This is a genomic window from Paracoccus indicus (assembly GCF_003056335.1).
In the GTDB taxonomy this organism is placed as follows: Bacteria; Pseudomonadota; Alphaproteobacteria; order Rhodobacterales; family Rhodobacteraceae; genus Paracoccus; species Paracoccus indicus.
In genome coordinates this window covers 167,230-350,155 of record NZ_PYWA01000004.1, presented here as the reverse complement: position 1 = coordinate 350,155, position 182,926 = coordinate 167,230, and the positions used below count along the sequence as shown (strand labels likewise).

General features: G+C 66.2%; 188 protein-coding genes, 4 tRNA genes and 1 pseudogene (1 of these 193 cut by a window edge). 117 read left to right on the top strand and 76 right to left on the bottom strand.

What is annotated here, in order from left to right:
- Positions 1–143 precede the first annotated feature (143 nt).
- Positions 144–479 (top strand): annotated as a pseudogene (locus tag DDE75_RS09165) (transposase); the annotation flags it as partial.
- Positions 480–1,023: 544 nt separating this feature from the next.
- The gene (locus tag DDE75_RS17500) at positions 1,024–1,308 is read left to right on the top strand and encodes a hypothetical protein (protein WP_211659319.1); all 285 of its coding nucleotides are present in this window, start codon (positions 1,024–1,026) and stop codon (positions 1,306–1,308) included.
- A 51-nt stretch (positions 1,309–1,359) separates the two neighbouring features.
- Here the strand turns inward: DDE75_RS17500 and DDE75_RS09160 are convergent, their stop codons facing one another.
- Positions 1,360–2,529: an ABC transporter substrate-binding protein gene (locus tag DDE75_RS09160; RefSeq protein WP_108502056.1), complete on the bottom strand. Its 1,170-nt coding sequence runs from the start codon at positions 2,527–2,529 to the stop codon at positions 1,360–1,362.
- 189 nt (positions 2,530–2,718) lie between these two features.
- Between DDE75_RS09160 and DDE75_RS09155 the strand changes: the two genes are divergently transcribed.
- From DDE75_RS09155 to DDE75_RS09140, 4 genes are read left to right on the top strand one after another with little or no spacing between them, the layout of a single operon-like run.
- Positions 2,719–3,639: a branched-chain amino acid ABC transporter permease gene (locus tag DDE75_RS09155; RefSeq protein ID WP_108502055.1), complete on the top strand. Its 921-nt coding sequence runs from the start codon at positions 2,719–2,721 to the stop codon at positions 3,637–3,639.
- Positions 3,636–4,586: a branched-chain amino acid ABC transporter permease gene (locus tag DDE75_RS09150; RefSeq protein WP_108502054.1), complete on the top strand. Its 951-nt coding sequence runs from the start codon at positions 3,636–3,638 to the stop codon at positions 4,584–4,586. Before DDE75_RS09155 ends, DDE75_RS09150 begins: the two co-directional genes overlap by 4 nt.
- Positions 4,583–5,341, top strand: coding sequence for an ABC transporter ATP-binding protein (locus tag DDE75_RS09145; protein ID WP_108502053.1), 759 nt, complete (start codon positions 4,583–4,585; stop codon positions 5,339–5,341). The genes DDE75_RS09150 and DDE75_RS09145 overlap by 4 nt, the downstream gene beginning before the upstream one ends.
- Positions 5,341–6,027: an ABC transporter ATP-binding protein gene (locus DDE75_RS09140; protein WP_108502052.1), complete on the top strand. Its 687-nt coding sequence runs from the start codon at positions 5,341–5,343 to the stop codon at positions 6,025–6,027. The genes DDE75_RS09145 and DDE75_RS09140 overlap by 1 nt, the downstream gene beginning before the upstream one ends.
- Here DDE75_RS09140 and DDE75_RS09135 read toward each other — a convergent pair.
- From DDE75_RS09135 to purM, 3 genes are all read right to left on the bottom strand, one after another.
- Positions 6,002–6,295 (bottom strand): hypothetical protein, encoded by a 294-nt coding sequence (locus DDE75_RS09135; protein ID WP_108502051.1) that lies wholly within the window; start codon positions 6,293–6,295, stop codon positions 6,002–6,004. The genes DDE75_RS09140 and DDE75_RS09135 overlap by 26 nt on opposite strands.
- Positions 6,296–6,367: 72 nt before the next feature.
- Positions 6,368–6,961, bottom strand: coding sequence for a phosphoribosylglycinamide formyltransferase (purN, locus tag DDE75_RS09130; RefSeq protein WP_108502050.1), 594 nt, complete (start codon positions 6,959–6,961; stop codon positions 6,368–6,370).
- On the bottom strand, positions 6,958–7,998 hold the full coding sequence (gene purM, locus DDE75_RS09125) for a phosphoribosylformylglycinamidine cyclo-ligase (protein WP_108502049.1): 1,041 nt from the start codon (positions 7,996–7,998) through the stop codon (positions 6,958–6,960). The genes purN and purM overlap by 4 nt, the downstream gene beginning before the upstream one ends.
- Positions 7,999–8,107: 109 nt before the next feature.
- On the opposite strand from purM, the gene DDE75_RS09120 reads away from it, so the two are divergent.
- A tRNA-Ile gene (locus DDE75_RS09120) sits at positions 8,108–8,184 on the top strand.
- A 149-nt stretch (positions 8,185–8,333) separates the two neighbouring features.
- Here DDE75_RS09120 and DDE75_RS09115 read toward each other — a convergent pair.
- Positions 8,334–8,409, bottom strand: a tRNA-Lys gene (locus DDE75_RS09115).
- Positions 8,410–8,479: 70 nt separating this feature from the next.
- Positions 8,480–8,555, bottom strand: a tRNA-Lys gene (locus DDE75_RS09110).
- Between the two features lie 119 nt (positions 8,556–8,674).
- Here DDE75_RS09110 and dapF point away from each other — a divergent pair.
- Genes dapF through dxs form a run of 6 tightly spaced genes read left to right on the top strand, consistent with a single transcriptional unit; the run spans position 8,675 to position 14,765 of the window.
- The gene (dapF, locus tag DDE75_RS09105; protein ID WP_245894673.1) at positions 8,675–9,478 is read left to right on the top strand and encodes a diaminopimelate epimerase; all 804 of its coding nucleotides are present in this window, start codon (positions 8,675–8,677) and stop codon (positions 9,476–9,478) included.
- Positions 9,475–10,728, top strand: a complete 1,254-nt coding sequence (mtaB, locus tag DDE75_RS09100) for a tRNA (N(6)-L-threonylcarbamoyladenosine(37)-C(2))-methylthiotransferase MtaB (RefSeq protein WP_108502047.1) — start codon at positions 9,475–9,477, stop codon at positions 10,726–10,728. The genes dapF and mtaB overlap by 4 nt, the downstream gene beginning before the upstream one ends.
- 59 nt (positions 10,729–10,787) lie before the next feature.
- A complete protein-coding gene (locus tag DDE75_RS09095; protein WP_108502046.1) occupies positions 10,788–11,708 on the top strand; it encodes a histone deacetylase family protein in 921 nt (306 codons plus the stop codon).
- On the top strand, positions 11,705–11,941 hold the full coding sequence (locus DDE75_RS09090) for an exodeoxyribonuclease VII small subunit (protein ID WP_108502045.1): 237 nt from the start codon (positions 11,705–11,707) through the stop codon (positions 11,939–11,941). The genes DDE75_RS09095 and DDE75_RS09090 overlap by 4 nt, the downstream gene beginning before the upstream one ends.
- Before the next feature lie 14 nt (positions 11,942–11,955).
- Complete coding sequence (locus DDE75_RS09085) at positions 11,956–12,819, top strand: polyprenyl synthetase family protein (protein WP_108502101.1); 864 nt, start codon at positions 11,956–11,958, stop codon at positions 12,817–12,819.
- 29 nt (positions 12,820–12,848) lie between these two features.
- A complete protein-coding gene (gene dxs / locus DDE75_RS09080) occupies positions 12,849–14,765 on the top strand; it encodes a 1-deoxy-D-xylulose-5-phosphate synthase (protein WP_108502044.1) in 1,917 nt (638 codons plus the stop codon).
- Positions 14,766–14,768: 3 nt separating this feature from the next.
- Here dxs and fliP read toward each other — a convergent pair whose 3' ends face one another.
- Genes fliP through fliF form a run of 4 tightly spaced genes read right to left on the bottom strand, consistent with a single transcriptional unit; the run spans position 14,769 to position 17,873 of the window.
- The gene (gene fliP, locus DDE75_RS09075; RefSeq protein WP_418304181.1) at positions 14,769–15,464 is read right to left on the bottom strand and encodes a flagellar type III secretion system pore protein FliP; all 696 of its coding nucleotides are present in this window, start codon (positions 15,462–15,464) and stop codon (positions 14,769–14,771) included.
- A complete protein-coding gene (locus DDE75_RS09070; RefSeq protein ID WP_108502042.1) occupies positions 15,464–15,721 on the bottom strand; it encodes a FliM/FliN family flagellar motor switch protein in 258 nt (85 codons plus the stop codon). Before DDE75_RS09070 ends, fliP begins: the two co-directional genes overlap by 1 nt.
- The gene (locus tag DDE75_RS09065) at positions 15,709–16,272 is read right to left on the bottom strand and encodes a hypothetical protein (RefSeq protein ID WP_162798961.1); all 564 of its coding nucleotides are present in this window, start codon (positions 16,270–16,272) and stop codon (positions 15,709–15,711) included. The genes DDE75_RS09070 and DDE75_RS09065 overlap by 13 nt, the downstream gene beginning before the upstream one ends.
- An 8-nt stretch (positions 16,273–16,280) precedes the next feature.
- Positions 16,281–17,873, bottom strand: coding sequence for a flagellar basal-body MS-ring/collar protein FliF (fliF, locus tag DDE75_RS09060; RefSeq protein WP_108502040.1), 1,593 nt, complete (start codon positions 17,871–17,873; stop codon positions 16,281–16,283).
- Positions 17,874–17,990: 117 nt separating this feature from the next.
- On the opposite strand from fliF, the gene DDE75_RS09055 reads away from it, so the two are divergent.
- The 13 genes from DDE75_RS09055 (at position 17,991) to DDE75_RS09000 (ending at position 28,905) form a co-directional block, all read left to right on the top strand.
- Positions 17,991–18,455 (top strand): flagellar basal body-associated FliL family protein, encoded by a 465-nt coding sequence (locus DDE75_RS09055; protein WP_108502039.1) that lies wholly within the window; start codon positions 17,991–17,993, stop codon positions 18,453–18,455.
- Positions 18,452–18,802, top strand: a complete 351-nt coding sequence (locus tag DDE75_RS17255) for a hypothetical protein (protein WP_162798960.1) — start codon at positions 18,452–18,454, stop codon at positions 18,800–18,802. Before DDE75_RS09055 ends, DDE75_RS17255 begins: the two co-directional genes overlap by 4 nt.
- Positions 18,795–19,337, top strand: coding sequence for a MotE family protein (locus DDE75_RS09050; RefSeq protein ID WP_162798959.1), 543 nt, complete (start codon positions 18,795–18,797; stop codon positions 19,335–19,337). The genes DDE75_RS17255 and DDE75_RS09050 overlap by 8 nt, the downstream gene beginning before the upstream one ends.
- A 10-nt stretch (positions 19,338–19,347) precedes the next feature.
- Positions 19,348–20,214: a flagellar motor stator protein MotA gene (motA, locus tag DDE75_RS09045; RefSeq protein ID WP_108502037.1), complete on the top strand. Its 867-nt coding sequence runs from the start codon at positions 19,348–19,350 to the stop codon at positions 20,212–20,214.
- A 32-nt stretch (positions 20,215–20,246) separates the two neighbouring features.
- Positions 20,247–20,468, top strand: a complete 222-nt coding sequence (locus DDE75_RS09040) for a hypothetical protein (protein WP_211659318.1) — start codon at positions 20,247–20,249, stop codon at positions 20,466–20,468.
- A complete protein-coding gene (locus tag DDE75_RS09035) occupies positions 20,465–22,540 on the top strand; it encodes a flagellar biosynthesis protein FlhA (RefSeq protein WP_108502035.1) in 2,076 nt (691 codons plus the stop codon). The genes DDE75_RS09040 and DDE75_RS09035 overlap by 4 nt, the downstream gene beginning before the upstream one ends.
- Positions 22,540–23,295, top strand: a complete 756-nt coding sequence (locus tag DDE75_RS09030) for a flagellar biosynthetic protein FliR (RefSeq protein WP_108502034.1) — start codon at positions 22,540–22,542, stop codon at positions 23,293–23,295. The genes DDE75_RS09035 and DDE75_RS09030 overlap by 1 nt, the downstream gene beginning before the upstream one ends.
- Entirely contained in the window at positions 23,292–24,350 is a 1,059-nt protein-coding gene (gene flhB, locus DDE75_RS09025; RefSeq protein WP_108502033.1) for a flagellar type III secretion system protein FlhB, read from the top strand. Before DDE75_RS09030 ends, flhB begins: the two co-directional genes overlap by 4 nt.
- Positions 24,344–24,715: a hypothetical protein gene (locus DDE75_RS09020; protein ID WP_108502032.1), complete on the top strand. Its 372-nt coding sequence runs from the start codon at positions 24,344–24,346 to the stop codon at positions 24,713–24,715. Before flhB ends, DDE75_RS09020 begins: the two co-directional genes overlap by 7 nt.
- Before the next feature lie 64 nt (positions 24,716–24,779).
- On the top strand, positions 24,780–25,817 hold the full coding sequence (gene bioB, locus DDE75_RS09015) for a biotin synthase BioB (protein WP_108502100.1): 1,038 nt from the start codon (positions 24,780–24,782) through the stop codon (positions 25,815–25,817).
- Positions 25,818–25,895: 78 nt separating this feature from the next.
- On the top strand, positions 25,896–27,029 hold the full coding sequence (locus DDE75_RS09010) for an 8-amino-7-oxononanoate synthase (protein WP_245894672.1): 1,134 nt from the start codon (positions 25,896–25,898) through the stop codon (positions 27,027–27,029).
- Entirely contained in the window at positions 27,026–27,670 is a 645-nt protein-coding gene (gene bioD / locus DDE75_RS09005) for a dethiobiotin synthase (protein ID WP_335672039.1), read from the top strand. Before DDE75_RS09010 ends, bioD begins: the two co-directional genes overlap by 4 nt.
- Positions 27,667–28,905: an adenosylmethionine--8-amino-7-oxononanoate transaminase gene (locus tag DDE75_RS09000; RefSeq protein WP_108502029.1), complete on the top strand. Its 1,239-nt coding sequence runs from the start codon at positions 27,667–27,669 to the stop codon at positions 28,903–28,905. Before bioD ends, DDE75_RS09000 begins: the two co-directional genes overlap by 4 nt.
- Here the strand turns inward: DDE75_RS09000 and DDE75_RS08995 are convergent.
- The 3 genes from DDE75_RS08995 to leuC are packed head-to-tail and all read right to left on the bottom strand — an operon-like array spanning position 28,891 to position 31,933.
- Entirely contained in the window at positions 28,891–29,892 is a 1,002-nt protein-coding gene (locus DDE75_RS08995; protein ID WP_245894671.1) for an endonuclease/exonuclease/phosphatase family protein, read from the bottom strand. The two genes, DDE75_RS09000 and DDE75_RS08995, sit on opposite strands and share 15 nt — an antisense overlap.
- The gene (gene leuD, locus DDE75_RS08990) at positions 29,883–30,488 is read right to left on the bottom strand and encodes a 3-isopropylmalate dehydratase small subunit (protein ID WP_108502028.1); all 606 of its coding nucleotides are present in this window, start codon (positions 30,486–30,488) and stop codon (positions 29,883–29,885) included. The genes DDE75_RS08995 and leuD overlap by 10 nt, the downstream gene beginning before the upstream one ends.
- 11 nt (positions 30,489–30,499) lie before the next feature.
- Positions 30,500–31,933 (bottom strand): 3-isopropylmalate dehydratase large subunit, encoded by a 1,434-nt coding sequence (leuC, locus tag DDE75_RS08985; protein WP_108502027.1) that lies wholly within the window; start codon positions 31,931–31,933, stop codon positions 30,500–30,502.
- Positions 31,934–32,346: 413 nt separating this feature from the next.
- On the opposite strand from leuC, the gene rsfS reads away from it, so the two are divergent.
- The 6 genes from rsfS (at position 32,347) to DDE75_RS08955 (ending at position 37,827) form a co-directional block, all read left to right on the top strand.
- Positions 32,347–32,679 (top strand): ribosome silencing factor, encoded by a 333-nt coding sequence (gene rsfS, locus DDE75_RS08980; RefSeq protein WP_108502026.1) that lies wholly within the window; start codon positions 32,347–32,349, stop codon positions 32,677–32,679.
- A 9-nt stretch (positions 32,680–32,688) separates the two neighbouring features.
- Entirely contained in the window at positions 32,689–33,156 is a 468-nt protein-coding gene (gene rlmH / locus DDE75_RS08975) for a 23S rRNA (pseudouridine(1915)-N(3))-methyltransferase RlmH (RefSeq protein ID WP_108502025.1), read from the top strand.
- Between the two features lie 66 nt (positions 33,157–33,222).
- A complete protein-coding gene (gene gpmI, locus DDE75_RS08970) occupies positions 33,223–34,737 on the top strand; it encodes a 2,3-bisphosphoglycerate-independent phosphoglycerate mutase (protein WP_108502098.1) in 1,515 nt (504 codons plus the stop codon).
- Entirely contained in the window at positions 34,734–35,915 is a 1,182-nt protein-coding gene (locus tag DDE75_RS08965) for a murein hydrolase activator EnvC family protein (RefSeq protein WP_108502024.1), read from the top strand. Before gpmI ends, DDE75_RS08965 begins: the two co-directional genes overlap by 4 nt.
- Positions 35,916–35,931: 16 nt before the next feature.
- Positions 35,932–37,338, top strand: a complete 1,407-nt coding sequence (locus DDE75_RS08960; RefSeq protein WP_108502023.1) for a S41 family peptidase — start codon at positions 35,932–35,934, stop codon at positions 37,336–37,338.
- A gap of 3 nt (positions 37,339–37,341) precedes the next feature.
- Complete coding sequence (locus tag DDE75_RS08955; protein WP_108502022.1) at positions 37,342–37,827, top strand: RNA pyrophosphohydrolase; 486 nt, start codon at positions 37,342–37,344, stop codon at positions 37,825–37,827.
- Here the strand turns inward: DDE75_RS08955 and bluB are convergent.
- The 4 genes from bluB to DDE75_RS08935 form a co-directional block, all read right to left on the bottom strand.
- Positions 37,785–38,504 (bottom strand): 5,6-dimethylbenzimidazole synthase, encoded by a 720-nt coding sequence (bluB, locus tag DDE75_RS08950; RefSeq protein ID WP_108502021.1) that lies wholly within the window; start codon positions 38,502–38,504, stop codon positions 37,785–37,787. The two genes, DDE75_RS08955 and bluB, sit on opposite strands and share 43 nt — an antisense overlap.
- Positions 38,501–39,769 (bottom strand): lytic murein transglycosylase, encoded by a 1,269-nt coding sequence (locus DDE75_RS08945; protein ID WP_108502020.1) that lies wholly within the window; start codon positions 39,767–39,769, stop codon positions 38,501–38,503. The genes bluB and DDE75_RS08945 overlap by 4 nt, the downstream gene beginning before the upstream one ends.
- A gap of 109 nt (positions 39,770–39,878) precedes the next feature.
- On the bottom strand, positions 39,879–40,211 hold the full coding sequence (locus DDE75_RS08940; RefSeq protein WP_108502019.1) for a hypothetical protein: 333 nt from the start codon (positions 40,209–40,211) through the stop codon (positions 39,879–39,881).
- A 3-nt stretch (positions 40,212–40,214) separates the two neighbouring features.
- Entirely contained in the window at positions 40,215–40,964 is a 750-nt protein-coding gene (locus DDE75_RS08935) for a DUF421 domain-containing protein (protein ID WP_162798958.1), read from the bottom strand.
- Between the two features lie 167 nt (positions 40,965–41,131).
- Here DDE75_RS08935 and DDE75_RS08930 point away from each other — a divergent pair, with 167 nt between their 5' ends.
- Positions 41,132–41,968, top strand: a complete 837-nt coding sequence (locus DDE75_RS08930) for an aldo/keto reductase (protein WP_108502017.1) — start codon at positions 41,132–41,134, stop codon at positions 41,966–41,968.
- Here DDE75_RS08930 and DDE75_RS08925 read toward each other — a convergent pair.
- Positions 41,950–42,753 carry an alpha/beta hydrolase gene (locus tag DDE75_RS08925; RefSeq protein ID WP_108502016.1) on the bottom strand — a complete coding sequence of 268 codons (804 nt, stop codon included), beginning with the start codon at positions 42,751–42,753 and terminating at the stop codon, positions 41,950–41,952. The two genes, DDE75_RS08930 and DDE75_RS08925, sit on opposite strands and share 19 nt — an antisense overlap.
- A gap of 64 nt (positions 42,754–42,817) precedes the next feature.
- Here DDE75_RS08925 and kynU point away from each other — a divergent pair, with 64 nt between their 5' ends.
- The 4 genes from kynU (at position 42,818) to DDE75_RS08905 (ending at position 49,320) form a co-directional block, all read left to right on the top strand.
- Positions 42,818–44,005, top strand: coding sequence for a kynureninase (gene kynU / locus DDE75_RS08920; RefSeq protein WP_108502015.1), 1,188 nt, complete (start codon positions 42,818–42,820; stop codon positions 44,003–44,005).
- Between the two features lie 67 nt (positions 44,006–44,072).
- Positions 44,073–45,158, top strand: coding sequence for an efflux RND transporter periplasmic adaptor subunit (locus tag DDE75_RS08915; protein WP_108502014.1), 1,086 nt, complete (start codon positions 44,073–44,075; stop codon positions 45,156–45,158).
- Positions 45,155–46,270: an efflux RND transporter periplasmic adaptor subunit gene (locus DDE75_RS08910; protein ID WP_108502013.1), complete on the top strand. Its 1,116-nt coding sequence runs from the start codon at positions 45,155–45,157 to the stop codon at positions 46,268–46,270. The genes DDE75_RS08915 and DDE75_RS08910 overlap by 4 nt, the downstream gene beginning before the upstream one ends.
- Positions 46,267–49,320, top strand: a complete 3,054-nt coding sequence (locus DDE75_RS08905) for an efflux RND transporter permease subunit (protein WP_108502012.1) — start codon at positions 46,267–46,269, stop codon at positions 49,318–49,320. The genes DDE75_RS08910 and DDE75_RS08905 overlap by 4 nt, the downstream gene beginning before the upstream one ends.
- Positions 49,321–49,437: 117 nt before the next feature.
- Here DDE75_RS08905 and msrA (DDE75_RS08900) read toward each other — a convergent pair whose 3' ends face one another.
- The 4 genes from msrA (DDE75_RS08900) to clpB form a co-directional block, all read right to left on the bottom strand.
- Complete coding sequence (gene msrA, locus DDE75_RS08900) at positions 49,438–49,944, bottom strand: peptide-methionine (S)-S-oxide reductase MsrA (RefSeq protein WP_108502011.1); 507 nt, start codon at positions 49,942–49,944, stop codon at positions 49,438–49,440.
- A gap of 2 nt (positions 49,945–49,946) precedes the next feature.
- Positions 49,947–50,387 carry a peptide-methionine (R)-S-oxide reductase MsrB gene (gene msrB / locus DDE75_RS08895; RefSeq protein WP_108502010.1) on the bottom strand — a complete coding sequence of 147 codons (441 nt, stop codon included), beginning with the start codon at positions 50,385–50,387 and terminating at the stop codon, positions 49,947–49,949.
- A gap of 67 nt (positions 50,388–50,454) precedes the next feature.
- Positions 50,455–51,423, bottom strand: a complete 969-nt coding sequence (locus tag DDE75_RS08890; RefSeq protein ID WP_108502009.1) for an NAD(P)H-dependent flavin oxidoreductase — start codon at positions 51,421–51,423, stop codon at positions 50,455–50,457.
- Positions 51,424–51,532: 109 nt separating this feature from the next.
- The gene (gene clpB / locus DDE75_RS08885; RefSeq protein ID WP_108502008.1) at positions 51,533–54,166 is read right to left on the bottom strand and encodes an ATP-dependent chaperone ClpB; all 2,634 of its coding nucleotides are present in this window, start codon (positions 54,164–54,166) and stop codon (positions 51,533–51,535) included.
- A 163-nt stretch (positions 54,167–54,329) separates the two neighbouring features.
- On the opposite strand from clpB, the gene pyrF reads away from it, so the two are divergent.
- Both pyrF and DDE75_RS08875 read left to right on the top strand, forming a co-directional pair.
- Positions 54,330–55,016: an orotidine-5'-phosphate decarboxylase gene (gene pyrF, locus DDE75_RS08880; protein WP_108502007.1), complete on the top strand. Its 687-nt coding sequence runs from the start codon at positions 54,330–54,332 to the stop codon at positions 55,014–55,016.
- Positions 55,017–55,063: 47 nt separating this feature from the next.
- Positions 55,064–55,765 (top strand): DUF998 domain-containing protein, encoded by a 702-nt coding sequence (locus DDE75_RS08875; RefSeq protein ID WP_108502006.1) that lies wholly within the window; start codon positions 55,064–55,066, stop codon positions 55,763–55,765.
- On the opposite strand, the gene DDE75_RS08870 is transcribed toward DDE75_RS08875, so the two are convergent.
- Positions 55,730–56,158, bottom strand: a complete 429-nt coding sequence (locus DDE75_RS08870; protein WP_108502005.1) for an NUDIX hydrolase — start codon at positions 56,156–56,158, stop codon at positions 55,730–55,732. The genes DDE75_RS08875 and DDE75_RS08870 overlap by 36 nt on opposite strands.
- Complete coding sequence (locus DDE75_RS08865) at positions 56,155–57,018, bottom strand: N-formylglutamate amidohydrolase (protein ID WP_108502004.1); 864 nt, start codon at positions 57,016–57,018, stop codon at positions 56,155–56,157. Before DDE75_RS08865 ends, DDE75_RS08870 begins: the two co-directional genes overlap by 4 nt.
- A gap of 160 nt (positions 57,019–57,178) precedes the next feature.
- Here DDE75_RS08865 and DDE75_RS08860 point away from each other — a divergent pair.
- The 9 genes from DDE75_RS08860 (at position 57,179) to DDE75_RS08820 (ending at position 64,547) form a co-directional block, all read left to right on the top strand.
- Positions 57,179–57,253: transfer RNA gene (locus tag DDE75_RS08860), tRNA-Val, on the top strand.
- An 83-nt stretch (positions 57,254–57,336) separates the two neighbouring features.
- On the top strand, positions 57,337–57,462 hold the full coding sequence (ykgO, locus tag DDE75_RS08855) for a type B 50S ribosomal protein L36 (protein WP_072295706.1): 126 nt from the start codon (positions 57,337–57,339) through the stop codon (positions 57,460–57,462).
- Between the two features lie 100 nt (positions 57,463–57,562).
- Entirely contained in the window at positions 57,563–58,084 is a 522-nt protein-coding gene (locus tag DDE75_RS08850; protein WP_108502003.1) for a DUF1643 domain-containing protein, read from the top strand.
- A gap of 93 nt (positions 58,085–58,177) precedes the next feature.
- Positions 58,178–59,140 carry a calcium-binding protein gene (locus DDE75_RS08845; protein ID WP_108502002.1) on the top strand — a complete coding sequence of 321 codons (963 nt, stop codon included), beginning with the start codon at positions 58,178–58,180 and terminating at the stop codon, positions 59,138–59,140.
- A 157-nt stretch (positions 59,141–59,297) separates the two neighbouring features.
- Complete coding sequence (gene rpsO / locus DDE75_RS08840; RefSeq protein WP_108502001.1) at positions 59,298–59,567, top strand: 30S ribosomal protein S15; 270 nt, start codon at positions 59,298–59,300, stop codon at positions 59,565–59,567.
- A gap of 223 nt (positions 59,568–59,790) precedes the next feature.
- On the top strand, positions 59,791–61,932 hold the full coding sequence (gene pnp / locus DDE75_RS08835; RefSeq protein WP_108502000.1) for a polyribonucleotide nucleotidyltransferase: 2,142 nt from the start codon (positions 59,791–59,793) through the stop codon (positions 61,930–61,932).
- A gap of 144 nt (positions 61,933–62,076) precedes the next feature.
- On the top strand, positions 62,077–62,856 hold the full coding sequence (locus DDE75_RS08830; RefSeq protein ID WP_108501999.1) for a hypothetical protein: 780 nt from the start codon (positions 62,077–62,079) through the stop codon (positions 62,854–62,856).
- A gap of 75 nt (positions 62,857–62,931) precedes the next feature.
- Positions 62,932–63,732 (top strand): hypothetical protein, encoded by an 801-nt coding sequence (locus tag DDE75_RS08825; RefSeq protein WP_108501998.1) that lies wholly within the window; start codon positions 62,932–62,934, stop codon positions 63,730–63,732.
- Positions 63,717–64,547, top strand: coding sequence for a glycosyltransferase family 2 protein (locus DDE75_RS08820; RefSeq protein ID WP_245894670.1), 831 nt, complete (start codon positions 63,717–63,719; stop codon positions 64,545–64,547). The genes DDE75_RS08825 and DDE75_RS08820 overlap by 16 nt, the downstream gene beginning before the upstream one ends.
- 33 nt (positions 64,548–64,580) lie before the next feature.
- Here DDE75_RS08820 and DDE75_RS08815 read toward each other — a convergent pair whose 3' ends face one another.
- On the bottom strand, positions 64,581–65,237 hold the full coding sequence (locus tag DDE75_RS08815) for a peroxiredoxin (RefSeq protein ID WP_108501996.1): 657 nt from the start codon (positions 65,235–65,237) through the stop codon (positions 64,581–64,583).
- Positions 65,238–65,396: 159 nt separating this feature from the next.
- Here DDE75_RS08815 and DDE75_RS08810 point away from each other — a divergent pair, with 159 nt between their 5' ends.
- The gene (locus tag DDE75_RS08810; RefSeq protein ID WP_108501995.1) at positions 65,397–66,848 is read left to right on the top strand and encodes an aldehyde dehydrogenase family protein; all 1,452 of its coding nucleotides are present in this window, start codon (positions 65,397–65,399) and stop codon (positions 66,846–66,848) included.
- A 73-nt stretch (positions 66,849–66,921) separates the two neighbouring features.
- Here DDE75_RS08810 and DDE75_RS08805 read toward each other — a convergent pair whose 3' ends face one another.
- Together DDE75_RS08805 and DDE75_RS08800 are read right to left on the bottom strand one after the other, a co-directional pair.
- Positions 66,922–67,623, bottom strand: a complete 702-nt coding sequence (locus DDE75_RS08805) for a response regulator transcription factor (protein ID WP_108501994.1) — start codon at positions 67,621–67,623, stop codon at positions 66,922–66,924.
- Positions 67,620–69,518 (bottom strand): hybrid sensor histidine kinase/response regulator, encoded by a 1,899-nt coding sequence (locus tag DDE75_RS08800; protein WP_108501993.1) that lies wholly within the window; start codon positions 69,516–69,518, stop codon positions 67,620–67,622. Before DDE75_RS08800 ends, DDE75_RS08805 begins: the two co-directional genes overlap by 4 nt.
- A gap of 181 nt (positions 69,519–69,699) precedes the next feature.
- Here DDE75_RS08800 and DDE75_RS08795 point away from each other — a divergent pair, with 181 nt between their 5' ends.
- The 12 genes from DDE75_RS08795 (at position 69,700) to DDE75_RS08740 (ending at position 83,892) form a co-directional block, all read left to right on the top strand.
- Positions 69,700–71,676, top strand: a complete 1,977-nt coding sequence (locus DDE75_RS08795) for an AMP-binding protein (RefSeq protein ID WP_108501992.1) — start codon at positions 69,700–69,702, stop codon at positions 71,674–71,676.
- On the top strand, positions 71,673–72,494 hold the full coding sequence (locus DDE75_RS08790; protein ID WP_108501991.1) for an ABC transporter ATP-binding protein: 822 nt from the start codon (positions 71,673–71,675) through the stop codon (positions 72,492–72,494). The genes DDE75_RS08795 and DDE75_RS08790 overlap by 4 nt, the downstream gene beginning before the upstream one ends.
- A 33-nt stretch (positions 72,495–72,527) precedes the next feature.
- Positions 72,528–73,514 carry a branched-chain amino acid ABC transporter permease gene (locus tag DDE75_RS08785; protein WP_162798957.1) on the top strand — a complete coding sequence of 329 codons (987 nt, stop codon included), beginning with the start codon at positions 72,528–72,530 and terminating at the stop codon, positions 73,512–73,514.
- A 45-nt stretch (positions 73,515–73,559) separates the two neighbouring features.
- Entirely contained in the window at positions 73,560–74,636 is a 1,077-nt protein-coding gene (locus tag DDE75_RS08780) for a branched-chain amino acid ABC transporter permease (RefSeq protein ID WP_108501989.1), read from the top strand.
- Between the two features lie 55 nt (positions 74,637–74,691).
- Positions 74,692–75,975 carry an ABC transporter substrate-binding protein gene (locus DDE75_RS08775; protein ID WP_108501988.1) on the top strand — a complete coding sequence of 428 codons (1,284 nt, stop codon included), beginning with the start codon at positions 74,692–74,694 and terminating at the stop codon, positions 75,973–75,975.
- A 55-nt stretch (positions 75,976–76,030) separates the two neighbouring features.
- Positions 76,031–76,852: an ABC transporter ATP-binding protein gene (locus DDE75_RS08770; protein ID WP_108501987.1), complete on the top strand. Its 822-nt coding sequence runs from the start codon at positions 76,031–76,033 to the stop codon at positions 76,850–76,852.
- Positions 76,853–76,864: 12 nt separating this feature from the next.
- Positions 76,865–78,085 carry a phenylacetate--CoA ligase family protein gene (locus DDE75_RS08765; protein ID WP_108501986.1) on the top strand — a complete coding sequence of 407 codons (1,221 nt, stop codon included), beginning with the start codon at positions 76,865–76,867 and terminating at the stop codon, positions 78,083–78,085.
- A 93-nt stretch (positions 78,086–78,178) separates the two neighbouring features.
- Positions 78,179–78,943, top strand: coding sequence for a flagellar motor protein MotB (locus DDE75_RS08760; protein ID WP_108501985.1), 765 nt, complete (start codon positions 78,179–78,181; stop codon positions 78,941–78,943).
- Positions 78,944–79,018: 75 nt separating this feature from the next.
- A complete protein-coding gene (locus DDE75_RS08755) occupies positions 79,019–80,320 on the top strand; it encodes a flagellar hook protein FlgE (RefSeq protein WP_108502097.1) in 1,302 nt (433 codons plus the stop codon).
- A 22-nt stretch (positions 80,321–80,342) separates the two neighbouring features.
- Positions 80,343–81,773 (top strand): flagellar hook-associated protein FlgK, encoded by a 1,431-nt coding sequence (flgK, locus tag DDE75_RS08750; protein WP_108501984.1) that lies wholly within the window; start codon positions 80,343–80,345, stop codon positions 81,771–81,773.
- 2 nt (positions 81,774–81,775) lie between these two features.
- Positions 81,776–82,789, top strand: coding sequence for a flagellin (locus tag DDE75_RS08745; RefSeq protein ID WP_108501983.1), 1,014 nt, complete (start codon positions 81,776–81,778; stop codon positions 82,787–82,789).
- Positions 82,789–83,892 carry a flagellar basal body P-ring protein FlgI gene (locus DDE75_RS08740; RefSeq protein ID WP_108501982.1) on the top strand — a complete coding sequence of 368 codons (1,104 nt, stop codon included), beginning with the start codon at positions 82,789–82,791 and terminating at the stop codon, positions 83,890–83,892. Before DDE75_RS08745 ends, DDE75_RS08740 begins: the two co-directional genes overlap by 1 nt.
- Here DDE75_RS08740 and DDE75_RS08735 read toward each other — a convergent pair whose 3' ends face one another.
- From DDE75_RS08735 to DDE75_RS08690, 10 genes are all read right to left on the bottom strand, one after another.
- Positions 83,893–84,828 (bottom strand): glycosyltransferase, encoded by a 936-nt coding sequence (locus tag DDE75_RS08735; protein ID WP_108501981.1) that lies wholly within the window; start codon positions 84,826–84,828, stop codon positions 83,893–83,895.
- A gap of 88 nt (positions 84,829–84,916) precedes the next feature.
- Positions 84,917–85,423: a hypothetical protein gene (locus DDE75_RS08730; RefSeq protein ID WP_108501980.1), complete on the bottom strand. Its 507-nt coding sequence runs from the start codon at positions 85,421–85,423 to the stop codon at positions 84,917–84,919.
- Positions 85,424–85,434: 11 nt separating this feature from the next.
- Positions 85,435–86,160, bottom strand: coding sequence for a flagellar basal body L-ring protein FlgH (gene flgH / locus DDE75_RS08725; protein ID WP_108501979.1), 726 nt, complete (start codon positions 86,158–86,160; stop codon positions 85,435–85,437).
- Positions 86,161–86,173: 13 nt separating this feature from the next.
- The gene (gene flgA, locus DDE75_RS08720; RefSeq protein ID WP_108501978.1) at positions 86,174–86,587 is read right to left on the bottom strand and encodes a flagellar basal body P-ring formation chaperone FlgA; all 414 of its coding nucleotides are present in this window, start codon (positions 86,585–86,587) and stop codon (positions 86,174–86,176) included.
- The gene (gene flgG, locus DDE75_RS08715) at positions 86,587–87,372 is read right to left on the bottom strand and encodes a flagellar basal-body rod protein FlgG (RefSeq protein WP_108501977.1); all 786 of its coding nucleotides are present in this window, start codon (positions 87,370–87,372) and stop codon (positions 86,587–86,589) included. The genes flgA and flgG overlap by 1 nt, the downstream gene beginning before the upstream one ends.
- Before the next feature lie 10 nt (positions 87,373–87,382).
- Positions 87,383–88,099, bottom strand: coding sequence for a flagellar hook-basal body complex protein (locus tag DDE75_RS08710; protein ID WP_108501976.1), 717 nt, complete (start codon positions 88,097–88,099; stop codon positions 87,383–87,385).
- 4 nt (positions 88,100–88,103) lie between these two features.
- A complete protein-coding gene (locus DDE75_RS08705; RefSeq protein WP_108501975.1) occupies positions 88,104–88,370 on the bottom strand; it encodes a flagellar biosynthetic protein FliQ in 267 nt (88 codons plus the stop codon).
- Positions 88,370–88,654, bottom strand: a complete 285-nt coding sequence (gene fliE / locus DDE75_RS08700) for a flagellar hook-basal body complex protein FliE (protein WP_072295733.1) — start codon at positions 88,652–88,654, stop codon at positions 88,370–88,372. Before fliE ends, DDE75_RS08705 begins: the two co-directional genes overlap by 1 nt.
- Before the next feature lie 14 nt (positions 88,655–88,668).
- On the bottom strand, positions 88,669–89,061 hold the full coding sequence (gene flgC / locus DDE75_RS08695; RefSeq protein WP_108501974.1) for a flagellar basal body rod protein FlgC: 393 nt from the start codon (positions 89,059–89,061) through the stop codon (positions 88,669–88,671).
- A gap of 12 nt (positions 89,062–89,073) precedes the next feature.
- Positions 89,074–89,463: a FlgB family protein gene (locus tag DDE75_RS08690; protein ID WP_108501973.1), complete on the bottom strand. Its 390-nt coding sequence runs from the start codon at positions 89,461–89,463 to the stop codon at positions 89,074–89,076.
- Between the two features lie 86 nt (positions 89,464–89,549).
- Between DDE75_RS08690 and DDE75_RS08685 the strand changes: the two genes are divergently transcribed.
- Together DDE75_RS08685 and DDE75_RS08680 are read left to right on the top strand one after the other, a co-directional pair.
- Complete coding sequence (locus DDE75_RS08685) at positions 89,550–90,872, top strand: FliI/YscN family ATPase (protein ID WP_418304179.1); 1,323 nt, start codon at positions 89,550–89,552, stop codon at positions 90,870–90,872.
- A 121-nt stretch (positions 90,873–90,993) separates the two neighbouring features.
- A complete protein-coding gene (locus DDE75_RS08680) occupies positions 90,994–91,725 on the top strand; it encodes a Crp/Fnr family transcriptional regulator (RefSeq protein ID WP_108501971.1) in 732 nt (243 codons plus the stop codon).
- Between the two features lies 1 nt (position 91,726).
- Here the strand turns inward: DDE75_RS08680 and DDE75_RS08675 are convergent, their stop codons facing one another.
- Together DDE75_RS08675 and DDE75_RS08670 are read right to left on the bottom strand one after the other, a co-directional pair.
- Positions 91,727–92,482: an extensin-like domain-containing protein gene (locus DDE75_RS08675; RefSeq protein WP_108501970.1), complete on the bottom strand. Its 756-nt coding sequence runs from the start codon at positions 92,480–92,482 to the stop codon at positions 91,727–91,729.
- Positions 92,479–93,738: a L,D-transpeptidase family protein gene (locus DDE75_RS08670; RefSeq protein ID WP_108501969.1), complete on the bottom strand. Its 1,260-nt coding sequence runs from the start codon at positions 93,736–93,738 to the stop codon at positions 92,479–92,481. Before DDE75_RS08670 ends, DDE75_RS08675 begins: the two co-directional genes overlap by 4 nt.
- 149 nt (positions 93,739–93,887) lie before the next feature.
- Between DDE75_RS08670 and DDE75_RS08665 the strand changes: the two genes are divergently transcribed.
- Genes DDE75_RS08665 through DDE75_RS08615 form a run of 11 tightly spaced genes read left to right on the top strand, consistent with a single transcriptional unit; the run spans position 93,888 to position 105,810 of the window.
- Positions 93,888–94,946: a C4-dicarboxylate TRAP transporter substrate-binding protein gene (locus DDE75_RS08665; RefSeq protein ID WP_108501968.1), complete on the top strand. Its 1,059-nt coding sequence runs from the start codon at positions 93,888–93,890 to the stop codon at positions 94,944–94,946.
- 4 nt (positions 94,947–94,950) lie between these two features.
- Positions 94,951–95,457 carry a TRAP transporter small permease gene (locus DDE75_RS08660; protein ID WP_108501967.1) on the top strand — a complete coding sequence of 169 codons (507 nt, stop codon included), beginning with the start codon at positions 94,951–94,953 and terminating at the stop codon, positions 95,455–95,457.
- Entirely contained in the window at positions 95,457–96,785 is a 1,329-nt protein-coding gene (locus tag DDE75_RS08655) for a TRAP transporter large permease (protein WP_108501966.1), read from the top strand. Before DDE75_RS08660 ends, DDE75_RS08655 begins: the two co-directional genes overlap by 1 nt.
- 4 nt (positions 96,786–96,789) lie before the next feature.
- Positions 96,790–97,617 (top strand): IclR family transcriptional regulator, encoded by an 828-nt coding sequence (locus DDE75_RS08650; RefSeq protein WP_108501965.1) that lies wholly within the window; start codon positions 96,790–96,792, stop codon positions 97,615–97,617.
- 10 nt (positions 97,618–97,627) lie between these two features.
- Positions 97,628–99,718, top strand: a complete 2,091-nt coding sequence (locus DDE75_RS08645; RefSeq protein ID WP_108501964.1) for a 3-hydroxyacyl-CoA dehydrogenase NAD-binding domain-containing protein — start codon at positions 97,628–97,630, stop codon at positions 99,716–99,718.
- Positions 99,715–100,890 (top strand): acetyl-CoA C-acyltransferase, encoded by a 1,176-nt coding sequence (locus DDE75_RS08640; RefSeq protein ID WP_108501963.1) that lies wholly within the window; start codon positions 99,715–99,717, stop codon positions 100,888–100,890. Before DDE75_RS08645 ends, DDE75_RS08640 begins: the two co-directional genes overlap by 4 nt.
- Positions 100,890–102,077 (top strand): acyl-CoA dehydrogenase family protein, encoded by a 1,188-nt coding sequence (locus tag DDE75_RS08635; RefSeq protein WP_108501962.1) that lies wholly within the window; start codon positions 100,890–100,892, stop codon positions 102,075–102,077. Before DDE75_RS08640 ends, DDE75_RS08635 begins: the two co-directional genes overlap by 1 nt.
- A gap of 4 nt (positions 102,078–102,081) precedes the next feature.
- Positions 102,082–103,098 carry an acyl-CoA dehydrogenase family protein gene (locus DDE75_RS08630; RefSeq protein WP_108501961.1) on the top strand — a complete coding sequence of 339 codons (1,017 nt, stop codon included), beginning with the start codon at positions 102,082–102,084 and terminating at the stop codon, positions 103,096–103,098.
- Positions 103,089–103,496 (top strand): PaaI family thioesterase, encoded by a 408-nt coding sequence (locus DDE75_RS08625; protein WP_108501960.1) that lies wholly within the window; start codon positions 103,089–103,091, stop codon positions 103,494–103,496. The genes DDE75_RS08630 and DDE75_RS08625 overlap by 10 nt, the downstream gene beginning before the upstream one ends.
- Positions 103,493–104,290: an oxepin-CoA hydrolase, alternative type gene (locus DDE75_RS08620; RefSeq protein WP_108501959.1), complete on the top strand. Its 798-nt coding sequence runs from the start codon at positions 103,493–103,495 to the stop codon at positions 104,288–104,290. Before DDE75_RS08625 ends, DDE75_RS08620 begins: the two co-directional genes overlap by 4 nt.
- Positions 104,287–105,810, top strand: coding sequence for a class I adenylate-forming enzyme family protein (locus tag DDE75_RS08615; protein ID WP_108501958.1), 1,524 nt, complete (start codon positions 104,287–104,289; stop codon positions 105,808–105,810). The genes DDE75_RS08620 and DDE75_RS08615 overlap by 4 nt, the downstream gene beginning before the upstream one ends.
- On the opposite strand, the gene DDE75_RS08610 is transcribed toward DDE75_RS08615, so the two are convergent.
- Complete coding sequence (locus DDE75_RS08610; protein WP_211659316.1) at positions 105,807–106,553, bottom strand: GntR family transcriptional regulator; 747 nt, start codon at positions 106,551–106,553, stop codon at positions 105,807–105,809. The genes DDE75_RS08615 and DDE75_RS08610 overlap by 4 nt on opposite strands.
- 203 nt (positions 106,554–106,756) lie before the next feature.
- On the opposite strand from DDE75_RS08610, the gene DDE75_RS08605 reads away from it, so the two are divergent.
- The 5 genes from DDE75_RS08605 (at position 106,757) to DDE75_RS08585 (ending at position 112,045) form a co-directional block, all read left to right on the top strand.
- A complete protein-coding gene (locus DDE75_RS08605) occupies positions 106,757–107,962 on the top strand; it encodes an MFS transporter (RefSeq protein ID WP_108501956.1) in 1,206 nt (401 codons plus the stop codon).
- Between the two features lie 4 nt (positions 107,963–107,966).
- Positions 107,967–109,694, top strand: a complete 1,728-nt coding sequence (locus tag DDE75_RS08600) for a glycosyl transferase family 90 (RefSeq protein ID WP_108501955.1) — start codon at positions 107,967–107,969, stop codon at positions 109,692–109,694.
- Positions 109,695–109,714: 20 nt separating this feature from the next.
- Positions 109,715–110,194 carry an ureidoglycolate lyase gene (locus DDE75_RS08595; RefSeq protein WP_108501954.1) on the top strand — a complete coding sequence of 160 codons (480 nt, stop codon included), beginning with the start codon at positions 109,715–109,717 and terminating at the stop codon, positions 110,192–110,194.
- A complete protein-coding gene (locus tag DDE75_RS08590) occupies positions 110,191–110,823 on the top strand; it encodes a ribonuclease HII (RefSeq protein WP_108501953.1) in 633 nt (210 codons plus the stop codon). The genes DDE75_RS08595 and DDE75_RS08590 overlap by 4 nt, the downstream gene beginning before the upstream one ends.
- 88 nt (positions 110,824–110,911) lie before the next feature.
- Positions 110,912–112,045 (top strand): site-specific DNA-methyltransferase, encoded by a 1,134-nt coding sequence (locus DDE75_RS08585; protein ID WP_108501952.1) that lies wholly within the window; start codon positions 110,912–110,914, stop codon positions 112,043–112,045.
- A gap of 83 nt (positions 112,046–112,128) precedes the next feature.
- On the opposite strand, the gene DDE75_RS08580 is transcribed toward DDE75_RS08585, so the two are convergent.
- Positions 112,129–112,590 carry an Lrp/AsnC family transcriptional regulator gene (locus DDE75_RS08580; RefSeq protein WP_108501951.1) on the bottom strand — a complete coding sequence of 154 codons (462 nt, stop codon included), beginning with the start codon at positions 112,588–112,590 and terminating at the stop codon, positions 112,129–112,131.
- 137 nt (positions 112,591–112,727) lie between these two features.
- On the opposite strand from DDE75_RS08580, the gene ald reads away from it, so the two are divergent.
- Positions 112,728–113,846: an alanine dehydrogenase gene (gene ald, locus DDE75_RS08575; RefSeq protein ID WP_108501950.1), complete on the top strand. Its 1,119-nt coding sequence runs from the start codon at positions 112,728–112,730 to the stop codon at positions 113,844–113,846.
- A gap of 50 nt (positions 113,847–113,896) precedes the next feature.
- On the opposite strand, the gene mscL is transcribed toward ald, so the two are convergent.
- The 4 genes from mscL to DDE75_RS08555 all read right to left on the bottom strand — a co-directional run bounded on the left by mscL (position 113,897) and on the right by DDE75_RS08555 (position 116,715).
- Complete coding sequence (gene mscL, locus DDE75_RS08570) at positions 113,897–114,331, bottom strand: large conductance mechanosensitive channel protein MscL (RefSeq protein WP_108502096.1); 435 nt, start codon at positions 114,329–114,331, stop codon at positions 113,897–113,899.
- A 71-nt stretch (positions 114,332–114,402) separates the two neighbouring features.
- Positions 114,403–115,539: a CaiB/BaiF CoA transferase family protein gene (locus DDE75_RS08565; RefSeq protein WP_108501949.1), complete on the bottom strand. Its 1,137-nt coding sequence runs from the start codon at positions 115,537–115,539 to the stop codon at positions 114,403–114,405.
- Positions 115,536–116,165 carry a DsbA family protein gene (locus DDE75_RS08560; protein ID WP_108501948.1) on the bottom strand — a complete coding sequence of 210 codons (630 nt, stop codon included), beginning with the start codon at positions 116,163–116,165 and terminating at the stop codon, positions 115,536–115,538. The genes DDE75_RS08565 and DDE75_RS08560 overlap by 4 nt, the downstream gene beginning before the upstream one ends.
- A 16-nt stretch (positions 116,166–116,181) precedes the next feature.
- Positions 116,182–116,715, bottom strand: coding sequence for a DUF721 domain-containing protein (locus DDE75_RS08555; protein WP_108501947.1), 534 nt, complete (start codon positions 116,713–116,715; stop codon positions 116,182–116,184).
- Between the two features lie 103 nt (positions 116,716–116,818).
- Here DDE75_RS08555 and mutY point away from each other — a divergent pair, with 103 nt between their 5' ends.
- Positions 116,819–117,826: an A/G-specific adenine glycosylase gene (gene mutY, locus DDE75_RS08550; protein ID WP_245894679.1), complete on the top strand. Its 1,008-nt coding sequence runs from the start codon at positions 116,819–116,821 to the stop codon at positions 117,824–117,826.
- A 10-nt stretch (positions 117,827–117,836) separates the two neighbouring features.
- Positions 117,837–118,976 carry an alkane 1-monooxygenase gene (locus tag DDE75_RS08545; protein ID WP_108501945.1) on the top strand — a complete coding sequence of 380 codons (1,140 nt, stop codon included), beginning with the start codon at positions 117,837–117,839 and terminating at the stop codon, positions 118,974–118,976.
- Positions 118,977–119,041: 65 nt separating this feature from the next.
- On the opposite strand, the gene rpsU is transcribed toward DDE75_RS08545, so the two are convergent.
- Positions 119,042–119,248, bottom strand: a complete 207-nt coding sequence (gene rpsU, locus DDE75_RS08540; protein ID WP_022705914.1) for a 30S ribosomal protein S21 — start codon at positions 119,246–119,248, stop codon at positions 119,042–119,044.
- Between the two features lie 92 nt (positions 119,249–119,340).
- On the opposite strand from rpsU, the gene DDE75_RS08535 reads away from it, so the two are divergent.
- Both DDE75_RS08535 and DDE75_RS08530 read left to right on the top strand, forming a co-directional pair.
- Positions 119,341–119,994, top strand: coding sequence for a COQ9 family protein (locus tag DDE75_RS08535; RefSeq protein ID WP_108501944.1), 654 nt, complete (start codon positions 119,341–119,343; stop codon positions 119,992–119,994).
- Between the two features lie 9 nt (positions 119,995–120,003).
- Positions 120,004–120,996 (top strand): NAD(P)H-quinone oxidoreductase, encoded by a 993-nt coding sequence (locus tag DDE75_RS08530; protein WP_108501943.1) that lies wholly within the window; start codon positions 120,004–120,006, stop codon positions 120,994–120,996.
- An 18-nt stretch (positions 120,997–121,014) separates the two neighbouring features.
- On the opposite strand, the gene DDE75_RS08525 is transcribed toward DDE75_RS08530, so the two are convergent.
- Positions 121,015–121,650 carry a ribonuclease T2 family protein gene (locus DDE75_RS08525; RefSeq protein WP_108501942.1) on the bottom strand — a complete coding sequence of 212 codons (636 nt, stop codon included), beginning with the start codon at positions 121,648–121,650 and terminating at the stop codon, positions 121,015–121,017.
- Positions 121,651–121,835: 185 nt separating this feature from the next.
- Here DDE75_RS08525 and DDE75_RS08520 point away from each other — a divergent pair, with 185 nt between their 5' ends.
- On the top strand, positions 121,836–122,585 hold the full coding sequence (locus DDE75_RS08520; protein WP_108501941.1) for a DUF1013 domain-containing protein: 750 nt from the start codon (positions 121,836–121,838) through the stop codon (positions 122,583–122,585).
- 78 nt (positions 122,586–122,663) lie between these two features.
- On the opposite strand, the gene DDE75_RS08515 is transcribed toward DDE75_RS08520, so the two are convergent.
- From DDE75_RS08515 to DDE75_RS08500, 4 genes are all read right to left on the bottom strand, one after another.
- On the bottom strand, positions 122,664–122,921 hold the full coding sequence (locus DDE75_RS08515) for a GlsB/YeaQ/YmgE family stress response membrane protein (protein ID WP_108501940.1): 258 nt from the start codon (positions 122,919–122,921) through the stop codon (positions 122,664–122,666).
- Positions 122,922–123,045: 124 nt separating this feature from the next.
- Positions 123,046–124,518, bottom strand: a complete 1,473-nt coding sequence (locus tag DDE75_RS08510; RefSeq protein ID WP_108501939.1) for an NAD-dependent succinate-semialdehyde dehydrogenase — start codon at positions 124,516–124,518, stop codon at positions 123,046–123,048.
- Positions 124,519–124,660: 142 nt separating this feature from the next.
- Complete coding sequence (locus tag DDE75_RS08505; RefSeq protein ID WP_108502095.1) at positions 124,661–125,701, bottom strand: P1 family peptidase; 1,041 nt, start codon at positions 125,699–125,701, stop codon at positions 124,661–124,663.
- An 8-nt stretch (positions 125,702–125,709) separates the two neighbouring features.
- Complete coding sequence (locus DDE75_RS08500) at positions 125,710–126,147, bottom strand: potassium channel family protein (RefSeq protein WP_245894669.1); 438 nt, start codon at positions 126,145–126,147, stop codon at positions 125,710–125,712.
- A gap of 66 nt (positions 126,148–126,213) precedes the next feature.
- Between DDE75_RS08500 and smpB the strand changes: the two genes are divergently transcribed.
- From smpB to DDE75_RS08485, 3 genes are all read left to right on the top strand, one after another.
- Positions 126,214–126,687, top strand: coding sequence for an SsrA-binding protein SmpB (gene smpB / locus DDE75_RS08495; protein ID WP_108501938.1), 474 nt, complete (start codon positions 126,214–126,216; stop codon positions 126,685–126,687).
- 66 nt (positions 126,688–126,753) lie between these two features.
- On the top strand, positions 126,754–127,608 hold the full coding sequence (gene sseA / locus DDE75_RS08490; protein WP_108501937.1) for a 3-mercaptopyruvate sulfurtransferase: 855 nt from the start codon (positions 126,754–126,756) through the stop codon (positions 127,606–127,608).
- Positions 127,609–127,610: 2 nt separating this feature from the next.
- A complete protein-coding gene (locus DDE75_RS08485; RefSeq protein WP_108501936.1) occupies positions 127,611–128,792 on the top strand; it encodes an amino acid aminotransferase in 1,182 nt (393 codons plus the stop codon).
- Positions 128,793–128,845: 53 nt separating this feature from the next.
- On the opposite strand, the gene DDE75_RS08480 is transcribed toward DDE75_RS08485, so the two are convergent.
- The 3 genes from DDE75_RS08480 to ubiA form a co-directional block, all read right to left on the bottom strand.
- A complete protein-coding gene (locus tag DDE75_RS08480; protein ID WP_108501935.1) occupies positions 128,846–129,175 on the bottom strand; it encodes a hypothetical protein in 330 nt (109 codons plus the stop codon).
- The gene (locus tag DDE75_RS08475; RefSeq protein WP_108501934.1) at positions 129,172–131,355 is read right to left on the bottom strand and encodes an OmpA family protein; all 2,184 of its coding nucleotides are present in this window, start codon (positions 131,353–131,355) and stop codon (positions 129,172–129,174) included. Before DDE75_RS08475 ends, DDE75_RS08480 begins: the two co-directional genes overlap by 4 nt.
- A 62-nt stretch (positions 131,356–131,417) precedes the next feature.
- Positions 131,418–132,356: a 4-hydroxybenzoate octaprenyltransferase gene (gene ubiA, locus DDE75_RS08470; RefSeq protein WP_108501933.1), complete on the bottom strand. Its 939-nt coding sequence runs from the start codon at positions 132,354–132,356 to the stop codon at positions 131,418–131,420.
- Positions 132,357–132,371: 15 nt separating this feature from the next.
- On the opposite strand from ubiA, the gene DDE75_RS08465 reads away from it, so the two are divergent.
- Both DDE75_RS08465 and DDE75_RS08460 read left to right on the top strand, forming a co-directional pair.
- Positions 132,372–133,091, top strand: coding sequence for a 16S rRNA (uracil(1498)-N(3))-methyltransferase (locus DDE75_RS08465; protein ID WP_108501932.1), 720 nt, complete (start codon positions 132,372–132,374; stop codon positions 133,089–133,091).
- Positions 133,092–133,280: 189 nt separating this feature from the next.
- Entirely contained in the window at positions 133,281–133,475 is a 195-nt protein-coding gene (locus DDE75_RS08460; protein WP_108501931.1) for a DUF1127 domain-containing protein, read from the top strand.
- Positions 133,476–133,557: 82 nt separating this feature from the next.
- Here the strand turns inward: DDE75_RS08460 and DDE75_RS08455 are convergent, their stop codons facing one another.
- Genes DDE75_RS08455 through fsa form a run of 5 tightly spaced genes read right to left on the bottom strand, consistent with a single transcriptional unit; the run spans position 133,558 to position 137,354 of the window.
- On the bottom strand, positions 133,558–134,427 hold the full coding sequence (locus DDE75_RS08455; RefSeq protein WP_108501930.1) for a 50S ribosomal protein L11 methyltransferase: 870 nt from the start codon (positions 134,425–134,427) through the stop codon (positions 133,558–133,560).
- Positions 134,427–135,002, bottom strand: coding sequence for a peptide-methionine (S)-S-oxide reductase MsrA (msrA, locus tag DDE75_RS08450; RefSeq protein ID WP_108501929.1), 576 nt, complete (start codon positions 135,000–135,002; stop codon positions 134,427–134,429). Before msrA (DDE75_RS08450) ends, DDE75_RS08455 begins: the two co-directional genes overlap by 1 nt.
- 57 nt (positions 135,003–135,059) lie before the next feature.
- On the bottom strand, positions 135,060–135,992 hold the full coding sequence (locus DDE75_RS08445) for a tyrosine recombinase XerC (RefSeq protein WP_108501928.1): 933 nt from the start codon (positions 135,990–135,992) through the stop codon (positions 135,060–135,062).
- The gene (locus DDE75_RS08440) at positions 135,989–136,669 is read right to left on the bottom strand and encodes a DUF484 family protein (protein ID WP_108501927.1); all 681 of its coding nucleotides are present in this window, start codon (positions 136,667–136,669) and stop codon (positions 135,989–135,991) included. Before DDE75_RS08440 ends, DDE75_RS08445 begins: the two co-directional genes overlap by 4 nt.
- A gap of 31 nt (positions 136,670–136,700) precedes the next feature.
- Positions 136,701–137,354: a fructose-6-phosphate aldolase gene (fsa, locus tag DDE75_RS08435; RefSeq protein WP_108501926.1), complete on the bottom strand. Its 654-nt coding sequence runs from the start codon at positions 137,352–137,354 to the stop codon at positions 136,701–136,703.
- 122 nt (positions 137,355–137,476) lie between these two features.
- On the opposite strand from fsa, the gene DDE75_RS08430 reads away from it, so the two are divergent.
- Positions 137,477–139,675, top strand: a complete 2,199-nt coding sequence (locus DDE75_RS08430) for a primosomal protein N' (protein WP_108502093.1) — start codon at positions 137,477–137,479, stop codon at positions 139,673–139,675.
- Between the two features lie 4 nt (positions 139,676–139,679).
- Here the strand turns inward: DDE75_RS08430 and DDE75_RS08425 are convergent, their stop codons facing one another.
- The 3 genes from DDE75_RS08425 to DDE75_RS08415 form a co-directional block, all read right to left on the bottom strand.
- The gene (locus tag DDE75_RS08425; protein ID WP_108501925.1) at positions 139,680–140,624 is read right to left on the bottom strand and encodes a lytic transglycosylase domain-containing protein; all 945 of its coding nucleotides are present in this window, start codon (positions 140,622–140,624) and stop codon (positions 139,680–139,682) included.
- A 21-nt stretch (positions 140,625–140,645) separates the two neighbouring features.
- Positions 140,646–141,545, bottom strand: coding sequence for a hypothetical protein (locus DDE75_RS08420; RefSeq protein ID WP_108501924.1), 900 nt, complete (start codon positions 141,543–141,545; stop codon positions 140,646–140,648).
- Between the two features lie 138 nt (positions 141,546–141,683).
- Positions 141,684–142,595: a L,D-transpeptidase gene (locus tag DDE75_RS08415; protein WP_108502092.1), complete on the bottom strand. Its 912-nt coding sequence runs from the start codon at positions 142,593–142,595 to the stop codon at positions 141,684–141,686.
- 505 nt (positions 142,596–143,100) lie between these two features.
- On the opposite strand from DDE75_RS08415, the gene DDE75_RS08410 reads away from it, so the two are divergent.
- A complete protein-coding gene (locus DDE75_RS08410) occupies positions 143,101–144,708 on the top strand; it encodes an MFS transporter (protein ID WP_211659321.1) in 1,608 nt (535 codons plus the stop codon).
- Between the two features lie 69 nt (positions 144,709–144,777).
- Positions 144,778–145,482, top strand: a complete 705-nt coding sequence (locus DDE75_RS08405) for a hypothetical protein (protein WP_108501923.1) — start codon at positions 144,778–144,780, stop codon at positions 145,480–145,482.
- Between the two features lie 3 nt (positions 145,483–145,485).
- Here DDE75_RS08405 and DDE75_RS08400 read toward each other — a convergent pair whose 3' ends face one another.
- A complete protein-coding gene (locus tag DDE75_RS08400; protein WP_108502090.1) occupies positions 145,486–147,144 on the bottom strand; it encodes an NAD+ synthase in 1,659 nt (552 codons plus the stop codon).
- 136 nt (positions 147,145–147,280) lie between these two features.
- On the opposite strand from DDE75_RS08400, the gene DDE75_RS08395 reads away from it, so the two are divergent.
- Both DDE75_RS08395 and DDE75_RS08390 read left to right on the top strand, forming a co-directional pair.
- Entirely contained in the window at positions 147,281–148,759 is a 1,479-nt protein-coding gene (locus tag DDE75_RS08395; RefSeq protein ID WP_108501922.1) for an MORN repeat-containing protein, read from the top strand.
- Positions 148,756–149,202 carry a GNAT family N-acetyltransferase gene (locus DDE75_RS08390; protein ID WP_108501921.1) on the top strand — a complete coding sequence of 149 codons (447 nt, stop codon included), beginning with the start codon at positions 148,756–148,758 and terminating at the stop codon, positions 149,200–149,202. The genes DDE75_RS08395 and DDE75_RS08390 overlap by 4 nt, the downstream gene beginning before the upstream one ends.
- Before the next feature lie 4 nt (positions 149,203–149,206).
- Here the strand turns inward: DDE75_RS08390 and DDE75_RS08385 are convergent, their stop codons facing one another.
- Together DDE75_RS08385 and DDE75_RS08380 are read right to left on the bottom strand one after the other, a co-directional pair.
- On the bottom strand, positions 149,207–150,271 hold the full coding sequence (locus DDE75_RS08385; protein ID WP_108501920.1) for a YcjF family protein: 1,065 nt from the start codon (positions 150,269–150,271) through the stop codon (positions 149,207–149,209).
- Positions 150,268–151,638: a YcjX family GTP-binding protein gene (locus DDE75_RS08380; protein WP_108502089.1), complete on the bottom strand. Its 1,371-nt coding sequence runs from the start codon at positions 151,636–151,638 to the stop codon at positions 150,268–150,270. The genes DDE75_RS08385 and DDE75_RS08380 overlap by 4 nt, the downstream gene beginning before the upstream one ends.
- A 127-nt stretch (positions 151,639–151,765) precedes the next feature.
- Between DDE75_RS08380 and hrpB the strand changes: the two genes are divergently transcribed.
- Complete coding sequence (gene hrpB / locus DDE75_RS08375) at positions 151,766–154,171, top strand: ATP-dependent helicase HrpB (RefSeq protein WP_108501919.1); 2,406 nt, start codon at positions 151,766–151,768, stop codon at positions 154,169–154,171.
- Positions 154,172–154,174: 3 nt separating this feature from the next.
- On the opposite strand, the gene DDE75_RS08370 is transcribed toward hrpB, so the two are convergent.
- Genes DDE75_RS08370 through DDE75_RS08360 form a run of 3 tightly spaced genes read right to left on the bottom strand, consistent with a single transcriptional unit; the run spans position 154,175 to position 155,319 of the window.
- Positions 154,175–154,507, bottom strand: coding sequence for a DUF2794 domain-containing protein (locus tag DDE75_RS08370; RefSeq protein ID WP_108501918.1), 333 nt, complete (start codon positions 154,505–154,507; stop codon positions 154,175–154,177).
- 39 nt (positions 154,508–154,546) lie between these two features.
- Entirely contained in the window at positions 154,547–154,816 is a 270-nt protein-coding gene (locus tag DDE75_RS08365) for an I78 family peptidase inhibitor (RefSeq protein WP_108502088.1), read from the bottom strand.
- Between the two features lie 5 nt (positions 154,817–154,821).
- Complete coding sequence (locus tag DDE75_RS08360) at positions 154,822–155,319, bottom strand: hypothetical protein (protein WP_162798955.1); 498 nt, start codon at positions 155,317–155,319, stop codon at positions 154,822–154,824.
- A gap of 218 nt (positions 155,320–155,537) precedes the next feature.
- Here DDE75_RS08360 and DDE75_RS08355 point away from each other — a divergent pair, with 218 nt between their 5' ends.
- A complete protein-coding gene (locus tag DDE75_RS08355; protein WP_108501916.1) occupies positions 155,538–156,962 on the top strand; it encodes a Glu/Leu/Phe/Val family dehydrogenase in 1,425 nt (474 codons plus the stop codon).
- A gap of 70 nt (positions 156,963–157,032) precedes the next feature.
- Here the strand turns inward: DDE75_RS08355 and DDE75_RS08350 are convergent, their stop codons facing one another.
- Complete coding sequence (locus tag DDE75_RS08350) at positions 157,033–157,980, bottom strand: L-threonylcarbamoyladenylate synthase (RefSeq protein WP_108501915.1); 948 nt, start codon at positions 157,978–157,980, stop codon at positions 157,033–157,035.
- Positions 157,981–158,092: 112 nt separating this feature from the next.
- Here DDE75_RS08350 and DDE75_RS08345 point away from each other — a divergent pair, with 112 nt between their 5' ends.
- Genes DDE75_RS08345 through DDE75_RS08330 form a run of 4 tightly spaced genes read left to right on the top strand, consistent with a single transcriptional unit; the run spans position 158,093 to position 161,646 of the window.
- Positions 158,093–159,790 (top strand): acyl-CoA dehydrogenase, encoded by a 1,698-nt coding sequence (locus tag DDE75_RS08345; RefSeq protein ID WP_108501914.1) that lies wholly within the window; start codon positions 158,093–158,095, stop codon positions 159,788–159,790.
- The gene (locus DDE75_RS08340; protein WP_245894668.1) at positions 159,787–160,857 is read left to right on the top strand and encodes an MBL fold metallo-hydrolase; all 1,071 of its coding nucleotides are present in this window, start codon (positions 159,787–159,789) and stop codon (positions 160,855–160,857) included. The genes DDE75_RS08345 and DDE75_RS08340 overlap by 4 nt, the downstream gene beginning before the upstream one ends.
- A 4-nt stretch (positions 160,858–160,861) precedes the next feature.
- Positions 160,862–161,014: an aa3-type cytochrome c oxidase subunit IV gene (locus DDE75_RS08335; protein ID WP_108501913.1), complete on the top strand. Its 153-nt coding sequence runs from the start codon at positions 160,862–160,864 to the stop codon at positions 161,012–161,014.
- A 5-nt stretch (positions 161,015–161,019) separates the two neighbouring features.
- Positions 161,020–161,646, top strand: coding sequence for a hypothetical protein (locus DDE75_RS08330; RefSeq protein WP_108501912.1), 627 nt, complete (start codon positions 161,020–161,022; stop codon positions 161,644–161,646).
- Here DDE75_RS08330 and DDE75_RS08325 read toward each other — a convergent pair.
- Both DDE75_RS08325 and DDE75_RS08320 read right to left on the bottom strand, forming a co-directional pair.
- Positions 161,631–161,960, bottom strand: a complete 330-nt coding sequence (locus DDE75_RS08325) for an AzlD domain-containing protein (RefSeq protein ID WP_108501911.1) — start codon at positions 161,958–161,960, stop codon at positions 161,631–161,633. The two genes, DDE75_RS08330 and DDE75_RS08325, sit on opposite strands and share 16 nt — an antisense overlap.
- Positions 161,961–161,962: 2 nt before the next feature.
- Positions 161,963–162,736 carry an AzlC family ABC transporter permease gene (locus DDE75_RS08320; RefSeq protein WP_108501910.1) on the bottom strand — a complete coding sequence of 258 codons (774 nt, stop codon included), beginning with the start codon at positions 162,734–162,736 and terminating at the stop codon, positions 161,963–161,965.
- A 40-nt stretch (positions 162,737–162,776) separates the two neighbouring features.
- On the opposite strand from DDE75_RS08320, the gene DDE75_RS08315 reads away from it, so the two are divergent.
- Entirely contained in the window at positions 162,777–163,295 is a 519-nt protein-coding gene (locus tag DDE75_RS08315; protein ID WP_211659315.1) for a GNAT family N-acetyltransferase, read from the top strand.
- On the opposite strand, the gene DDE75_RS08310 is transcribed toward DDE75_RS08315, so the two are convergent.
- Positions 163,292–164,221 (bottom strand): hypothetical protein, encoded by a 930-nt coding sequence (locus DDE75_RS08310; RefSeq protein WP_108501909.1) that lies wholly within the window; start codon positions 164,219–164,221, stop codon positions 163,292–163,294. The genes DDE75_RS08315 and DDE75_RS08310 overlap by 4 nt on opposite strands.
- Positions 164,222–164,225: 4 nt before the next feature.
- Positions 164,226–164,696 (bottom strand): transcription elongation factor GreA, encoded by a 471-nt coding sequence (greA, locus tag DDE75_RS08305; RefSeq protein ID WP_108501908.1) that lies wholly within the window; start codon positions 164,694–164,696, stop codon positions 164,226–164,228.
- 241 nt (positions 164,697–164,937) lie between these two features.
- On the opposite strand from greA, the gene DDE75_RS08300 reads away from it, so the two are divergent.
- The 11 genes from DDE75_RS08300 (at position 164,938) to recO (ending at position 175,239) form a co-directional block, all read left to right on the top strand.
- Positions 164,938–166,593 carry an electron transfer flavoprotein-ubiquinone oxidoreductase gene (locus DDE75_RS08300; protein WP_108501907.1) on the top strand — a complete coding sequence of 552 codons (1,656 nt, stop codon included), beginning with the start codon at positions 164,938–164,940 and terminating at the stop codon, positions 166,591–166,593.
- Positions 166,594–166,681: 88 nt separating this feature from the next.
- Positions 166,682–168,520 carry a tetratricopeptide repeat protein gene (locus DDE75_RS08295; RefSeq protein WP_108501906.1) on the top strand — a complete coding sequence of 613 codons (1,839 nt, stop codon included), beginning with the start codon at positions 166,682–166,684 and terminating at the stop codon, positions 168,518–168,520.
- Entirely contained in the window at positions 168,517–169,350 is an 834-nt protein-coding gene (locus DDE75_RS08290; RefSeq protein WP_108501905.1) for a 4-(cytidine 5'-diphospho)-2-C-methyl-D-erythritol kinase, read from the top strand. Before DDE75_RS08295 ends, DDE75_RS08290 begins: the two co-directional genes overlap by 4 nt.
- Before the next feature lie 29 nt (positions 169,351–169,379).
- Positions 169,380–170,114, top strand: a complete 735-nt coding sequence (locus tag DDE75_RS08285; protein ID WP_108501904.1) for a pyridoxine 5'-phosphate synthase — start codon at positions 169,380–169,382, stop codon at positions 170,112–170,114.
- A gap of 48 nt (positions 170,115–170,162) precedes the next feature.
- Positions 170,163–170,573 (top strand): holo-ACP synthase, encoded by a 411-nt coding sequence (acpS, locus tag DDE75_RS08280; RefSeq protein ID WP_108501903.1) that lies wholly within the window; start codon positions 170,163–170,165, stop codon positions 170,571–170,573.
- Between the two features lie 76 nt (positions 170,574–170,649).
- Entirely contained in the window at positions 170,650–171,441 is a 792-nt protein-coding gene (gene lepB / locus DDE75_RS08275) for a signal peptidase I (protein WP_108501902.1), read from the top strand.
- Between the two features lie 26 nt (positions 171,442–171,467).
- Positions 171,468–172,127 carry a ribonuclease III gene (gene rnc / locus DDE75_RS08270; protein ID WP_418304180.1) on the top strand — a complete coding sequence of 220 codons (660 nt, stop codon included), beginning with the start codon at positions 171,468–171,470 and terminating at the stop codon, positions 172,125–172,127.
- Positions 172,124–173,074, top strand: coding sequence for a GTPase Era (gene era / locus DDE75_RS08265; protein ID WP_108501900.1), 951 nt, complete (start codon positions 172,124–172,126; stop codon positions 173,072–173,074). The genes rnc and era overlap by 4 nt, the downstream gene beginning before the upstream one ends.
- Complete coding sequence (locus tag DDE75_RS08260; RefSeq protein ID WP_108501899.1) at positions 173,067–173,402, top strand: DUF1491 family protein; 336 nt, start codon at positions 173,067–173,069, stop codon at positions 173,400–173,402. The genes era and DDE75_RS08260 overlap by 8 nt, the downstream gene beginning before the upstream one ends.
- A gap of 39 nt (positions 173,403–173,441) precedes the next feature.
- Complete coding sequence (gene rarD, locus DDE75_RS08255) at positions 173,442–174,374, top strand: EamA family transporter RarD (RefSeq protein WP_108501898.1); 933 nt, start codon at positions 173,442–173,444, stop codon at positions 174,372–174,374.
- 124 nt (positions 174,375–174,498) lie between these two features.
- Positions 174,499–175,239 (top strand): DNA repair protein RecO, encoded by a 741-nt coding sequence (gene recO, locus DDE75_RS08250; protein WP_162798952.1) that lies wholly within the window; start codon positions 174,499–174,501, stop codon positions 175,237–175,239.
- Here recO and DDE75_RS08245 read toward each other — a convergent pair whose 3' ends face one another.
- Together DDE75_RS08245 and DDE75_RS08240 are read right to left on the bottom strand one after the other, a co-directional pair.
- Positions 175,240–175,698, bottom strand: coding sequence for an META domain-containing protein (locus DDE75_RS08245; protein ID WP_108501896.1), 459 nt, complete (start codon positions 175,696–175,698; stop codon positions 175,240–175,242).
- Positions 175,699–175,774: 76 nt separating this feature from the next.
- Entirely contained in the window at positions 175,775–177,382 is a 1,608-nt protein-coding gene (locus DDE75_RS08240) for an acyl-CoA dehydrogenase family protein (protein ID WP_108501895.1), read from the bottom strand.
- A gap of 170 nt (positions 177,383–177,552) precedes the next feature.
- Between DDE75_RS08240 and DDE75_RS08235 the strand changes: the two genes are divergently transcribed.
- The 4 genes from DDE75_RS08235 to rnr are packed head-to-tail and all read left to right on the top strand — an operon-like array spanning position 177,553 to position 182,152.
- Positions 177,553–178,320 carry a sulfite exporter TauE/SafE family protein gene (locus DDE75_RS08235; RefSeq protein WP_108501894.1) on the top strand — a complete coding sequence of 256 codons (768 nt, stop codon included), beginning with the start codon at positions 177,553–177,555 and terminating at the stop codon, positions 178,318–178,320.
- On the top strand, positions 178,317–179,456 hold the full coding sequence (gene dapE / locus DDE75_RS08230) for a succinyl-diaminopimelate desuccinylase (RefSeq protein WP_162798951.1): 1,140 nt from the start codon (positions 178,317–178,319) through the stop codon (positions 179,454–179,456). The genes DDE75_RS08235 and dapE overlap by 4 nt, the downstream gene beginning before the upstream one ends.
- Positions 179,453–179,869 (top strand): GNAT family N-acetyltransferase, encoded by a 417-nt coding sequence (locus DDE75_RS08225; protein WP_108501892.1) that lies wholly within the window; start codon positions 179,453–179,455, stop codon positions 179,867–179,869. Before dapE ends, DDE75_RS08225 begins: the two co-directional genes overlap by 4 nt.
- A 39-nt stretch (positions 179,870–179,908) precedes the next feature.
- Positions 179,909–182,152 carry a ribonuclease R gene (gene rnr, locus DDE75_RS08220; protein ID WP_108501891.1) on the top strand — a complete coding sequence of 748 codons (2,244 nt, stop codon included), beginning with the start codon at positions 179,909–179,911 and terminating at the stop codon, positions 182,150–182,152.
- Positions 182,153–182,180: 28 nt separating this feature from the next.
- On the opposite strand, the gene DDE75_RS08215 is transcribed toward rnr, so the two are convergent.
- Positions 182,181–182,926, bottom strand: the 3' portion of a protein-coding gene (locus DDE75_RS08215; protein ID WP_108501890.1) for a short-chain fatty acid transporter. It continues 565 nt past the right edge of the window; only the last 746 of its 1,311 coding nucleotides appear in the window; its start codon lies off the right edge, out of view; it ends in the stop codon at positions 182,181–182,183.

Sequence of the window (182,926 nt, the reverse complement as noted above, 5' to 3'; positions counted from 1 at the left end):
CTGGTTCAACAACCGTCGCCTGCTCGAGCCGATCGGGAACATCCCGCCGGCAGAAGCAGAGGCAAACTTCTACGCCACTATGGAAACAGAAGCCGTGGCCGCGTAACTAACCGAAATCAGCCTCCGGTAAACCCGGAGCGGTTCAGACATCGGACTATCTGGGCTTCGATCTGGTCATGGACGACAACCTGGCGGAACCTTGCGTCCTGCTGGCGGATCGCGGCTATGACTCTGACAAGGTTCGCAAAACAATGGAAGCGCGCAACGTTGTGCCGGTCATCCCCATGCGCAAGACCCGCAAGCTCCGTGTCACCGTGGATCGCACCCTCTACCGGCTGCGCAACCTCGTCGAGCGCTGCTTCAACAAGCTGAAGAACGCCCGCCGCGTCGCCACCCGCTACGACAAAACCGCAGAGAGCTTCTTGGGGTTCATCGACATCACCTCGATCCGTCTCTGGCTCCGCCATTTGTCAACATGACCTAGAAAATCGACGTCTCGAACGGACACAAGCCTACCAATCAACAACCTGCTCTTTAGCGAGTTTTTGGATCACACGCGAAGGCTTTCTCTAGTGCGATCTGTCGGAGAGGTCCGGCAAGTGGTCTGGCATCTACCGTCAGTTGCGACATTGAACGTTGTGGAGCTTTGGGGACGTTTATGGTGCCCTGAGCGGAAGCGGGGCGGTGCCGCACGCCCTGTAAATGATCGATAATGAGCGGTTAACGCCATCGGTTCGAATGAACCGGCAAGCGTGGTTCACAATCGCATCATGCGCGGGGGCCAAAAACGAACTCCGCGACAAATCTATGATCGTTAGCGAGCGTCCGATGGGAAAAAGATCCGCTGGATCGGTTTTTGGACGACTTGCTACTCGCCGGCTACGATTCAGTTCTCTGACGATGCCACAGGTTTGCCTATGAAGATAGCAACTACCGCGTGGCAAGCCTCTGACAATCTTGGCTTCGATCTGGTCATGACCGGCAATCTGCCAACACCGAGTGTTCGTTTGGCCGTCTGGAGCCATGAAGCTGGTGACATTCGAAAATCGGTGGGCCGACGCGATGTCTCGCCAGTCATCTCCAAGCGCAACCTATATAAAGCGCATTGCAGTTGACCGGACCTTGTATCAATTCGATGCCGTTTCGAACGGTTGTTTCAACTTACCGAAGAACCCCCGCCGTGTTGTCATCCGTCACGGCAAGACTACGCAAAGTTTCCTTGGCCTCATCGACATCAAATCAATCGGGCTTTGGATCCGCCATCTGTCGATATGGCCCGGTAAAGGCGGGACTTTACGCCTTGAATAGCCCCAAACCCTTGTTCAAGCGCGCCCCCGGCACGTGACCGGGGTGCGAAGGTTACATGGTGCAGTCGGCTGCGTAAGTGTCGGCGTAGTCCTCGAAGATGGTCTTGTCGATCGATGTGGAATAGCGGCCGTCCTCGCGCTTGACGACCTTGGTCAGGTAGAAGTCCTGGATTGGATAATGGTTCGGCCCGAAGGCGAAATCGCCGCGGAGCGAGGTGAAGTCGGCGGCTGCCAGCGCATCACGCAGCGCATCGCGATCCGACAGGTCGCCATCGACCGCTGCAATTGCGCTGTCGATCAACATGGCCGCGTCATAGGCCTGCATTGCATAGACCGCGGGCACGCGGTCGTAGGCCGTGATGAAATCCTCGACGAACTTGCGGCTTTCGGGGGTGTCCATGTCGGGCGCCCAGTTCGATCCACCCGACAGGCCGACGGCGGCATCCTGCTGCGCGGGCAGGGTCGTTTCATCGACGGTGAAGGCCGACAGGAAGGGCGTCCCGGTCATCCCCGCCTGGTTGAACTGCTTGACCAGGTTGACCCCCATGCCGCCCGGCATGAAGGCATAGATGGCATCGGGCTGCATCGCCGCAATCTGTGCCAGCTCGGCCGAGAAATCCAGCTGACCAAGAGGCACCATGATCTCTCCGGCGATGCCGTTGGTATAGGAATGCTTGAAGCCCGCCAGCGCGTCCTTGCCCGCCTGATAGTTCGGTGCCAGCAGGAAGACGTTCTGGAAGCCCTGATCCTGCGCGTATTTCCCCGACACCTCGTGCATCTGGTCGTTCTGATAGGAGGTTACGAACAGGTCGGGATTGCATTCCGACCCGGCCAGGTTCGACGTTCCGGCATTGGTCGAGATCAGGAAGGCCCCGCCTTCGGTCACCGGCCCCACGATGGCGTTGACGATGTTCGAGAAGACTGGCCCGACGACAAAATCGACGTCCTTGCTCTCGACCAGCTCGCGGGCGCGGCTGACGGCAATGTCTGGCTTCTGTTCATCATCGACGATGATGACTTCGACCGGCTTGCCGCCCAGCTTGTTGTCCAGCGCCTCCATGGCAAGCAGGAAGCCGTCGCGGGAATGTTCGCCCAGCACCGCCGCCGGACCGCTGAGCGTATAGACCAACCCCACGCGCACCACGTCGTCATCGGCATGGGCCATGGGGGCGGCACCCGCCAGAATGCCGGTCGCCAGAAGCGCGGATTTCAGATGTGTCATTCTACCTCCTTGCAGCCTTGTGGGCGGCCGCTTGTTGAACGTCGTGCCATCGATCCGCGCGGGCGCGAACCGGGCCGCGCGAAGAACTAACCATGCCACCACGATGGCCGGACATTAAAAACGTTGCAATAAAATCCTTCATGCTTGAAACATATTGCCAGGCGATCACGACCGGGGGGCCGACACCGCATGAGCAATCTTCTGCTGCTTCAGGTCCTGAACGGGGCGCAATTCGGGATCCTGCTGTTTCTGGTGGCTGCCGGGCTGACCCTGGTCTTCGGCATCATGGATTTCATCAATCTGGCGCATGGCGTGCTCTACATGGTGGGGGCCTATCTGATGGCCAGCCTGTCGATGCTGACCGGCAGCTTCTGGTGGGGGCTGCTGCTGACGCTGCCTGCGACCATGCTGGTCGGGCTGGTGCTGGAGGTCGCGATCTTTCGCAGGCTCTATGACCGTCCGCATCTGGATCAGGTGTTGGCGACATTCGCGCTGGTGATGATCCTGTCCGAGGGCGTCAAGATCATCTGGGGCGCCGCACCCCTGAACGTATCCATGCCCAACCTGCTGTCGGGGTCGATCCCGCTGGCGGGGCCAATCCGTTTCCCCGTCTATCGGTTGGCGATCATCGCGGCGGGGTTGGCCACGGCCTTCGGGCTGTGGTTCGTGATCGGGCGCACGCGCATCGGCATGCTGCTGCGGGCGGGGGCGCATGACCGGGCGATGGTCTCGGCCCTTGGGGTCGATATCGGGCGGCTGTTCATGCTGGTCTTTGCCTTCGGGGCGATGCTGGCTGGGTTCGCGGGGGCGATGGTATCGCCGATCCTGTCGGTCGATCCCGGCATGGGTGACCAGATCCTGATCCTGGGCTTCGTGGTCATCGTCATTGGCGGGGTGGGGTCCATCCGCGGGGCCTTCGTCGCATCGCTGCTGGTGGGCATCATCGATACGGTCGGGCGCATCTTCGGCCCCATCGTCCTGAAGATGGTGCTGGAGCTGGATGCGGCAACCCAAGCGGGCCGGACGGTCGCGCCGATGCTGGTCTATATCCTGATGGCGGCGATCCTCTGCTGGCGGCCCAACGGCCTGTTCGGAAGGACCAGCGCATGATGTCGCGCCGCGGGATGGCCGCGCTGATCATCTTTGCCCTGCTGGCTGTCACGCCACCGGTGCTGATATTCATGGGGCAGGGGTTCTTCGCCTCGGTCGTGACGCGGATGATGATCTATGCCATCGCGGCGCTGTCGCTGGACCTGATCCTGGGATACGGGGCGCTGGTATCCTTCGGGCATGCCGCGTTTTTGGGGATCGGGGCCTATGCCGTGCTGATGCTGAACAGCCTTGGAGTCACTGATATCGCCGCCCAGTTCGGCGCGGCGGCGGTGGCGGCGGCGGTCTTCGCGGCCATCACCGGCACCATCGCGCTGCGCACGCGCGGAGTCTATTTCATCATGATCACCTTGGCCTTCGGGCAGATGCTCTATTTCTTCCTGATCTCGCTGTCGGTCTTTGGCGGCGATGACGGGGCCAGCCTGCCTGCGCGCTCCACCATCATGGGGCAAGGCTGGCTGGATCACGATCTGGCGCTGTTCTATCTGGTGCTGGGCATCCTGGCCCTGTGTTTCTTGGGCCTGACGCGCCTGACAATGTCGCGCTTTGGCCGTGTCCTGATCGGCACGCGCGAGGATGCGCTGCGCATGCAGGCCATCGGGTTTCGCATCCTGCCCTATCAGCTGACGGCCTATGTCATCTCGGCCATGATATGTTCGGTGGCGGGGGTGCTGCTGGCGAACCAGCTTGAATATGTCTCGCCGCAGCTGGCCAGCTGGCAACGATCGGGCGAGCTGATCATCATGGTCGTCCTCGGCGGCATCGGCAGCTTGACGGGCGCCATGACCGGCGCGCTGTTCACCATCGGGCTGGAGGAGGGGATGGCGCGAATATCGGAACACTGGAAGCTGTACTTCGGTCTACTGCTGCTGGCCGTGGTGCTGTTTTCACCGGGCGGGCTGGCGACGCTTGCCGCGCGGATCACCGGAAAGGGGCGTCCGGAATGAGCGACGTGCTTCTGCAGGTCCGGGGATTGCGAAAGTCCTATGGTGCGCTGGCGGTGACAGACGACGTCTCGTTGGATGTACAGGCCGGACAGGTCCATGCCATCATCGGTCCCAACGGGGCGGGCAAGACGACGCTGATCGCCCAGCTGTCGGGCCAGCTGTCCCCCGATGCGGGGCGGGTCGTCTATGACGGGAACGACATCACCCATCTGGACATGCCGGGGCGCGTGCGGCGCGGGCTGGCGCGATCCTTCCAGCTGACGCGCATCCTGCCGCAGCTGAGCGTGCTGGAGAACGTGGCCATCGCCGTGCAGGCGCGTTCGGGCTCGTCCTTCCGCTTCTGGCGTGGGGCCGCATCCGAGGCTGCCTTGAACGATCAGGCGATGGAATGCCTGTCCGAGGTGGGGCTGGCCCAGAAGGCGCATCTGCCCGCGCGCCTGATCTCTCATGGCGAAAAGCGCCAGCTGGAACTGGCTGTGGCGCTGGCCACGCGTCCGCGCCTGCTGCTGCTGGACGAACCGCTGGCGGGCACCGGTCCGGACGAGGCCGCGATGCTGGTCGATCTGCTGGCGCGCCTGCGGTCGCGGGTGACGATGATGCTGATCGAACACGACATGGGCGCGGTCTTCCAGCTGGCTGATCGGGTTTCGGTGCTGGTCTATGGCCGGATCGTGGCCAGCGGCACGCCCGATGCCATCCGCGACGACCCGGCCGTGCGCACCGCCTATCTGGGCGAAGAAGAGGGAACCCCCTGATGCTGCTGGTTCAGGATCTTCAGGCCGCCTATGGCGACAGCAAGGTGTTGTTCGGCATGTCGCTGGCGGTCGAACGCGGTCAGGTGGTGACCCTGCTGGGCCGCAACGGCATGGGCAAGACGACCACCGTGCGCTCGATCTTCGGCCTGCTGAAGCCGCGTGGCGGGCGCGTCAGCATCGACGGCGTGGACGTGACGGGGGCCGCGCCGAACCGCATCGCGCGGCTTGGCTTGGGCCTGGTCCCCGAAGGGCGGCTGATCTTTCCGAACCTCAGCGTGCAGGAAAATCTGCAGGCGACGGCGCGGGCGGGCAAATGGGACCTGGCCCGCATCTATGCGATGTTCCCGCGCCTGCAGGAACGCGCGCGCAACATGGGCAACCAGCTCTCGGGGGGCGAACAGCAGATGCTGGCCATCGGGCGGGCGCTGATGACCAACCCCGAACTGATCGTCCTGGACGAGGCGACCGAGGGGCTGGCCCCCTTGATCCGCGAACAGATCTGGGACTGCCTGATCCACCTGAAATCCGAAGGCGAGGCGATTCTGGTGATCGACAAGAACGTCGAGGCCCTGGCCCGCTTTGCCGACCGCCATTACATCGTCGAGAAGGGCCGGGTGGTCTGGGACGGCTCGACGGACGATCTGCGGTCGGCCCCGCAGGTCAAGGACCGCTTTCTGGGCGTTTGACCGAATCGGGGCTGGCGTTCAATTCCAGCTCGTCGATATGCTTACATCCGATCTGAAGGTCATCCGACGCGAAAACGCCGTTCATCGTCAGCGTTTCCTTGTCGCCGAGCATGCCGCTGGTGGTCTGGCTGTCCTCATCGGCGGAAACGGTGATCTGGGGCGGATCCTCGGGGTCGAGTTCGGTGCGGAAGGCCAGCTTGTCCTCGGACGCGTTGAAACCGTCCGACCCTTCACCGCCCGTCCGCAGGATCGATACGGGCAGCGTCATTCGGGAACGCCGAGCGATCAGCAGATTTGTCCGGATTCGCATCGCGGGCCCCGCAAACGGGCGATGGACGCGTCAACCTTGCAACAGGACGGGACTGGTATCGCCTGCCGCGAACTTGCGCAGCACCGCCGGATAGAGCCGGTGTTCCTGGACCAGCACGCGGGCGGCCAGGCTGTCGGGGGTGTCCTCGGGCATGACCGGCACGCGGGCCTGCCCCAGCAGCGGGCCGTCGTCCAGAACAGGCGTGACCAGGTGGACGGTGGCGCCGGCCTCGGTGTCGCGGGCCTCGATGGCGCGGGCGTGGGTGTGCAGCCCCGGGTATTTGGGCAGCAGCGAGGGATGGATGTTCAGCATCCGCCCCTGAAACCGCGCGACGAAATCGGGCGTCAGGATGCGCATGAAGCCCGCAAGGCAGATGATGTCGGGATCGGCGGCCAGCAGCGGCTCCAGCAGCGCGGCCTCGAAGCCCGCGCGGTCGCGGGGAAAGTCGCGGTGATCGACGGCGGCGGTCGGAATGCCCAGTTCGGCGGCGCGGGCCAGCCCCGCCGCCGAAGGGTCGTTCGACGCGACCAGAACAGGCCGCGCCGGATGGTCGCCGGTCATGTCCTGGGCCAGCCGCAGCATGTTCGAGCCGCCCCCCGAGATCAGGATGGCGACGCGTTTCATGCAAGCGTGCCCGAATAGCGCATGCCCGCGCCTTCCGTGACGGTCCCGAGGCGATGGACGGTCTCGCCCTCCTGCGTCAGCAGTTCGGTCAGTGCATCGGCACGGTCGGCGGCGACGGTCAGGATCATGCCAATGCCACTGTTGAAGGTCTTGAGCATCTCGGCCTGATCGATGCCGCCTGCTTCGGCCAGCCAAGTGAAGACGGGCGGCAGGGTCCATGCGGTCAGGTCGATGTCGGCGCCCAGATCCTTGGGCAGGACGCGGGGCAGGTTTTCGGTCAGGCCACCGCCGGTGATATGGGCCAGCGCATGCACGCCACCCGCGCGGACCGCAGCCAGCGCCGAGGTGACATAGAGCCGCGTCGGCACCAGCAGGTCCTGACCCAGGGTGCCCTCACCGAAGGGGGATGCGTCGTTCCAGCCGAGGCCCGCGCGTTCGGCGACCTTGCGCACCAGCGAATAGCCGTTGGAATGCACCCCGTCCGAGCGCAGGCCCAGCAGCACGTCGCCGGCAACCACGCCCGCAGGCAGCGCCGTGCCGCGCTGCATCGCGCCGACGGCAAAGCCCGCCAGGTCGAAGTCGCCGTCATGATACATGCCGGGCATTTCCGCCGTCTCTCCGCCGATCAGGGCGCAATTGGCGGCCTTGCAGCCGCGCGCGATGCTTTCGATGACGCGGGCGCCTTCGTCCACCGACAGCTTGCCGGTGGCGAAATAATCCAGGAAGAACAGAGGCTCGGCACCTTGGCAGACCAGGTCGTTGACGCACATGGCGACCAGGTCCTGACCGATGCCGTCCAGATGGCCGGTGTCGATGGCGATGCGCAGCTTGGTGCCGACGCCATCGGTCGCCGCCACCAGAACCGGATCGTCAAATCCCGCTGCGCGCGGATCGAACAGCGCGCCGAAACCGCCCAAGGCATCCATGACCCCCGACCGTTTCGTGGCGGCCGCAGCCGGTTTGATGCGTTCGACCAAGGCGTTGCCCGCGTCGATATCGACGCCTGCATCGCGATAGCTGATCCCGTTCTGTGTCATGGCGGCCCCCGGCTGATGTCGGCTTCCCGATAACGGAACAGCGCAGATCAAGCAACGCCCAAGCGCTTGACCACCCGCCAAGGCCGCATTACGCAGAGCGTGCTGCAGGGGGCCTGTAGCTCAATTGGTTAGAGCAGGGCGCTCATAACGCCTTGGTTGCGGGTTCAAGTCCTGCCGGGCCTACCATTCCCCCCTTCAAATTGCGGATGCCGTGATCCTGCCTGCAAGGGCGCCCGGGGGGGGAACATGGGTTTCTGAAAGCAAGGGGCCGCATCAAACGGCGCGCCCGCAGGCCGCCGCGATTCGCCGGATCATTCATGTCGGAAGGAATTCAGTGGTGAGCCCAACAGGATTCGAACCTGTGACCCACTGATTAAAAGTCAGTTGCTCTACCAACTGAGCTATGGGCCCACACTTGAAGTTTCATAGAGGTGCCTGACCGGAGGGTCAAGGCATCCATCTGAAACTATAGGAATTTCAGTGGTGAGCCCAACAGGATTCGAACCTGTGACCCACTGATTAAAAGTCAGTTGCTCTACCAACTGAGCTATGGGCCCAACACGAGGCGGTTACTAGGAGGGGTGGCTGGTGGCGTCAAGCAGAAAAAACTGGATGCTGGCAAATTCATTTCACCGGGACTATATCGCGCGCCATGACGCATGCATCCCCGACCGGAATGCCCTTCCTGAAAATGCACGGGCTGGGCAACGACTTCACAGTGATCGACTTGCGCGGCGGGATGGCACGTCCCGACGCGGGCCTTGTCGCGCGCATCGCCGACCGCCATCGCGGTGTCGGCTTCGACCAGCTGGCAGCCATCGAGGACTGCGAGGATGCCGATGCGCGCCTGGTGTTCTGGAACGCCGACGGCTCGCTCAGTGCGGCTTGCGGCAATGCCACGCGCTGCATCGCGCGGCTGCTGATGGACGAAACCGGCAAGACGGCGCTGAAGCTGCGCACGGATCACGGCATGCTGCTGGCCGAGGATGCCGGGGGCGGCATGACGCGGGTGAACATGGGCCCGCCGGTGCTGGACTGGCAGGCGATCCCCTTGGCGCGCGATGTCGATATCGACCATCTGCCGATCGACGGCGATCCGGTGGCAACCGGCATGGGTAATCCGCATATCACCTTTTTCGTGTCGGACGCGCAGGCGGTCGATCTGGACCGCTTCGGTCCTGCCCATGAACATCACCCGCTCTACCCGCAGCGCACCAATGTCGAGGTCGTGCAGGTTCTGTCCGACAGCGAAATCCTGCTGCGCATCTGGGAACGTGGCACCGGCCCGACGCTGGCATCGGGGTCCTGTTCCTGTGCGGCGGTCGTGGCAGCCGCGCGGCGCGGGCTGACGGGGCGACGCGTCACGGTCAATGTGCCGGGCGGGCAGCTGCTGATCGACTGGCGCGATGACGGCGTCTGGATGGAGGGGCCGACGGCCCTCGTCTTTCGCGGCACCCTGACCCCCGAGTGGCTGTCATGAGCGCGCCCGTCTTTTCGACCCTCGGCTGTCGCCTGAACGCCTATGATACCGAGGCCATGCGCGAGATGGCCGATGCCGCCGGTCTGTCCGAGGCCGTCGTCGTCAACACCTGCGCCGTCACCGCCGAGGCCGTCCGCAAGGCCCGCCAAGAAATCCGTCGCCTGTCACGCGAAAACCCCGGCGTGCCTGTCATCGTGACCGGATGCGCGGCCCAGACCGAGCCCGAGACCTTCGCCTCGATGCCAGAGGTCACGAAGGTGATCGGCAATCACGAAAAGATGCAGCCTCAGACATGGGCCGACCTGCGCGCGCCCGACCTGATCGGCGAGACCGAAAAAGTGCTGGTCGACGACATCATGTCGGTGCAGGAAACCGCCGGTCACCTGATCGACGGCTTCGGGCGTCACCGCGCCTATGTGCAGGTCCAGAACGGCTGCGACCACCGCTGCACCTTCTGCATCATCCCCTTCGGGCGCGGCAATTCGCGGTCGGTCCCTGCGGGCGTCGTGGTCGAACAGATCAAGCGCCTTGTCGGCCGTGGCTTCAACGAGGTCGTGCTGACCGGCGTCGATCTGACCAGCTGGGGCGGCGATCTGCCCGGCACGCCGCGTCTGGGCGATCTGGTGATGCGCATCCTGCGGCTGGTGCCGGACCTGCCGCGCCTGCGCATCAGCAGCATCGATTCGATCGAGGCGGATGAGAACCTGATGCTGGCCATCGCGACGGAACCGCGGCTGATGCCGCATTTGCACCTGTCGTTGCAGGCGGGTGACGACATGGTGCTGAAGCGCATGAAGCGCCGCCACCTGCGCGACGATGCCATCGCGTTTTGCGAAGAGGCCCGCCGTCTGCGCCCCGACATGGTCTTCGGCGCCGACATCATCGCCGGTTTCCCCACCGAGACCGACGAGATGTTTGCCAACTCCGTCAAGCTGGTCAGCGACTGCGACCTGACCTTCCTGCATGTCTTCCCCTATTCCGCGCGGCAGGGCACGCCCGCGGCGCGGATGCCCGCCGTCAAGGGGCCGGTGATCCGCGACCGCGCCGCGCAACTGCGTGCGGCGGGCGACGCGGCGCTGCGCCGCCATCTGGACGCGCAGATCGGCAAGACCCACCGCGTGCTGACCGAAGGCCCCCGCCTTGGCCGGACCGAGCAGTTCACCGAGGTGACGTTCCAGACCGACCAGCCCGAAGGCACGCTGATGGATCTGACCATCAAGGGGCATGACGGGCAGCGCCTGACCGTTTGAACCCCGCTTGCGGCGGGCAGCACCTGCCCCTAGCTTTGCGGGCAGGGCAAGGGGACATCATGGCACGCACCATTCTTTACACGCATGCATCGGCGGCGGGGCATCAGACGCCCCCCGGCCATGCCGAACAGGCCGCCCGTCATCAGGCGGTGCTGGACGCGCTGGCCGATCTTGATCTGGACCGGCGCGAGGCCCCGTTGGGAGCGGATGCCGACGTGCTGCGCTGCCATCCGGCGGCCTATCTGCAGGACCTGCGGGAACGCACGCCGCGCAGCAGGACGGTGATGCTGGACGCCGACACCCATCTGTCGCCCGGTGGCCTGACGGCGGCGCTGCATGCCGTCGGCGGGGTCTGCGCGGCCGTCGATGCAGTGCTGCAGGACGGCGGCAACGCCTTCGTGGCCATGCGCCCCCCCGGCCATCACGCCGAAACCGAAACGCCCATGGGCTTCTGCCTGCTGGGCACGGCGGCCATCGCGGCCAAGCGCGCGCTGGACCATCACGGGCTGGACCGCGTGGCGGTGCTGGATTTCGATGTTCATCACGGCAATGGCACGCAGGACCTGTTGTGGAACGATGCGCGTGCGTTTTTTGCCTCGAGCCACCAGATGCCGCTTTATCCGGGGACGGGGGCCGCGTCGGAAACCGGCGCGCATGGGCAGATGGTGAACGCGCCCCTGCCGCCCGAATCGGACGGGGCGCTGGCCCGCGCGGTCTGGGACGACATCCTTGCGAAGGCCCGCGCGCATGATCCGCAGCTGGTGATCATTTCGGCGGGGTTCGACGCCCATGCCGCCGACCCCTTGGCGCAGCTGAACTGGGACGAGGATGATTTCACCGCCATCACCCGCGCCATCTGCGACATGGCGGCAGCCTGCGGGGCCCCGGTGGTATCCTGCCTTGAAGGTGGCTATGATCTGGACGCTCTGGGACGCGCCGCGCGTGCCCATGTCCAAGTGCTGATGGAGACCGCAGAATGAGCGATATCAAGACCCTGTCCTTCGAGGATGCCATGCGGGAACTGGAAGCGACCGTCGGCAAGCTGGAAACCGGCGAGGCCACGCTGGAGGAATCGATCGCGCTCTACGAACGGGGCGCCGCCCTGCGCGCGCATTGCGAAACCCGCCTGCGCGAGGCCGAGGAGCGGGTCGAAAAGATCACCCTGGCCGCCAATGGCCAGCCGACGGGGACCACGCCGGCCGAGGGTCTGTGATGCTGGCCGATCCCATGCAGGCGCGGCTGGCGCAGGTGCAGGACATGGTGCAGGCCGAACTGGCCCGTGCCATCGGTGCCCTGCCGCCCGGCGATCTGCGCGATGCGATGGGTTATGCCGTACGGGGCGGCAAGGGGCTGCGCGGATTTCTGGTCATGGAATCGGCCCGCCTGCACGGCGTCTCCGACGATGCCGCCCTGCCTGCCGCGGCAGCGGTCGAGGCCCTGCACGCCTATAGCCTGGTCCATGACGACCTGCCCGCGATGGACGACGACGACCTCCGTCGCGGCCAACCGACCGCGCATGTGAAATGGTCCGAGGCCACCGCGATTCTGGCGGGCGATGCGCTGCAGACGCTGGCCTTCGACCTGCTGACCGACGACCGCATCGGTGCAGCGCCCTCGCGTCTGCGGCTGGTTGCGGCCTTGGCGCAGGCTGCGGGCGCGCGGGGCATGGTCTGGGGGCAGGCGCTGGATATTGCTGCCGAAACCGCCGGAACGCCCCTGGATCTGGAGGCGATCACCCGACTGCAGGGCGGCAAGACCGGCGCGCTGATCCGCTTTGCCGCCACCGCCGGTCCCCTGATCGCGGGCGATGATCCGGCCGCGCTGGATCGCTATGCCGACGCCTTGGGTCTGGCCTTCCAGATCGCCGACGACATTCTGGACGTGACCGGATCGGAAGCCGTGACCGGCAAGCGCGTCGGCAAGGATGCCGATGCGGGCAAGGCCACCTTCGTGTCCCTCATGGGACTGGAGGCTGCCAAGGCCGAAGCGCGACGACTTGTCACCGCAGGCGTCGATGCGCTGACCGGCTATGGTGAGGCCGCCGGAAACTTGCGCCTGCTGGCGCATTTCGTTATCGAGCGCGACACCTGAACGCCGCCCGCCCCGGAGGAGGGCCAGCCATGACAGACCACCCCAAGACTCCGCTGCTGGACAGGATCACGCTTCCGTCCGACCTGAAATCATTCGACGACCACGACCTGCGGCTGGTGGCCGACGAGCTGCGGTCGGAAACCATCAGCGCGGTCAGCGTGACGGGCGGCCATCTGGGCGCCGGTCTGGGCGTCGTGGAGCTGACCGTGGCGCTGCATGCGGTCTTCGACACGCCGCGCGACAAGATCATCTGGGACGTCGGGCACCAGTGCTATCCGCACAAGATCCTGACCGGACGCCGCGACCGCATCCGCACGCTGCGCACGGGCGGCGGTCTTGCCGGTTTCACCAAGCGCGCCGAAAGCGAATACGACCCTTTCGGGGCGGGGCATTCCTCGACCTCGATCTCGGCGGCCCTGGGTTTCGCCACTGCGCGGGACCTGGGCGGCGATCCGGGCGATGCCATCGCCGTCATCGGCGACGGCGCCATGAGCGCGGGCATGGCCTATGAGGCGCTGAACAACGCCGGTCATGAAGGCCGCCGCCTGTTCGTCATCCTGAACGACAACGAAATGTCGATCGCGCCGCCGGTGGGGGCGATGTCGTCGTATCTGACGCGGCTTTACGCGGGCGGTCCGTTCCAAGAGCTTAAGGCCGCCGCCAAGGGCGCGGTCGGTTTCCTGCCCGACGCCTTCCAGGAAGGCGCCCGCCGCGCCAAGGAAATGCTGAAGGGCATGACCGTCGGCGGCACCCTGTTCGAGGAGCTGGGCTTTTCCTACATCGGCCCCGTCGACGGGCATGACATGGAACAGCTTCTGCCGCTGATGCGGACGCTGAAGGCGCGGGCCACGGGTCCGGTCCTGATCCATGTCGTGACCAAGAAGGGCAAGGGTTATGCCCCCGCCGAGGATGCGGCCGACCGTGGTCACGCGCGTGGCCGCTTCGACGTCGTGACGGGCGAACAGGCCAAGGCGAAATCGAACGCCCCCAGCTATACCGCCGTCTTCGCCAAGGCGCTGATCGACGAGGCCGGCCGCGACGACCGCATCCTTGGCGTCACCGCCGCCATGCCCGACGGCACCGGGTTGAAGCAGTTCGCCGAACGTTTCCCGCGCCGTTGTTTCGACGTGGGCATTGCCGAACAGCATGCCGTGACGTTCAGTGCGGGACTGGCGGCAGGCGGCATGAAGCCTTTCTGCGCGATCTATTCGACCTTCCTGCAGCGCGGCTACGACCAGGTCGTGCATGACGTCGCGGTCCAGAACCTACCGGTGCGCTTTGCCATCGACCGCGCGGGGCTGGTCGGACAGGACGGCCCGACCCATGCAGGCGCCTATGACATCGCGTTCCTGGCCAACCTGCCGGGCTTCACCGTCATGGCCGCCGCCGACGAGGCCGAGCTGGCCCACATGGTCGCCACCGCCGCCGCCCATGACAGCGGCCCCATCGCCTTCCGCTTTCCGCGCGGCGAAGGCACGGGCGTCGAAATGCCCGAGCGTGGACAGATCCTGCCCATCGGCAAGGGCCGGATGATCACCCAAGGCAAGACCGTCGCCATCCTGTCCTTCGGCACCCGCCTGTCCGAGGTGATGACTGCGTGTGAGGCACTCTCGGCCCGTGGCATCACGCCCACCGTGGCGGATGCGCGTTTCGCCAAGCCGCTGGACCGCGACCTGATCCTGCAACTGGCCCGCGACCACGAGGCGCTGATCACCATCGAGGAAGGCGCCGTTGGCGGTTTCGGCAGCCATGTCGCGCAGCTTCTGGCCGAGGAAGGTGTCTTTGACAGTGGGTTGAAGTTCCGGTCCATGGTGCTGCCGGACGAATTCGTCGATCATGATGCCCCGCGTGCGATGTATGACACCAGCGCGCTGAATGCCGAACATATCGAGGCGAAGGTTCTCTCGGTTCTTGGCATCGACGATCTGGACGCCCGCCGCGCCTGAGGTTCAGGCGTAGCTGCGCACCAGCGCCCCCGCGATCATCGTCCAGCCGTCGACGACGACAAAGAAAGCCAGCTTGAAGGGCAGGGACACCACCACCGGTGGCACCATCATCATGCCCATCGACATCAAGACGGCCGAGACGACCAGGTCGATGATCAGGAAGGGCAGGGCGATCAGGAAGCCGATCTCGAAGGCGCGCTGGATCTCGGACAGCATGAAGGACGGGATCAGCACCGACAGGCGGTCGGCGGCTCCGCCCGCGCCGGGGGCGATCTCGGCCATGGCCGCCAAGGTGTCGGGGTCGGTGCGGGCGGACATGAAGCCCTGAAAGGGGATGATGCCGCGCTGGAACGCCTGCGCGATATCGATCCGGCCCTGCTGCAGGGGCAGGCCGGCGGTCTGCCAGGCCTCGCGCAGGACGGGGTCCATGATGAACCAGGTCAGAAAGATCGACAGGCTGACGATCAGCATGTTCGGCGGCGATTGCTGCAAACCGATGGCCTGGCGCAGGATCGACAGCACCGTCACGATGAAGGGGAACGCTGTTACCATGATGGCGATGCCGGGTGCCAGCGACAGGCCGGTCAGGGCCAGCACCAGCAGCACGGCATTGTCCCCCAGACCCGCACCAAGTGCATCGCCCAACCCCTGCGCCAGCGCCGCATGGGGCAGCAGCGCCAAGACAATCGCAAGCCGGATCACACGGCCCCCGTCGCGCCCAGAACCCGCACGCAGAGGCGATCCTCGGCGCTGCCGTCGCTGGTCAGTTCGCCGCGGGCGATGACCTTGTCGCCGACGCAGATCTCGACCCCGTCCTCGATGGCCTGATCCAGAACCAGCACGTCGTCGGTGCGCAGCGCCGAGAGTTGCGCGACCGTCTGGCGGGTGCGGCCAAGGCGGATGGTGACCTCGACCTGGATGTTGTCGGTGTCGATCAGATGCATCAGTGAGTCCATGTCGTATCCTCCTCGGTGATTTCGGAGATCAGGGCGCGGATGTCGCCGGTGATGGTTTCGGGGTCCAGGGTGATGCGGCCCCCTTCAAGGGTGACGGTGATCGTGTCGGTCGCGGCGGGGGCGACGGCGATCGACTGCAGGCCGGTCTGCGTCAGGCAGCGTTCGACCATGTCGCGCATCCGGTCGCTGCAGGTGATCTGGGCGATCAGCGGCGTGGTTTCCTGCGCCAGCCGTTCCAACTCTTGCACCAGCGCCTTTTCCAGCCGACTCGAGGCATGCGGCGGGGCCATCAGGTCGATGATCTGCGTCAGGATCGGGCCAAGGGCGGCGACGGCCTCGGACCGCAGCCGGGCGCGGCGGGTCTCGTCATCGGCCATGGTGCGGGCCAGCTGGGTCAGCGCGGCATCCAGCGCGCGCAGCTGGTCGTCCTGGGACTTCAGCGTCGCCTCTTCGGCGCCTTCGGCAAAGGCGCGATCCAGGTCGGCCTGAGTGAAGATCATCGGTGGGGCGTGATCCACCGGGGCGTTGGAAAAGGATTCCAGTTTGAACATGGCCAGGGTCACTTCGCGGTCTCCTTGTTGTCGATCCAGCCCGAGAGGATCTTGGCGCTTTCGTCATGCCGTTCCTTCATCATGGACTTCAGGCGGGCGACGGGATCGCCGGGGGGCAGGGACAGGGGGTGGGACGCAGGATCGGGGCGTTCGTCGGTCAGGGCCGGCGTGGGCGTGCGGGGGGCGACGGGTTCGTCGTCGATCGTGCCGGTCAGCGCGGGCGCCAGTGTGGCGGCATTGGGCGGCGGCAGGCTGTCGTCCAGCATCGGCAGGGGGGCCGTGCGGTTGCGCATGATCGGGCGCAGCAGCAGCAGGATGACCGCCAGGGCGAAGAAACCGATCAGCGCGATCTTGATCAGGTCGTTCACCGCCAGACGGTCCATGAAGCCCGGCGCGGCAAGGCTGCCGTCCTGCGTCAGATCCGCGAAGGCCAGCGATTTGACCGTCAGCTGATCGCCGCGCGCCTCGTCGAAGCCCACGGCCGAGGCGACCAGCTCGCGCAGGACCTGCAGTTCCGCGTCCGATCGCGGCACTAGCGTCGTCTGGCCGTCGGCGTCGGTCTGGGGAATGCCGTTCACTAGCACGGCCACTGTCATGCGGCGGGTCGAACCGGGCTGGCGGGACACCTCGCGGGTGGTGCGGCTGACCTCGTAATTCGTCTGCTGGCGGTTTTCGGAACGCGCGCTTTGCGTCTGGTCGCCCGGCTGCTCCTCGGCGTCGGGCAGGTTCGAGGCCGCGGTCACCGCACCCGATCCGGTCGAATTACTGGTATCGGTCGTCTCCTCGGTCACGGTCGAGATCATGGCCCGCTGCTCGGGGTCGAAGCGCTGTTCGGTCAGCAGTTCGGTGTCGGTGACCAGATCCAGGTTCAGCTCGACGATGGCATTACCGATGCCGACATGAGGTTCGAGGATGCGCTCGACGTTACGCTTCATCTCGGCGGCGCGGTCGGCGCCGGTCTGGTCGTCATCGGTGGCGACGATGCCGTTCTTGCTGTCGATGACGGTGACGCGGTCGGGCGACATGCCCGGCACGCCCGACGAGACCAGGTATTTCAGCGCCGCCGCCTGTTCGCGGGTGATGGCGCCGCCCGCCGTCGTCAGCGTGACCGATGCGCTGCCGTTCTGGTCGCGCCTGTATCCGCGACCGGTCTCAATGGCCAGATGCACGCGGGCGGTCCGCACGTTCGGCAGGGCCAGGATGGTGCGGGCCAACTCGCCTTCCTTCGCCCGCCAATAGGCCGCGTCGAACATCTGCGAGGTGGTGCCAAAACCCGACATGCCGTCCAGCAGCTCATATCCGGTGCTGCCCGCGGCTGGCAGCCCCTGCGCCGCCAGGTCCATCCGCAGACGGTCGCGCTGATCGGCATCGACCCAGATCGCATCGCCGCGCACCTCGTAGGGGACGCCGGCGCGTTCGATGCCGGCGATCACCTCGCCGGCCTGCGCGCTGTCCAGACCGCCATAGATCAGCGCCATGCTGGTTCGGCTGGCGAACCATCCGAAGCCCGCGATGACCAGAAAGGCGGCCAGGAAAGCACCACCAAGGATCATCCGCTGCGCGGACGTTCGCTCGTTCCAGTAATCCTGCAGTTTTTGCAAAACCGTTCCTTTCGAATCATCGCTTCAGTGTCGTCGTGACCCTGATTGACATGGCCCACGTTAAGATTCGGTTAGTCGCGTTCTGATATTTCGGTCTGGTCAGGACGGAGAATCACGATGAGCGAGAACGCCGAAACCAAGCCCCGCAGGAAAGGGATGCTGATCCCGATCGCGGCGACGCTGATCCTTGGGGGCGCGGGGTTCGCATCGACCTATCTGGGGCTGTGGTCGCCCGCTGCCATGCTGTCGGCCCCCGCCGAGGCCAAGGTCGCCCATCCCGCATCACAGGCCGAATTCGTCGATATTCCCACGATCGAGATCATCATCCCCGGCGGGCGCGCCCGCAGCCTGATCCTGTCGGCGACCATCGAAAGCGACACCACCCATAAATCGCAGGTTCGGCATCTGATGCCGCGCGTCTCGGATGCCTTCACGACCTTCCTCTCGGACGTGGACCCCTCGGCCTATGAAAAGCGCGGCGTGCTGGAAATCATCCGGACCGAGCTGGTCGCACGCACCCGGCTGGTGCTGGGCGAAGAAGCCGTCAAGGACCTGCTGATCACGGAGTTCAGATTCAAATGACCACAGACCACCTGTTGCAGGCCCTTCTGCTGATCGCTTGCCTGGGCCTTGCCTTCTTCTGCATCACGCTGACCCGCCGCCTGCGCAAGCTGAACGATCTGGAAAGCGGCCTGGGCGGCGCCATTGCCGTCATGGCCGCCGAGGTCGACCGCCTGGAACGCGCCATCCGCGCGGCAAGGGACGAGGCAACCTCGGCCAGCGAGCTGCTGGCGGATGAGATCGAGACCGCCCGCCGTGAACGCGCCATCTGGGATCTGCGTCAGCGGATCGGGTTGGCTGCGGATGCCGCGCCGAAACCGTCGACCTCGCGTCGTCTGCGCAAGCGCGCCGAGGTGTCAGATGTCTAGGGCCGTCCTGCCGGTTCTGGCCGTGCTGTTCGCCCTGCCCGCGGGGGCGATGATCTGGAAGGGGCAGGACTTTGCCCAGGTCTTTCAGGCCGTCGCGGGACCGACCGATCTGCTGGAGGGCTGCACCGACGTTCCCGAGGCCGTGTCCCTGGCCGAGGAACTGCGCGACCGTGCGCTGCGGATCGAACGCTATATGCAGGCGCTGGATCAGCGGAAGGCCGATCTGGATGCGGCCGAGGCGACCCTGCGCACCCGGCTGGGCGAACTGCAGGCCAGCAAGGGGGCCATCAAGGCCAGCCGGACCGGATCGACCGAGGCCGTGCGCAGCGACATCGACCGCCTGATCGCGCTCTACGATCAGATGAAGCCCGCCGAGGCGGCCGCGATCCTGACCAATCTTCCCTCGGATTTCGCGGCCGAGATCCTGATGCGCGTCCAGCCCGAGGCAGGCGCCCGCATCATCGCCGCCGTCGAGCCTCGCCAGGCCGCCCTGCTGACCGCCCAGATGGGCGCCCGCAGCGTCCGCAAACCATAAGGAATCACAGATGTTCGGTTTCGTCGGAATCATCGTCACCATGGTCATGGTCTTTGGCGGCTATCTGCTGGCGGGGGGCAAGATGGGCGTCATCACCCATGCCCTGCCGTTCGAGATGATGATGATCATGGGGGCCGCCATCGGCGCCTATCTGCTGTCGAACGACAGCCACACGCTGAAGGCGACGGTGGGCGGGCTGATGCGCGCCTTCAAGGGGCCGAAATGGACGGCGCAGGATCATCAGGACGTGCTGTGCCTGATGTTCCAGCTGCTGAAGATCGCCCGCGAAAACCCCGTCGCGCTGGAACAGCATATCGAGACGCCCGCGGAATCGCCAATCTTTGCAGCCTATCCGCGCCTACAAGCCGATCACAACGTCGTCTCGCTGATCGCGGACACGCTGCGCTCGGCCAGCCTGAACTATGACGACCCCTATCAGGTCGAGGACATGCTGACCCGCCGCATCGCCACCATGAAGGAGGAGGAGATGCACGTCCCCCACGCCCTGCAGAACATGGCCGATGCGCTGCCCGCCCTGGGCATCGTCGCCGCCGTTCTGGGGGTGATCAAGACCATGAGCTCGATCGACCAGCCGCCCTCGGTTCTGGGCAAGATGATCGGTGGCGCGCTTGTGGGGACCTTCCTGGGGGTGTTCCTGTCCTATGGTTTCGTCGCGCCCCTGGCCAACCGCCTTGGCGGCGTCGTCAAGCAGGACATGGGTTTTTATGACGTGATCAAATCGGTGCTGGTCGCCGGTCTGCACCAGCACGCCACGCCCCTTTGCGTCGAGGTCGGTCGCCAATCGGTGCCCGAACATGTCCGCCCCAGCTTCGACACGCTGGAAGGCGCGCTGCGCGAACTGAAGAAGGCCGTGTGATGGGGATCGGGGCGATGTTTCTGGCGGTCGCAATGACAACGGCGCCCGCGACATTCGATCAGTTCGCTGCCGATGCGAACGGCTGGCTGCTGTCGGGACGGGGGCTGCCGCGCGACTATCGCGTGACGCTGATGCAGATGGACAGCGCCGACCGGATCAGCGCCATTGCCTATCTGCGCCGCATCGGCCTGCTGACCGACAGCCCATGGTCGCTTGACGACCTGCTGCGCCCCGCAAAGGAGCCCGCCCGATGATCCCCACCAAACCCCGCAAGATCCTGGATGCGCCCTTGCTGATCACCGGCGGGTTGGTGCTGGCCGTGATCTCGCTGGTGATCCCGCTGCCTGCGAGCGTGCTGGATTTCGGTATCGCGGTCTCGATCGCCATGGCGACGCTGGTGCTGGTCATGGCCTCGCTGGTCGATAAGCCCACGGATTTTCAGGCCTTTCCGGTGCTGCTGCTGGTCAGCCTGGTCATCCGCCTGTCGCTGAACGTGTCCTCGACCCGGCTGATCCTGACCGAAGGCCAGAACGGCAAGGAGGCCGCGGGCCATGTCATCAACGGCTTTGCCGATTTCGTGGCGGGGGGCTCGATCCTGGTGGGGATCACGGTCTTTGCGGTGATCTCGGTCGTGAACTTCATGGTCATCACGAAAGGCTCGGGGCGCATGGCCGAGGTTGCGGCGCGTTTCGCGCTGGATTCGCTGCCGGGCAAGCAGCTGGCCATCGACGGCGACCTGAACGCGGGCGCCATCGACCACCACGAAGCCAAGCGCCGTCGCATCCGCGAACAGACCGAGATCAGCTTTTTCGGATCGCTGGACGGGGCCTCGAAATTCGTCAAGGGCGATGCAGTGGCGGGCATCGTCATCACGCTGATCAACCTGATGATCGGTCTGACCGTCGGGATCGTCGTCCATGGCATGCCCCTGTCCGAAGCTGCCGCGACCTATTCGCACCTGACGATCGGCGACGGTCTGGTCAGCCAGATCCCCGCGCTGATCACATCGATGGCGGCGGCGCTGCTGCTGTCGCGCGGGGGGGCGACGGATACGACCGCCGACCTGCTGTCGGCCGAATTCACCCGCAGCTGGCAGCCCGCCGCCATGGTCGCCGCCGCGATGGTGGTGATCTCATTCGTGCCGGGCATGCCGCAGATGCTGTTCCTGGGCATCGCGGCGGCCTTGGCCTTCATGGCGTGGCGCATCGCCAACAGGCCCGAGAAGCCCGTCGAAGCCGCGGATGCCCCCGCGACCGAAACCGCCCCCGCCGCCCGCATCGGCGACGTGCTGGATACCGATGACGTCAGCGTCGAGATCGGCTCGGACCTGATCCTTGTCGCGCTGGATCAGGCACGCGGACTGGGCAGTCGCATCAGCAACCTGCGCATCCATATCGCCCGCAGCTTCGGCATGGTGCTGCCCGACGTGCGCATCACCGATACCGACGATCTGCCACCGAGCGACTACCAGATCCGCATTCAGGGCGTGGTGCGCGGCCGGGGCACGCTGCATCCGTCGCAGGTGCTGGCGCTTGGGCCGGATGCTGTCTTGGCCGATCTGCGCGGCACCAGCGTGCGCGAACCGGTCTATTCCAGCCCCGCCCGCTGGATCGCCCCCGAGGATCAGGAGGATGCATCCGTCATGGGCGCCACCGTCGTCACCCCGATGGAGGTTCTTTCCACCCATCTGATGGAGGTGGTGAAATCGAACCTGCCCGCTCTGCTGACCCTTGGCGCCATGCAGCGCCAGATCGAGGAGTTGAAGACCCTGTCCGACACCGCCCGCGCTGAACGCAACCGCAAGTATTTCGACAGCATGATCCCCGAAAAGGTCACGCCCGAAACCCTGCTGGCCATCCTGCGCGCGCTGCTGGAGGAACGGATCTCGATCCGCAACCTGCCGCTGATCATCGATGCCATCTGCGAATTCCGCCACGTCGAGTCACCCGAGATGATCTATGAGCTGGTCCGAAAGCGCCTGCGCGGTCAGATCACCCAGCAATATTCCGACGATGCTGGCCGCATCGCCGCCCTGCAGCTGCACCCCGCGTGGGAGGCCGAGTTCGTCCGCGCCGATGCAGAAACCGGGCGGGCAGGCGGCGGAGCGATGACGCCCGACATGTCCAAGCGCCTTCTGGAAGCGGCCCGCAAGGCGGTGTCGCTGGCCGAACCCGTGGCGCGCACCGTCATCGTCGCCCCCGACCACCGCCGCCGGATGATCCGCGCAGTTCTGGGCGCGAACGGCATGTCCGTTCCGGTGCTGGGTCTGGAAGAGGTCGACCCCGCCGCCGAACTGCGGCTGCTTGGCACGATCGAGGCCGCGTGATGTGGCAGCAGTTGCAGGCCATCTTTCCGGGCTTGGACTGGTCGCTTGTGCTGGTCTATACCCGCGTTCAGGCCTGCGTCTTGATCCTGCCGGGCTTGGGAGAGCGTGTCATCCAGGCCCGCGTCAAGGTCGCCATCGCGCTGGCCATCACGCCGCTTCTGGGCGGGCTGGTTCCGCTGGCAAACATACCTGACCGGCCCATGGCCCTGATCGGCCAGATCGCCCCCGAGGTTCTGCTGGGCTTTGCCACAGGCACCATGCTGCGCCTGATGGCACTGGCCATCGACATCGCCACCACGGCCATCGCCGCCACCGCATCCCTGTCCCAGATCATGGGCATCCAGAACGAGGCCGCGCCCCATCCCATCGGCAACCTCTTCCACCTTGCGGGCATCGCGATCCTGATGGCGCTCGGCCTGCCCGCCATGCTGATCGACCTGATCGCCGACAGCCTGCGCGCCTGGCCCCCTGCGCAATGGCCCGATCCCGCCGTGCTGGCCAGGGGCATCGTCACCGTCGTCGCCGACAGCTTTCTGCTGGCAATGATGCTGGCCGCGCCCTTCACGCTTGGCGGCTTCCTGTTTCAGGCGCTGACGGGCGTGATCAACCGGGTGATGCCTGCGCTGCCCGTCGTCTTCATCGGCGCGCCCGCCGCAATCTTTCTGGCGCTGATGGGGCTGGCGGTGCTGTCGCCCATGTTGATCGCGCTCTGGGCCGATGCCGTCTTGTCCTTCATGCTGCCGGTCGCACCATGAGCGATGACAGCGACGACAAGCAATTCGAGGCCAGCGAACAGAAGCTGACCCAGGCCCGCGAAAAGGGCGACATACCCCGATCGACCGAGCTGAACGCCGCGACCATGTATCTGGGGGCTTTCTTGGCCTTCTCGGTGGCGGCGGGTTTTGCCGTGCGGCAGTGGCTGGCCATGGCCTCGCGCGCCCTGGGGTCCGAAGGGTGGTCCGATGATGTCACGGCCACCGCGCGCGACATGGCCGCCTATGCGGGAATTTCGGCGGTCGGTCTGGCCGCGCTGCTGGTGGCCGCGATCCTGCTGGGGCTGATCGCCACGCGCGGGCTGATCTTTTCGCCTGAAAAGCTGGCCCCCGACATCAAGCGCATCAACCCGCTGAAGAACGCTGGCCAGAAGTTCGGGGCGAATGGGATGGTCACCTTCGGCATCTCGCTTGGGAAGGCGGGGCTGGTCTGCGCGGGGGGCTGGTTCCTGTTCGCCAGCCTTCTGGACCGGATCGCGGGCATGGCGATGTCGGGCGCGCAATGGACGACCGCCTTGGGGACCATCATGGGGCAGGTTCTGATGCTGGCGCTGATCGTCTCGATTCTGTTCACCGTTCCGGACATCTTGTGGAAATGGTTCGACCATCGCCGCAAGAACCGCATGAGCCGCAAGGAAATGCAGGATGAACACAAGGAATCCGAGGGCGACCCGCACCTGAAGGCCGCCCGCCGCCAGCGCGCCGTGGATATTGCCATGCAGCAGATGCTGACCGATGTGGGCAAGGCCGATGTGGTCATCGTGAACCCCACTCATTACGCCGTCGCCCTGCAATGGAAGCGCGGATCGGGGCGCGCGCCCGTCTGCGTGGCCAAGGGCACCGATGAGGTCGCCGCCCGCATCCGCGCCAAGGCCCGTGAAAACGCCGTGCCCATCTGGTCCGACCCGCCCTGCGCCCGCGCGATCCACGCGCAGGTCAAGATCGGGCATGAGATCGGCCATGACCATTTCGCCGCCGTCGCCGCCGCGATCCGCTTTGCCGAAAAGATGCGTCAGAAGGCGAAGGCGGGATGGTAGATCGCATCAGGCAACTGGCTCAGCTGGAGGCTCTGGCCCGCATTCGCGCCGAACGGCAGCTGAAATCCTTTGCCGCCTTCGCCTCGCATATGACGGCGGCCCATCAGCATGCCGAAACGCTGCGCAATGCACTGGCGCAAAGCTATGCCAGCGTGGCGCCCCTGACCATTTCCGAAGCACGCGCCGCGAATGCACAGGCCGGGCGGGCGGCGCGCGAACTGCATCATGCCGACCGTGAAATGCAGCAGTTGCAGCCCAAGTTCGAGGCCGCGCGCAAGGTCGCCGCAACCGAATTCGGCCGTGCCGAGGCGCTTCTTGGGCTGGGCCGCAAGGAGAGGCAATGGCGGGATCGGGAACGGTTCTGAGCCTGCCATTGGACAGCCACCGCATGGAATGCTAGGCAACGGCAAGCACGCCAAGGGGACTGCCATGCTGCACAGTGATCCGAACACCGAAAACCGCCGCAAGATCTGGACCGCCGAGGAGGCCCGTCGCGTCTTTGACCAGCCGCTGATGGATCTGCTGTTCGAAGCCCAGACCGTCCATCGCAAGCACTTCGACCCGAACCGGGTGCAGATGAGCCGCCTTCTGTCGATCAAGACCGGCGGCTGCCCCGAGGATTGTTCCTATTGCAGTCAGTCTGCCCGCCATTCCTCGGGCCTGTCGGCCTCCAAGCTGCTCGAGGTCGAGCGCGTGCTGGCCGAAGCCCGCCGCGCCCGCGACGCGGGTGCCACGCGTTACTGCATGGGGGCCGCCTGGCGCAGCCCCAAGCAGCGCGACATGCCGCAGATCGTCGCGATGATCGAGGGCGTCAAGGCGCTTGGCATGGAAACCTGCATGACGCTTGGCATGCTGGACGCTGATCAGTCCAAGCAACTGGCCGAAGCGGGGCTGGATTACTACAACCACAACATCGACACCTCGGAAGCCTATTACGGCGACGTCATCACGACGCGCACCTTCGCCGACCGGATGGAGACCTTGGCCAACGTCCGCGCCAGCGGCATGAAGGTCTGCTCGGGCGGGATCCTGGGCCTGGGCGAGGGTCAGCAGGACCGCGTCGACATGTTGGTGACGCTGGCCAACCTGGAAGAGGCGCCCGACAGCGTACCGATCAACATGCTGATCCCCGTCGCGGGCACGCCGATGGAAGACGCCGCCCCCGTCGATCCCATCGACTTCGTGCGCACCATCGCCACAGCCCGCATCATGATGCCGACCAGCCACGTCCGCCTGTCGGCAGGCCGCACCGCGATGTCGGATGAAATGCAGGCGATGTGCTTCTTTGCGGGGGCGAACTCGATCTTCGTGGGCGACACGCTGCTGACCAAGGACAACCCCGAGGAAGAGACCGACATGGTGCTTTTCGCCAAGCTGGGGCTGGAACCGATGCGCGCGCATGAGCATCTGCCCGAACCGGCCGAGCCTGCGGCCCCGCGCGACCCCGCCATCCCGATCCTGCGCTGAAGGCCTGCGCTGAAGGTCCGGGGGGGTGATCCCCCGGTCCGCCGGAACGACCGCAATGGAATGATGGGGCAGGGCGCTTTGGACCGTTTGGCAACCTATCGGCTGGACCTCGAGGGTCTGGCCGCAGATGCGCGTCTGCGCAGTCTGGCCCCGCGGCGGGGCATCGATTTCTCCTCGAACGACTACATCGGCCTGGCGCAATCGGATCGGCTGGTCCGTGCGGCGCGGGATGCGCTGGACCGCGGCGTGCCCGTGGGGGCCGCCGGGTCGCGTCTGCTGCGGGGCAATACCGATCCGCAACAGCAGTTCGAGGATGAGGCCGCGCGCTTCTTCGGGGCCGAGGCCGCCTTGGGCTTCGGCGGTGGCTATGTTGCGAATTTCGCCGTGCTGACCACCCTGCCGCAGCGGGGCGACCTGCTGCTGATGGATGCGCTGTCCCATGCCAGCACGCATGAGGGCGCACGCGCCGGACGGGCGCAGGTCGCGCAGTTCCGCCACGGCGATGTCGGCCATGCCTCGGATGTGATCGACGAATGGCGGGCGGCGGGCAATACCGGCGCCGTCTGGATCACGGTCGAGAGCCTTTACAGCATGGACGGCGATGTCGCGCCCCTGAACGACCTGATGGTGCTGGCCGACCGCCACGGCTTCCTGATGGTGGACGAGGCGCATGCCACCGGCGTCTATGGCCCGCAGGGGCGCGGGTTGGCGCATCATCTGGAAGGCCGCGACAACGTCGTGACCCTGCATACGCTCGGCAAGGCCTTGGGCGGCTCGGGTGCGCTGATCTGCGGGTCGCGGGTGCTGATCGACTTCCTGATCAACCGCTGCCGGCCCTTCATCTTCGCCACCGCGCCATCGCCCCTGATGGCGGCCGTGGGAACCGAGGCGCTGGCCATGCTGTGCGACGAGCCTTGGCGTCAGGACGCGCTTCGGGCGCATGTGGCCAGTTTCGGCGCGCAGATGGCGCAACGCCTGCCACAGGTGCCCCTCAGTGGCAGCCAGATCGTGCCGCTGATCGTGGGGCCGAACGCGCCGACGATGGAACTGGCGGCGGCCCTGCAGGCCCGCGGCTTCGACGTGCGCGGCATCCGCCCCCCGACGGTGCCCGAGGGCACGTCGCGTCTGCGGGTGTCGCTGAATTTGAATGCCAGCCCCGATGATGTCATCCGGCTGGCCGAAACGCTTGAGGAACTATGGCCAGAATCGTGATCACCAGCACCGGCACCGATGTCGGCAAGACGGTGTTTTCCGCAGGCCTTTGCGGGCTGATCGGGGCGGATTACTGGAAGCCCCTGCAATCGGGGCTGGCGGGCAATGTGCCCAACCCCGATCCGCGTGCCGAGGCGGACCCCAGCCCCGAAAGCGACCGCGCCGAGGTTGCCCGCCTGTCCGGCGCCCGCACCCACCCCGAGGCCTATATGCTGTCCCAACCCCTGTCGCCCCATCGCGCAGCAGAACTGGACGGCGTGGACATCGACGCCGCCCGCCTGACGCCCCCCGATGTGGAGCGTCTTGTCATCGAAGGGGCCGGGGGCGCGTTGGTTCCCATCACGCGGCAGATGCTGTTCGCGGATCTGTTCGCGCAATGGCAGTTGCCGGTGGTGCTGGTCGCCTCGACCGGTCTTGGGACCATCAGCCACAGCCTCTCGGCGCTGGAAAGCCTGCGCGCGCGCAAAGTGCCGGTGCTGGGCGTGGCCTTCATGGGCGAGGATAATCCCGACAACATGGCGACCATCGGACAGATCGGTCGGGTCAAGGTTTTGGGCCGCCTGCCTGTCCTGCCGACCCTGGACCGCGACAGCCTGTCCGCCGCCATGATCGCCAATTTCGACCCGAAGGATTTCGCATGACAAGCGCCGTCTGGCACCCCTTCTTCCAGCACGCGACCGAACCGGATCCCGTCCGCGCGATCAGCAGCGAAGGCGCCTATCTTCAGACCGACCGCGGGCCGCTGCTGGACGCGGTTTCCAGCTGGTGGGTGGTCACCCATGGCCACAACCAGCCCGAAATCGTGCAGGCGATCCGCGAGACGGCGGGCCATCTGGATCAGGTGATCTTCGCCGGCCTGACCCATCAACCGGCCGAGGATCTGGCCTCCGCGCTGGTCGGCATGGCACCCGCGGGGCTGGATCATGTCTTCTACAGCGACAGCGGATCGACCGCGGTCGAGGTCGCGCTGAAGATGGCCCTTGGCTATTGGAAGCACGAGGGCGACGGTCGCAACCGCATCGCCGTCATCGAGGACAGCTATCACGGCGACACCATCGGCACGATGAGCGTGGGCGAGCGTGGCGTCTTCAACGCGGCCTACGACCCGCTGATGTTCGGCGTGGACCGCCTGCCATTCCCTGTGGGTGACGGGTCGAACACGCTGGACGCCTTCGAGGCGATGGCCGCGACCGGCAAGATGGCCGCCCTGATCATCGAGCCGCTGATCCTCGGCGCGGGCGGCATGCGGGTCTATTCCGCCGATGTGCTGGCCGGGCTTCGGGCGATCTGCGACCGCCATGACGTGCTGATGATCGTGGACGAGGTGATGACCGGATGGGGGCGCACGGGGCGTCTGTGGGCTTGTGACCATGCCGGGATCAGCCCCGACATCATGTGCACATCCAAGGGTCTGACCGGGGGCGTGATCCCCTTGGCCGTGACCTTGGCCTCGGCGCGGGTCTTTCAGGCGCATCATTCGACGGATCGGCGGCGCACGTTCTATCATTCGTCCAGCTATACGGCGAACCCGATCGCCTGCGCGGCGGCGCTGGCGCAGGTCAAGCTGTGGCAGGCTAGCCCGATGCAGGACAGGCTGGACGGGCTGGTCGCCATGCAGGGCGAACGGCTGGTGGCGCTTGCCGAAGATCCGCGGTTCGAGAACCCGCGCCAATGCGGCACCATCGCGGCCATCGACCTGAAGGTCCCCGAAGGCGGCTATCTGTCCGAGGTCGGCCCCCGTCTGCGCGCCCATTCCATCGAACAGGGCGTGCTGCTGCGGCCCTTGGGGAACACGGTCTATGTCATGCCGCCCTATTGCGTGACGGCGGCGGATCTGGACAAGGCCTGGGGGGCCATCGCCTCATTCGAGGTCTAGGTCCAGCCAGACAAGACGACGGTGCGAGGCGGTGGTGACCGCCTCGGCCAGCGGATCATCGGGCGCGGGCCAGAGGACGCCCGATCCGGTCACGGTCAGCCCCTGCGCGGGCAGGATGTAATCCAGCCGCAGATTGCCGGGGGCGCGGTCGTATTCGGCCGTATCCAGCGCCGGATCGCCCTTCTGCCCCGCGTTCGGCCCGTCCTGCGGCGGCTGCCAGGCCCCGCGCGGCTGGCTGTCCTGCGTGACCTTCAGCAGCGCACGCAGGGCGGATGGATCGCCGTCGCCATCCTGCGAATCGACGTTCAGGTTGCCGATGATGGCGAAGGGCGCATCGGGCAGGTGGTCCAGCCAAAAGGCGGCCTCATCCCGGTTGCGGGCGATGTTGCGCGGCTCGAAGGCGGGGGGCGTTGCGGCCATCGCCAGCAGGTGCAGCGGCCCGATCTGCACGTCCCAATGCGAGGATGAGGAGAGGCGCTGCACATCCGCATGTTCGCTTTCGGGCATGTTGTTGCCCGCCATGTCGCGCCACAATGCCGCCGTGTGATCCGTCACCGGCCCGATGGGCAGGCGCGACAGGATCGCCAGCCCCGCGCTGCCGGTGAAATCGCCATAGCCCTGCGCGTCCCGCGCCTCGCCCAAGCGACCGTTGCCGTCCAGATCCAGGCCGACCTGCATTCCGCGATTGCCCAAGGGGGCGAAGATGTGCGGCATGGGATGCCCCTGATCGGCCAGAACGGTCTGGAAGGCGGCCAAGGCACGGCCCTCCAGATCCCAGTCAAAGCCGGTCAGCAGGATCACGTCGGGGGCGGTCGCGGCGATTACCTGCGCCGCCGCCAGCACCTGCGGGTCGCCCTTGGCGATATCACGCAGCAAAAGACCCGGACCCTTTCGCGAAAGGCCCGGGTCCCATGTGGCAAGTCGCAGCGCCTCTGCCTGCGCGGGCAGGCCCAGCAAGCAGAGCGCCGCGGCGATCCTCAGATCCAAGGGCGCGCCTGCGCCATCTGATCCTCGAAGGTGTCGATCGATGCGGCCTTCTCCATCGTCAGGCCGATATCGTCCAGGCCGTTCAACAGGCAATGCTTGCGGAAGGCATCGACCTCGAAGTGATAGACCGTGCCGTCGGGGCTGGTGACGGTCTGGCTTTCCAGATCGACGGTGACGCGGGCATTCGCGCCATTGGCCGCATCATCGGTCAGCGCATCGACGGCATCCTGGGGCAGGACGACGGGCAGGATGCCGTTCTTGAAGCAGTTGTTGAAGAAGATGTCGGCGAAGCTGGTCGAGATGACGCAGCGGATGCCGAAATCCAGCAGCGCCCAGGGCGCATGTTCGCGCGACGACCCGCAGCCGAAGTTGTCGCCCGCGATCAGAATTTCGGCGTCGCGATAGGCGGGCTGGTTCAGGACGAAATCCGGGATCTCGTTGCCGTCGCGGTCATAGCGCATCTCGTCGAAGAGGTTCACCCCAAGGCCCGACCGCTTGATGGTCTTCAGGAACTGCTTGGGGATGATCATGTCGGTGTCGATGTTGACCAGCGGCATGGGGGCCGCGATGCCCGTCAGGGTGGTGAACTTATCCATGAGGGGCGTCCTTATGCGGGTTCTTTGGCGAATTCGCGGATGTCGACAAGGTGCCCGCAGACACCGGCGGCGGCAGCCATGGCGGGCGACATCAGATGCGTGCGCCCCTTGTAGCCCTGACGACCTTCAAAGTTGCGGTTGCTGGTGGCCGCGCAGCGTTCGCCCGGCGCCAGCTGATCGGGGTTCATGCCGAGGCACATGGAACAGCCCGCAAGGCGCCATTCGAAACCGGCGTTCATGAAGATGACGTCCAGACCCTCTTCCTCGGCCTGGGCGCGCACAAGGCCCGAACCGGGGACGACCATGCCGCGCACGCCATTGGCCAGCTTGCGGCCCTGCAGGACCTCGGCGGCAGCGCGCAGATCCTCGATCCGGCCATTGGTGCAGCTGCCGATGAAGACGGCGTCGATGGCAATATCAGTCAGCGGCGTGCCTGCGGTCAGCGCCATGTAGTCCAAGGACCGGCGTGCGGCCTCGACCTTGCCGCCGGTGAAATCCTCAGGCGCGGGGACGGAGGCGGTGATGGGCAACGCATCCTCGGGCGATGTGCCCCAGGTCACGGTGGGGGCGATGTCTTCGCCGCGGATGGTCAGGACCTTGTCGAAATGCGCGCCTTCATCGGAAAACAGCGTCTTCCACCAGGCGACGGCGGCATCCCATTGCGCGCCTTTCGGGGCATGGGCGCGGCCCTTGACATAGTTGAAGGTGGTCTCATCCGGTGCGATCAGGCCTGCGCGGGCGCCGCCTTCGATGGCCATGTTGCAGATGGTCATGCGACCTTCCATCGACAGGTTGCGGATCGCCTCGCCGCAATATTCGATGACATGGCCGGTGCCGCCCGCCGTGCCGGTTTCGGCGATGATGCGCAGCACGATGTCCTTGGCGGTGACGCCGGGCGCGATGCGGCCGGTGATCTCGACCTTCATGTTCTTCGACTTGCCCTGGATCAGGGTCTGGGTGGCCAGCACATGTTCCACCTCGGAGGTGCCGATGCCATGGGCCAGCGCGCCGAAGGCACCGTGGGTCGCGGTGTGGCTGTCGCCGCAGACGACGGTCATGCCGGGCAGGGTCCAGCCCTGTTCCGGGCCGACGATATGCACGATGCCCTGGCGGATGTCGTTAACGGGATAATAGTTCACGCCGAATTCGCGCGCGTTCTTGTCCAGCGCATCGACCTGGATGCGGGACTCGGGGTTCTCGATCCCGGTCTGGCGGTCCAGCGTGGTAGGCACATTGTGATCGGGCACCGCGATGGTGCGTTCGGGGGCGCGGACCTTGCGGCCGGTCATGCGCAGACCCTCGAAGGCCTGCGGGCTGGTCACCTCGTGGACCAGGTGGCGGTCGATATACAGAAGGCAGGTGCCGTCGTCCTGACGTTCGACGACATGGGCGTCCCAGATCTTGTCATAAAGCGTGCGCGGCGCGGCGGCTGCGGGAATGGTCATGGCTGAGGTCTTTCGGCTGTGATGCAGGGTGCGGGCATGGACAAGCGGCGGGACAGGGCTGTCCCGCAGGCCGATCAGCCCCGCGCGGTCACGCAGAGCGTTTCGCCATAGAAGCGCTGCGGCAGTCGCGCGCGATCATGAATGTCGAAGAAACGCATCATCCCGCAAGATTAGGCATTCGCCACACCGCTGGCAAGGCCCGCAGCCATCTTGCGACGATTGCCGAAAGGAAAATCCCGCCAGCGATTGAGATGGGGCGAAAAGATGCTATGTTGAAGGGACCCCTGCGCCGGGGGTCATCGGCGCGCTGACCGGAGGATATAACCCTGTCACAAGACGTCCCGTCGGCCCAGGGGCCGGCCACGACCGCTGCGAAAGGCTCGCTGACCAGCGACCAGGTTCTTTCGCTTGTTATGACTTCGCTGGATGATGACAAGGCCGAAGAGGTCGTCAGCATCGATCTGCGGGGCCGTTCCGCCATGGCCGATCACATGGTGATCGCCTCGGGACGCAGCTCGCGCCAGGTGGGTGCCATCGCCGAAAAGCTGGCCGACCGGGTCAAGCAGGCGACGGGCCGCAGCCCGCGCATCGAAGGCAAGGATGCCGGCGATTGGGTGCTGATCGACACCGACGACGTGATCGTCCATGTCTTCCGCCCCGAGGTCCGCGACTTCTATCAGCTGGAAAAGATGTGGATGCCCGCCGACGCCCTGTCCCGGGTGCGCGACGATCACCTCCAGCCGTAAGGCGCAGCCATGCGGATCGACATCGCCGCCGTCGGGCGGCTTCGCAAGGGCCCCGAGGCGGCGCTGATCGCCGATTACCTTGACCGCTTCGCGAAAACAGGCCGCAGCCTCGGGTTGCCGGCCGTTTCCGTCGTCGAGGTCGAGGACAAGCGCGGCCTGGGCATGAAGGCCGAGGCCGAATTGCTGTCGCGTGCCTTGCCTGCGGGGGCCGCGCTGGTGATGATGGACGAACGCGGCGACCAGCCCCTGTCGCCCGATTTCGCGGCCCGCATCGCCAGATGGCGCGACGAGGCGCGCGACGTCTGCTTCGTCATCGGCGGGGCTGATGGGCTGGACCCCGATCTGCGGGCCCGTGCCGATTGGTCGATCAGCTTCGGGCGCATGGTCTGGCCGCATATGCTGGTGCGTGTCATGCTGGCCGAACAGCTGTACCGAGCCGCCACCATCCTGTCCGGGTCGCCCTATCACCGGGCCTGACGCGGGCCACCTGTGGTTGCCGTCGCGCCGTCGCCCGCGTATGAGGGGGAAAACCGCGAGGCAATCATGACCAAACCCGTGATCCTGTGCATTCTGGATGGTTGGGGCCTGTCCGACCGCCCCGAGCAGAGCGCACCCGACCAGGCCGCGACGCCCAACTTCGACCGTCTGATGCGCGATTGTCCCAATGCGACGCTGGTGACCTATGGTCCCGACGTGGGTCTGCCGCGCGGCCAGATGGGCAATTCCGAGGTTGGCCACACCAATATCGGTGCCGGTCGCGTGGTCGCCATGGATCTGGGCCAGATCGACCTGGCCATTGAGGAAGGCAGCTTCGGCAAGAACGACGCGCTGCTGGATTTCATCGACCGGATGAAGGCCTCGGGCGGGACGGCGCATGTCATGGGTGTCGTCTCGGACGGCGGGGTGCATGGCCACCTGCAGCACATGCTGGCGGCGGTGAAGATCGTCAGCGAGGCGGGCGTGCCGGTCGTCATCCATGCCATCACCGACGGGCGCGACGTGGCGCCAAGCTCGGCCCATGGCTATCTGACCGAACTGCAGGGCGCGATGCCGAAAGGCGCGCGGATCGGCACGGTCGTCGGGCGCTATTTCGCGATGGATCGCGACAACCGGTGGGACCGGGTCGAGCAGGCCTTCGGCGCGATGGTCGCCGGTCGCGGCACGGATGCAGCCTCGGCCGAGGATGCCATCGTCGCGGCCTATGCGGACGGCAAGACCGATGAATTCATCCCGCCCTTCGTCATCGACGGCTATAACGGGGCGCAGGACGGGGACGGTCTGTTCTGCCTGAACTTCCGCGCCGACCGCGCGCGGGAAATCCTGTCGGCGCTGGCCGATCCAGACTTCGACGCTTTTGATGCCAGCGACCGTCCCGAATGGGCGGGCGTGCTGGGCATGGTCGATTACAGCAGCCGCCACAGCGACTTCATGCAGACCGCCTATCCCAAGACGCAGGTGGTCAACACGCTTGGGGCCTGGGTCGCGGCCAAGGGCCTGCGCCAGTTCCGCCTGGCCGAGACCGAGAAATACCCCCATGTCACCTTCTTCCTGAACGGCGGCAAGGAAACCCCCGAAGAGGGCGAGGATCGGCACATGCCGCAGAGCCCCAAGGTCGCGACCTATGACATGGCCCCCGAAATGGCCGCAGCCGAAGTCGCCGACAAGCTGCTCGAGGTGATCGGCGCGGGCTACGACCTGATCGTGGTCAACTTCGCCAACCCCGACATGGTCGGCCATACCGGCAGCCTGGACGCCGCCGCCCGCGCCTGCGAGGCCGTGGACCAGGGCCTGGGCCGCATGCTGGAGGCCTTGGACAAGGTCGGCGGGGCCGCCGTCATCTGCGCCGATCACGGCAATTGCGAACAGATGATCGACCTCGATACCGGCAATGCCCATACCGCCCATACGCTGAACCCCGTGCCGGTGATCGTCTATGGCGGTCCTGCGGGTGCCTCGGTGCGGGCGGGCCGTCTGGCCGATCTGGCGCCCACGGTGCTGGACCTGATGGGGCTGCCCCTTCCGGCCGAGATGACCGGCGAAAGCCTGATCACCAGATGACGCCTCGGGCCCTTGCCGCCGCGGCCCTGCTGGGCCTTGCGCTGATGTCGCCTGCCCATGCGCAGGACGTCAGCCCCGCCAATCAGGCGGTGCGCGACGCCGAAAGCGCCGCGGCCATGCTGCGCGCCTCGATCGGGGAACTGGCCGATGCGGTGACCGCCGACGATCAGGTCGTGGCCCTGACCGAGGTGATCCGCGGCTATGAAACCGGCCTTGCCGCCCTGCGCGACGGGCTGCGCCAAGCCAGCGCGCGCGAGGCGGAACTGCGTGCCCGCTTCGATGCGCAGCGCGATCAGCTGGGGCAGGTGCTGGGGGCGATGACCGCCCTGCAGCAAAGCCCCGAGAGCACCATGCTGCTGCATCCGGCGGGGGCCTTGGCCAATGCGCGGTCCGCGATGCTGCTGTCGGGCGTCACCCCCGGCCTGCGCGCCGAGGCCGAGGCGCTGCAGGGCGATCTGGATGAAATCGCCACGGTGCGGGAATTGCAGGCCAATGCGGCGGGCATGCTGGGATCGGGCCTCGCCTCGGTCCAGGAGGCGCGTCGCCTGCTGTCCAGCGCCGTCACCGACCGCAGCTCGATGCCGGTGCGTTTCGCCGAGGACCCCGAGGAGCTGAGCGCGCTGCGCGAGGCCGCGCAGACCCTGGACGATTTCGCCACAGGCATCGCCAAGATGGAAAAGGACGTGGGCGCCCCAATGGACGACTTCGAAGGCGCGCAGGGCAGCCTGCGCCTGCCGGTCGTGGGATCGGTGCTGCGCCCCTATGACGAACCCGACGCGGCGGGCGTCAAGCGTCCGGGCTGGGTCATCGCCACCGCGCCCGCCGCGCTGGTGCAGACGCCCTGGCCTGCGACAATTCGCTATCGCGGACCCTTCCTCGATTACGGCAATGTGATGATCGTGGAACCGGCGCGCGGCTATCTTATGATCTTCGCGGGCCTCGCCCAGGTCTTCGGAGAGGTCGGCGACGTGCTGAAGGCCGGCGATCCCGTTGGTTTGATGGGCGGGGCCGAGGCGCCCGCGCAGGAATTCGGATCGCAGTTCGTCGCGGATGCCGCCCGCGGCGATCAGGCCGGACGCAGTGAATCGCTGTATCTTGAACTGCGCCGCGGCAATGAAACGCTGGACCCGGCCGAGTGGTTCGTGCTGAATCCATTCGTCGACCCGCAACAGGACTGAGGCAGGAAAGGCCGCCATGAGACATTATCTGATCGCAGGACTGGGGGGCGTTCTTGCAGGCGCGCTGGCAACGACCCAGATCGCCGGACCGCTGATGGCGCAGGAAGCCGGGCGCAATACCTCGACCTACGAACAGCTTGAACTGTTCGGCAACATCTTCGAGCGTATCCGCGCCGATTACGTCGAGGCCCCCGACGACAAGGAATTGGTCGAGGCTGCGATCAACGGCATGCTGACCTCGCTTGATCCGCATTCCAGCTTCCTGTCGGCGGATGCTTATTCCGACATGCAGACCCAGACCCGCGGCAGCTTCGGCGGCCTGGGCATCGAGGTCAGCCAGGAAGAGGGCATGGTCAAGGTCGTCTCGCCCATTGACGACACCCCCGCCGCCGAGGCGGGCGTGCAGTCGGGCGATTTCATCACCCATGTGAACGGCGAATCGCTGCTGGGCCTGAACCTGGACGAGGCGGTCGAGATGATGCGCGGCCCGGTTGGGTCCGAGATCACCATCACCATCCTGCGCGAAGGCGAGACCGAACCTTTCGATCTGACCATGGCCCGCGACACGATCAAGCTGACCGTCGTACGGTCGCGCGTCGAGGGCCATGCGGTCGTCCTGCGCGTCTCGACCTTCAACGACGAGACTTATGACGCGCTGAAGACCGAGCTGGCCAAGGCGGTCGAGGAAGCAGGCGGCATCGACAAGGTCACGGGCTTCGTCCTGGACCTGCGCAACAACCCCGGCGGGTTGCTGAACCAGGCGATCAGCGTCAGCGACGCGTTTCTGGATGCGGGCGAAATCGTCAGCACCCGCGGCCGCAACCCCGATGAGAGTGAACGCTGGAACGCCGAGGAGGGCGATCTGGCCGAAGGCAAGCCGATGGTCGTCCTGACCAATGGCGGTTCGGCCAGCGCATCGGAGATCGTGGCCGGCGCGCTGCAGGACCATCGCCGCGCCATCGTCGTGGGCGAAAAGACCTTCGGCAAGGGCAGTGTCCAGACCGTGATGCCCGTCACCTCGGACAGTGCGATCCGGCTGACGACGGCGCGTTACTATACGCCGTCGGGACGGTCGATCCAGTCATTGGGCATCCAGCCCGACATCCTGGTCGCCCAGCCAACCCCTGCCCAGCCCACGGAGGAGGAAGAATCGCGCACCAACAGCAGCTTCAGCCGCTCCGAGGCGGATCTGCGCGGTGCCTTGGGCAACGACATCAGCGACGAGGACCGCAAGCAGATCGAGGACGAGGCCGCCGAGGTCGAGGCGACTGCCGCCCTGCGCGACGAGGATTACCAGCTGGCCTATGCCGTCGACATCCTGAAGGGTCTGGCCGCCGTCAGCTTCAACGCCGACGATGTGCCCGCCACCGAAACCCCCGCCGCCAATGCCGAACCGGCCGGCGGCGATGCGGACAAGGGCTGATCCATGACCGAACGGATGGGGCCGATGGGCCTGCCCTATCGGCCCTGTGCAGGGGTCGTGCTGATCAACGATGCGGGGCTGATCTTTGCCGGTCAGCGCATCGACACCCCCGGCGCATGGCAGATGCCGCAGGGGGGCATCGATGCGGGCGAAACCCCGCATCAGGCCGCCCTGCGCGAGTTGGTCGAGGAAACCGGCGTCACCATCGACAAGGCCGAGGTTCTGGGGGAAACGCCCGATTGGGTCTATTACGACCTGCCGCCGCATCTGCTGGGCAAGGCCTGGAAGGGCCGCTTCTGCGGGCAGCGCCAGAAATGGCTGCTGCTGCGGTTCACGGGGCAGGACAGCGATGTGGACATCGCCACCGACCACCCCGAGTTCGACAAGTGGCAATGGATGCGCGCCGATGATCTGCTGGACAGCATCGTTCCCTTCAAGCGCGAAGTTTATGCGCAGGTGCTGGACGTCTTTCGCGACAGATTGGCCTGAGGGCCGTCCCAGCTGTCCTCCAGCACCAGATCGCGCAAGGGCAGGCGTTCGGCCCAGCCCTTCGCCTGCAGCTCGGGTTGCCGATAGAGCTCCGCGACATGGCCGATGCACAGATAGGCCACCGGCACGACATAGTCGGGCAGGCGCAGGATGGACCGCAGGTCGTCCTCGCGGAAGATGCTGACCCAACCGACGCCCACGCCCTCGGCACGGGCCGCCAGCCACAGGTTCTGGACGGCGCAGACCGTGGAATAGAGGTCAGTGGCACGATCATGGGTGCGGCCCAGCACATGATCGCCGCCGCGACTGCGGTCGCAGGTGATGCAGAGGTTCACCGGCGCCTGAAGGATGCCTTCCAGCTTCAAGGACGAATAGAGCGCCTTGCGGTCGGGAAAGCGTTCCGCGGCCTCGGCATTGGCGCGGGTGAAGGCGTCGTGGATGCGCAGCCGAACGGCGGGATCGCGCAGCAGGATGAAGTTCCACGGCTGCGACAGCCCCACGGATGGCGCATCATGCGCGGCTTGCAACAGGCGCGTCAGAAGCGCGGGATCGATGGGATCGGGCAGGAACTGGCTGCGCACGTCGCGCCGCGACCGGATGGCGCGATAGACGGCATCGCGGTCGCTGTCGGAAAACGGCCCCGCGGGTGCGGGGCCGGTTTTGTCCGTTACGCTCAACCGCGCAGCTGGCCCAGCAGGATCGAGGTGGGATAGCCGTCGGGCGTCGCGCCGATGGACCGCTGGAAGGCGGCCACGGCCTCCATCGTGCCCGAACCGAACAACCCGTCGATCTCGCCGTCGTAGAAGCCGCGGCGCTTCAGCAGGACCTGGATCTCTTCACGCTCGCCCGTGGACAGGGGGCGGTCGCTGCGCGGCCAGTTGCCTTGGATACCCGAACGCCCGGCGATGCGTTCCGCCAGGAACGAGACACCAAGCGCATAGTTGTCCGAGTTGTTGTAGCGCAGGATCGACCGGAAGTTGTCGCTGATGAAGAAGGCCGGACCACGCGCCCCCGCCGGCATGATGATCGAGCCATTGCCCGAGGGCAGGCCGCCGCCCGACATCGTGCGCACACCCTGCGCCGACCAGTCGCCCGACGAACGCCGCGTTCCCTTGCCGATCAGACCCATGTTGAAGTTCGCGGGCAGCCGCACCTCGGCCCCCCAGGTCTGGCCGCGCTGCCAGCCGTTGCGGGCCAGATAGGCGGCAGTCGATGCCAGCGCGTCGGTCGGATCGTCCGACCAGATGTCGCGGCGACCGTCCCCGGTGAAATCGACCGCATATTCCAGATAGGAGGTCGGCATGAACTGGGTGTGCCCCATCGCGCCCGCCCAGCTGCCCAGCATGTGTTCGGGGTCGGTGTCGCCCGCCTGCAGGATCTTCAGCGCGGCGATCAGCTGGTTCTGGAACATCTCGCCCCGGCGACCGTCATAGGCCAGCGTCGTCAGCGAGGGGATGATCTGCATCTTGCCGCGGTTGCCGCCGAAGTTCGATTCCATGCCCCAGACGGCCAGCACGATCTCGCGCGGGACGCCGTATTGCGCCTCGATCCGCGACAGGGTCGAGGAAAGTTGCGCGTTCTTCTGGCGGCCCGTGGTGATGCGGACATCGGACACGGCGCTGTCCAGATAGAGCCAGACCGGACGCGAGAATTCGGACTGCTTGCGATCCAGGCGGATCACATCGGGATTATACTGCGCGATCCGCATGGCGCGGTCGTAGGTCGCGGGCGAGATGCCCGAGGAGAGCGCGCGGGGGCGGAAGCTCTGGACGAAGCGCTGCAGGCCCGCCTCGTCGCTGGCGGATGCGGCGGGGATCGCGGTCGGCGTGACCGAGGAATAGCCCGCCGACGGCCCCGATGCGGGCATGCGCGACACCGGCGATGCGCAGGACGCCAGGACCCCGATCAGGGCGGTGGACAGGAAAATGCGGGAAATGCTCATGGATGATCGCCTGTTCGTGACTGCTCGGGTTCTTGTTGTGAACAGTCTAACCGAAGGATGCATCCATGGGTAGGGCAAGCGGTGCGCGATGCGGCACCGCAACGCAGCCCTAATGGCGCGGCGTGTCCTGCGACCCTTCGTCCCCGAAATAGGGCGTCATCTGCGCGATGATGACGGAATTTTCGGCCAGCGCGCGGTCCATCAGGTCGCGTTCGTCCTGGTCGACCTCATGCCCCTCGGCCAGCCGGTCCTCAAGCGTGCCGTATCCGGTCACGTCCAGCGGAGCCATCTCGGCCTGCTTCAGGATCGCCACGGTTTCGCGCACCGCCTCGGCCTCGTCGGTTCCGGCGGCGAAGCAGACAAGACCCGCCCCGGTCGCGCCCTTGGGCAGCCCGTCGCCGGTCCTGCGTCCCAGTTCGACCACCAGCGTGAATACCTTCATCTGTCACTCCTTCGGCGTGGTGCCGCCCTTGTCCTGTTCCCCGGTGCCCGCGGGCCATTCCGGAGACTGCCACGCCCGCCCGTCGCAATGGCTGCAACGACCGCGGGTGGCGATGATCTGCGCACCGGTCGGCGCGCCGCAGATGCCACAACATGTCTGGCCGTCCATCGCAAGCGGCTTGTCGGTGGCGGGTGGCGGGTTCAGCAGGTGCCGGGGCGGGACCAGCGACAGGCCGGGGCGGGGCGGATGGGCGCGAAAGACCGACAGCCCGCCCCCGGCCTCGAGGTAGGCCGCGCGCAATTCGCCCAGGTTCTCGACCCCGGCAAGGCGCAGCATCGACTTGATCTCGGAAATGCCCAGATCGCGGTGATCGATCGCATCCAGCAGGATGCGACCGTCGCGGACAAGCGCCAAGGGTCGTCCGTCCAGCGTGGTCTTGGCGCGATCGGACCGGACGATCAGCCGGTCCAGCACCTTGTTGATGAGGACGATGGTGGTGATGACGGCCATGGCGGCCAACAGCGGCACCTCGGGGTAGAACATCGCATCGCCCACCGCCGAACCGAGGGCGATCACCAGCAGGAATTCCACCATCGACAGCTGCGCGACGCCGCGCCCGCCGATCCAGCGGATCATCGCCAGCGTGTAGACATAGATCAGGACGGTGCGGAACAGGATCTCGGCATAGAACAGCGGCGGCTGTTCCCCGATGAACATGCGGACAAGATCGAAGGGGATGACCTGCTGGTCCATGTTGTGCCTTTCGCGGCGCGGGTCGGCGCATCGGTCAACAGCGTCGGCGGGCAGCGGTTCCATGCGGCAGGGGTGCCGCGCGAAAATCATCGTGAAGGGGGCGCGACATATGGGCTGGACCCAATGCCCGTCCTTTGCGTTATCTGCGGCAACGAAAGGAGTCACCCATGACCCAACCGATGATGACGCTGAATGACGGACACAAGATGCCCCAGCTGGGCACCGGCATCTGGCAGATCGACGATGCGAAGACCCCGCAGGTGGTGCAGCAGGCGCTGAGCGCCGGTTACCGCCTGATCGACGGCGCCGCCGCCTACAAGAACGAACGCGGCATGGGCGAGGGCATCCGCAATTCCGACGTCCCCCGCGACGAGATCTTCGTGACCTCGAAGCTGTGGAACGATGCACAGGGCTATGACATGGCGCTGCGGACCTTCGACGAGACGATGGAGCGCACCGGTCTGGACCGGCTGGACCTGTTCCTGATCCATTGGCCGCTGCCCAAGCTGGATGCCTATGTCGAGACCTGGAAGGCGCTGATCCGCCTGCGCGAGGAAGGCCGCGTGAACTCGATCGGGGTGGCGAACTTCCACGAGGACCACCTCAAGCGCCTGATCGACGAGACCGGCGTCACCCCGGCGCTGAACCAGATCGAGCTGCATCCCTCGCTGGCGCAAACCCATATGCGCAAGATCAACGAGGATCTTGGCATCGTCACGCAAAGCTGGACCCCCCTTGGTCGCGGCGACAGCTTCGAGGCGCCCGCCGTCACCAAAATTGCGGAACGGCTGAACCGCAGCCCCGCGCAGGTGATCCTGCGGTGGCATATCCAGCATGGTCTGTCGGTCATTCCGAAATCGGAACACCCCGACCGTCTGGCGCAGAACTTCGCCGTGCTGGAGTTCGAGCTGACCGCCGAGGACATGGCCGCGCTGGACGGTCTGGACAACGACCACCGCACCGGCCCGCACCCCGACGAGTTCGACTATCGCGAGCCGCTCTGAGCCAGAAGCCGCGTCATCAGCGGCGCGTCGGGGCGCATCAGATCCTCGACGACGTTGAAATGATGCCGACCGGGGGCCGTGACGCATTCCGTCGCGGCCCCAAGTCCTGCCCAGGCATCCGCCAGCAGACGGGCCTGACGCAGGAACTCGGGGCGTTCGGACCCGCCGACCCAAGTGGTGACGGGGATGCCTTGGGCGGGTTGCAGCAGGGCGGGGCTTTCGGCCAAGGCCTCGGGCAGGTCGATCATCAGCGTGCGGTTCATCGCCGTGCGCATCAATGGTCGCAGGTCCGAGAGGGGCGAGATCGGCACGCAGGCCGAGACCCGCGCCAGAACCTGCGCGGGCAAGGTGCCGTCATCGCAGACCATCCGCGCCGCCAGATGTCCGCCCGCCGAATGGCCGGTGATGGCGATGGGGCCTTCGACCTGTTCCGCAGCCGTGGCGATCTGGCGGGCCACCTGTCCGGTCATCTGGGTGATCCGTGCCTCGGGCGCCAGCGTATAGCCCGGCAACAGCGCTACCCATCCGGCCAACAGGGCACCCTCGGCCAGATGCGACCAGAAGGACGGGTCGGTGTTCATCCAATAGCCGCCGTGGATGAAAACCATCAGCCCGCGCGGCGTGCCTTGCGGCATGAACAGATGGCCACGGCCCAGATCGCGGGGCGGGTGGCGGTCGCGAAAGGCTGCGGCGCTTTGCGGCCAGCTGGCGAAATAGGCCTCGGCGTTCGGGATGTGCGCGCCATTGGCATAAGCGTCGTCCCAGTCATCCACTTGATAGAGCATGGTTTCATCCCTCTTTCCGGCAGGTGACCCGCCTGCTAGCGTGCCGTCAAGAGGGAGCCTGAGCATGACCGATTTCACCAAGACCCGCACCGCATTTCATCTGCCGCAGGGCGTGACCTATCTGGATGGCAATTCGCTGGGGCCGATGCCGAAGGCGGCTGCCGCCAAGGTCTCGGCCATGATGACCGACGAATGGTCGGAGATGCTGATCACCGGCTGGAACAAGGCCGGGTGGTTCGACCAGCCGCGCAAGGTGGGCGACCGCATCGCCCGGTTGATCGGGGCGGGGGCGGGGCAGGTCGTCATGGGCGACACGCTGTCAATCAAGGTCTTTCAAGCCGTCAGCGCCGCGCGTGCCCTGCGTCCCGACCGGCGGGTGATCCTGTCGGACAGCGGCAACTTCCCCTCGGACCTCTATGTGGCGCAGGGGCTTGCGCAGGCGGTCGATGCCGAATTGCGCGTCGTCGATCCGCAGGATGTCGAGGCCGCGATCACCCAAGACGTCGCCGTCATGATGATCACCGAGGTCGATTACCGCACCGGCCGCCGCCACGACATGAAGGCGCTGACCACCAAGGCGCATGCAGCGGGTGCGCTGACGGTTTGGGATCTGGCGCATTCGGCGGGGGCGGTCGATGTCGATCTGCTGGGCGCGGGGGCCGATTTCGCGGTCGGCTGCACCTACAAGTACCTGAACGGCGGGCCGGGGGCGCCGGCGTTCATCTGGATCCACCCCGATCATGCGGATGCCGCGCAGCCGATCCTGCAGGGCTGGATGGGCCATGCCGCGCCCTTCGCCTTCGATCTGGATTACCGTCCCGCAGGCGGCATCGACCGGATGCGCGTCGGCACGCCCCCCGTCATCGCCATGACCGCGCTGGAGGCGGCGCTGGATGTCTGGGACGGTGTTCAGATGGCCGATCTGCGGGCGCGCTCGATCGAGCTGAGCCAGGCCTTCATCGCGGGGGTCGAGGCGAACTGCCCCGATGTCGCCCTGCATTCCCCCCGCGACCCCGAACAGCGCGGATCGCAGGTCGGGTTCCGCCATCCGCAGGCCTATGCGGTGATGCAGGCGCTGATCGCGGAAGGGGTCATCGGCGATTTTCGCGCACCCGACGTGCTGCGGTTCGGTTTTGCACCGCTCTACAACGATCTGGACGACGTGGCGCGCGCGGTGGACGTTCTGGCGGCAATCCTGCGGGACGGCACATGGCATCGCGCGGAATTTCACCGAAAAGCCGCGGTGACCTGAAGGAAAGGGGGTTCCCAAAGACGGCGAAAGGCATGAAACGTCTGGTATCGCAACATATCGGTCGATCATGTCGAAACAGATCTTTGGAACTGCCCTTCTGGCTTGGCTGGCGGCCTTCCCGGTGCTGGCGCAGGACGACCCCGATCAGGTCATCCGCGTCCAGATCGAGACCGTGAAGACCGCCGACCTGAACACCGACATGCAGCTGTCGGGGGAAATCAAGGCCATCGACGCGCTGCAGCTTGGCTTCCGCCAGGGCGGGCGCGTCACCGAGGTCCTGGTCGAGGAAGGGGATCGCGTCACCTCGGGTCAGCCCTTGGCCCGGCTGGCCTCGGTCCAGCAGGATCAGGCGCTGAACGTAGCCGAGGCCGGGCTGCTGTCGGCCCGCGCGGGCCAGGACCAGGCCCGTCAGGCCAGCGAACGCGCCTCGGCGCTGCTGGCGCGCGGGGTGGGCACCAAGGCCGCCGCAGATCAGGCCGAACAGGCGCTGTCGCAGGCCGAGGGCGTGCTGGAACGCGCGATCTCGGCCGTGGATCAGGCCCGTCGCGCGGTCGAGGACGCCGTGCTGCGCGCACCCCAGGATGCCGTGGTCACGATGAAATCCGTGGCGCCGGGACAGGTCGTCGCCGCCGCGCAGCCGGTCTTCAACCTGGCCGCACTGACCGGTCTGGAAGCGGTCTTCCAGGTCGCCGACGACCCGATCCTGCGCGACATCATCGGCACGTCGATCCGGCTGGAGACGCTGGACATCGCGCGTCCGACCATGACCGGCGAGGTGACCGAGGTTTCCCCCCTGGTGGACCTCGAGACCGGCACCGTCACCGTGCGCGCGCGCCTGCAATCTGCCGAAAGCGGCACCTCGCTTCTGGGGGCATCGGTGCGCGGATACCTGGACGTCGCGCTGGATCACGGCACCGAGGTTCCCTGGACCGCCCTGATGCGCGACGGCGATCAACCCGCCGTCTGGACGGTGGGTCAGGACGACCGCGTCACCCTGACGCCGGTCACCGTCAGCCATTTCGGCGATCAATCCGTCTTCATCTCGGACGGTTTGGATGATGGCGCACGCGTCGTGGGCGCCGGATCGCAGCTGCTCTATCCGGGGCGTCAGGTCATGGGCGCGACGGTCGCGCCGGAAGGGGACCGCGAATGAAAGCCATCCACGCAATTCTTGCCTTCATCTGCATCGCGGCCCTGCTGGCCGGCCCCGCATCCGCCCTTGGCCTGCCCTCGTGGCTGAGCGGAGAGGCCCATGCCGATGCCGAACCCGAAGGCCCCCCGCGCCCCGTGGTCAGCATCATCGTGCAGGACCGCGGCGACGAGGCGCGCTGGATCCCCGGTACCATCGCCTCGCGCGATCAGGTGACGCTTGGCTTCCAGACGCTTGGTCGCATGATCGAACGTCCGGTCGAACTGGGCACGATCGTCACCAAGGGCCAGAAGCTGGCCGCCTTGGACACCGACGATTTGGCCGCCAATACCCGCGCCGCCGCCGCAGCCCTTGACGCTGCCGAAGTCCAGCAACGCACCGCCGAGGCGACGCTGGCCCGCACCAAGGCACTGGCCGAACGCAATGTCGCCTCCGACGCCCAACTGGAACAGGCCCAGCAGGCCGCGACCTCGGCTGCGGCCGCGGCCGAACAGGCGCGCTCGGAACTGGTGCAGGCGCAGGATTCCGAAGGTTTCGCCCTGATGGAGGCCCCCTTCGCCGGGGTCATCAGCGCCGTCTATGAGGAACCCGGCGCCGTCGTCAGCGCGGGCCAGCAGGTGCTGCAACTGTCCGCGCAGGACGAGAAGGAGGTCGTGATCGATCTGCCTGAATCCGCTCTGCTAGGGCTGGAAAGCGATGCAGTCTTCACCGTCTGGCACCGCAACGAACCCGAAACCCAGGTGCCAGCGACGCTGGACCGCATCGATCCGGTGGCCGACAGCGCGACCCGCACCCGCCGCCTGCACCTGCGCCTGCCACCCGATGTCACTTTCCGCCTCGGGTCGCTGGTACGCGCGCGTTTTGGCAGCGTGGACGACCCCTCGCTGTCGCTGCCTGCCGAGGCGGTGATCACCGTCGATGAAAAGAATTACGTCTGGCGCGTGCGCCGCGACGGTGACGAGGCCCATGTCGAACAGGTCGAGGTTACGGCCGCGACGCCGTTCCAGGGTCGCGTGTCCATCACCTCGGGCCTGACCGCAGGCGACGAGATCGTCATCCGCGGCGTGCGATCCCTGACACAAGACCAGGCCGTTGGCCGGAGGCTGAACCCGTGAAGCGTTTCAATCTGTCTGACTGGGCCCTGCATCACCGCAGCTTCGTCTGGTTCCTGCTGCTGCTGTCCATGTTCGCGGGCTTCATCAGCTATCAGTCCCTGGGCCGCGAGGAAGACCCCGATTTCACCATCAAGACGATGATCATCGGCGCGGCCCTTCCCGGTGCCACCACCGACGAGACGTTGAAGCAGGTCACCACCCGCATCGAGACCAAGCTGGAGGAGCTGGACGAGCTGGACTTCACACGCTCGGTCACCATGCCGGGGCAGGCGGTCGTCTATGTCGAGCTGGACCCCACCACCCGCGCCGCCGCCGTCCCCGAGGTCTGGAAGCGCGTGCGCCTGATGATGTCCGACATCCGCGGCGACTTTCCGCAGGAATTCGCGGGCTTCCAGTTCAACGACAACTTCGGCGACGTCTTCGGCAACATCTATGCCTTCACCGCCGACGGCTTCACCCCGCGCGAATTGCGCGACCGGGTCGAGGATATCCGCAAGCAGGTCGCATCGCTTGAAATGGCGGGCAAGACCGAACTGCTGGGCGAGCAGGACGAGGAGGTTTTCCTGGAGTTCTCGGCCGCGCGGCTTGCGGCACTGGGGTTGAACCAGCAGCAGGTGCTGGGAACGCTGGCCCAGCAGAACGCCATCGCGCCTTCGGGTGTCATCCAGTCCGGCCCCGAACGGGTGCTGGTCCGCGTGGGCGGCCAGTTCGACGATGCCAGCGCCATCGAGGCCGTGAACCTGCGCGTGGGCGAACGCTTCTTCAATTTGGCCGATGTGGCCACCATCACCCGCGGCTATGCCGACCCGCCGGAATCGCTGTTCCGCTATCAGGGCGAACAGGCCATCGGACTGCAGGTCGGCATGCGCAAGGGCGGCAACATCCTGGAATTCGGCGAGGAGCTGGACGCCCTGATGGACCAGATCGCCGCCGATCTGCCCATCGGCATCAAGATGTCGAAATTCGCCGACCAGCCCCATGTCGTCGAGGAGGCCGTCGGCCATTTCGTCCAGGCCCTGGCCGAGGCCGTGGGCATCGTCCTGATCGTCAGCTTCGTCAGCCTCGGCCTGCGCGCCGGCCTGGTGGTGACGCTGACCATCCCGCTGTGCCTGGCGATCACCTTCGTTATCCTGGAAATCTATGGCATCACCCTGCAGCGGATCTCGCTCGGGGCGCTGATCATCGCGCTTGGCCTGCTGGTCGATGACGCGATGATCGCGATCGAGACGATGATCTCGCGGCTGGAAATCGGCGAGACGCTGAACGACGCGGCAAGCTATGCCTGGACCTCGATCGCCTTCCCGATGCTGACCGGCACGCTGGTGACGGTGGCGGGCTTCATCCCGATCGGCCTGAACAATTCGGCAGCGGGGGAATTCACCTTCTCGCTCTTCGTGGTGATCGCGGTGTCGCTGATCATCTCGTGGATCGTGGCGGTGCTCTTCGCACCGCTTCTGGGCGTGACCTTTCTGTCGCGAAACATGGCCCATCATCACAAGGGTCCGGGTCGCCTGCGCCGCGGTTTCCACGGCTTCCTGCGCAAGGCGATGCGCTTCAAATGGATCACCATCGCCGTGACGCTGGCCTTGTTCTTCACCTCGGTCTGGGGAATGCAGTTCGTGGAACAGCAGTTCTTCCCGACCTCGGACCGGACCGAGGTGGTGATCGACGTCAACGAACGCCAGAACGCATCCATCGCGCGCACCCGCGCGGATATGGACCGGCTGGAGGACACGCTGGCCGGGGATGAGGATGTGCTGTTCTGGACCTCCTACGTCGGGCAGGGGGCGCCGCGCTTCGTGCTGTCGATGGATGTGCCCACGGCAGGGCCGCACATGGGCCAGATCGTCATCCAGACCCCCGATCTGGAGGCGCGCGACCGCGTCAAGGCGCGACTGAACGCGCTGGCCAGAAGCGAATTTGCAGGCGTCGACATCTACGTCAAGAACCTGGAAATCGGCCCGCCGGTGGGCAAGCCGGTGCAATACCGCGTCAGCGCCCCCGACCCCGATGCCGCCCGTGATGCCGCACGCGGTCTGGCGACCGTGCTGTCGGGCGAACCGCGCCTGCAGGATATCGCGCTGGACTGGAACGAACCCGCGCGCATGGTGCGCCTGAACGTCGATCAGGATCAGGCCCGCCAGCTGGGCGTGACCAATGGCGACATCTCCGAGGCGCTTTCGGCGATCTTCAACGGCGTGCAGGTCACCCAGTTGCGTGACGACATCTTCCTGGTCGATGTCATCGCCCGCGGTCAGGCCGACGACCGCCAGTCGCTGGACTCGATCCGCAATCTGCAGATGAACCTGGTCGATGGGCGGACCATCCCGCTGGCGGCCCTTGTGACGCTGGAATACGGGACCGAGCAGCCGCTGATCATGCAGCGCAACGGCCTGCCCACCGTCACCGTCAAGGCGGGCATCGCAACCAAGGATCAGCCCGCCACCCTGGTCACCGCCCTGACCGACAAGGTCGCCGAATACCAGGCGACGCTGCCCCCCGGCGTTCAGGTCGTGGTCGGCGGTACGGTCGAAAGCTCGGCCGACAGTCAGGCGCCCATCGCGGCGGTCGTGCCGGTGATGCTGCTGATCATGGCAGTGCTGGTCATGGCCCAGATGCAAAGTTTCCGCCTGTCGCTGATCGTCTTCGCGGCGGCGCCCTTGGGGCTGATCGGCGTGGTGGCGGTGCTGGTGCCCTTCCGTGTACCGATGGGCTTCGTGGCCATCCTGGGGATCCTGGCGCTGATCGGCATCCTGATCCGCAACTCGATCATCCTCGTGCATGAAATCCAGGAACTTCTGCACAAGGGCAGGACCCGGTGGGATGCCGTCTTCGAGGCCTCGGACAGCCGCGCCCGTCCGATCCTGCTGACGGCGGCGGCCGCATCGCTGGCGCTGATTCCCATCTCGCGGCAGGTGTTCTGGGGTCCAATGGCCTTCGCCATGATGGGGGGCATCATCGCGGGAACGCTGGTGACGCTGGTCTTCGTTCCGGCGCTCTACTGCGCGGTCTTCCGCGTGCGCCCGCCGCTCGAGGATACCTCGCACTAGGACCTTCTAGGTTGCCACAAATACCCTCTGGGGGTCCGGGGGGCGACGCGCCCCCGGCCGTCGCGGGACGCAAAAGGCGCCCGGAACATGGTTCCGGGCGCCTTTCCTATGGTCGGCTCACTCTGCCGCGTCGCGCTTGGGCAGGACCCAATCGGGGCGTGGGAAGTGGCAGGTATAGCCGTTCGGGAAGCGTTCCAGGTAATCCTGATGCTCGGGCTCGGCCTCCCAGAAATCGCCCACCGGTTCGACCTCGGTCACGACCTTTCCGGGCCAGATGCCTGATGCCTCGACATCGGCGATGGTGTCCAGCGCCACCGCCTTCTGGTCCTCGTCGACGTAATAGATTGCCGAACGATAGCTGAGGCCGATGTCGTTCCCCTGCCGGTTCGGCGTGGTGGGATCGTGGATCTGGAAGAAGAACTCCAGCAACCGGCGATAGCTGATGATATCGGGGTCGAAGGTGATCTCGATTGCCTCGGCATGGGTGCCGTGGTTGCGATAGGTCGCGTTCGGGACATCGCCGCCGCTATAGCCGACACGGGTCGACTGGACGCCGGGCAGACGCCGGATCAGGTCCTGCATCCCCCAGAAACACCCGCCCGCAAGAACTGCGCGTTCGCTCATGGTCAAGCCTCCTCTGCCTGGTCCAGATATTCACCGTAGCCCTCGGCCTCCATCCGGTCCTTGGGAATGAACCGCAGGGATGCCGAATTGATGCAATAGCGCAGGCCGCCGGCCTCGGGCGGGCCGTCGGGGAAGACGTGGCCCAGATGGCTGTCGCCATGGGCCGAACGGACCTCGGTGCGGACCATGCCGAAGCTGACGTCGCGATGTTCGGTCACGTTCTGCTGGATGGGCTTGGTGAAGGCCGGCCAGCCGCAGCCGGAATCGTATTTTGCGCTGCTCGAGAACAGCGGTTCCCCCGAGACGACATCGACATAGATGCCCGGTTCGAAATGATGGTCGTATTCGCCGGTAAAGGCCCGCTCGGTGCCGTTTTCCTGCGTGACGCGATATTGCTCCGGCGTCAGCCGGTCGATCGCGTCCTGGCTTTTCTGATAGGCCAATTGATCCTCCGCGAATGGGATGGCGTTCGGCCCCCTATATGGGGACCGCATCGCCATTCCGCAAAGGTCAGAGGCGCGAAACTGCCTCTTTGGCGGCGTGATATTCGGTCGCAAGCCGGTCGATGCGGGTGGCTGCCGATTCGACCGCGCGGATCGCCCCGATGCCCTGACCCGCACCCCAGATGGTAGACCAGGCCTTGGGCTTCGACGACCCGTCCGAGAAGTTCATCGAGGACGCATCCGCCGCCGCCAGGTTGTCAGGATCCAGCCCCGCCTTGCGGATCGAGGGCGCAAGATAGTTCCCCGACACGCCCGTGAACAGCGACGAGGTGACGATGTCCATCGCCCCGCTGTCCACGATCATCTGCTTGTAGTCGGCCTGGGCGTTCGCTTCTTCGGTGGCGATGAAGGGGCTGCCGATATAGGCCAGATCGGCCCCCATCACCTGCGCCGCCAGCACCGCACGCCCCGTGGCGATCGATCCCGACAGAAGCAGCGGCCCGTCGAACCATTCGCGGATTTCCTGGATCAGGGCGAAGGGTGATTGCGGGCCGGCGTGACCACCCGCGCCTGCGGCGACCGCGATCAGACCGTCGGCGCCCTTCTCGATGGCCTTCTTGGCGAAGACGTTGTTGATCACGTCATGCAGCGCGATGCCGCCGCAATCATGGGCGGCCTCGTTCACCTCGACCCGCGCCCCAAGCGAGGTGATCCAGATCGGCACCTTGTGGCGGTGGCAGATCTCGATGTCGCGTTCCAGCCGTGCATTGCTGCGGTGGACGATCTGGTTGACCGCATAGGGGGCGGCGGGGCTGTCGGGATTGGCCTGGTTGTATCGGTCCAGCTCCTCGGTGATGCGAGTCAGCCAAGCGTCCAGCATCGAGGGCTCGCCCTCTTTCTCGCGCGCGTTCAGGGCGGGAAAGCTGCCGACGATGCCCGCCTTGCATTGCGCGATGACCAGATCCGGCCCCGAGACGATGAACATCGGCGATGCGACGACGGGGATGCGCAGGCTCTGCAGGATCGGTGGCAGCATTGGGTCCTCCCTCAAGGTTTGGGTGACGATGCCGCCTGTCCGGCGGATGGGCAAGGCATGACGCGGCGACAGGAAAAAGGGCCCCCGGTTCGCGGGGGCCCTTTCGGGGTCAGTGGATGGGGGCGTCGGGGCGGGGGCCTTCGCCCACGGCCCCGATCCGCGCGCCTGCCTTGCCGACGCGGTCGGCCACCAGAAGCCCGTCGGGACCGGCGCTGACCTTGACCGTCGCGCCGTCCAGCACATCGCCCGACAGCAGCAGTTCGGCCAGTGGGTCCTGAAGCGCACGCTGGATCACGCGCTTCAGCGGGCGTGCCCCGAAGACCGGATCATAGCCCTGATCGGCCAGCCAAGTCCGTGCCGCATCGTCCAGATCTAAAGTGATCTTGCGGGCGGCAAGGCGCCGTTCCAGCCGGGCCAGCTGGACCTTGACGATCCCGTCCATGTTCGACCGCGACAGGCGGCGGAAGATGATGATCTCGTCCAAGCGGTTCAGGAACTCGGGGCGGAAATGGGCGCGCACGGCCTCCATGACGTGATGGCGGGCCTCGGTGGCGTCCTGATCCTCGGGCAGATGCGACAGTGCCTGCGACCCAAGGTTCGAGGTCAGGATGATCAGCGTCTGCTTGAAGTCCACCGTCCGGCCCTGACCGTCGGTCAGAACGCCGTCGTCCAGCACCTGCAGCAGCACGTTGAAGACGTCGGGATGCGCCTTTTCGACCTCGTCGAACAGGATCACCTGATAGGGACGCCGCCGCACGGCCTCGGTCAGCACGCCGCCCTCGTCATAGCCGACATAGCCCGGAGGCGCGCCGATCAGGCGGGCGACCGAGTGCTTCTCCATGAACTCGGACATGTCGATGCGGACCATCGCGCTGTCGTCGTCGAACATGTATTCGGCCAGCGCCTTGGTCAGCTCGGTCTTGCCGACGCCAGTGGGGCCAAGGAACAGGAACGACCCAAGCGGGCGGTTCTCATCGTTCAGGCCTGCGCGGGCGCGGCGGACGGCGTTGCTGACGGCGGTCACGGCCTCGGACTGGCCGATGACGCGCTTGCCGATCTGTTCTTCCATCTTCAGCAGCTTGTCGCGTTCCCCCTCCAGCATCTTGGCGGTGGGGATGCCGGTCCAGCGTTCGACGACCTCGGCGATCTGCTCGGGGCGGACGGCTTCCTCGACCATCAAGCCATCGGTCGCCTCGACATCGGCCAGCTGCTTTTCCAAGCCGGGGATGATGCCATAGGACAGCTCGCCCGCGCGGGCCAGGTTGCCCTCGCGCTTGGCCTGGTCCAGCTCGGCCCGCGCACGGTCCAGCTGTTCGCCCAGGTTGCGCGAGCCTTCCAGCCGGTCGCGTTCCGCCTGCCAGCGGGCGGTCATCTCGGCGCTGCGTTCCTGGATGTCCGAGAGGTCCTTTTCCAGACGCTCCAGCCGGTCCTTCGAGGCGGCGTCGTCTTCCTTCTTCAAGGCCTCGGCCTCGATCTGCATCTGCAGGATCTGGCGATCCAGCTGATCCAGCTCCTCGGGCTTGCTGTCGACCTCCATCCGCAGGCGCGACGAGGCTTCATCCACAAGGTCGATCGCCTTGTCGGGCAGAAAGCGGTCGGTGATATAGCGGTTCGACAGCTGGGCGGCGGCGACCAGCGCGGCGTCGCTGATGCGGACCCCGTGGTGCAGCTCGTATTTCTCCTTGATGCCGCGCAGGATGCTGATCGTATCCTCGACCGTGGGTTCGGCGATGGTCACCGGCTGGAAACGACGGGCCAGGGCCGCGTCCTTCTCAATATACTTGCGGTATTCGTCCAGCGTCGTGGCACCCACGCAATGCAGCTCGCCTCGCGCCAGCGCAGGCTTGATCAGGTTGGCGGCATCCATGGCGCCATCGGTCTTGCCGGCACCCACAAGGGTGTGCAGCTCGTCGATGAACAGCACGATCTCACCGTCGGCCGATTCGATCTCCTTCAGGATCGACTTCAGCCGTTCCTCGAAGTCGCCGCGGTATTTGGCACCGGCGATCAGTGCGCCCATGTCCAGCGCCATCAGGCGCTTGTCGCGCAAGGATTCGGGCACGTCACCATCGACGATGCGCAGGGCCAGCCCTTCGGCGATGGCGGTCTTGCCGACACCGGGTTCGCCGATCAGCACGGGGTTGTTCTTGGTCCGGCGCGACAGGACCTGCATGGCGCGGCGGATTTCCTCGTCCCGGCCGATGATCGGGTCGATCTTGCCGTCCCGGGCGGCCTGGGTCAGGTCGCGGGCGTATTTCTCCAGCGCCTCATAGCTGTCCTCGGCGGATGCCGTGTCGGCAGTGCGGCCCTTGCGGATGTCGTTGATGGCCGCGTTCAGGGCCTGCGCGTTGACGCCACCGGCGCCAAGGGCATCGCGGGCCTGGGTGTTGACCATGGCCAGCGCCATCAGCACGCGTTCGGCGGGCACGAAGCTGTCGCCGGCCTTCTTGGCCAGCTGCTCGGCCTCGTCCAGAACCCGCACCATGGACGGATCGACATAGACCTGGCCGCTTCCCCCCGAGACCTTGGGCTGTTTCGCCACCGCCTGATCGACGGCGACCCGCACGGCCTGGGCATCGCCCCCCGACCGGGTGATCAGGTTCGAGGCCAGCCCCTGATCGTCATCCATCAGGGCCTTCAGCAGATGTTCGGGCATGACGCGCTGCTGGCTTTCGCGCATCGCGATGGTCTGGGCGGATTGCAGGAACCCACGCGACCGTTCCGTGAACTTTTCCATGTTCATCGGGCATTCTCCATTCTTGGTTAGCCCCCGAGTTGCGGGCGCCCGATTTCGGCACGCCCCAGTCCGGGTCATCACGATAAGAAATGGGATGTTTCGGGACGCTTTCAAGAACGCCGCGTTCATGTCATAACGCCGCGATTTTGCGGAAATAAGGGGACGGGCGATGGATGACAGGTTGATCGTGGCGCTGGATGTGCCGAATGCGCTGACGGGGCTGGAACTGGCGGAAAAGCTGGGCGATGCGGTGGGCTTTTACAAGATCGGGCTGGGGATGCTGACCGGCGGCGGCCTGGCCCTGGCCAACGAGCTGAAGCAGCAACACGGCAAGCGCATCTTCCTGGACATGAAGCTGTTCGACATCGGCGCCACGGTCGAGGCGGCGGTCCGCGGCCTGGCCCAATACGACATCGATTTCCTGACCGTGCATGGCGATCCGCATGTGATCCGCGCCGCCAAGGAAGGTGCGGCGGGCAGCAACCTCAAGATCCTGGGCGTGACCATCCTGACCTCGCTGGAACGGGCCGATCTGGACGCGGGGATGATGCAGGCGGGCGATCTGCACGACATCACCGTCGAGCGCGCCTCCCGCGCCTTCGAGGCTGGCGCCGACGGCATCATCTGTTCCCCGCGCGAGGCGCAGGACATCCGCGCCCTTCCCGATGCCCGGCTGATCATCACCCCCGGCGTGCGCCCCAGTGGTGCGGCCCTGGGCGATCAGAAGCGTGTCGAGACACCCGCCAGCGCCATCGCCGCCGGTGCCGACCATATCGTCGTCGGCCGCCCCGTCTGGCAGGCCGCCGACCCGCGTGCCGCCGCGCAGGAGATCCTGTCCGAGATCCGCGCGCATTGACGCGCTGCCTCCCCCTTGCCACCATCGGGCGGGCAAGGGGGACGTTCATGGATGATGGCAGCGGGCAGAAGGCCCATAACGATCTGGTGCTGTCCTTTCTGGCCGTGCGCCGCGCCATCGGGGCCTTGGGATACTTCCTGCCCGTTGCGCTGATGGTCTTTGCCATCGCATCCGGGCAGGGTCTCAAGACCAGCATCTCGGCCTATTACTATTCCCCTATGCGCGAGGTCTTTGTCGGCACGCTGATCGCGCAGGCCGTCTTTTTGTGGAGCTATGAGGGTTTCCGCCCCCATGCGGGCGAGATCATCACCGATTGGTTGACCGCGCGCGTGGCCGCCGTCGCCGCAGCCCTGATCGCCTTGGCCCCGACCAGCGGGCCGGAACAGCCCTGCACCCTGCTGCAATGCATCCTTGGGCCCTCGGTCGCGGGGGGGCTGCACCTGCTGGCGGCGGGGGTGTTCTTTCTGGCGCTGTCGGTCTTCTGCCTAGTGCTCTTCGTCAGGGGCGACAGCGACAGCGACAGCGCGGAAAAGCGTGCCTCGAACCGGATCTACCGGATCTGCGGTTGGGTGATTCTGGTCAGCATCGGGTTGATCGGCCTGCTGTTCGCGACCGGTCTGGATCAGGGGCTGGCATGGCTGCGGCCGGTCTTCGTGTTGGAAACCGCGGCGACCTTCGCCTTCGCAACCAGCTGGGCGGTCAAGGGCGATGCCCTAGGGCCGCTGGTGCGGGGCATGGCCCGACCTTAGGATCCAGTCGCAGAAATGCGGAATGCGCTTCGGATGGGTCAGATAGTTAGCGACGGGCATCATGCGCCATTCCTGACCCTCATCCCCGAACCGGATCGCGGCGATCTGGGCATCAGTGATGGTGCCGGTGAACAGCCAGGATCGCATGCTTGGGTCCTGAAACGACGGGAAATCATGGCCGGTCAGCGCGTCCGGCGGCAGGCGCAGGGCGAATTCCTCGTCCAGCTCCCGCAGGGCGCAGGCGATCGGGGTCTCGTGCCCCTCTCGTCCGCCGCCGGGAAGGTCCCAATGGGCGGGAAAGGGAATGCCTGCCTTGTCGTCGCGCAGATAGGTCAGCATCCGGTCGCCGCAAGTCAGCAGCAGCTTGGCACCGTGAAAATCGCCCGCGATCATTCCGCCGCGATTCGTCCGCCACTGAGATCGGTGGTCAGGCTGGCAAGGCGGGCCACGACCTGTTCGATCCGGCCCGCGAAGATGTCGAAATCGGGGCGCGGCGTGATGGATGTCTCGTCCATGTAAAGCGAGCGGTCGATCTCCAGCTGCACGACGTGGATGTTCTGCGCGGGGCGGCCATAGGCCGAACAGATATAGGCACCCGAGAACGGCGAATTGCGCCGGATGCGCCAGCCGCCATCCTCGACGGCGCGGCAGACCGCGTCCGACACGCGGGCCGATGCCGACAACCCGTGGCGGTTGCCCAGCACCATGTCGGGGCGCGGGCCCTGCAGGTGCGACAGCGAATCATGGGGCATGGAGTGCATGTCGATCAGGATCGCCTGCCCGAACCTTGCGCGCGCCTCGGATATCAGCGCGCCGAGGGCCTGATGATAGGGGCGCCAGCACAGATCGATTCGCCGCTCGGCCTCGGATCGGTCCATGGGGCGGTCGTGAATCACGCGACCCTGCGACACGACGCGAGGAATCACCCCCAGACCGGCAAGGGTGCGCTGATTCAGCGGATGGCGCGGAACGCCGCGCACGATCACCGGGTCGATCTCATCCGCGCCGCGGTTCAGATCGACGATGCAGCGCGGCACGCGCGAGGCCAGCGTCACCGCGCCGTGGCGCACCGCGGGCGCTATCAGCCTGTCCACAAAGGCATCTTCGGATGACCGCAGCGTGCCGACCGGCAGTCTCGTTTCCTTCAGGAACCAGTCCGGATAGTCGCATCCCGAATGCGGAGACGCGAAGATCACGCCGCTCAGCCACGAATCGGGGCGGGTCAGAACGAAGGGCGGTTCAGGCTGTGACACGGGGCAAACCTCGGCATCGGTCGCAATAAACTATATAAACCTGAAAAACTTGCTGCCGATAGGCCTTGAATACCCCAAACAGCCCCGTTATAGACCTGCGGACCAAGAGGCGCTGAGACGGCATCCGGAAGGAAGCGGAAACGGTTCTTCAAGGCAGAGTGGGCGGTTAGCTCAGCGGTAGAGCACTACGTTGACATCGTAGTGGCCACTGGTTCGATCCCAGTACCGCCCACCATAGATTTTTCGCCGCCCCTGGCAAGCGTCGGGGGCATTTGTTTTCCTGGCGGCTGCGATGCGCCGCGATGATGGAGAAGACCGATGAAGGTTCGCAACTCGCTCCGCTCGCTCAAGAGCCGGCACCGTGACTGCCAAATCGTGCGCCGCAAAGGCCGCGTCTACGTGATCAACAAGACCAACCGCCGCTTCAAGGCCCGCCAGGGCTGATCGGCACGGGTCTTGTCGGAACACCGGCAGATCGCTGAAAACAAGCTGAACGGACCCGCCCTTCAAAGGCGGGTTTTTTCATGTCCAGAAAGGATGGCGGATGATTCGCGATACCCATCATGACGGTGCGACCCGGTCCGAGGCCCTCTGGTCGCCCTGCCGCAGCTATCGCTATGCGCTGACGCGGCGGTGGGATGACGGGCCGGGGCTGGGCATCGTGATGCTGAACCCCTCGACCGCCGATGCCTTCCGCAACGATCCCACCGTCGAGCGGTGCGAAAGGCGGGCGCGTGCCTTGGGGTTCGGCGCCTTCCGGGTGGTCAATCTGTTCGCCTTCTGCGCCACCGATCCGCGCGATCTGCGCAAGGCCCCCAAGGCCATCGGTCCGCTGAACGACGACGTTCTGCAGCAGGCTGCCGAATGGTCGCAGGCCATCCTGTGCGGATGGGGTGTGCATGGCGCGCATCTGGGGCGCGCGCCGCAGGTCGAATCGCTGCTGCGCGCGACGGGGGTTCCGCTGTTCCACCTGGGGCTGACCAAGGCCGGGATGCCGCGGCATCCGCTCTATGTCGCCTATTGCCAGGGGCCGGTGCCTTGGGATCCGGTCGCGGCGCCACGTTAACTTTTTATTCATTATTCGATTCTGCGAAACGCGGGCCGGGCGTATCATGCGGGGGTGTCGGCAGGTTGCCGGTCGCTTGTGGGGTCCGTTGCGATGCTGTTCATTGGTGGAATTCTCAGTCTGGTCATGGCGGGGCTGATGGTGGACATCAGCGCGTTGACTTCCTCGGGCGGCGATGGGGATGAGGATCCGGACGCCACACCCGAAGATGATAACGATCTGCCTCCGATGCTGCCCGAAGGCGAACCCGAGGCCGCGGCACCGGCGCCCGAACCGGATGCGCCCGCGGGTCCCGACAACGAAGACGATGCCGTCGAACTGATCGGAGACGATCAGACCGATCTGCTGATGGGAGGCGATCTGGGCGACGTGATCCACGGCAATGGCGGCGACGACGACCTGCGGGGCGGATTGGGCGACGACCTGATCTATTCGGGCGAGGGCGACGATTGGGTGCAGGGCGATGCCGCCTATGGCGCGGGCGGCAATGACACCATCCATGGCGAGGCGGGCGACGACATGCTGGCGGGGCAGGGCGGCGACGACCTGATCTTCGGCGATTCGGGTGACGACACGCTGTTCGGGGGCGAGGGGGGCGACACGCTCTTCGGTGGCGCGGGCGATGACATCCTTGCGGGGCACGAAGGCGACGACGTTCTGGTCTCGACCGAGGGCAGCGACGATCTGGACGGCGGGGATGGCGACGATGTGCTGATCGGCCACGACGGCCCCGAGACCGTCTGGATGAACGGCGGCGAGGGGGACGACACGCTGATGCCCGGCGCGCATGATTTCGCCTCGGGGAACGGTGGCGGCGACAGCTTCGTGCTGCGCGACACGGCCGACGGTTTTCCCACCATTGCCGATTTCGACGCCTCGCGCGATCAGATCGAACTGCATCTGGACCCCGATGCGGCTCGTGATGCGCAGGTCACGCTGGACCGCGATCAGGACGGCACGTGGCTCTTGTCGGTCAACGGCCATCCGGTCGGGCGGCTGCTGCAGGATGGCGGGCTGACGGCGGCGGACGTGCGCATCGTGTCGCCGCTGCCCTGATATTGCCGCACCCTGCAAGGCGGGGCTTTTCTTTTTCGCCGCATTGTCCTATACGCCCGCATCCGCCGGGCCATCGTGTCCGGCTGACGACTTCACGGGCCTGTGCTGGACGACATCCCGGCCTGCGCCATCACCCCTAATCCGGAAGGAGATCCCGATGTCGATCACCGTCGAAGAAAAAGCCCGCCTGATCAAGGAATTCGGTACCAAGGAAGGTGACACCGGTTCGCCGGAAGTCCAGGTCGCGATCCTGACCTCGCGCATCACCACCCTGACCGAGCACTTCAAGTCGCACAAGAAAGACAACCACTCGCGTCGTGGTCTGTTGATGATGGTCGCACAGCGCCGCAAGCTGCTGGACTATCTGAAGGGCAAGGAAGAAGCACGCTACACCGCCCTGATCGGCAAGCTGGGCATCCGCCGCTGATCAGATCGGGTCGATCGACCAGGAACGCCCGCGGCGCAAGCCGCGGGCGTTTTTCGTTGCCGCGCCCCCCACTTCCCAAACAGCGCGTTTTCCTGTATCTGCCGTCCTATCTGCGACGTGAGGTCCAGCCCCGGGGCACATGCAAAGGATAGGGGCGGCGGCAATGGGGCCGCCATATGACACGGGGTGACCGGAGGGCCGGAACACTCCCAGAGGAAATCAGATGTTTGATGTAGTGAAGAAATCGATCCAGTGGGGCCAGGAAACCCTGACGCTGGAAACGGGCAAGGTTGCCCGTCAGGCCGACGGCAGCGTCATCGCCACCCTGGGCGAGACCAGCGTCATGGCCAACGTCACCTTCGCGAAGGAACCCAAGCCCGGGCAGGATTTCTTCCCGCTGACGGTTCACTATCAGGAAAAATACTATGCCGCCGGCAAGGTGCCGGGCGGTTTCTTCAAGCGCGAGGCGCGTCCGACCGAGAAGGAGACGCTGACCGCGCGCCTGATCGACCGTCCGATCCGCCCGCTGTTCGCACCCGGCTTCAAGCATGAAGTGCTGGTCATGTGCACCGTGCTGAGCCACGATCTGGTCAACGATCCCGACATGGTCGCGATGATCGCCGCATCCGCTGCGCTGACGATCTCGGGCGTGCCGTTCATGGGCCCCATCGGTGCGGCCCGCGTCGGCTTCGCAAACGGCGAATACGTGCTGAACCCCGAGGTTCAGGACATGGACCAGCTGCGCAACAACCCCGAACAGCGCCTGGATCTGGTCGTCGCCGGCACCAAGGACGCCGTGATGATGGTCGAATCCGAAGCCTACGAGCTGTCGGAAGCCGAGATGCTGGGCGCCGTGAAATTCGGTCATGACGCCATCCAGCCGGTCATCGACCTGATCATCGATCTGGCCGAGGACGCCGCGAAAGAGCCCTTCGACTTCCAGTCGCCGGACTACAGCGCGCTCTACAACCGCGTGAAATCCATCGGCGAGGCCGACATGCGCGCCGCCTATGCGATCCGCGACAAGTCGCACCGTCAGGACGCGATTGCCGCCGCCAAGACGAAGGTCAAGGAACAACTGTCCGAGGACGAGCTGGCCGATGCCAACCTCGGCTCGGCGCTGAAGAAGCTGGAATCGGGCATCCTGCGCGGTGACATCATCAGCGGTGGCGCCCGCATCGACGGCCGCGACACCAAGACCGTCCGCCCGATCGTCAGCGAAGTGGGCATCCTGCCCCGTACCCACGGTTCGGCGCTGTTCACGCGCGGCGAGACGCAGGGCCTGGTCGTGACCACGCTCGGCACCGGTGACGATGAACAGATCATCGACGCGCTGCACGGCAACTATCGTTCGAACTTCATGCTGCACTACAACTTCCCGCCATATTCGGTCGGTGAAGTCGGTCGCGTGGGTTCGCCCGGTCGTCGCGAGATCGGCCACGGCAAGCTGGCATGGCGCGCGCTGCAGGCGGTTCTGCCGGCGGCAACGGACTTCCCCTATACCATCCGCGTCGTCTCCGAGATCACGGAATCGAACGGCTCGTCCTCGATGGCGTCGGTCTGCGGTGGTTCGCTGTCGATGATGGATGCGGGCGTTCCGCTGAAGGCACCGGTCGCAGGCGTCGCCATGGGTCTGATCCTGGAAGACGACGGTCGCTTTGCCGTTCTGACCGACATCCTGGGTGACGAAGACCACCTGGGCGACATGGACTTCAAGGTGGCGGGGACCGAAAACGGCATCACCAGCCTCCAGATGGACATCAAGGTCGCGGGCATCACGCCCCAGATCATGGAACAGGCGCTGGCACAGGCCAAGGATGGCCGCATGCACATCCTGTCCGAAATGTCGAAGGCCCTGACCGAAGGTCGCCAGGAATTCAGCGCCCACGCCCCGCGCATCGAGACGATGCAGATCCCGACCGACAAGATCCGTGAAGTGATCGGTTCGGGCGGCAAGGTCATCCGCGAGATCGTGGAAGTCTCGGGCGCCAAGGTCGACATCAACGACGAAGGCATCATCAAGATCGCCTCGGCCAACGGTGAATCGATCAAGAAGGCCTATGACATGATCTATTCGATCGTGGCCGAGCCGGAAGAAGGCAAGATCTACACCGGCAAGGTCGTCAAGCTGGTCGATTTCGGTGCCTTCGTGAACTTCTTCGGCAAGCGCGACGGCCTGGTGCACGTCAGCCAGATCGCGAACCGTCGTTTGGGTCACCCGAACGAGATCCTGAAAGAGGGTCAGGAGGTCAAGGTCAAGCTGCTGGGCTTCGACGATCGTGGCAAGGTCCGCCTTGGCATGAAGATGGTCGACCAGGAAACCGGCGCCGAGATCGACGAGAACGCTGCCGAAGCGAACGCCTGATCTTTGATCGCGTGAACTGTGAAAGGGGCGCCCCGTCGGGCGCCCCTTTTCGTTGGCCCCGCCGCAAGCATCGCGATTGACGATCCGCCGTACCGCTGCGATCCTTGCCGCCCTGCGATTGCCGCCAGAAAGGCCAAGGTGCCGATGCCCGATCTGACCCTGCTTCGGCTGCTGCGCCGCATGCACGTCTTCCTGCGCCTGCCGGTCATCAAGGCGCTGCACCGTCGCCATGGGCCACGGCTGTCCCTGTCGCCCGAACAGTTCCGGGGCAAGCGCGTGCTGATCCTGGGGCCGGCACGGACCTTGGCCGAGGATCTGCAGACGGTCGACTCTTCGCGATACGATCTGATGGTGAAGATGAACAACGGGTTGGATACGCCGGTGCCTCTGCCACTTGGTCAGGAATTGCGCTGCGATATCCTGTTCCACTGCGCGACCCGCGATGCCCGCCCGATCACCAAGGCCAAGCTGCAGCAGGCCGGGGTGGAACTGCTGGTGCATCGGACGCCTACCAAAAGCGGCTTTCTGCAGACGCTGCTGCTGGATGCAGGTTTCAGGGGACAACTGCAGGTGCGCCACATCGATTGGCAGCAGCATCGCGATCTTGCCGGTCAGCTTGGCGGGGCCAGTCCGACGACGGGCCTGCTGGCGGCCTGTTTCTTTCTTGGCGCGCCCGTGGCCGAGGTGGGGATCGTCGGCTTCACCTTCTTCTCGACCGCCTATCAGCCCGGCTATGACGATTGCGTCAGCTCGGACGCGCAATCGGTCTGCCGGATCATCGAAAAGGGCCATCACGCACCATCCGCCGAGGCCGCACTTCTGTCGCGCAGGATCGAGGCCGCACGCGACAGGGGCGTGGTCGTGACCCTTGGCCCCAAGGTGGAGGCGGCCATGCAATCCTGCGCCGCGCGTCATGCGGGTTGACCACGGCCTGTTGCAACCCTGCCGCCACTCGGGCGATACAGGCGTTTCATGCCGTCGCCGGAAAGGACCCGCTGAATGAGCCAAGACGATCCCGTCCTGATCCTGACGATGAAATGGGGCACGCTCTACAGCAGCGATGACGTGAACCGCTTGGCGGCGCAGGTGCGCAGGCATCTGGACCGGCCGCATCGGTTCATCTGCTTCACCGATGATGCCAAGGGCCTCGACCCGCGGATCGAGGCGCGCCAATTGCCGCAACTGGGCCTGCCTGCCGGGCATGGCGACACGCGTTGGCGCAAGCTGGCCTTGTTCCGGCGCGACCTGGGGGCGGATGACGGGCCTGCCCTGAGCGGAACGGCGCTGTTTCTGGATATCGACCTGGTGGTGGTGGACGATCTGGCGCCCTTCTTCGATCTGCCGGGCGATTTCTTCATCATCCGCGATGACGACCTGTTCCGCCCCAAGCCTCTGCGCAAGGTGAACCCGGCGCGGGATCGCTTCCTGCACAGCGTCGGCAACTCCAGCGTCTTCCGCTATGCCGTTGGCGAACATGCCTATGTGCTGGATGCCTATCTGGCCGATCCCGCCGCCGCGACGCGGGAGTACGAGATCAGCCAGCAGTTCCAGTCGGCGCAATTGGCCAAGCACGGGCATCTGCACTATTGGCCCCGCGAATGGTGCGTCAGTTTCAAGAACCACTGCGTGCCGCGCAACCTGCTGTCCTATGCCCGTGATCCCTCTCTGCCCGAGGGGGCAAGGATCGTGCTCTTCGCCGGCGCCCCCAAGATGGAGGACGTCTTTGCCGGTCGCGGCCATAAATGGTATCGCCGCATCGGCAATATCGACTGGCTGCGCAAGGCGTGGGAAAACCCGTGATCCGCGACGCCTTCCGCCGGTTCAAGCACCGCCGCCGCATCGCCCGCGCCCTGGCCGAGATCGAGGCGCGTCCGCAGGGGCAGGGCAGGCCGCACGGGCTGCCATCGCAGCTGATCGTGTCGCTGACCAGCTATGCCGCGCGCTTCGGCACGCTGGAACACACGCTGCGGGCCGTCACCCGCCAGACGGTCCAGCCTGATCGCGTGATCCTGTGGCTGGATGAAGCCGACCGTGATGCCCTGCCTGACGCGATCCGGCGAATGGCGGCGGTGCAGGTGGCGTTTTGCCCCGATTGGCGGTCCTACAAGAAGATCGTGCCGACCCTGCTGGATCATCCCGATGCGCATATCGTGACGGCGGATGACGACGTCCATTACCCCGCCGACTGGCTGGAGGGGTTGGTGGGCGCGGTGCATGACGGCGCGCGCATCGCCTGCCATCGCGCGCATCGGGTGATGATGTCGGGGACAGCGCCTGCGCCCTATGACGACTGGCAACATAACATCACCGCGCCCGAGGAATCACCGCTGGTGTTCCAGACCGGCGTCTCGGGGGTGATCTATGCGCCGGGATCGCTGCATCCGGATGTGACGCGGGACGATCTGTTCACGCGGCTTGCGCCCAGTGCCGATGATGTCTGGCTGTACTGGATGGCGCGTCTGGTAGGCACGCAGCCCCGCAAGATCGGCCCCAAGGCCCGCATTCTGGAATGGGAGGGCAGTCAGACCACCAATCTGCGCCAAGACAACCGGCAAGGCAGCGGCAATGATCGCGCCATTGCCGCGCTGATGGATCATTACGGATGGCCTGAATGAAACGCCCCGCCGATCGGGCGGGGCGCAGATGGATCAGGCCGGATCCTTGGCATAGCGCAGATAGGGCAGCTTGATGTCCAGCGGGCCGAATTTCTCGGTCGCGGCGGCATCGTCCAGCGACAGCGCCACGATCACGTCCTGTCCCGGCACCCAGTTGGCGGGGGTGGCGATCGGCACGCCGTCGGTCTTCTGCACCGCGTCCAGCGCGCGCAGGATCTCGGCGAAGTTGCGGCCCACGGACATGGGATAGGTCATGGTCAGGCGGACCTTCTTGTCCGGCCCGATGATGAAGACGGTGCGCACGGTGGCCGAATGGGCGGGCGTGCGACCCTCGGTCGGCAGATAGTATTCGGCGGGCAGCATGTCATAGGCCTTGGCCACGGTCAGATCGCTGTCGTCGATGATGGCGAAATTCGCCGGAACGCCCGCAACCTTGGAAATGTCGGATTTCCACTTCTGGTGGTCGTCCACGCTGTCCACCGACACGCCCAGAACCTTGGTGCCGCGCTTCTCGAACTCGGGTGCCAGCTGGGCGACGGCGCCGAATTCGGTGGTGCAGACCGGCGTGAAGTCGCGCGGATGGCTGAAGACGATCGCATAGCTGTCGCCGATCCAGTCGTGGAAGCTGATCTGGCCCTCGGTCGAATTGGCGATGAAATCGGGGGCGGTGTCGTTGATGCGCAGGGACATGTGGCGTCCTTTCCGTGGGTTGCGTTGGCCTCAACATAAGCAGCCCGTCGTGGATTGCCAGTGGGCCGAGGCCGTGGACCTTATGTCCATGCCGCGCGGGCTTGCGGCGGCGTCCCCGTGGTGACAGGCTGCCCGCCGAACATGGACCAGGAGAGTCAGATGTCCCAGGTACTGGACAAGCGCAAATTCTATATCGACGGCGCATGGGTGGATCCGGCGGTCGCGAACGACCTCGAGGTGATCGACCCTTCGACCGAGGAGGCCGTCGCCGTCATCAGCCTGGGCGGTCAGGCCGATACCGATGCCGCCGTCGCCGCCGCCAAGCAGGCCTTCCCGGCATGGTCCGCCACGCCGCCCGCCGAACGCCTGGCGATGGTCGAGAAGATCCTGGCCATCTATCAGAAGCGGGCCGAGGACATGGCCTGGGCCATCAGCCACGAGATGGGCGCCCCGGCAGAGATGTCGCTGAACAACCAGGTCGCCAGCGGCACCTTCCACATCACCAACTTCATCGAGGCGTTCCGCGACTTCCAGTTTGTGCGCCCCTTGGGCGATCATGCCCCTACGACGATGATCTCATGGGAGCCTGTGGGCGTCGTGGGGCTGATCACGCCTTGGAACTGGCCGATGAACCAAGTGACGCTGAAGGTCATCCCGGCGCTGCTGGCGGGCAATACCTGCGTGCTGAAGCCGTCGGAAATCGCACCTCTCAGCTCGATCGTCTTCGCCGAGATCCTGGAGGAGGCGGGACTGCCCAAGGGTGTCTTCAACATGGTCCATGGTGACGGTCCGGGCGTTGGCACGCAGCTGTCCACCCATGACGATGTCGAGATGATCAGCTTTACCGGATCGACCCGCGCGGGCATCGCCATCACCAAGGCGGCCGCCGACAGCCTGAAGAAGGTCGTGCTGGAGCTGGGCGGCAAGGGCGCCAACATCGTCTTTGCCGATGCCGACGATGCGGCGGTCGCCCGCGGCGCCAAGCATTGCTTCAACAACACCGGTCAATCCTGCAATGCGCCCACCCGCATGCTGGTCGAGCGTTCGGCCTATGACCGCGCGGTCGAGGTCGCCACGCAGGTTGCCAACGACACCAAGGTCGCCAGCGCCCATGCCGATGGCCGCCATATCGGTCCCGTCATCAGCAAGGCCCAGTGGGACAAGATCCAGGGCCTGATCCAGAAGGGCATCGACGAAGGCGCGCGTCTGACCGCTGGCGGCACCGGGCTGCCCGAAGGCGTGAACCGCGGCTATTTCGTCCGCCCGACGGTCTTTGCCGATGTGACGAACGAAATGACCATCGCGCGCGAGGAGATCTTCGGTCCCGTCCTCTCGATCATCCCCTTCGAGGATGAGGAGGAGGCGATCCGCATCGCCAATGACACGCCCTATGGCCTGACGAACTATGTCCAGTCGCAGGACGGCGCCAAGCGCAACCGCGTTGCGCGTCAGCTGCGCGCGGGCATGGTCGAGATGAACGGCGAATCGCGCGGGGCAGGGGCGCCCTTCGGCGGGGTCAAGAAATCGGGCCGCGCCCGCGAAGGCGGGATCATGGGGCTGGAGGAGTTCATGGACAGCAAGGCCATCAGCGGTTGGGACCGCGACGCCTGAGTGATTGCCTGCCCTGACAGGCAGGCGGAGGCGGGGGGCCAGCCCCCCGCACCCCCCGATCACGCCACCGGGGTCAGTCCAGTTCCGCAAGGAAGATATAGCCCGCGCCATAGATCGTCTTGATCAGGCGCGGGTTTTTCGGATCCTCGCCCAGCTTGGTCCGCAGCCGCGAGATGCGCACGTCCATCGCCCGATCAAAGCTGTCGCCCGCCGATCCGCCAAGCGTTTCCAGCATCTGGGCGCGGGTGATCAGGCGTCGCGGATTGTCGGTGAACATGCGCAGCACCTCGGCCTCGGCATGGCTGAGGGGGGTTTCGACACCCTCGGGGGATGTCAGCAGGTAGCGGTCGAAATCGGCGCTCCACCCGGCAAAGCGCAGGGTGCGGGCGCTGCGGGTCTGGGCTTGGGCGGGCTTGCGCAGGCGGGCGCGGATGCGGGCCACGACCTCGGAGGGTTCGAAGGGCTTGATGATGTAATCGTCGGCGCCCAGCTCCAGCCCGGTGATCCGGTCCTGCACCTGCGACCGCCCCGAGATGATGATGATCGCCGCCCCCGATTCCGTCGCCAGCCGATGCACCACCGCCAGCCCGTCGCGGTCGGGCAGGCCCAGATCGATCAGGCAGACGTCTGGCGTGATGCGGCGCAGCGCGGCCTCGAATTCGGTGGCACGGGCGAAGGATTGGGTGCGAAAGCCCGCCTGCTCCAGGGCTTGGGACAGTAGGTGTCGGATCTGGGGTTCGTCGTCCAGGATGGCGATCAGGGGGGTGTCGGTCATGGCTGGTCTTTCGTGGCCTCGGCCAATGCCGCGGCAAGGCGGGCCGAGGTGAAGGGTTTGGTCAGCACCGGCCCGGCGCTACGACGGCGCAGCGCGTCGCCCGGCGGCAAGGACGTCATCAGCAGGATCGGCACGGGCGCGGCGAGGTCAAGCCCCAGCCCGTCGCCCAGCTGGATGTCCGAGAGGATCAGCGTCAGGCCGGGAAGGTCGGTCAGGGCGGTCGCCTCGGCCAGGGATGCGGCCTCGATCACGGCATGGCCCAAGCCCGTCAGCTGGTCGCGCACCTGCGCGCGGATGGCGTCGTCATCCTCGACCAGCAGCACCATCTGGGGCACGACCGGGCGCCAGGGAAGGCGCAGCGTCACGCGGGCACCCGTGCAGGTATTCTCGAGCCGCAAGGTACCGCCCGCCAGCTTGGTCTGATCATAGACCATCGACAGGCCCAGTCCCGATCCCTGACCACCCTTGGTGGTGAAGAAGGGCTGGGTGGCACGGGTCAGCGCCTCGGGGGTGAAGCCGGGGCCGGTATCGCTGACCGCGATCTGCAGCCAATCGCCGCTGCGCCCCGCGGCAAGCGTGATGCAGCCCCCCGGGCCGGTCGCGGCATCGGCGTTCAGGATCAGGTTCAGCAGCGAATCCTGCAGCGCGTCGGGGTCCAGCAGCAGGGGGCCGGGGAGGTCCGACAGTTGCAGGTCCAGCCGCGTGCCTTCCGACAGGGACGGGCGCGCCAGGGTGGCCACCTGCCTGCACAGCGCGGGCAGGTCCACGGGGTGCAGCGACAGGTCGCGTTCGCCGCTGATCCGCGCCAGCCGGTTCAGCAGATCGGCCCCGCGCCGTGCGGCCGCAAGGGTGGCCTGCACATCGCGCTGTGCATCGGGGGGCAGGTCGGACCCCGCCAGTCGCGATTGCAGTCCCAGGATGATCGTCAGCAGGTTGCCGAAATCATGCGCCATCCCCGATGTCAGCTGCGCGGCCAGGCTGCGCTTGCCGGCATGGGCCAAGGCTTCGCGCGCCTGCACCTCGGCGCTGACATCGGTCGAGAGGATATAGACGCCCGCCCCCTGCCGGTCGGGCGTCAGCGCGATGCGGATGCGCCGGCCTGATGTAGGATGCGTGATCTCGAACACCTGCGGATCGCCCGCCAGCGCGCGGGTCATATAGGGCAGCAGCATGGCGAAAGTCTGCGCCCCAAGCGCGCGTTCCACCGTCAGTCCGACGATGTCATCCGCCGCGCCCGGAAAGATTGACGGCAGCCTGCGGTTCGAGAAGGTATAACGGAACTGCGCATCCATATGGGCGATATGGGCGGGCACCATCTCGGTCACCTGGCGGGTGCGGGCCTCGGTCCGGGTCAGGATGCGCTGCGCCTCGGAGAGGGCGGCGTTGGTCGCGGCCAGCTGACGGTTCGCGGCGGCCAGCCGTTCGGCGTTCTGCAGCACCTGGTCGGACAGTTCTGCCGAGCGGGCGCGCAGCAGCGATTCCTGGCGCTTGATCTCGGTGATGTCGGTATAGACTGTGACCCATCCGCCCTGGGTCAGGGGGGCGCCTTCGACCGCGACCCAACGGCCATCGGCGCGCTGGCGTTCGAAGTAATGCGGCTGGAACTGGCGGGCCTGCGCCACGCGATAGGCAACGGCCGCATCTGGGTCGTCCTGAGGGCCGTATTCGCCGCGAAGGACCAGGAAGCGGATCGTGTCCTCGAAACTGGCACCGGGTTGGGTCAAGGCGTCAGGCAGGTCGAACATCGCCTGATACTGGTTGTTGGCGACCGCCAGCTGCAGGTCGGCATCGAAGATCGACAGCGCCTGCCCGATCAGGTTCAGACCCGAACGCGTCAGGTCGGCGCGGATGCGCGCCTTGTTCAGGGCGCCCGCCTGCTGGTCGTCGTGATGCATCTGCCCCCCACGGATGATCGCGCGACAGGGATAGCACCGGGGGGCGATCCGCGGAAGCGCTGTAACATTTTGTTGGAATTGCGACAAACTGCGGCAAAGATTGGTCCCGACAGTAAAGCTGTCACCGTGGCGGAGGAGGTCACGGGCGACATTGCGCCCGACGCGCAACGAGGGAGGAGACATGACGGACCGGCAGACGCCTTCGGGCGAATTGCGTTCTATTCCCGCGCTTCTGGCGCGGAATGTGGCCCGTTTCGGCGACCGGCCGGCTTACCGCGAAAAGGAATACGGGATCTGGCAAAGCTGGACCTGGTCGCAGGCGGCCGATGAAATCCGCGCCATGGCCTTGGGGATGCTGGATCTGGGCCTGCAGCCCGGCGACCATGTGGCGGTGATCGGGCGCAACCGTCCGGCGCACTACTGGGGGATGATCGCGGCCCAGATGTGCGGCGCGATCCCCGTGCCCCTGTATCAGGACGCCGTCGCCGAGGAGATGACCTATGTGCTGGGCCATTGCGGCGCGCGCATGGTGATCTGCGGCGATCAGGAACAGGTGGACAAGGTCATCGAGGTCGAACGCACCATCGATGCCATCGACCGCATCATCTATACCGACGCGCGGGGTCTGCGGAAATACGACCACGCGCGCATGAACTCGGTGGCCGACCTGCAGGACCGGGGGCGCAAGGCCGCCGACCGCCTGGGGGCTGAACTGGACGCGCGGACGGCGGCGCTGGATTACGACAGCACCTGCGTCATGTTGTACACCAGCGGCACCACCGGCAAGCCCAAGGGCGTCGTTCTGTCCAACCGCAACATCATCGAAACCGCCAGGAACAGCAGTGAATTCGACCACCTGACCGAGGGCGAGGAGATCGTCGCCTATCTGCCGATGGCCTGGGTGGGCGATTTCATCTTCTCGATGGGGCAGGCGATCTGGTCGGGCTTCACCGTGAACTGCCCCGAGGGCGCGCATACGATGATGACCGACATGCGCGAGATCGGGCCGACCTATTTCTTCGCCCCGCCGCGGGTCTTCGAAACCCAGCTGACATCGGTGATGATCCGGATGGAGGATGCGGGCCGCATCAAGCGTTGGCTGTTCAAGCGCGGCATGGACGTCGCCCGCCGCGCCGGGCCGTCTTTGCTGGATGGCAAGCCGGTGTCCTTCGGCGACAGGCTGGCCTATGGGCTGGGCCGCATCTTCGTTTTCGGGCCGCTGAAGAACACGCTTGGCCTTTCCCGCGTCCGCGTGGGTTATACCGCCGGAGAGGCCATCGGCCCCGAGATCTTCGATTTCTATCGCAGCCTGGGCATCAACCTGAAGCAGCTTTATGGCCAGACCGAGGCATCGGTCTTCATCACCCAGCAGCCCGACGGGCAGGTGCGGTCCGACACGGTCGGCGTGCCCAGTCCCGGCGTCGAGGTCCGCATCGGCGACAACGGCGAGGTCTATTACCGCAGCCCCGGCACCTTCGTCGAATATTACAAGAATGCCGAAAGCACGGCATCGACCAAGGACCCCGAAGGCTGGGTCGCCACCGGCGATGCGGGCTTCTTCGAGGAGGCGACCGGCCATCTGCGCATCATCGACCGCGCCAAGGACGTCGGAAAGATGGCCGATGGCACGATGTTCGCGCCCAAATACGTCGAGAACAAGCTGAAGTTCTATCCCAGCATCCTGGAAGCCGTGGTCATCGGCAACGGACGCGATTTCTGCACCGCAATGATCAACATCGACCTCTCGGCGGTGGGCAATTGGGCCGAACGCAACAACATCGCCTATTCCAGCTATCAGGAACTGGCGGGGCATCCGCAGGTCTATGCCTCGATCAAGGATCACATCACCGAGGTCAACAAATCCGTGGCGCAGGACCCCATGCTGTCGGGCTGCCAGGTGCATCGCTTCCTGGTGCTGCACAAGGAACTGGACCCCGATGACGGAGAGATGACCCGCACCCGCAAGGTCCGCCGCGCCGTCATCAACGAGAAATTCGCCGATCTGGTGGGCGCGCTCTATGACGGGTCGGACAGCATCCACACCCGCACCGAGGTCACCTATGAGGACGGCCGCAAGGGACAGATCAGCGCGACGCTGCAGATCATGGACGTGCCGGTCTTCGGCGATGCGGCACAAACGAAGGTGGCGGCGCAATGAACAGCATGACCAGTGACGGCTATATCACCGCCGACGGACGCCAGATCGGCGGCAAGCTGATGGAGCTGAAGAACATCACCCTGCGCTTTGGTGGCGTGGTGGCCATCAAGGACATCAGCTTCGACATCCGCCAGGGCGAGATCCGCGCCATTATCGGCCCGAACGGCGCCGGCAAGTCCAGCATGCTGAACGTGGTCTCGGGCTTCTATCACCCGCAGGAGGGCGAGGTCTGGTTCAAGGGCCAGCGCCGCCAGCCGATGAAGCCGCATCAGGTGGCAGGCTTGGGCGTCGCGCGGACCTTCCAGAACATCGCCCTCTTCGACGGGATGAGCGTCCTGGACAACATCATGACCGGCCGCCTGAAGAAGATGAAGGCGGGCTTTCTGTCCCAGGCCATCTGGTGGGGCAAGGCCGAGCGCGAGGAGAACGAGAACCGCGCCGCCGTCGAACGGATCATCGACTTTCTGGAGATCCAGAACATCCGCAAGACGCCCGTCGGTCGCCTGCCTTACGGGCTGAAAAAGCGCGTCGAGCTGGCGCGTGCGCTGGCCGCCGAACCGCAGCTGCTGCTGCTGGACGAACCGATGGCCGGCATGAACGTCGAGGAAAAGGAGGACATGTCCCGCTTCATCCTGGACGTGAACGACGAATTCGGCACCACGATCTGCCTGATCGAACATGACATGGGCGTGGTGATGGACCTGTCCGACCGCGTGGTCGTGATGGATTACGGCCGCAAGATCGGCGACGGCACCCCCGACGAGGTTCGCAACAACCAGCAGGTGATCGACGCCTATCTGGGGGTGGCCCATGAATGATCCCCGCCCTGATTTCCACGCGAGAAGGAGCCTGTGATGGACCAGCTGATCTTCGCATCCGAGGTGATGCTGAACGGCTTGATGACGGGCGTGATGTACGCGCTGGTGGCGCTTGGCTTCGTGCTGATCTTCAAGGCCTCGGGGGTGTTCAACTATGCCCAGGGCGTGCTGGCGCTGTTTGCCGCGCTGACGCTGGTGGGCATCCAGAACGGGCAGGTGCCCTTCGCGCATCTGATCAACGCGGCCTTCGGCACCAGCCTGCATCATTTCGGCTGGACGGTGCCATCCATCCTGGCCGTCGCGCTGACCGCGCTGGTCATGGTGGGGCTGGCCTTCCTGATCGAGAAGCTGGTCCTGCAGCATCTGGTCGGACAGGAGCCGATCATCCTGTTCATGGCGACCATCGGCCTGGCCTATTTCCTTGAAGGGCTGGGCGACGTGATGTGGGGCGCCGACATCAAGACGCTGGACGTGGGCCTGCCGCAGGGGATCTCGGAAAGCATCGAGAGCGTGACGGATAGCTGGTTCGGCTATGGCTATTTCATCGACCGGCTGGACATCTGGGCCACGGTGATCGCGGCGCTTCTGGTCGCGGCGCTGGTCGCCTTCGCCCAATACACCAAGCAGGGGCGCGCCATGCGCGCCGTGGCCGACGACCATCAGGCGGCACTGTCGGTGGGCATCAGCCTGCGCTTCATCTGGGTGATGGTCTGGTCGATCGCGGGCTTCGTGGCGCTGGTCGCGGGCATCATGTGGGGCACCAAGTCCGGCGTGCAGTTCAGCCTGTCGCTGATTGCGCTCAAGGCGCTGCCGGTGCTGATGCTGGGCGGCTTCACCTCGATCCCCGGCGCAATCGTCGGCGGGCTGATCATCGGCGTGGGCGAGAAGCTGTTCGAATTCGCCATCGGCCCGATGGTCGGCGGCGCGACCGAGAACTGGTTCGCCTATGTGCTGGCGCTGCTGTTCCTGGTGTTCCGACCCCAGGGCCTCTTCGGCGAACGCATCATCGAGCGCGTGTGACGGGCGCCCAAGCCCCACGAATGGACGTATCAGAGGAGAGCCGCGATGCTGTATCGTGAGGCAGGCGATTTCAAGACAAGCTACCGGGACGACAGCCAGACCTTTCCGATCAAGCTGGAACGCTGGGGTTACTACGCGGTCGTCGCGCTGGCCTTTGCGGTCGTGCCCTTCGTCATCAACGACTATTGGGCCAGCGCGGTGCTGGTGCCGTTCCTGATCTATGCAATCGCGGCCATCGGGCTGAACATTTTGACGGGCTATGCCGGGCAGGTCAGCCTGGGGACGGGCGGCTTCATGGCGGTGGGCGCCTATTCCGTCTACAAGCTGATGACCGCCTTTCCCGATGTCAGCCTGCTGATCCACGTCGTGCTGGCGGGCATCATCACCGCCATCGTGGGCGTGCTGTTCGGCCTGCCGTCGCTGCGGATCAAGGGCTTCTACCTGGCCGTCGCCACGCTGGCCGCGCAGTTCTTCCTGGTCTGGCTGTTCAACAAGGTGCCGTGGTTCTACAACTATTCCGCCTCGGGGCAGATCACCGCGCCGACCCGCACCTTCATGGGCGAGGCGATCAGCGGACCCGCGGCCTCGGCGCCGGCGAAATACCTGGTCTGCCTGTCCTTCGCCTTCCTCGTGGCCTGGATGGCGCGAAACCTGACGCGCGGCAGCATCGGTCGCAAGTGGATGGCCATCCGCGACATGGACATCGCCGCCGAGATCATCGGCGTGAACCCCCTGCGCGCCAAACTCTCGGCCTTCGCCGTCAGCAGCTTCTTCATCGGCATGGCGGGCGCGCTTCTGTTCGCGGTCTACCTGGGCGCGGCCGAGGTGGGCGAGGCCTTCGGCATCAACAAGAGCTTCCTTGTCCTGTTCATGATCATCATCGGCGGGCTTGGCAGCATCTTCGGCAGCTTTGCAGGCGCGGCTTTCCTGGTCCTGTTGCCGGTGCTGCTGAAGAACCTGCTGGTCGGCAACTTGGGCTGGCCCACCGATCTGGCCGCCCATATCGAGCTGATGATCGTCGGCGCGCTGATCGTGACCTTCCTGATCGTCGAGCCGCACGGGCTGGCCCGCCTGTGGTCGCTGACCAAGGAAAAGCTGCGGCTGTGGCCGTTCCCGCACTGATCTTTCATCGAAGAACCGGGCAACCGGCATCGCATATCTCTGGGAGGAGACCCGCATGAAACTGAAGTTCCCCGCCATCGTCGCTGCCGCCACGATGCTTGCAGCCCCCGCCATGGCCGATCTGATCGTGCCCAACATGTCCTATCGGACCGGCCCCTATGCGGCCAACGGCATCCCCTATGCCGACGGCTTCGCCGATTACTTCACGCTGCTGAACGAACGCGACGGCGGCATCGGCGGACAGAAGGTCCAGGTCCCCGAATGCGAGACCGCCTATAACACCGAAAAAGGCGTCGAATGCTACGAGGCGCTGAAATCCCAGAACCCGCTGGTGCTGAACCCGCTGTCCACGGGCATCACCTATCAGCTGATCCCCAAGATCGGCGTCGACGGGATCACGCTCTATACGCCCGGCTATGGCCGGACCTCGGCCAAGGACGGGTCGGTCTTCGAATGGGTGTTCAACGCGCCCGCCAACTATTGGGACGGCGCCTCGGTCGCGGTGAAGCACATCCTGGACCAGGAAGGGGGCGACCTGACCGGCAGTAAGATCGCACTGGTCTATCACAACAGCGCCTATGGCAAGGAACCGATCCGCACCCTGCAGGAACTGTCCAAGAAGCACGGGTTCGAACTGTCGGAACTGCCCGTCGATGCGCCGGGGCAGGAACAGAAGTCGCAATGGCTGCAGATCCGCCGCGACAAGCCCGACTATGTCATCATGTATGCCTGGGGCGTCATGAACCAGGTCGCCATCCAAGAGGCCGTGAACATCCGCTTTCCGATGGACAAGTTCATCGGCATCTGGTGGTCGGGTTCGGAAAACGACGTGAAGCCCGCAGGGGCCGGGGCCGAGGGCTACAAGGCGCTGACCTTCCATGGTGTCGGTCAGGAATACCCGCTTTACGACGATCTGAAACAGTATGTCTATGACGCGGGCAAGGCCGCGGGCGCGGGCGATCAGACAGGCACCGTGCTCTATTCCCGTGGCGCCTATGCCGCGCTGGTCATTGCCGAGGCGATCGCCAAGGCGCAGGAACTGGCTGGCACCGCCGAGATCAACGCCGCCCAGATGCGCGACGGCTTCGAGGCGTTGGACATCACCGCCGAACGCATGGTCGAGCTGGGCCTGCCCGACTTCGGTGCGCCGATCCAGCTGTCGTGTGAAAACCACGGTGGCGACGGTCTGGGACGCATCCAGCAATGGGACGCGGCAGCCGGTCAGTGGAACCTGATCACCGACTTCATCGAACCGGATGCCGAGATCCTGGACCCGCTGATCAAGGAAGACAGCCAAGCCTATGCATCCGAGGCCGGTCTGACCCCGCGCTGCAACTGATACCCTGCCGGCGGCGGGTCATCCGCCGCCGGTCCACCACCGAAAGGGGCCGCCCATGTTCGACGCCGAACACCGCGAGACGCTGCTGGAAGTCAACAATATCGAGGTGATCTACAATCACGTCATCCTGGTGCTGAAGGGCGTCAGCCTGTCCGTTCCCAAGGGCGGTATCACCGCGCTGCTGGGGGGCAACGGCGCGGGCAAGACGACCACGCTGAAGGCCATCTCGAACCTCTTGGCCAGCGAAAGGGGCGAGGTGACCAAGGGCAGCATCACCTACAAGGGGGAAAAGGTCGCCCGCCAGAACCCGGCCGCCCTGGTCAAGAAAGGCGTCATCCAGGTGATGGAGGGCCGCCATTGCTTCGAACACCTGACGGTCGAGGAAAACCTGCTGACCGGCGCCTATACCCGCAGCGATGGCGGGGCGGCGGTGAAGCGCGATCTTGAGATGGTCTATGAATATTTTCCCCGCCTGCGCGAACGCCGTAAAAGCCAGGCGGGCTATACCTCGGGCGGGGAACAGCAGATGGTCGCCATGGGTCGCGCCCTGATGTCGCGCCCCGAGATGATCCTGCTGGACGAACCCTCGATGGGCTTGGCCCCGCAGCTGGTCGAACAGATATTTGAAATCGTAAAGGCCGTGAACGAGGGCGAAGGCGTCACCTTCCTTCTGGCCGAACAGAACACCAACGTGGCCCTGCGCTATGCCCACGAAGGCTATATCCTGGAAAACGGCCGCGTCGTGATGGAGGGTCTGGCGCGCGAACTGCGCGAGAACCCCGACGTCAAGGAATTCTATCTGGGCATGTCCGACGAGGGGCGAAAATCCTTCCGCGACACGCGCAGCTATCGCCGCCGCAAGCGCTGGCTGGCCTGAGGGGACCGAATCATGCCATCAAATTACGACGAATTGGAAACCCGCGATCAGGCCGCACGCGACAAGGCGCTGGCCGAGGCGCTGCCCCTTGCCATCACTCGCGCCAAGACGGCCCCCGCGCTTGCCCGGCTGCTGCGCGATGTCGATGCAGGACAGATCACCACGCGCGAGGCGCTGGCAAGCCTGCCGGTCATCCGCAAGGCGGAACTCTCCGAGGCGCAGCGCAAATCGCCGCCCTTCGGCGGTTATACGACGCGACTGGCGGCCGAATTCGACCACGTCTTTCAAAGCCCCGGTCCCATCTATGAACCGGGGCGGCGGGACGGCGACTGGTGGCGGTTGGGGCGGTTCCTGCATGCCTCGGGCGTGGGGCGGGGCGACATCGTGCAGAACTGCTTCGGCTATCACCTGACGCCTGCGGGGATGATGTTCGAATCCGGTGCGCGGGCGGTCGATGCTGCCGTGCTGCCCGCGGGGACGGGGCAGACCGAACTGCAGGTCCGGGCGGCGGTCGATATCGGCACCACCTGCTATGCCGGGACGCCCGACTTCCTGAAGGTCATTCTGGATCGTGCCGACCATATGGGCGAAACGCTGTCCTTCACCCGCGCGGTCGTGGGGGGCGGTGCGCTGTTCCCCTCGCTGCGTCAGGCCTATGCCGACCGGGGCATCGTCACGCGCCAATGCTATGCCACCGCCGATCTGGGCAACATCGCCTATGAATCCGAGGCGCTGGAGGGGATGATCGTCGACGAAGGCGTCATCGTCGAGATCGTCCGCCCCGGCACCGGCGATCCGGTCGCCGAGGGCGAGGTGGGCGAGGTTCTGGTGACCACCCTGAACCCGGATTACCCGCTGATCCGCTTTGCCACCGGCGACCTGTCGGCGGTGATGGCAGGCATAAGCCCTTGTGGCCGAACCAACATGCGCATCAAGGGGTGGCTGGGTCGTGCCGATCAGACGACCAAGATCAAGGGCATGTTCGTGCGCCCCGAACAGGTGGCCGCGCTGGTCGCCCGCCATCCCGACATCGCCCGCGCCCGCGTCATCGCCGACCGCCGCGACCAGATGGACGTGATGACGGTGCAGCTGGAAACCACGCAGCAGGATGCCTCGGGGTATGCGGGAAGCATCCTCGATACGCTGAAGCTGAAGGCCGAGGTGGAGCTGGTCCCCGTCGGCAGCCTGCCCAACGACGGCAAGGTAATCGAGGATCGGCGCAGCTATGACTGAGCCCCGCCAAATAGCGCGCATTTGATGCGTTAACTTGCTTGCAACCCTGACAGAGGCGACATTGACCCCTGACCAGACAAACGGGGTGGCGACATGGCTGCGGGCAAGGGTGCGAATGGCGCGCCGATCATCATCAAGCGGATCGAGGCCGCCCCCGAAGGCGGCCATCACGGCGGCGCATGGAAGGTCGCCTATGCGGATTTCGTGACCGCCATGATGGCCTTCTTCCTGCTGATGTGGCTGCTGAACGCCACCAGCCAGGAACAGCGTGAAGGTCTGGCGCAATATTTCACCCCCAGCATCGCGCGCACCTTGGGTGCGGCGGGCGATGGCACCGAGGAAGGCGTGCGCCATGCTGTCCAGGCCGCGCTGCCGGACAGCGAACGCGCCGGGGATTTCGACCAGGTGGCCAAGGCGGTCCAGGACAGCCTGACAGGCACGGGCGCCGAATCCATGCAGCTGACCAACCTGCTGAAACATGTGGTCACCCGCATGACGGACGAGGGGCTGGTGATCGAGCTGACCGATCTGACCGACGCCCCCCTGTTCGTCGAGGATACCGGCCAGCCGATGCCCGAACTGACGGATCTGGTCGCGGTGATCGCCCGCGTCATTGGGCGCACCCGCAACCAGATCGCGCTTTCGGGGCATGTGCGATCCTATCCCGAGATGATGGTCGCGAACCCGGTCTGGCCCTTGTCCGACGCCCGCGCCCATACCGTGCGCAACCTGCTGGAGCGCGCGGGTTTCGATGACAAGCGTATCCAGCGCGTCACCGGATATGCCGACCGCAAGAACCGTTCGGGCAATCCGATGGCCCCGGAAAACAACCGGATCGAGCTGATCCTGCTGCGCTGAGGGGCGCCATTATCCGAATCTTAAGCCTTGTCGGACAGGATGGTGGACAACACTGAACCGGAAGGGTGTCTGTCCATGTCCATCTCCTCTGCAATGAATGCCGGCGTGGCCGGGCTGGCGGCAAACTCGTCGCGGCTTGGCACGATCTCGGACAATATCGCGAATGCCTCGACCTATGGCTACAAGCGCGTCGAAACGGAATTCGACTCGATGGTCGTGGGGCAGGGCACCGGGCTTTATACGGCGGGCGGCGTGCGCGGATCGACGCAGCGCATCATTTCGCAGGACGGGGCGGTCGTGACGACCTCGAACCCCCTGGATTTGGCGATGACGGGGCGGGGGTTCCTGCCGGTGGCGGGGGCGGCCGATGTCGCCAGCGGCGATCAGCCCAGCCTGCTGATGACCCGCACCGGGTCCTTCCGCCCCGACGCGCAGGGCCTGTTGCGCACCGAAAGCGGGCTGGTGCTGATGGGTTGGCCCACGGCATCGGATGGCAGCATGCCATTGGTTTCGCGCGACACCCCGACGGCACTTGAACCGATCCGCATCGATGCGAACAAGCCGATGGGCGATCCGACCACGCAGGTCCGCATCGGCGCCAACCTGCCCGCGACCGATACCGGACCCACGGGGACCGGAGCCGCGCTGCCGCTGAAGGTCGAATATTACGGCAACCTCGGCACCTCGGAATCGCTGGACATGAGCTTCACCCCCGTTCCGGGGCAGAACGGCGAGCTGTCGAACACCTGGCAGGTCCAGATCCGCGACAGCGCCTCGGGCGGTGACGTGGTGTCGGCATTCCAGATCGTCTTCGACGACAGCCAAGAGGCGGGCGGCACCATCCGCGAGGTCACGCAGATCGCAGGGCTGCCCTATGATCCCGCGACCGGCACCATTCCTTTGGACGTGGGTGGCGGAGCGCTCGACATGTTCATCGGAAAACCGGGCAGCGATGCCGGGTTGAAGCAGTTGGCGACCAGCTTCTCCTCCTCGAACATCTCGCGCAACGGATCGCCCGTGGGCCAGCTGGTCACGGTCGAGGTCGATGCCGAGGGCAAGGTCAATGCCACCTATGACACGGGCTTCGTCAAGACGCTGTATCGCGTGCCCGTCGTCAATGTGTCGAACCCCAATGGGCTGATCGCGCTGGAAGGCCAGGCCTTCAAGCCTTCGCTGGCCTCGGGCAGCTTCTTTCTGTGGAACGCGGGTGACGGGCCGACGGGCGCGATCGCGGGCTATGCGCGGGAATCCTCGACCACCGACATCGCGCAGGAACTGACGGATCTGATCACCACGCAGCGGGCCTATTCCTCGAACGCCAAGATCATCCAGACCGTGGATGAGATGCTGCAGGAAACCACCAACATCAAACGTTGATCGCGCCAGCAGGAGGCCGTGAATGAGCATTGCCAAGGCCATATCCAGCGCCATGTCGGGCCTGACCGCGACGGCGCGCGGCACCGAAACGGTCGCCGCGAACCTTTCGAACGTCATGACGCCCGGATACGCCCGCCGCGACATGCAGGTCAGCGCACAGACAGTGACCGGGGGCGTGAAGGTCGACGGGATCGCCCGGATCGTCAATTCCAGCCTGTTGGCGGAATCGCGGCTGGCGGGGTCGGCAATGTCGGCCGCCAGCACGCGAAACGCCTTTCAGGTCCGGATGGAGGCCACGGTCGGGCTGCCCGGGCAGGCGGGGTCGCTTGGCGTCGCGCTGAACGGTTTTCAGGCGGCCCTGGGTTCGGTCGCGACCCGTCCCGACGACGATCTGCGTCTGGCGCAGGTCGTTTCCACGGCGTCGACCCTGGCCGATCGTCTGAACCAGGCATCCATGACCGTTCAGGACGCGCGCAGCACGGCGCAGCAGGGGATCGCATCGGATGTGGCGGTGCTCAATGCCTCGTTGGAGCGGGTGGCCTATCTGAACGCGCGGATCGCGGTCCTGGACGCGGATGGGACCGATGCCTCGCCCCTGATGGACGAACGCCAGCAGGTGATCGACCGCATCGCGGGCATCGTCCCCGTCCAAGAGGTCGCGCGCGAGGCGGGCAAGGTCGCGCTGTTCACCGCCGAGGGCGCCGTCCTGCTGGATGGCAGCCTGCCCGCGCGGATCGAGTTTCAGGGTGCGGCCCAAGTGACCGCCGGGCAGACCGTCGGTGCGCCCTTGCAACTGCTGACCTTCAACGGCACCCCGCTGAGCCAGGCGCAGATGCGGCTGTTCGGCGGTGGATCGCTGGAGGCGAACTTCCAGATCCGCGACCAGCTGGCCCCCGACACGCAGGCAGATCTGGATGCGTTGGCCTTCGACCTGCACGAACGCCTGGCCAGCCCGCAGGTCGACCCGACCCTTGCTGCAGGGGATGCGGGGCTGTTCACCGATCAGGGTGCGCGGGCAACGCAGGCCGATATCACCGGTCTTGCCGGTCGGCTGGCGGTGAATGTGGCCGCCGTGGACACCCCCTGGCGTCTGCGCGACGGTTTGCAGGCAGGCGCGCAGGGTCCGGTCGGGGCATCGGGCGTTCTGAACGGCATGCTCTCGGCGCTGGAGGCGACGCGTGAACCGACTTCGGGCGGGGTGCAGGGCAATGCGACGCTGAACACGCGGTTCGGCACGATCGAGGCGAAGGTCTCGACCGACCGCGTCAATTCGGACGCCGATCTGGCAATCCGCAGCAGCCGCCAATCGACCATACAGTCCAGCATCCTGGCCGATGGCGTGGATAGCGACGCCGAGATGCAGAAGCTGCTGCAATACGAACAGAGCTATGCCGCCAATGCGCGCGTGCTGCGTGCCGTCGACGACATGCTGGAACAGATCCTGGGGATTTAATCATGAGCCTTAACAGTATCGGCGATCAGGCCCGCAACTTTGCCATGCAGCAGGCCACCAACAGGCTGAAGACCACGATAACGACCCTGACGCAGGAGATGTCGACGGGCGAGGTTGCCGATCTGGGCCAGCGCCTGCAGGGCAACACCCGCGCCCTGAACGAGATCGAGGGCCGCCTGTCGAAGACCACCCAGTTGCAGCAGAACGCCTCCGAGGCGGCGATCCAGTTCCAGGCCATGCAGGACATCTTCGACGGCGTGCGTTCGGTCACCAACGACCTGGGCGTGAACCTGCTGAGCGATCCCTTCGCCGTCAGCACCGCCCAGCTGGGGACGCGCGCGACCGAGGTGGCCAACGCCCTCGGCACCGTCATCGAGCGCCTGAACGGGATGGAGAGCAACCGCTATCTGCTGTCAGGGCTGGCCAGCGATCAGCCGCCGCTTGTCCCGGCCGACCAGATGCTGGACAGCCTGCAGGCGGTGACGGCGGGCCTGACGACGGCGGATCAGATCGGCGCGGCGATCACCGAATGGTTCGACGCGCCGGCGGGGGCTGGCGGGTTTCTTGACACGGCCTATCGCGGGACGACCGGCGATGCTGCCAAGATCCCGGTGACCGAACGCCAGACGGTGCAGGTGACGACCTCGGCTGCGTCACCGGCGGTACGTGATCTACTGAAGGGGCTGGCGACGGCGGCGATCCTGGATCGCGGCGCCTTGGCCGACCAGCCCGACGAACGCGCGGCCCTGCTGCGTCAAAGCGGCCACGCCCTTGTCGCCGCCGACGCGGGCCTGCTGGGTGAGATGGGCCGCATCGGGTTGGAACAGCAATCCGTGGCGCGGGCGCAAAGCGAAAATGCCTCCGTGATCAGCACGCTTCAAGTGTCGCGCAACGACATCCGCAGCGCCGATCCCTATCAGACCGCGACCGCTCTGACCGAGGTTCAGACCCAGATCGAGACGCTGTTTGCCGTCACTGCGCGCCTGTCGCGCCTGAACCTGGTGGACTACCTGTGATGCGGGCGCTGCTCTCGGCACTGATGGTCTGGGTGGCGGTGGCGACATCCGCCCTTGCCATCCCGGTGCGCATCAAGGATCTGGCCGATTTCGACGGTGTACGCGGCAACGATCTGGTAGGATACGGTCTGGTCGTGGGTCTGGACGGCTCGGGCGACGGCATGCGCAACGCCCCTTTCACCGAGGAAATGCTGGCCAGCCTGCTGGAACGCCTCGGCGTCAATGTCACCGATGAGGCGCTGCGGTCCAAGAACGTGGCAGCCGTCATCGTCACCGCCGCCCTGCCGCCCTTCGCGCGCTCGGGCAGCCGCATCGACGTCAGCGTCTCGGCCATCGGTGATGCCAAAAGCCTGCTGGGCGGAACGCTGGTGATGACGCCCCTGAAGGCGGCGGATGGGAACATCTATGCGGTCGCGCAGGGGTCGATCATCGCGGGCGGCGTGGCGGCCCGAGGCGATGCGGCGCGTGTCGTCGAAGGCGTCCCCACCACCGGCAGCATCCCCGTCGGCGCCCGTGTCGAACGCGAGGTTGAGTTCGACTTTGCCGGCATCGACGACATCCGCATCGCGCTGCGCAACGCCGATTTCACCACCGCCACCCGGGTCGAGGATGCCATCAACCGTGATTTCAACAAGGCGCTGGCGGTCACATTGGACAGCGGCACGGTGGTCGTGAACTTTCGCGGTCTGGGCGACGTGAACCCCGCCCGCGTCGTGGGCCGGATCGAGAACCTGCTGATCGAACCCGAGGATCGCGCCAAGGTCGTCATCGACCACAAGTCCGGTACCATCGTCGTGGGCGAAAGGGTCCGCATCTCGCGCGTGGCGGTCTCGCAGGGGAACCTGACACTGCGGGTCAGCGAGGCGCCGGTCGTATCCCAGCCCAATCCTTTCGCCGAGGGCGAGACCGTCACCGTCCCGCGCACCGATGTGGAATTGCGCCAGGAACCCGGAATCGGTTTCGTCGAGGTGGCGGGCGAAACCAATCTCTCGGATCTGGTCGACGGGCTGAATTCGCTTGGCGTGCGCCCGCGCGACATGATCGATATTCTCAAGTCAATCCATTCCGCCGGGGCGCTGCATGCCGATCTGATCATCGAGTGATCAGCAGCGGCGCAGCCGCCCAGCCGCCACCGTCGCGGCCAGTGCCGCACTGCCTGCCGCCGTCTGCCGGTAGAGCCCTGCCCGACGCATCGTCAGCAGGGCTTTCGGCCCCGGTTGCGTCAGCATCGCATCGATCTGGTCCAATATCCGGCGGTTCTGCGGCGTCAGGTGGTCGCGCATCGGCACCAGTGCCGCGTGGTTGGCTGCCATCCACATCCCGAACTCACCCGCCAGCAGCTTGCGCATCCGGACTGCCAGCGCGGGAAGGGTATCGTTTCGCCCGACCTCGGCCTGGTCATGCTGGCGGTACAGCAGCACTGGGCGCGGGTCGTGCCACAGAGCAGCCCCCGCGCCTGAAGTCAGCTGATAGGCCCACCAATCGTGCGACACGACCCCGGCGTGCCGCGCCGATCCGGCCCCCCGCCGCAGCAGCTCCGCCGCGGGGGCATTGAAGACCGAGGTATTGCCTGCCATGATCGCCTGCACGGCTGCATTGCGGAACCCCAGGGGGCGCGGAAAATGGCGCGATTGTGCCACGGGGCGCAACTGCATGTCGGCAATGATGGTGCGCGCGGCGTAATGGGCGGGGCCATCCTGTCCGGCCAGGTAATCCACCGCCCATTCCAGCTTGTTCGGCAACCATTTGTCGTCCTGATCGCAAAAGGCAATCATGGCACCTTCGGGGGTTCTGTCGATCAGGGACAGGAAGTTCGCCGTCGCCCCCTGCGCGGGGCCTTGCACCAGCTGTACCTGTCCCGGGGCCATCCGGTCGGCAAAATCGCGCACGATCCGGCATGTGTCGTCGCGCGACCCGTCATCCGAGACGATCAGCGACCAGGACCGGTGCGTCTGCGCCGCGATGCTTTCCAGCTGCGTGGCGATATGGTCGCCCCCCTGATAGCTGGCCAGCAGGATCACGACATGGGCGGCGGTCATCGGAACCTCGGGGTCGTTGAAACGTCGAAAGGCCGGGACGTATCCCGGCCTTTCTGGTTCTGGCGTCTTGGCCCCCCGGGGGCAAGCCCTAGCCTTGCTGGCGGGCGATATCCTCGATCAGCACGGCCTTGATCGGCAGGTCCGTGACCGAGGCCGCGGCCTTCTGCAACTCCCCCCGCAGGGCGACCAGATTGCGGTCGGCGGTGAAGTTGCCGTCGAAGCCGCCGGTATTGGCGTGGATCAGCAACTGGCGCAGCAGCGCGTCGCGCAGGGCATGTTCCTTTCTGCCCAAGGGCTCGACGCTGGCGGCATCGGTCTGCAGGGTCAGCGTGATGATCATCAGATCGCCCATGTCCCCCTGCCGGACCAGCGGCACGAAGAATTGCGTCGGGAAGGTGAACCAGCCATCGGCCTCGGCGCTGCTGTGACCGTCATGGCCTCCATGCGCCGATGATGATTTGGCGTGATCATCCTTGGCGGGGGGTTCATGGGCATCCTCGGCATGGGTCGTGGCCGGATCGGCAGGTGCGCGCAGCATGTCGCCGCCGACCAGCGCCAGAACGGGAAGGGCGATGGGGATCAGTTTGCGGATCATCTGGGGGGTCCTTAGTAGGGCAGCAGGATGTCGGCGATCTGCTGACCATAGCGCGGCTGCTGAACGTCGGTGATCTGGCCGCGCCCGCCATAGGAGATGCGCGCGCCCGCGATGCGGTCATAGGCGATCTCGTTGCTGCGATCGACGTCGCCCGGACGCACGAAGCCGCTGACGGTCAGCTCGCGCAGTTCGAAGTTGACACGGACCTCCTGGGTGCCCTCGATCTGCATGGTGCCGTTCGGTAATGTGTCCACGACGGTGGCCGCGACCCGCAGCGTCAGCTTGTCGCGCCGCGAAATGTTCCCGCTGCCCTTGTAGCTGGAGGAGGAGGAGGCGTCGGCCAGATCCTCGAAGCTGGCCCCTTCGGGCAGCTTGTCGGACAGGCGTTGCGGAATACCCACCATCTGCGGGATCGAGACGCTGTCCCCCGCCGCCCGGTTGCGCCCCGAGCTGTTGCTGATCTCGGCCCGGTCGTCGATCTCGATCACGACGGTCAGGATGTCGCCCCGCACCGCCGCGCGCCGGTCGCTGATCAGCGAGGATTGCGTGCCCGCCCAGAGCGAGGCCGCGGCTTCGGGGCGGCCCGAATCCGGGGGCAGGTCTAGGGGCGGATTGGTCATGGCCAGAAACTCCTCGGTCTCGCGGGGCGAGGTCAATTCGGGCGGCTGGCCGACGTTTGCGGCGCGCGAACAGGCGGCAACCGACAGGGCAAGGCACAGGAGCAGGGCGGGTTTCATGAAGGTTTCCTTGTCAGTTGATGACGGCCAGCGTGCCGTCGGGCATCACCTGCGCGGTGATCGTGCTGCGCGATCCGATGTTCATCACGCGGATCATGTCGCCTGCGGCACCGTCGTCCATCGTGCGTCCCTCGGTGTCGATGCGCAGGCCGCCACGCAGGAAGGACAGGCGGACAACTTGATTGCGGCTGACAACGCGAGGCGGGCGCAGCATGTTGGCGTGCAGGGGGCGGCCTTCATAGATGGTGATGCGCGTTTGCATGCCTATGGCGGCGGACGGGTCGGTCAGGCCGGGGCGGTCGGTGTCGATGACGCGCAAATCGCCCGCAGAAATCACGCTGCCAGCGGGCAGGGTGCGGGCGGCGCCAAGACCGCCTGCCCATGCGCCCGCTGGCAGCAGGGCCAGTGCCAGAACCAGCGCCCGCATCACCGCACCTGCGTAGTTGCGCCAAGCATCTGGTCGGCGGCGGTGATGACCTTGGCGTTCAGCTCGTATCCGCGCTGCGCCTTGATCAGCTCGGTGATTTCGCGCACCGCATCGACCGAGCTTTCCTCCAGATAGCCCTGCCGCAGGGTGCCAAGCCCGTCCTGGCCCGGGTTCACGACCTGTGCGCCGCCCGATGCGGCAGTTTCGATGAAAAGGTTCGATCCGATCGCCTCGAGGCCCTTCTCGTTCGAGAACCCCGCCAAGGTCAGCTGGCCCAGCAGTTCCGGCTCCACCCGGTCGTTGAAATAGGCGTTCACCTCGCCCCCCGCGCTGATCAAGATCGAGCGCGCGTCGTCGGGAATGGTGATGTCGGGGACCACCGGATAGCCATCCGAGGTCACGATCAGCCCGTCGGGCGACCGCTTCAGCCCGCCATCGCGGGTATAGCCGGACAGGCCCGAGGGCAGCGTGACCTCCAGATAGCCGTCGCCCTCGATGGCGATGTCCAGATCGCCCCCGGTGGGGGTCAGCGCGCCCTGTTGCAGGTTGACGCTGACGGCGGTGGGGCGCACGCCCAAGCCCAGCTGGACGCCTGCCGGAATGACGGTGCCGTCGGCGGCGGTGACGCTGCCGGGGCGGGCGGCCTGCTGGTAATGCAGGTCGGCGAATTCGGCGCGCCGGGCGTTGTAGCCGGTCGTGGACATGTTCGCGAGGTTGTTCGACACCACCTCGACGCGGGTTTGCTGGGCGCTCATGCCGGTGGCGGCGATCTGCAGGGCTCTCATGGCTGGTTCCTTATCGGGTCATCGAGGTGATCGCGCTGCGGATGCGCTGATCTTCGCGGTCAAGGAAGGACTGGCCCAGCTCGTAGGCGCGCTGGACCTCGATCATGCGGGTGATCTCCATGATCGGATCGACGTTGGATTCCTCGAGGAAACCCTGTCGGATGCGGGGGTTTTCGGCGGGTTCGGGGGCGCCCGTGGTGCTGAACAGCGTGCCCCCCTGATGGGCGGGCGTTTCGCCTTCGGGCGGGTTGAAGACGCCAATGCGGCCAAAGGGCAGACCGTTCGACGACAGCGTGCCATCCGCCCCGATGGACACCGAACCGGCCCCCGCGGGCAGGATGATCGGCGCTTGGCCTTCATCCAGCAGATGGTTGCCGTCGGCGTTCATCAGTTCGCCCTCGGGGCCCGGCGTGAAGGCGCCGGCGCGGGTCAGGCGGATGCCTTCTGGGGTTTCGACCATGAAGAAGCCGTCGCCCTCGATGGCCAGGTCCAGGTTGTTGTTCGTCTGCGTCAGCACGCCCTGGTTCAGGTCCAGCATCCGCCCGCGGGCATCGGCCATGGACAGCGTGCCGCCCTGTCGGTCCAGCGCCGAGAGGTGTTCAGCAAAGATCACCCCTTCACGGCGGAAGCCGGTGGTATTGGCGTTGGCGATGTTGTTGGCCACGACGCGCATTTCGCGCATCAGGCCGGATTGGCGGGTCAGGCTGGCATAGATGGCATTGTCCATGGCGTCAGCTTCCCGCGATCAGGGGGATGATCTGCCCCAGGTAGAAATCCGACAGCGCCGTGGTCATGAAGCTCATGGACACCCAGAAGACGACCAGCATCAGCCCCACCTTGGGCACGAAGGTCAGCGTCATCTCCTGCACCGAGGTCAGCGCCTGGAAGAGGCCGATCACCACGCCCGCGATCAGCGCCACCCCCAGAAGCGGGGCCGAGATCCGCACCGCGATCAGCAGCGCCTGCCGCAGCATGTCGAAGAGGATGGTTTCCGGCATCAGACGGGCATCCGCAGGATTTCCTGATAGGCCTCGACGACCTTGTCGCGGATGGCGACGACCGTCTCCATGGCCATCTGCGCCTCGGCGATGGTCTGGACCAGCTGATGGGTGTTGACCTGGCCTGTCATCGCGCCCGTGGCGACCTGGTCGACCTGGTCCATGTGGGCTGCGAAATCCTGCGCCATCTGGCCCAGCTTGGCGGTGCCCGATGCCTGCCCGTCGGGGGCCACGGCGCTGCGGGCGGCGGAATATGCGTTGGCGGCGTTCAATCCGGAAATCATCTGCTGGTGCCTTTCTAGCGACGGAGGATGTCAAGCAAAGCGCTGCCCATCTGGCGGCTTTGTTCGAAGATGCGAAGGTTTGCCTCATAGCTGCGGCCAGCTTCGCGGCTGTCTGCCATCTCGATCACGACATCGACGTTCGAGCCTTGGAAATAGCCCTGTTCGTCAGCCATCGGGTGGCTGGGGTCGTGGATCTTGGGCAGAGGGGCCTGGTCCAGCTGAACGCGGCCTGCCTGAACTTCACCCGTGGGGCGGCCGAAGTCGGTGGCCTGTTCGAAGCTGACCAGTTTGCGGCGATAGCCGGGGGTGTCGATGTTCGCCATGTTCTCGGCGGTGTGGCGCATGCGTTCGCTTTGGGCGCGCATGCCCGATGCTGCCATGCGCAGCGCGGTGATCTGTTCGGTCATGGTTTCAATCCTTTACCTGCGGCCAAGGCTGGTGCGCATCAGGTCCAGCGCCGATCGGTAGATGCCAAGCGACAGGTCGCTGTCGCGCTTGACCTCGGCGGCGCGGACCATCTCCTCCTCCAGCGACACGGTGTTGCCGTTGGGGGATGCCTGCTGGCCGGTGTCGATAAGGCGGGCGGTGTCCAGCGCCCATTCGGGACTGGGCAGATGGCGCGGGCTGGTCGCCCGCAGGTCGCCCCCGAGGGACGCCTGACGATAGCTTTCGTCGAAATCCTGCATGTCGGCGGCCCGGTATCCGGGCGTATCCGCATTGGCGATGTTGCGCGCCACCACAAGCTGGCGCTGAGAGACGTGCTGGCCCATCGCATGGACCATCCGCATCATTTCGATCTTCTCAAACATGAGGCTTCTCCTCAATCACGATAAACCCGGTCTTAACCCCGATTCCTTTAGAAACCCTTTCGTGGAACCGAAAACCTTGGGGTGACGTGATGGACAGGTTGGAATCGATTGCGGGTCGGCTGGCGCGACTGCGGATCGTCACGCACCATGGGCGGGTGCAGTCGATCCGCGCCGGCGTGATCCGGGTCGAGGGGCTGAACGGCACCGCCTCGGTGGGCGACCGGGTGCAGATCGCGCTGGCCACCGGTGACCTGGGCGGAGAGATCGTGGGCCTTGCCCCCGACCACGCCGAGGTTCTGCCCGAAGGCGGGACCGAGGGGCTGTCGGTCGGCGCGCAGGTTCGGCTGATGCACGCGCCGCGCATCGCCCCCTGCGATGCCTGGGTGGGGCGCATCATCGACCCGCTTGGGCGGCCCTTGGATGGTCGCCCCCTGCCGCAGGGATTGCAGGAACGCGGGTTTCGCAGCGACGCGCCGCCCGCCGTCACGCGCAAGCGGCTTGGGGCGCGGCTGGACACGGGGCTGGCGGTCTTCGACACGCTGCTGCCCTTGGTGGCGGGGCAGCGGGTCGGGCTTTTCGCGGGGTCTGGCGTGGGCAAATCCACGCTGCTGTCGATGCTGGCCAAGGGGGTGCAGGCCGATGTGGTCGTCATCGCCATGATCGGCGAACGTGGCCGCGAACTGCGCGAATTCGTCGAACGCACCATGGGCCCCGAGGGGATGAAGCGCGCCGTCATCGTCGCCGCCACATCCGACCAGTCGCCCCTGATCCGCCGCCGCTGCGCATGGGCCGCCATGAGCGTGGCCGAGCATTTCCGCGATCAGGGCAAGCACGTCCTGTTCCTGGCCGACAGCATCACCCGCTTTGCCGAGGCACACCGCGAGATTGCCTTGGCCGCGGGCGAACCGGCCAGCTTCCGCGGCTTTCCGCCCTCGGTGTCGAACCTGATCATGGGGTTGGCGGAACGATCCGGCCCCGGTCCGGAAGGAACGGGCGACATTACCGGCATCTTCAGTGTCCTGGTCGCGGGGTCCGACATGGAGGAGCCGGTGGCCGACATCCTGCGCGGCACGCTGGACGGCCATGTGGTTCTGGACCGCGCCATCGCGGAACGGGGCCGCTTTCCCGCCGTCGATGTGGTAAGGTCGGTGTCGCGATCCTTGCCGGATGCTGCCAGCACGCCGGAAAACGCGCAGATCCAGCGCGCCCGCGCGGCCCTTGGTGCCTACGCCGAATCCGAGCTGATGATTCGCGCGGGCCTCTATGCACCGGGGTCGGACCCCAAGCTGGATGAGGCCATGCACCTCTTTCCGAAACTGGACGATTTCATGACCCGGAAAACCGCTTCGGTCGCGGAAAGCTTCACCGCGCTGGAGGTGGCCCTGCGTCACGTCGGCGCGCGACGCTGAAACCAAATCGACCCCATGCGAGTTCTTGGTGCTTAATGATTGTTAAACCTTGGGCGGCGGGTATTGCGCGCAGAATCGCGATTTGCCAGTGTCCGCAAGCTTTTGAAAGGAGGGGGGTAAAATGGCCATAACCGAATATTTTATCCGTTTCCTTCAACGTCGTGACACGCTTGCACCGCGCGATCTGGACCGCCTTCGCGCCGTCCGCACCCAGCACGTCAGCTTTGGTCCGGGCGATGTCATCGTGCCGACGGATCGATCCGCCAAGCGCAGTTGCATGATGCTGAAGGGCCTGTCCGCACGGTCGCATACCCTGGTCGGACGCCCCAAGGAGCGCGTCATCACCGCCCTGCACGTTCCGGGCGATTTCGTCGACCTGCATGGCTTCGTTCTGGCGGGGCTGGAACATTCGGTCATCGCCACCGGCCATGTCGAGGTCGAGTTTATCGACCACTCCGAATTGACCGAGATCACCGAGAATTTTCCCCATCTGACGCGGCTCTTGTGGATGGCGACGCTGATCGATGCAGCCGTCCACCGACAATGGCTGGTCGCGGCGGCCTCGTTGCGGTCCAGCGCCCATCTGGCCCACCTCCTGTGCGAGATCTATACCCGTCTGAATGCCGTCGGCGCGGCCAGCGACTACAAGTTCGCCCTCAGCCTGCTGCAGCGGGAGTTGGCGGATATTTTGGGGTATTCCCCCATCCATGTGAACCGCGCCGTGCGCGACCTGCGCGACCGTGGCCTGATCCGCTGGTCGGGGGCGGATATCACCATTCTCGATTGGCAGGGGCTGTCCACCTTGGCACGCTTCGACCCGTCATATCTGGACATGGAACGCCAGAGCCGCTGATCTATTCGCAAAGCCGCCAACCGCCGTTGCGATCCGCAAGATCGAGGTGCAGGTGGTTGTCATGGGCGGCATTCGCGCCCGGTCCCAGCACCGTCGTGAACAGCAGGCAGGCCGTCCCGCGCGCCGCGCGCTGAAAGCTTTCCTCTTGGCTGCCACTGTCTGCGCGTGGTTCGACCGCGATCACCGAACCATCGTCGAAGGCGAACCCTGCGATATCGATGGCGCTGCCATAGGCGTGTTCGGATTGCTTGGGAACTGCAGCCCCCGTGCCGACCCGCGCGCGGCATGTGTAACCGGGGCCGGTCTGCAACTCGCTCAGCCTTGGCGCATTGTCCAGCAGGGCCGCGGCTGGTCGCAGGAAATCGCGTGCCCACAGCCCCAAGGCGCGGGCCGTGTCGCAGCGCATCACCGGCTGGCCTGACAGGGTCACGTCCGAGATGATCCGATCGATCTGCAACGGGCGGGCGATGCCGCAATCGGGATCGTCGTCATCCATGATTGGCGGCAGTTCGGTATAGCGCGCGCCCAGCATCGACAGGGCCAGCAGGCATGCGGCGAATTCCTGTTCGTCCTCCTCGGGGGCGACCTCGACCGAGGCGACCTGCGCCGATGGGGCAGGCGGTCCTTGCATTTCTGCTGGGGTCGTTGGTGGGACGGGGCGCAGAGGCGGGCGATCCTGCTGCGCCGCCAGCGGTCCCGCCGCCCAGAGCATGACCGCAAGGGTCGCCAGGGGCGTCAGGACCGGGCGGGCCTTCACGGCTGCGGCTCGGAGAGCGGCGGGACGACGAAGCCCTGCGGCAGGGCCTCGTCCAGGGCATCGGTTAGGGGATCGTCATTGGTCGCAGGCGCTGCGGGCTGCGGGGTTTCGGCGGGCTGGGCCGGGGTGGCGGTCGCATTCGGCAGGGCCAGCGGTTCCTGCGGCTGCGGCATATCCGGCTCGGCGGTGCCCTCGGGCATGGCGATATCGGCCACCGGCGGCGTCGTGGCCCCCGAAGCGCCCGTGACATCCGAGATGGTCACGCCCGGTTCCAGAAACTCGACCGAGGTGCCACCGATGCGCACCATGCCCGCCAGCTCCTCGGCGTCCCAATTGGTCAGGCGCACGCAGCCGCTGGACTGGTTGCTGAACAGCTGCGAGGGCGTCGGAGTGCCGTGGATGCCATAGGTCGGCTTGGTCAGCCCGATCCAGACGGTGCCCACGGGACCGTTCGGCCCCGGCGGCACGATCAGCGGCTTGTCGTTGCCTGCCTGCCGGAAATTGACGTCGGGGTTGTAGGTATAGTTCGGGTTCAGCGCCACGGTCTTGACGTTATGCGTCCCGGCGGGCGAGGGCGTCGCGGTCGATCCGATGGTGGCCGGATAGTCGACGACCATGCGTCCCTTGGCGTCGTAACCGGCGACGCGGCGGTTGGCCTTGTCGATGATGATCCGCGACACCTGCCCACGAATCGCACCGTTCGGAGCCATGACCTGAATGGTCGATCCGGGTTGCAGGGGAACGCCGGGGTTCAGAAACTGGATGAATTTCTCGTCCATGTGAAAGCGTTCGCTAAGACGTTCGGCGATGCTGGTATGCGCCATCGCGGCCATCTTGGCCTTTTCGGCGTAATCGGTGGGGATCGCATCGACCAGCCCCTCGGCATCGGCTTGGGTGATGACATAGCTTTGGGTCACGGGCCGGGTCGAAAAGGCCTGCAGAAGGTTCCAGACATGAGGGTCCATGACGCCGTCCATCGGCAGGCCGGTCTGACGCTCGAACGCCTTGATCGCGCTTTGGCTCATGCCGCCCTTGAAGCCGTCTATGACGCCCGGAGAGGTCCCCGAACGGTCCAGCAGGATCTGCACCTTGGCCGTCAGCGCCGTGCGACCGCGCGGCAGGTCGCCGCCGCCGTATTGCGCGGCCTCGATCTGAGCGGCGGTGAAGGGGGCGTCGTCTTGCGCCAGGGCAGGGTGGGTCGCGGCGAAAACGGACAGCAGGGCCGTCGCGAACAGGGTGGCGCGGTGCGGGGTCATCGGGAAGCTCCGGGTCATGCAGGATGCAACATCAGCCATTGGGCGAAAGACCGCCAGATACATTGCCGCTCACGTTTCGGTCAATTCGGGATTGCGTTCCGCATGGCGGAATGGCAGCCTGCATATCGAAACAGGGAGGAGGTTTCACGATGACCACGCAGTCTTGCAAGACGGCGCTGATGGCAGCTGGACTGTCCATGGCGCTTGTCGCACCGTCATTTGCCGAAACGGTTCTGATCTATGGTGAACCGGGCCCGAACCGGGGCGCCAGGTCCGAGGCCACGCAATGGTTCGCCGACCAGGTGGCCGAAAAATCCGGCGGCGACCTGCGGTTGGACATTAACTGGGGGGGCGCGCTGTTTTCCGAAAAGGCGGCCGTTCAGTCCCTGCGTGACGGCGTGGCCGATCTGGGCAGCGTCATCGGCGTCTATTTCCCGCAGGACATGGTCGCATATGGCATCGCCGACCTGCCGATGAACAACCCCGATCCGTGGGTGGGCATGAAGGCCACCGACGATCTGATGCGCAACAACGAATCGATCAAGGCGAACCTGGCCGCGCAGAACCTGGTCTATGTCGGCACCTATACCACCTCGGCGGTGCAGATGGGCTGCAAGGGTCCGGCGGTGAAGACCGTCGACGACATCGCGGGCAAGAAGGTCCGCGGCGTGGGCGCCTATGGCCAGACCTTCCGCGACATGGGGGCGAACCTTGTCGACATGTCCGTCTACGAGGCCTACCAGGGCCTGGAAAGCGGGCTGATCGATTGCACCCAGACCTATTCCTATCTGGTCAAGGCGCTGAAGTTCGACGAGGTCTTCGACAGCTATACCTTCATCGACTGGGGTCAGATCGGTGCCTTGGGCATCATGATGAACAAGTCGATGTTCGATGCCCTGACCCCCGAGGAACAGGACGTCATCATGACCGCCGGCGAAGGGCTGGCCGATGAGTTCGGTCGCATCATCGGGCAGGCGAACGACGAATCCATCAAGATGCTGGAAGACGAAGGCAAGGAGATCGTCCGCTTTTCCGACGAGGATCGTGAAAAGCTGACCGAGGCCGGCCAGAAGTACCTGGACGAATGGGCCGGACGCGCTGATGCCGCTGGCCTGGACGGGCAGGCGCTACTGCAGGAATACCGCGACCTGATCGCCAAATACACGTCCGAGAAGGACGAGCAGGGCTATCCCTGGGAACGCGGGTGATCCCATGAAACTGATCGAGCGGACCCTGCTAGACCTTGCGGTGCTGGCCCTTGCCCTGCTGGGCGGCGTGATCTTCATCAACGTGGTGATGCGCGCGGCCTTCGGGACGGGTCTGCCCGATGCCATCATCATGGTGCGGGAACTGATGGTCGCGGCCGTCATCCTGCCCATGGCGGCGGCGACTGCGGCGCGCAGCCATGTCGCCGTCACCTTCCTGAGCGACCGGATGCCTCAACCCGTGCAAGCGCGGCTGATCGTGCTGGGGCATGTCGTGGGCGTGCTGTCGCTGCTGCCGCTGCTTTACGCGGCGCAGCGGATGCTGGGCCAGACCTGGGCCTCGGGCGAATTCTACTATGGCGACCTGAACCTGCCGCGCTGGCCGGGGCTGGCGCTGTTCTTTGCGGGCCTGCTGCTGATGTGGGTCCGGCTGGTCATCCTGCTGGTGGGCGATCTGCGGCAGGTGATGACCACGGGACGCATCGTCGATGCTGACGGACAAGAGGTGAACTGATGGATGCCATGACGATCGGCATGACCGCGCTGGCGCTGGTCCTGATCCTGCTGGCGATGCGGGTGCCCATTGCCTTCGTGCTGGCCGGCGTCGCCAGCCTTGGTACCTTTCTGGTCTATGCCACCCGCACCGGCGGCTGGTCGCCGGAACGGGCGCTGAACCCGACCAGTTCGGTCGTGCTGTCGAACTTCTTCGATCTGGTCCATTCCTACGACCTGTCGATGGTGCCGCTGTTCGTGGCACTGGGCAACATCGCCTTCTATGCCGGGATCACGACGCGCATCTATGACGCGGCGGCGGTCTGGCTGCGGACGGTGCCGGGGGGCGTGGCGATGGCCTCGGTTCTTGGCTGCGGCGGGTTCTCGGCGATCTCTGGGTCGTCCATCGCCTGCGCATCGACCATGGGCCGCATCTGCGTGCCCGAGATGCTGCGCATGGGATACGACCCGCGGCTGGCCACGTCATCGGTCGCAGTGGGCGGCACTTTGGGGTCGCTGATCCCGCCATCGGTGCTGTTCATCCTCTATGGCATCTTCACCGAGACCTCGATCGCGCAGCTGTTCCTGGCGGGCATCCTGCCCGGCCTTCTGTCGCTGGCGGGCATGATGCTGGTCATCGCATGGTGGGTGTCACGCGATCCGTCCGCCGCGCCGCGCGGATCGTCCGATGGCGCCAGCAAGACCGAGGCCGCGATCGCCGCCTGGCCCGCGCTGCTGCTGTTCGTCGTCATCGTCGGCGGCATCTATGGCGGCATCTTCACCGCGACCGAGGCTGCGGCCGTCTGCGTGGTGCTGACCACCGCCATCGGTTTCGCCCAACGCCGCCTGACGTTCGAGGTGCTGTGGCGCGCGATCCGCGAAAGCCTGGTGCAGACCTCGGCCATCTTCCTGATCGCGGGGGCCGCCAAGATCTTCGTCAGCTTCGTGGCGCTGACCGGCGTGGCCGGTGCCATCGTCGGCATGGTCGAGGATGCGCAGCTCTCCTATGTCATGCTGCTCTTCGTGATCGTGGTCATCTATCTGGTGCTGGGGATGTTCCTTGATCCCATCGGCATCATGGTCCTGACGCTGCCCTTCATGATCCCGCTGGTCGAGGGCTATGGCATGGACCTGATCTGGTTCGGCGTGATCGTCGTCAAGCTGCTGGAGATCGGGCTGATCACGCCGCCTGTGGGCCTGAATGTCTTCGTCGTCAGCAACGTCACCAAGAACGTGGGCATCGACAAGATCTTCGCGGGCGTCAGCCGCTTCCTGCTTATCGATTTCCTGGTGCTGATCATCCTGCTGGCCTTCCCGATCATCTCGATCATCATCCCGGCCTCGATGTGACGACATGAGCGAACATCCCCGCCCCGACTACGCCGATGACCGCAACTTCGCCACGACGCTGGCGCGGGGGCTGTCGGTGCTGCGCGCCTTCCGGGCGGGGGATGACGGTCTGACCAACGCGCAGATCGCGGAGCGCACGGGGCTGCCGAAATCGACGGTGTCGCGGCTGACCTTCACGCTGGGTTGCCTTGGATACCTGACGCAGCCGCAGCGGGCCGACCGGTACCGCCCCGGCCCGACGCTGCTGGCCATGGGCCATGTCGCGGCGGCATCGCTGTCCTTCTTGGACCCCGCGCATGACATGATGCAGGCGCTGGCCGACGAAACCGGCACGCTGGTCCTGTTCGCCGTGCGCGACCGCGACAAGATCGCGCTGATGCGGACATGGCGGCCGCGTCGCGCGGCGTCCATCTGGATCGAGGTCGGGCACCGGCTGCCCATCGGCGGGTCCTCCTCGGGGCTGGGCTGGCTGGGGGCCAGCACGCGCGAGGAATTCGCGGGGTTGCATGCCGATCACCCCGAACCGCCCCTGGATGGCGGCAGCCTGGCCGACCTGCGGATGGAGGCGCGCGGCCAGCTGATCGCCCAGGGCTATGCCGTCGTGCGCAACAACCTTCGCTATTCGCGCAACATCTCGGCTGTGGCGGTGCCCTTCCGGTCGTCGCGCCTGGCGGGACCGGTCACCTTTTCCTGCGGCGCACTGGACGATGTCCTGCCCGACGCCCGCATCCATGCCGAGGTAGGCCCGCTGCTGCGCGACGCCGTGACCCGACTGCAACTTTTGATCGGACAGGAAGGGCATCCCGCTTGGTCCGGATCACCCAATGATTGAAGGAGGCCTCATGCCCGTGACCTATCACCGCGATGGCGCGGTCGGCGTCATCACCATCGCCAACCCGCCCGTGAACGCCATGTCCCATGCCGTCCGTGAAGGTCTGGCCACGGCCATCGACGCCTTTGCCGGCGACGATCGGGCACTGTCCGCGGTGCTGCTGTGCGATGGACGCACTTGGGTGGCGGGGGCCGATATCTCCGAATTCGGCAAGCCGCCGGTCGAACCCTATCTGCCCGACCTGATCAACCACCTCGAGGCGCTGGAAAAGCCGGTCGTCGCGGCGATCCACGGCACGGCGCTTGGGGGCGGGCTGGAGCTGGCGCTTGGGGCGCACGCCCGTATCGCGGCCCCGACCGCCCGCATGGGCCTGCCCGAAGTGACGCTTGGCCTGCTGCCGGGTGCCGGTGGCACGCAGCGCGTGCCGCGCCTGACCGGCCTTGCCCCCGCGCTCGAGATGATGACCTCGGCCCGCCAGATCCCCGCCCCCGAGGCGCTGGAGATGGGCTTGATCGACCGCCTGGCCGGGGGCGATCTGACCGCCGAGGCCATGGGTTTCGCGCGCGAGCTGGCAGGCAGCGCCCCGCGCCGGACCGGCGACCTGCCGACCCCGGCGGGTGACCCGGCGCTGGTCGCCGAGATGAAGGCCAAGCTGGCCCGCAAGGTCCCCGGACAGGTGGCGCAGGCCCGCGCCATCGATGCGGTGATCGAGGGTCTGGACCTGCCCTTGGCCGAAGGCATCGCGCAGGAACGCGCCAAGTTTCTGGAACTGATGCAGACCCCGCAGCGGGCCGCGATGATTCACGCCTTCTTCAGCGAACGCGCCGTGGCCCAACTGCCCGAGATCAAGGGCGTCACGCCCCGCGCCTTCGACCGCATCGGCGTGATCGGCGGGGGCACGATGGGCGCGGGCATCGTCGTGTCGGCGCTGCTGGCAGGCTTGGACGTCACGCTGATCGAACGCGATGACGCGGCCGCTGAAAAGGCCGCCGCGGGTGTCGCCAAGATGCTGGAGGGCAGCGTCAAGCGTGGCAAGCTGAAGGCCGACAAGCGCGACGCCATCCTGTCGGGCAGCTTCCGCGCTGCAGGCGATTACGCCGCCCTCTCGCAGGCCGATCTGATCATCGAGGCCGTCTTCGAGAAGATGGAGGTCAAGGAAGAGGTCTTCACCCGCCTCGACGCCATCGCCAAGCCGGGGGCGATCCTGGCGACGAACACCTCCTATCTGGACGTGAACCGCATCGCCGCCGTGACCAGCCGCCCGCAGGACGTGATCGGGTTGCATTTCTTCTCGCCCGCCCATGTGATGCGCCTGTTGGAGGTCGTGGTCGCCGACAAGACCGCCCCCGAGGTCACCGCCACGGGCTTTGCACTGGCCCGCAAGCTGAAGAAGATCGCCGTGCGCGCGGGCGTCTGCGACGGCTTCATCGGCAACCGCATCCTGTCGCATTACCGGACGGCGGCGGATGCGATGGTGCTGGACGGAGCCTCGCCCTATCAGATCGACCGCGCGCTGACCGAGTTCGGCTTCGCGATGGGGCCTTATGCCGTGTCTGATCTGGCGGGCTTGGATATCGGCTATTTCACCCGCCAGCGAAAGGCGGCCGATCTGCATCCGCGCGACCGCGTGCCGGTCTTCGCCGACCGCCTGTACGAACAGGGCCATCTGGGGCGGAAATCGGGGCAGGGCTATTACATCTATGACGCGGACAGCCCCAACGGGCGGCAGGACCCGGTGCTGGAGGATCTGCTGGCGCAGGTCCGCGCCGACCTGGGCATCACCCCGCGCGATTTCACCGATGCCGAGATTGTCGCACGCTACATGGCGGCGATGGTGAACGAATCCGCCCGCGTGGTGCAGGACGGCACCGCCCTGCGCCCGCTGGATGTCGATGTGGTCCTGCTGAACGGCTATGGCTTCCCGCGCTGGCGGGGCGGGCCGCTGCATTGGGCCGACCAGCAGGGTCTGGCCGGCATCGTCGCCGATATCGAAGCCTTTGCCGAATCCGACGACCATTACTGGCAGGTGGCCCCCCTGCTGCGCGATCTGGCGCAGCGCGGCGGCAGCTTTGCCGAACTGAACGAAGGGAAATCCGCATGAAACAGCCGGTCATCGTCTCGACCGCCCGCACGCCCATCGGCAAGGCAGGGCGTGGAGCCTTCAACATGACCCACGGGGCCGTCATGGCCAGCGCCGTTGCGCGCGCCGTGGTGGACCGCGCGGGCATCGACCCCGCCCTGATCGAGGACAGCATCTGGGGCTGCGGCTATCCGGAATACGTAACCGGCGGCAATATCGCCCGACAGGCCGTGATCCGCGCGGGCCTGCCCGACAGCGTCGCGGGCACCACGGTCAACCGTTTCTGCGCATCCGGCCTGCAGGCGCTGGCGATGGGCGCGCATATGGTCGCGCAGGAAGATGCGCGCGCCATTCTGGTCGGCGGCGTGGAAAGCATTTCCATGGTCCAGCCCCCCGTGCGCAATTCGCGCGAGGCATGGATCGAGGCGAACCGCCCCGATCTCTATGTCACCATGATCGAGACCGCCGACAATGTCGCCGCGCGTTACGACATCAGCCGCCAGGCGCAGGACGAATATGCCGTCCAGTCGCAGGCCCGCACTGCTGCAGCCCAGGCCGCCGGTATCTTCGACGACGAGATCATTCCGATGACCGTCACCAAGAAGGTCACTGACAAGGCCACCGGCGAAACCCGCGAGGAAGAAGTCACCATCACTGCCGACGAAGGCAACCGCCCCGGCACCACGCTGGAGAATCTTGCCAAGCTTGAACCCGTGCGCGGGGCCGGCAATTTCATCACCGCCGGCAACGCGTCCCAGCTGTCGGACGGTGCGGCGGCGCTGCTGGTCATGGACGCCGATCTGGCGGCCGCCGAGGGGCTGACCCCGCTTGGTGCCTTCCGTGGCTTTGCCGTCGCAGGCTGCAAGCCCGATGAGATGGGGATCGGCCCGATCTTTGCCGTGCCGCGCCTGCTGGAGCGTGCGGGCCTGACCGTCGACGACATCGACCTGTGGGAGCTGAACGAGGCTTTCGCCAGCCAATGCCTCTATTGCCGCGACGTACTGGGCATCGATCCGGCCAAATACAACGTCAACGGCGGGGCGATCTCGATCGGGCATCCCTTCGGCATGACGGGTGCGCGGGCCGCAGGGCACATCCTGCGCGAAGGCCGGCGTCGCCGGGCCAAATGGGGCGTCGTCACGATGTGTGTGGGCGGAGGCCAAGGCGCCGCCGGACTTGTGGAGTTCTTCTGATGGATATGCGTTTCACCCCCGATGAACAGGCCTTTGCCGCCGAGGTTCGCGATTTCCTGCAGGCCGAGCTGGACCCGGCGCTGGCCGAAAAGAACCGCCTGCACAAACCCCTGACCAAGGCCGAGATGGAAGGCTGGCACGCCAAGCTGAACGCCAAGGGCTGGCTGGCCGGCAACTGGCCGCGCGAATTCGGCGGCGCAGGCTGGACCGCCATCCAGCGCCACATCTACGAAGAGGAATCGGCCAAGGCCCATGCCCCGCGCATCGTGCCCTTCGGCATCGCCATGCTGGGGCCGGTCCTGCAGAAATTCGGCAGCAAGGAACAGCAGGACTACTGGCTGCCGCGCATCCTGAACGGCGATGACTGGTGGTGCCAGGGCTATTCCGAACCGGGGGCGGGGTCGGACCTTGCGGGCCTGCGCTGCCGCGCGGAACGTCAGGGTGACCATTACGTCGTGAACGGGCAGAAGACCTGGACCACGCTTGGCCAGCACGCCAACATGATCTTCTGCCTCGTGCGCACCTCGACCGAGGGGAAGAAGCAGGAAGGCATCAGCTTCCTGCTGATCGACATGGAGACGCCGGGCGTCAGCGTCCGTCCCATCGTGCTGCTGGACGGCACCGCCGAGGTGAACGAGGTCTTCTTCGACGACGTCAAGGTTCCGGTCGAGAACCTGGTCGGCACGGAAAACGAAGGCTGGACCTATGCCAAGTATCTGCTGACCCATGAACGCACCAACATCGCGGGCGTCGGTTTCGCGACGGCGGCGCTGGACAACCTGAAGCGCGTGGCCAAGGCGCAGATCCACCGTGGCAAGCCGCTGGATCAGGACCCGCTGTTCGCAGCTCAGATCGCCACGACGGAAATCGAGCTGATGGCCATGTCCACGACTAACCTGCGGATGCTGTCGGCCGCGGCCCAAGGGCAGGCACCGGGCGTCGAAAGCAGCATGCTCAAGATCAAGGGCACCCAGATCCGCCAGCAGCTGGATGCGCTGACTCGGCGCGCCTATGGCGGATGGGCGCAGGCCCTGCCGATGGAGACGGGCAATCAGGGCCAACCCCTTGATGCCGACGACGTCCTGTCGGCGACGGCCGGCTATCTGAACAACCGCAAGCTGTCGATCTATGGCGGCTCGAACGAGATCCAGCGCGGCATCATCGCCGGCACTCTGGCGAAAGGATAAGGCGATGGATTTTGCGCTTTCCGACGAACACCGCATGTTGCAAGACACCCTGCGCGGGTTGCTGACCCGCCATCAGGGAGACGACCTGTGGCCCGCGCTGGCCGAGGCCGGCGTCATCGGCGCCCTGCTGACGGAAGACGAGGGCGGCTTTGACGGCAGCGGTTCCGCCATCGCCCTGACCTTCGAGGAACTGGGCCGCGCGGGCGCCAGCCTGCCGCTGGTCGCCGCGATGATCGGGGCATCCGCCCTGGCCGCGGCGGGGCAGGGCGATCTGGCCGCCGAAGTGGCCGAGGGCAGCGCCCGCGTGGCCTTTGCCGACGCCGAACCCGGCACGCGATACGATCGCGGCGTGGCGATCCGAGCCGAGGGCGACCGCCTGACGGGCCGCAAGACCATGGTCGCCGGTGCCGAAGACGCCCGCGCCATCATCGTCACCACCGCCGATGCGCTGTGGCTGGTCGATGCCAAGGCCTCGGGTCTGACGCTGAACGCCTATCCGCTGATGGAGGGCGGGCGCGGTGCCGATCTGACCTTCGAGGCCACCCCCGCCACCCGCCTTGGCGCTTTGTCAGACTTCGGCGCCGTCTTGTCGCGCGGGGTCCTGGGCCATTCGGCCTATGCGCTTGGCGGCATCATCGCGGCGACCGAGCTGACGCTGGACTACCTGAAAACCCGCAAGCAGTTCGGGCGCGCCATCCTGGAATTCCAGGCCTTGGCGCACCGCGTCGCCGACATGGCGGTCGAGGTCGAGCAGGCCCGTTCCGCCGTCACGAACCTCTCGGGGCACCTGACCGCCGATCCGGCCATCCGCGACCGCCACGTGCAGGCCTGCAAGGCGACCGTGGGCCGCGTCGCGCGCCTGGTGGCCGAGGAATCTGTGCAGCTGCATGGCGGCATCGGCATGACCGAGGAATATGCCCTTGCCGGCATGATCCGCCGCCTGCTGGCCGCCGATACCGCGATGGGGGATGCCGACTACCATCTGGAACGCTTTGCCCATGGCGAGCCGGCATGGGCCTGATCCGCGACGAAACCGGCACGCAGCGCATGCTGGGCTATGTGCTGGACGTCGGCCAGCCGGACCGCCGCGCGCGCTGCACCCTGGATCTGGACGACCGCCATCTGAACCGTCAGGACATCCTGCATGGCGGGATCGCGGCGACGCTTCTGGACAACGCCATGGGGGCGACGGCCAGCCTGTCGGTGAACGACACCGGCAGGCACCCCTTCACCACGCTGTCGCTGACGGTGAACTATCTGGCGCCGGGGCTTCCGGGGCAGGTCCAAGCCATCGGGCGCATCACCGGGGGCGGCAGCAGCACCTTGTTCATCGAGGGCGAATTGCGTCATCAGGACGGCACGCTGATTGCCACCGCGACCGGCGTGTTCCGCAAGTCCAGACCCCCGGAGGCCCGATGAACCCCCATTGCGAAATCAGCGACCTCGGCGACCGTCTTGTCGTCGAGAACCGCAACGCCGCGCGGCGCAACGCGCTGACCCATGAATTCTATGACGGGCTGCACGAGGCCCTGCAGATGGCCGCCGACCAGCCGCGCATCGGGGCCGTGATCCTGATGGGCGAGGGCGATTTCTTCTGCGCGGGGGGCGATCTGAACACCCTGATCACCGCCCAGCAGATGGACGAGGATCAGCGCCGCGCCCGCATCGACGCGCTGAACGACCTGATCCGCGCCATCGTCCATTGCCCGCGCCCCGTGATCGCCGTGGTCGAGGGGGGCGCTGCCGGTGCCGGCCTGTCGCTGGCGCTGGCCTGCGACATGGTCATCGCCGCCCATGATGCGAAATTCACCGCCGCCTATGTGAACGCGGGGCTTGTGCCCGACGGTGGCCTGACCGCCGCCCTTGGTGCCGCCCTGCCGCCGCAGATCGCCGCCGAGATGTGCCTGACCGGCCAGCCCGTCACCGCCGAACGCCTGCATGCGCTTGGCGTCGTGAACCAGCTGACCGAACCCGGCGAGGCGATCATGGCCGCCATGACCCTGGCCGACCGTCTGGCCAAGGGTCCGGCGGATGCGCAGGCCGCCATCAAGCGCCTGCTGACCGGTTGGCACGCCACCGCCTTCGAGGCGCAGCTAGCCGCCGAACGCGATGCCATGGCCCATGCCTTGGCCGCCCGCGAGGCCGGCGAAGGCATTACCGCCTTCCTGGCCAAGCGCCCACCCGATTTCCGCAGATTGCGCGAGGGGACATGACGACACCGACACGTATCCACCACCTGCTGGACCAAAGTCTGGCCGACCACGCCGACCGCCCCGCCCTGCGCGACTGGACGGATGAGACGCTGAGCTATGCCCAGCTGGACGACCGCATCAACGAGGCCATGGGCGAATTGCGCGCCCTTGGTGTCCGTCCGGGCGACCGTCTGGTGATCGTGTCGGAAAACGCGGGCTCGATCCCGGTGCTGCTGATGGCGGCAAGCCGCATGGATGCGGTCTCGGTTCCGGTGAATGCCCGGATGACGGGACCCGAGCTGGAAAAGATCGCGGGTCATACCGATCCGCGTCTGGTCATCTATCTGTCCGATGTCAGCGAGCCGGCGCTGAAGCACGCGCAGGCAGCCGATGCGCGGCCCGTGACGCTTGGCGGGGCCGCTCTGCATGTCGGCCCGACCCGCGACTGCGTCCCCGAAACGGTTCTGGCCGGTGCCGACATGACGGCGGTCATCCTTTATACCACGGGCACGACGGGCATGCCCAAGGGCGTCATGCTGAGCCACGGGAACCTTGTCTTCGGGGGCATGTCATCCGCCAAGCTGCGGCGGATCGTGCCGACCGATCTGATCTATGGCGTGCTGCCGATGACACATGTCTTCGGGCTGACCTCGATGCTTTGCGCGGGGATCGGCAAGGCGGCGCAGATCTGGCTGGTGCCGCGGTTTTCCGCGGCAGCCGTGCTGGACGCGTTGCAGGCGGGTGTCACCGTACTGCCCGCCGTCCCGCAGATGCACGCCGCCATCATGGCCGAGGCGCGCCATCGCGGCATGACGCGGCTGGAAGGCCCCTTGCGCTATGTCAGCAGCGGCGCGGCACCCCTGGACCCCGACTGGAAGCGCCGGGCCGAGGCCTTCTATGGCATCGCCCTGCAGAACGGTTACGGCATGACCGAGACCACGGCGGGCGTGACGATCACCGACAATGCCATCGGCGATCCCGACCCCTCGGCCGGTCAACCGCTGCCCGGCGTCGAGATCCGCCTGGACGAATCCATCAGCCAGGAACCCGGCACGGGCGAGGTTCTGACCCGCGGCCCCCATGTGATGCTGGGCTATTTTCGCAATCCGCAGGCCACGGCACAGGTCATGGACGATCAGGGCTTCATGCATACCGGCGATCTGGGGCGGCTTGACCCGCAGGGCCGGCTCCACATCGTGGGCCGCTGCAAGGAGCTGATCATCCGTGGCGGCTTCAACGTCTATCCGCCCGAGGTCGAGGCCGCGCTGAACGACCACCCTGCGGTGCTGCAGACGGCGGTCATCGGGCGCAAGCGCGACGGCGGGGACGAGGAGGTTCTGGCCTTCTGCCAGCTGCTGACCGAGGGCGGCACCACCGCCGAGGCGCTGGCCGCCCATGCGGCGGCGCGGCTGTCGGCCTACAAGCGGCCGACACGGATCCTGCTGGTCGGCCCGCTGCCAGCGGCGGCAACGGGCAAGGTGCTGAAGCACAAGCTGATGGACCATTTTGCCGACCTGCTGAAGGCCGACAGCCCCGGTTAGTCGTCGAAGATCAGGCGATGCTGCGGCGGATAGAACTGCCGCGCATAGCTGACCGGAACGGCGTCAAGCGAGTTCACCCGCTCGATCGCGAGGACGGGGGTCCCGCTTGGCAGCTCAAGGCTGCGCGCGCAGGCGCCCGTGGCCTCATCTGCCAGGATCGAGAAGCGGGTCTGCTGGACGGGCAGGTGACGCGACAGCCACTCCTGCGGGGGTTCGGCCTCGAACAGCTTGGGGTCGGGCAGTGCGATGGCCTTGGGGTTCAGCCAGACGGTCTCGCAGCAATAGGCGGTCCCATCGGCCAGGTAGCGGGTCTTGACCAGCATCAGTTCGTCTTCGGGATCGGCCTGCAGCGCATTCAACGCGCCTGCGGTGCCCCTGCGCATCTCGATCTCGGTCAGGGCATAGTGATAGCGCTGTCCCAGGGCCTCGATCTCGTCCCGCATCACCGGCAGGCTGAGGGTTGTGCGGCGCGACGATGTCGAGGCGACCCGCGTGCCCACCTTGCGCCGACGTTCGATGATGCCGCTGCTGGCCAGTTCGCGCAACGCACGGTTGACCGTGGCGCGCGCGCAGCCCATCTCGACCGCCAACTCCTGCTCGGTGGGAATCAGTTCGCCGGGGGGCCATTCGCCCGACCGGATCCGCGCCAGCACGTCGGCCCTGATCGCCTGCCATGTATTCAGTCGCTTGGCGGAATTTTCCAGAGCTTCCGCCCTGAGCGAAGTGGAGGATCCGTGGTTCACTGTAAGCATCCCAAGCACCAAAACAGGTAAATAACATATGTCAGTAAAAGCATATGAGCATAGTTGTTAACCCAATAACAGCGAAATTGACAGGTCATTGTAACGCATTTGGACATATCAGAGCCAATGGTGCAAATAATGGCATTTTTATTTCCATTGACGGGAAGATAACCTTCCCCGGCGGAATTATTGGAGTCGCGACTATGCTTCAGGCTAGGACGGCGGTGTCGGATGCCGGACGAATCGGTTCCCCGACGACCTGGGGTATCCTTCTGGCCATCAGCCTGTGCCACATGATCAACGATGTCATGCAGTCGATGCTGTCGGCGATCTACCCGTTGCTGCGCAGCGAATTCGATCTCAGCTATGCCCAGATCGGGGTGATGACATTCGCGTTCCAGTTGACTGCGTCGCTTTTGCAGCCGGTGATTGGCATGGCGACGGATCGGCACCCGCAGCCAAGGTCGCTGCCCTTCGGGATGAGCGCGACCTTCTGCGGGGTGCTGCTGCTGGCCTTCGCGACGCATTACCAAATGCTGCTGATGGGCGCGATGCTGATCGGGGTCGGGTCGGCAGTGTTCCATCCCGAAAGTTCGCGCGTGGCGCGGCTGGCATCGGGTGGCCGCTTCGGGACGGCGCAATCGCTGTTCCAACTGGGCGGCAACTTCGGGCAGTCGCTTGGACCGTTGCTGGCGGCCTTCATCGTGGTCCCGCTCGGGCGTCCGGCGGTGGCCTGGTTCGCGGTGGCCGCAGCCCTTGGGGCCGCGCTGCTGTGGCGCGTCGGGGCCTGGGCCGAGGATCGCCGCAAGGCAAACACCGCGCGTCCCGACACCGCCCTGCGCCTGCCGCGCCCCGTCGTCATGCGCGCGATCGCGGTCCTGACCATTCTGGTCTTCACCAAGAACATCTATACCGCCTCGATGAGCAGCTATTTCACCTTCTTCACCATCGAGAAGTTCGGTCTTGGCACCCAGGGGGCGCAGGTCATGCTGTTCCTGTTCCTGCTGGGCATGGCGGGGGGCGTGATGCTGGGCGGCATCATCGGCGACCGCGTGGGGCCGCTGACGGTGATCTGGGTCTCGATCCTGGGGGTGCTGCCCTTCACGCTGGCCCTGCCGCATGTCGGGCTGCAGGCGACGGGCGCGCTGGCGGTGGTGATCGGGCTGATCCTGGCCTCGGCCTTTCCGGCCATCGTCGTCTTCGCGCAGGAACTGGTGCCGGGGCGGACAGGGACCATCGCGGGGGTGTTCTTCGGGTTTTCCTTCGGGATGGGCGGGATCGCGGCGGCGGCGCTTGGGCTGCTGGCGGACCGCGTCGGCATCCAGACAGTCTTCCAGATCTGCTCGGTCCTGCCGGTGCTGGGGTTGTTGACGGTGCTGCTGCCGCGTCGCGCACAGATGGCGCCCTGAGCCGATGGCCAAGCCGGTCTTCATCCATATCGGCGTCGATGGGGCGGCGGACGACGCGCTGGTGCGGCTGTTCGCGGCCAACGGCTACAAGACCGTCTGCCATGAAAAGGGTGCCTTGGCGTCCGAGATCCTCTTTGCCGGAGGTCGCGACCAGCGCCCTCTGCGCCAGCGCCCCGGCATCCGGCTGTTCGCGGGGCTGTGGCGGGCCGCGCCCCATTGGCGACCCCCGCTTGAGGCATGGCGCTGCTTTGCCCATCTGGCGCGGCGCATCCCTCATGCCCGCTTCATCCTGACCCGCCCCGATCCCGACCAATGGGTGATCGAGCGTCTGACCCGCGACGAGGGCGCCGTCGCCCGCTGTCACGCCTTTCACCGGGGCGTCGACGAACTGGCGCTGCCCGATTTGTGGCGGAGCGATCTGGCGGCGCATGAACGCGCGGTGCTGGACCATTTCGGCGGCGATCCCCGGCTGATCGTGGTCGATCCGGCCCGCGATGATCCCTCTGCGCTGGCGGCTCACATCGATCCGCTGCTGCCGATGCCCGATCTTCCCTTCGACCGCTGGCCCACAGCCCGCAACGCGGGGGTCGAGGCGGCGCTGCTGTTGCTTTATGACCGGGCGCAGGATCAGCCGGTGGCGCCGAAGGGCTGGGCCGAGGATGTCGCAGCCTTTTGCCTGCGAGGCCCCGGCCCCGATCCGCAGGGGGATGCGCGGGGCCTTTCGGGCTATGCCTGCGAATGGGACGGCGGGCCGCTTGTCCGCGACCCGTTCAAGGGCGGGGTGCGACAGTTCGCGGTCCTGACCCCGCAGGGCGGGACACCCATCGCCACGGGCCCCGAGGGTCGGCACTTCAAGGTCCTCCGCGCCGAAGGCGTCATTAACGACATCCTGCGCCTTGGCCGCCGCGATCCGGTCTGCATCGACATGGAGGATTCGCGCTGGATGGGCTCGCCGCAGGGCGATCCGGTCGACCGCCCTGTCCTGTGCCACAACCGGCGGGCGGGGGCGGCGGGTCCGGTCCTCTGGCCCTTGCCCGATCAGCATGCCATCGGTCTGCCCGGCTTCGATCCGACGACCGAGGCCGACCCCACGGATTTAGACGCCAAGGAGGATCGCATCGTCTGGCGCGGCATGATCTCGGGGAACGAGATGCGCGATGGCATCCGCCCCGGTCCGGCGTCCCATGCCTGGCTGGCGCAGCTTTTGCAGGCCGGCGACGATCCCGCCGCCCGCGAGGCCGCCTGGCAGGGGCTGTGCCGGACCAGCCGGTTCGACTTCGTGCGCCGCTTCATGGGCCATCCGGATTTCGACATCGGCGTGGTCATGGCCTTCGCCTATCGCCATTTCGCCGATGATCCGCTGCTGGCTCCCTATTGCGGGCCGCGGCGGGGGCGGGCGTTCTTCCAGCGCTTCCGTTACCAGCTGTGCCTGACGGGATATGATCACGGATCGAACTTCATCTCGGCGCTGGACAGCAATTCCGTGCTGTTTGCCGAGGATGACGGCTGGCAGGTCTTCTATTCAGGCCGCTTCCGGCCTTGGGAACATTTCATCCCCATCGCGCGATACGGCACCGACATTTTGGACAAGCTGGACTGGGCGCGGTCCCATCCCGCCGAATGCAAGGCCATGTCCCGCGCCGCCCGGTCCGAGGCCGCCCATCTTCGCGACCCACAGGCGCGTCGTCAGATGATGCGCCACATCCTCGACGGGCTGGCCGCGGCGCGCTAGACCCGCCGCAGGAGAGCATCATGACACAGATCCGCATCGAACCCCTGACTGCCGAAGCCTTCGCCCCTTTCGGCGATGTGCTGGCCCCGAAATCCGCGCCCGACCGCATGATCAACGCGGGCCGCTGCGAACGCCATCACGCGCTGGCCACGGTCGAGCGTCACGGCGGCGAGGCGATCATCAGCATCTTCCGCTCCGATCCGGTCAGCCTGCCCTATGAATGCACGCTGCTGGAGCGTCACCCCTTGGGATCGCAGGCCTTCATGCCGATGGGGCAGGGGGCGTGGCTGTCGGTCGTGGCCCCCGACACGGGTGGCCGCCCCGGCACGCCGCGCGGGTTCCTGGTGCCCTCGGGCGTGGGTGTGAACCTGCGTGCGGGGGTCTGGCATGGGGTGCTGACGCCGCTGGACCACGCCGCCGACTTTCTGGTCGTCGACCGCGAAGGGGACGGCGTGAACCTGCAGGAGGTCACCATCCCCCCCGTGGTCTTCACCCAATGAGTGGCCCCGATTTCAGCTTCGAGGCCGCGGCCATCGCACGCGGCGCGCATCTGGTCGCCGGTGTGGACGAAGTCGGGCGCGGCCCCCTGTGCGGGCCGGTGACGGCGGCGGCGGTGATCCTGAACCCCGATGCCATCCCCGAGGGGCTGAACGATTCAAAGAAACTGTCGGCCAAGCGGCGAAACGAGCTGTTCGACTGGCTGACGCGGAATTGCGACTGGTCGGTGGCCCATGTCGACGTCGAGGAGATCGACCGGCTGAACATCTATCACGCCTCGCATCTGGCGATGTGCCGGGCGGTCGCGGGGCTGAAGCAGCGCCCCGATCACGTGCTGGTCGATGGAAACAAGCTGCCGCACGACCTGAGCCTGTCCGCCGAGGCGATCGTCAAAGGCGACGCGCGCAGCGTGACGATTGCCGCCGCATCCATCCTTGCCAAGGTGTTGCGCGACCGCATCATGGAGTCTTTGGCGCAACAGTACCCCGGCTATGGCTGGGAGGTGAACGCCGGATATCCCACCCCGGCCCATAAAAAGGCGCTGCTGGAACTGGGCGTGACCCCACATCATAGGCGCAGCTTCAAGCCCGTCCACAACATCTTGTGTAAATCCCCGCTGCCAAGCAATTGATTCAAAAAACAATTTGACGCCGATTCGCGTCTGAATCATTTTGGGGGATCACCAGATCGGTAAAATCCGGCGTTCCCAGAGGCAGAAAATGACGAAAACCAGAAGCCCGCGTGCGGATTCCGTGCCGCCGTCGCTGCCGCTGAACCAGATTCTGGCCGGCGACTGCATCGCGGTGATGAATGCCCTGCCCGAGGCCAGCGTCGACCTGATTTTCGCCGATCCGCCCTATAACCTGCAGCTGAAGGGCGACCTGCACCGGCCCGACAATTCCAAGGTCGATGCCGTCGACGACCATTGGGACCAGTTCGACAGCTTTGCCATCTATGACGCCTTCACCCGCGACTGGCTGGCCGCCGCGCGCCGTCTGCTGAAGCCGAACGGCGCGATCTGGGTGATCGGCAGCTATCACAACATTTTCCGCGTCGGCGCCGAGATTCAGAACCAGGGTTTCTGGATCATGAACGACGTGATCTGGCGCAAGTCGAACCCGATGCCGAACTTCCGCGGCAAGCGTCTGACCAATGCGCATGAAACGCTGATCTGGGCGGCGAAATCCGAAGCCTCGAAGTATACCTTCAACTACGAAGCGCTGAAATCGCTGAATGAAGGCACGCAGATGCGCAGCGATTGGGTCATCCCGATCTGCAACGGCGGGGAGAGGCTTAAGGACGGCAAGGGCGAAAAGGCCCATCCGACCCAAAAGCCCGAGGCGCTGCTGCACCGCGTCATCATCGGCACGACCAATCCCGGCGATGTCGTTCTGGATCCCTTCTTCGGCACCGGCACCACCGGCGCTGTCGCCAAGATGCTGGGCCGCGACTTCATCGGCATCGAGCGCGAGGAAGCCTATCGCGAAGCGGGCCAGAAGCGTCTGGAGCGTACCCGCCGCCTGGACGCCGAGGTGATCGCCACCACCCGCGCCAAACGCGCCGAACCGCGCATCCCCTTCGGTCAGGTGATCGAACGCGGCATGCTGCGCGCCGGAGAGGAGCTGTTTTCCATCGGCAACCGCCACAAGGCCCGCGTGCGTGCCGACGGCAGCCTGATCGGCAATGACGTCAAGGGCAGCATCCATCAGGTGGGCGCCGCGCTGGAAGGCGCACCCAGCTGCAACGGCTGGACCTATTGGCATTTCCGGCGCGAGGGCAAGATGATCCCGCTGGACATCCTGCGCCAGCAGATCCGCGCCGAGATGGAGGGCGAGACCGCCCGCCCGAACTGAGCCGGAATTCCCATTCGCCATGCCTCGCTTCTGCCATACCGGCGGGGCCAACTTGACCCGTCATCCCCGGATGGCGGGTCCTTTCACACCGGGATGGCGGTGGTGCGGAAGACGGTCCGCAGGGCAAAGCTGGAATGCATCTGCGCCACGCCCGGCAGGCGCGACAGGTGCTGGCGGTGGATGCGGGCGAAATCGTCGGTATCCTCGACCACGATCTTCAGCAGGTAATCGGCCGTGCCCGCCATCAGATGACATTCCAGCACGTCGGGAATGGCACGCACGCCCTTTTCGAAGGCGTCCAACACCTCATCCGCCTGACCCGACAGGGTGATTTCCACGAAGACCGTGGTCTGCCGTCGCAGGGCGCGGGCATCCAGCAGCGCGACATAGCCCGAGATGACGCCCGCCTCCTCAAGGCGCTGCACGCGCCTGTGACAGGCGGATGGCGACAGATGGACCCGCAGGGCCAGTTCGGCATTGCTGATTCGTCCCTCGGTCTGCAGAAGGGCAAGAATGCGTCGGTCTATTGCGTCAAGTTCGGCCATAAACGCAGGTTCTTCGATGGCGGGGCAATTTGCCAGACTATTCTTCGCCCGACGCCACCTGGTGCCCAATATCTTCGCAGCACCTTGCGATGGATCGCGCGCATGATGGCATCATCAAGAACTCTGGGAGGAGAGCCATGAAGATCGGATGCCCCAAGGAAATCAAGCCGCAGGAGTTCCGCGTCGGCCTGACCCCCGCCGCCGCGACCGAGGCCGTGGGCCGCGGCCATCAGGTGCTGGTCCAGAGCGGTGCGGGCCTCGGCGCGGGTTTCACCGATGAGGATTACCAGAATGCCGGTGCCGAGATCGTGGACGATGCGCAGACGGTCTTCGACGCGGCCGAGATGATCGTCAAGGTCAAGGAGCCTCAGGCCGTCGAACGCAAGATGCTGCGCAAGGGCCAGATCCTGTTCACCTATCTGCATCTGGCGCCCGATGCTGACCAGACCCGCGACCTGCTGGACAGCGGCGTGACCGCCATCGCCTATGAAACCGTCACCGATGCGCGCGGCGGGCTGCCCCTGCTGGCCCCCATGTCCGAGGTCGCGGGCCGTCTGGCCCCGCAGGTCGGGTCATGGGCCTTGCAGAAAGCAAATGGCGGGCGCGGCGTGCTGATGGGCGGTGTGCCCGGTGTGCGTCCCGCGAATGTCGTCATCATCGGCGGCGGCGTCGTTGGCGCGGCGGCGGCGCGTGTGGCCGTCGGCATGGGGGCGAATGTGACGGTGATGGATCGCTCGGTTCCGCGGCTGTCCTATCTGGACGATGTCTTCATGGGCAAGCTGACCACGCAATTCGCCAGCGCCGCCGCGACCGAGGCCGCCATCACCACCGCCGACATGGTCATCGGTGCCGTGCTGATCCCCGGTGCCGCGGCCCCCAAGCTGGTCAGCCGGTCGCAGCTGTCGCTGATGCCGCAGGGATCGGTGCTGGTCGATGTGGCCATCGACCAAGGTGGCTGTTTCGAGACCTCGCGCGCGACCACCCATCAGGACCCGATCTACGAGGTCGACGGCATCGTCCATTACTGCGTGGCGAACATGCCGGGCGCCGTGGCGCGGACCGCGACGCAGGCCTTGGGCAATGCCACCATGCCGCATCTTATGGCCTTGGCCGAGAAAGGCTGGCGGCAGGCGGTCACCGATGATCCGCACCTGCGGGCGGGGCTGTCCACGCATGAGGGCCAGCTGACCTCGGTTCCTGTGGGGCAGGCGCTTGGGCTGCAGGCGATCACGCCCGAAAGCCTGCTGGACCTGTGACGTAACGGGCCGCGGCGCAAGTCGCGGCCCGTCGTTCGTCGGCATCCGGATCAGGCGCGTGCGGCCAGCAGATCGCGGATCTGGGCCAGAAGCTCTTCCTGGCTGGGGCCAGCGGGCGCTTCCTCGGCGGCGGGTTCGGGGCGTGCGACCTGCGCCTGAACGCGGTTGACCATGCGCACGATCAGGAAGACGACCCATGCGATGATCAGGAAGTTGATGACGGCCATGACGAAAGAGCCGTAGGCAAAGATCGCCGCGCCGGATTCACGCGCGACTTCCAGGCTGGCGCCATCCGGCACATTGCCCGACAGCACGAAATACTTGTCGGTGAAATCGACGCCGCCGGTCAGCAGACCGATGATGGGGTTGATCAGATCGACGACGACCGAATTGACGATGGCGGTGAAGGCCGCGCCGATGATGATGCCGACTGCCAGTTCGACCACGTTGCCGCGAGCGATGAAGGCCTTGAATTCCTGAAACATGCTGTCCTGTCCCTGACTGTTTGTCGCGACATGACGCCGCATGCGCAGAGTGGAATCAGACGGCGTGAAAATCAATAATCCTGACGAATAGGGTCCGGGTCGTCCCGCCCAAGCCCCGGCGATGACTTGTCGGTCGCCAGTTCGGCATCCGAAAAGCGAATGGGCAGGCGCACTCCGGGCACGCCCTCGGGGTCGATGCGCATTTGGCGGGCGATCACCTGCGGATCGGCGAAGACGTCGGCCATGTCGTTGATGGGGCCTGCGGGAATGCCCTGATCCTCCAGCGCGGCCAGCAGGCGGTCGCGGGGCCAGGTGACGGTGACCGATGACAGCAGGTCGCTCAGCGCTTGCCGGTTCGCGATGCGGTCGGCGTTGGTGGCATAGGCCGGGGCATCGGCCAGCGCAGGCAGTCCCAGCACGGCGCAGAGCCTGCGATACTGGGCGTCGTTGCCCGTGGCGATGATGATCCAGCCGTCCGCGCAATCGAAGACGGCATAGGGCACCAGGTTCGGATGCGCGTTGCCCATGCGGGTCGGCACCTCGCCGGTCGCCAGATAGTTCATCGCCTGGTTCGCCATGACCGAGGTCGCCACATCCAGCAGCGCCATGTCGATATGCTGGCCGCGCCCGGTCCGCTGGCGCTGGTTCAGGGCGGCGAGGATGCCCACGGCGGCATAGACTCCGGTGAAGATGTCCGTGACCGCGACGCCGACCTTCTGCGGCTGGCCCGTAGGATCGCCCGTCACGCTCATCATGCCGGACATGCCTTGGATGATGAAATCATAGCCCGCGCGATGGGCATAGGGACCGGTCTGACCGAAGCCCGTCACGCTGCAATAGATCAGCCGCGGGTTCAGCGCCGACAGGCTGGCGTGATCCAGACCGTATTTCGCCAGACCGCCGACCTTGAAGTTCTCGATGACGATATCGGCGTCCGCGACCAGATCGCGGACCTTTTGCTGGCCCTCGGGCGTGGTGAAGTCGGCAATCACCGATTGCTTGCCGCGATTGGCGGCGTGGAAATAGGCGGCACTGCGGTCGCCCTGATGGTCGATGAAGGGCGGCCCCCAACGGCGCGTGTCGTCGCCTTGGGGGGATTCGACCTTGATGACCTGCGCACCCAGGTCCGACAGGATCTGACCGGCCCAGGGGCCGGCCAGGATGCGCGCAAGCTCGACGACCTTCAGGCCGGCCAGCGGAGTCGTCACTGCTGGGCGGCTTCGGCTTCGGCCAGCTTGTCGTCGATGATCTCCTTCATGCTGTCCCACGACTGGTTCGGCACGGTTTCACCGCCGATGATGAAGGTCGGGGTCGCCTGGATGTCGTCGGCCTTGGCGTTTTCCTGGAAGGTCGCGATCAGCTGTTCCACCTTGGCGGTGTCATCCCAGCAGGCGGTCATCTGGTCGTCGGTCATCCCGGCCTTCAGGCCGATCTTGCGCAGGTTCGCGGCGACTTCATCGCCCGAACCGCCCGAGAGCCACTTCTGCTGTTCGTCGAACAGCATGCCGGCGACGGGATAGAATTTCTCACCCTCGCCGCAGCGGGCCATGATGCCTGCCCAGAGGCCGGGCTGGTCGAAGTAGATGTCGCGCTGGACGAATTTCACCTTGCCGGTGTCGATGTATTCCGACTTCAGCTGCGGAAAGACGTCCGTGTGGAAGTTCGCGCAATGCCCGCAGGTGAAGCTGGCGTATTCCACGATGGTCAGCGGCGCATCCTCGGCGCCCAGGGGCAGGTCCGGCAAGGTCTGGGGCGCTTCGGCCGGGGCGTCCTGTGCCATCACCGGGGCGGCGAAGGCCAAGGCGAATACAGTCGCAGCAGAGCGGAGAAACATGGGAAGTCCTTTCGGGTCAGGTCTTGCGTGATTGCCTTTGGGCGACGTTCAGGGCCAGCGTGGCCATGGCCTGCGCCAATGTCGGGTCGGTGAACTGCGCGCCGACGCGTTCGGCCTGTTCGACCCGTTCGGGATCGGGGGCCTTGGCGGTCTTCGGCGCATGGGTGAAACTGGCGCGGCCCTCGGCAAAGCCGCTGGCGGCGGTCTGGGTCAGGGTGATCCGCTGGACGGCGTTATAGCCATAGCAGGCGTTCACCTTGTCGCGCAGCATCGGCAGCTGCATTTCCACCATTGGGGCCATCGGGCCGGTGGTCAGCAGGGTCAGCGTCGCCCCGAAGGCGCCACGGCTGTGGCTGATCTTGACGGGGCGGGTGGCGGCGGCCAGTTGGGGGCCGGCGATCTCGGGCCAATGGGTCAGCAGGCGGGCGACGGCAAAACCGCGACCCTCGGCCGCTTTCTGCACGCGCGTCGCCAGCAGCGATGACGCCGCCTGGAAGCCGCGGCTGCGACGACGGGTCTTGGAATATGTGGATCCGGGTGCCTGTGCCATCGTTCCATGATCTGTTATCACGCCCATAGTCTTAGCCAGCCATCGGCAAGGATGAAAGCGCACCCATTCACACGAGGCCACATAATTGCGTGACAGCAAGGTGATCGCAGAAACTCTGCTTGACTGGTACGACCGCCACGCCCGCGTCCTGCCGTGGCGCGTGCCGCCGGGCGGTGCGCCTGCCGACCCTTATCGCGTCTGGTTGTCCGAGGTGATGTTGCAGCAGACGACCGTGGCTGCCGTCAAGGAGTACTTCCTTAGATTTACAAGGATCTGGCCTACGGTCCATGACCTTGCCGCCGCCCCCGACGCGCAGGTGATGGGCGAATGGGCGGGGCTTGGCTATTACGCCCGCGCCCGCAACCTGCTGGCCTGCGCGCGGGCGGTGTCCGAACGCGGCGGTTTTCCCGACACGCGCGATGGGTTGCGTGAATTGCCGGGGGTGGGGGCCTATACCTCGGCAGCGGTGGCGGCGATCGCCTTCGACCTGCCCGAAACCGTGGTGGACGGCAACGTCGAACGCGTGGTCTCGCGCCTGTTCGCGGTCCGCACGCCGCTGCCCCGGGCCAAGCCGGAACTGACGGCGCTGGCGGAAACGCTGACGCCGCAGACCCGCCCCGGCGATTACGCGCAAGCGATGATGGATCTGGGCGCGACGATCTGCACCCCGCGCAAGCCCGCCTGCGTCATCTGTCCGCTGAGCGCATCCTGCGACGCCCGCGCCCAAGGCATCGCCGCCGAGCTGCCCGCCAAGACCCCCAAGGCCCCCAAGCCCGAACGCACAGGCATCGCCTGGATCGCCCGCAGCGGCGACCGCATCCTGCTGGAGGAACGCCCCGCCAAGGGGCTGCTGGGGGGGACGACGGCGTTCCCCTCGGCCGGGTGGGACGGGCGCGACCTGCCGCCCCCCGGTCCGGCGGATTGGCGTCCTATCGGCGAGGTGCGCCATGTCTTCACCCATTTCAGCCTGACCCTGACGGTGATGATCGGCGATCTTACCGGCAATCCCGAACGGGGCCAGCTGATCCCCCTGCGACAGATCGACCGCGATGCCCTTCCGGGGCTGATGCGCAAGGTCTGGGATATGGCGCAAAGCAAGATCGCCGCGTAGCATCGCGGGCATGAGCGATTCACCCAACCGAAGCCTTCCCTCTGCCGCGCCCTTCTGGATGTCGGCACTGATGATCCCGCTGGTGGCCCTTGCGGCCATCAAGGGTGGTATGTGGTGGGCGCTGCTGCCGCTCTATGCCTGGTATTTGACGACGGTGCTGGACGGCATCCTGGGGACGAACGACGAAAACCCCGATCCGCAGACCGAAACCGCGCGGCTGTTCTGGCATCGCGCCATCACCATCATCTGGTTCCCGCTGCAATTCGCGGCGATCTTCGGGTCGATCTGGTATGTCCGGGCGACGGGCCACCTGTCGGGCTGGGAACAGCTGGGCCTGTTCTTCGGCATCGGCGTGCTGTCGGGCAGCATCGGCATCGTCTATGCCCACGAGCTGCTGCACCAGAAGACCGCGCTGGAACGCTGGCTGGGTGATCTGCTGCTGGCCAGCGTGCTTTATTCGCATTTCCGGACCGAACATCTGCTGGTGCACCATTCATGGGTCTCGACCCCGCGCGATGCGGTCTCGGCCCGCTATAACGAGGGTTTCTATCGCTTCTTCATCCGCGTTCTGGCCGATGGACCGCGCAGCGCATGGCGCGCCGAAACCCGCATGCTGGCCCGGGCCAGGCGCAGCCCGTGGGACCGGCGCAACCCCTTCTGGCGCTATGCGGCGCTGCAGCTGGGGATGCTGGCACTGGCGCTGATCCTTGGCGGATGGGCTGGGCTGGGGCTGTTCGCCTTTCAGGCCTTCATCGCCGTCTGGCAGTTGGAGCTGACGAATTACGTCGAACACTACGGCCTGTCGCGCAAGCATCTGGGCGATGGGCGCTATGAACATATCCTGCCGAGGCACAGCTGGAATGCCAGTCACAAGGCCTCGAACTGGCTGCTGATCAACCTGCAGCGCCATTCCGACCACCACTACAAGCCCGACCGCCGTTTTCCGCTGCTGCAGACCTATGGCACGGATCAGGCCCCGCAACTGCCGCGCGGCTATCCGACGATGACCTTCATCGCGATGGTGCCGCCGATGTGGCGTCGCAGGATGAATCCGCGCGTGCGTGCCTGGCGCAAGCAATTCTACCCCGAGATCACTGATTGGACCGATTACAACCGCGGCACGCTGCCGATGCCCCGCAATGCGCTGTGATCGCAAAGCAAAACCCCCGCGACATGGTGCCGCGGGGGTTTTTCGATAACGCTGAACGCGTCGTCTTACAGTGCGCCTTCGCGCTGTGCCTTTTTACGGGCCAGCTTGCGGGCACGGCGGACGGCCTCGGCCTTTTCACGGGCTTTCTTGACCGACGGCTTCTCGAAATGTTGCCGAAGCTTCATTTCACGGAAGACACCTTCGCGCTGAAGTTTCTTCTTCAGGGCGCGGAGCGCTTGCTCGACGTTGTTGTCGCGAACATTGACCTGCATGTGGTTGTCACCACCTTCCTAGGTTAGAGTTGCAAGATTGCAGGAAGCGTCCCCCTAACAGCCGTGGGCGCGTTTGTCCAGATAGGTGTGCCATGACCCAGACCGACCGCGAAGCCCTTCTTGATGCCGCCCTGATTCATGTCCCCTTTGAGGGGATGAACGACGCAGCCCTGCTGGCGGGCGCGCGCGACATCGGCATGTCGCCCGCCCTGGTGCGGGTGCATTTTCCCCAAGGGGGCGCGGGGCTGGCCGCCGCCTATCACCGCCGCGCGGATGACAAACTGCGGGAATCGCTGGTCGAATCGCCGCCCGAGGGACGGTTTCGCGACCGCGTGGCGCAGGCCGTCTGGCGCAGGCTGCAACTGGTCGACCCGGAACTGGTCCGCGCAGGCGCATCGACGCTGGCCCTGCCGCAGAACGCCGCGCTGGCGGCACGCTTGGTCTGGGAAACCGCCGATATCATCTGGACGGGGTTGGGCGACCGGACCGACGACGTGAACTGGTATTCCAAGCGGGCAACGCTCTCGGCGGTGATCTCGGCCAGCGTGCTGTTCTGGCTGGGCGACGATTCGCCGGACCATGCCGAAACCCGCGCCTTCATCGATCGCCGCATCGACGGGGTGATGAATTTTGAAACCATCAAGGCCCGTCTGCGTAGTTTGCCGGGGGCCGAAAGTCTGACCAAGGCGGCCTTCGGCTGGATCCGGGCACCCCGCCCGAAACCGCTGCCCGGCAAGACCCATTAAGGAGAGACCATGTTCCCTGATTCGATGACCGCGATCGAGATCGCCTCGGCCGGCGGACCCGACGTGCTGCGCAAGGCGACGCGCCCCGTGCCCGTTCCCTGCCACGACCAGATCCTGATCAAGATCGCCTATGCCGGCGTGAACCGTCCCGACTGCCTGCAACGCGCGGGTGCCTATGCGCCGCCGCCGGGGGCATCCGATCTGCCCGGCCTGGAAGCCTCGGGCGAAATCGTGGGCATCGGCGCGGGCGTCACCCGCTGGAAGAAGGGTGAAAAGGTCTGCGCCCTGTTGCCCGGTGGCGGCTATTCCGAATACGCCGTCTGTCACGCCGACCACGCCCTGCGCATCCCCGAGGGCCTGTCCATGAAGGAGGGCGCCTGCCTGCCCGAAACCGCCTTCACCGTCTGGTCGAACGTCGTCCAGCGCGGCCATCTGACCGGGGGCGAGCGTTTCTTGGTGCATGGCGGCACCTCGGGCATCGGCATGATGGCCATCCAGATCGCCCATGCGCTTGGCGCCCGCGTCTTTGCCACGGCAGGCAGCGACGACAAGTGCCAGGCGATCCGCGATCTGGGCGCCACGGCCATCAACTACAAGGAACAGGATTTCACCAAGGTGCTGGCCGAGGCCGGCGGGGCGGACCTGATTCTGGACATGGTGGGCGGCAGCTATATCCCACGCAACATCGGCAGCCTGGCCAAGGACGGGCGGCTGGTGATGATCGCCTTCCTTGAAGGGCCCAAGGTCGAGCTGAACTTCGCCCATATCATGATGAACCGCCTGACCGTCACAGGATCGACCCTGCGGCCCCAGTCTGACGTCGCCAAGGCCGAAATCGCCGACGAGATCCGCAAGAAACTGTGGCCGATGATCGCCGCAGGTTCGGTGGCCGTCACCATCGACAGCGAGTTCGACCTGACTGACGCCGCCGATGCCCACCGCCGGATGGAGGCCAGCGGCCATATCGGCAAGATCGTCCTGAAGGTGGCGGGCGAGGCCTGATCCCGACCCCGATGCTCGTCAGCGCACCTGTTCCATCAGGACGCTGCGGCGGCTGCAGTCGCGGCGGGCATCGGGGGCGCAATCGCGCGGCTGCAGGTCGCGGGTCAGGCAGATCCGCACCTCGGTCAGGGCATCGTCGCGGCAGGAAATGGTGATGCCGTCGCGGGTCAGCTCGGGGTTCGCCTCGATGAAGGCTTCCTCGATGATCGGGGGTGGCACGCTGACGTCGCGCGACAGGTCGTCGAAGACCGCCGGGATCTGGATGGCTTCCAGCGCGTCGCGGGTCGCCTGATAGTAATCCGCCGCCGAAAGGCCCGTGCAGCGCCCGTGCTTCTGCCATTGGTGCCACGCCAACCCGCCCGACCCCATGACATCCGCCATCGCCTGGCTTTCGCGGCGCGAGGGATCGCGTTCGCGGGTGTTGCAGTAATCGGGCCAGCCCCGTTCATATTGCGGCCACAGCCCGTGGACGCTGAAGTCGCGCCCCGTGCCCGGATCGCATTCGGGGGCGTCGCGGTCGTCGCCCGTGCTGGCGCACCATGACGGCTGCCAGCTGAGCGCCAGGACATAGTAATCGAACTGCCCCGCCACGTCGCGGGCGGCCAGGGGCAGGGGGGTCAGCAGGGCCGCAAGGGCAAGGATGAATGCACGCATGGTGTCAGGTTAGCGCGGGCCGGGCGTCCTTGCATCCGTCATCTGCGCGAATCCTCTTTTCTCTGCGCCCCGGAAACGCTATATGACGCGGCAATTCCCCCCCGAGAACGAGGAATGGCGTCCGCCAAAGCCGTTTTTCCGGCGTAAGCCCCTATGTTCGGGACAGACATGCGAAGGAGACTGACATGAGCAAGCCGCTGATGGCCAAGGCCACCGCCGTCTGGCTGGTCGATAACACGACGCTGAGCTTCAAGCAGATCGGTGATTTCTGCGGTCTGCACGAGCTTGAGGTCCAGGGCATCGCCGATGGCGATGTCGCAGCCGGCGTGAAGGGCTTCGACCCCATCGCCTCGCTTCAGCTGGACGCAGCCGAGATCGAACGCGCCGAGGCCAGCCCCACCTACAAGCTGCGCCTGAAGCACAACCCCGCCTCGGAAGGCGAGGAAAAGCGTCGCGGCCCGCGCTATACCCCCCTGTCCAAGCGCCAGGACCGTCCGGCGGCCATCCTGTGGCTGGTCAAGTTCCACCCGGAACTGGCCGATGCGCAGATCGCCAAGCTGGTGGGCACCACCAAGCCGACCATCGCCTCGATCCGCGAGCGGACGCATTGGAACATCCAGAACATCCAGCCGATCGACCCGGTCGCCTTGGGCCTCTGCCGTCAGACCGAACTGGACGCCGCCGTCCAGAAGGCCGCCAAGAAGCGCGCCGCCGAAGGCGTCGTGATGACCGACGACGAACGTCGCAAGCTGGTCAGCACCGAAACCTCGCTGGCGATGTCGGAAGAGCCGCGGATGCCATCCTCGATCGCGGGCCTGGAGAACTTCAGCCTCAGCCGCAACGACGAGGAAGAGAAGCCCGAGGCGCCCTTGGATGCCGACAGCTTCTTCAACCTGCCCGACAGCAAGGATGAGGACGAGGACGACGACCGCTGAGGCGTTCGGTCCAGGGCCGTCAGACATGAAAAAGGCCGGCGCGATGCCGGCCTTTTGTCATTTCCGATCCCCTGTGGGTCAGGTGCGGCCGCGTACCAGGCGGACGACCCAGATCAGGATGCATGCGCCGATGACGGCGATGATCAGCTGACCGATGACGCTGCCCTCAGCGCTGCTGCCCAGGATCAGGTCGAACAGGAAATTACCGATCAATGCGCCGACGATGCCGACGATGATGTTCATCAGCAGGCCCATGTCCGACTTCATCACCTTTTCGGCGATCCAGCCCGCGATGGCGCCCAGGATGATGGCGAGAATCCAGCCAATACCTTCCATGTGTAGTCCCCTTGATCTGATGTAATGCCGCCGCCCGTCTTGGCGGCGCTTCACAACCTAAAGCCCCGACCGCGCCTTGCGTTCCCGGAAAACTGCGCGGTCGGGTCATCTTGTGGGAAATCTGTCACACGGAGAGGCAGATGTATTTCATCTCCAGATAGTCGTCCAACCCGTGATGGCTGCCCTCGCGGCCAAGGCCCGACTGCTTGACGCCGCCGAAGGGCGCCACCTCGGTCGAGATCAGGCCCGTGTTCACGCCGACGATGCCGTATTCCAGGCCCTCCTGCACGCGGGTGATGCGGCCGATGTCGCGGGCGTAGAAGTAAGAGGCCAGACCGAAGATCGTATCGTTGGCCTTGGCGATGGCCTCTTCCTCGGTGTCGAACTTGAACAGGGGGGCCAGCGGGCCGAAGGTTTCCTCGGTCGCGACCTTCATGTCGTCGGTGACGCCGGTCACCACGGTCGGCTCGAAGAACAGCCCGTCGATCGGCTTGCCGCCGGTCAGCACCTTGCCGCCCTTGTCGGTGATGTCGCGGATGTGGTCCTGCACCTTCTCGACCGCGTCCTGATTGATCAGCGGGCCGGTGGTGACGCCGTCTTCAAGCCCGTCGCCGACCTTCAGCTTGTTCACCGCCGCCGCCAGCTTTTCGGCAAAGGCGTCATAGACCCCGGCCTGCACATAGATGCGGTTCGCGCAGACGCAGGTCTGGCCGTTGTTGCGGAATTTCGACGCCATGGCCCCTTCGACGGCGGCATCCAGATCGGCGTCGTCGAAGACGATGAAGGGCGCGTTGCCACCCAGCTCCATGCTGCATTTCATAACCTGTTCGGCCGCCTGGCCCAGCAGGATGCGGCCCACCTCGGTCGAGCCGGTGAAGGTCAGCTTGCGGACCTTGGGGTTTTCGCAGAACTCCTTGCCGACCTCGCTGGATTTCGACGAGGTGACGACCGACAGGATGCCCTTGGGCAGGCCCGCGCGTTCACCCAGAACCGCCATCGCCAGCGCAGAAAGCGGCGTTTCGCGCGCCGGACGGGCGACGAAGCCGCAGCCGACGGCCAGCGCGGGACCGGCCTTGCGCGCGATCATGGCGTTCGGGAAATTCCAAGGCGTGATGCTGCCCACGACGCCGATGGGCTGGCGGATCACGGTCAGGCGCTTGTCGGCCTGATGGCCGGGGATGGTTTCGCCATAGACGCGCTTGGCCTCCTCGCCGAACCACTCGATGAAGCTGGCGCCATAGGCGATCTCGCCCTTGGCCTCGGGCAGGGGCTTGCCCTGTTCGGCGGTCATGATCATGCCCAGGTCGTTCTGGTTCTCCATCATCAGGTCGTACCAGCGGCGCATCACCTGGGCGCGTTCCTTGGCGGGGCGGGCGGCCCAATCCTTCATCGCGGTTTCGGCGGCATCGATGGCGCGGGCGACCTGATCGCGGCTCATGTCGGCGACCTTGGCGACAACGTCGCCGCGCGCTGGGTTCATCACGTCGAAGGTCGCGCCATCGGGTGCATCCACCCATTCGCCCGCCACGAAGGCGCGGGTTTCCAGAAGCGAGGGATCGGCAAGCAGCGTTTTCAGGTCGGTCTGGCCAGTGGTCATGGGAATATCCTTGCGCAGGGTTCGGGCATCAGTGTGTCGGGTACAACCGGGATTGCCACGACGCGTTCCACATTGGGGTGAAACCGGATCGGGGCGGCATGCGTTCGGGGTGGAATCATCAGGCTTCCCTCTTGATGATCAATCACTCTCTCTGTGTAGGGGCGGCGCATTTACCGGTGCGCTGCCCCTTTTCCTGTTCCGGCATCTGGCACCAGCAGGCTTGCAGATCGCCCGTAGCGGGGCGGGCGGCATGGATGGCGCGTGCGATGGCGCGGGCCAGCGTGCAAGCGGCGGCATGGCCCAGCGCGAAGGGGATCGAGGCATCATCCCCCATGTCCCGCGTCCCGGTCGAGGCCGCAAAGACCAGATCGCCATCCAGCGGCGTATGGCTGGGCACCAGCGCGCGCGCCATGCCGTCATGGGCGACCGTCGCCAGCCGCTGCAGCCCGGCCTTGTCCAGCGCGGCATCGGTGGCGACGATGGCGATGGTGGTCGCCTGACCCAAGGCCTTGCCGGGGATGGGCTCGGCGGCGGCGGGGAAAGCGGCAGGCAGCCCCAGCCCGCCGAATTCGGCGTCCAGTTCCCAAGGGGCGGCCCAGAAGTGGCGGCTGCCGTCGACATTGGCGTGGCCAAGCGCGTTCACCACCACCAGCGCCCCGACCGTCACGCCGCTGTCCAGCACCGCCGAGGCCGACCCCAACCCGCCCTTCAACCGTCCCGTCATGGCCCCCGTGCCCGCGCCGATGCTGCCGATGGCGAAATCGCGCGACGCGTCCCGCCACGCGCGGCGGCCAAGGGCGGGATAGGGGTTTTCCTCCCAATCCTTGTCGCCCCCGTTCAGCAGATCGAAGCAGATCGCCCCCGGCACGATGGGCACGCGCACCGGCCCGACCGCATGACCCCGCCCCGCGCGGCGCAGCGCATCCGCCACCCCGTCGCAGGCCGCCAGCCCGAAGGCCGATCCCCCCGCCAGGACCAGCGCATCGACCGCCTGCACCAGCTTGTCGGGCGCCAGAAGGTCGGTCTCGCGCGTGCCGGGGGCGCCGCCCATCACATGCACCCCCGCCGCGAAGGGCGCATCGGCGGTCAGCACCGTCACGCCGGACTTCAAGCGGTCGTCCTCTGCGTTGCCGACATGCAGCCCCGGCACATCGGTGATCAGGTTGCGCGGTCCGGGTCTCATGGTGCGGGTCATCCCTTCAGGAATTCGATCTGGCGGATGCGGACGTGGCGCAGCGCTTCGACCATCATGGCGGTGGTCAGGCCGAAGACCACCAGCCCGTTCACGGCCACCAGCCCGCCCAGGATGCGCCATTCCGCGGGCATCAGCACGTCACCATAGCCAAGCGTGGTGAAGGTGACCAAGGTGAAATACATCGCCTGCTCGAAAGCCGCGAAATGCCCCATCAGATACAGGACCACCGCCCAAAGCCAGACCGACAGCGTGACCATCGCCATCACCCCAAGCGCCGTCCCTATGACAACCACGAACAGCTTCAACCGATGGGGCGGCTGCACCAGCCAATGGGTGGACCGCGCGAAGGCCAGTTCCAGCAGCCAGAAGGTCATGCCCGACAGCATGACGCTGGCGACCATCATCAGCGATCCGATGGCGATCTGTTCGAACATGTCTTTTTTCCCTCCGCGTTCCATCCATCTTTACACAGCTCGCCCGCAACCCTATCTGACAGCCCTATGGCCAAGGACGATGACAGCAAGAACTACAAGGTGATCGCCGAGAACCGGCGTGCACGCTTCGACTATTTCATCGAGAGCGATCTCGAGGTGGGCATCATGCTGACCGGGTCCGAGGTGAAATCTCTGCGTATCGGCCAGTCCAACATCGCCGAAAGCTATGCCTCGGTCGAGGATGGCGAATTGTGGTTGATCAACGGCTATATCGCGCCCCTGCTTCGTGCCGGCGTCTTCGGCCACGAGGCGCGCCGTCGCCGCAAGCTGCTGGTCAGCCGGCGCGAGCTGTCCCGCATGTGGCAGGCCACGGGCCGCGAAGGGATGACCCTTGTTCCACTGGTGATGTATTTCAACCATCGGGGCATGGTGAAGCTGAAGATCGGCATCGCCAAGGGTAAAAAGAACCATGACAAGCGGGAAACCAGCGCGAAACGCGACTGGGGACGCCAGAAACAGCGGCTTCTGAAGCAAGGTTAGGCCTTGCGGCATTGCAGCGCAGGCGCTGGCCCTGTAAATCGGGGCGGCGCAGCAAGGGGGGCCGCAATGCAGGACGATCCGAAAACTCTGGTCTCGACCGACTGGCTGGCGGCGCATCTGAACGACCCCGATCTGCGGATCATCGACGCCAGTTGGCACATGCCGGACGCCGGACGCGACGCGCGCGCCGAATATGACACGGCCCATATCCCCGCCGCCCGCTTCTTCGACATCGACGCCATCAGCGACAAGCGCAGCGCCCTGCCGCATATGGCCCCCCCGGTCGAGATGTTCATCAGCCGCATGCGCGCAATGGGCATCGGCGACGGGCATCAGATGGTCATCTATGACAATTCCGACGTCCACAGTGCCTTCCGCGTCTGGTGGACCATGCGCCTGATGGGCAAGACCGACGTCGCGGTGCTGGATGGCGGTTTCGCCAAGTGGCAGGCCGAGGGTCGCCCGACCGAGGACATGCCCCCCGTCATGCGCGACCGCCACATCACCGTGCAGCGTCAGGCGGGTCTTGTGCGCGACGTGACGCAGGTGGCGGCTGCCAGCAAGCTGGGCGATCATCAGATCATCGACGCCCGCAGCCCCGACCGCTTCCGCGGCGAAACGCCCGAACCTCGCGCGGGCCTGCGTTCGGGCCATATCCCCGGATCGCGCAACCTGCCTTGGCCGCAGCTGTTCAACGCGGATGGCACGATGGTCGATACCGACACCCTGCGCGCCCGTTTCGATGCCGCCGGTGTCGATCTGACCCAGCCCGCCATCACCACCTGCGGCAGCGGCGTGACGGCGGCGATCCTGTCGATGGCGCTGGAACGGCTGGGGCATCGCAACCACTCACTCTACGACGGCAGCTGGACCGAATGGGGCAGCTTCGCCGACCTGAACATCGCAACCGGAGACGCCTGAAGATGCTGTCCAACCTCAAAGCCCAAGCCCCCGACAAGATCCTGATGCTGATCGAGGAATTCAAGGCCGACACCCGACAGGGCAAGATCGACCTTGGGGTGGGCGTCTACAAGGACCCGCAGGGCGTGACGCCGGTCATGCGGGCGGTCAAGGCGGCCGAGCAGCGCATCTGGGAAAGCCAGACCACCAAGGCCTATACCAGCCTTGCGGGCGAAGCCGAATATCGCAATTCCATGGCGCAGATGGTGCTGGGCGACGTGCCCGCCGACCGCCTCGCCTCGGTCGCGACCGTGGGGGGCACGGGTGCCATCCGCCAGGCACTGGAACTGGCGCGTCTGGCCAATCCCGACGTGACGGTCTTCGTGTCGAACCCGACCTGGCCGAACCACCTGTCGATCATGAAGTTCATGGGCCTGCCCTTCGTCGAATACGCCTATTTCGATGCGGAAACGCGCGGCGTCGATTTCGAGGCGATGAAGGCCGACATCTCGAAGGCCAAGAAGGATGACATCGTCCTGCTGCATGGCTGCTGCCACAACCCGACCGGTGCCAACCTGACGCTGAAACAGTTCGAGGAAGTCGCCGCGATCCTGGAAAAAACCGGTGCGATCCCGCTGATCGACCTGGCCTATCAGGGCTTCGGCGACGGTCTGGACGCCGATGCCGCCGCGACCCGCATGATCGCCAAGCGCCTGCCGCAGGTGCTGATCGCCGCGTCCTGCAGCAAGAACTTCGGCATCTATCGCGAACGCACCGGCATCCTGATGGCGCTGACCGACAACTCGACCACGCGCGATCTGACCCAAGGCTCGCTGGCCTATCTGAACCGCCAGAACTATTCCTTCCCGCCCGATCACGGTGCGCGCATCGTCAGCACCATCCTGACCGACGATGCCCTGCGCGCCGATTGGGCGGCCGAGCTGGAGGATGTGCGCAACACCATGCTGGGCCTGCGCAAGCAGCTGGCAGCCGAGTTGCGCCAGCTGTCGGGCAGCGATCGCTTCGATTTCATCGAGCATCACCGCGGCATGTTCTCGCGCCTCGGGGCCACGACCGATCAGGTCGAGACGCTGAAGCGCGATGCGGGCATCTACATGGTGGGCGATTCGCGGCTGAACATCGCGGGGCTGAACACCGACACGGTGCCGGTCCTGGCGCGGGCGATCATCGAAGCCGGGATCTGATCCTAATAACGGACTGATGCGAAAGGGGGCCGCGCGGCCCCCTTTTTCATGCCTTAGTGGCGGGCCAGCTTGGCCTCGATATAGTCGCGCAACTCCTCGACCTCAGTGCGGCTGTCGCGCAGGCATTCCATGGCGGCCGAGGCCTCGGCCCGCGCACCGGCCAATTGCGACGACAGCTCGGCCTCGCGCCGTTCCAGCAGGGCCACGGCGCTGTCGCGCTGTTCCTCGGCCTCGTGCAGCTGCTGGGCCATGTGGTCCAGCTCGGTCATGTCGGCACGCGCGGGGCGGGCGATGCGATGCACCAGCCAGCTGGCGATCCATCCCAGGACGAAGGCCCCGAACAGGATCAGGGCGGTCACGGCGATGAATTCGGATCGGTTCATTCGGTCTTCGCTTCGTCTTCGAGGTTCGCGGCCCGTTCGGCCACATCTTCGGGGCGCGGACCCGGACGCGGCGTATCGGCGTCGGGGGTCTGCACGGGCACCCTAAGGTTTTCCTCGCGCGCGTCCAGAGACTCGAATTCCTCGCTGACGCCGACCGTCATCGGCACCATGCCGGAACCATCGTTGCTGCGGGGCAGCTGCGGCCCCTGCATCTGCGCGGGTCGCGCGGGCAGGTTCGGGCCCTGCACCGGCGGCAGGTTGGGTCCCTGCATGGCGGATGCGGCCTTGGGCGTTTCTACGGGCTGCTGCTGGCCGGTGATGCCTGCGATGGCGGCGGGGGTGACCAAGGCCTCGCTGCGGACCGGGTGGGGGGACAGCAGGCGGAACTCGATCCGGCGGTTCGCCTCGCGGCCCGCCTCGGTGTCGTTGGTGGCGATGGGCTGGCTTTCGCCATACCCGCGCGAGGTGACATTGGTGACATCGATGCCGGCGTCCTTCATGGCCGCGACGATGGCCTGCGCCCGCCCGCGCGACAGTTCGGCATTGAACCCTTCCGACCCCTGCGCATCGGTATGCCCACCCGCCTCGATCTGGAATTCGGCGCATTCGGACATGGCTTGCGCCAGACGATCCAGCGTCGGGGCGGGGTCGCCGGCAATCGCACTGCTGCTGGGTTCGAAGCCGATCTCGCTTTCGGACATGACGGTGTTCAGCCGCGCCACGCATTCGTCACCATCGGGCAGGCCAAGCGAGGGGTCCAGCCTGCGGTCATAGCCGATGGCCAGCGAATAGCGCGCCCCGGCCCCCAGGCGTTCCGACAGCAGCGCCGCCGCATGGTCCGTGGCATTGGGGTCACCCGACATGCCGCTGATCTGCAGCAGGTCGGGGGTCACGCGGACGCTGCCCGATTGCAGGGCGTCCATCGCCTCAAGGGCGGCAACGACGCGGACGGTCCAGCCGCCCGGCACATTGGGGTCGCTGCGCAGCCCGCTTTGGGTCACGTCGAAGCGCGAGGTGGCGAAACTGTCCACGGCCTCGCGCATCTGCTGATCGGCGATGCGGCCCTTCATCGACAGGCTGCCGGTTTCGGTCAGAGTCGCCTCGAAGGTAGCGGGGCCCATGTCCTTGGGGCGGGCCTTCTCCAGCACCGCCTTGAGCGAGAATCCCTGCGGCAGCGCCTGTTCCAATTCGCCCGCGGCGGCGTCGAAGCGGTCGGGGTCCACGCCGTCGGGCACGACCAGCGCCACATCCGCATCCGAGAGGGTCACCTGACCCGCGCCCAGCTGACCGACAGCCATAATCGCGGCCTCGGCGGCGGTGCCCCATTCGGGCGAGGGCGCGCCAAGCCCAAGCGTGCAATCGGCGCCGCCTTCCAGCCCGGCGGTGCGGGCGGCCTTGATGATGCGGTCGCGTGCGGCGTCGTCATCGGCGGCGCAGGCATCGAAACGCGCGCCCTTGTCATCCAGCGCAAAACGCAGCGTGAAGGGCGCGATCACCGGACGCGGGGCCGAGATGCTGGTCTGCAGCCGCACGCCCTGGGGCAGGGCGTCACGCAGCGCGGCCTCCAGCCGGCCCTTGTCCTCACGGTCCTTGGCAAGGGCTGCGACGACGACCAGCCCCGGCTCGATCGAGACCTTGGCCTGTTCGGTCATGCGCGCCGCCTCGATCCCGAAATCGACCGAGGCCTGCCACAACTCGGGCACGTCATAATCGGCGGTTTCCAGCAGATCGGTCACCTGATCGTCGGGGGCATCGCCCTGCAGCCCGCGGACCATGGCAACGCGGTCGGTGGCGGCAGGCACCAGCCCGATCAGCGAGATGCCCTGATCGTTGCTCAGCATCTCGACCTTGAAGTCGGGGGGCGTCATCGCCTCGACCGAGGCGACGGTCATCTGGTCGACGATGCGGCTGACATCGACCACGCCGGCGGCCTGGGTCATGGCGCGGAACCGCTCGACCTCGGTGGGGGCGGTGCCGGTCAGCTGGACGCGCAGACCGTCGGTGGATACCTGCGCCCAGTCATATCCGGCGCTGCGCAGGGCCAGGCCGACATCCTGGGCGGCGCGTTCCTCGATGAATGTCGCGGCTGCTTCGGCGCCGACCCAGCACAGGCCACCCGCCCCGCCAAGGACCAGAAGGGTTGCCAATGTGGTCGAAAACCGGCTGCGCGAGGATGCCATGCGTGAAAACCTTGGGCTGTTGCAAGCCTGCAAGGTTTAGCCCCCGCACCCCCGTGGCGCAATCAGGCCAGACCGGCCACGGCAAGAAACAGCGCAAGGATCAGCCCCGCATCGCGGTTCGACCGGAAGAGCCGCAGGCAGACATCCCCTTGATCGGGTTCGAATTTCTTCAGCTGCCATGCCAGATGGGCGGCGAAACCGGCCAGTCCCGTCCAGGCAATCAACAGATTGCGACCGGGAAGGGCCGTGGCCAAGCCCAGCACGACGACGGTCAGAATGGCAAAGCCCGCAAGGATGCGGGGGCTGTTGTCGCCGAACAGCCGCGCGGTGGATTTAACGCCGATCATGGCGTCATCCTCGGCGTCCTGATGGGCATAGATGGTGTCGTAGAAGATCGTCCAGGCGATCGCACCCAGCCAAGCAACGACCGGTGCCACATCCACCCGGCCCATATGCGCGGCATAGGCCAGCATCACGCCCCAGTTGAAGGCCAGCCCCAGGAAGATCTGCGGCCACCAGGTGAAGCGCTTGGCAAAGGGATAGATCGCCACCAGGACCAGCGAGGCCACCCCCATCCAGACCGCCGCCTGTCCAAGCGTCAAAAGGATCGCCAGCCCGACCAGCCCTTGCAGCGCCAGCCAGACATAGGCTCCCCGCAACGATACCTGACCCGAGGGCAGGGGCCGCGACCGCGTCCGCGCCACCTGCGCGTCGATGTCGCGGTCGGTGATGTCGTTCCAGGTGCAGCCCGCGCCGCGCATGACGAAAGCCCCGATGGCGCAGGCCAGCGCGATCCACAGGTCGAACCAGCGGGGCGCATCGGTCATCATCGCAAGGCCGACCCCCCACCAGCAGGGCAGCAGCAGCAGCCATGTCCCGATGGGGCGGTCGGCGCGCGACATGCGCAGCCAGGGGCGTGTTCGCGGCGGGGCATATCGGTCCACCCAATTTCCCTTGGGCGCGTCGATGACGGCATCTGGCCTTTCGGTCTGGCTTTGCATAGCGTCGCACCCATCATGGCGAAAATCAGACTTTACATAGATCACCCCTTGGCCGCTGGACAACCCGTCCCGCTGGAACAGGGACAGGCGCATTACCTGTCGGGCGTCATGCGCCAGAAGCCGGGCGACCGGGTCCGGGTCTTCAACGGGCGCGATGGCGAATGGCTGGCGGAACTGGAACAGGTCGGCAAGCGCGGCGGCAGCGTCACGCCGGTGGAACAGTCGGCCCCCCAGCAGGACCCGCCCGACCTGTGGCTGTGCTTTGCCCCCATCAAGAAGGCGCGGACCGATTTCATCGTCGAAAAGGCCGCCGAGATGGGCGCGGCCCGCATCCTGCCCGTGCAGACCGATCACACGAATTCCGAACGCATCCGCCAGGACCGCCTGCAGGCCCATGCCATCGAGGCCGCCGAGCAATGCGGCGGCACCTATGTCCCGCCCGTCGATGATCTGACGCCGCTGTCGCGCCTGCTGGACGGGTGGGACGAGACACGCCGGATCCTCTGGGCGGATGAGGCGCTGGCCGGTCCCGCGCAGACTCTGGCCGGGTTGCAGGGCGGCCCCTGGGCCATCCTGATCGGTCCCGAGGGCGGCTTTTCCGTGGCCGAGCGCAAGCGGCTGCGGTCGCTGCCCTTCGTCACGCCGGTCAGCTTGGGGCCGCGAATTCTGCGGGCCGATACGGCTGCGGTCGCTGCGCTGGCGCTGTGGCAGGCGGGTCTGGGCGATTGGCGCTAGGGCAACCTGACGACGACCGGCCCATACACGGGATTTGCGACATTTCGGCAACGAAATTACCCATTGCTGTTGCAGCCATCGCATAGCGGTAATGCCCCTTTCACGGCTACTCTTCGCGGTCTGCCCGAATTATCTCCTGTCTATCCGAAAACTGCCCGATGAAAGGGCAATCTGAAAACAGGTGATAAGATGACGACGATCGAAACGAACCGCAGCGTGGCTGTCGGAGGCGTGGGCAACATCGTCGCGCACATCATCTCGCTGCTGGGCGCATGGAACGATACCCGCGTGACCCGTCGCGAGCTGAGCCGCCTGTCCGACCGCGAGCTGGACGATATCGGTCTATGCCGTGGCGACATCGAGCGGATTGCGCGCGGCTTCTGAAGCCACTGCCCTTCCCAAGACGAACGAACCCCCGAAAGCCGAGGCTCGCGGGGGTTTTTTCATGTCTTCAGGTCGGGCGGGATCAGTTGCGGGTCAGGACCAGCGTCGTCCAGTCGCCCTGATCGTCACGGCGGTCCAGCGTGAAGCCGGTCTTGCCATACGCCTGAACCACATCATCGGCCTGCGTGGTCAGGATGCCCGACAGGATGATCTTGCCCTGAGGCGCGACGTTGCGGGCCATGTCGCCCGCCAGATCGATCAGCGGCTGCTTAAGGATGTTGGCCAGCACCAGATCATAGGGTGCTGCCTGTTCCAGCATCGGATGATCGAAGCCCGCGGCCTCCATGCAGACGACGCGCCCGTCCAGACCGTTTGCGATGGCATTGGCCGCGGCCGTGTCGACGGCGACCGGGTCGATGTCGCTGGCCAGCACCGTCACCTGCCACAGACGCGCGGCGCCCATGCCCAGAACGGCAGTGCCGCAGCCGATGTCGGCGATGCGCGTGGCCTTGAAGCCCTCGGTCTCCAAGCGGTCCAGCGCTTCCAGACAGCCCTTGGTTGTGTTGTGATGGCCGGTGCCGAAGGCCATGGCGGCCTCGATCCACAAAGGCTCGACGCCTTCGGGAATGTCGTCGGCGCTGTGGCTGCCGTGGACATAGAAGCGGCCCGCATGCACGGGGGTCAGTTCGCGGCGGACATGAGCGACCCAATCCACCTCGGGCAGTTCCGAGATGACGAAGGGGTTGGCACCATGGGCCGCGGCCAGCAGGGCCAGCGCGATCTCATCGGGGGTCTCGGTGAAATAGACGCCGACCTCCCACCGTTCGGAACCGTCCTCGATCTCGAAGACACCTGTGCCGACGGGTTCCGGGGTCAGATCCTCGCAGGCCTCGGCCAGGTCTTCGGCGGCCTCGCGGCCTTGCAGGTGGGTCAGTGCGGTATATGTGGGCATCAGATCGGATCCGGGTTGGGCATGGAGGCCTCTACCCCCGTCCCCTTGAGGCCGCAATAACCCTCGGGGTTCTTTTCCAGGTATTGCTGATGGGCCTCATGGGCGGGCCAGAAGGGTCCGGCGGGGATGATGGCGGTCGTGATCTCGGGGAAACCCTGCACGGCCAGGCGGTTGTTGTAATCGGCCTTGGATGCCTCGGCAGCGGCTTCCTGGCTTTCGGAAAAGGTCATGATCAGGCTGCGATACTGGTTGCCCATGTCGTTGCCCTGCCGGTCGCCCTGCGTCGGATCGTGGTTTTCCCAGAACAGCTGCAGCAGATGGTCATAGCTGATCAGCGAGCTGTCATAGATAATCCGCACGACCTCGGCATGGCCGGTATCGCCGCGCTTGACCTGTTCATAGGTCGGGTTCTGGACATCGCCGCCGGCAAAGCCGACCTCGGTCAGCCAGATGCCGTTCTGCTGCCAGAACAGGCGTTCCACACCCCAATAGCAGCCCATGCCGAAGATGGCCTGATCGTATCCGGGGGGCGGATTGACGCCCAGGGGGCGGTCGAAGATCGCGTGGTTGGTCATCCTGAAAGCCTTCTTTTCAACATGTTGTCTGGACAACGCCGCCCATGTGGCACGGGTTCAACTGCGCGGATGGGCGGCCCGATAGACCGCCATCAGCTGGGCATCGTCGATGCCGGTATAGACCTGAGTGGTGGACAGGCTGGCATGACCCAGCAATTCCTGGATGGTGCGCAGATCACCCCCTGCCGACAGCAGATGCGTGGCGAAGCTGTGGCGCAGCGCATGGGGCGTGGCCGAGGCGGGCAGGCCCAGGGCCGCCCGCGCCTTGCGCATCGCGCCCGCCACCGCATCCCCCGACAGCCGCTTGCCCCGCACGCCGCGAAACAGCGGCTGATCGGCGCGATGGCCCCAAGGGCAGAGGTCAAGATAGGCGGCGATGGCCTGACGCGCCACGGGCAGCACCGGCACCTGCCGTTCGCGCCCGCCCTTGCCGCGGATGGTCAGCGCCTCGCGGAAGGGCCAGTCGCTGCCGTTCAGGGCCATCGCTTCGGAGATGCGCAGCCCGCTGCCCCACAGAAGAGTCAGCACCGCCGTGTCGCGCGCGGCAATCCAGGGCGTGTCGTGCAGCCCGACCTGAGCCAGCGTGTCCTGCGCCTGATCTGGCGTCAGGGGGCGGGGCAGGGACCGTGCGTATTTCGGGCTGCGGGCGGACAGGGCGGCGGACAGGTCGTAACCCTCGCGGTCCGACAGCCAGCGCAGGAAGCTGCGGACCGCCGATTGCCGACGTGCCAGCGATCGCGCGCCCAGGCCCCGCCCGCGTTCCGATGCCGAAAAAGCCCGCATGTCCGACTGCCGCAGCATGCCGAGGGAATTGGGGGTCGCGGGTTCGCCGTGGTGGCGGCCGATGAAATGCAGGAAGGCGATGACGTCGGCCTGATAGGCGGTGATCGTGTGATCGGACCGGTCGCGGGTCGAGGCCTCGGTCTCCAGCCAGCGGGCCAGCGCATGGCTGGTGGCGGGTGCCAGTGCCAGCAGCGGGGACTGGGTCATCGTTTCAGGCGGTCCAGCAGGACCATCCGGAAAACCTGCGCGAAGAAGCGCAGCAGGTCGGTGCCATGCGCGGGCATGAAGCGGCTGGCATCGGCGCTGCCCATCAGCAGGATGGCGCGCGGCATCCCCGCGCCCAGATCCAATGGCAGCAGCGCCTCGGACCCGACCGTGCGACCGTGCAAGGGACGGGTCAGGACAAGCGCCGGGCGCAGGACGATGTCATCGCCGCGCGGGGTGCGGCGTCCGGCCTGGATGATGCTGTCGATTGCGCCTTCGGGGGTGATCAGCGTGTCTTCTGGCCATTGCGGCCCGCCGGTTCCCTCGACCACCAGGCGCAGGGTTTCGATCCGCAGCAGAGGGGCGATGTCGGATTGCAGGCGGCCGATCAGATCGGCCATGTCGTCGGATTCCATCAGCGCCAGCACGGCGCGATGCACGATCGCCACGCCGGACTGGTTGTCATAGGCGGCGGCGATCACGCTTTCATGCGTCGCTTCAAGGCGGTTCAGCCGCGCCTCCAGTGCCTGCATGGCACGGCCGCGGATGTCGATGACATTGTCACCGGTCTCGGCTTCGTGGGTGGCGACAAGGGCGCGCATGACATCGCGGTCCGCCAGCAGATCCTGAGGGCTGGCCAGCAGCCTGTCACGGATGTCCTGTTCCAGACCGTCGCTCATGCGCTTGCCCCCTTGTCGCCCGTTCTTTTGATCAGCCGATCTTCTGACCGGTCTGTGCCCAATCGGCATTGAACTGCGCCAGACCCTTGTCGGTCAAGACGTGGTTCGCCATCGCCTTGATGACGGCGGGGGGCGCGGTGATCACGTCGGCACCGATCTTGGCGGCATCGACGATGTGGTTCACGCTGCGGATGGATGCGGCCAGAATCTCGGTCTCGTAGCCGTAGTTGTCATAGATCTCGCGGATGTCGGCGATCAGCTCCATCCCGTCCAGGTTGATATCGTCCAGGCGGCCGATGAAGGGGCTGATGAAGGTCGCGCCAGCCTTTGCGGCCAGAAGCGCCTGCGCGGCGGTGAAGCACAGGGTCACGTTGACCATGTGGCCTTCGTCCGACAGCACGCGGCAGGCCTTCAGGCCGTCCCAGGTCAGCGGCACCTTGACGGTGATGTTCTCCGCGATCTTGGCAAGGTGCTTGCCTTCGCGGATCATGTCGTCGGCCTTTTCGGCGACCACTTCGGCGCTGACGGGGCCGTCGACCAGATCGCAGATCTCTTTGGTGACTTCGGCGATGTCGCGGCCGGACTTCAGGATCAGCGAGGGGTTGGTGGTCACACCGTCCACCATGCCCAGATCGTTCAGTTCCTTGATCGCGGCGACATCGGCGGTATCGACGAAGAATTTCATGTCCGGCTCCTCTTACACGGTTCAGCAAGGTCATACGACATGTGGCGCGGGGCGGAAAGGGAAACAACCCCCGCCGCGGGGCTTGCAACCGCGCAGGGGGGGCGTAGTTATCGCGGGTGATGATGGATACGCCCGCCTTCTTTGCCCCCCGCGACCGGATCGCGGTGCTGACCTGCGAGCCGGTGGGCGTGCTGGACTATCTGACGCCCGAAGGCGGCGTGCGACAGGGCCAACTGGTGCTGGTCCCGCTTGGTCCGCGCCGCGTGCTGGGGCTGGTCTGGGGCGAGGGATTGGGCGATTTCGACCTGGCCAAGCTGCGCCCCGTGGCCCGCGTGCTGGACGCGCAGCCGTTTTCGGCCGGTTTTTTGGATTTCCTGACGCGGGCCGCCGATTACACCCTGACGCCGCTGCCCCTGATGTTGCGCATGGCGACGCGCGCGCCCGATCTGGACCAGCCGCCCGCCGCGCGGCGGGTGATCGTGCCGGGATCGGGTCAGCCCGAACGCATGACCGAGGCGCGGACCCGCGTCCTGCAGGTCATGGCCGATCATGGCGGGGCCAGCTTCGCGGCGTCCGAACTGGCGCAGCTGGCGGGCGTCGGGACATCTGTGGTCAAGGGGCTGGTTGCCCAAGGTGCTTTGGCCGAAATCGAGGCGCCCCGCGATCTGCCCTATCCGCGCCTTGACCCGATGATGCCGGGCAAGCCCCTGGCTGCCGATCAACAAGAGGCCGCCGACACCCTGCGCGACAAGATCCGCGCCCGCAGCTATGGCACCACCCTGCTGCGTGGCGTCACGGGGTCCGGCAAGACCGAGGTCTATCTGGAAGCCGTCGCGGAATGTCTGGCCCAAGGCCGTCAGGCGCTGGTCCTGTTGCCGGAGATCGCGCTGTCATCGGAATTCCTGGACCGGGTCGAGGCGCGTTTCGGCGCCCGCCCCGGCGAATGGCACAGTGGCATCACCCGCACCGAACGCAGGCGCCTGTGGCATATGGCCGGTACAAACCAGGTGGGGCTGGTTGTCGGTGCCCGTTCGGCGCTGTTCCTGCCCTTCGCCGATCTGGGCCTGATCGTCGTCGATGAGGAACACGACAGCAGCTACAAGCAGGAGGACGTGGTCTTCTACAGCGCCCGCGACATGGCGGTGCTGCGGGCCTCGATCAACAAGTCGCAGGTGGTGCTGGCATCCGCGACGCCCAGCCTTGAAAGCTGGGTGAATGCGGCCAGCGGCAAATACACCCGTCTGGACCTGCGGTCGCGATACGGAGAGGCCGAGCTGCCGCAGATGTCCGCCATCGACCTGCGCGCCGAGGCGATGGAACCGGGCCGCTGGATCTCGCCCACATTGGAGCGCGAGGTTCAGGCGCGGCTGGCCAAGGGCGAACAATCGCTGATGTTCCTGAACCGCCGCGGCTTTGCGCCGGTGACGGTGTGCCGCGCTTGCGGGGAACAGATCGGCTGTCACCAATGCGACGCGCGGATGGTCGAACATCGTTTCCAAAACCGCCTAGTCTGCCATCAATGCGGCGAGACCCGCCCCATCCCCGCCGCCTGCCCATCCTGCGGGGTCGAGGGCAAGCTGGCCCCCATCGGTCCCGGCGTCGAACGCATCGCCGAAGAGGTCGCCGCCCGTTTTCCCGATGCCAAGGCGACGGTCCTGTCCTCGGACCTGTTCCATTCCTCGCGCGCGCTGAAGGAGGCGATCGCCCAGATCGCCGATGGCGATACCGACATCATCATCGGCACCCAGATCGTCGCCAAGGGGCATAACTTCAGCCGTTTGACGCTGGTGGGGGTCATCGACGCCGATCTGGGCCTGCAAGGCGCGGATCTGCGCGCCGCCGAACGCAGCTTCCAGCTGATGCGGCAGGTGGCGGGCCGCGCGGGGCGGCAATCGGGGGCGGCGCCCGGGGTTGCGATGCTGCAGACCCATCAGCCCGACCACGCGGTGATCCGCGCGATCCTCTCGGGGCAGGACGAGGGCTTTTGGGACGCCGAGGCCGCGGGCCGTCAGGCCGCCGGCATGCCTCCCTTCGGGCGACTGGCGGGGGTGATCCTGTCGCATCCCGATCTTGGCGTCGTCAGCGATTTCGCCCGCCACCTTGCCTCGCTTGCCGCCCCCCTGGCGCAGGCCGGGGCCGAGCTGTGGGGGCCTGCGCCTGCACCCATCGCGCGTGTGCGGGGGCGTCACCGGATGCGCATGCTGATCCGCGCCCCGCGTCAGGCGCCCTTGCAAAGCGCCATCGCCGATTGGCTGGCCTTGGCCAAGCCGCCCAGCAACCTGCGGCTGTCGGTGGACATCGACCCCCAAAGCTTCCTGTAAGGGATCAGTTCTTCAGCACGATGCAGCGCCCGCCGACCCGCTTGAAGCGGTTGCAGAAGGATGCCGCAGCCGTCTTCGATTCGTAGCCGATCTGCGCCGTATAGACCGCGCGGGGCATGCCGTTCATGCGCTTGCGGACATAGCCGACCCGCGCGCCGTCATCCAGAATGGGCCGCAGGGTGCGGTTCAGGCGGGCCACCTGCTGGGCGGCGCCCGATCTGCTGGGGTGGCTGGCCACGATCACGCCCCAGGGAAAGACGCGGGGCTGGGTGTTGAATTCGCGCAGGCTGCGATCGCCCGCCATCTTCTCGCAGGCGGGGCGGAAGGCCATGTCGTCGTTCAGGGCCAGCTTCAATTCGCCCTTGGCCGGCGGATTGTCCCGCCAGCGATGCGCGCTGAACCCGGTGATCGATTCGACGTAATCGATGGTCTCATAGGGCAAGGTGGTCTGCTGCTGAATAAAACGGGCCGCGCGGTTTTCCCCGCCGTTGTAAGCGACCGCCGCCATGCCGATATTGCCGAAGCGATCCGCCAGCGTGGCCAAATACCATGCCGCCTTGTGAATGGCCTGCGCGGGGTTGAACGGATCGTCCAGCCAATAAAGGTCTGCCGTGCCCGGCATGAACTGCGCGATGCCAAGCGCACCTGCGGGGCTGACGGCAGAAGGCTCGAACCGGCTTTCCTTCCACAGCAGACGCGCCAGGAAGTTCGGGTCCAGCCCCTGTTCGCTGGCATTGCGTTCGATCAGCTTGCAGACATCGGCGGCATAGCTGTCCTTGCGAATGCAGTCGCGCCCGTCATCCGTGCAGCGCCGATCCTCGGAGGGTTTGCGCGGGGCCAATCCAAGACGTGCATCCACGGCCGGCCGCGCCCGGACTTCGGGTGCGGTCGTCAGCGTCGCGGTCAGGGTCAGCGCCGCGCAGAGCAAGGTTGCAAGCAGTCGTGTCATCCGGGGGAATTGCCAGCGGCGTCAGGCCTGCTTTGCCTTCTTGGCACCCGCATTCTTGCCCTTGCCCGCCTTGGGTTTGTCGGCCTTGGGCTTGTCGGATTTGACCTTGTCGGCCTTGGGCTTCTTTTCGCCCGACTTTTCGCCCTTGTCGGCGGATTTCTTTGCCGGGGCGGCGTCGCCTGCCTCATCGGCCTTGCGGGCAGCCTTGCGTTCGGCGCGTTCGGCCTGCTTGGCCGCCTTGCGTTCGGCGTCCTTGTCGGCCTTGCGCTGAGCGCGACGTTCCAGGCGCGCCTGTTCCTTTTCCGCGTCCTTCAGGGCCTTGCGTTCGGCACGACGGGCTTCGCGCGCCGCTTCCTTCTCGGCCGATTTGGTGGCCTCCTTCTCGGCCTTGCGGGCGGCTTGCTTGGCGGCTTTCTCGGCGTCGGACGTTGGCATCTGGGTGTTCCTTGCAGCTGTGTCTTCGGGGGCTTGTGTCACGGCAGGCGCAGGCGGTTTACTCTTGCGCTTGGGAATGCGGTGGGGTTCGGTCCGCAAATCGGTCTTGCGCGCCTCGGCCGGCTTTCGCCCTGCCGGTTTCCGGGGGCTGGCGGCAGCACGGCGCCGTGGTTTGGCGGTCGTCTGTGCGGCGACCTTGGGCTTTGCAGCAGGGGTGACCGGGGCTTCGGGCTTGCGCGGTGCGATGCCGCGCCTTCGGCGTTCGCCATCGACCCGCCTGATGGCCGCGCCCAGCAGCTGCGCGGGGCTGGGATCCGCCGTCGAGGGGGCATCCTGCGCCTTGTCCTTTGCCTGCCGCAAAGCATCCAGCAGGGGCAGGATGGCGGCGTCCTCCAACCGGCCCAATTCCGGGGCGCGGCTCTGCGTGGTCAGCGCCAGTTGGTCAGCATTCAGGATTTCCTGTTCGTGTCGTGCATGATTGGGCATGGCGGAAGCTCTTGAATGGACGACCTGGACGGCTTCCTTCGACATTGCGCAGAGATCGGCGGTTTTGCAAATGGAAAGACCCCGGCGCGAACCGGGGTCTTGCACATTTGCCGAACTGTCACGCGCAGAGGCGTGCGATCACTGGCCGGGCACGGCGCTTTCGACCGGCGACACGAAGGGCGCGTCATTGGCATAGGGATCGGTCACCATCGCCGTCTGCACCGTCGCCGTCGAGGCATAGGGATCGGCGGCGGTCACCGGTGCGGTGGCGGCGGTCGTTGCCGGAACGCTGCCCGAAACGGCGGTCATCTGCATGTCGGGCTGGATCTGTGCCGCAGGCTGGACATAGCCTTCGGGCGTCTCTGCCATCGGGCCTTCCATGCGCAGGCTCTCGGCCTCGGAACGGACGATGACCTTGGTGCCGGTCGGGATCTGCTCGAACAGGTCGATCACATCCTGGTTGAACATGCGGATGCAGCCGGCCGAGGTCGCCTTGCCGATGGACGAGGGGTCCAGCGTGCCGTGGATGCGGTAATAGGTGTCGACGCTGCCCTGATACAGATAGAGCGCGCGCGACCCCAGGGGGTTCTGCATGCCGCCGGGCAGACCATTGGCGAACTGCGAATAAAGCTCGGGCTCGGTCCGCAGCATGTTGTCGGTCGGGCGCCAGCTGGGCCAGGCCGCCTTGCGGGCGATGGTCGCGCTGCCTTCGAAGCCTTTGCCGGCGCGTCCGACGGCCACGCCGTAACGCATGGCCTGACCGCCGTCCTGCACGTGATACAGCACGCGGGCATAGGGGTCGACGACGATGGTGCCGGGCGCTTCGCTGCCGTTGTAGGGGACCAGCTGGCGGCGGTTGCGATCGACCAGATAGGCGGCGCGCACGGCCGCGATCTGGATCGGGTTGCCATCGGGGCCGATATCGGTGCGGGCCTTGTATTCGTCGGGAACCGTCGCGGGTTGTTGCACGGCCGGAGCAGCGGTTTCCTGCGAGGGACCGCAGGCCGCCAGCCCGAGGGCCGCCGCCGCGAGAAGAGAAGCGAGGCGCATCGTTTCAATTTCCTTGTTCATCGTCGGCCGCCAGCGGCAGAGCCGGGGGCCGAGGCAGCAAAAACATTCCACCACGGCAAAGGGTCGCCCCGATCCGTGATTCATCGTCATTCCATGGGCACAGGGCCCCTTGCGCGTCAAGCCTTGCACGGCGTCGAACAGGTCGTGGTGACCAGAGGCGACCCTGCCTGTTGCGCGGCGGTGTCAGCTGAATCAACTTTCACTGCCGTGGGAACAACTTGGCGTGTAGAAAGGTTTCATCCCGGCTGCGCAAATGCCTGCATTCACCCTGCGAAGAATCGCCGCGAGCCTTTCGGCGGGCCTGCTCTGCCCGTCCCTGCGGCACGACATCCGCGCCCGATGGACCGGCCCGGTCTGCACCTTCGGGACCGAACGACCGATAATGCGAAAGACAGCTTGACCCGTGCCCGAAGAACCCGCATCCGACCGCTCCGCCCCGGGCATTTCCGCGTCCGACCCCTCGCAGAAGCGTCCCAACGGTGCCTTGGCGCCTTTGTCCTATCCCGACTTCCGCCTGCTGTGGAGCGCGACGCTGGTCTCGAACTTCGGCGGGCTGGTGCAGGCGGTGGGGGCGGCCTGGCTGATGACCCAGCTGACAGACAGCGCGACGCTGATCGCGCTGGTGCAGGCGTCCAATACCCTGCCGATCATGCTGCTGGCCATCGCCTCGGGGGCCTTGGCCGACATCTTCGACCGCAAGACGCTGCTGATGGCGGCGCTGTGTTTCATGACCTTCGTGTCGCTGGCCCTGGCGGCGGTCGCCTATGCGGGCGGGCTGACGCCTTGGACGTTGCTGGGCTTCACCTTCATGCTGGGGGCGGGGCAGGCGCTTTATAATCCGCCGTGGCAAGCCAGCATCGGTGATCTGGTGGGCCGTCAGGACCTGCCTGCGGCGGTCAGCCTGAATTCGGTCGGTTTCAATCTGATGCGCAGCGTCGGTCCTGCGGCGGGCGGCTTCATCGTGGCGGTCTTCGGGGCGGCGGCGGCATTCGCGGTCAATGCGCTCAGCTATCTGCCCCTGCTGGGCGCGATGGCGCGCTGGAAGCCGCAGCTGGCCCCCCGTGTCACCACGCCCGAGCCCTTCATGGCGGCCATGGGCGCGGGGCTGCGCTATGTCGCGCTGTCGCCGAACCTGATCCGCGTGATGCTGCGCGGCGCGCTTTTCGGCTTTGCCGCCATCTCGGTTCTGGCGCTGCTGCCGCTGGTCGCCAAAAGCCACCCCGAGGGCGGGTCGCTGCTGTTCGGCGGTCTTCTGGGCTGCTATGGCGTGGGGGCCATCGGCGGCGCGCTGCTGAACCCCCGCATCCGCGCGCGGATGTCGAACGAGCACGTCGTGCGCATGGCCTTCGGCGGATTCGCCTTTGCTGCGCTGGTGCTGGGGCTGACCGATGCGATCTGGCTGCATGCGCTGGCGATGCTGCCTGCCGGTGCATCATGGGTGCTGGCGCTGTCATTGTTCAACGTGACGGTGCAGCTGTCCACACCGCGTTGGGTCGTGGCCCGCGCGCTGGCGCTGTACCAGACGGCGACCTTCGGGGGCATGGCTGCGGGGTCCTGGGCCTGGGGCGGCATCGCCGGGGTGCATGGGGTGCAGCCTGCATTGACGGCGGCGGGACTGCTGTTGCTGGCCGGGGGTGCCTTGGGCATCTGGCTGCGCGCACCCGAGTTCGGCAGCCGCGATCTGGACCCCGCCAACCGCTTTCAGGAACCGGCGCTGCAGTTGGATCTGCGCGGGCGGTCGGGACCGATCATGGTGATGGTCGATTACCTGGTCGACCAGGACGATGTCCCGCAGTTCCTGCGCCTGATGCAGCAGCGGCGGATGATCCGCCGCCGCGACGGGGCGCGCGGATGGGCGCTGCTGCGCGATCTGGAGCACCCCGACCATTGGAGCGAGAGCTATCACATCGCCACATGGGACGAATACGTCCGTCACAACCTGCGCCGCACCAAGGCCGACGCCGAGGTCACGACCGAACTGCGCGCCCTGCACCGCGGCGAGGGCGACCCGGCCGTCCACCGCATGATCGAACGCCACAGCGTGGGCCCCCGCGACGACGTCCCCCTAGTCGGCAAGATCGAAGTGCCCTGATACCCGCAATTATTGGCTCGATTGCACGTCAAGGTTGTGCCAGGTTGGTCCTGTTCCCGGAGGGCCGCGATGATCCGATTTGCCATGATACTGGCGCTGCTGCTGCCTTGGCCTGCACAGGCGGGGCCTTGGCCGCGCGAGGTGGGGCAGACCTTCCTGTCGCTTATGGGCGAACGGAACCGAACGGGGGATGGCTTCGTCTTCGCCTATGCGGAATACGGTCTGACGCCCCGAACGACCTTGGGCGTCGAATTCAGCCGCTCCTCGGCCGAGACCGGCGCCATCTTGTGGTTGCAGCACCCGCTGGACGACGGGCATGGCGTCCACCGCATCACTGTGCAATCGGGCTTGGGCGTGGTCCGCAGCGGCGATGAATTCCTGCCGTTGGCGCAGGGGGCCTTGTCCTGGGGTCGGGGGTTCGAACGATGGGGCGGCGGCTGGATGAGCGCGCAGCTTCTGGCGCGGATGACCGGCGCCTCGCATTCGGAAACAGAGACGCCGGACCCCGGCATGTCCGCGCTGTTCGACAGCATCCTGGGCGCCGAACGGGTGGTCAAGGCCGACTTGACCCTGGGTCTGCGCCCCCGCGACGGGCTGATGGTCATCAACAGCCTGTGGCTGGAGGACCGGCAGGACGATGGTTTCGCTGCCCGCCTGGCTCCCTCGCTGGTCTTTGATGCACCCGGGCCGGTCCAAATCGAACTGGGCGTGATCCAACCCCTGTCCGGCCCTGCCGAACAGGCCGTCCGCCTTGGCACCTGGCTGGAGTTCTGACGATTAGAGCTTGTCGCGCCAGCGGTTCACCAGCGGATAGCGGCGGTCCAGCCAGAAGGCGCGGGGGGAAATCCGCGGACCGGGCGCCGCCTGATAGCGTTTCCATTCGCTGATATAGAGCAGCTTTTCCACCTGCCGCACCGTATCCGCATCGAAGCCCTGTTCGACCAGATCGACCAGCGCCAGATCCTTTTCGACCAGCCCTTCCAGGATGGCGTCCAGCACCTCGTAGGGCGGCAGCGAATCCTCGTCCTTCTGGTCGGGGCGCAGTTCGGCCGAGGGGGGCTTGCTGATGATGCGTGGCGGGATGATCTCGCCGGGGTTGCCCAGCATCCAGTCGCGATGGTTGGCATTGCGCCAGCGGCAGGTTTCGAAGACGCGCGTCTTGTAGAGATCCTTGATCGGGTTATAGCCGCCCGCCATGTCGCCATAGATGGTGGCATAGCCCACCGCGACCTCGGACTTGTTGCCGGTAGTCAGCAGCATTTCCCCGAACTTGTTCGAGATCGCCATCAGCATGACGCCGCGCAGGCGGGACTGGATGTTTTCCTCGGTCGTGTCGGGTTTCGTGCCCTCCATCAGATGGGCCAGGGCGTCGCCGACCGCATCGCGTGCGCCCTCGATATGGACGGTATCCAACCGCGCGCCCAAGCGCGTCGCGCAATCGGCGGCATCGTCCAGGCTGATCTGCGAGGTATATTCCGAGGGCAGCATCACGCAGCGGACATTCTCGGGCCCGATGGCATCGGCGGCGATGGTGGCGACCAATGCGCTGTCGATGCCACCGGACATGCCCAGCACCACCTTGCGGAAGCCCGACTTGCGCAGATAGTCGCGCAGGCCCAGCATCATGGCGAAGTAATCCTGTTCCCAAGCATCGGGCTGTACGGCCATTTGGCCCGGCTGCGCCTGCCAGCCGTCGTCGCCGCGAATGAAATCAACATGGGCGATGGCTTCCTCGAACGCTGGAAGCTGCACGACCTTTTTGCCGCCCGGGTTCAACACGAAGCTGGCGCCGTCGTAAAGCTGGTCGTCCTGACCGCCGACCATGTTCACATAGACCAGCGGCAGGCCGGTCTCGACCACGCGGCCGACCATATGGCCCATGCGCAGGTCCAGCTTCTCGCGGTGGTAGGGGCTGCCGTTGGGGACGACCAGGATCTCGGCGCCGGTCTCCTCCAGCGTTTCGGCCACGTCGGGATACCAGCTGTCCTCGCAGATGGGCGACCCGATGCGGGCGGGGCCGACGGGATAGGGGCCGCTGATCGGGCCGCTGTCGAACAGGCGCAATTCGTCGAAAAGCTGCTTGTGCGGCAGGTGGTGCTTCAGCACGCGGGCGACCAGCGCCCCGTCGCGGAACACGAAATAAGCGTTATAGAGCTTGCCGCCCTCGGGCCAGGGACCGCCGATGCCGATGGCGGGGCCGCCCGTCAGCGATGTGCCCAGCTCCATCACCGCCTCGACCGCCTGCCGGGTGAAGGCGGGTTTCAGCACCAGGTCCTGGGTCTGATATCCGGTGATGAACATCTCGGGCAGGGCCAGCATGTCGGCACCGGCGTCGCGCGCCTGTTCCCACGCCTCGCGCGCCTTGGCGGCATTGCCGGGCAGATCGCCCACGGTGGCGTTCAACTGGCCGATGGTCAGGCGGAAGCGTTCGGTCATGGTCGGATCCCCGGTGCGTTGCGCAATGGCTTGGGTCAAGGGGATAGAGGATCGGCGCGCCAAGGAAAAGTCGGCCTTTGCGCATGGGGCGCTGCTGGGGTAAACCTTCGGGCAAAACACCATGAGGGCAGAGGCGATGAAAGCGGCAACTCGGGCGGCGACGGCAGTGGGCGCAGTGGCGCTGGCCGTGATGGGCATGACGGCGCAGGCGGGTGCCCAGGTCATCACCAAGCAATATGACGACGGGGGGGTCTATGAAGGCACCTTCCGCAACGGGTTGCAGCATGGCCAGGGCAGCTATGTCCTGCCCAACGGCTATCGCTATGAAGGCGATTGGGTCGAGGGCCAGATCATGGGGCAGGGCCGCGCCGAGTTTCCCAACGGTTCCGTCTATGAGGGCCAGTTCGCCCGCGGCAAGCCCGATGGTACCGGCAAGATCACCTATGCCGATGGTGGCACCTACGAAGGCCAGTGGTCCGAGGGCGAGATCACCGGCGAGGGCAAGGCCACCTATGCCAACGGCTCGGTCTACCAGGGGCAGTTCGAGAAGGGTCTGCATCACGGCAAGGGCGTGCTGCGTCAGGCGAACGGATACCGCTACGAGGGCGATTGGGTCGCGGGCGTCAAGGAAGGCCAGGGCAAGATCACCTATCCCGACGGCGCGACCTATGAAGGCGGCATGCTGGCCGGACAGCGGGCAGGCAAGGGCAAGCTGACCATGGCCGACGGGCTGACCTATGACGGGGTCTGGGCCGCGGGCCAGATGTCGGGCACGGGCGTGCTGGTGCAATCCACCGGCGACAAATACGAGGGTCAGCTTGAAGGCGGCCGCCGTCAGGGTAAGGGTGTCGCGACCTATGCCAACGGCGATGTCTATGACGGCGAATTCGCCAACGACCGCCGCGACGGGCAAGGCACATTCACCGGGGCGGATGGTTACGTCTATGTCGGCGAATGGTCCAAGGGCCGGATGGAGGGACGTGGCCAGATCACCTATCCCGACGGCTCGGTCTATCTGGGCCAGATGCGCGCCGACCGTCCCGACGGCACCGGCAAGATCACCTATGCTGACGGCTCGACGTATGAGGGCCAGTGGTCCGAGGGCGTGATCGAGGGCGACGGCAAGGCCAGCTATGCCAATGGCATGGTCTATGAGGGTAGCTTCCGCAACGCGCGCAACGACGGGCAGGGACGCATGTCCTATCCCGACGGTTATGTCTATTCCGGCGCGTGGAAGGACGGCCAGCGCCACGGCGAGGGGCAGGCCACCTATCCCGACGGCACGGTCTATACTGGCAATTTCGTCAATGGCGTCCGCGAAGGTCAGGGCCGCCTGACGACGCCCGACGGCTTCATCTATGAAGGCGGCTGGAAGGCCGGAGAGATCGACGGCGACGGCACCGCCACCTATGCCAATGGCGATCGATACGAGGGCAATTTCGCCGCCGGCAAGCGCCAGGGCGAGGGCGTCATGCGCTATGCCACGGGCCAGGTCGCATCGGGGGAATGGCAGGACAACCGGCTGGTCAAACCCGATGAAGCATCCGAGGCCGAGGTCCCCGCCGAAGGTGCCGCCACGCCCGATCTGCCCACCGAAAGCACCGCGCAGCCGTGAGGGTCGCCTTCCGCCGCGCCACGCACAACGATCTGCCCGCCATTGTGGGACTGCTGACCGATGATGCCTTGGGGTCCGCGCGCGAGGCGTCGTCGGCTGGTGCCTATGCCGCGGCCTTCGACCGGATCGATGCCGACCCGAACCAGCTGCTGGCCGTGGCGGATTGCGACGGGAAGGTCGTCGGCACGCTGCAGCTGACCTTCACCCCAGGGCTGTCACGCGGTGGCGCGATCCGCGGACAGATCGAGGCCGTGCGCATCGCCAGCCACCTGCGCGGGCAGGGAATCGGCCAGCGGATGATCGAATGGGCGGTGGCGACCTGCCGGACGCGCGGCTGCGCGATGGTGCAGCTGACGACGGACAAGACGCGGGTCGATGCGCACCGCTTCTATGACCGGTTGGGGTTCGAGCAGTCGCATCTGGGCTACAAGATGATCCTGTAAGGGATCACGCCTGATCGTCATTCCCGAACAACCCGCGCAGGCCGCGCGTCACAAGGTTGCCGACCTTGGGGCGGGGTTGGGCGATGAAGGGCAGGGGGCGGCAGACCTCCATCGCGGCGATGCCGACGCGGGCGGTCAGGGCGCCGTTGACCAGCCCCTCGCCGAAACGGCGCGACAGCTTGGCAAGGATGCCGCCACCCGCGACGGTATGGACCAGATCATCCCCCGCAGCGACGGCGCCCGTGGCAATCAGATGGGTCATCACCATGCGGGCCAGACGCCAGCCGCCAACGGCCCCGGCACGCCCGCCATAGATCTCGGCCATGCGGCGGATCATCCGCAGGTTGGCGGCCAGCGCGGCGGCGACATCGGCCAGCGCCAAGGGCACCAGCGCGGTGGTGGCGGCGACGGTGCGGGCGGCGGCCTCGATCTCGCGCCGTGCCAACTGGTCCAGGGGGGCCAGCAGCTCGGCCTCGGCCAGGGTCAGCAGGGCGGCGGCGTCGAAGGTTTCCGCGCGGCGCTCGGCAAGTCGCTGGCGCTGCCATTCCATCTCGGGGCGCTTGACATAGACCCCGACCAGCTGGTCGGTGACCAGCTTGGCCTGGTCGAAGCTGTCATCGGCCAAGGCCGCGCCCGCGCGCCGTTGCAAGGCATCGATCTTGGCAAAGCGCCGCCATGCCCGCCATTCGCGCAGCGCCATGCCCAGACAGGCCAGCGTGAACAACCCGAACAGCGTGATCGCGATCCAGCCCAGCAGCGGATAGCTGACCATCAGCCCGTTGATGAAATCCAGCGCCGCCACACCCAGCAGGAAGGTGAAAAGCGCAACGCCCGTGTTGATGAAGAACCGCGTCATGCGCGAGGGCGGGCGACCGACAAGGCGGGTCACCATCTCCATCGTGCGGGGACGGGGCAGAGGGGCCGAGGGTTCGTCGATGGGCGGCGCGTCGGCGGGGCTGGGCGCGTCGTCCTGTGACGTTTCGACATGGGGCGCGCGGGCCTGTTCGCGGGTCGGTTCGTCCAGCGGAATCAGGACGGGGCCGCGGGGGCGCTTGGGCTGGTCGCTCACAGGCGGTCTCCGATCAGGAATTCGGCGGCGCGGTCCAGGCGGATATGGGGCGGGCCATCGCCGGGGCGCGTGGTCAGGGGGGCGGGGGCAAAGTTCATGATCGCGTAATCGGCGTCCAGCCAGGCATCCGCCCCCGCCCGCGCCGGATGCAGCAGCATCGAGGGATCGGCAGGCAATTCGCCCGGAAAGAACGCCGCCTGCCGCCCGTCCAGCAGGCGACCGCGCACGACGGGCAGTTCGTCATCGCCCTGCCTGATCATGTCCTCGGTCGTGGCGCGCAGGGCGGCGATGGCCATGGCCTCGGTCCGGGCGCCTTGGAAATCGGCGCGGTCGCGAGCCTCGCGCAGCATGGATGACAGGATGGCGGTCAGCCGGTTGTGCTGGATGTGATGCAGGTGGTCGGCCTTGGTCGCGGCAAAGAGGATACGTTCGACCCGGCGTGTTCCCAGCAGCTGCGCCAGCCAGCCCGCGCGCCCTGGGCGGAAGGCGGTCAGGATGTCGGCCATGGCGCGGCGCATGTCCTCGACCGCGCGGGGGCCTTGGTGGATCGCGCCCAGCACGTCGACCAGCACGACCTGACGGTCGATGCGGGCGAAATGGTCCCGGAAGAAGGGCTTCACCACGCGCGACTTGTAGGCGTCGAAGCGGCGGCGGAATTCGCGACCCAGCTTGCCGCCCTGCAGTTCGGGGGGCAGGGGCGCAAAGGTCAGCGCGGGGGATCCGGCCATCTCGCCGGGGATCAGGAAGCGCCCGGGGGTGCAATCGGACCAGCCCGCCTCGCGCGCGGCATTCAAGTGGGCGGTATAGACATCGGCCAACTGCTGCGCCTGCGGTTCGGTGAAGTGATCGGCGGCTTGGACCTGCGACAGCGCGGCGCGGAATCTATCGGCACCGGGGCGACCATCGATGCGGTCGAAGACCTCAGCGGACCAGGTGGCGAAGTCGCGGTCCATCAGGCGCAGGTCCAGCAGCCATTCGCCGGGGTAATCGACGATGTCCAGATGCATCACCCGCGCGCCGCGCAGGCTACCGAAGAGGCCCCCCGACTCCATGCGCAGCGACAGGCGCAGCTGGCTGACATGGCGGGTGCCATCGGGCCAATGCGGCTCGGGTCCGGTCAGCGCCGACAGATGGCGTTCGAAATCGAAGCGCGGGATGGTGTCGTCGGGCTGGGGTTGCAGCCAGGCGGCCTTGATGCGCCCATCGGCGGCACCGCGCAGCGCCTGCATGCGTCCGCGTTCCAGCAGGTTCGCCACAAGCGAGGTGATGAAGACCGTTTTGCCCGCCCGCGACAGTCCCGTCACGCCGATCCTGATGACCGGATCGCCAAGGCCCAGCCCCTCGATCACGTCGTTGCCGATGCCCATGCTGCCCCTTCCGCCTTGCTGTTCGCGGACCAACGCCCGCGCCGCAGGATAGGTCCGCGGGCCGGGAAATGTCACGGGGCGACATGGCGATTGCACGCAGGTCGCAGGGGGCGGTATCACGGCGCCCATGTCACAGACCCTGCCCATCGACGAAATCCTGCCCGAACTCTGCGCCACGCTGGCCCGCGATGGCCGCGCCGTGCTGGTGGCGCCCCCCGGTGCGGGCAAGACGACACGGGTGCCTCTGGCGCTGATGGACCAGGTGCCGGGCCGCATCCTGATGCTGGAACCCCGCCGCCTGGCCGCCCGCGCTGCCGCCGAACGGATGGCCGACAGTCTGGGTGAGGCCGTGGGTGGCCGCGTCGGATACCGCATCCGTGGCGAATCGGTGGCGGGCAGCCGGATCGAGGTCGTGACCGAGGGCATCCTGACGCGCATGATCCAATCCGACCCCTCGTTGGAGGGGATCGGCTGCGTGATCTTCGACGAATTCCACGAACGCAGCCTGAATGCCGACCTGGGCTTGGCCCTGGTGTGGGAGGCACGCGGCGCCCTGCGCGAGGATCTGGCCGTGCTGGTCATGTCGGCCACGCTGGATGCGGGACCGGTGGCGGCTTTGCTGGATGATGCGACGGTGGTGACCTCGGACGGGCGGGCCTTTCCGGTCGAGACCCGCTGGCTGGACCGTCCCCTGCCGCAGGGCATCCGGCTGGTGGATGAGGCCGCGCGCCTGATCCGCATTGCCGCCGCCGAGACCATCGACACAGGCGGCACGATCCTTGCCTTCCTGCCGGGTGAAGGCGAAATCCGCCGCGTCATGGCCCAGCTCTCCGGCATGGATCACGACATCCTGCCGCTTTACGGCGCGTTGGACGCCAAGGCGCAGCGGGCGGCGCTGTCCGAACCCGGCGCGCGGCGGCGGATCGTGCTGGCGACCGCCATTGCGGAAACCTCGCTGACGATCCCGCAGGTGCGGGTGGTCGTGGATGCGGGGCGTGCGCGGCGTGCGCGGTTCGATCCGGGCAGCGGCATGTCGCGGCTGGTCACCGAACGCGTCAGCCGGGCCGAGGCCGACCAGCGCCGGGGCCGCGCGGGCCGCGTCGCACCGGGCGTCTGCTACCGCCTCTGGGCACGGGTCGAGGAAGGCGCGCTGCCCGCCTATGCGCCGCCCGAAATCACCGTCGCCGACCTGTCGGGGCTGGCGTTGGAGCTTGCCAGCTGGGGTGCCGATGCCTCGGACCTGGCCTTTCTGACACCGCCCCCCGAAGGCGCGCTGGCCGAGGCGCGTTCCCTGTTGACAACCCTGCAGGCGCTGGACCGGGACGGGCGCATCACCGATCACGGGCGGGCCTTGGCGCGGCTGCCGTTGCACCCGCGCCTGGCGCATATGCTGATCCATGCAGGACGGGGGGCGGCGGATCTGGCGGCGCTGCTGTCGGACCGCGACCCCCTGCGCGGTGTGGGGGTGGACCTGTCGCTGCGCCTGACCGCCATCCGCGACCCCAAGCGCTTTCCCGACCAGGTGAACCGTCAGGCCGTCCAACGCATCCGCGACGAGGCTGCCCGCCTGCGCCGCATGGTGGCCGACCGGCCCGCGCTGTCGCCGGGGGGCATGGCCTCGCTGGCCTATCCCGACCGGATCGGGCTGCGGCGCAAGGGAGATGATGCGCGCTTCGTTCTGTCGGGCGGCAAGGGTGCCGTCATCGACAATGCCGATGTGCTGGCCGGACAGCGCCTGATCGTCGCTGTCGATCTGGACGGCGATCAGCGCGAGGCGCGCATCCGCATGGCCGCCACGCTGGACGAAGCCGATCTGCGTACCCTGCATGGCGCCGCGATCCAGCAGGTGCAGCTCTGCGAATGGTCGCGCCGCGAGGGTCGCGTCATCGCCCGCGAACAGGACCGCCTTGGCGCGCTGGTGCTGTCGGACCGCATCTGGCGCGACGCCCCCGAAGAGGCCATCGCCCGCGCCGCGCTGGAGGGGTTGCGCCTGAACGGGCTGACATGGTCGCCCGCCGCCGCCCGATACCGCGCGCGGATCGAACTGGTCGGGGGCCTCGGCGATGTCGATGATGCCAGCCTGCTGGGCGACGGCGACTGGCTGCTGCCTTGGCTTGGTCGCGCGCGCAGCCTCTCGGACCTGCGCAGCCTCGATCTGGTCGAGCCGCTGAAGGCCCGCATCGGTTGGGACGGCCAGCGCCGCCTGGATCAGGCCACGCCCGCGCATTTCGTCACGCCTCTGGGACGCAAGGTGCCCATCGATTACGACGGCGACCACCCCGAGGTGCAGCTGCGCCTGCAGGAGGTGTTCGGCGTCACCACCCATCCCGTCGTCGGCGGGCGTCCGTTGCGGATGGCGCTGCTGTCGCCGGGGGGCAAGCCGGTGCAGGTGACGATGGACCTGCCGGGCTTCTGGGCCAGTTCCTATCACGATGTGCGCAAGGACATGCGCGGGCGCTATCCCCGCCACCCCTGGCCCGACGATCCGACACAGGCCGACCCCACCATGCGGGCCAAGCCGCGCGGGACGTAAGGCTCAGTCGATGGGGCGGATCAGCTTCTGGTCCAGCACCCGCAAGACGGTCGCCAAGTCATGCCCGCGCTTCAGGATACGGCCGTCCATGGCGATCACGGCATACATGCCTTGGGCGTTGCGCAGGCGCGGGCGTTTCTCGATGCGGTAAAGGGGATGCTCGGCGGCGCGGCGAAAGACGCTGAAGATCGCAACGTCGCGCAGGAAGGACATGCCGTAATCGCGCCATTCACCCGCCGCCACGAAGCGGCCATAGGTGGACAGGATCAGGTTCAGCTCCTTGCGGTCGAAGACGACCTGATCGGGGATCGGCTGGATCGGCGGCTGTGCGTTCATCACGCGATGGTGGCACAGCCTGCCGGGCCAGATCAACGATCAGTAGCAGCCGATCTTGTGGATGATGCCCTTGCGGTCGTATTCGATGTTCAGCCGGTCGGTGCGGTAATCGGCGGTGACCATGTCGTCGGGCCCGACGACGCGGCTGCCCGGCGGCAGGCGCAGCTGGTCCAGCGCCGCGCGATTCTGGCCCATCAGCCCCTGGAAACCCGATGCGCCGCAGAGGTCCGGCTGTTCGGGCGTTTCGGCGGCAGGCTGGCAGGCCGCCAGCAGCGCCAGGGTGACAAGCGACAGGGCAATTCGGGTCATGGGGATCATCCGCAATCGATGCTGGTGATGGTGCCGGCCTCGTCCAGGCGGAAGACGACACGGTTGGGGACATAGACCTGCGCCTCGATCCCGCGATACTCGACGATGCGGTATTCGCGCGTCAGGCCAAGCGTCGGAATGACGCTGGAGGGCTTGCCGACCGCATCGGCGATCTTGGCGGCCCCGCAGAGGTCGGGCTTGCGCTCGGTCAGGCCGGTGATGCCCTGCGCGGGGGGCGGTGCGGGGTCCGAAACCGGGATCGGGGCCGGCATAGGGGTCGCCATGGCGGCGGCGGGCTGCGTCACGGGCTGGGGTGCCCCGTATCCGGCGGCGGGCGTATAGCCCGTGGGCGCGGCATAGCCCGTGGGTTGGCCATAGCCATAACCCGCTGCCTGACCGACGCCCTGAACCGGGGCGGTGGGGGGCATGCGCGTGCACCCTGCCAGCGAAGCTGCGCCAAGGGCCAGAATGGCGGCCCGCGAAATCCAAGAAATACGGATCATGTCCTGCTGTTCCCTGCCGACCCCTGCACGGGGCCTTGTTTTGTGACGACAATACGCCCCATCCCCCGACATGAGAACCCGCCGCGTGAATCACGTTTCGATCAGCGCAGGAATGTCACAGAGCCGCGTGCGGGCAGTTCAAAGGTGGCGGCGCATCCCGGATTGCCCTAGATTTGGGCAGCGACCAGAAAGCGCTGTCACCCAGGAGGAAAGCTGACATGGCCCACAGGACCTCGTTCCGCGAATCAGTCGAGAAGATGTTCACCCACGCCGCCGGTCTGATGGACCTGTCACCGGGGCTGGAGGAAAAGATCCGCGTCTGCAACTCGACCTATACGGTGCGCTTCGGGGTGCGGCTGCGCGGCCAGATCCACACCTTCACCGGCTATCGGTCGGTGCATTCCGAACATATGGAGCCGGTCAAGGGCGGCATCCGCTATTCGCTGGACGTGAACCAGGACGAGGTCGAGGCGCTGGCAGCCCTGATGACCTACAAATGCGCGCTGGTCGAGGTGCCCTTCGGCGGGTCCAAGGGCGGGCTGTGCATCGATCCGCGCGCCTGGAACGAGGACGAGCTGGAGCGCATCACCCGCCGCTTCACCTACGAGCTGTCGCGCCGCAACCTGATCTCGCCCAGCCAGAACGTTCCGGCCCCCGACATGGGCACGGGCGAACGCGAGATGGCGTGGATGGCCGATGCCTACAAGCGCCTGCACCCCGATGACATCAACGCCAAGGCCTGCGTCACCGGCAAGCCCAAGACGGCTGGCGGGATCGACGGTCGTGTCGAGGCGACGGGCCGTGGCGTGCAATACGCCCTGCGCGAGTTCTTCCGCCATGACGACGTGATGAAGCGTGCGGGCGTGGAAGGCACGCTGGCCGGCAAGCGCGTCATCGTGCAGGGCCTGGGCAACGTGGGCTATCACGCGGCGCAGTTCCTCTCGGCCGAGGACAAATGCCTGGTCACCTGCGTGATCGAGCGTGACGGCGCGATCGTGAACCCGCAGGGCATCAACATCGACGCCCTGCGCGGCCACATCCGCGCGACCGGCGGCGTCAAGGGCTTTGCCGGCGGCGATTATCGCGAGAACGGCCTGGCGATGCTGGAAGAGGAATGCGACATCCTGATCCCGGCCGCCGTCGAAAGCGTCATCCATTCCGACAATGCCGAACGCATCAAGACCAAGATCATCATCGAGGCCGCGAACGGTCCCGTCACCGCCAATGCCGACGCCATCCTGCGCCGCCGCGGCATCGTGATCATTCCCGACATGTATGCCAACGCCGGCGGTGTGACGGTGTCCTATTTCGAATGGGTCAAAAACCTGTCGCAAATCAGCCTCGGGCGTCTGGAACGCCGTCACGAAGAAGCCCGCGCCCGCATGCTGGTCGAGGAGTTGGAGCGCCTGTCCGCGGATACGGGCCTGAACTGGACCCTGTCGAAGGGCTTCAAGGAAAGCTTCCTGACCGGCGCGGACGAGTTGGAGCTGGTGCGTTCGGGTCTGGACGACACCATGCGCGAAAGCTTCATGAAGATGAAGGAGGTCTGGATGAACAACGCCAAGGTCGACGACATGCGCACGGCAGCCTATGTCGTGGCGATCCGTCGGATCTCGAACGTCTACAACTCGCTTGGGTTGTAAGGGCGGCGGGGGGCGCTGCCCCCCCCATCGCTGCGCGATGTCCCCCGGGGTATTTGCGCAACCCAGAAGATCAGTCGCGCGGGGCTGCCGCGCGTCTGAGACGGTCGTTGATGGCCGCGCCGAGGCCCTGTTCGGGGATGGGTGCGACCGAGATGGGGCGGCCCTGGGCGTCGGCCTTGCGCAGCATGTCGAAGAGGCGGGCGGCGGCCTGGGTCAGGTCGCCGGTTTCCGAGAGGCTGAAGGGGCCGGGCCTGCCGAAGGTGATATGCGTTTCGCCCGGTCGCGGCTGCGCGTTCAGGCGCAGGGCCGCGTTCGGGGCGTAGTGACTGGTGAGCTGGCCGGGGGCGCTTGGGGCGACGGGGTCGCCGTCGTGGCGGATCAGTGGCCTGCCCAGGGCGGCCTCGATCGCCTCGGCGGGGATGCCGCCGGGGCGCAGCAGGGTGGCGCGGCCATCGATCCAGCCGATGATGGTGGATTCGACGCCGACATTACAGGGGCCTGCATCCAGCACTGCCGCAATGCGACCATTCAGCCCGCCGTCGTCCGACAGGACATGATCGGCGCTGGTGGGGCTGATACGTCCGGAAGCATTGGCGGATGGTGCCGCCAGCGGGCCGCCGAAGTCGCGCAGCAGGGCGCGGGCGGCCGGATGGGCGGGAACGCGCAGGCCGATCGTGTCCAGCCCTGCCGTGACCAGCGATGCGATGCCCGCATCGGGGCGCAGCGGCAGGACCAGCGTCAGCGCGCCAGGCCAGAAGGCGCGGGCCAGCACCTGGGCCTGCGGGTGCATTTCGGCGATGGTGGCGACGGTTTCCGCATCGGGCAGGTGGACGATCAGCGGGTTGAAGCTGGGCCGCCCCTTCGCCTGATAGATGCGGGCCACGGCATCGCCGTTGCGGGCGTCGGCGGCAAGGCCATAGACGGTCTCGGTCGGGATGGCGACGGTCTGGCCAGCCCTCAGCAGCGCGCTGGCGCGTGATATGCCGTCTGCATCCGGGGTCAGTCGAAGGGTCTGCATGCGTGACGCGGGGTTTCGGTTGAGCCTGTCGGGATCGCGGCCCAAGATGCCGCTTGACCGTTCTGATAGTCGCGCCGGCCGGGGATGCCAAGGCGCTAGCGAGGAGGACTCGATGAGCTACAAGGCACCAGTCGAACAGATCGACTTTATCCTGAACCACGTCGTGCCCTTCGGCGATCTTGCCGGAACCGAACGCTTTGCCGAGGCCACCGCCGAAACCGCCACCGCCATCCTCTCCGAGGCGGGCAAGCTGGCGTCGAACGTGCTGGCCCCCCTGAACGGGGCGGGGGACGCGCATCCGGCGCGGTTGGAAAACGGTGTCGTGCGATCCTCGCCCGGGTTCGCCGAGGGCTTCCGCGCCATTGCCGAAGGGGGCTGGGTCGGTGTCTCGGCCGATCCGGAATATGGCGGGATGGGTCTGCCGCAGGCGCTGAACATGGCCGTGGCCGAGATGATGTCGGGCGCCTGCCTGGCGCTGCAGCTGAACCCCTTGTTGACCCAGGGCCAGATCGAGGCACTGGAGCATCACGCCAGCGACGAACTGAAGGCCGCCTATCTGCCCAAGCTGATCAGCGGCGAATGGTCGGGCACGATGAACCTGACCGAGCCGGGCGCAGGCAGCGACGTGGGCGCGCTGGTGACCAAGGCCGAACCTGCCGATGACGGCAGCTACCGGATCACGGGACAGAAGATCTATATCACCTGGGGCGACAGCGATGTGACGGACAACGTCTGCCACCTGGTGCTGGCGCGTCTGCCGGGCGCGGCCAAGGGCACGCGCGGCATCAGCCTGTTCATGGTGCCAAAGTTCCTGCCCGACGATCAGGGCAATCCCGGCGTCGCCAACGATCTGAAGGTCGTCAGCCTTGAGGAAAAGCTGGGCATCCACGGCAGCCCCACCTGCGTCATGAGCTTCGAGGGCGCAAAAGGCTGGTTGGTCGGTGCCGAACACAAGGGCATGGCCGCGATGTTCACCATGATGAACTGCGCCCGCCTTGGCGTCGGCATGCAGGGCATCGGCGTGGCCGAGGCGGCGCTGCAGAAGGCCGTCGCCTATGCCGTCGACCGCAACCAGATGGGGCCGATCATCCAGCACCCCGACGTGCGCCGCATGCTGGCCACCGCCCGGGCCGAGGTCTTTGCCGCCCGCGCCATCGGCCTGGCCTGCGCCACGGCCATCGACATGGCGCGCGCGACCGGCGACGCCGACCAGAATGCCCGCGCGGCCTTCCTGACGCCCATCGCCAAGGCCTATGGCACCGATGTCGGCATCCGCGTGTCGGACATGGGCGTGCAGGTCCATGGCGGCATGGGCTATGTCGAGGAGACGGGCGCCGCCCAGTACCTGCGCGATGTGCGCATCACCTCGATCTACGAGGGCACGAACGGCATCCAGGCGATGGATCTGGTCGGGCGCAAGCTGTCGGATGGGGGTGATGCCGCCATGCGCCTGCTGGACGAGGTGACGGATGGCGCCCGCGCCCTGCAAGCGGACCACCCTGAGATGGCCCATCAGTTGTGGCAGGCGGCGGAGACTTTGCGCGAGGCGACGCAGAGCCTGCTCGACAGCGACATGCCGGTGCGCTTTGCTGGTGCGGTCGCCTATCTGTCGGCCTTCGCCAGGGTTCTGGGCGGACATTACCACCTGCGGGCCGCGTCCAAGGGGAATGCCTCGCATGTGGCGCTGGCACAGGTCTTCATGGCCCGCGTCCTGCCCCGCCATGCCGGTGATCTGGCCGAGGCGCAGGCTGGCTTGGGCGATCTGACCGCCATCAGCGATGCCGCGCTGGCCGGCGATTTCGCCGCGTGATTCGAAACCCCTTCCCGGCGCCGCCCCCCGAGGGTGGCGCCGTCACCGTCGCCCCTGGCGTCCTGTGGATGCGGCTGCCGCTGCCGATGGCGCTGGATCACGTCAACGTCTATGCGCTGGACGATGGCGATGGCTGGACCATCGTCGATACCGGCTTCGACACGAAGCGCGCCCGTGCCATCTGGGCCAGCCTGCGCGACGGCCCCTTGCAGGGTCGGCGCATCAACCGCGTGATCGGCACGCATCATCATCCCGATCACGTCGGCCTGCTGGGCTGGTTCATGGCAACGGACGGTGCCGAGCTGCTGATGAGCCGCACGGCATGGCTGACCGCCCGCATGCTGACGCTGGACGAACAGGCTGCCGCAAGCCCCCAGCAGGTGGAATTTTGGCGCAAGGCCGGGATGCCCGCCGATATGCTGGAAACACGCGCCGCCGCCCGACCCTTCAACTTTGCCGATGTCGTGCATCCGCTGCCTGTGGGTTTCACCCGCCTTTCCGAAGGCGATGTGGTCGAATTCGGCCAGCGGCGCTGGCGTGTGGCGATGGGGCATGGGCATGCGCCCTGCCACGCCACCTTCTGGTCGCTGGAGGATGATCTGGTGATCGGGGGGGACCAGCTTCTGGCCTCGATCTCGCCCAACCTGGGGGTCTATCCGACCGAGCCTGCCGCCGATCCGGTGGGCGAATGGCTGGAAAGCTGCGCCCGCCTGTCGGGTCTGGCCCGCGACGATCAACTGGTGCTGGCCGGGCACAAGCTGCCCTTCACCGGGCTGCCCTTCCGCTTGCGCCAAATGACCGAAAACCACCATGCCGCCCTGAACCGTCTGACCGCCGCCCTGACCGTCGCGCCGCGCACGGCGGTCGGCTGCTTCGATCTGCTGTTCAAGCGCCGCATCGGGGAAGGGGAATTCGGCCTGGCCCTGGTCGAGGCGGTGGCCCATGTGAACCACCTGCATCGCGCCGGGGTGATCGCGCCTGTCGGCGAAAGCGACGGCGCGACGCTCTGGGGCGTGACAGGCGTCGAAACTTCCGCTAGTTCAGGAAAAAATGCCAACCTGAGGTGACGCAATGACCGAAAAACGCGACATGACCTACAGCACGCCCGGAACGATGGATATTTCCGAACAGCAGAAGACCTTCGCAGGCTTCATCCGTGCGACCATCTGGGTCGTCTGCCTGTCGCTGGCCGCGCTGGTCTTCATGGCGCTGACGAACGCCTGATCGCCATGAAAAGACGCGTCTTTCTGGCAGCCGCGCTGCCCACGGTGCTGGCTGCCTGCGGCGCCGACAATATCTGGGCCAGCGATGAACGGGTGCGGGCGGCGCGTTTCGTCTCGGACAGGCCGGCCTCGATCACGCTGCTGACCGTCATCGGCATCCCCCGCGGCGAGGGTGGGCATTCCGCCCTGCTGATCAACGGCAGCCAGCGCGTCATCTATGACCCGGCAGGCAGCTGGCGGCATCCCTACATCCCCGAACGCCATGACGTGCTTTACGGGATCACGGACAACTTCAAGAACTTCTACATCGATTACCACGCGCGTGAGACCTATTACGTGACCGAGGACACCGTCTTCGTCCCGCGTGAGGTCGCCGATATCGCCATTCGCCGGGCCGAGGAAAACGGGGCCGCCAACAAGAGCTTCTGCGCCGTGGAAACCGGCACCGTCCTGTCGGGCGTTCCGGGCTTTCAGGGGGCGCCGCGCGGGTTTTCGCCGCTGAAGCTGCGCAACTGGTTCCTGACGCTGCCCAACGTGCAGTCGCGCAAGAACATGGACGGCGATCCGGCCAACAATCACGACGTCCTTCTGCAGCAGAAGAACGGCACGATCACCGGCTATCCCAGAACGTAAAGCATCGCAAAAAGCGTGCTGCCGCCCGCCGCGATCGACAGCAGCACGTTCTTGGTCCAGACCCCCACGGCCACCGTCGCGGCCGCCGCCGCGATGCGCGAGGGGTCGGTTTCCCCGCCCGTCGCCGCAGGCCAGACGACCAGCGGCGCGACCAGCGCGGGCAGCACCGAGACCGGCGTATAGCGCAGCATCCGCATGACCCATTCGGGCAACTCGCGGTTGCCCAGGGCACCAAGGAAGGACCAGCGCAGCAGGAAGGTCCCGATGCCCAGGACGACGATGATCAGCCAGATCTGGAATTCCGATGCCTGCATGGTCATGCCTTTCCTTCGGTCCGCGCCTCGACGATGGCACCGGTGGCCATGCCAAGCGGTGCCGCGATCAGCAGGCCCAGCCCCGAAGGCAGCCACGCCAGCAGCAGTGCCGCGGTAATGGCCACGAAGCAGGCGGCCAGATGCGCCGTCGTGCGCAGCATCGGCGCGATCATCGCAAGGAAGGTGATCGGCAGCGCGAAATCCAGCGCGATGTCATCGGGGATCAGGTCGCCCAGTGTCGCACCTGCCCAGGTCGCCACCATCCACGGCACGCACAGCACCAGCGCCCCACCTGCGAAATAGGCCAGACGCTGTTGCAGCCCAAGACGCGGGTGGCGTTCGTAGTGCTGGATGGACAGCGCGAAGGTCTGGTCGATCAGCGCATAGGCGATCCATGCCTTCTGCCGTCCCGACGCCTCGCGCAGCCACGGCAGAAGCGATGCCGAATACATCGCCATCCGCAGGTTCACGGCCAGCGCCGACAGGATGATGACGATGGTCGGCGCATTGTCGGACAGAAGCTGCACGGCGGTGAACTGGGATGCACCCGCAAGGACCAGCACCGAAAAGCCCATGACCTGCGCGACGTTCAGACCGGCCTCGGTCGCGACGACGCCGAAGAGAACCGCAAAGGGAATGATGACGATCAGGAAGGGCAGCGATTGCGTGATGCCATACACGAAGGCCGCCCGCGGCGTGCGCGCCAGCGCCTTGGCCGAGGCGTCATCGGCGGGTGTCTGCCCATGCTGGGGCCGGGGTTCTGGTGTGGGTGACATGGCGCTTCCGTCTTGTCGCTGTTCGCGGCACCTTGCTTGCATGATGCGCAACCCGAGGCAAGCCGAAGGCCCACCTGATGTCGACGACCGGATTTTTGGTCCGATCCCTGCGCGGGTCCTGCCCGATGCGGCGGCCCTTTGGCGCGCCAGCTTCGGCGGGCGCGGCGATTGCGATCCGACACGGGGGCTGGCAGCGCTGGACGCGCAGGGTCGGGTGGCGGGCGTGATGGGGCTGCGCGACGGGCAGGGCGGCTTTCTGTTGCAGGGGGCGGGGTGGCGCGGCTGGCTCTACCGGTCTGCACCACCGACCCGTGATCTGGTCATCGACGGCATTGCCGTTGTCGATCGGCGTGCTGGGGTGGGGCGGGCATTGGTGCAGCATGCGCTGATGCTGGCGGGCCGGCGCGGCTTTCCGGGGCTGCGGGCCGAGGTTCGGTTGTCGAACCTCGGTGCATTGGCTTTCTACAGGGCGGTGGGGTTTCGGTCCGAAGGTCGCGGCCGCTATGGCCTGCCCTGGTGGGGGCAGGTCGAAGTGCTGCGCCGCGATGCGCCCCTTTAGCCGAAGGTCCCCGAGACGCGGCCCAGCAGCATGAAGGCCCGCGCGCTGCGGCTGTCGGCCAGGACCGAGATCTGCATGTCGTCCAGTTCCGGCACGATGCGTCCGATCAGCCCGTCGAAATGGCGCAGGAAATGCTGCGCCGTGTCGCGGAAGATCTCGTCCTGATCCAGCATGCCCGCTGCGATCTCCATGGCGTCGGCGTCATGGATGCCGCCCAATGCCGCGACCGCACTGCCACGTTCGCCATCGGCAAAGCGGCGCCAGACCTCGGGGCGGGCGGGTTCGGGGGGCAGGACGTCCATATAGACGTCGCGGCCCGCCAGAAGCGTCACCACGTCCTGCGCCGAGCGCAGGACGCGCGAATTCGCCGGATCCTTCAACGCCATGCGCAGGGCATCGATGGCCTCGTGATCGTCGGGACCGTCGGGGAAATTCAGCGCCCGGATCAGCGTGATGGCATCGACCGGAGGCCCCGAGGGGGCCTCGGCGCGGGCCGTCGGTTCGGGGACGGCCGCGCGGGGTCGCGTCGGCAGGGGCACGGGTCGCGGTGCCGCCGGCTGCGCGGGTTTGGCGGCAGGCTTGCGATCGGCAGAGGCAAAGGCTGGGGCGGGGGCCTCGTCGACCTCGTCCTGCGGGCCTTCTTCGGTCCCGCGCAGGCGGTTCAGATGCGACCGCAGTTCATCGGCCTCGGCGCGCAGGATGGCCACCTGGCGGGCCAGCGACACGCCCAGCCAGACCAGCGCCACCGGCAGGACAACCCCGGCCGAGGCGACCAGTCGCGCGATACCGCCGGCCGATCCCTCGCCGCCCGGGGCCAACAGCCAGAACAGGGCCACCAGGAACAGCCAGCCGCCCGTCAGCGCGAAGCCGACCGTGGTGATGCGATCGCGTGTCGCCAGGCTCGAGATGCGTGCAATCACCGACATATGGTCACTCGTACCGGATCTTGAGGATTTCGTAGGAGCGCTGGCCGCCGGGGGTGACGACCTCGACGCTGTCGCCCTCGTCCTTGCCGATCAGGGCGCGGGCCAGGGGCGAACGGACGTTCAGGCGGCCGTTCTCGATGTCGGCCTCGGCTTCGCCCACGATCTGATAGGTGCGTTCCTCGTCGGTGTCCTCGTCGACCAGCTCGACCGTGGCGCCGAACTTGATGCTGCCCGACAGCTTGGCGGGGTCGAAGACCTCGGCCCGCGACAGGATGCCCTCGATCTCCTTGATGCGGCCCTCGATGAAGCCCTGCTTTTCGCGGGCTGCATGATATTCGGCGTTTTCCGAAAGATCGCCGTGTTCGCGCGCCTCGGCGATGGCGCGGATGATCGCGGGACGCTCCTTCGATTTCAGGTGGCCCATCTCGCTCTCGAGCCGTTCACAGCCCTTGCGGGTCATCGGTATCTTATCCATCGCTGCCCTGTCCTTATGGGATGCGGTTTCCGTGCAAAACCTAAGGCAACGCCCCCGCCATTCGGATGGCAGGGGCGCTGAACCTTGTTCTTGGGCATCGTGACCTCAAATCGGGCAGCATTGCAAGCCTGCATGGTTCCACAGGCGGCAATCGGCCATCTCTTCGCGGCGTCACGATTGCCCCTGCCGAAAAGCCGCGCTAAGCCTCGGCCTGCCAGATTGTCAGGGAGGGCACCAGCGAATGACTGATCAAGCCGGGATCGAACGCGAATCGATGGAATACGATGTGGTGATCGTCGGCGCGGGACCGGCGGGCCTGTCGGCCGCCATCCGCCTGAAGCAGATCGACCCCGAGATTTCAGTCGTCGTTCTGGAAAAAGGGTCCGAGGTCGGCGCGCATATCCTGTCGGGGGCCGTTCTTGACCCCTCGGGCCTGTCGCGGCTGATCCCCGACTGGCAGGAAAAGGGCGCGCCGCTGAACACGCCCGTCACCGACGACAATTTCTTCGTGCTGGGCGAGGGCGGGCACATGCGCGTCCCGAACTGGCCGATGCCGCCCCTGATGTCGAACCACGGCAATTACATCGTCAGCATGGGCAACGTCTGCCGCTGGATGGCCGAACAGGCCGAGGAACTGGGCGTCGAGATCTTCCCCGGGATGGCCGCCAGCCAGGTTGTCTGGGACGGCGACCGGGTCAAGGGCGTGGTCGCGGGCGAATTCGGCAAGAACCCCGACGGCAGCATCGGCGACGGCTATGAGCCGGGGATGGAGCTGCACGGCAAATACGTCTTCATCGCCGAAGGCGTGCGCGGGTCCCTGGCCAAGGAGATCATGGGCCGCCTGAACCTGTCCGATGGCCACGACCCGCAGAAGTTCGGCCTGGGCATGAAGGAGATCTGGGAGGTCTCGCCCGAGAAATTCCAGAAGGGCCGCGTCATCCACACCATGGGCTGGCCGCTTGGCAAGAACGCGGGCGGCGGCAGCTTCATCTATCACATGGAGGACAACCAGGTCCTGGTCGGCTTCGTCGTCCACCTGAACTACCAGAACCCGCATCTGTATCCCTATATGGAATTCCAGCGCTTCAAGCACCATCCGATGGTCGCCGAGCTGCTGGAGGGCGGCAAGCGCATCAGCTATGGCGCGCGCGCCATCAGCGAGGGTGGCTGGCAGTCGCTGCCGCAGCTGTCCTTCGACGGTGGCCTGCTGCTGGGTTGTTCGGCAGGCATGGTCAACGTGCCGCGCATCAAGGGCAACCACAACGCCATGCATTCGGGTATCGAGGCCGCCGAGGCTGCCGCCGCCGCCCTGAAGGCGAACCGCGAGGGCGACCGGCTGGAGGATTACGACACCGCCGTGCGCGGCGGCGTGATCGGCAACGACCTCAAGAAGGTTCGCAACGTCAAGCCGATGTGGTCGCGCCTTGGCCTCTCGGCCAGCCTGATGCTGGGCGGCATCGACATGTGGGTGGCCAATGTCACCGGCTGGAACCCCTTCGGCACCTGGAAGCACGGCAAGACCGATGCCGCCGCCACCGGCAAGGCCAAGGATTACCCGAAGATCGACTATCCGCGCCCGGATGGAAAGCTGTCCTTCGACCGGCTGACGAACGTCGCCTTCAGCTTCACCAACCACGAGGAAAGCCAGCCCTGCCACCTGAAGCTGCGCGATCCTTCGGTGCCCATCGCGGTCAACCTGCCGGAATACGCCGAACCGGCGCAGCGTTACTGCCCCGCAGGCGTCTACGAAGTGGTCGAGGATGCCGACGGCCCACGCTTCGTCATCAACTTCCAGAACTGCGTCCACTGCAAGACCTGCGATATCAAGGACCCCAGCCAGAACATCGTCTGGACCACGCCGCAGGGCGGTGACGGGCCGAATTACCCGAACATGTGATGCACAGTTCAGGGTGGGGGCGTTGCGACGCCCCTGCCGGACAGCTAGGCTTGCGGAAACGCAAATGTGATTTCCGGAAGGCGCCTTCGTGACCCTGACCAAAATTCGCCCGGTTTCCTCGCGGCTGGCCCTGATTGCGGCCCTGATGTCGATGGCCGGCGGTTTGGCGATGCCCGCTTGGGCGCAGACCGAAACCCGCCCCGCCGCCCGTCCCGTCCACCAGGAAGACAGCGCCGAAAACGCCCCGCTGACGGAAGGTCTGGCCGGACCCTATCTGGCCGCGCGCCTTGCGACGGTGGACAATGATTTCCGCGCCGCCGCCCGGTATTTCGCCAAGGCCGCCGCCAAGGACCCTTCGGACAGCTATTTGCAGGACAGCGCGCTGGTGGCCCTGACATCGGCCGGAGACGTGGACCGGGCCGTCGCCATGGCCGACAGGCTGATCGCGCAGGACAATTATACCGAGCTGGCCGGCCTGGTTCATCGCGCCAAGCTGATCCGCGATGGTGAATGGGACGCGCTGATCGCCTTCATCGACGAACATCGCCAGCCGGGTGTGGCGCTGCAGGACGATCTGCTGGACGGCATCATCCGGGCCTGGGCCATGCTGGGGGCCGGTCGCGCCTCGGACGCGATGCAGGCCTTCGAGGAGATGGGGCAGAACGAAAGCATCCTGCCCATCGTGAACTATCATCTGGCGCTGGCCCGCGCGCTGGTCGGCGACTACGAGGCCGCAAGCACCCTGATGCAGGATTCCGAGGCGAACGGCCATCTGCTGGGCATCCAGTCGCAGGCGCAGATCCTGGCCCAGCTGGACCGCCGGGACGAGGCGCTGGCGCTTCTGGACAACCTGAACGGCGCCGATCAGGAACCCCAGCTTGTCGCCCTGCGCAAGCAGCTGGAAAGCGGTGATCCGATCGCCTTCGACGTCGTGTCCGGCCCCAGGGACGGCATCACGCATCTGCTGCTCTCATTCGCCTCGGCGCTGTCGGGCGGTGCCGATCCCGAACCCCTGTCGCTGATCCACGCGCGGCTGGCCGCCTGGATCACCCCCGATAATCCCGAGGCGCATCTGATGGTCGCCCAGTTCCTGCAGGAGCGCCAGCAGTTCGACCTGGCCGAGGCCGAGTTCGAGACGGTCCGCCGCATGGGCCAGATGCGCCCCCAGGCCGAGCTGTCGCGCATCGACGCGCTGGCACGTGCCGACCGGGCCGAGGCTGCCGAAAAAGCCGCCCTGGCCCTGACCGCCGCCTATCCCGACATGGCCCCCGCCTGGATCGCGCTTGGCGATGTCATGCGCCAGCAAGAGGAATACGAGGCTGCCATCCCCAGCTATGACAAGGCGCTAAAGTTGCTAGAAGATGCGCCCGATCAGGCCCGCTGGTTCCCGCTCTATGCCCGCGGTATCGCGCTGGAACGTGCTGGAATGTTCGACCGCGCCGAGGCCGACATGCTGGCCGCGCTGGAGATCCGCCCCGATCAGGCCAGCCTGCTGAACTATCTGGGCTATTCCTGGATCGACCGGAATGAAAATCTGGATCGCGCCTTGGCGATGATCGAAAAGGCGGTCAAGCTGTCGCCCGACGACGGCTATATTCAGGATTCGCTGGCCTGGGCCTATTACCGGCTTGGCCGTTATCAGGAAGCCGTTGCGCCGATGGAACTGGCCATCGGGACCATGGCCTCCGACCCGGTGGTGAACGACCACCTTGGCGACATCTACTGGATGGTCGGTCGCAAGCGCGAGGCGCAGATCCAGTGGAAGCGCGCCCTGTCGCTGGCCCCCGCCGGATCGGGCGAGGTCGATCTGGACCGCATCCGCGACAAGCTGGACCGCGGCCTGACCGCCGTCCTGCAGGATGAGGGCGACGAGGCCGAAACCCCGGTGCCCGAGACACCCGAACGCGACACCGACGCATCGGAATGACCGGGCCGGAACTGCATCTGGACGCGCCCGCCAAGCTGAACCTTGCGCTGCATGTGACGGGGCGGCGCGACGACGGCTATCACCTGCTGGATTCGCTGGTCTGCTTTACCGCAGTGGGCGACCGGATCACCCTGTCGCCCGGCCCGCTGTCGCTGTCGATCGACGGACCCTTCGGTGCGGGTCTGGCGGCCGATGACGACAACCTCTGCCTGCGCGCGGCGCGGCTGGCGGGGGGACAGGCGGCGATCCGGCTGACCAAGAAGCTGCCCGTCGCCTCGGGGATCGGGGGCGGTTCGGCCGATGCGGCGGCGGTCCTGCGCGGCATGGCGCGGATGGGGCATCCAATGCCGCAGCATCCCGAAGGCCTGGGGGCCGATGTGCCCGTCTGCATCGGATCGCGCGCCGCCCGCATGCAGGGCGTGGGCGAGGTCGTGACTCCGCTGCCCGATCTGCCGCCGCTGCATCTGGTGCTGGTCAATCCCGGCGTGGCCGTTTCGACGCCGCAGATCTTCGCCGGCATGACCCGCCGCGACAACCCGCCCCTGCCGCCGATCCCGACCTTCGCCGATGCACCCGCGCTGATCGACTGGCTGCACGGCACCCGCAACGACCTGCAGGAACCGGCCGCGACCGTTGCCCCGGTGATCGGGCAGGTGCTGGACGCGCTGACCGCATCAGGCGCCGCCTTCGCCCGCATGTCGGGCAGCGGTGCCACCTGCTTCGGCATCTTCGCCAGCGCCGCGTGGGCGGAAACCGCCGCTGCGACCCTTGCGCGCAACGGCTGGTGGGCGGTGGCGACCGAACTGGCGTCCCCGCCCGCAGCCCGCTAGACTGCGCCCGAACTCTTGCGGAGGATCCCATGCTGCGCCTTGGCGTCAATATCGACCACGTCGCCACCATTCGGAACGCCCGTGGCACCCCTTGGCCCGACCCCCTGCGCGCGGCCCGCATCGCCGAAAAGGCGGGCGCCGACGGCATCACCGCTCACCTGCGCGAGGATCGCCGCCATATCAGCGATGCCGATATCGACGCGCTGATGGCCAATCTGGACCTGCCGCTGAACCTGGAAATGGCAGCGACGCCCGAAATGCAGGCCATCGCCCTGCGTCACCGCCCCCATGCCGTCTGCCTCGTCCCCGAAAAGCGCGAGGAACGCACCACAGAAGGCGGGCTGGACGTCGCGGGCAATGAGGCCGCTTTGGCCGATTTCATCGCCCCCCTGCGCGAGGCCGGCTGCCGCGTCTCGCTGTTCATCGGCCATGAGGCCGAACAGATACGCGCCTCGGCCCGCATCGGTGCGGCGGTGGTCGAGCTGCACACCGGCGCCTATTGCGACTTCGACACCGAGGGCCGCCACGCCGAACGCGACGCGGAACTGGACGCCCTGCGCCAAGGTGCCGAACTGGCCGACAGCCTCGGCCTCGAGGTGCACGCCGGCCACGGCCTGACCTATGACACCGTCGCCCCCATCGCCGCGATCCCCCAGATCAAGGAACTGAACATCGGCCACTTCCTGATCGCGGAATCCGTCTTCCTGGGGCTGGACGGTGCGATCCGGGAAATGCACCGTCGAATGGCGAACGCCCGTGGGTGATTTCTCGGTTGTCCAAATATCCATGAACTCGCATCGGCAGCCCGCGCCATGATCCTCGGCATCGGGACCGACCTTGCGAATATCGACCGCATCCAAGGCACGCTGGACCGCTTCGGCGACCGCTTCCGCCATCGCGTCTTCACGGCCACCGAACTGTCCAAGGCCGCCCGCCGCGCCGATGAGGCGGGCACGCTGGCAAAGCGTTGGGCCGCGAAAGAGGCCTGCTCCAAGGCGCTTGGGACCGGGCTTGCCATGGGGATCAGCTGGCGCGACATGGCGGTGACGAACCTGCGCAGCGGCCAGCCGGTCATGGCGCTGACGGGATGGGCCGCCGAAAAGCTGGCGGCTATGACGCCCGCGGGACATCACGCGGTCGTGCATGTCACCCTGACCGACGATCACCCCTGGGCGCAGGCTTTCGTGGTCATCGAGGCCCGCCCCGGACCCGCCCAGACTTGACTTTGCCCCCCATGGCGGATCAAGAACACGCCTGTGCAGGCAGGCTGCGCAAGCGCCAGGAAGGAACGGACACATCATGGCCGACAGTACGGTCCCGAAAAAGGACGGCATCTGGGAAACGATCAAGACCGTCTTCTGGGCGCTTGTCATCGCGGGCATCTTCCGCACGCTGTTCTTCCAGCCCTTCTGGATTCCCTCGGGCAGCATGAAGGACACGCTGCTGATCGGCGACTTCCTGTTCGTGAACAAGATGGCCTATGGCTATGCGGCCGTGTCCTGCCCCTTTGCCGCCTGCCCGATCTCGGGGCGTATCCTTGGGTCCGATCCAGAACGCGGCGATGTCGTGGTCTTCCGCCACCCGACCCGCAACGTCGATTTCATCAAGCGTGTCATCGGCCTGCCCGGCGACACCATCCAGATGCGCGGCGGCCGCCTGTGGCTGAACGGCGAGGAAGTGCCCGTCACCCCCGCCCCCGATTTCGTCGAGACGAAGGAACAGCAGGGCCCGCAGGGTCTGGTGCCCCGTTGCATCAACGATCCGGTGGCCCAGGGCGACGACTGCATCAAGCAGCGCTTCACCGAGGAACTGCCGGGCGGCGTCAGCCATTCCATCCTCAACATCGTCGATGGCTGGGTGGCCGATGACACCCCCACTTTCACCGTTCCCGAAGGCCAGTATTTCTTCATGGGCGACAACCGCGACAATTCCGAGGATTCGCGCTTCCCGCAGGAAATCGGCGGTCTGGGCTTCGTCCCCGCCGAATATCTGATCGGTCGCGCCGACCGTATCATGTTCTCCTCGGCCGGGCGGTCGCTACTGTATTTCTGGACTTGGCGTCCGGACCGCTTCTTCAAGGCGGTGGAGTGACCCCCGGCGCCGACATCCGCGCCTTCATGGACCGCTTGGGCCACGACTTCGCGCGGCCCGAACTGCTGCTGCGCGCGCTGACCCACGGCTCGATCGCCAGCGTGACGCGCCCCGACAACCAGCGCCTGGAATTCCTGGGCGACCGGGTACTGGGGCTGGTCATCTCGGAAGCCTTGTTCTTTGCCGACGAACAGGCCAGCGAAGGCCAGATGGCCCCGCGCTACAACGCCCTGGTCAAGGGCGAGACCTGCGCCGCCATCGCCCGCCAGATCGGCCTGGGCGAGGTTTTGAAGCTGGGCCGTTCGGAAATGCTGTCGGGCGGTCGTCGCAAGGATGCGCTGCTGGCCGACGGGATGGAGGCCGTGCTGGCCGCCGTCTATCTGGACGCCGGCTATGACACCGCGCGCAAGATCGTGCTGCGCCATTGGAAGCACCGCCTTGATACCGTCGAGGCCGACAGCCGCGATGCCAAGACCGCGCTGCAGGAATGGGCGCAGTCGCAGGGCATGCCGCCCCCCGTCTATGAACAGACCGAGCGCAGCGGCCCCGACCACGCGCCGGTCTTCCGCATCACCGTCCGCCTGGCCGACGGGCGTCACGCCCAATCGCAGGGCGCAGGAACCAAACGCAGCATCGAACAGGCCGCCGCACAGGCGTTGCTGGCCCGGCTGGAAGGAACGACATGACACAGGATCTGGACCCGACCGACACCCCCGAGGATCACGGCCCGACCCGCGCCGGCTTCATCGCGCTGATCGGTGAACCCAATGCCGGCAAATCGACGCTGCTGAACCAGATGGTCGGCGCCAAGGTCGCCATCGTCACCCACAAGGTCCAGACCACCCGCGCCCGCATCCGCGGCATCGCCGTCAACGGCCCCGCGCAGCTGGTCTTCGTCGACACGCCGGGCATCTTCCGCCCCAAGCGCCGCCTCGACCGCAGCATGGTCGCCGCCGCATGGGGGGGCGCATCGGACGCCGACATCGTTCTTCTGCTGATCGAGGCGCATCGCGGGCTGACCGAGGGCGTGCAGGCCATCATGGAGCAGCTGGCCGAGGTTGCCGAACACACCCCCGTCGCGCTGGTCATCAACAAGATCGACCGTGTCAAGGCCGAGGCCCTGCTGGAGCTCTCGGCCAAGATGAACGCGGCCTTCCCCTTCGTGGAAACCTTCATGATCTCGGCCGAGCGTGGCCACGGCTGCGGCGGGTTGCGCCGCTGGCTGTCGGAAACGCTGCCGCTCAGCCCCTGGCTCTACCCCGAGGATCAGATCGCCGATCTGCCAATGCGCATGATCGCCGCCGAGATCACCCGCGAAAAGCTGACCCTGCGCCTGCACGAGGAGATCCCCTATCAGCTGACGGTGGAAACCGAAGCCTGGGAGGAGAAGAAGGACGGCAGCGCCCGGGTCGAGCAGGTCGTCTATGTCGCGCGACAGGGCCACAAGGGTATCGTCCTTGGCAAGGGCGGCGAGACGATCAAGGCCGTGGGCCAGGCCGCGCGGGTCGAGCTGGAGGAATTCATGGGCCGCCGCTGCCACCTGTTCCTGCAGGTCCGCGTCCGCGAGAACTGGCTGAATGAGGCCGAGCGCTATGACGAGATCGGCCTGAACTTCCGCGACGGGAATGCCTGAGGCACGGCTGGCGGCGGGCATCTGGGTGTCCGCCTATCTGGCCCGTCTGGGTCTTGCCAACATCCCCGCCTATGTCACCGCGCGGGGTGATGACTCCGCTGGTGCGATCGCGGTGAAATGCGCGCGGTTGGACGGGCAGGCGGACCTTTGGATGCGCGAATGGGACATGGACAGCGACACCCGTCCCTGGGTCCGCACGCAGTCCGGCCCCGAGCCCGAGATCGACGCCGCCATCGCCCGGCAGCGGTCCCGCGACCCCGACCTGTGGGTTCTTGAGCTCGAGAGCCGCGACGGCACCACCCTGCTGGATCAGGACGGGCTGTTCTAAGTTCTGGCGCGGTTGCGGATTGCAGAATATGCACATGGCATGAGCAGCATCCCCGATCCCCAGACCGATTCGCCCAAGGGCCTGATCTTCGCCATCGCGGCCTATGTGATCTGGGGCGTGCTGCCGATCTTCATGAAGGCGCTGTCGCATCTGCCCGCAGCCGAGATCATCGCCCATCGCGTGCTGTGGTCGCTGCCCATCGCGGCGGGCGTGCTGATCTGGCAGGGCCGCACTGCCGAGGTTCGCGCCGCCCTGCGAACCCCGCGCCTGCTGGGGATGGCGGCCATCACGGCCATCCTGATCTCGGTCAACTGGATGATCTATGTCTGGGCCATCGCCAATGATCACGCGCTGGATGCGGCGCTTGGCTATTACATTAACCCGCTGTTCAGCGTGTTTCTGGGGGCGACGCTGCTGCGCGAACGCCTGTCGCGCGGACAGATGGCAGCCATCGCGCTGGCGGCCTGCGCGGTCATCATCCTGACGGTCAGCGCAGGCAGTCTGCCCATCGTTGCGGTGGGGCTGACGCTCAGCTGGGGGATGTATGCCTATTGCAAGAAGAGTTTGCCGCTTGGACCCAACCAGGGCTTCACGCTCGAGGTGCTGCTGCTGAGCCCGCTGGCCGCCGGTTTCCTGATCTGGCAGGCCATGCAGGGACAGGCGCATTTCGGGACAGGGGGCTTCGACACGCTGATGCTGATCGGCTGCGGGCCTGTCACCGCGATCCCGCTGCTGTTCTATGCCAATGGCGCCAAGCTGATCCGGCTGTCGACCATCGGCATCCTGCAATACATCGCGCCGACGATGATCTTCCTCTGCGCGGTCGTGCTGTTCCGTGAACCCTTCGAGGGTGCCCGCCTGGTCGCCTTCCCGATGATCTGGGCGGCGCTGGTCGTCTATACCGCGACCTTGGTGGGCCAGGCCCGCCGCCGTCGCCGGGCCGTCGCCCCTACAGCTGCCCGCATCCAGTAAGGTCTTGCGCTGGCCGATCTTCTTTAAAGAACACGGAAGCCGATGCGGACTTGCAAAGGCGTTTCGCCCGAGCCTCTGGTCCTGCAGCGCGCCATGTCGCAAGCTGCCACCATGATCGGAGGCGGTGATGGAATGGCAGGCTGAAGGAACGGTGATCGCGCGCCGCACCCATGGCGAAACGGCGGTGATCATCGACGTGCTGACGATGGAACACGGCCGCCACGCGGGCGTGGTTCCGGGGGGCACCTCGCGGACGCGGGCGGCGATGCTGCAACCGGGGTCGCGGCTGTCGCTGCGCTGGCGGGCGCGGCAGGCCGATCAGCTGGGCACGATCACGGCCGAACCCTTGCGCCTGCGTCCCGGCCTGATGGGCGATGCGCTGTCGCTGGCCGGGCTGAACGCTATCTGCGCGCTGCTGGTCTTTGCCCTGCCCGAACGCGACCCGCATCCGCGCCTGGTCCAGCAGACCGAGGCGCTTCTGGACCTGATCGAGGCGGGGGGCGACTGGCCGCCCCTCTATCTGGCGTGGGAGATGCGCCTGCTGGACGAGATGGGCTTCGGGTTGGACCTGTCGGCCTGCGCGGTGACGGGGGCACGCGACGGCCTGGCTTTCGTCAGCCCCAGATCGGGCCGCGCGGTCAGCCGTGAAGGCGCGGGGGAATGGGCGGACCGCCTGTTTCCGCTGCCCGCCATCATGGGGGGCGCACGAACGAACCAGGATCACGGTCTACACGAGGGTCTGGCGATCACCGGGCATTTCCTGGAAAACCGCCTGGGGGCCGAACTGGTGGGCCGTCATCTGCCCGCCGCCCGGGATCGTCTGGTCAAGCGGCTGGCCCGCGGTCCGGGCCAGCCGCCTAGGTGATCACTCGTTTCCGCGCGCAGCCGACAGGGCGTCGGTCTGCAGGTTGGCCGGACGACCGCTTTCGAAGATCAGCCAGGTCGGACCCTTGATGCGCAGGACGCCGCCGTAATACTCCATCACGTTGGCCTGCTGAAGCGCGTTGAAGAAGCGCTGCTCGACGGCGGCATCCTTGCAGTCGGTGACGCCGGTGGTCTGCAGCGGCTCGAATGCGATGGCGGGCAGCTGGGCGGTGTTCTTGGCGGCATAGCCGTTGCACGGCCCGCGGCCCGACACGCCTTCGGGGCGCACGGTGATGGTGATGTTGCGCAGCGGCACGGTGCCATTGGCGATGCCGACCAGCACATAGTCGTTGGCCGGGATGCCGCCCATCGGATCGCCCGCGGGCTGCTGGGCGCAGGCGGCAAGGGTCAGCGTCGCGGCGGCAGCGGCGAGGAAGGCGGGGCGAAGGGTGAACGACATGGCGGGCTCCTTGGGAGGGAATTCGAAACTGACCTGAAATAACCCTAATCCGCATGCCGTTCCAGCCTTCCGCGCGTTATCCCAGAAGACGGCGCGCGATGACTTGGGCCTGAATTTCAGCGGCCCCTTCGAAGATGTTCAGGATGCGGGCATCGCACAGCACGCGGCTGATCTGATATTCCAGCGCAAAACCGTTGCCACCGTGGATCTGCAGGGCATTGTCGGCGCTGGACCATGCGATGCGGGCACCCAGCAGCTTGGCCATGCCTGCCTCCAGATCGCAACGGTGACCGTGATCTTTTTCCCACGCACTGAAATAAGTCAGCTGCCGAGCGATCATGATTTCGACAGCCATCATGGCCAATTTGTCGGCAACGCGGGGGAATTCGACCAAGGGCTTGCCGAACTGCCTGCGGTCCAGCGCATAGCGCAGCCCCAGTTCCAGTGCGTTTTGTGCAACACCGATGGCGCGGGCGGCGGTCTGGATGCGGGCCGATTCGAAGGTCTGCATCAGCTGCTTGAAGCCCTGGCCGGTCTCGCCGCCCAGCAGGTTGTCGCCCGCCACGCGGAAGCCATCGAAGCCCAGCTCGTATTCCTTCATGCCGCGATAACCCAGAACCTCGATCTCGCCGCCGGTCATGCCGGGGGTGGGGAAGGGGTCGGCATCGTCGCCCGGCGTCTTTTCGGCGATGAACATCGACAGACCGCGATAATCGCTGGTGTCGGGGTCGGTGCGGGCCAGCAGCGTCATGATATGGGTGCGGGCGGCATGGGTGATCCAGGTCTTGTTGCCGGTCACCAGCCAGTCGTCGCCATCCCTGACCGCGCGGGTGCGCAAGGACCCCAGATCGCTGCCGGTATTGGGTTCGGTGAAGACGGCGGTGGGCAGGGTCTCTCCGCTGGCGAGCCTCGGCAGCCAATGGGCCTTCTGCGCATCAGTGCCGCCGCCAAGGATCAGCTCGGCCGCGATCTCGCTGCGGGTGCCCAGGCTGCCCACGCCGATATAGCCGCGCGACAGTTCCTCGGAGACGACCACCATGGCGGCCTTGGACATGCCGAGACCACCGTGATCCTCTGGGATGGTCAGACCGAAGACGCCCAGTTCGGCCAGCTCTTGGATGATCTCGATCGGGATCAGCTGATCGTCCAGATGCCACTGGTGGGCATGGGGGACGACCTTGTCATCGGTCCAGCGGCGGAACTGGTCGCGGATCATCTCGAGATCCTCGTCCAGCCCCGATGCGCCGAAGGTGGCCGCGCCGGGGGTCTGCGCCATCAGGGCGGCCAGTTCGGCGCGTGCCTGCGGCGTGTTTCCCGACATCAGTGCAGCCGCGGCATCCGAGGGCGTCCAATCGACCCCAAGGTCCGAGAGGCGGGCGAATTCGGTCTGGCTCATGGGGATGCCATGGGCGATCTGGGTCAGGTATTCGCCGAAACCGATCTGCGCGATCAGCCGGTCGATCGGGCCGGACACGCGTTCGGACCAGGCGTGCAACTGCCTCAGCGATTCGACATAGGTGGCCAGCCAGGACAGGGCGTGGGCGGCATGCTGATGGACCTCCAGCAGCTGCGCATCAGGGCGGCCCGCAGGGGCGACAAGGTCGCGAACCGCCGCGGTGCCCCGCGCCAGCAGGGCATCAAGCTCGGACAGGACGGTTTCGCTGTGTTGCTGCATGTCTTTCATCGCTTCACCCCTTTGCGGCACTGCAGCATGGATAGCGCCTTGGCATTCGCCGCGCAACAATTTTGCGAAATGCGTGTCGTGGGTGATCTAATATGTCGCAGCGGAATGTGGCGGTGCAGGTGATGCAGAACCGGCTTTTCCTTTCCGCGACCGCCCGTTAGCGTGCCGCCATGTTCGGATTGGAAATGTGGCAGTTCCTGGCGGCGGTGGCGATCACCGGCTTTGCGGGTTTCGTGAAAGGCGCGGTGGGATTTGCCATGCCGATGATCATGATCTCGGCCTTCGGGTCGATCATGACGGCCCCTGTCGCGCTGGCGGCGATGATCCTGCCGACGCTGATCACCAACATCCAGCAGGCGTTCCGCGAAGGGGTCGGGCCTGCCATCGCCTCGACCCGCAAGTTCCGGCTGCATATCGCGATGGTGGCGCTGTTCATCTGCGTTTCGGCAGGCTTTGCCGCATCCATCCCGCAGTGGGTGATGTATGCGCTGCTGGGGGTGCCGATCACCGCTTTCGCTTTGTGGCAGCTGTCGGGCCGTCCGCTGGTCCTGAACCTGCACCACCGCAAGCGGGCCGAGGCCGTGTCGGGCATCATCGGCGGGCTTTACGGCGGCGTTTCCGGCATCTGGGGGCCGCCGCTGATCGTCTATCTGCTGTCCATCGGCACCGAGAAGCGTGAACAGGTCCGCGTCCAGGGCGTGGTCTTCCTGATCGGCGCGGTGGTGCTGACAGTGGCACATCTGTTTTCCGGCGTGCTGAACGCGCAGACGCTGCCCTTGTCGGCGGTGCTGTGCATTCCCGCCATCATCGGCATGAAGCTGGGTTTTGCCATGCAGGACCGGCTTGATGTCGCCCAATTCCGCCGCTGGACGCTGGTCCTGCTGATCCTGACCGGCCTGAACCTGATCCGCCGTGCCCTCGAAATCTGGAGCTTGTGATGACCGACCCCGCCGACCTGACCGCCCGCCTGATCCGCTGCCCCTCTGTCACCCCCGAGGAAGGGGGCGCGCTGGTCCTGCTGGGCGACATGCTGAGCGAGGCTGGCTTTGAAGTGACGCGGGTTGATCGCAACGGCACCGCGAACCTCTTTGCGCGATGGGGGGCCAAGGGCGCGCGCAGTTTCGGTTTCAATGGGCATACGGATGTCGTGCCGCCGGGCGATCTGGGGTCTTGGACCCATCCGCCCTTCAGCGGCCATGTTGAAGACGGCGTCATCTGGGGACGTGGCGCGACCGACATGAAATCCGGCGTCGCGGCCTTCGTTGCCGCCGCTATCGACTTCACCCGCGAAACACCCCCCGACGGGGCGGTGATCCTGACCATCACCGGCGATGAAGAGGGCCCATCAAAGGATGGCACCATCGCCATTCTGGACTGGATGCAGGCCAAGGGCGAACGCATGGACGCCTGCATCGTGGGCGAACCCTCGAACCCCGATGTCATGGGCGAAATGATGAAGATCGGCCGTCGCGGCTCGGCCACATTCACCATCACCGCCAAGGGCCAGCAGGGGCATGCCGCTTATCCGCATCGCGCGAAGAACCCGCTGCACGCGCTGACGGCCTATCTGTCGGAACTGACCGCCACGCCACTGGATCAGGGGACGGATCACTTCGACCCCTCGGGGCTGCAGATCACCACCATCGATTGCGGCAACCCGGCCTCGAACGTGATCCCGGAACGCGCCAGCGCGGTCGTCAACATCCGCTTCAACGACCTGCATACCGGCGCATCGCTGGCCGCCGACCTGAGCGACCGCGCCGCCCGCGTCAGCGCCGAAACCGGCGTCACCCTGACCGTCACCAGCGCCATCTCGGGCGAGGCCTTCCTGACCGAGCCCGGCCCCTTCGTCGATCTGGTGCGCGGCATCGTCACGCAGGAAACGAACCGCCAGCCGGTGCTCTCGACCTCGGGGGGGACGTCGGACGCGCGTTTCGTCAAAGATCACTGCCCGGTGGTGGAATTCGGCTTGGTGGGCCACCATATGCATCAGGTCGACGAACGCGTGCCCGTGGCACAGATCCACCAGCTGAAGACCATCTATCAGCGCATCCTTGAAAGCTATTTCGCATGAGGATCGAACAGACCGACGATCTGGCCGCCTGCCACGCACTGCGCCGCACGGTCTTCATCGAGGAGCAGAACGTCCCCGAGGCCGAGGAGATGGACGATCTGGACGGCGAAGCCATCCATCTGCTGGCATGGCAGGACGACGTTCCGGTCGGAACCGCGCGGTTGCTGATCCGCGGCGATATCGGCAAGATCGGCCGCGTCTGCGTCTTGCCGCAGGCGCGGGGAACGGGGCTGGGGGCGCAGCTGATCCGCGCCTCGATGGACGTGCTGCGGACGCAACCCGGAGTGACCACCGCCAAGCTGGGTGCCCAGACCCATGCCATCGGTTTTTACGAGAAACTTGGCTTTGTGGCGCAAGGACCGGTTTACGACGACGCGGGAATCCCGCATCGGGACATGACACGCGAACTCTGACCTGCCTGGCAGCGTTGGGGCCGAAACGACAGGTAGAGAATGACCCAGATCCCCAGCAAAGAACAGATTTTGGAATGGGTCGCTGCACACCCCGAGGCCAATTCCAAGCGCGACATCGCCAAGGCCTTCGGCATCAAGGGCGCTGCCCGCATCGACCTCAAGCGCCTGCTGAAGGAGCTGGAGGCCGCGGGTCAGCTGGAGCGCCGCCGCCGGCACTATCTGGATGCCGAGAAGCTGCCCCCCGTGACGGTGTTGGAGCTGCTGGCCCCCGACGGGTCGGGCGATCTGTTCGCGCGTCCGATGGATTGGCGCAACGAAGGTCCGATGCCGCGCATCCTCTATATCCCGCGCGAGAGCGATCCTGCCCTTGGGCGCGGCGACCGCTTCCTTGGCCGTCTGGCCCCCGTCACGGGCGAGGAATACCAATACGAGGCACGCCTCATCCGCCGCGTCACCGCCAGCCCTAACCGCATCACCGGCATCTTCCGCAAGGATACCGAAGGCGGTCGCATCATGCCCATCGACAAGGGCCAGGACCGCGAATGGCGCGTCCGCAGCGATGCGACGCTTGGCGCGGAAAACGGCGAACTGGTGCAGGGTGAACAGGTCGGCCCCAAGAACCGCATGGGCGTGCCTTGGGCGCGCATCATCGACCGGCTTGGCGACCCTTCGGCCCCGCGCGCGGTCAGCCTGATCGCCATCCACCAGCACGGCATCCCCGACGAATTCCCCGATGCCGTTATCCGCGAAGCGGAATCGGCCAAGCCCGCCACGATGAAGGGTCGCGACGATCTGCGCGATCTGCCACTGGTCACCATCGACCCCTCGGATGCCCGCGACCACGACGATGCGGTCGCAGCCCTGGTCGAGGAAGACGGCGGCGCGACCATCTGGGTCGCCATCGCCGATGTCGCCCATTACGTCCGCACCGGCAGCGCGCTGGACCGCGAGGCGTGGAACCGCGGCAACTCCAGCTATTTCCCCGACCGCGTGGTGCCGATGCTGCCCGAGGCGCTGTCGGCGGACCTCTGTTCGCTGCACGAGGGCGTTGATCGCCCCGTCATCGCCGTCCGGATGCGGCTGGACGCTCAGGGCAACAAGGCCAGCCATACCTTCCATCGCGCCATGATGAACAGCCGCGCCAGCCTGTCCTATGAACAGGCGCAGGCGGGGGCTGACGGCAATCCCGACGACCAGACCGCCCCCCTGATGGATGAGGTCATTACGCCCCTTTGGCACGCCTATGGCCTGCTGAAATCGGCGCGTGAACGGCGTCAGCCGCTGGAACTGGACCTGCCCGAACGTCGGATCGAACTGACGCCCGATGGCCGCGTCAAGGACGTCAAGTTCCGCGAACGCTTCGACGCCCACAAGCTGATCGAGGAATTCATGGTGCTGGCGAATGTCGCCGCCGCCGAGGAACTGTCCAAGCGGTCCCGCCCGCTGCTGTTCCGCGTCCACGAGGAACCCAGCCTCGCCAAGATCGACGCGCTGCGCGAGGTGGCGCAGGCTTCGGGGTTCACGCTGGCCAAGGGGCAGGTGCTGCATACCAGCCACCTGAACCGCCTGCTGGCGCAATCGCAGGACACCGATTTCGACGAGCTGATCAACATCTCGACCCTGCGGTCGATGACGCAGGCCTATTACCACCCCGAGAATTACGGCCACTTCGGGCTGTCGCTGAAAAGCTATGCGCATTTCACATCGCCCATCCGCCGCTATGCCGACCTGATCGTGCATCGGGCGCTGATCGCGGGCCATGGCTGGGGCAAGGATGGGTTGACTGCGGATGAGATCGAGCGTCTGTCCGAAACCGCCACCCATATCAGCGAGACCGAGCGCCGCAGCATGGCCGCCGAGCGCGACACGACCGACCGCTATCTGGCGGCCTATCTGTCCGAACGGGTCGGGACCGAAATGACGGGCCGCATCAACGGGGTACAGAAATTCGGCGCTTTCGTGCGGCTGGATGAAACCGGGGCGGACGGGCTGCTGCCGATCCGGTCGATCGGGCAGGAGTATTTCCACTTCGACCCCGACGCACATACCTTGGTCGGCAGCGACACGGGGCTGGAGATCGGCGTCGGTCAGCGCGTCACCGTGCGTCTGGTCGAAGCCGTTCCCGTCACCGGCGGCCTGATGTTGGAGCTGTTGGAGCTGGACGGCAAGGCGATGCCGCGCGGGCGCAGCAAGGGCCGACGCGCCGGGCCGGGGCGAGTCTCGACCAAGGCGCGACTGGCCGAGGTTAAGCGCGCCACCAAGCGGCGGCGCAAGAAAAGCTGACAAGGGGGGGCATAGGCCCCCGCCTTCGTCAGATGTAGTAGAGGATCGCCCCGATCACCGCGCCGCTGATCAGCAGCTGCACCACGCAGAACCCCATGATGTCGCGCGGCTTCAGCCCGGCGATGCCCAGCATCGGCAGCGCCCAGAAGGGTTGCAGCATGTTGGTCCAGGCATCGCCCCAAGCCACGCCCATCACGACCTTGGCGACATCGGCGCCCAGAGCCTCGGCGGCGGGCAGCATGACGGGGGCCTGCACCGCCCATTGACCGCCACCCGAGGGCACGAAGATGTTGACGATGCCTGCGGAGATGAAGCTCCAGAAGGGCAGGGTCGTCGCGGTCGAGATCGAGACGAACCATTCCGACATGCTGGCCGCAAGCCCGCTTTGCACCATGATCGCCATGATCCCGGCATAGAAGGGGAACTGGATCACGATGCCCGCGCCACCGCGGACGCCGCCGTCCAGCGCCGCCAGCAGGCTGCGGGCGGACCCGTGGCAGATGATCCCAAGGAACAGGAACAGGAAGTTGACGATGTTCAGGTTCAGCGCGCCGCCGTCCAGGAAATACATCAGCAGCCATGCCAGACCCGGAATGCCGATCAGATACATCAGCAGGGGGCTGGTCTCCAACCGCTCGGCCGGGGTGGGGTTGGCGGCGCGCGGGGCGGGGTCCGGGTCACGCAGTTGCGCGGGGTCGACCAGCACCTGTTCGTGTTCCAGCGGCAGCATCATCCGGTTGACCAGCGGCACGACGACGAACAGCGCCACGACGA

Excerpts from the sequence above, each read along its gene's own strand:
- DDE75_RS17500 (WP_211659319.1), top strand. The coding sequence starts at position 1,024 with ATGAAGCTGGTGACATTCGAAAATCGGTGGGCCGACGCGATGTCTCGC.
- DDE75_RS09160 (WP_108502056.1), bottom strand. The coding sequence starts at position 2,529 with ATGACACATCTGAAATCCGCGCTTCTGGCGACCGGCATTCTGGCGGGT.
- DDE75_RS09155 (WP_108502055.1), top strand. The coding sequence starts at position 2,719 with ATGAGCAATCTTCTGCTGCTTCAGGTCCTGAACGGGGCGCAATTCGGG.
- DDE75_RS09150 (WP_108502054.1), top strand. The coding sequence starts at position 3,636 with ATGATGTCGCGCCGCGGGATGGCCGCGCTGATCATCTTTGCCCTGCTG.
- DDE75_RS09145 (WP_108502053.1), top strand. The coding sequence starts at position 4,583 with ATGAGCGACGTGCTTCTGCAGGTCCGGGGATTGCGAAAGTCCTATGGT.
- DDE75_RS09140 (WP_108502052.1), top strand. The coding sequence starts at position 5,341 with ATGCTGCTGGTTCAGGATCTTCAGGCCGCCTATGGCGACAGCAAGGTG.
- DDE75_RS09135 (WP_108502051.1), bottom strand. The coding sequence starts at position 6,295 with ATGACGCTGCCCGTATCGATCCTGCGGACGGGCGGTGAAGGGTCGGAC.
- purN (WP_108502050.1), bottom strand. The coding sequence starts at position 6,961 with ATGAAACGCGTCGCCATCCTGATCTCGGGGGGCGGCTCGAACATGCTG.
- purM (WP_108502049.1), bottom strand. The coding sequence starts at position 7,998 with ATGACACAGAACGGGATCAGCTATCGCGATGCAGGCGTCGATATCGAC.
- dapF (WP_245894673.1), top strand. The coding sequence starts at position 8,675 with ATGCCCTTCCTGAAAATGCACGGGCTGGGCAACGACTTCACAGTGATC.
- mtaB (WP_108502047.1), top strand. The coding sequence starts at position 9,475 with ATGAGCGCGCCCGTCTTTTCGACCCTCGGCTGTCGCCTGAACGCCTAT.
- DDE75_RS09095 (WP_108502046.1), top strand. The coding sequence starts at position 10,788 with ATGGCACGCACCATTCTTTACACGCATGCATCGGCGGCGGGGCATCAG.
- DDE75_RS09090 (WP_108502045.1), top strand. The coding sequence starts at position 11,705 with ATGAGCGATATCAAGACCCTGTCCTTCGAGGATGCCATGCGGGAACTG.
- DDE75_RS09085 (WP_108502101.1), top strand. The coding sequence starts at position 11,956 with ATGCAGGCGCGGCTGGCGCAGGTGCAGGACATGGTGCAGGCCGAACTG.
- dxs (WP_108502044.1), top strand. The coding sequence starts at position 12,849 with ATGACAGACCACCCCAAGACTCCGCTGCTGGACAGGATCACGCTTCCG.
- DDE75_RS09070 (WP_108502042.1), bottom strand. The coding sequence starts at position 15,721 with ATGGACTCACTGATGCATCTGATCGACACCGACAACATCCAGGTCGAG.
- DDE75_RS09065 (WP_162798961.1), bottom strand. The coding sequence starts at position 16,272 with ATGTTCAAACTGGAATCCTTTTCCAACGCCCCGGTGGATCACGCCCCA.
- DDE75_RS09055 (WP_108502039.1), top strand. The coding sequence starts at position 17,991 with ATGAGCGAGAACGCCGAAACCAAGCCCCGCAGGAAAGGGATGCTGATC.
- DDE75_RS17255 (WP_162798960.1), top strand. The coding sequence starts at position 18,452 with ATGACCACAGACCACCTGTTGCAGGCCCTTCTGCTGATCGCTTGCCTG.
- DDE75_RS09050 (WP_162798959.1), top strand. The coding sequence starts at position 18,795 with ATGTCTAGGGCCGTCCTGCCGGTTCTGGCCGTGCTGTTCGCCCTGCCC.
- motA (WP_108502037.1), top strand. The coding sequence starts at position 19,348 with ATGTTCGGTTTCGTCGGAATCATCGTCACCATGGTCATGGTCTTTGGC.
- DDE75_RS09040 (WP_211659318.1), top strand. The coding sequence starts at position 20,247 with ATGACAACGGCGCCCGCGACATTCGATCAGTTCGCTGCCGATGCGAAC.
- DDE75_RS09035 (WP_108502035.1), top strand. The coding sequence starts at position 20,465 with ATGATCCCCACCAAACCCCGCAAGATCCTGGATGCGCCCTTGCTGATC.
- DDE75_RS09030 (WP_108502034.1), top strand. The coding sequence starts at position 22,540 with ATGTGGCAGCAGTTGCAGGCCATCTTTCCGGGCTTGGACTGGTCGCTT.
- flhB (WP_108502033.1), top strand. The coding sequence starts at position 23,292 with ATGAGCGATGACAGCGACGACAAGCAATTCGAGGCCAGCGAACAGAAG.
- DDE75_RS09020 (WP_108502032.1), top strand. The coding sequence starts at position 24,344 with ATGGTAGATCGCATCAGGCAACTGGCTCAGCTGGAGGCTCTGGCCCGC.
- bioB (WP_108502100.1), top strand. The coding sequence starts at position 24,780 with ATGCTGCACAGTGATCCGAACACCGAAAACCGCCGCAAGATCTGGACC.
- DDE75_RS09000 (WP_108502029.1), top strand. The coding sequence starts at position 27,667 with ATGACAAGCGCCGTCTGGCACCCCTTCTTCCAGCACGCGACCGAACCG.
- leuD (WP_108502028.1), bottom strand. The coding sequence starts at position 30,488 with ATGGATAAGTTCACCACCCTGACGGGCATCGCGGCCCCCATGCCGCTG.
- leuC (WP_108502027.1), bottom strand. The coding sequence starts at position 31,933 with ATGACCATTCCCGCAGCCGCCGCGCCGCGCACGCTTTATGACAAGATC.
- rsfS (WP_108502026.1), top strand. The coding sequence starts at position 32,347 with ATGACTTCGCTGGATGATGACAAGGCCGAAGAGGTCGTCAGCATCGAT.
- rlmH (WP_108502025.1), top strand. The coding sequence starts at position 32,689 with ATGCGGATCGACATCGCCGCCGTCGGGCGGCTTCGCAAGGGCCCCGAG.
- gpmI (WP_108502098.1), top strand. The coding sequence starts at position 33,223 with ATGACCAAACCCGTGATCCTGTGCATTCTGGATGGTTGGGGCCTGTCC.
- DDE75_RS08965 (WP_108502024.1), top strand. The coding sequence starts at position 34,734 with ATGACGCCTCGGGCCCTTGCCGCCGCGGCCCTGCTGGGCCTTGCGCTG.
- DDE75_RS08960 (WP_108502023.1), top strand. The coding sequence starts at position 35,932 with ATGAGACATTATCTGATCGCAGGACTGGGGGGCGTTCTTGCAGGCGCG.
- DDE75_RS08955 (WP_108502022.1), top strand. The coding sequence starts at position 37,342 with ATGACCGAACGGATGGGGCCGATGGGCCTGCCCTATCGGCCCTGTGCA.
- DDE75_RS08945 (WP_108502020.1), bottom strand. The coding sequence starts at position 39,769 with ATGAGCATTTCCCGCATTTTCCTGTCCACCGCCCTGATCGGGGTCCTG.
- DDE75_RS08940 (WP_108502019.1), bottom strand. The coding sequence starts at position 40,211 with ATGAAGGTATTCACGCTGGTGGTCGAACTGGGACGCAGGACCGGCGAC.
- DDE75_RS08935 (WP_162798958.1), bottom strand. The coding sequence starts at position 40,964 with ATGGACCAGCAGGTCATCCCCTTCGATCTTGTCCGCATGTTCATCGGG.
- DDE75_RS08930 (WP_108502017.1), top strand. The coding sequence starts at position 41,132 with ATGACCCAACCGATGATGACGCTGAATGACGGACACAAGATGCCCCAG.
- DDE75_RS08925 (WP_108502016.1), bottom strand. The coding sequence starts at position 42,753 with ATGCTCTATCAAGTGGATGACTGGGACGACGCTTATGCCAATGGCGCG.
- kynU (WP_108502015.1), top strand. The coding sequence starts at position 42,818 with ATGACCGATTTCACCAAGACCCGCACCGCATTTCATCTGCCGCAGGGC.
- DDE75_RS08915 (WP_108502014.1), top strand. The coding sequence starts at position 44,073 with ATGTCGAAACAGATCTTTGGAACTGCCCTTCTGGCTTGGCTGGCGGCC.
- DDE75_RS08910 (WP_108502013.1), top strand. The coding sequence starts at position 45,155 with ATGAAAGCCATCCACGCAATTCTTGCCTTCATCTGCATCGCGGCCCTG.
- msrA (WP_108502011.1), bottom strand. The coding sequence starts at position 49,944 with ATGAGCGAACGCGCAGTTCTTGCGGGCGGGTGTTTCTGGGGGATGCAG.
- DDE75_RS08890 (WP_108502009.1), bottom strand. The coding sequence starts at position 51,423 with ATGCTGCCACCGATCCTGCAGAGCCTGCGCATCCCCGTCGTCGCATCG.
- clpB (WP_108502008.1), bottom strand. The coding sequence starts at position 54,166 with ATGAACATGGAAAAGTTCACGGAACGGTCGCGTGGGTTCCTGCAATCC.
- pyrF (WP_108502007.1), top strand. The coding sequence starts at position 54,330 with ATGGATGACAGGTTGATCGTGGCGCTGGATGTGCCGAATGCGCTGACG.
- DDE75_RS08875 (WP_108502006.1), top strand. The coding sequence starts at position 55,064 with ATGGATGATGGCAGCGGGCAGAAGGCCCATAACGATCTGGTGCTGTCC.
- DDE75_RS08870 (WP_108502005.1), bottom strand. The coding sequence starts at position 56,158 with ATGATCGCGGGCGATTTTCACGGTGCCAAGCTGCTGCTGACTTGCGGC.
- ykgO (WP_072295706.1), top strand. The coding sequence starts at position 57,337 with ATGAAGGTTCGCAACTCGCTCCGCTCGCTCAAGAGCCGGCACCGTGAC.
- DDE75_RS08850 (WP_108502003.1), top strand. The coding sequence starts at position 57,563 with ATGATTCGCGATACCCATCATGACGGTGCGACCCGGTCCGAGGCCCTC.
- DDE75_RS08845 (WP_108502002.1), top strand. The coding sequence starts at position 58,178 with ATGCTGTTCATTGGTGGAATTCTCAGTCTGGTCATGGCGGGGCTGATG.
- rpsO (WP_108502001.1), top strand. The coding sequence starts at position 59,298 with ATGTCGATCACCGTCGAAGAAAAAGCCCGCCTGATCAAGGAATTCGGT.
- pnp (WP_108502000.1), top strand. The coding sequence starts at position 59,791 with ATGTTTGATGTAGTGAAGAAATCGATCCAGTGGGGCCAGGAAACCCTG.
- DDE75_RS08830 (WP_108501999.1), top strand. The coding sequence starts at position 62,077 with ATGCCCGATCTGACCCTGCTTCGGCTGCTGCGCCGCATGCACGTCTTC.
- DDE75_RS08825 (WP_108501998.1), top strand. The coding sequence starts at position 62,932 with ATGAGCCAAGACGATCCCGTCCTGATCCTGACGATGAAATGGGGCACG.
- DDE75_RS08815 (WP_108501996.1), bottom strand. The coding sequence starts at position 65,237 with ATGTCCCTGCGCATCAACGACACCGCCCCCGATTTCATCGCCAATTCG.
- DDE75_RS08810 (WP_108501995.1), top strand. The coding sequence starts at position 65,397 with ATGTCCCAGGTACTGGACAAGCGCAAATTCTATATCGACGGCGCATGG.
- DDE75_RS08805 (WP_108501994.1), bottom strand. The coding sequence starts at position 67,623 with ATGACCGACACCCCCCTGATCGCCATCCTGGACGACGAACCCCAGATC.
- DDE75_RS08800 (WP_108501993.1), bottom strand. The coding sequence starts at position 69,518 with ATGCATCACGACGACCAGCAGGCGGGCGCCCTGAACAAGGCGCGCATC.
- DDE75_RS08795 (WP_108501992.1), top strand. The coding sequence starts at position 69,700 with ATGACGGACCGGCAGACGCCTTCGGGCGAATTGCGTTCTATTCCCGCG.
- DDE75_RS08790 (WP_108501991.1), top strand. The coding sequence starts at position 71,673 with ATGAACAGCATGACCAGTGACGGCTATATCACCGCCGACGGACGCCAG.
- DDE75_RS08780 (WP_108501989.1), top strand. The coding sequence starts at position 73,560 with ATGCTGTATCGTGAGGCAGGCGATTTCAAGACAAGCTACCGGGACGAC.
- DDE75_RS08775 (WP_108501988.1), top strand. The coding sequence starts at position 74,692 with ATGAAACTGAAGTTCCCCGCCATCGTCGCTGCCGCCACGATGCTTGCA.
- DDE75_RS08770 (WP_108501987.1), top strand. The coding sequence starts at position 76,031 with ATGTTCGACGCCGAACACCGCGAGACGCTGCTGGAAGTCAACAATATC.
- DDE75_RS08765 (WP_108501986.1), top strand. The coding sequence starts at position 76,865 with ATGCCATCAAATTACGACGAATTGGAAACCCGCGATCAGGCCGCACGC.
- DDE75_RS08760 (WP_108501985.1), top strand. The coding sequence starts at position 78,179 with ATGGCTGCGGGCAAGGGTGCGAATGGCGCGCCGATCATCATCAAGCGG.
- DDE75_RS08755 (WP_108502097.1), top strand. The coding sequence starts at position 79,019 with ATGTCCATCTCCTCTGCAATGAATGCCGGCGTGGCCGGGCTGGCGGCA.
- flgK (WP_108501984.1), top strand. The coding sequence starts at position 80,343 with ATGAGCATTGCCAAGGCCATATCCAGCGCCATGTCGGGCCTGACCGCG.
- DDE75_RS08745 (WP_108501983.1), top strand. The coding sequence starts at position 81,776 with ATGAGCCTTAACAGTATCGGCGATCAGGCCCGCAACTTTGCCATGCAG.
- DDE75_RS08740 (WP_108501982.1), top strand. The coding sequence starts at position 82,789 with ATGCGGGCGCTGCTCTCGGCACTGATGGTCTGGGTGGCGGTGGCGACA.
- DDE75_RS08735 (WP_108501981.1), bottom strand. The coding sequence starts at position 84,828 with ATGACCGCCGCCCATGTCGTGATCCTGCTGGCCAGCTATCAGGGGGGC.
- DDE75_RS08730 (WP_108501980.1), bottom strand. The coding sequence starts at position 85,423 with ATGATCCGCAAACTGATCCCCATCGCCCTTCCCGTTCTGGCGCTGGTC.
- flgH (WP_108501979.1), bottom strand. The coding sequence starts at position 86,160 with ATGAAACCCGCCCTGCTCCTGTGCCTTGCCCTGTCGGTTGCCGCCTGT.
- flgA (WP_108501978.1), bottom strand. The coding sequence starts at position 86,587 with ATGCGGGCGCTGGTTCTGGCACTGGCCCTGCTGCCAGCGGGCGCATGG.
- flgG (WP_108501977.1), bottom strand. The coding sequence starts at position 87,372 with ATGAGAGCCCTGCAGATCGCCGCCACCGGCATGAGCGCCCAGCAAACC.
- DDE75_RS08710 (WP_108501976.1), bottom strand. The coding sequence starts at position 88,099 with ATGGACAATGCCATCTATGCCAGCCTGACCCGCCAATCCGGCCTGATG.
- DDE75_RS08705 (WP_108501975.1), bottom strand. The coding sequence starts at position 88,370 with ATGCCGGAAACCATCCTCTTCGACATGCTGCGGCAGGCGCTGCTGATC.
- fliE (WP_072295733.1), bottom strand. The coding sequence starts at position 88,654 with ATGATTTCCGGATTGAACGCCGCCAACGCATATTCCGCCGCCCGCAGC.
- flgC (WP_108501974.1), bottom strand. The coding sequence starts at position 89,061 with ATGACCGAACAGATCACCGCGCTGCGCATGGCAGCATCGGGCATGCGC.
- DDE75_RS08690 (WP_108501973.1), bottom strand. The coding sequence starts at position 89,463 with ATGTTTGAGAAGATCGAAATGATGCGGATGGTCCATGCGATGGGCCAG.
- DDE75_RS08680 (WP_108501971.1), top strand. The coding sequence starts at position 90,994 with ATGGCCATAACCGAATATTTTATCCGTTTCCTTCAACGTCGTGACACG.
- DDE75_RS08670 (WP_108501969.1), bottom strand. The coding sequence starts at position 93,738 with ATGACCCCGCACCGCGCCACCCTGTTCGCGACGGCCCTGCTGTCCGTT.
- DDE75_RS08665 (WP_108501968.1), top strand. The coding sequence starts at position 93,888 with ATGACCACGCAGTCTTGCAAGACGGCGCTGATGGCAGCTGGACTGTCC.
- DDE75_RS08660 (WP_108501967.1), top strand. The coding sequence starts at position 94,951 with ATGAAACTGATCGAGCGGACCCTGCTAGACCTTGCGGTGCTGGCCCTT.
- DDE75_RS08655 (WP_108501966.1), top strand. The coding sequence starts at position 95,457 with ATGGATGCCATGACGATCGGCATGACCGCGCTGGCGCTGGTCCTGATC.
- DDE75_RS08650 (WP_108501965.1), top strand. The coding sequence starts at position 96,790 with ATGAGCGAACATCCCCGCCCCGACTACGCCGATGACCGCAACTTCGCC.
- DDE75_RS08645 (WP_108501964.1), top strand. The coding sequence starts at position 97,628 with ATGCCCGTGACCTATCACCGCGATGGCGCGGTCGGCGTCATCACCATC.
- DDE75_RS08640 (WP_108501963.1), top strand. The coding sequence starts at position 99,715 with ATGAAACAGCCGGTCATCGTCTCGACCGCCCGCACGCCCATCGGCAAG.
- DDE75_RS08635 (WP_108501962.1), top strand. The coding sequence starts at position 100,890 with ATGGATATGCGTTTCACCCCCGATGAACAGGCCTTTGCCGCCGAGGTT.
- DDE75_RS08630 (WP_108501961.1), top strand. The coding sequence starts at position 102,082 with ATGGATTTTGCGCTTTCCGACGAACACCGCATGTTGCAAGACACCCTG.
- DDE75_RS08625 (WP_108501960.1), top strand. The coding sequence starts at position 103,089 with ATGGGCCTGATCCGCGACGAAACCGGCACGCAGCGCATGCTGGGCTAT.
- DDE75_RS08620 (WP_108501959.1), top strand. The coding sequence starts at position 103,493 with ATGAACCCCCATTGCGAAATCAGCGACCTCGGCGACCGTCTTGTCGTC.
- DDE75_RS08615 (WP_108501958.1), top strand. The coding sequence starts at position 104,287 with ATGACGACACCGACACGTATCCACCACCTGCTGGACCAAAGTCTGGCC.
- DDE75_RS08605 (WP_108501956.1), top strand. The coding sequence starts at position 106,757 with ATGCTTCAGGCTAGGACGGCGGTGTCGGATGCCGGACGAATCGGTTCC.
- DDE75_RS08600 (WP_108501955.1), top strand. The coding sequence starts at position 107,967 with ATGGCCAAGCCGGTCTTCATCCATATCGGCGTCGATGGGGCGGCGGAC.
- DDE75_RS08595 (WP_108501954.1), top strand. The coding sequence starts at position 109,715 with ATGACACAGATCCGCATCGAACCCCTGACTGCCGAAGCCTTCGCCCCT.
- DDE75_RS08590 (WP_108501953.1), top strand. The coding sequence starts at position 110,191 with ATGAGTGGCCCCGATTTCAGCTTCGAGGCCGCGGCCATCGCACGCGGC.
- DDE75_RS08585 (WP_108501952.1), top strand. The coding sequence starts at position 110,912 with ATGACGAAAACCAGAAGCCCGCGTGCGGATTCCGTGCCGCCGTCGCTG.
- DDE75_RS08580 (WP_108501951.1), bottom strand. The coding sequence starts at position 112,590 with ATGGCCGAACTTGACGCAATAGACCGACGCATTCTTGCCCTTCTGCAG.
- ald (WP_108501950.1), top strand. The coding sequence starts at position 112,728 with ATGAAGATCGGATGCCCCAAGGAAATCAAGCCGCAGGAGTTCCGCGTC.
- mscL (WP_108502096.1), bottom strand. The coding sequence starts at position 114,331 with ATGTTTCAGGAATTCAAGGCCTTCATCGCTCGCGGCAACGTGGTCGAA.
- DDE75_RS08560 (WP_108501948.1), bottom strand. The coding sequence starts at position 116,165 with ATGTTTCTCCGCTCTGCTGCGACTGTATTCGCCTTGGCCTTCGCCGCC.
- DDE75_RS08555 (WP_108501947.1), bottom strand. The coding sequence starts at position 116,715 with ATGGCACAGGCACCCGGATCCACATATTCCAAGACCCGTCGTCGCAGC.
- DDE75_RS08545 (WP_108501945.1), top strand. The coding sequence starts at position 117,837 with ATGAGCGATTCACCCAACCGAAGCCTTCCCTCTGCCGCGCCCTTCTGG.
- rpsU (WP_022705914.1), bottom strand. The coding sequence starts at position 119,248 with ATGCAGGTCAATGTTCGCGACAACAACGTCGAGCAAGCGCTCCGCGCC.
- DDE75_RS08535 (WP_108501944.1), top strand. The coding sequence starts at position 119,341 with ATGACCCAGACCGACCGCGAAGCCCTTCTTGATGCCGCCCTGATTCAT.
- DDE75_RS08530 (WP_108501943.1), top strand. The coding sequence starts at position 120,004 with ATGTTCCCTGATTCGATGACCGCGATCGAGATCGCCTCGGCCGGCGGA.
- DDE75_RS08525 (WP_108501942.1), bottom strand. The coding sequence starts at position 121,650 with ATGCGTGCATTCATCCTTGCCCTTGCGGCCCTGCTGACCCCCCTGCCC.
- DDE75_RS08520 (WP_108501941.1), top strand. The coding sequence starts at position 121,836 with ATGAGCAAGCCGCTGATGGCCAAGGCCACCGCCGTCTGGCTGGTCGAT.
- DDE75_RS08515 (WP_108501940.1), bottom strand. The coding sequence starts at position 122,921 with ATGGAAGGTATTGGCTGGATTCTCGCCATCATCCTGGGCGCCATCGCG.
- DDE75_RS08510 (WP_108501939.1), bottom strand. The coding sequence starts at position 124,518 with ATGACCACTGGCCAGACCGACCTGAAAACGCTGCTTGCCGATCCCTCG.
- DDE75_RS08505 (WP_108502095.1), bottom strand. The coding sequence starts at position 125,701 with ATGAGACCCGGACCGCGCAACCTGATCACCGATGTGCCGGGGCTGCAT.
- DDE75_RS08500 (WP_245894669.1), bottom strand. The coding sequence starts at position 126,147 with ATGTTCGAACAGATCGCCATCGGATCGCTGATGATGGTCGCCAGCGTC.
- smpB (WP_108501938.1), top strand. The coding sequence starts at position 126,214 with ATGGCCAAGGACGATGACAGCAAGAACTACAAGGTGATCGCCGAGAAC.
- sseA (WP_108501937.1), top strand. The coding sequence starts at position 126,754 with ATGCAGGACGATCCGAAAACTCTGGTCTCGACCGACTGGCTGGCGGCG.
- DDE75_RS08485 (WP_108501936.1), top strand. The coding sequence starts at position 127,611 with ATGCTGTCCAACCTCAAAGCCCAAGCCCCCGACAAGATCCTGATGCTG.
- DDE75_RS08480 (WP_108501935.1), bottom strand. The coding sequence starts at position 129,175 with ATGAACCGATCCGAATTCATCGCCGTGACCGCCCTGATCCTGTTCGGG.
- DDE75_RS08475 (WP_108501934.1), bottom strand. The coding sequence starts at position 131,355 with ATGGCATCCTCGCGCAGCCGGTTTTCGACCACATTGGCAACCCTTCTG.
- ubiA (WP_108501933.1), bottom strand. The coding sequence starts at position 132,356 with ATGCAAAGCCAGACCGAAAGGCCAGATGCCGTCATCGACGCGCCCAAG.
- DDE75_RS08465 (WP_108501932.1), top strand. The coding sequence starts at position 132,372 with ATGGCGAAAATCAGACTTTACATAGATCACCCCTTGGCCGCTGGACAA.
- DDE75_RS08460 (WP_108501931.1), top strand. The coding sequence starts at position 133,281 with ATGACGACGATCGAAACGAACCGCAGCGTGGCTGTCGGAGGCGTGGGC.
- DDE75_RS08455 (WP_108501930.1), bottom strand. The coding sequence starts at position 134,427 with ATGCCCACATATACCGCACTGACCCACCTGCAAGGCCGCGAGGCCGCC.
- msrA (WP_108501929.1), bottom strand. The coding sequence starts at position 135,002 with ATGACCAACCACGCGATCTTCGACCGCCCCCTGGGCGTCAATCCGCCC.
- DDE75_RS08445 (WP_108501928.1), bottom strand. The coding sequence starts at position 135,992 with ATGACCCAGTCCCCGCTGCTGGCACTGGCACCCGCCACCAGCCATGCG.
- DDE75_RS08440 (WP_108501927.1), bottom strand. The coding sequence starts at position 136,669 with ATGAGCGACGGTCTGGAACAGGACATCCGTGACAGGCTGCTGGCCAGC.
- fsa (WP_108501926.1), bottom strand. The coding sequence starts at position 137,354 with ATGAAATTCTTCGTCGATACCGCCGATGTCGCCGCGATCAAGGAACTG.
- DDE75_RS08430 (WP_108502093.1), top strand. The coding sequence starts at position 137,477 with ATGGATACGCCCGCCTTCTTTGCCCCCCGCGACCGGATCGCGGTGCTG.
- DDE75_RS08425 (WP_108501925.1), bottom strand. The coding sequence starts at position 140,624 with ATGACACGACTGCTTGCAACCTTGCTCTGCGCGGCGCTGACCCTGACC.
- DDE75_RS08420 (WP_108501924.1), bottom strand. The coding sequence starts at position 141,545 with ATGCCCAATCATGCACGACACGAACAGGAAATCCTGAATGCTGACCAA.
- DDE75_RS08415 (WP_108502092.1), bottom strand. The coding sequence starts at position 142,595 with ATGCGCCTCGCTTCTCTTCTCGCGGCGGCGGCCCTCGGGCTGGCGGCC.
- DDE75_RS08405 (WP_108501923.1), top strand. The coding sequence starts at position 144,778 with ATGATCCGATTTGCCATGATACTGGCGCTGCTGCTGCCTTGGCCTGCA.
- DDE75_RS08400 (WP_108502090.1), bottom strand. The coding sequence starts at position 147,144 with ATGACCGAACGCTTCCGCCTGACCATCGGCCAGTTGAACGCCACCGTG.
- DDE75_RS08395 (WP_108501922.1), top strand. The coding sequence starts at position 147,281 with ATGAAAGCGGCAACTCGGGCGGCGACGGCAGTGGGCGCAGTGGCGCTG.
- DDE75_RS08380 (WP_108502089.1), bottom strand. The coding sequence starts at position 151,638 with ATGGGCATCGGCAACGACGTGATCGAGGGGCTGGGCCTTGGCGATCCG.
- hrpB (WP_108501919.1), top strand. The coding sequence starts at position 151,766 with ATGTCACAGACCCTGCCCATCGACGAAATCCTGCCCGAACTCTGCGCC.
- DDE75_RS08370 (WP_108501918.1), bottom strand. The coding sequence starts at position 154,507 with ATGAACGCACAGCCGCCGATCCAGCCGATCCCCGATCAGGTCGTCTTC.
- DDE75_RS08365 (WP_108502088.1), bottom strand. The coding sequence starts at position 154,816 with ATGACCCGAATTGCCCTGTCGCTTGTCACCCTGGCGCTGCTGGCGGCC.
- DDE75_RS08360 (WP_162798955.1), bottom strand. The coding sequence starts at position 155,319 with ATGATCCGTATTTCTTGGATTTCGCGGGCCGCCATTCTGGCCCTTGGC.
- DDE75_RS08355 (WP_108501916.1), top strand. The coding sequence starts at position 155,538 with ATGGCCCACAGGACCTCGTTCCGCGAATCAGTCGAGAAGATGTTCACC.
- DDE75_RS08350 (WP_108501915.1), bottom strand. The coding sequence starts at position 157,980 with ATGCAGACCCTTCGACTGACCCCGGATGCAGACGGCATATCACGCGCC.
- DDE75_RS08345 (WP_108501914.1), top strand. The coding sequence starts at position 158,093 with ATGAGCTACAAGGCACCAGTCGAACAGATCGACTTTATCCTGAACCAC.
- DDE75_RS08335 (WP_108501913.1), top strand. The coding sequence starts at position 160,862 with ATGACCGAAAAACGCGACATGACCTACAGCACGCCCGGAACGATGGAT.
- DDE75_RS08330 (WP_108501912.1), top strand. The coding sequence starts at position 161,020 with ATGAAAAGACGCGTCTTTCTGGCAGCCGCGCTGCCCACGGTGCTGGCT.
- DDE75_RS08325 (WP_108501911.1), bottom strand. The coding sequence starts at position 161,960 with ATGCAGGCATCGGAATTCCAGATCTGGCTGATCATCGTCGTCCTGGGC.
- DDE75_RS08320 (WP_108501910.1), bottom strand. The coding sequence starts at position 162,736 with ATGTCACCCACACCAGAACCCCGGCCCCAGCATGGGCAGACACCCGCC.
- DDE75_RS08315 (WP_211659315.1), top strand. The coding sequence starts at position 162,777 with ATGATGCGCAACCCGAGGCAAGCCGAAGGCCCACCTGATGTCGACGAC.
- DDE75_RS08310 (WP_108501909.1), bottom strand. The coding sequence starts at position 164,221 with ATGTCGGTGATTGCACGCATCTCGAGCCTGGCGACACGCGATCGCATC.
- greA (WP_108501908.1), bottom strand. The coding sequence starts at position 164,696 with ATGGATAAGATACCGATGACCCGCAAGGGCTGTGAACGGCTCGAGAGC.
- DDE75_RS08300 (WP_108501907.1), top strand. The coding sequence starts at position 164,938 with ATGACTGATCAAGCCGGGATCGAACGCGAATCGATGGAATACGATGTG.
- DDE75_RS08290 (WP_108501905.1), top strand. The coding sequence starts at position 168,517 with ATGACCGGGCCGGAACTGCATCTGGACGCGCCCGCCAAGCTGAACCTT.
- DDE75_RS08285 (WP_108501904.1), top strand. The coding sequence starts at position 169,380 with ATGCTGCGCCTTGGCGTCAATATCGACCACGTCGCCACCATTCGGAAC.
- acpS (WP_108501903.1), top strand. The coding sequence starts at position 170,163 with ATGATCCTCGGCATCGGGACCGACCTTGCGAATATCGACCGCATCCAA.
- lepB (WP_108501902.1), top strand. The coding sequence starts at position 170,650 with ATGGCCGACAGTACGGTCCCGAAAAAGGACGGCATCTGGGAAACGATC.
- rnc (WP_418304180.1), top strand. The coding sequence starts at position 171,468 with ATGGACCGCTTGGGCCACGACTTCGCGCGGCCCGAACTGCTGCTGCGC.
- era (WP_108501900.1), top strand. The coding sequence starts at position 172,124 with ATGACACAGGATCTGGACCCGACCGACACCCCCGAGGATCACGGCCCG.
- DDE75_RS08260 (WP_108501899.1), top strand. The coding sequence starts at position 173,067 with ATGCCTGAGGCACGGCTGGCGGCGGGCATCTGGGTGTCCGCCTATCTG.
- rarD (WP_108501898.1), top strand. The coding sequence starts at position 173,442 with ATGAGCAGCATCCCCGATCCCCAGACCGATTCGCCCAAGGGCCTGATC.
- DDE75_RS08245 (WP_108501896.1), bottom strand. The coding sequence starts at position 175,698 with ATGTCGTTCACCCTTCGCCCCGCCTTCCTCGCCGCTGCCGCCGCGACG.
- DDE75_RS08240 (WP_108501895.1), bottom strand. The coding sequence starts at position 177,382 with ATGAAAGACATGCAGCAACACAGCGAAACCGTCCTGTCCGAGCTTGAT.
- DDE75_RS08235 (WP_108501894.1), top strand. The coding sequence starts at position 177,553 with ATGTTCGGATTGGAAATGTGGCAGTTCCTGGCGGCGGTGGCGATCACC.
- DDE75_RS08225 (WP_108501892.1), top strand. The coding sequence starts at position 179,453 with ATGAGGATCGAACAGACCGACGATCTGGCCGCCTGCCACGCACTGCGC.
- rnr (WP_108501891.1), top strand. The coding sequence starts at position 179,909 with ATGACCCAGATCCCCAGCAAAGAACAGATTTTGGAATGGGTCGCTGCA.